Annotated in this window: 221 protein-coding genes, 8 tRNA genes, 3 pseudogenes and 1 other annotated feature (2 of these 233 running past the window's edge); of the genes and pseudogenes, 156 read left to right on the top strand and 76 right to left on the bottom strand. The window is 52.7% G+C overall.

Annotated features, from left to right (window positions below; all coding sequences use genetic code 11):
- From gmd to wzzB, 35 genes are all read left to right on the top strand, one after another.
- Nucleotides 1-76: the 3' portion of a GDP-mannose 4,6-dehydratase gene (gmd, locus tag ACMGGS_RS21010; RefSeq protein ID WP_176919136.1), read on the top strand. The gene continues 1,046 nt to the left of window position 1, outside the view; the window shows 76 of its 1,122 coding nt (coding positions 1,047-1,122); its start codon lies off the left edge, out of view; it ends in the stop codon at nt 74-76.
- Between the two features lie 2 nt (nt 77-78).
- Nucleotides 79-1,044, top strand: coding sequence for a GDP-L-fucose synthase (gene fcl / locus ACMGGS_RS21005; protein ID WP_103674186.1), 966 nt, complete (start codon nt 79-81; stop codon nt 1,042-1,044).
- Nucleotides 1,045-1,046: 2 nt separating this feature from the next.
- Nucleotides 1,047-1,526 carry a GDP-mannose mannosyl hydrolase gene (locus ACMGGS_RS21000; RefSeq protein WP_414164226.1) on the top strand — a complete coding sequence of 160 codons (480 nt, stop codon included), beginning with the start codon at nt 1,047-1,049 and terminating at the stop codon, nt 1,524-1,526.
- Complete coding sequence (gene wcaI / locus ACMGGS_RS20995; RefSeq protein WP_414164225.1) at nt 1,523-2,749, top strand: colanic acid biosynthesis fucosyltransferase WcaI; 1,227 nt, start codon at nt 1,523-1,525, stop codon at nt 2,747-2,749. The genes ACMGGS_RS21000 and wcaI overlap by 4 nt, the downstream gene beginning before the upstream one ends.
- Before the next feature lies 1 nt (nt 2,750).
- Nucleotides 2,751-4,187, top strand: coding sequence for a mannose-1-phosphate guanyltransferase (cpsB, locus tag ACMGGS_RS20990; RefSeq protein ID WP_176919140.1), 1,437 nt, complete (start codon nt 2,751-2,753; stop codon nt 4,185-4,187).
- Between the two features lie 349 nt (nt 4,188-4,536).
- The gene (cpsG, locus tag ACMGGS_RS20985; protein ID WP_414164224.1) at nt 4,537-5,907 is read left to right on the top strand and encodes a colanic acid biosynthesis phosphomannomutase CpsG; all 1,371 of its coding nucleotides are present in this window, start codon (nt 4,537-4,539) and stop codon (nt 5,905-5,907) included.
- An 80-nt stretch (nt 5,908-5,987) separates the two neighbouring features.
- Nucleotides 5,988-7,370, top strand: a complete 1,383-nt coding sequence (gene wcaJ / locus ACMGGS_RS20980) for an undecaprenyl-phosphate glucose phosphotransferase (protein WP_414164223.1) — start codon at nt 5,988-5,990, stop codon at nt 7,368-7,370.
- A 10-nt stretch (nt 7,371-7,380) separates the two neighbouring features.
- Nucleotides 7,381-8,859, top strand: coding sequence for an MOP flippase family protein (locus ACMGGS_RS20975; RefSeq protein WP_414164222.1), 1,479 nt, complete (start codon nt 7,381-7,383; stop codon nt 8,857-8,859).
- A gap of 22 nt (nt 8,860-8,881) precedes the next feature.
- Complete coding sequence (gene wcaK, locus ACMGGS_RS20970; RefSeq protein WP_414164221.1) at nt 8,882-10,162, top strand: colanic acid biosynthesis pyruvyl transferase WcaK; 1,281 nt, start codon at nt 8,882-8,884, stop codon at nt 10,160-10,162.
- Entirely contained in the window at nt 10,159-11,379 is a 1,221-nt protein-coding gene (gene wcaL, locus ACMGGS_RS20965) for a colanic acid biosynthesis glycosyltransferase WcaL (protein ID WP_414164220.1), read from the top strand. Before wcaK ends, wcaL begins: the two co-directional genes overlap by 4 nt.
- A gap of 11 nt (nt 11,380-11,390) precedes the next feature.
- Nucleotides 11,391-12,797 carry a colanic acid biosynthesis protein WcaM gene (gene wcaM / locus ACMGGS_RS20960; RefSeq protein ID WP_414164219.1) on the top strand — a complete coding sequence of 469 codons (1,407 nt, stop codon included), beginning with the start codon at nt 11,391-11,393 and terminating at the stop codon, nt 12,795-12,797.
- Between the two features lie 181 nt (nt 12,798-12,978).
- Nucleotides 12,979-13,974, top strand: coding sequence for an NAD-dependent epimerase/dehydratase family protein (locus ACMGGS_RS20955; RefSeq protein ID WP_414164218.1), 996 nt, complete (start codon nt 12,979-12,981; stop codon nt 13,972-13,974).
- Nucleotides 13,975-14,218: 244 nt separating this feature from the next.
- On the top strand, nt 14,219-15,115 hold the full coding sequence (galF, locus tag ACMGGS_RS20950; protein WP_414164217.1) for a GalU regulator GalF: 897 nt from the start codon (nt 14,219-14,221) through the stop codon (nt 15,113-15,115).
- Nucleotides 15,116-15,673: 558 nt separating this feature from the next.
- The gene (locus ACMGGS_RS20945) at nt 15,674-17,002 is read left to right on the top strand and encodes an oligosaccharide flippase family protein (RefSeq protein ID WP_414164216.1); all 1,329 of its coding nucleotides are present in this window, start codon (nt 15,674-15,676) and stop codon (nt 17,000-17,002) included.
- A complete protein-coding gene (locus tag ACMGGS_RS20940) occupies nt 16,999-17,856 on the top strand; it encodes a hypothetical protein (protein WP_414164215.1) in 858 nt (285 codons plus the stop codon). Before ACMGGS_RS20945 ends, ACMGGS_RS20940 begins: the two co-directional genes overlap by 4 nt.
- 24 nt (nt 17,857-17,880) lie before the next feature.
- Nucleotides 17,881-18,741, top strand: coding sequence for a glycosyltransferase family 2 protein (locus tag ACMGGS_RS20935; protein WP_414164214.1), 861 nt, complete (start codon nt 17,881-17,883; stop codon nt 18,739-18,741).
- A 246-nt stretch (nt 18,742-18,987) separates the two neighbouring features.
- The gene (locus ACMGGS_RS20930; RefSeq protein WP_414164213.1) at nt 18,988-19,146 is read left to right on the top strand and encodes a hypothetical protein; all 159 of its coding nucleotides are present in this window, start codon (nt 18,988-18,990) and stop codon (nt 19,144-19,146) included.
- A gap of 1 nt (nt 19,147) precedes the next feature.
- Complete coding sequence (locus ACMGGS_RS20925) at nt 19,148-20,089, top strand: hypothetical protein (protein WP_414164212.1); 942 nt, start codon at nt 19,148-19,150, stop codon at nt 20,087-20,089.
- Between the two features lie 270 nt (nt 20,090-20,359).
- On the top strand, nt 20,360-21,556 hold the full coding sequence (locus tag ACMGGS_RS20920; RefSeq protein ID WP_414164211.1) for a glycosyltransferase family 4 protein: 1,197 nt from the start codon (nt 20,360-20,362) through the stop codon (nt 21,554-21,556).
- A gap of 5 nt (nt 21,557-21,561) precedes the next feature.
- Nucleotides 21,562-22,098 (top strand): acyltransferase, encoded by a 537-nt coding sequence (locus ACMGGS_RS20915; protein ID WP_414164210.1) that lies wholly within the window; start codon nt 21,562-21,564, stop codon nt 22,096-22,098.
- A 287-nt stretch (nt 22,099-22,385) separates the two neighbouring features.
- Nucleotides 22,386-23,138, top strand: coding sequence for a glycosyltransferase family 2 protein (locus ACMGGS_RS20910; RefSeq protein WP_414164209.1), 753 nt, complete (start codon nt 22,386-22,388; stop codon nt 23,136-23,138).
- 151 nt (nt 23,139-23,289) lie between these two features.
- The gene (gndA, locus tag ACMGGS_RS20905; RefSeq protein WP_103674171.1) at nt 23,290-24,696 is read left to right on the top strand and encodes an NADP-dependent phosphogluconate dehydrogenase; all 1,407 of its coding nucleotides are present in this window, start codon (nt 23,290-23,292) and stop codon (nt 24,694-24,696) included.
- Between the two features lie 261 nt (nt 24,697-24,957).
- Entirely contained in the window at nt 24,958-26,124 is a 1,167-nt protein-coding gene (ugd, locus tag ACMGGS_RS20900) for a UDP-glucose 6-dehydrogenase (RefSeq protein ID WP_414164208.1), read from the top strand.
- A gap of 802 nt (nt 26,125-26,926) precedes the next feature.
- Complete coding sequence (locus ACMGGS_RS20895; RefSeq protein WP_414164207.1) at nt 26,927-28,180, top strand: flippase; 1,254 nt, start codon at nt 26,927-26,929, stop codon at nt 28,178-28,180.
- A gap of 4 nt (nt 28,181-28,184) precedes the next feature.
- Nucleotides 28,185-29,003, top strand: a complete 819-nt coding sequence (locus ACMGGS_RS20890; protein WP_414164206.1) for a glycosyltransferase family 2 protein — start codon at nt 28,185-28,187, stop codon at nt 29,001-29,003.
- 17 nt (nt 29,004-29,020) lie between these two features.
- The gene (locus ACMGGS_RS20885) at nt 29,021-29,929 is read left to right on the top strand and encodes a glycosyltransferase family 2 protein (RefSeq protein ID WP_414164205.1); all 909 of its coding nucleotides are present in this window, start codon (nt 29,021-29,023) and stop codon (nt 29,927-29,929) included.
- Nucleotides 29,922-31,061, top strand: a complete 1,140-nt coding sequence (locus ACMGGS_RS20880) for a glycosyltransferase (RefSeq protein WP_414164204.1) — start codon at nt 29,922-29,924, stop codon at nt 31,059-31,061. The genes ACMGGS_RS20885 and ACMGGS_RS20880 overlap by 8 nt, the downstream gene beginning before the upstream one ends.
- On the top strand, nt 31,061-31,999 hold the full coding sequence (locus ACMGGS_RS20875) for a glycosyltransferase family 2 protein (RefSeq protein ID WP_414164203.1): 939 nt from the start codon (nt 31,061-31,063) through the stop codon (nt 31,997-31,999). The genes ACMGGS_RS20880 and ACMGGS_RS20875 overlap by 1 nt, the downstream gene beginning before the upstream one ends.
- 5 nt (nt 32,000-32,004) lie before the next feature.
- On the top strand, nt 32,005-33,432 hold the full coding sequence (gene wbaP, locus ACMGGS_RS20870) for an undecaprenyl-phosphate galactose phosphotransferase WbaP (RefSeq protein ID WP_414164202.1): 1,428 nt from the start codon (nt 32,005-32,007) through the stop codon (nt 33,430-33,432).
- Between the two features lie 19 nt (nt 33,433-33,451).
- Entirely contained in the window at nt 33,452-33,994 is a 543-nt protein-coding gene (gene rfbC / locus ACMGGS_RS20865) for a dTDP-4-dehydrorhamnose 3,5-epimerase (protein ID WP_414166329.1), read from the top strand.
- A 26-nt stretch (nt 33,995-34,020) separates the two neighbouring features.
- Nucleotides 34,021-35,106: a dTDP-glucose 4,6-dehydratase gene (gene rfbB / locus ACMGGS_RS20860; protein WP_414164201.1), complete on the top strand. Its 1,086-nt coding sequence runs from the start codon at nt 34,021-34,023 to the stop codon at nt 35,104-35,106.
- A complete protein-coding gene (gene rfbD / locus ACMGGS_RS20855) occupies nt 35,106-36,005 on the top strand; it encodes a dTDP-4-dehydrorhamnose reductase (RefSeq protein WP_414164200.1) in 900 nt (299 codons plus the stop codon). Before rfbB ends, rfbD begins: the two co-directional genes overlap by 1 nt.
- Nucleotides 36,006-36,043: 38 nt before the next feature.
- On the top strand, nt 36,044-36,916 hold the full coding sequence (gene rfbA, locus ACMGGS_RS20850) for a glucose-1-phosphate thymidylyltransferase RfbA (RefSeq protein ID WP_414164199.1): 873 nt from the start codon (nt 36,044-36,046) through the stop codon (nt 36,914-36,916).
- Nucleotides 36,917-37,023: 107 nt separating this feature from the next.
- Entirely contained in the window at nt 37,024-38,184 is a 1,161-nt protein-coding gene (locus ACMGGS_RS20845) for a hypothetical protein (RefSeq protein WP_414164198.1), read from the top strand.
- Nucleotides 38,185-38,287: 103 nt separating this feature from the next.
- Complete coding sequence (wzzB, locus tag ACMGGS_RS20840; protein WP_414166328.1) at nt 38,288-39,253, top strand: LPS O-antigen chain length determinant protein WzzB; 966 nt, start codon at nt 38,288-38,290, stop codon at nt 39,251-39,253.
- A 68-nt stretch (nt 39,254-39,321) separates the two neighbouring features.
- On the opposite strand, the gene hisIE is transcribed toward wzzB, so the two are convergent.
- From hisIE to hisL, 9 genes are all read right to left on the bottom strand, one after another.
- Nucleotides 39,322-39,933: a bifunctional phosphoribosyl-AMP cyclohydrolase/phosphoribosyl-ATP diphosphatase HisIE gene (gene hisIE / locus ACMGGS_RS20835; RefSeq protein ID WP_414164197.1), complete on the bottom strand. Its 612-nt coding sequence runs from the start codon at nt 39,931-39,933 to the stop codon at nt 39,322-39,324.
- Nucleotides 39,927-40,703, bottom strand: a complete 777-nt coding sequence (hisF, locus tag ACMGGS_RS20830; protein ID WP_194206487.1) for an imidazole glycerol phosphate synthase subunit HisF — start codon at nt 40,701-40,703, stop codon at nt 39,927-39,929. Before hisF ends, hisIE begins: the two co-directional genes overlap by 7 nt.
- Nucleotides 40,685-41,422 carry a 1-(5-phosphoribosyl)-5-[(5-phosphoribosylamino)methylideneamino]imidazole-4-carboxamide isomerase gene (gene hisA / locus ACMGGS_RS20825; RefSeq protein ID WP_414164196.1) on the bottom strand — a complete coding sequence of 246 codons (738 nt, stop codon included), beginning with the start codon at nt 41,420-41,422 and terminating at the stop codon, nt 40,685-40,687. The genes hisF and hisA overlap by 19 nt, the downstream gene beginning before the upstream one ends.
- Nucleotides 41,422-42,012 carry an imidazole glycerol phosphate synthase subunit HisH gene (gene hisH / locus ACMGGS_RS20820; protein WP_194206489.1) on the bottom strand — a complete coding sequence of 197 codons (591 nt, stop codon included), beginning with the start codon at nt 42,010-42,012 and terminating at the stop codon, nt 41,422-41,424. Before hisH ends, hisA begins: the two co-directional genes overlap by 1 nt.
- Nucleotides 42,012-43,079: a bifunctional histidinol-phosphatase/imidazoleglycerol-phosphate dehydratase HisB gene (gene hisB, locus ACMGGS_RS20815; RefSeq protein ID WP_414164195.1), complete on the bottom strand. Its 1,068-nt coding sequence runs from the start codon at nt 43,077-43,079 to the stop codon at nt 42,012-42,014. The genes hisH and hisB overlap by 1 nt, the downstream gene beginning before the upstream one ends.
- Complete coding sequence (hisC, locus tag ACMGGS_RS20810; protein ID WP_414164194.1) at nt 43,076-44,137, bottom strand: histidinol-phosphate transaminase; 1,062 nt, start codon at nt 44,135-44,137, stop codon at nt 43,076-43,078. Before hisC ends, hisB begins: the two co-directional genes overlap by 4 nt.
- Complete coding sequence (hisD, locus tag ACMGGS_RS20805) at nt 44,134-45,438, bottom strand: histidinol dehydrogenase (RefSeq protein ID WP_414164193.1); 1,305 nt, start codon at nt 45,436-45,438, stop codon at nt 44,134-44,136. The genes hisC and hisD overlap by 4 nt, the downstream gene beginning before the upstream one ends.
- A 190-nt stretch (nt 45,439-45,628) precedes the next feature.
- Nucleotides 45,629-46,528, bottom strand: a complete 900-nt coding sequence (hisG, locus tag ACMGGS_RS20800) for an ATP phosphoribosyltransferase (protein WP_414164192.1) — start codon at nt 46,526-46,528, stop codon at nt 45,629-45,631.
- Nucleotides 46,529-46,563: 35 nt separating this feature from the next.
- Nucleotides 46,564-46,687, bottom strand: a sequence feature (His leader region).
- The gene (gene hisL, locus ACMGGS_RS20795) at nt 46,663-46,713 is read right to left on the bottom strand and encodes a his operon leader peptide (RefSeq protein ID WP_414166327.1); all 51 of its coding nucleotides are present in this window, start codon (nt 46,711-46,713) and stop codon (nt 46,663-46,665) included. Its footprint overlaps the feature before it by 25 nt.
- 173 nt (nt 46,714-46,886) lie before the next feature.
- Here hisL and ACMGGS_RS20790 point away from each other — a divergent pair, with 173 nt between their 5' ends.
- From ACMGGS_RS20790 to tsuB, 6 genes are all read left to right on the top strand, one after another.
- Nucleotides 46,887-47,711: an SDR family oxidoreductase gene (locus tag ACMGGS_RS20790; RefSeq protein ID WP_414164191.1), complete on the top strand. Its 825-nt coding sequence runs from the start codon at nt 46,887-46,889 to the stop codon at nt 47,709-47,711.
- Between the two features lie 284 nt (nt 47,712-47,995).
- Nucleotides 47,996-48,058: a membrane protein YoeI gene (gene yoeI, locus ACMGGS_RS20785; protein ID WP_103674467.1), complete on the top strand. Its 63-nt coding sequence runs from the start codon at nt 47,996-47,998 to the stop codon at nt 48,056-48,058.
- Complete coding sequence (locus ACMGGS_RS20780; protein ID WP_414164190.1) at nt 48,048-49,406, top strand: APC family permease; 1,359 nt, start codon at nt 48,048-48,050, stop codon at nt 49,404-49,406. Before yoeI ends, ACMGGS_RS20780 begins: the two co-directional genes overlap by 11 nt.
- A 238-nt stretch (nt 49,407-49,644) precedes the next feature.
- Entirely contained in the window at nt 49,645-50,625 is a 981-nt protein-coding gene (locus tag ACMGGS_RS20775) for an IS110 family transposase (RefSeq protein WP_414162998.1), read from the top strand.
- Nucleotides 50,626-51,022: 397 nt separating this feature from the next.
- On the top strand, nt 51,023-52,078 hold the full coding sequence (gene tsuA, locus ACMGGS_RS20770) for a thiosulfate utilization transporter TsuA/YeeE (RefSeq protein WP_414164189.1): 1,056 nt from the start codon (nt 51,023-51,025) through the stop codon (nt 52,076-52,078).
- A gap of 19 nt (nt 52,079-52,097) precedes the next feature.
- On the top strand, nt 52,098-52,325 hold the full coding sequence (tsuB, locus tag ACMGGS_RS20765; RefSeq protein WP_103674147.1) for a thiosulfate utilization sulfurtransferase TsuB/YeeD: 228 nt from the start codon (nt 52,098-52,100) through the stop codon (nt 52,323-52,325).
- 23 nt (nt 52,326-52,348) lie between these two features.
- Here tsuB and sbcB read toward each other — a convergent pair whose 3' ends face one another.
- Nucleotides 52,349-53,773, bottom strand: coding sequence for an exodeoxyribonuclease I (gene sbcB, locus ACMGGS_RS20760; RefSeq protein ID WP_414164188.1), 1,425 nt, complete (start codon nt 53,771-53,773; stop codon nt 52,349-52,351).
- A 183-nt stretch (nt 53,774-53,956) separates the two neighbouring features.
- Between sbcB and dacD the strand changes: the two genes are divergently transcribed.
- The 4 genes from dacD (at nt 53,957) to ACMGGS_RS20740 (ending at nt 57,366) form a co-directional block, all read left to right on the top strand.
- On the top strand, nt 53,957-55,129 hold the full coding sequence (gene dacD, locus ACMGGS_RS20755; protein ID WP_414164187.1) for a serine-type D-Ala-D-Ala carboxypeptidase DacD: 1,173 nt from the start codon (nt 53,957-53,959) through the stop codon (nt 55,127-55,129).
- Nucleotides 55,130-55,228: 99 nt separating this feature from the next.
- Nucleotides 55,229-55,696 (top strand): DNA gyrase inhibitor SbmC, encoded by a 468-nt coding sequence (gene sbmC / locus ACMGGS_RS20750; protein ID WP_414164186.1) that lies wholly within the window; start codon nt 55,229-55,231, stop codon nt 55,694-55,696.
- Nucleotides 55,697-55,800: 104 nt separating this feature from the next.
- A complete protein-coding gene (locus tag ACMGGS_RS20745; RefSeq protein WP_414164185.1) occupies nt 55,801-56,859 on the top strand; it encodes an FUSC family protein in 1,059 nt (352 codons plus the stop codon).
- 165 nt (nt 56,860-57,024) lie between these two features.
- A complete protein-coding gene (locus tag ACMGGS_RS20740; RefSeq protein ID WP_103674142.1) occupies nt 57,025-57,366 on the top strand; it encodes a DUF496 family protein in 342 nt (113 codons plus the stop codon).
- 57 nt (nt 57,367-57,423) lie between these two features.
- On the opposite strand, the gene ACMGGS_RS20735 is transcribed toward ACMGGS_RS20740, so the two are convergent.
- The 8 genes from ACMGGS_RS20735 to ACMGGS_RS20700 all read right to left on the bottom strand — a co-directional run bounded on the left by ACMGGS_RS20735 (nt 57,424) and on the right by ACMGGS_RS20700 (nt 64,950).
- Entirely contained in the window at nt 57,424-59,355 is a 1,932-nt protein-coding gene (locus tag ACMGGS_RS20735) for a BglG family transcription antiterminator (protein WP_414164184.1), read from the bottom strand.
- Nucleotides 59,355-60,263, bottom strand: a complete 909-nt coding sequence (locus tag ACMGGS_RS20730) for a DMT family transporter (RefSeq protein WP_414164183.1) — start codon at nt 60,261-60,263, stop codon at nt 59,355-59,357. The genes ACMGGS_RS20735 and ACMGGS_RS20730 overlap by 1 nt, the downstream gene beginning before the upstream one ends.
- Before the next feature lie 5 nt (nt 60,264-60,268).
- A complete protein-coding gene (locus ACMGGS_RS20725) occupies nt 60,269-61,711 on the bottom strand; it encodes a glycoside hydrolase family 1 protein (RefSeq protein WP_414164182.1) in 1,443 nt (480 codons plus the stop codon).
- A gap of 56 nt (nt 61,712-61,767) precedes the next feature.
- Nucleotides 61,768-62,988 (bottom strand): PTS sugar transporter subunit IIC, encoded by a 1,221-nt coding sequence (locus tag ACMGGS_RS20720; RefSeq protein ID WP_414164181.1) that lies wholly within the window; start codon nt 62,986-62,988, stop codon nt 61,768-61,770.
- Nucleotides 62,989-63,003: 15 nt separating this feature from the next.
- The gene (locus tag ACMGGS_RS20715; RefSeq protein ID WP_414164180.1) at nt 63,004-63,321 is read right to left on the bottom strand and encodes a PTS sugar transporter subunit IIB; all 318 of its coding nucleotides are present in this window, start codon (nt 63,319-63,321) and stop codon (nt 63,004-63,006) included.
- Nucleotides 63,322-63,493: 172 nt separating this feature from the next.
- Nucleotides 63,494-64,231: a phosphoenolpyruvate-utilizing N-terminal domain-containing protein gene (locus tag ACMGGS_RS20710; RefSeq protein WP_414164179.1), complete on the bottom strand. Its 738-nt coding sequence runs from the start codon at nt 64,229-64,231 to the stop codon at nt 63,494-63,496.
- A 19-nt stretch (nt 64,232-64,250) separates the two neighbouring features.
- On the bottom strand, nt 64,251-64,508 hold the full coding sequence (locus tag ACMGGS_RS20705; protein ID WP_414164178.1) for an HPr family phosphocarrier protein: 258 nt from the start codon (nt 64,506-64,508) through the stop codon (nt 64,251-64,253).
- Between the two features lie 55 nt (nt 64,509-64,563).
- Entirely contained in the window at nt 64,564-64,950 is a 387-nt protein-coding gene (locus ACMGGS_RS20700; protein WP_414164177.1) for a PTS lactose/cellobiose transporter subunit IIA, read from the bottom strand.
- Nucleotides 64,951-65,364: 414 nt separating this feature from the next.
- Here ACMGGS_RS20700 and ACMGGS_RS20695 point away from each other — a divergent pair, with 414 nt between their 5' ends.
- The 9 genes from ACMGGS_RS20695 (at nt 65,365) to ACMGGS_RS20655 (ending at nt 74,715) form a co-directional block, all read left to right on the top strand.
- Nucleotides 65,365-66,366: a LacI family DNA-binding transcriptional regulator gene (locus ACMGGS_RS20695; protein WP_414164176.1), complete on the top strand. Its 1,002-nt coding sequence runs from the start codon at nt 65,365-65,367 to the stop codon at nt 66,364-66,366.
- A gap of 28 nt (nt 66,367-66,394) precedes the next feature.
- Nucleotides 66,395-67,720, top strand: coding sequence for an ABC transporter substrate-binding protein (locus ACMGGS_RS20690; RefSeq protein WP_414164175.1), 1,326 nt, complete (start codon nt 66,395-66,397; stop codon nt 67,718-67,720).
- A gap of 56 nt (nt 67,721-67,776) precedes the next feature.
- A complete protein-coding gene (locus ACMGGS_RS20685; RefSeq protein ID WP_176919184.1) occupies nt 67,777-68,622 on the top strand; it encodes a carbohydrate ABC transporter permease in 846 nt (281 codons plus the stop codon).
- Nucleotides 68,619-69,452, top strand: a complete 834-nt coding sequence (locus ACMGGS_RS20680; RefSeq protein WP_176919185.1) for a carbohydrate ABC transporter permease — start codon at nt 68,619-68,621, stop codon at nt 69,450-69,452. The genes ACMGGS_RS20685 and ACMGGS_RS20680 overlap by 4 nt, the downstream gene beginning before the upstream one ends.
- 28 nt (nt 69,453-69,480) lie before the next feature.
- Nucleotides 69,481-71,586 (top strand): ADP-ribosylglycohydrolase family protein, encoded by a 2,106-nt coding sequence (locus tag ACMGGS_RS20675; RefSeq protein WP_414164174.1) that lies wholly within the window; start codon nt 69,481-69,483, stop codon nt 71,584-71,586.
- A gap of 36 nt (nt 71,587-71,622) precedes the next feature.
- Nucleotides 71,623-72,720 (top strand): ABC transporter ATP-binding protein, encoded by a 1,098-nt coding sequence (locus tag ACMGGS_RS20670; RefSeq protein WP_414164173.1) that lies wholly within the window; start codon nt 71,623-71,625, stop codon nt 72,718-72,720.
- Nucleotides 72,721-72,907: 187 nt separating this feature from the next.
- On the top strand, nt 72,908-73,933 hold the full coding sequence (locus tag ACMGGS_RS20665) for an LLM class flavin-dependent oxidoreductase (RefSeq protein WP_414166326.1): 1,026 nt from the start codon (nt 72,908-72,910) through the stop codon (nt 73,931-73,933).
- Nucleotides 73,934-74,081: 148 nt separating this feature from the next.
- Nucleotides 74,082-74,315 carry a hypothetical protein gene (locus ACMGGS_RS20660; RefSeq protein ID WP_414164172.1) on the top strand — a complete coding sequence of 78 codons (234 nt, stop codon included), beginning with the start codon at nt 74,082-74,084 and terminating at the stop codon, nt 74,313-74,315.
- Nucleotides 74,266-74,715: a hypothetical protein gene (locus tag ACMGGS_RS20655; protein ID WP_414164171.1), complete on the top strand. Its 450-nt coding sequence runs from the start codon at nt 74,266-74,268 to the stop codon at nt 74,713-74,715. Before ACMGGS_RS20660 ends, ACMGGS_RS20655 begins: the two co-directional genes overlap by 50 nt.
- Nucleotides 74,716-74,795: 80 nt before the next feature.
- On the opposite strand, the gene ACMGGS_RS20650 is transcribed toward ACMGGS_RS20655, so the two are convergent.
- The gene (locus ACMGGS_RS20650) at nt 74,796-75,299 is read right to left on the bottom strand and encodes a DUF1543 domain-containing protein (RefSeq protein WP_414164170.1); all 504 of its coding nucleotides are present in this window, start codon (nt 75,297-75,299) and stop codon (nt 74,796-74,798) included.
- Between the two features lie 184 nt (nt 75,300-75,483).
- Here ACMGGS_RS20650 and ACMGGS_RS20645 point away from each other — a divergent pair, with 184 nt between their 5' ends.
- The 4 genes from ACMGGS_RS20645 (at nt 75,484) to ACMGGS_RS20630 (ending at nt 78,278) form a co-directional block, all read left to right on the top strand.
- Nucleotides 75,484-76,287 (top strand): hypothetical protein, encoded by an 804-nt coding sequence (locus tag ACMGGS_RS20645; protein WP_414164169.1) that lies wholly within the window; start codon nt 75,484-75,486, stop codon nt 76,285-76,287.
- A 207-nt stretch (nt 76,288-76,494) separates the two neighbouring features.
- Nucleotides 76,495-77,454, top strand: a complete 960-nt coding sequence (locus tag ACMGGS_RS20640; protein ID WP_414164168.1) for a quinone oxidoreductase family protein — start codon at nt 76,495-76,497, stop codon at nt 77,452-77,454.
- A 233-nt stretch (nt 77,455-77,687) separates the two neighbouring features.
- Nucleotides 77,688-77,945, top strand: coding sequence for an antitoxin (locus ACMGGS_RS20635; protein WP_414164167.1), 258 nt, complete (start codon nt 77,688-77,690; stop codon nt 77,943-77,945).
- A complete protein-coding gene (locus tag ACMGGS_RS20630) occupies nt 77,946-78,278 on the top strand; it encodes a type II toxin-antitoxin system PemK/MazF family toxin (protein WP_414164166.1) in 333 nt (110 codons plus the stop codon).
- Nucleotides 78,279-78,330: 52 nt separating this feature from the next.
- Here the strand turns inward: ACMGGS_RS20630 and ACMGGS_RS20625 are convergent.
- A tRNA-Asn gene (locus ACMGGS_RS20625) sits at nt 78,331-78,406 on the bottom strand.
- 179 nt (nt 78,407-78,585) lie between these two features.
- Between ACMGGS_RS20625 and ACMGGS_RS20620 the strand changes: the two genes are divergently transcribed.
- Together ACMGGS_RS20620 and ACMGGS_RS20615 are read left to right on the top strand one after the other, a co-directional pair.
- On the top strand, nt 78,586-80,031 hold the full coding sequence (locus ACMGGS_RS20620; RefSeq protein WP_414164165.1) for an EmmdR/YeeO family multidrug/toxin efflux MATE transporter: 1,446 nt from the start codon (nt 78,586-78,588) through the stop codon (nt 80,029-80,031).
- A 121-nt stretch (nt 80,032-80,152) separates the two neighbouring features.
- Nucleotides 80,153-80,228 (top strand) — tRNA-Asn (locus ACMGGS_RS20615).
- 47 nt (nt 80,229-80,275) lie between these two features.
- Here ACMGGS_RS20615 and ACMGGS_RS20610 read toward each other — a convergent pair.
- Nucleotides 80,276-80,746, bottom strand: a complete 471-nt coding sequence (locus tag ACMGGS_RS20610) for an Lrp/AsnC family transcriptional regulator (protein ID WP_194206515.1) — start codon at nt 80,744-80,746, stop codon at nt 80,276-80,278.
- Between the two features lie 162 nt (nt 80,747-80,908).
- Here ACMGGS_RS20610 and ACMGGS_RS20605 point away from each other — a divergent pair, with 162 nt between their 5' ends.
- Nucleotides 80,909-81,331, top strand: coding sequence for a DUF2000 domain-containing protein (locus ACMGGS_RS20605; protein WP_414164164.1), 423 nt, complete (start codon nt 80,909-80,911; stop codon nt 81,329-81,331).
- Between the two features lie 66 nt (nt 81,332-81,397).
- On the opposite strand, the gene ACMGGS_RS20600 is transcribed toward ACMGGS_RS20605, so the two are convergent.
- The gene (locus tag ACMGGS_RS20600; protein ID WP_414164163.1) at nt 81,398-82,159 is read right to left on the bottom strand and encodes a DeoR/GlpR family DNA-binding transcription regulator; all 762 of its coding nucleotides are present in this window, start codon (nt 82,157-82,159) and stop codon (nt 81,398-81,400) included.
- A 201-nt stretch (nt 82,160-82,360) separates the two neighbouring features.
- Here ACMGGS_RS20600 and ACMGGS_RS20595 point away from each other — a divergent pair, with 201 nt between their 5' ends.
- Genes ACMGGS_RS20595 through ACMGGS_RS20585 form a run of 3 tightly spaced genes read left to right on the top strand, consistent with a single transcriptional unit; the run spans nt 82,361 to nt 85,739 of the window.
- On the top strand, nt 82,361-83,377 hold the full coding sequence (locus tag ACMGGS_RS20595; protein WP_414164162.1) for an SIS domain-containing protein: 1,017 nt from the start codon (nt 82,361-82,363) through the stop codon (nt 83,375-83,377).
- Nucleotides 83,374-84,294 (top strand): ROK family protein, encoded by a 921-nt coding sequence (locus tag ACMGGS_RS20590; protein WP_414164161.1) that lies wholly within the window; start codon nt 83,374-83,376, stop codon nt 84,292-84,294. The genes ACMGGS_RS20595 and ACMGGS_RS20590 overlap by 4 nt, the downstream gene beginning before the upstream one ends.
- A gap of 29 nt (nt 84,295-84,323) precedes the next feature.
- A complete protein-coding gene (locus ACMGGS_RS20585; RefSeq protein WP_414164160.1) occupies nt 84,324-85,739 on the top strand; it encodes a sugar porter family MFS transporter in 1,416 nt (471 codons plus the stop codon).
- 37 nt (nt 85,740-85,776) lie between these two features.
- Here ACMGGS_RS20585 and ACMGGS_RS20580 read toward each other — a convergent pair whose 3' ends face one another.
- From ACMGGS_RS20580 to ACMGGS_RS20565, 4 genes are all read right to left on the bottom strand, one after another.
- Complete coding sequence (locus ACMGGS_RS20580) at nt 85,777-87,549, bottom strand: aminopeptidase P family protein (protein WP_414164159.1); 1,773 nt, start codon at nt 87,547-87,549, stop codon at nt 85,777-85,779.
- A gap of 19 nt (nt 87,550-87,568) precedes the next feature.
- Complete coding sequence (locus tag ACMGGS_RS20575; protein ID WP_414166325.1) at nt 87,569-89,023, bottom strand: AMP nucleosidase; 1,455 nt, start codon at nt 89,021-89,023, stop codon at nt 87,569-87,571.
- Nucleotides 89,024-89,122: 99 nt separating this feature from the next.
- Nucleotides 89,123-89,854 carry a phosphodiester glycosidase family protein gene (locus ACMGGS_RS20570; protein ID WP_414164158.1) on the bottom strand — a complete coding sequence of 244 codons (732 nt, stop codon included), beginning with the start codon at nt 89,852-89,854 and terminating at the stop codon, nt 89,123-89,125.
- A gap of 122 nt (nt 89,855-89,976) precedes the next feature.
- Nucleotides 89,977-90,052: transfer RNA gene (locus ACMGGS_RS20565), tRNA-Asn, on the bottom strand.
- Between the two features lie 334 nt (nt 90,053-90,386).
- Here ACMGGS_RS20565 and nac point away from each other — a divergent pair.
- From nac to ACMGGS_RS20530, 7 genes are all read left to right on the top strand, one after another.
- Nucleotides 90,387-91,304: a nitrogen assimilation transcriptional regulator NAC gene (gene nac, locus ACMGGS_RS20560; RefSeq protein ID WP_414164157.1), complete on the top strand. Its 918-nt coding sequence runs from the start codon at nt 90,387-90,389 to the stop codon at nt 91,302-91,304.
- A 100-nt stretch (nt 91,305-91,404) separates the two neighbouring features.
- Nucleotides 91,405-92,355, top strand: coding sequence for an HTH-type transcriptional regulator Cbl (gene cbl, locus ACMGGS_RS20555; RefSeq protein ID WP_176918991.1), 951 nt, complete (start codon nt 91,405-91,407; stop codon nt 92,353-92,355).
- 353 nt (nt 92,356-92,708) lie between these two features.
- The gene (locus ACMGGS_RS20550; RefSeq protein WP_414164156.1) at nt 92,709-93,677 is read left to right on the top strand and encodes a TauD/TfdA dioxygenase family protein; all 969 of its coding nucleotides are present in this window, start codon (nt 92,709-92,711) and stop codon (nt 93,675-93,677) included.
- The gene (locus ACMGGS_RS20545) at nt 93,664-94,992 is read left to right on the top strand and encodes an ABC transporter substrate-binding protein (protein WP_414164155.1); all 1,329 of its coding nucleotides are present in this window, start codon (nt 93,664-93,666) and stop codon (nt 94,990-94,992) included. The genes ACMGGS_RS20550 and ACMGGS_RS20545 overlap by 14 nt, the downstream gene beginning before the upstream one ends.
- Nucleotides 94,993-95,001: 9 nt before the next feature.
- Entirely contained in the window at nt 95,002-95,904 is a 903-nt protein-coding gene (locus ACMGGS_RS20540) for a carbohydrate ABC transporter permease (protein WP_414164154.1), read from the top strand.
- Nucleotides 95,885-96,748 carry a carbohydrate ABC transporter permease gene (locus ACMGGS_RS20535; protein WP_414164153.1) on the top strand — a complete coding sequence of 288 codons (864 nt, stop codon included), beginning with the start codon at nt 95,885-95,887 and terminating at the stop codon, nt 96,746-96,748. The genes ACMGGS_RS20540 and ACMGGS_RS20535 overlap by 20 nt, the downstream gene beginning before the upstream one ends.
- Nucleotides 96,749-96,750: 2 nt before the next feature.
- Nucleotides 96,751-97,812 (top strand): ABC transporter ATP-binding protein, encoded by a 1,062-nt coding sequence (locus tag ACMGGS_RS20530; RefSeq protein ID WP_414164152.1) that lies wholly within the window; start codon nt 96,751-96,753, stop codon nt 97,810-97,812.
- Between the two features lie 72 nt (nt 97,813-97,884).
- Here ACMGGS_RS20530 and ACMGGS_RS20525 read toward each other — a convergent pair.
- Nucleotides 97,885-97,960, bottom strand: a tRNA-Asn gene (locus ACMGGS_RS20525).
- A gap of 100 nt (nt 97,961-98,060) precedes the next feature.
- On the bottom strand, nt 98,061-98,855 hold the full coding sequence (mtfA, locus tag ACMGGS_RS20520; RefSeq protein WP_414164151.1) for a DgsA anti-repressor MtfA: 795 nt from the start codon (nt 98,853-98,855) through the stop codon (nt 98,061-98,063).
- A 93-nt stretch (nt 98,856-98,948) separates the two neighbouring features.
- On the opposite strand from mtfA, the gene ACMGGS_RS20515 reads away from it, so the two are divergent.
- Nucleotides 98,949-99,038: transfer RNA gene (locus tag ACMGGS_RS20515), tRNA-Ser, on the top strand.
- Nucleotides 99,039-99,202: 164 nt separating this feature from the next.
- Here the strand turns inward: ACMGGS_RS20515 and ompC are convergent.
- Nucleotides 99,203-100,381 (bottom strand): porin OmpC, encoded by a 1,179-nt coding sequence (ompC, locus tag ACMGGS_RS20510; RefSeq protein ID WP_414164150.1) that lies wholly within the window; start codon nt 100,379-100,381, stop codon nt 99,203-99,205.
- Between the two features lie 617 nt (nt 100,382-100,998).
- Here ompC and drpB point away from each other — a divergent pair.
- Genes drpB through ACMGGS_RS20490 form a run of 4 tightly spaced genes read left to right on the top strand, consistent with a single transcriptional unit; the run spans nt 100,999 to nt 103,937 of the window.
- Nucleotides 100,999-101,268, top strand: coding sequence for a cell division protein DrpB (gene drpB, locus ACMGGS_RS20505; protein ID WP_414164149.1), 270 nt, complete (start codon nt 100,999-101,001; stop codon nt 101,266-101,268).
- 21 nt (nt 101,269-101,289) lie between these two features.
- Nucleotides 101,290-101,985: a phosphohydrolase gene (locus tag ACMGGS_RS20500; protein WP_414164148.1), complete on the top strand. Its 696-nt coding sequence runs from the start codon at nt 101,290-101,292 to the stop codon at nt 101,983-101,985.
- Between the two features lie 58 nt (nt 101,986-102,043).
- The gene (locus ACMGGS_RS20495) at nt 102,044-103,474 is read left to right on the top strand and encodes a DNA cytosine methyltransferase (RefSeq protein WP_414164147.1); all 1,431 of its coding nucleotides are present in this window, start codon (nt 102,044-102,046) and stop codon (nt 103,472-103,474) included.
- 22 nt (nt 103,475-103,496) lie between these two features.
- On the top strand, nt 103,497-103,937 hold the full coding sequence (locus ACMGGS_RS20490) for a very short patch repair endonuclease (protein WP_414166324.1): 441 nt from the start codon (nt 103,497-103,499) through the stop codon (nt 103,935-103,937).
- Here ACMGGS_RS20490 and yedA read toward each other — a convergent pair.
- Nucleotides 103,927-104,838, bottom strand: coding sequence for a drug/metabolite exporter YedA (yedA, locus tag ACMGGS_RS20485; RefSeq protein ID WP_414164146.1), 912 nt, complete (start codon nt 104,836-104,838; stop codon nt 103,927-103,929). The genes ACMGGS_RS20490 and yedA overlap by 11 nt on opposite strands.
- Before the next feature lie 174 nt (nt 104,839-105,012).
- Here yedA and ACMGGS_RS20480 point away from each other — a divergent pair, with 174 nt between their 5' ends.
- The 3 genes from ACMGGS_RS20480 (at nt 105,013) to dgcQ (ending at nt 107,971) form a co-directional block, all read left to right on the top strand.
- Nucleotides 105,013-105,927 (top strand): DUF808 domain-containing protein, encoded by a 915-nt coding sequence (locus tag ACMGGS_RS20480; protein ID WP_414166323.1) that lies wholly within the window; start codon nt 105,013-105,015, stop codon nt 105,925-105,927.
- A gap of 78 nt (nt 105,928-106,005) precedes the next feature.
- On the top strand, nt 106,006-106,191 hold the full coding sequence (locus ACMGGS_RS20475; protein WP_414164145.1) for a YodC family protein: 186 nt from the start codon (nt 106,006-106,008) through the stop codon (nt 106,189-106,191).
- 118 nt (nt 106,192-106,309) lie between these two features.
- Nucleotides 106,310-107,971 (top strand): cellulose biosynthesis regulator diguanylate cyclase DgcQ, encoded by a 1,662-nt coding sequence (gene dgcQ / locus ACMGGS_RS20470; protein WP_414164144.1) that lies wholly within the window; start codon nt 106,310-106,312, stop codon nt 107,969-107,971.
- On the opposite strand, the gene ACMGGS_RS20465 is transcribed toward dgcQ, so the two are convergent.
- Nucleotides 107,956-108,783, bottom strand: a complete 828-nt coding sequence (locus tag ACMGGS_RS20465; RefSeq protein WP_414164143.1) for a mannosyl-3-phosphoglycerate phosphatase-related protein — start codon at nt 108,781-108,783, stop codon at nt 107,956-107,958. The two genes, dgcQ and ACMGGS_RS20465, sit on opposite strands and share 16 nt — an antisense overlap.
- A 304-nt stretch (nt 108,784-109,087) precedes the next feature.
- Nucleotides 109,088-109,318: a YodD family peroxide/acid resistance protein gene (gene yodD, locus ACMGGS_RS20460; protein ID WP_194206538.1), complete on the bottom strand. Its 231-nt coding sequence runs from the start codon at nt 109,316-109,318 to the stop codon at nt 109,088-109,090.
- Between the two features lie 129 nt (nt 109,319-109,447).
- On the opposite strand from yodD, the gene dsrB reads away from it, so the two are divergent.
- Nucleotides 109,448-109,639, top strand: a complete 192-nt coding sequence (gene dsrB, locus ACMGGS_RS20455) for a protein DsrB (RefSeq protein WP_414164142.1) — start codon at nt 109,448-109,450, stop codon at nt 109,637-109,639.
- Between the two features lie 39 nt (nt 109,640-109,678).
- Here dsrB and rcsA read toward each other — a convergent pair whose 3' ends face one another.
- The 14 genes from rcsA to fliF form a co-directional block, all read right to left on the bottom strand.
- Nucleotides 109,679-110,302, bottom strand: coding sequence for a transcriptional regulator RcsA (rcsA, locus tag ACMGGS_RS20450; protein WP_414164141.1), 624 nt, complete (start codon nt 110,300-110,302; stop codon nt 109,679-109,681).
- 282 nt (nt 110,303-110,584) lie between these two features.
- A complete protein-coding gene (fliR, locus tag ACMGGS_RS20445; RefSeq protein ID WP_414164140.1) occupies nt 110,585-111,376 on the bottom strand; it encodes a flagellar biosynthetic protein FliR in 792 nt (263 codons plus the stop codon).
- A 7-nt stretch (nt 111,377-111,383) separates the two neighbouring features.
- Nucleotides 111,384-111,653: a flagellar biosynthesis protein FliQ gene (fliQ, locus tag ACMGGS_RS20440; protein WP_176918972.1), complete on the bottom strand. Its 270-nt coding sequence runs from the start codon at nt 111,651-111,653 to the stop codon at nt 111,384-111,386.
- Between the two features lie 10 nt (nt 111,654-111,663).
- Complete coding sequence (gene fliP, locus ACMGGS_RS20435; RefSeq protein WP_414164139.1) at nt 111,664-112,401, bottom strand: flagellar type III secretion system pore protein FliP; 738 nt, start codon at nt 112,399-112,401, stop codon at nt 111,664-111,666.
- Complete coding sequence (gene fliO / locus ACMGGS_RS20430) at nt 112,401-112,775, bottom strand: flagellar biosynthetic protein FliO (protein WP_176918970.1); 375 nt, start codon at nt 112,773-112,775, stop codon at nt 112,401-112,403. Before fliO ends, fliP begins: the two co-directional genes overlap by 1 nt.
- A 1-nt stretch (nt 112,776) precedes the next feature.
- Nucleotides 112,777-113,190 (bottom strand): flagellar motor switch protein FliN, encoded by a 414-nt coding sequence (gene fliN, locus ACMGGS_RS20425; RefSeq protein WP_414164138.1) that lies wholly within the window; start codon nt 113,188-113,190, stop codon nt 112,777-112,779.
- On the bottom strand, nt 113,190-114,191 hold the full coding sequence (gene fliM / locus ACMGGS_RS20420; RefSeq protein WP_414164137.1) for a flagellar motor switch protein FliM: 1,002 nt from the start codon (nt 114,189-114,191) through the stop codon (nt 113,190-113,192). Before fliM ends, fliN begins: the two co-directional genes overlap by 1 nt.
- A gap of 4 nt (nt 114,192-114,195) precedes the next feature.
- A complete protein-coding gene (fliL, locus tag ACMGGS_RS20415) occupies nt 114,196-114,666 on the bottom strand; it encodes a flagellar basal body-associated protein FliL (protein ID WP_414164136.1) in 471 nt (156 codons plus the stop codon).
- Nucleotides 114,667-114,771: 105 nt separating this feature from the next.
- On the bottom strand, nt 114,772-115,914 hold the full coding sequence (locus ACMGGS_RS20410) for a flagellar hook-length control protein FliK (protein ID WP_414164135.1): 1,143 nt from the start codon (nt 115,912-115,914) through the stop codon (nt 114,772-114,774).
- Nucleotides 115,911-116,354, bottom strand: a complete 444-nt coding sequence (fliJ, locus tag ACMGGS_RS20405; protein WP_414164134.1) for a flagellar export protein FliJ — start codon at nt 116,352-116,354, stop codon at nt 115,911-115,913. The genes ACMGGS_RS20410 and fliJ overlap by 4 nt, the downstream gene beginning before the upstream one ends.
- A gap of 18 nt (nt 116,355-116,372) precedes the next feature.
- Nucleotides 116,373-117,743: a flagellar protein export ATPase FliI gene (gene fliI, locus ACMGGS_RS20400; RefSeq protein WP_414164133.1), complete on the bottom strand. Its 1,371-nt coding sequence runs from the start codon at nt 117,741-117,743 to the stop codon at nt 116,373-116,375.
- A complete protein-coding gene (gene fliH, locus ACMGGS_RS20395; RefSeq protein WP_414164132.1) occupies nt 117,743-118,444 on the bottom strand; it encodes a flagellar assembly protein FliH in 702 nt (233 codons plus the stop codon). The genes fliI and fliH overlap by 1 nt, the downstream gene beginning before the upstream one ends.
- Nucleotides 118,437-119,432 (bottom strand): flagellar motor switch protein FliG, encoded by a 996-nt coding sequence (fliG, locus tag ACMGGS_RS20390; RefSeq protein WP_176918962.1) that lies wholly within the window; start codon nt 119,430-119,432, stop codon nt 118,437-118,439. Before fliG ends, fliH begins: the two co-directional genes overlap by 8 nt.
- Nucleotides 119,425-121,128 carry a flagellar basal-body MS-ring/collar protein FliF gene (gene fliF, locus ACMGGS_RS20385; RefSeq protein ID WP_414164131.1) on the bottom strand — a complete coding sequence of 568 codons (1,704 nt, stop codon included), beginning with the start codon at nt 121,126-121,128 and terminating at the stop codon, nt 119,425-119,427. Before fliF ends, fliG begins: the two co-directional genes overlap by 8 nt.
- A 211-nt stretch (nt 121,129-121,339) precedes the next feature.
- Between fliF and fliE the strand changes: the two genes are divergently transcribed.
- Together fliE and ACMGGS_RS20375 are read left to right on the top strand one after the other, a co-directional pair.
- A complete protein-coding gene (fliE, locus tag ACMGGS_RS20380) occupies nt 121,340-121,654 on the top strand; it encodes a flagellar hook-basal body complex protein FliE (protein WP_194206831.1) in 315 nt (104 codons plus the stop codon).
- Nucleotides 121,655-121,739: 85 nt separating this feature from the next.
- Complete coding sequence (locus ACMGGS_RS20375; RefSeq protein WP_414164130.1) at nt 121,740-122,336, top strand: DJ-1/PfpI family protein; 597 nt, start codon at nt 121,740-121,742, stop codon at nt 122,334-122,336.
- A 9-nt stretch (nt 122,337-122,345) separates the two neighbouring features.
- Here the strand turns inward: ACMGGS_RS20375 and ACMGGS_RS20370 are convergent, their stop codons facing one another.
- The 4 genes from ACMGGS_RS20370 to yedE form a co-directional block, all read right to left on the bottom strand.
- Nucleotides 122,346-123,470, bottom strand: coding sequence for an MFS transporter (locus ACMGGS_RS20370; protein WP_414164129.1), 1,125 nt, complete (start codon nt 123,468-123,470; stop codon nt 122,346-122,348).
- On the bottom strand, nt 123,467-123,997 hold the full coding sequence (locus ACMGGS_RS20365) for a TetR/AcrR family transcriptional regulator (protein WP_414164128.1): 531 nt from the start codon (nt 123,995-123,997) through the stop codon (nt 123,467-123,469). Before ACMGGS_RS20365 ends, ACMGGS_RS20370 begins: the two co-directional genes overlap by 4 nt.
- Before the next feature lie 113 nt (nt 123,998-124,110).
- Nucleotides 124,111-124,344, bottom strand: coding sequence for a sulfurtransferase-like selenium metabolism protein YedF (gene yedF, locus ACMGGS_RS20360; RefSeq protein ID WP_103674052.1), 234 nt, complete (start codon nt 124,342-124,344; stop codon nt 124,111-124,113).
- Complete coding sequence (gene yedE / locus ACMGGS_RS20355; protein ID WP_414164127.1) at nt 124,341-125,552, bottom strand: selenium metabolism membrane protein YedE/FdhT; 1,212 nt, start codon at nt 125,550-125,552, stop codon at nt 124,341-124,343. Before yedE ends, yedF begins: the two co-directional genes overlap by 4 nt.
- A 205-nt stretch (nt 125,553-125,757) precedes the next feature.
- Between yedE and yedD the strand changes: the two are divergent.
- Nucleotides 125,758-126,153 (top strand): annotated as a pseudogene (yedD, locus tag ACMGGS_RS20350) (lipoprotein YedD); the annotation flags it as partial.
- Nucleotides 126,154-126,593: 440 nt separating this feature from the next.
- Here yedD and amyA read toward each other — a convergent pair.
- The 4 genes from amyA to fliD all read right to left on the bottom strand — a co-directional run bounded on the left by amyA (nt 126,594) and on the right by fliD (nt 130,402).
- On the bottom strand, nt 126,594-128,081 hold the full coding sequence (gene amyA / locus ACMGGS_RS20345) for an alpha-amylase (RefSeq protein WP_414164126.1): 1,488 nt from the start codon (nt 128,079-128,081) through the stop codon (nt 126,594-126,596).
- 109 nt (nt 128,082-128,190) lie between these two features.
- Nucleotides 128,191-128,565 carry a flagella biosynthesis regulatory protein FliT gene (gene fliT / locus ACMGGS_RS20340; protein WP_414164125.1) on the bottom strand — a complete coding sequence of 125 codons (375 nt, stop codon included), beginning with the start codon at nt 128,563-128,565 and terminating at the stop codon, nt 128,191-128,193.
- Nucleotides 128,565-128,975, bottom strand: coding sequence for a flagellar export chaperone FliS (gene fliS, locus ACMGGS_RS20335; protein ID WP_414164124.1), 411 nt, complete (start codon nt 128,973-128,975; stop codon nt 128,565-128,567). The genes fliT and fliS overlap by 1 nt, the downstream gene beginning before the upstream one ends.
- 17 nt (nt 128,976-128,992) lie before the next feature.
- On the bottom strand, nt 128,993-130,402 hold the full coding sequence (gene fliD, locus ACMGGS_RS20330; RefSeq protein WP_414164123.1) for a flagellar filament capping protein FliD: 1,410 nt from the start codon (nt 130,400-130,402) through the stop codon (nt 128,993-128,995).
- A 267-nt stretch (nt 130,403-130,669) separates the two neighbouring features.
- Between fliD and ACMGGS_RS20325 the strand changes: the two genes are divergently transcribed.
- From ACMGGS_RS20325 to sdiA, 8 genes are all read left to right on the top strand, one after another.
- The gene (locus ACMGGS_RS20325) at nt 130,670-131,962 is read left to right on the top strand and encodes a FliC/FljB family flagellin (RefSeq protein WP_414164122.1); all 1,293 of its coding nucleotides are present in this window, start codon (nt 130,670-130,672) and stop codon (nt 131,960-131,962) included.
- 164 nt (nt 131,963-132,126) lie between these two features.
- Nucleotides 132,127-132,846: an RNA polymerase sigma factor FliA gene (locus ACMGGS_RS20320; RefSeq protein WP_414164121.1), complete on the top strand. Its 720-nt coding sequence runs from the start codon at nt 132,127-132,129 to the stop codon at nt 132,844-132,846.
- Nucleotides 132,847-132,908: 62 nt separating this feature from the next.
- Nucleotides 132,909-133,460: a flagella biosynthesis regulatory protein FliZ gene (fliZ, locus tag ACMGGS_RS20315; RefSeq protein ID WP_414164120.1), complete on the top strand. Its 552-nt coding sequence runs from the start codon at nt 132,909-132,911 to the stop codon at nt 133,458-133,460.
- 86 nt (nt 133,461-133,546) lie between these two features.
- Nucleotides 133,547-134,347 (top strand): cystine ABC transporter substrate-binding protein, encoded by an 801-nt coding sequence (tcyJ, locus tag ACMGGS_RS20310; protein ID WP_176918948.1) that lies wholly within the window; start codon nt 133,547-133,549, stop codon nt 134,345-134,347.
- A 95-nt stretch (nt 134,348-134,442) separates the two neighbouring features.
- Nucleotides 134,443-135,429: a D-cysteine desulfhydrase gene (dcyD, locus tag ACMGGS_RS20305; RefSeq protein ID WP_414164119.1), complete on the top strand. Its 987-nt coding sequence runs from the start codon at nt 134,443-134,445 to the stop codon at nt 135,427-135,429.
- A gap of 15 nt (nt 135,430-135,444) precedes the next feature.
- A complete protein-coding gene (gene tcyL / locus ACMGGS_RS20300; RefSeq protein WP_414164118.1) occupies nt 135,445-136,113 on the top strand; it encodes a cystine ABC transporter permease in 669 nt (222 codons plus the stop codon).
- Nucleotides 136,110-136,862: an L-cystine ABC transporter ATP-binding protein TcyN gene (tcyN, locus tag ACMGGS_RS20295; protein WP_414164117.1), complete on the top strand. Its 753-nt coding sequence runs from the start codon at nt 136,110-136,112 to the stop codon at nt 136,860-136,862. The genes tcyL and tcyN overlap by 4 nt, the downstream gene beginning before the upstream one ends.
- Nucleotides 136,863-137,143: 281 nt before the next feature.
- The gene (sdiA, locus tag ACMGGS_RS20290; RefSeq protein WP_414164116.1) at nt 137,144-137,866 is read left to right on the top strand and encodes a transcriptional regulator SdiA; all 723 of its coding nucleotides are present in this window, start codon (nt 137,144-137,146) and stop codon (nt 137,864-137,866) included.
- A gap of 67 nt (nt 137,867-137,933) precedes the next feature.
- Here sdiA and ACMGGS_RS20285 read toward each other — a convergent pair whose 3' ends face one another.
- Complete coding sequence (locus tag ACMGGS_RS20285) at nt 137,934-138,158, bottom strand: DUF2594 family protein (RefSeq protein WP_414164115.1); 225 nt, start codon at nt 138,156-138,158, stop codon at nt 137,934-137,936.
- A 429-nt stretch (nt 138,159-138,587) separates the two neighbouring features.
- On the opposite strand from ACMGGS_RS20285, the gene uvrY reads away from it, so the two are divergent.
- The 8 genes from uvrY to ACMGGS_RS20245 all read left to right on the top strand — a co-directional run bounded on the left by uvrY (nt 138,588) and on the right by ACMGGS_RS20245 (nt 143,676).
- Nucleotides 138,588-139,244: a UvrY/SirA/GacA family response regulator transcription factor gene (gene uvrY / locus ACMGGS_RS20280; protein WP_414164114.1), complete on the top strand. Its 657-nt coding sequence runs from the start codon at nt 138,588-138,590 to the stop codon at nt 139,242-139,244.
- A complete protein-coding gene (gene uvrC / locus ACMGGS_RS20275; RefSeq protein ID WP_414164113.1) occupies nt 139,241-141,073 on the top strand; it encodes an excinuclease ABC subunit UvrC in 1,833 nt (610 codons plus the stop codon). Before uvrY ends, uvrC begins: the two co-directional genes overlap by 4 nt.
- 57 nt (nt 141,074-141,130) lie before the next feature.
- Complete coding sequence (gene pgsA / locus ACMGGS_RS20270; protein ID WP_414164112.1) at nt 141,131-141,679, top strand: CDP-diacylglycerol--glycerol-3-phosphate 3-phosphatidyltransferase; 549 nt, start codon at nt 141,131-141,133, stop codon at nt 141,677-141,679.
- Between the two features lie 147 nt (nt 141,680-141,826).
- Nucleotides 141,827-141,902: transfer RNA gene (locus ACMGGS_RS20265), tRNA-Gly, on the top strand.
- Nucleotides 141,903-141,941: 39 nt separating this feature from the next.
- Nucleotides 141,942-142,015 (top strand) — tRNA-Cys (locus ACMGGS_RS20260).
- A gap of 12 nt (nt 142,016-142,027) precedes the next feature.
- Nucleotides 142,028-142,114, top strand: a tRNA-Leu gene (locus ACMGGS_RS20255).
- A 281-nt stretch (nt 142,115-142,395) separates the two neighbouring features.
- On the top strand, nt 142,396-142,941 hold the full coding sequence (locus ACMGGS_RS20250) for an NUDIX domain-containing protein (RefSeq protein ID WP_414164111.1): 546 nt from the start codon (nt 142,396-142,398) through the stop codon (nt 142,939-142,941).
- Nucleotides 142,942-143,001: 60 nt separating this feature from the next.
- Entirely contained in the window at nt 143,002-143,676 is a 675-nt protein-coding gene (locus ACMGGS_RS20245) for a YecA family protein (RefSeq protein ID WP_414164110.1), read from the top strand.
- A 230-nt stretch (nt 143,677-143,906) separates the two neighbouring features.
- Here ACMGGS_RS20245 and tyrP read toward each other — a convergent pair whose 3' ends face one another.
- The gene (gene tyrP, locus ACMGGS_RS20240) at nt 143,907-145,118 is read right to left on the bottom strand and encodes a tyrosine transporter TyrP (protein ID WP_414164109.1); all 1,212 of its coding nucleotides are present in this window, start codon (nt 145,116-145,118) and stop codon (nt 143,907-143,909) included.
- A gap of 199 nt (nt 145,119-145,317) precedes the next feature.
- Here tyrP and ACMGGS_RS20235 point away from each other — a divergent pair, with 199 nt between their 5' ends.
- Nucleotides 145,318-145,557 (top strand): YecH family metal-binding protein, encoded by a 240-nt coding sequence (locus ACMGGS_RS20235; RefSeq protein WP_414164108.1) that lies wholly within the window; start codon nt 145,318-145,320, stop codon nt 145,555-145,557.
- Nucleotides 145,558-145,587: 30 nt separating this feature from the next.
- On the opposite strand, the gene ftnA is transcribed toward ACMGGS_RS20235, so the two are convergent.
- The 3 genes from ftnA to ACMGGS_RS20220 form a co-directional block, all read right to left on the bottom strand.
- Entirely contained in the window at nt 145,588-146,085 is a 498-nt protein-coding gene (gene ftnA / locus ACMGGS_RS20230; RefSeq protein ID WP_176918936.1) for a non-heme ferritin, read from the bottom strand.
- 196 nt (nt 146,086-146,281) lie between these two features.
- Nucleotides 146,282-146,620: a YecR family lipoprotein gene (yecR, locus tag ACMGGS_RS20225; RefSeq protein WP_414164107.1), complete on the bottom strand. Its 339-nt coding sequence runs from the start codon at nt 146,618-146,620 to the stop codon at nt 146,282-146,284.
- A gap of 106 nt (nt 146,621-146,726) precedes the next feature.
- On the bottom strand, nt 146,727-148,904 hold the full coding sequence (locus ACMGGS_RS20220; RefSeq protein ID WP_414164106.1) for an HD domain-containing phosphohydrolase: 2,178 nt from the start codon (nt 148,902-148,904) through the stop codon (nt 146,727-146,729).
- Between the two features lie 244 nt (nt 148,905-149,148).
- Here ACMGGS_RS20220 and ACMGGS_RS20215 point away from each other — a divergent pair, with 244 nt between their 5' ends.
- Nucleotides 149,149-149,787, top strand: coding sequence for an RpiB/LacA/LacB family sugar-phosphate isomerase (locus ACMGGS_RS20215; protein WP_414164105.1), 639 nt, complete (start codon nt 149,149-149,151; stop codon nt 149,785-149,787).
- Between the two features lie 142 nt (nt 149,788-149,929).
- Here ACMGGS_RS20215 and ACMGGS_RS20210 read toward each other — a convergent pair whose 3' ends face one another.
- The gene (locus ACMGGS_RS20210; RefSeq protein ID WP_414164104.1) at nt 149,930-151,351 is read right to left on the bottom strand and encodes an MFS transporter; all 1,422 of its coding nucleotides are present in this window, start codon (nt 151,349-151,351) and stop codon (nt 149,930-149,932) included.
- Nucleotides 151,352-151,549: 198 nt separating this feature from the next.
- Between ACMGGS_RS20210 and azuC the strand changes: the two genes are divergently transcribed.
- Nucleotides 151,550-151,633, top strand: coding sequence for a stress response protein AzuC (gene azuC, locus ACMGGS_RS20205; protein WP_103676150.1), 84 nt, complete (start codon nt 151,550-151,552; stop codon nt 151,631-151,633).
- Nucleotides 151,634-151,734: 101 nt separating this feature from the next.
- Nucleotides 151,735-151,986, top strand: coding sequence for a DUF2766 family protein (locus ACMGGS_RS20200; RefSeq protein ID WP_414164103.1), 252 nt, complete (start codon nt 151,735-151,737; stop codon nt 151,984-151,986).
- A 41-nt stretch (nt 151,987-152,027) separates the two neighbouring features.
- Here the strand turns inward: ACMGGS_RS20200 and ACMGGS_RS20195 are convergent, their stop codons facing one another.
- Both ACMGGS_RS20195 and ACMGGS_RS20190 read right to left on the bottom strand, forming a co-directional pair.
- Entirely contained in the window at nt 152,028-153,371 is a 1,344-nt protein-coding gene (locus tag ACMGGS_RS20195; protein WP_414164102.1) for an anaerobic C4-dicarboxylate transporter, read from the bottom strand.
- Between the two features lie 226 nt (nt 153,372-153,597).
- A complete protein-coding gene (locus ACMGGS_RS20190) occupies nt 153,598-154,101 on the bottom strand; it encodes a non-heme ferritin-like protein (protein ID WP_414164101.1) in 504 nt (167 codons plus the stop codon).
- 545 nt (nt 154,102-154,646) lie between these two features.
- Between ACMGGS_RS20190 and ACMGGS_RS20185 the strand changes: the two genes are divergently transcribed.
- From ACMGGS_RS20185 to otsA, 6 genes are all read left to right on the top strand, one after another.
- Nucleotides 154,647-155,204 (top strand): DJ-1 family glyoxalase III, encoded by a 558-nt coding sequence (locus tag ACMGGS_RS20185; protein ID WP_414164100.1) that lies wholly within the window; start codon nt 154,647-154,649, stop codon nt 155,202-155,204.
- 315 nt (nt 155,205-155,519) lie between these two features.
- Nucleotides 155,520-156,500, top strand: a complete 981-nt coding sequence (locus ACMGGS_RS20180) for an arabinose ABC transporter substrate-binding protein (protein ID WP_176918928.1) — start codon at nt 155,520-155,522, stop codon at nt 156,498-156,500.
- Between the two features lie 79 nt (nt 156,501-156,579).
- A complete protein-coding gene (gene araG / locus ACMGGS_RS20175; protein ID WP_414164099.1) occupies nt 156,580-158,094 on the top strand; it encodes an L-arabinose ABC transporter ATP-binding protein AraG in 1,515 nt (504 codons plus the stop codon).
- A 13-nt stretch (nt 158,095-158,107) separates the two neighbouring features.
- Nucleotides 158,108-159,088: an L-arabinose ABC transporter permease AraH gene (gene araH, locus ACMGGS_RS20170; protein ID WP_176918926.1), complete on the top strand. Its 981-nt coding sequence runs from the start codon at nt 158,108-158,110 to the stop codon at nt 159,086-159,088.
- A gap of 164 nt (nt 159,089-159,252) precedes the next feature.
- Nucleotides 159,253-160,059 carry a trehalose-phosphatase gene (gene otsB / locus ACMGGS_RS20165; RefSeq protein ID WP_414164098.1) on the top strand — a complete coding sequence of 269 codons (807 nt, stop codon included), beginning with the start codon at nt 159,253-159,255 and terminating at the stop codon, nt 160,057-160,059.
- Nucleotides 160,034-161,458, top strand: a complete 1,425-nt coding sequence (gene otsA / locus ACMGGS_RS20160) for an alpha,alpha-trehalose-phosphate synthase (RefSeq protein WP_414164097.1) — start codon at nt 160,034-160,036, stop codon at nt 161,456-161,458. Before otsB ends, otsA begins: the two co-directional genes overlap by 26 nt.
- Nucleotides 161,459-161,505: 47 nt before the next feature.
- On the opposite strand, the gene uspC is transcribed toward otsA, so the two are convergent.
- Nucleotides 161,506-161,928 (bottom strand): universal stress protein UspC, encoded by a 423-nt coding sequence (uspC, locus tag ACMGGS_RS20155; RefSeq protein WP_414164096.1) that lies wholly within the window; start codon nt 161,926-161,928, stop codon nt 161,506-161,508.
- Nucleotides 161,929-162,714: 786 nt separating this feature from the next.
- On the opposite strand from uspC, the gene flhD reads away from it, so the two are divergent.
- The 21 genes from flhD (at nt 162,715) to ACMGGS_RS20050 (ending at nt 186,501) form a co-directional block, all read left to right on the top strand.
- A complete protein-coding gene (flhD, locus tag ACMGGS_RS20150) occupies nt 162,715-163,062 on the top strand; it encodes a flagellar transcriptional regulator FlhD (RefSeq protein ID WP_176918922.1) in 348 nt (115 codons plus the stop codon).
- A complete protein-coding gene (gene flhC / locus ACMGGS_RS20145; RefSeq protein ID WP_276165127.1) occupies nt 163,059-163,646 on the top strand; it encodes a flagellar transcriptional regulator FlhC in 588 nt (195 codons plus the stop codon). The genes flhD and flhC overlap by 4 nt, the downstream gene beginning before the upstream one ends.
- A 120-nt stretch (nt 163,647-163,766) precedes the next feature.
- Nucleotides 163,767-164,657: a flagellar motor stator protein MotA gene (motA, locus tag ACMGGS_RS20140; RefSeq protein ID WP_414164095.1), complete on the top strand. Its 891-nt coding sequence runs from the start codon at nt 163,767-163,769 to the stop codon at nt 164,655-164,657.
- Nucleotides 164,654-165,583, top strand: a complete 930-nt coding sequence (motB, locus tag ACMGGS_RS20135) for a flagellar motor protein MotB (RefSeq protein ID WP_414164094.1) — start codon at nt 164,654-164,656, stop codon at nt 165,581-165,583. The genes motA and motB overlap by 4 nt, the downstream gene beginning before the upstream one ends.
- A gap of 4 nt (nt 165,584-165,587) precedes the next feature.
- Nucleotides 165,588-167,585, top strand: a complete 1,998-nt coding sequence (cheA, locus tag ACMGGS_RS20130) for a chemotaxis protein CheA (RefSeq protein ID WP_414164093.1) — start codon at nt 165,588-165,590, stop codon at nt 167,583-167,585.
- 21 nt (nt 167,586-167,606) lie between these two features.
- Nucleotides 167,607-168,110, top strand: coding sequence for a chemotaxis protein CheW (cheW, locus tag ACMGGS_RS20125; protein ID WP_414164092.1), 504 nt, complete (start codon nt 167,607-167,609; stop codon nt 168,108-168,110).
- A gap of 699 nt (nt 168,111-168,809) precedes the next feature.
- Nucleotides 168,810-169,379 carry a spore coat U domain-containing protein gene (locus ACMGGS_RS20120; protein WP_414164091.1) on the top strand — a complete coding sequence of 190 codons (570 nt, stop codon included), beginning with the start codon at nt 168,810-168,812 and terminating at the stop codon, nt 169,377-169,379.
- A 9-nt stretch (nt 169,380-169,388) separates the two neighbouring features.
- A complete protein-coding gene (locus ACMGGS_RS20115; RefSeq protein ID WP_414164090.1) occupies nt 169,389-169,934 on the top strand; it encodes a spore coat U domain-containing protein in 546 nt (181 codons plus the stop codon).
- A 15-nt stretch (nt 169,935-169,949) separates the two neighbouring features.
- Nucleotides 169,950-170,714, top strand: coding sequence for a molecular chaperone (locus tag ACMGGS_RS20110; RefSeq protein WP_414164089.1), 765 nt, complete (start codon nt 169,950-169,952; stop codon nt 170,712-170,714).
- A complete protein-coding gene (locus tag ACMGGS_RS20105) occupies nt 170,690-173,077 on the top strand; it encodes a fimbria/pilus outer membrane usher protein (protein WP_414164088.1) in 2,388 nt (795 codons plus the stop codon). The genes ACMGGS_RS20110 and ACMGGS_RS20105 overlap by 25 nt, the downstream gene beginning before the upstream one ends.
- Nucleotides 173,077-174,042 carry a spore coat U domain-containing protein gene (locus ACMGGS_RS20100; RefSeq protein WP_414164087.1) on the top strand — a complete coding sequence of 322 codons (966 nt, stop codon included), beginning with the start codon at nt 173,077-173,079 and terminating at the stop codon, nt 174,040-174,042. Before ACMGGS_RS20105 ends, ACMGGS_RS20100 begins: the two co-directional genes overlap by 1 nt.
- Nucleotides 174,043-174,134: 92 nt before the next feature.
- A complete protein-coding gene (tar, locus tag ACMGGS_RS20095; protein ID WP_414164086.1) occupies nt 174,135-175,784 on the top strand; it encodes a methyl-accepting chemotaxis protein II in 1,650 nt (549 codons plus the stop codon).
- Between the two features lie 42 nt (nt 175,785-175,826).
- Nucleotides 175,827-177,428 (top strand): methyl-accepting chemotaxis protein IV, encoded by a 1,602-nt coding sequence (gene tap / locus ACMGGS_RS20090; protein ID WP_414164085.1) that lies wholly within the window; start codon nt 175,827-175,829, stop codon nt 177,426-177,428.
- A 19-nt stretch (nt 177,429-177,447) separates the two neighbouring features.
- Entirely contained in the window at nt 177,448-178,314 is an 867-nt protein-coding gene (gene cheR / locus ACMGGS_RS20085; protein ID WP_176918912.1) for a protein-glutamate O-methyltransferase CheR, read from the top strand.
- The gene (locus tag ACMGGS_RS20080; protein WP_414164084.1) at nt 178,311-179,360 is read left to right on the top strand and encodes a protein-glutamate methylesterase/protein-glutamine glutaminase; all 1,050 of its coding nucleotides are present in this window, start codon (nt 178,311-178,313) and stop codon (nt 179,358-179,360) included. Before cheR ends, ACMGGS_RS20080 begins: the two co-directional genes overlap by 4 nt.
- 17 nt (nt 179,361-179,377) lie before the next feature.
- The gene (cheY, locus tag ACMGGS_RS20075) at nt 179,378-179,767 is read left to right on the top strand and encodes a chemotaxis response regulator CheY (RefSeq protein ID WP_176918910.1); all 390 of its coding nucleotides are present in this window, start codon (nt 179,378-179,380) and stop codon (nt 179,765-179,767) included.
- Between the two features lie 9 nt (nt 179,768-179,776).
- On the top strand, nt 179,777-180,418 hold the full coding sequence (gene cheZ, locus ACMGGS_RS20070; RefSeq protein WP_176918909.1) for a protein phosphatase CheZ: 642 nt from the start codon (nt 179,777-179,779) through the stop codon (nt 180,416-180,418).
- Nucleotides 180,419-180,672: 254 nt separating this feature from the next.
- Nucleotides 180,673-181,515: a helix-turn-helix domain-containing protein gene (locus ACMGGS_RS20065; protein WP_414164083.1), complete on the top strand. Its 843-nt coding sequence runs from the start codon at nt 180,673-180,675 to the stop codon at nt 181,513-181,515.
- A 36-nt stretch (nt 181,516-181,551) separates the two neighbouring features.
- A complete protein-coding gene (locus ACMGGS_RS20060; RefSeq protein WP_414164082.1) occupies nt 181,552-182,400 on the top strand; it encodes a helix-turn-helix domain-containing protein in 849 nt (282 codons plus the stop codon).
- Between the two features lie 122 nt (nt 182,401-182,522).
- Nucleotides 182,523-183,836 carry an MFS transporter gene (locus ACMGGS_RS20055; protein ID WP_414164081.1) on the top strand — a complete coding sequence of 438 codons (1,314 nt, stop codon included), beginning with the start codon at nt 182,523-182,525 and terminating at the stop codon, nt 183,834-183,836.
- Complete coding sequence (locus tag ACMGGS_RS20050; RefSeq protein WP_414164080.1) at nt 183,823-186,501, top strand: family 78 glycoside hydrolase catalytic domain; 2,679 nt, start codon at nt 183,823-183,825, stop codon at nt 186,499-186,501. Before ACMGGS_RS20055 ends, ACMGGS_RS20050 begins: the two co-directional genes overlap by 14 nt.
- Before the next feature lie 45 nt (nt 186,502-186,546).
- Here the strand turns inward: ACMGGS_RS20050 and ACMGGS_RS20045 are convergent, their stop codons facing one another.
- Both ACMGGS_RS20045 and dgt read right to left on the bottom strand, forming a co-directional pair.
- On the bottom strand, nt 186,547-187,302 hold the full coding sequence (locus tag ACMGGS_RS20045) for a hypothetical protein (RefSeq protein WP_414164079.1): 756 nt from the start codon (nt 187,300-187,302) through the stop codon (nt 186,547-186,549).
- Complete coding sequence (gene dgt, locus ACMGGS_RS20040; protein ID WP_414164078.1) at nt 187,259-188,713, bottom strand: dGTP triphosphohydrolase; 1,455 nt, start codon at nt 188,711-188,713, stop codon at nt 187,259-187,261. Before dgt ends, ACMGGS_RS20045 begins: the two co-directional genes overlap by 44 nt.
- A 244-nt stretch (nt 188,714-188,957) precedes the next feature.
- Here dgt and flhB point away from each other — a divergent pair, with 244 nt between their 5' ends.
- The 6 genes from flhB to ACMGGS_RS20010 all read left to right on the top strand — a co-directional run bounded on the left by flhB (nt 188,958) and on the right by ACMGGS_RS20010 (nt 196,429).
- On the top strand, nt 188,958-190,106 hold the full coding sequence (gene flhB, locus ACMGGS_RS20035; RefSeq protein ID WP_176918904.1) for a flagellar biosynthesis protein FlhB: 1,149 nt from the start codon (nt 188,958-188,960) through the stop codon (nt 190,104-190,106).
- Nucleotides 190,099-192,177: a flagellar biosynthesis protein FlhA gene (flhA, locus tag ACMGGS_RS20030; RefSeq protein ID WP_414166322.1), complete on the top strand. Its 2,079-nt coding sequence runs from the start codon at nt 190,099-190,101 to the stop codon at nt 192,175-192,177. The genes flhB and flhA overlap by 8 nt, the downstream gene beginning before the upstream one ends.
- The gene (gene flhE, locus ACMGGS_RS20025; protein WP_414164077.1) at nt 192,177-192,569 is read left to right on the top strand and encodes a flagellar protein FlhE; all 393 of its coding nucleotides are present in this window, start codon (nt 192,177-192,179) and stop codon (nt 192,567-192,569) included. Before flhA ends, flhE begins: the two co-directional genes overlap by 1 nt.
- 261 nt (nt 192,570-192,830) lie before the next feature.
- Complete coding sequence (locus ACMGGS_RS20020) at nt 192,831-194,414, top strand: MFS transporter (protein WP_414164076.1); 1,584 nt, start codon at nt 192,831-192,833, stop codon at nt 194,412-194,414.
- A 4-nt stretch (nt 194,415-194,418) separates the two neighbouring features.
- Nucleotides 194,419-195,558 (top strand): glycoside hydrolase family 88/105 protein, encoded by a 1,140-nt coding sequence (locus ACMGGS_RS20015; RefSeq protein WP_414164075.1) that lies wholly within the window; start codon nt 194,419-194,421, stop codon nt 195,556-195,558.
- 298 nt (nt 195,559-195,856) lie between these two features.
- Nucleotides 195,857-196,429, top strand: coding sequence for a hypothetical protein (locus ACMGGS_RS20010; RefSeq protein ID WP_414164074.1), 573 nt, complete (start codon nt 195,857-195,859; stop codon nt 196,427-196,429).
- 40 nt (nt 196,430-196,469) lie between these two features.
- On the opposite strand, the gene argS is transcribed toward ACMGGS_RS20010, so the two are convergent.
- A complete protein-coding gene (gene argS / locus ACMGGS_RS20005) occupies nt 196,470-198,203 on the bottom strand; it encodes an arginine--tRNA ligase (RefSeq protein ID WP_414164073.1) in 1,734 nt (577 codons plus the stop codon).
- 182 nt (nt 198,204-198,385) lie between these two features.
- Here argS and ACMGGS_RS20000 point away from each other — a divergent pair, with 182 nt between their 5' ends.
- Genes ACMGGS_RS20000 through cutC form a run of 3 tightly spaced genes read left to right on the top strand, consistent with a single transcriptional unit; the run spans nt 198,386 to nt 200,411 of the window.
- Nucleotides 198,386-198,958 (top strand): VOC family protein, encoded by a 573-nt coding sequence (locus ACMGGS_RS20000; protein WP_414164072.1) that lies wholly within the window; start codon nt 198,386-198,388, stop codon nt 198,956-198,958.
- 54 nt (nt 198,959-199,012) lie between these two features.
- Complete coding sequence (locus ACMGGS_RS19995; RefSeq protein ID WP_414164071.1) at nt 199,013-199,651, top strand: DUF2238 domain-containing protein; 639 nt, start codon at nt 199,013-199,015, stop codon at nt 199,649-199,651.
- 10 nt (nt 199,652-199,661) lie between these two features.
- Nucleotides 199,662-200,411 (top strand): copper homeostasis protein CutC, encoded by a 750-nt coding sequence (cutC, locus tag ACMGGS_RS19990; protein WP_414164070.1) that lies wholly within the window; start codon nt 199,662-199,664, stop codon nt 200,409-200,411.
- A gap of 81 nt (nt 200,412-200,492) precedes the next feature.
- Here the strand turns inward: cutC and cmoB are convergent, their stop codons facing one another.
- The 5 genes from cmoB to ACMGGS_RS19965 are packed head-to-tail and all read right to left on the bottom strand — an operon-like array spanning nt 200,493 to nt 204,074.
- Entirely contained in the window at nt 200,493-201,464 is a 972-nt protein-coding gene (gene cmoB, locus ACMGGS_RS19985) for a tRNA 5-methoxyuridine(34)/uridine 5-oxyacetic acid(34) synthase CmoB (protein ID WP_414164069.1), read from the bottom strand.
- Nucleotides 201,461-202,204 carry a carboxy-S-adenosyl-L-methionine synthase CmoA gene (gene cmoA, locus ACMGGS_RS19980; protein ID WP_414164068.1) on the bottom strand — a complete coding sequence of 248 codons (744 nt, stop codon included), beginning with the start codon at nt 202,202-202,204 and terminating at the stop codon, nt 201,461-201,463. The genes cmoB and cmoA overlap by 4 nt, the downstream gene beginning before the upstream one ends.
- 40 nt (nt 202,205-202,244) lie before the next feature.
- The gene (locus ACMGGS_RS19975) at nt 202,245-202,640 is read right to left on the bottom strand and encodes an MAPEG family protein (protein ID WP_176918893.1); all 396 of its coding nucleotides are present in this window, start codon (nt 202,638-202,640) and stop codon (nt 202,245-202,247) included.
- A gap of 52 nt (nt 202,641-202,692) precedes the next feature.
- Nucleotides 202,693-203,511, bottom strand: coding sequence for a DUF72 domain-containing protein (locus ACMGGS_RS19970; protein WP_414164067.1), 819 nt, complete (start codon nt 203,509-203,511; stop codon nt 202,693-202,695).
- A complete protein-coding gene (locus ACMGGS_RS19965) occupies nt 203,508-204,074 on the bottom strand; it encodes a hydrolase (RefSeq protein WP_414164066.1) in 567 nt (188 codons plus the stop codon). The genes ACMGGS_RS19970 and ACMGGS_RS19965 overlap by 4 nt, the downstream gene beginning before the upstream one ends.
- A 254-nt stretch (nt 204,075-204,328) precedes the next feature.
- Between ACMGGS_RS19965 and aspS the strand changes: the two genes are divergently transcribed.
- Genes aspS through ACMGGS_RS19940 form a run of 5 tightly spaced genes read left to right on the top strand, consistent with a single transcriptional unit; the run spans nt 204,329 to nt 209,409 of the window.
- Complete coding sequence (gene aspS / locus ACMGGS_RS19960) at nt 204,329-206,107, top strand: aspartate--tRNA ligase (protein WP_414164065.1); 1,779 nt, start codon at nt 204,329-204,331, stop codon at nt 206,105-206,107.
- A gap of 1 nt (nt 206,108) precedes the next feature.
- Nucleotides 206,109-206,552 carry a dihydroneopterin triphosphate diphosphatase gene (gene nudB, locus ACMGGS_RS19955; RefSeq protein WP_414164064.1) on the top strand — a complete coding sequence of 148 codons (444 nt, stop codon included), beginning with the start codon at nt 206,109-206,111 and terminating at the stop codon, nt 206,550-206,552.
- Between the two features lie 26 nt (nt 206,553-206,578).
- The gene (locus tag ACMGGS_RS19950; RefSeq protein ID WP_176918889.1) at nt 206,579-207,319 is read left to right on the top strand and encodes a YebC/PmpR family DNA-binding transcriptional regulator; all 741 of its coding nucleotides are present in this window, start codon (nt 206,579-206,581) and stop codon (nt 207,317-207,319) included.
- 36 nt (nt 207,320-207,355) lie between these two features.
- Entirely contained in the window at nt 207,356-207,877 is a 522-nt protein-coding gene (gene ruvC / locus ACMGGS_RS19945; RefSeq protein WP_176918888.1) for a crossover junction endodeoxyribonuclease RuvC, read from the top strand.
- 38 nt (nt 207,878-207,915) lie between these two features.
- Nucleotides 207,916-209,409 carry a PstS family phosphate ABC transporter substrate-binding protein gene (locus ACMGGS_RS19940; protein ID WP_414164063.1) on the top strand — a complete coding sequence of 498 codons (1,494 nt, stop codon included), beginning with the start codon at nt 207,916-207,918 and terminating at the stop codon, nt 209,407-209,409.
- A gap of 77 nt (nt 209,410-209,486) precedes the next feature.
- Here ACMGGS_RS19940 and ACMGGS_RS19935 read toward each other — a convergent pair whose 3' ends face one another.
- Nucleotides 209,487-210,071, bottom strand: coding sequence for a YebB family permuted papain-like enzyme (locus tag ACMGGS_RS19935; RefSeq protein WP_414164062.1), 585 nt, complete (start codon nt 210,069-210,071; stop codon nt 209,487-209,489).
- A 92-nt stretch (nt 210,072-210,163) separates the two neighbouring features.
- On the opposite strand from ACMGGS_RS19935, the gene ACMGGS_RS19930 reads away from it, so the two are divergent.
- The 4 genes from ACMGGS_RS19930 to ruvB all read left to right on the top strand — a co-directional run bounded on the left by ACMGGS_RS19930 (nt 210,164) and on the right by ruvB (nt 213,690).
- Nucleotides 210,164-210,985 carry a hypothetical protein gene (locus ACMGGS_RS19930; RefSeq protein ID WP_414164061.1) on the top strand — a complete coding sequence of 274 codons (822 nt, stop codon included), beginning with the start codon at nt 210,164-210,166 and terminating at the stop codon, nt 210,983-210,985.
- Between the two features lie 289 nt (nt 210,986-211,274).
- On the top strand, nt 211,275-211,952 hold the full coding sequence (locus tag ACMGGS_RS19925) for a hypothetical protein (RefSeq protein WP_414164060.1): 678 nt from the start codon (nt 211,275-211,277) through the stop codon (nt 211,950-211,952).
- Between the two features lie 107 nt (nt 211,953-212,059).
- Nucleotides 212,060-212,671, top strand: a complete 612-nt coding sequence (gene ruvA, locus ACMGGS_RS19920; protein WP_176918883.1) for a Holliday junction branch migration protein RuvA — start codon at nt 212,060-212,062, stop codon at nt 212,669-212,671.
- A gap of 8 nt (nt 212,672-212,679) precedes the next feature.
- The gene (ruvB, locus tag ACMGGS_RS19915; protein ID WP_176918882.1) at nt 212,680-213,690 is read left to right on the top strand and encodes a Holliday junction branch migration DNA helicase RuvB; all 1,011 of its coding nucleotides are present in this window, start codon (nt 212,680-212,682) and stop codon (nt 213,688-213,690) included.
- Nucleotides 213,691-213,803: 113 nt separating this feature from the next.
- Here the strand turns inward: ruvB and znuB are convergent, their stop codons facing one another.
- Nucleotides 213,804-214,589 carry a zinc ABC transporter permease subunit ZnuB gene (gene znuB / locus ACMGGS_RS19910; protein ID WP_414164059.1) on the bottom strand — a complete coding sequence of 262 codons (786 nt, stop codon included), beginning with the start codon at nt 214,587-214,589 and terminating at the stop codon, nt 213,804-213,806.
- The gene (znuC, locus tag ACMGGS_RS19905; RefSeq protein ID WP_414164058.1) at nt 214,586-215,341 is read right to left on the bottom strand and encodes a zinc ABC transporter ATP-binding protein ZnuC; all 756 of its coding nucleotides are present in this window, start codon (nt 215,339-215,341) and stop codon (nt 214,586-214,588) included. The genes znuB and znuC overlap by 4 nt, the downstream gene beginning before the upstream one ends.
- 77 nt (nt 215,342-215,418) lie before the next feature.
- Between znuC and znuA the strand changes: the two genes are divergently transcribed.
- From znuA to ACMGGS_RS19875, 6 genes and pseudogenes are all read left to right on the top strand, one after another.
- The gene (znuA, locus tag ACMGGS_RS19900; protein WP_414166321.1) at nt 215,419-216,363 is read left to right on the top strand and encodes a zinc ABC transporter substrate-binding protein ZnuA; all 945 of its coding nucleotides are present in this window, start codon (nt 215,419-215,421) and stop codon (nt 216,361-216,363) included.
- 15 nt (nt 216,364-216,378) lie between these two features.
- A complete protein-coding gene (gene mepM, locus ACMGGS_RS19895; RefSeq protein WP_414164057.1) occupies nt 216,379-217,698 on the top strand; it encodes a murein DD-endopeptidase MepM in 1,320 nt (439 codons plus the stop codon).
- Nucleotides 217,699-217,817: 119 nt separating this feature from the next.
- Complete coding sequence (gene lpxM, locus ACMGGS_RS19890) at nt 217,818-218,792, top strand: lauroyl-Kdo(2)-lipid IV(A) myristoyltransferase (RefSeq protein ID WP_414164056.1); 975 nt, start codon at nt 217,818-217,820, stop codon at nt 218,790-218,792.
- Nucleotides 218,793-219,480: 688 nt separating this feature from the next.
- Nucleotides 219,481-221,388: pseudogene (locus ACMGGS_RS19885) on the top strand (type VI secretion system Vgr family protein); the annotation flags it as partial.
- A 12-nt stretch (nt 221,389-221,400) separates the two neighbouring features.
- Nucleotides 221,401-221,844: a DcrB-related protein gene (locus ACMGGS_RS19880; RefSeq protein ID WP_414164055.1), complete on the top strand. Its 444-nt coding sequence runs from the start codon at nt 221,401-221,403 to the stop codon at nt 221,842-221,844.
- Nucleotides 221,845-221,865: 21 nt separating this feature from the next.
- Nucleotides 221,866-225,600: pseudogene (locus tag ACMGGS_RS19875) on the top strand (DUF6531 domain-containing protein); the annotation flags it as partial.
- A 248-nt stretch (nt 225,601-225,848) separates the two neighbouring features.
- Here ACMGGS_RS19875 and pyk read toward each other — a convergent pair.
- Nucleotides 225,849-227,291: a pyruvate kinase gene (gene pyk, locus ACMGGS_RS19870; RefSeq protein WP_176918876.1), complete on the bottom strand. Its 1,443-nt coding sequence runs from the start codon at nt 227,289-227,291 to the stop codon at nt 225,849-225,851.
- 105 nt (nt 227,292-227,396) lie between these two features.
- Nucleotides 227,397-228,287, bottom strand: coding sequence for a MurR/RpiR family transcriptional regulator (locus ACMGGS_RS19865; RefSeq protein WP_414164054.1), 891 nt, complete (start codon nt 228,285-228,287; stop codon nt 227,397-227,399).
- Nucleotides 228,288-228,644: 357 nt separating this feature from the next.
- Between ACMGGS_RS19865 and zwf the strand changes: the two genes are divergently transcribed.
- Nucleotides 228,645-230,120, top strand: a complete 1,476-nt coding sequence (gene zwf, locus ACMGGS_RS19860) for a glucose-6-phosphate dehydrogenase (protein WP_414164053.1) — start codon at nt 228,645-228,647, stop codon at nt 230,118-230,120.
- 218 nt (nt 230,121-230,338) lie between these two features.
- Nucleotides 230,339-230,686, top strand: the start of a protein-coding gene (gene edd, locus ACMGGS_RS19855; protein ID WP_414164052.1) for a phosphogluconate dehydratase. The gene runs 1,464 nt beyond the window's last position; the window shows 348 of its 1,812 coding nt (coding positions 1-348); its start codon is at nt 230,339-230,341; its stop codon lies off the right edge, out of view.

The raw sequence follows: 230,686 nt of genomic DNA, 5'->3' as shown, positions 1-230,686 counted from the left end.
AGATCTGGAAGCCGCGAAGAAACACTCCCTGCTGAAGTCCCACGGTTACGAGGTTGCCATCGCGCTGGAGTCCTGAGCATGACCAGACAACGTATTTTTGTGGCCGGCCATCGCGGCATGGTGGGATCGGCCATTGTTCGCCAGCTGGAACAGCGTGGCGACGTGGAGCTGATTTTACGCGGCCGTGATGAGCTGAACCTGCTGGACCCGACGGCGGTGCAGCAATTTTTCGCCGAACAACGCATCGACCAGGTGTATCTGGCGGCGGCGAAAGTCGGCGGCATTGTGGCGAATAACACGTACCCGGCGGATTTCATCTACGAAAACATGATGATCGAGAGCAACATCATTCACGCCGCGCATCTCAACGGCGTGAACAAGCTGCTGTTTCTCGGATCGTCCTGTATTTATCCAAAGCTGGCAAAACAGCCGATGGCCGAAAGTGAACTGCTTCAGGGCACCCTGGAGCCGACCAACGAGCCGTACGCCATTGCCAAAATTGCCGGCATCAAACTGTGCGAGTCTTATAACCGCCAGTACGACCGCGATTACCGCTCGGTGATGCCGACCAATCTGTACGGGCCGAACGATAACTTCCACCCGAGCAACTCGCACGTGATCCCGGCGCTGCTGCGCCGCTTCCATGAGGCGACGGAACAAAACGCGTCGGACGTGGTGGTCTGGGGCAGCGGCACGCCAATGCGCGAGTTCCTGCACGTTGATGATATGGCGGCGGCCAGCATTCATGTGATGGAGCTGGATCGCAGCGTCTGGCAGGAAAACACCGAGCCGATGCTGTCGCACATTAACGTCGGCACCGGCGTCGACTGCACCATCCGTGAACTGGCACTGACCCTGGCGCAGGTCGTGGGCTTTAAAGGGCGGGTGGTGTTCGACGCCACCAAACCTGACGGCACGCCGCGCAAGCTGCTGGACGTCACGCGTCTGCATCAACTCGGCTGGTTCCATGAAATCACCCTGGAGGCCGGGCTTGCCAGCACCTACCAGTGGTTTCTGGAAAACCAGCAGCGGTTCCGGGGGTAACGATGTTTCTCAGCGCTGAAGATTTTGCCACCGTTGTTCGCGCCACGCCGCTGGTGTCCATCGATCTGATCGTGGAGAACGAACGCGGCGAGTTTCTGCTTGGTCAGCGGACCAACCGTCCGGCGCAGGGATACTGGTTCGTTCCTGGCGGACGCGTACAGAAGGATGAGCCGCTGGATCGGGCGTTTGCCCGTCAGACGAAAGCGGAGCTGGGCGTCAGCCTGCCAATGACGGCAGGCGAATTCTGGGGCGTCTGGCAGCATTTTTATGACGATAACTTTTCCGGCACCGGCTTCTCGACGCACTACGTGGTGCTGGCGTTCCGCCTGCGGGTAGACGCCAGCACGCTGCAACTGCCGACCGAGCAGCACAATGCGTACCGCTGGCTGACGGCGGAGGCGCTGCTGGAGAGCGACAACGTGCACGACAACAGCCGCGCCTACTTCCTTGCCGAACGCCAGGCGGGAGTGCCGGGGTTATGAAAATACTCGTTTACGGCATTAACTACTCGCCCGAACTGACCGGCATCGGCAAATACACCGGCGAAATGGTCGAGTGGATGGCGCGCCAGGGCCATGAGGTGCGGGTGATCACCGCGCCGCCTTACTACCCGGAGTGGAAAGTAGGCGAGGGCTATTCCGCCTGGCGCTACCGCCGCGAAGCGGGGGCCGCTACCGTCTGGCGCTGCCCGCTCTACGTGCCGAAGCAGCCTTCTACTCTGAAGCGCCTGATCCATCTCGGCAGCTTCGCGCTGAGCAGCTTTTTCCCGCTGATGGCGCAGCGCCGCTGGAAGCCGGACCGCATTATCGGCGTGGTGCCGACGCTGTTCTGCACGCCGGGCATGCGCCTGCTGGCGAAACTCTGCGGCGCGCGCACCGTCCTGCATATTCAGGATTATGAAGTGGACGCCATGCTCGGACTGGGCATGGCCGGCAAGGGCAAGAGCGGCAAAGTCGCTCGCCTGGCGACCGCGTTTGAGCGCAGCAATCTGCTCGGTGTGGATGCGGTCTCCACCATCTCGCGCTCAATGATGAACAAGGCGCAGGAAAAAGGTGTCGCCGCGCAGAACATCATCTTTTTCCCTAACTGGTCGGAAGTGGATCGTTTTCGCGATGTCGCCCCGACGGACGTGAGCGCGTTGCGCAGCCGACTCGGTCTGGATGACGCGCAAAAAATCGTCCTTTACTCCGGCAACATCGGCGAGAAGCAGGGGCTGGAGAATGTGATTGAGGCGGCGGACCGCCTGCGTGACCGGCCGTGGACCTTTGTGATTGTCGGACAGGGCGGAGGCAAAGCGCGGCTGGAGAAAATGGTTGCCGAGCGCGGCCTGACCACTATCCGCTTTCTGCCGCTGCAACCCTATGACGACTTGCCCGCGCTCCTCGCGCTGGGTGACTGCCATCTGGTTATCCAGAAGCGCGGCGCGGCGGATGCGGTGTTGCCTTCCAAACTGACCAATATTCTGGCGGTCGGCGGCAATGCGGTTATCACCGCCGAAGCGGAAACCGAATTAGGGCAGCTTTGCCGCACGTATCCGGGCATCGCCGTCTGCGTTGAGCCGGAAGAGGTTGACGCTCTTGTTACCGGTATTGAGCAGGCGCTGCTGATGCCGGAAACCAACACGGTGGCACGTGACTATGCCGAACGCACGCTCGAAAAAGAGAACGTGTTAAGCCAATTTATTTCAGATATTCGGGATCACTAACATGAGTCAACCCACGCTCTATCCGGTCGTCATGGCGGGCGGATCCGGTAGCCGTTTATGGCCGCTGTCCCGCGTACTCTACCCTAAACAGTTCCTCTGCCTGAAAGGGGAACTGACCATGCTTCAGGCCACCATCAGCCGTCTGAACGGCGTCGAATGCGAAAGCCCGGTGGTGATCTGCAACGAGCAGCACCGCTTTATCGTCGCCGAGCAATTGCGCCAGCTTAACAAGCTGACCGAGAACATTATTCTTGAACCCGCGGGGCGCAACACCGCGCCTGCGATTGCGCTGGCGGCGCTGGCGGCCACCCGCAACTCGCCGCAGGACGACCCGCTACTGCTGGTGCTGGCGGCGGATCACATGATTCAGGACGAAGCGGCGTTTCGTGCGGCGGTCACTGCCTCTATTCCGCATGCTCAGGCAGGCAAGCTGGTGACCTTTGGCATCGTGCCGGATCTGCCGGAAACCGGCTATGGCTACATTCGTCGCGGCGACGTTACGCCGGGCGAACAAGACAGCGTGGCCTTTTCGGTGGCGCAGTTTGTTGAGAAACCGGATCTGGCGACCGCGCAGGCCTACGTCGCCAGCGGGGAATACTACTGGAACAGCGGCATGTTCCTGTTCCGCGCCGGACGCTATCTCGAAGAACTGAAGAAGTACCGTCCGGACATTCTGGAAGCCTGTGAAAAATCAATGGCCACCGTCGACCCGGACCTCGATTTTATTCGCGTTGACGAAGCGGCGTTTCTCGCCTGCCCGGAAGAGTCCATCGACTATGCGGTGATGGAGCGCACGGCGGATGCGGTGGTGGTGCCGATGGATGCGGGCTGGAGCGACGTTGGCTCGTGGTCGTCGCTGTGGGAAATCAGCGCCCACACGCCGGAGGGAAACGTCCATCACGGCGACGTCATCAGCCACAACACCGAAAACAGCTACGTGTACGCTGAATCCGGCCTGGTGACCACCGTCGGGGTGAAAGATCTGGTGGTCGTGCAGACCAAAGACGCGGTGTTGATCGCCGATCGCCATCACGTGCAGGAAGTGAAAAAGGTGGTGGAGCAGATCAAAGCAGATGGCCGCCACGAACACCATATCCACCGCGAAGTGTATCGCCCGTGGGGCAAATACGATTCCATTGATGCCGGGGATCGCTATCAGGTGAAACGTATCACCGTTAAGCCGGGCGAAGGGCTGTCGCTGCAAATGCATCATCACCGCGCCGAACACTGGGTGGTGGTGGCGGGCACCGCCAAAGTCACCATCAACGGCGAGATCAAACTGCTGGGCGAAAACGAGTCTATTTATATCCCGCTCGGTGCGGCGCACTGCCTGGAAAACCCCGGCAAGATCCCGCTTGACCTGATTGAAGTGCGCTCCGGTTCGTATCTCGAAGAAGACGACGTGGTGCGATTTGAGGATCGCTACGGGCGCGTATAGCCCCGGCGAAATTTGCCGGATGGCGCTGCGCTTATCCGGCCTACGGTTCGGTGCCCCGTAATGCGCAGCTACCCGTAGGCCCGGTAAGCGAAGCGCCACCGGGCAGGGCGAGTAATGACGTCGAAAGTGTCGCAGCTACCCCGTAGGCCCGGTAAGCGAAGCGCCACCGGGCAGGGCGAGTAAAGACGTCGAAAGCGCCGCAGCCACCCGTAGGCCCGGTAAGCGAAGCGCCACCGGGCAGGGCGAGTAAAGACGTCGAAAGCGTCGCAGCTACCCGTAGGCCCGGTAAGCGAAGCGCCACCGGGCAGAACGAGTAAAGACTTCATATATCTAAAGAAGAGAAAAAAATATGACAACGTTAACCTGTTTTAAAGCCTACGACATTCGCGGCAGGCTGGGCGAGGAGCTTAACGAAGACATCGCCCGGCGGATTGGACGTGCGTATGGCGAATACCTGAAACCGGAAACCGTGGTGCTGGGCGGCGACGTGCGCCTGACCAGCGAGGCGCTGAAGCTGGCGCTGGCGGACGGGCTGCGCGATGCGGGCGTTAACGTACTGGACATCGGTCTTTCCGGCACCGAAGAGATCTACTTCGCCACTTTCCATCTCGGCGTGGACGGCGGCATTGAAGTCACCGCCAGCCACAATCCGATGGATTACAACGGCATGAAACTGGTGCGTAAGGGCGCGCGTCCCATCAGCGGCGATACCGGCCTGCGCGACGTGCAGCGTCTGGCAGAAGCCAACGACTTCCCGCCGGTTAACCCGGCGAAACGTGGCAGCTATCAGCACATCGATCTGCGCGCCGCCTACATCGATCATCTGCTTGGCTACATCGACGTAAAAAACCTGACGCCGCTGAAGCTGGTGATCAACTCCGGCAACGGCGCGGCCGGCCCGGTGGTGGACGCGATTGAAACGCGCTTTAAGGCACTGAACGTTCCGGTGGAGTTTATCAAGGTTCACAACACCCCGGACGGCAACTTCCCCAACGGCATTCCTAATCCGCTGCTGCCGGAGTGCCGCGCCGATACCCGCAACGCGGTCATCAAACACGGTGCGGATATGGGCATTGCCTTTGACGGCGACTTCGACCGCTGCTTCCTGTTTGATGAAAAAGGGCAGTTTATCGAGGGCTACTACATCGTCGGCCTGCTGGCGGAAGCGTTCCTCGAAAAACACCCTGGCGCGAAGATCATCCACGACCCGCGTCTTTCCTGGAATACCGTGGACGTGGTCAGCGCGGCGGGCGGGGTACCGGTAATGTCGAAAACCGGCCATGCGTTCATCAAGGAGCGGATGCGCGAGGAAGATGCCATCTACGGCGGCGAAATGAGCGCGCATCACTACTTCCGCGATTTTGCCTACTGCGACAGCGGGATGATCCCGTGGCTGCTGGTGACGGAACTGCTGTGCCTGAAAGGGCAGTCGCTGGGTGAACTGGTGCGCGACCGGATGGCTGCGTTCCCGGCGAGCGGTGAAATCAACAGCAAACTGGCCGATCCGGCAACGGCTATCGGCAGGGTGGAAGCGCATTTTGCGCCGCAGGCGCTGGAGACCGACCGCACTGACGGCATCAGCCTCGCCTTTGCCGACTGGCGTTTTAACCTGCGCTCGTCCAACACCGAGCCGGTAGTGCGCCTGAACGTGGAATCGCGCGGTGATACTGCGCTGATGCAGGCGCAGACCGGGGCGATTCTGGCGCTGCTTAACCAGTAACAGGCTTTGGCATGGGGAGTTCCCTTCCTGTGGGCAAGGGAATCTCCCAACCTGAAGCAAGGGAAAACATAGGAACAACGATGACGACTCTAAAAAAGCGCGAGCGAGCCAAAACGAATGCATCGTTAATCTCAATGGTGCAGCGATTTTCTGACATCACCATCATGTTCGGTGGGTTATGGGTAGTTTGTCAGATCAGCTCGCTGCCATTTTTATATATGCATCTGCTCATGGCGCTGATCACCCTGGTCGTCTTTCAGATGATTGGTGGAATGACGGACTTCTACCGCTCGTGGCGCGGCGTCAGAATGACCACCGAACTGCTGCTGCTGATCCAGAACTGGACCCTGAGCCTGATTTTCGGCACCGGCTTAATGGCCTTCAACGACGACTTCGATCACAGCTTTGTGACGCTAATGGCGTGGTACCTGCTGAGCACCTTCGGTATGGTCTCCTGCCGAACCATGATCCGCTTTGGCGCGGGCTGGCTGCGCAATCTCGGCTACAACTCTCGCCGGGTAGCCGTAGCGGGGGAACTGCCCGCCGGACAGGCGCTGCTGCAAAGTTTTCGCAATCAGCCGTGGCTGGGCTATGAGGTGGTAGGGGTTTATCACGATAACGAGACGAGCGAGCGTGCAGGTGATTTCGCTCAACTGGTCGACGATGCGCGCGACGGCAAAATTCACAATATCTACATTGCGATGCCAATGCAGGATGAAGCCTGCATTAAAAAACTGGTGCGCGATCTGGCGGACACCACCTGCTCGGTGATCCTCATCCCCGATCTCTTTACCTTCAATATCCTGCATTCGCGGGTGGAAGAGGTGAACGGCGTACCCGTGGTGCCGCTGTACGACACGCCGCTTTCCGGTATCAACCGTATCCTCAAACGGCTGGAAGATATCGTGCTGGCGGCGCTGATCCTGCTGCTGATCTCCCCGGCGCTATGCTGCATCGCGCTGGCGGTAAAACTGACTTCGCCGGGGCCGGTGATTTTCCGCCAGACGCGCTATGGCATGGATGGTAAGCCGATCATGGTATGGAAATTTCGCTCCATGCGGGTGATGGAAAACGATGCCGTGGTCACTCAGGCGACGCAGAACGATCCGCGCGTGACGCCGGTCGGCAACTTCCTGCGCCGCACCTCGCTGGATGAACTGCCGCAGTTTATCAACGTGCTCACCGGCGGCATGTCCATCGTTGGCCCGCGTCCGCATGCGGTGGCACATAACGAGCAGTACCGGGCGCTGATCGAAGGCTACATGCTGCGTCACAAAGTCAAACCGGGCATCACCGGCTGGGCGCAAATCAACGGCTGGCGTGGCGAAACGGACACCCTTGAGAAGATGGAAAAACGTATTGAATTCGACCTGGAATACATCCGTGAATGGAGCCTGTGGTTCGACATCAAGATCGTTTTCCTGACGGTGTTCAAAGGCTTCGTCAATAAAGCGGCCTACTGAGGGATCGTCAATGAGTTTACGTGAAAAGACCCTTAGCGGCGCAAAATGGTCGGCCATCGCCACGGTGATCATCATCGGCCTGGGGCTGATTCAGATGACCCTCCTGGCGCGCATTTTCGACGGTCATCAGTTTGGCCTGCTGACCATCTCGCTGGTGATCATCGCTCTTGCCGATACGCTGTGTGATTTTGGCATCGCCAACTCGATCATCCAGCGTAAAGAAATCAGCCACGGCGAGCTGACGACCCTGTACTGGCTGAACGTTGGGCTGGGGGTACTAGTATTCGTCGCCATTTATTTACTCAGCGATATCATTGCCGGGCTGCTGCATAACCCGGATCTGGCTCCGCTGATCAAAACCCTGTCGCTGGCGTTTGTGGTCACGCCGCACGGTCAGCAGTTCCGTGCGCTGATGCAAAAAGAGCTGGAGTTTAACAAGATTGGCACCATCGAAACACTTTCCGTGCTGGCAGGCTTCACCTTCACGGTGATCAGCGCGCGCTACTGGCCTGTCGCCATGACCGCGATCCTCGGTTATCTGGTTAACAGCGCGGTGCGCACCCTGCTGTTCGGCTGGTTCGGTCGCAAGATTTACCGTCCGGGCTTCCATTTTTCCCTGCGATCTATCGCCCCGAACCTGCGTTTTGGCGCATGGCTGACGGCAGATAGCATCATCAACTACGTCAATACCAACCTGTCCACGCTGGCGCTGGCGCGTATTCTCGGGGCCAGCGCAGCGGGGGGCTACAACCTCGCATGGAACGTCGCGGTCGTGCCGCCGATGAAATTGAACCCGATCATCACCCGGGTGCTGTTTCCGGCGTTCGCCAAAATCCAGGACGATACCGTGAAGCTGCGGATTAACTTCTACAAGCTGCTGTCGGTGGTGGGGATCATTAACTTTCCGGCGCTGCTGGGGCTGATGGTGGTCTCAAATAACTTCGTGCTGCTGGTATTTGGCGAAAAGTGGATGAACATCGTGCCCGTGCTGCAACTGCTGTGCATCGTCGGCCTGTTGCGTTCGGTAGGCAATCCCATCGGTTCGCTGCTGATGGCGCGGGCGCGGGTCGATCTCAGTTTTAAATTCAACGTCTTTAAAACCTTCCTGTTTATCCCGGCGATCCTGATCGGCGGACATCTGGCGGGCGTGATTGGCGTGACGCTGGGGTTTCTGCTGGTGCAGATCCTCAACACCATTCTGAGCTATTTCGTGATGATCAAACCGGTGGTCGGGCCGAGCTACAAACAGTATTTGCAGAGTCTGTGGCTGCCGCTGCGCCTGTCGCTGCCGACGCTGATCATCAGCTATGCGTTGGGCAACCTGCTGGCGGGACGCGTTTCTCTGCCGCTGCTGTTTGCAGTACAGGTCGCTGCAGGCGTGATCAGTTTTGGGCTGGTGCTGGTGCTTTCGCGCAACAGCCTGGTAGTGGAAATGAAAAAGCCGTTTTGCCGCAGCGAGAAGTTAAAAACGCTGCTGCGGGCGCATTAATAAACACCTTTCAGAGGCGATAATGAAATTATTAATTTTGGGTAATCACACCTGTGGAAACCGTGGCGACAGCGCCATTATGCGTGGACTGATTGACGCTATCACTCGTCAGGAGCCTGAGGCGGAACTGGATGTGATGAGTCGCTTCCCGGTGAGTTCGTCCTGGCTACAGGGCCGCGCTATCATGGCCGATCCGCTGTATCAACTGAGCCAGAAGCAACAGGCGGCGGCAGGTATGAGCGGGCGGGTGAAAAAAGTTCTGCGCCGTCGTTATCAGCACCGTATTTTACTGGCAAAAGTCACCGGCGAAGGCCGTCTGCGTAATTTCCGCATCGCCCCGGAATTCAACCGCTTTGCCGAGTTCCTGAAAAACTACGACGCGATCATCCAGGTGGGCGGATCGAACTATGTTGATCTCTACGGCCTGACCCACTTCGAATATCCGTTCTGCGCCTTTATGGCCAACAAGCCGATTTATATGGTTGGTCACAGCGTCGGGCCGTTCCAGAACCCGGACTTTAATCAACTGGCAAATTATGTCTTTGCCCGCACCAATGCGCTGATCCTGCGCGAAACCGTCAGCCGCGATCTGATGGAAAAGAGCAATATTGATACCAGCAAAGTCGAGCAGGGCGTGGATACCGCCTGGCTGGTGGATCGTCGCCACGACACCTTTACCCCCAGCTATGCGGTACAACACTGGCTTGAGGTGGCGCGCCGCCAGAAAACCGTTGCCATCACCCTGCGCGATCTCGAACCGTTCGACAAACGCCTCGGCACCACTCAGCAAGCTTACGAGCAGGCCTTTGCCGAGGTAGTCAACCGTCTGATGGAAGATGGCTATCAGGTGCTGGTGCTCTCCACCTGTACCAGTATCGACCGCTATAATCGCGATGACCGGATGGTCGCGCTGCGTATGGCGCAGTACGTGAAATATCCCGAGCAACTGCACATTGCGATGGATGAACTGAACGACGTGGAGCTTGGCAAAATTCTCGCCGAATGTGCGCTGACCATTGGCACACGCCTGCACTCGGCAATCATCTCGATGAACTTCGGCACCCCAGCCATCGCCATCAACTACGAGCACAAATCCGCCGGGATCATGCAGCAACTGGGGATGCCGGAGATGGCGGTTGACATCCGCCATCTGCTCGACGGCTCGTTAAAGGGGGTTGTCGCCGACATCCTCAACCAGCTGCCCGTGCTCAGCGCGAAAGTGAATGAGGCCGTCACCGCCGAACGTGAAAAAGGCTTCGCTATGATCGGCTCCGTGCTGGACAGGATCCGGGAGGCCAAATGAAGGTCGGCTTCTTCCTGCTGAAATTCCCGCTGTCTTCGGAGACCTTCGTGCTCAACCAGATCGTCGCGTTTATCGACATGGGCTATGAGGTGGAGATCGTCGCGCTGCAAAAAGGCGATTTGCAGAACACGCATCCTGCCTTTCACGAGTATCGACTGGCTGAAAAAACCCACTGGTTGCAGGACGAGCCGCAGAACAAACTGGCAAAATTGCGTTACCGCGCCTTCAGCATGTTGAAAGGGGCTTACAAGCCCGCCGTGTGGCGGGCGCTTAACGTCGGCCGCTACGGAGACGAAGCGCGTAATCTGATCCTGCCGGCGATCTGCGCAACAGCGCCGCACACGTTCAGCGCTGACGTCTACCTCGCGCACTTTGGTCCGGCTGGCGTCACCGCCAGTCGCCTGCGCGAACTGGGCGTTATCAAAGGCAAAATTGCCACCATTTTTCACGGTATTGATATCTCCAGCCGTGAAGTACTTGCCCGCTATACCCCGCAGTATCAGCAGCTCTTTCGCACCGGTGATGCCATGTTGCCGATCAGTGAACTGTGGGGGGAACGACTTCGTGGGATGGGATGCCCGCCAGAGAAGGTGACGGTCTCCCGGATGGGCGTTGATATGCAGCGCTTCTCCCGTCGCCCGCTCAAAGCGCCGGGTGAAACACTGAATATTATCTCCGTCGCGCGTCTGACCGAGAAAAAAGGGCTGCACATCGCCATTGAGGCCTGCCGTCAGCTCAAAGCGCAGGGCGTCAATTTTCATTATCGCATTCTGGGCCTCGGCCCGTGGGAGCGGCGGCTGCGCACGCTGATCGAGCAGTATCAACTGGAAGACGTTGTGGAGATGTGCGGCTTCCGTCCTGGCCATGAAGTTAAAGCCATGCTGGATGAGGCCGATGTGTTCCTTTTGCCGTCGATTACCGGAGAGGACGGCGACATGGAGGGCATTCCGGTCGCGCTGATGGAAGCGATGGCGGTCGGCATTCCGGTCGTTTCAACCGTCCATAGCGGCATCCCTGAACTCATTGACGACGGGGAGTCCGGCTGGCTGGTGGCAGAGAATGACGCCGCCGCGCTGGCTTCACGGCTGGCCTTATGCACAACGCTGGACGAGGACACGCTGGCTCCCGTCCTCAACCGCGCGCGGCAAAAAGTCGAAACTGAATTCAATCAGCAGGTGATTAACCAGCGGCTCGCCAGCCTGCTGCCAACGCTTTAAAACGAGGTCCCATGGGTAAACATCCGCAAGAACTCTCCCGCCGTCATTTCCTCTCGGCAAGCTCCGCGCTTGCCGTACTCCCTCTGCTTCACAGTCCGCTGGCCCGCGCTCTTGACGGTAAGAAGGCGGTAGACATTCGTGATTTCAATACTGGCAACGACTGGATCCGCGCCTTCAGACTGGCGTTTGCGGCGGCGGACACCGTTGAGGTCCCCAAAGGCGTGGTATGCGATAACATCAACACCAGTATCACCATGCCGCCGGGGAAAACCCTGCGCGTACTGGGCGCGCTAAAAGGTAATGGGCGTGGCCGGTTTAACCTTAGCGAAGGCTGTCAGATCCTCGGCAAGCCAGGCTCCAGCCTGTATAACATCATGCTCGACGTGCGCGGCTCGGATTGCGTTATCCAGGGGGTAACGTTGAGCGGCTATGGTCCGGTGGCGCAGATCTTTATCGGCACCAAAAAAAAGCAGACCATGCGTAACCTGACGATTGATAACATCACCGTCACCAAAGCCAACTACGGCATTCTGCGTCAGGGATTTCACGACGCGGTGGAGAACGCGAAAATCACGCACATCCACTTTAGCTACCTGCAAGGCGATGCGATTGAGTGGAACGTCGCCATCAACGACCGCGATATTCTGATTTCAGACCATGTGATTGAACACATCGACTGCACCAACGGCAAAATCAACTGGGGCATCGGCATCGGTCTCGCGGGCAGCACCTACGATAACGACTATCCGGAACATATGACGGTAAAAAACTTTGTCGTCGCTAACATCACCGGCAGCCACTGCCGCCAGCTGGTGCACGTCGAAAACGGCAAACATTTTATTATCCGTAACGTTAAAGCGCGGGATATTACCCCGGATTACAGTAAAAACGCCGGCATTGATAACGCCACGGTGGCTATTTATGGCTGTGATAATTTCGTCATTGATAATATTGATATGGAAAACAGTGCCGGAATGCTAATTGGTTACGGCGTCATCAAAGGTAATTATCTCTCTATTCCGCAGAACTTCCGCCTGAATAATATCCGCATCAATAACGGCGATCTGCCATGGAACCTGCGCGGCATTCAAATTTCCTCAGGTAACGCCACCTCGTTCGTCTCCATCACCAACCTCACGACCACCCGCGCCTCGCTGGAGTTTCATAACAAACCGCAGCATCTTTTCATGCGTAACATCAACGTCATGCAGGAAGGCCGTCGTGGCCCTGCGCTGAAGCTCAACTTCGACCTGCGTAAAGACGTGCGCGGCAAGTTCATGGCCCGCGACGACACGCTGCTGTCAATGGCGAACATCAGGGCTGTCAACGAGAAAGGGGATGTCTCGGTTGACATTGACCGGGTGGATCAGAAAGTGGCGAGGGTGGAGGGGGTGAACTTTCATTTGCCGGGGAAATGATTCTCCGGCTTTTCCAACCAAAAATGGTAAAAAAACGCTATATGCCATTTTCCTACTGGATATCATTCACCGAATGATTATAATCAATTATCTTTAGGAAAAGTCGCATCTTGTTACAGCGATTAACTCCTTGATAAGGATGTTGATTGTTATTCTGGTGCGATATAACTCAATAGCGAATATGAATAATAAAGTCTGCTTTATTGGCGCCTCAGGGTTTGTAGGGACAAGGCTGATTGAAGAGTCAAAAAGTGACTTCTTAATCAGGAACTTAGATAAAAATCAAAGCCACTTCTATCCAGAGCTAACGTTAATCGGCGATGTCCGCAATCAGGCCGATTTGGATACTGGATTAGCGGGTTATGAGACGGTAGTTCTGCTTGCGGCTGAACATCGAGATGATGTAAGTCCCACTTCACTTTATTATGACGTAAACGTACAAGGCACGCGCAACGTTCTTGCCGCCATGGAAAAAAATGGCGTCAAAAATATCATATTCACAAGTTCCGTGGCTGTTTATGGCCTCAATAAAACCAATCCGAATGAAAGCCACCCACACGATCCTTTTAATCATTATGGTAAAAGTAAGTGGCAGGCTGAAGAAGTATTGCGTGAATGGTTTAACAAATCGCCTTCTGAGCGTTCATTGACCATCATTCGGCCCACTGTCATCTTTGGCGAAAGAAACCGCGGCAATGTCTATAACTTGCTCAGACAAATTGCGAGCGGAAAATTCGCGATGGTAGGGGCAGGGAAAAACTATAAATCAATGGCTTACGTTGGGAATATTGTTAGCTTTATCAAGTTCAGGCTGCAAAACGTCAGGCCTGGTTATGAGGTTTTCAACTATGTTGATAAGGCCGATCTCAATATGAACCAACTGGTGAGTGAAGTTGAGAAAAGCCTTAACAAGAAAATCCCTTCCGTTCATCTGCCTTACCCGGTAGGCATGGCTGGCGGATTATGCTTCGATATCCTTAGTAAATTGACGGGTAAAAAATTTGCAATAAGCGCTGTAAGGGTGAAGAAGTTTTGTGCGACAACACAGTTTGATGCGACAAAAGTCCATAGCTCAGGTTTTTTGGCTCCCTTTACGTTATCGCAGGGACTTGATCGTACTTTGCAGTATGAGTTTGTCCAGGATAAAAAAGATGACATCACGTTTGTAACGGAATAAAAGGATAGTTCAGAAGGGGGGTTGTTGTAGCTTGTTTCATAAAGATGTGTGGAAACAAAAGAAAAGCTTACTAACAAAGCAATCTCTTTCCGATTCATCCGAGGCGATACGGGCAGGTTATGAGGTGTAGAATAGCTGCACATGGCTTTGGTTTATCAGGAAGCCCGAAAGCGACGACATGGTAACTGGTTATCATTGCGTGAAAGTCTATACTTCATGAACTATTAACAGGTGGATGTTAAAAATGACTAATTTAAAAGCAGTTATCCCGGTAGCCGGTTTAGGCATGCATATGCTGCCCGCCACCAAGGCTATTCCAAAAGAGATGCTACCGATTGTCGACAAGCCGATGATACAGTACATCGTCGACGAGATTGTTGCCGCAGGGATCAAAGAGATCGTTCTGGTCACTCACTCTTCTAAAAACGCCGTAGAAAACCATTTTGACACGTCCTATGAGCTGGAAGCTCTGCTGGAGCAACGCGTCAAACGCCAGCTACTAGCCGAAGTGCAGTCTATCTGCCCTCCAGGCGTGACCATTATGAACGTGCGTCAGGCCCAGCCGCTTGGCCTGGGCCATTCGATTCTTTGTGCTCGCCCGATTATCGGCGATAATCCTTTTATTGTTGTTCTGCCGGATATTATCCTCGATACCGCCAGCGCGGATCCGTTGCGCTATAACCTCGCTGCCATGGTAGCTCGCTTTAATGAGACAGGGCGTAGCCAGGTATTGGCAAAACGGATGGAAGGCGATCTCTCTGAATATTCTGTTATTCAGACCAAAGAGCCTCTTGATAACGAAGGTAAAGTCAGTCGTATTATTGAGTTTATTGAAAAGCCCGATCAGCCGCAGACGCTGGATTCCGATCTGATGGCTGTAGGCCGTTATGTCCTTTCTGCCGATATCTGGCCGGAACTGGAACATACTGAAGCTGGAGCATGGGATCGTATCCAATTGACTGATGCTATCGCTGAACTTGCGAAGAAACAATCGGTTGATGCGATGCTCATGACGGGTGATAGCTACGATTGCGGTAAGAAAATGGGTTACATGAAGGCGTTTGTGAATTATGGCCTGAGGAATCTGAAAGAGGGTGCTAAATTCCGCGATAGTATTAAAAAGTTGCTTAATGCTGAATAACTAATGTTGGGCGGGATGAATTAGACATCCTATAAACGGCAGTAGATTATAATCTACTGCCGTTTTATATTTTAGCTGTTTGTGCAATTACGACGGGTTTTATCATATATCTTAAGAATTTTCTTGTGTCAGCGAAAGATTCATATAATAATGGTATTACTTTGCAGCAAAGCTCGTAAAATATTTTGGGTTTGTATATTTATAGAGATGCAAAAGTTAGGTTGTGTTACAGTTGACTGGTAGCTGTTGAGCCAGGAGCGGTAGCGTGATTATCTGGCGTCTATTACCCCGTATGGATTGTTTGATGTGCCATATAAAATACTATATAAACATTAATATTCTTCTTTATGTTAAATTAAATAGTCTATTAAACTCCTCTCAAATTATTTCTGGTTTGCTATAAAATATATTTTGGTGATTTTTGGTTTTATATGCATTTAAAGAACAAGTGGTTATTGTCCGCTTAGTTGGATTTTTTTTAAAACATTGCTTTAGTTATAAAGTATATGTTTAGCAAGCAAGTTATTTTAAATTATATATTATAAAGTCAGAGTTTATATGAAAGCAAACATCGCATTATATAAAGCTATCGCAAAAAGTATGCTTGGAAGGTACCTTGTGTATCTAATGAATCTTATTTCATTAATGATTCTTTCTAGGATATTCACTCCAGAAACATATGGAATTATTGCTGCAGTAGTCGTTTTTTTTGTTTTCTTTCAATTATTGTCGGAGGCTGGTCTTGGTCCTGCAATCATTAACTTGCATGAACTAAAAGAGAAGGATAGAGATGGGATTTTTTCTTTCACCTTCTTAATGGGATTCATTTTATCAATACTTTTTTACTTAGTTTCTCATTTAGGCGCTGATTTTTATGGTGTAGAACAAACGAAAAAAGTCACTCCTTTTATAGCACTGTCAGTACTTATGTTCTCTATAACGTCATTACCAAATGCACTTTTATTACGTGAACAATGTTATTATAAAATTGCAAGTTCAGCAGCTTTAGCAGAATTTTTTTCAACATTAATAGCAGTGGTGTTGTCTTTTGTGATAGAACCACTTTATGCTTTATCCTCGAAATATTTAGCGCTGTCAACATTGAATTTTATTTTTAAATTTTATTATTGTAATAGAATTAATGTAGGGCGGCCCAAGTTTGGTTCTGATTTAATGGCAGTAAAACCGTTAATGACTTTTTCCGTTTACCAATTTTTATTTAATGTAGTAAACTACTTTTCCAGAAACTTAGATAATATTTTGATAGGAAAATATATAGGAGTAACTACTCTTGGTATTTATGATAAAGCTTATCAAATAATGAAGTACCCTCTAATGCTTTTGACTTTTGCTATGACTCCTGCGATTCAGCCTTTCTTAAGACAGTATTCTGGTGATAGAGCTAAAGTTGAAGAGATTCATGTTTCATTAACATTTAAATTATCAATATTGGGTACTCTCTGCGGTGTTATAATTTTCTTTTTTGCAAAAGAAATTATCCATCTAATGCTTGGAGCTCAGTGGTATAGTGTTATTCCAATAATTAAAATATTAGCAATCACTATTCCTGTTCAAGTAGTTACCTCCACAAGTGGGAGTTTTTTTCAGTCTTTGAATAAACCGCAGTATTTGTTTTATAGTGGTTTGCTCTCTGCTTTATTTATGATATCTGCTATCATTGTTGGTGTGATCGAGAAAAACGTCATTCTAATCGTATGGCTCCTTCTGTGTGCGATGGTGATAAATTTCTTCCAGGTTTATTTGTTATTATATTTAAAAGTTTTTAAAAAAAACCCAATTAAATTTTTTATAAAAATGGTGCCCATGATTTTATCTATCGTATTACTTACGTTATATGAGTTACATAGAACAGGCATAATAATATGAATGAATACAAGTTATCAATTTTGGTTATTTTGTATAATAAAGAAATTAATGAATCAAATACGATAAACTCGTTAGCATATGCAAATATGTTTTTTGAAAAAATTAACTTATGTATTTATAATAATGGTCCAAATAGAATTAAAGAAAATGTAGATGTTTTCAATAATTGCCATGATTTCAATTTGAATATTGTTCAATCACTGAAAAATGAATCTTTGGCAAGAATATATAATGATTTCATCCAAAGCAATAAAAGCGAAAAATATTTAATTTTAGATGACGACTCTATCGTTAATAGGGAATTTATTAATGCAGTGCTTTCTGCCAGAGGGAATGAAGTATTAATACCTATTATCCATTCCGGTAGAGAGGTTGTTGGCCCTGAAGTAAATGGGGAATTGGTTTCCGTTGAACAGCAATGTGCAGAAAATGACCGTGTAATGTCAATAGGTAGTGGTATTACATTAGGCAATGAAGTTGTTAATATTTTACATAAAAAATACGGTCAAGTATTTGATGAACGCTTTTATTTATATGGTGTGGATACCACTTTTTTTCACAGGATGTACCAGTTAAAATTATGTAAATGTATTAGAATTATCGCACCAATAAATCATTCCCTGTCAAGATTAAATGTTAATGGCGATGAGTTATCGCATTTCAGGGTGAAAGAAAGAGGTTATGATATAGGATTGCAGTTAAGATATTATAAATCGTTTAGGGAAATAATCAAAAGTATGTCGAGATTAATAATTATAAATACACTCATTGCTTTAAAAATTAAGAAAGGTAATATTAATCTTCAATATGTTTTTAAAGGTTTTTTTAGCGGTAAGCATTACCGAGAAAGTTAACTTTAACTAACTATGGCATATGAAATGAATAAAACTAAAATAAGTATTATTATACCTTTCTATACTGCTACGCGTGGCATACTTGGAAAGGCCGTTCTAAGTGTATTGGCGCAAACTATCAGGGATATAGAAGTATTAGTTATTGATGATAATTCTCCGGTAGATGCAAACGAAGAATTAAAAGATATATCTGATATAAGAATTAAAATAATTAAATTAGATACAAATAAAGGGGGGGGGTTAGCTCGGACAATTGGTATAAGCAATGCCATAGGAGAATACATTTCCTTTTTGGATTACGATGACATTTGGTATCCCTATAAACTTGAGAGACAATTAAATTTTTTTGAAGAAATAAACGATGACAAGGTAGTCCTTTATTCGAAATGTAAGATTATTGAATCCAGAAGAAGCTTTGTAAGACCGGGTAGAGCAAAGTCAAACGATGAAACAGTAGGAGAGTATCTTTTTTGCAATAATGGGCTAATCCAAACTAGCGGAATTTTTCTTAAAAGGGATATGCTTGATAAAGTAAAATTTCATGCTTTAAAAAGGCATCAGGATTACCAGTTTTGTTTATCTTTAGAGAAAAATGGTGCAAAATTTTTTCTCGGAAAAGAAGTGTTATACGAGTTCATTCAGATTCCAAAGTTAAATGATTATAATTTTTCCTTAAAGTGGTTAGATGAATATTCATCTTATCTTAATCAAAGAGCCATTAAAGGTTTTAAGCGTAACGTTATTGTGAGAAGTATGATTAAACATGGTCATTATATTAGGGCAATACGGTATTCATACAAAGAAAAATTGCTTATATCCTGTCTGGGAATTTTTTGCAAAATTTCCATCAAACGTTCTTTAACTATGCTTGGCTTATTAAGATAATATCCAATGGGCTTGATTCTTTGAGATTTTTGAGCGTTGTATAATTTACGGAAATCGGTATTTCTATAGTTGCGAAATTAATGACAAATATTTATTATTATAAATGATTATATTATAGATTATTTTGTAATATATATATTAAAAATATTCACGATTAAATTGCTTATAGTTTTTTTAGCTTAAAGTAAAATAGAAGTATTAAGTCGCATTGTTAATTATTTCAGAAAGATGAAGGAGGTAAAATTTATGAGTAAAATAGAACAACTAAACTATGTTGATTTTTTCATGGTAAATAAAACTAAAAATGTTCACCTTGCCTCTTCGGTTGAGCTATTTTTATCTGTAGTTTATACATGGTATTTCCTTTCTAAGCCTTTAATTAATTACAGTGGCGAACAAAATTAAAATGAATATATCAAGGGTTGCTAATTATTTTAGTGCTGTAATTGGTGCTATATTTATATACTTTTTTTTTGATTTAGCGTTTTATGATCAGGGGCTGAACCCTGATATAATGAATTATTATTTAAATTATACCTCTGCAAGATGGTCTTTCGATATAGGTTTTGAAATTTATCAATCATTTTTGCGTGACCATTTATCCTTAAATTTTCAGGATTTTTGGTTTATTACTATATCAATTATATGCTCATTATATTTCTTTATATCAAAGAAAGCCTTTCAAGTTCTTTTTCTTATTGTTAACTTTTTCTTCATCGCTAATGTTTTGGGAACTCAAGTGCGTTTTTTCTTGGGCGGGATTTTATTTTTGCTCGCTTTAAGTATTAGCAGGAATGCTATAAAACATGTAATTTTATTGGCAATATGTACTTTTCATTACGGATTGCTTATATTGTATATGTTATATATATTATCTTTATGGCTGCTAAAAAAATATTCTTTCTCTAATGTAATGAGATATAAGTATTTTATAATAATTGCAGCTATTGTATCATATTTTATATCTAAATCCGTGGTGATATTTATCCTGCCTTATACTAGGTTTGAATATTATTTGGGGTCATTATATTTAGAGAGTAAATCATTAATATCTTTCCTGTATGCAGCAATGCAATTAATTATAATTATTATGTTTGCTGACACTTATAAAAATAAATTAGAAAATAACAGTAGTGATAAACTTTTAATTTCTTATAATTTGTTAATATTGCTTTTTATTATTTCAACATCTTCAATTGCGGTACTCTCTGGTCGATATCTATTAATAAATATAATTATGGAGTCGCTTATAGCAGGCGTCTTAATTCGATATAATATAGTTTTTTTTATCCTCTACTTCATGGTTTCGTTTAGTAAAGTTTTACCTTGGATATTAAATTATATTTAGTTATTAAGCTGAAATTTAAGCGCTTAAATTTATATTTTGGCTTTCTTATTAATATGATTTTCTTAAACCGAAACTTGTGACTAGCATTTTAAATGTTACTAGCGTTGGAATATTTATAGCGAAAAAGTCTCTTAAAAAGTAAGTTTGAACTCGTTTGTCTGAGATGACCTTACAGGTTGTTAGCTTTGATTTAACTTAAATTAGGATGGCGCGAGACGGTGGCAAATTATCTATCCGTATCCATCCAAAGTAAAAAAATAGAGAAAATAAATGAAAAAAATAGTCGCATTTCTGGGTGAAAATTATTGGAACGAAGGTGAGTTTTATCATGCAAAACCAACCTCAGCGGCATTTTTACAGCAAGTCACTGAGGATGCGGATTTGCTTGTATTGGCCCCCGTAACTGGTAATACATTGCCAGCAAACGAAGCAAGCAGCCATGTGCATAAACAAAACTTTGTTGCTTTTCCTTATTATTCATCTACCAAAAATTTCATTGTCAAAAGCCTAACCCAGAAAAATTTCTTAAAAGAATTTATAAAAAAATGCGACTTTGTCATTAACAATGATAATCATCAAATATTTTGGATAAGAACGCCATCAATTGGCGCAGTAATTTTTGGAATGAGAGTTCTTAAGTATAATAAAATATTAATTAATCATATGTGTGCTGATGCATCTAACACCTGGAAAGATAAAAAATATAGTCTCATTGAGAAAATATTTGGTTTTATTACGTCCAGATTGATTTTAGCAATGCTAAAAAAAATATGTTCCTCTCCTTATACAATCAATTTATGTACAGGGGATGCTTTAGAAGAATTTAGTAAAAAAGCTAATCCTGAGAATACACATCAATTTGTCGACATTATGATTAAAGATGTGGTCTCAGAAATAAATAATTCTGAAGTTCCTCTGGAAGAGAATAAACAAATACTGAATATACTCTTTGTTGGACGTATCGTCGAAGATAAAGGTATCTTTGAATTAATTAATGCTGTGGCAAAAAAACCAAATTTATTTCATTTAACTATAGTTGGTGATGGGCCAGATTTAGCTAAATGTAAGAATATGATCGCACTAAAAAAGGTAAATAATATAATATTCACAGGTCAGCTTGCGCATTCTGAAATATCAGAGGCATACAATCATTCTGATGTAACTATCGTTCCATCTAACAATTATTACGAAGGATTTCCAAGGGTTATTATGGAGTCTTGGTATCATGGTAAACCTGTAATTGTCTCTGATGTTGGCGGTATTAAGGCCTTTGTGAAAAATGAGACTAATGGATTGATAATTGATAGAGGTTCCTCGGATTCTATTTTTAATGCTTTAAATCGTCTTTATTCGGACCAGGAACTATATGATAGATTGAAGGCAGGGGCTTTTAATATGAAAAAAATTTGCACTCAACGCTATTGGGTTTCAATTGTCAGAGAAGCAATTAAAGAAAAGGTTAATTGATCATAATGAAGAGTAAATTAGGTTTATTATATGCATGGTTTATTTTTACTCTTACTTTCTTTTTGCCAGATCAAAAGTTGATCATGCGATTCCGTGGTTGGCTATATTCATTTGCTATGCCAAGCTGTGGGAGTAATTTCCAGGTCTCAAATAATACAAAAATTTTGGGTATAGATAAATTATTTGTTGGTAATGATGTTTTTCTCGCAACCGGTTGTGTTATTAATACTGGTGGTGAGATTCATTTAAAGAATGGCGTACTCATTGGCATAAATTCAGTTGTAGTTGCAGGAAATCATACAATGTTGAATGGCTCTTATCGCTTTGGTATTCGGCAATTGAAACCGATCGTAATCGGGGCCGGGAGTTGGATTGGAGCAAATGTTACAATTACAGCCGGTTCAACTGTTCCTGAGTCAAGTGTAGTGGCAGCTAACTCAGTTTATTTATCTTCAAATGATGTAGCAGGAGTTTATGCAGGGGTCCCTGCAAAATTAATAAAATCGTCGCACGATGTACACAAAAACGGCAACAATATATAATACTTTGAATGAATTACATTCATATGCTAAAGTTCAAATAAATCTATTTTTTACGAAAAAAATCATTTCAGGTCATAATTAATTATCACACGAGCTTATATTGACATGTCATTTTCTGGATTACAAAGCGCGTGTTTTGGTAAGGTTGTTTTATAAATAAAATATTACCTTAAAAACTATTATTTTTTAGGTTTAAAATTGTTAATATGATTTAAAGATAGTAGGCCGGTCAAATGACCATTTTTTAATTATATCGGGATATTAAAAATTTAATTTGGTGAGATTATATGCAACCTTTAGTTTCTATTATAATGCCAGCCTATAATTGTTCGAATACGATTAAAAAAAGTATTGAGTCTATATTGGCGCAATCTTATACTAATTGGGAATTATTAATAACTGACGATAACTCTACTGATGATACAATTTCAATCATAACCACCTATGCTCGAAAGGATAAAAGAATAAAGTATTGGATTATGAAGGATAATAGTGGTGCTGGCGTAGCAAGAAATAATTCAATCTCTTATGCAGAGGGCAGATTTATAGCCTTTTTAGATAGCGACGATCTTTGGCATCCTGAAAAACTTAGCAGGCAAATTTTGTTTATGCTTGAAAATAATCATGCATTGACCTATACCGCTTATCAGAAAATTGATAATAACAACAATTTAAAGTCTGTTATTTCACCTCAATCAAAAGTCAACTATTCAGAGTTGCTTAAATCCAACATAATTGGATGTTTAACGGCAGTTTATGATGCATCTCTCTTAGGCAAGGTTTACATGCCAACGATTCGTAAGAGACAAGATATGGCATTATGGCTACTTATACTACAGAAAATAAATTTTGCCTGGGGTTTGAATGAGGTTTTAGCTTATTATAGGGAAGGGCATGATTCTCTTTCATCAAACAAAATTAAAATTTTGAAGACTCAATGGGAATTTTACCGAAAATACTTGCAGTTTAATATTTTCCAATCAATCTATTATTTTTCTTTTTATGTAGTAAAAGCCATAAAAAAACATCATAAAAATTAATGGGTTATGGTTCGTGTAGAGGTTGTCAATTTTCAGTCTGAGGCGATGATAAGGCCTGTGATTATTAGATAGAATGGTATATATTCACTGACTGTCCGTTATACGATCAAATCACTCATTAAGTGATGACCACACCTGACAGGAGTACATAATGTCCAAGCAACAGATCGGCGTCGTCGGTATGGCAGTAATGGGGCGCAACCTGGCGCTCAACATCGAAAGCCGTGGTTATACCGTCTCCGTTTTCAACCGCTCCCGTGAAAAGACCGAAGAGGTTATCGCCGAGAACCCGGGTAAGAAACTGGTTCCTTACTACACGGTGCAGGAGTTTGTTGAGTCTCTTGAAACGCCGCGTCGCATCCTGTTAATGGTGAAAGCGGGCGCAGGTACTGACAGCGCCATTGATTCCCTGAAACCGTATCTGGACAAAGGTGACATCATCATTGATGGTGGTAACACCTTCTTCCAGGACACCATTCGTCGTAATCGTGAGCTGTCTGAAGAAGGCTTCAACTTTATCGGTACTGGCGTATCCGGTGGTGAAGAGGGTGCGCTCAAAGGGCCGTCAATCATGCCTGGCGGTCAAAAGGATGCTTACGAACTGGTAGCACCAATCCTTACCAAAATCGCTGCCGTTGCGGAAGATGGCGAACCTTGCGTGACATATATCGGTCCGGATGGTGCAGGGCACTATGTGAAGATGGTACACAACGGTATCGAATACGGCGACATGCAGCTGATCGCAGAAGCTTACGCTCTGCTGAAAGGTGGCCTCAACCTGTCTAACGATGAGCTGGCTTCTATTTTCACCGAGTGGAATGAAGGCGAGCTGAGCAGCTATCTGATCGACATCACCAAAGATATCTTCACTAAGAAAGATGAAGAGGGCAAATATCTGGTTGATGTGATTCTGGATGAAGCAGCCAACAAAGGTACCGGTAAGTGGACCAGCCAGAGTTCGCTGGATCTGGGCGAGCCGCTGTCGCTGATCACTGAGTCTGTGTTTGCACGCTATATTTCGTCTCTCAAAGAGCAGCGTGTTGCCGCATCTAAAGTGCTGAGTGGCCCACAGGCGAAACCGGCTGCTGATAAAGCTGAGTTCGTTGAGAAAGTTCGTCGTGCGCTCTATCTGGGCAAAATTGTTTCTTACGCTCAAGGCTTCTCACAGCTTCGCGCCGCGTCTGATGAGCACAACTGGGATCTCAACTACGGCGAGATTGCGAAGATCTTCCGTGCGGGCTGTATCATTCGTGCCCAGTTCCTACAGAAGATCACTGATGCTTATGCCGAAAATGCGGGTATCGCTAACTTGCTGTTAGCGCCTTACTTCAAGCAGATTGCTGACGACTATCAGCAAGCGCTGCGTGATGTTGTGGCGTATGCAGTTCAGAATGGTATCCCCGTGCCGACCTTCTCCGCTGCTGTTGCCTATTATGACAGCTATCGTTCCGCTGTTTTGCCTGCCAACCTGATTCAGGCGCAGCGTGACTACTTTGGTGCGCATACTTACAAACGTACTGATAAAGACGGTGTGTTCCACACCGAGTGGCTGGATTAATCTGATTTAGACCACTGTTAGAATAAAGCCCGGGGAAATAATAGCCCGGGCTTTTTTGCTTGCATTCCTTAATTTACACGCTCGTTTCTTAATAATTATAAGAAAAACCTTAGTGTTACTCGGTATTGTGTATGTACGCTCAAAAATGCCCCACTTGACAGCCTATAAGCTCAGGGGTTAAAAACTCTCACAGCTAATGGGTATCGCGGTGGCTGTATAGTCATCTCCCTCCACATTTAAACTCACAAAAGTTGCTCTCTAATGAAAATAACAATTTCTGGTACAGGCTACGTTGGTTTATCAAATGGGATTTTGATTGCTCAAAATCATGAGGTCGTGGCATTAGATATTGTCCCGGCTAAAGTGGACATGTTAAATCAGAAAAAGTCGCCTATTATCGATAAAGAGATCCAGCAATATTTGGCTGAGAAGGATCTGAATTTTCGCGCCACCACAGATAAGCAAGAAGCCTACCGTGATGCTGACTATGTCATCATTGCAACCCCGACAGACTACGATCCTAAAACCAATTACTTCAACACCTCATCGGTGGAAAGCGTGATTCGGGACGTGCTTGAGATTAACCCTTCGGCAGTAATGATTATTAAATCAACCATTCCGGTTGGTTTTACCGAAGCGATTAAGCAAGAGCTGAACGCTGATAACATAATCTTCTCCCCAGAATTCTTACGCGAAGGCAGGGCGCTTTATGATAACCTGCATCCGTCGCGTATTGTTATCGGCGAGCGTTCTGAGCGCGCCGAACGTTTTGCGGCACTGCTGCAAGAAGGAGCCATCAAGAAAGATGTGCCGGTCCTGTTTACCGATTCGACAGAAGCCGAAGCGATTAAACTTTTTGCCAATACCTATCTGGCGATGCGCGTTGCATACTTTAACGAACTGGACAGCTATGCCGAAAGCTTAGGCCTCAATACACGGCAGATTATCGAGGGTGTTTGCCTGGATCCGCGTATCGGCAGCCACTATAACAATCCTTCCTTTGGCTATGGCGGCTATTGCTTGCCGAAAGATACCAAGCAGTTGTTGGCGAACTACCAATCCGTACCAAACAATATCATCTCTGCTATCGTGGATGCTAACCGCACTCGTAAAGACTTTATCGCCGATTCTATCCTGACGCGTAAGCCGAAGGTCGTCGGCATCTATCGCCTCATTATGAAAAGCGGATCTGATAACTTCCGTGCCTCTTCCATTCAGGGGATCATGAAACGTATCAAAGCAAAGGGTGTAGAGGTTATCGTTTATGAGCCGGTAATGGCGGAAGATGAGTTCTTCCACTCACGCGTAGTGCGCGATCTGGCTGCGTTCAAAAAAGAAGCGGATGTTATTGTTTCTAACCGTATGGCTGATGAACTGTCAGACGTGGTAGAGAAAGTGTATACGCGCGATTTATTTGGTGGCGATTAAACGATTTATAGTAAAGGGCATTTGTTTCGCCTGCTTCAAACCCTGGCCTCCAGAGGACAGGGTTTACATTTGATGTTATCACCCCCACGAGTTTCTCCCTGGATTCCCCTTCCTTAACATAAAACCCTTAGTTTTTGGCGCTAAATCATTAAGCTAATCCAGCGGTTAGCTGTAATCGTGAGCATGCAAATAATTGCGATGATTCTTAGCGCTCCCATTGCTGAAAAGGTATACCGTAAGCGCAATATTTGGCTTCATCGTCATCTCAAATGGCCTATGCATTCAGTGGAAATATGAATAGAACCGACTATAATGGCGCAGCATTGGTAACCCTTCACACACCTTAATTTTAGTGACATTACACAGAGACAATGTCCTGTTCAAAGGCTCTTATCATAACGATGTGATTATGTGTGCCAGACTGGGATAGAAGGTCTTTGGATGTAGTAGGATTTGCACAGAGTGAATCCCTCTGATGGCGGGGCGATACATGCTTCAGGCGTAAGTCTGGCAGTGAAAAATGTAACAGGTGTCTGCTGCAACTATAAAGTTCTGGTATGCTACCTTAGCAGAACAAAAGTTACACAAATGGTTGATAATCAATCTAAATTGTCGCTTGTATCTGCTAATGATACCAGGGACAATGGAGCAAATTTTTGGCTTATGCGCGGTCGGGAACGTTCGTTTCAGCCGGGTTCTCTGTTCAGGATACAAATCAGTGCACTGGTAGCTGTCAAGCCAGGGGCGGTAGCGTGCCTTTTGTTCTCTTTGCATACTGTTCATTTAATGATGTAGAAAATGTATGAGTTTAATAAAAAACAGTGTTTACAATCTGGCAGGGTTCGCGATCCCAACCTTGATCGCAGTGCCTGCATTAGGTTTTTTGGCTCGCGCAATTGGTGTGGAGGCTTTTGGTATTTTCACGCTTGCTTTTGCCATCGTAGGTTATGCCAGTATTTTTGATGCAGGGTTGAGCAGGGCGGTGATAAGAGAGATTTCGATGTTCCGTGAGGACATGCGAGAGCAGCAATATATTATTTCTACTGCAGGTATCGTCGTTTTTGTATTGGGGCTGTTGGCCGCCTTTCTGCTGTTGTTAAGCATCCCTCATCTTAGCAGCTTGTTAAAAATTTCAGCGGACATGGCTTCTGAAGCACGCAGTTGTTTTTTAATGCTTGCGCTTATTATCCCTGTTTACCTTCTAAACCAGGTATGGCTAGCCTGGCTTGAGGGGCATGAAAACTTTATTAATATCAACGTCCAGCGTTCAATCAGTAACTCAGCCATTGCCGGATTGCCTGCGCTGTGCTGTATGTTTACGCCGTCGCTGACATCGGCGATCGCTGGCCTGGTGATTGGTCGTTTAATTTCTTTTTTGATCACTCTGGTGATTTGCCGGAAGATTATTTTCAGCAGCGGTATTCATTTCAATCGTGCCACTTTCTCCCGTCTCATCCGCTTTGGTGGATGGCTAACTGTGAGTAACATCATCAGTCCAATGATGGTGTATTTCGACCGCTTTGTGGTCTCTAACCTGCTCGGTGCCAATAAAATAGCTTATTACACTGCGCCTTCAGAAGGCGTAGGACGCTTGTTAAATATACCTGCGGCACTTGCCAGGGCACTGTTCCCGAAACTCAGTTATGCTCAGGATAGTGGGGAACGAGCGAGACTCGAAAAACAAAGCTTTTTGCTGATGTCCGTTGCTTGCATTCCCATCGTAGTTATCTGTCTGCTTTTTGCTAAGCCGTTAATGACGTTGTGGATGGGGGCCGATGTAGGCGAGCATTCTGCCGTCATTTTGCAGGTGCTTATTATTGGTTTTTATTTTAACGCCATCGCGCAAATTCCTTACTCCCTTATTCAGGCGGCCGGACTGGCGAAATTCACGGCGTTTATTCATCTTATTGAAGTGGTTCCTTATCTCGTTGTTTTATATTTCTTAACGCTACACTTTGGCTTACTGGGTACAGCAATCGCATGGACAGGACGCGTGGCGATTGATGCATTGCTGTTAAATATTGTTGCAAAGAAAACCAGCAGACATAACAGTTAATATTATGAATTCTACATCAGCAGCAATTATTGTAACGTATAATCCAGATATCACCATACTGGATGAATTTATTGAAGTTTTGCTCCCTCAGGTGACTCAGGTTCTGATTATTGATAATAGCGAACCCGCCAAAGTTCTTGATTATCCAGGTGTTGAAGTTATTCGATTAAACGATAACATCGGCATTGCCGCGGCTCAGAATATTGGGGTGCAAAAGGCCATTGATAGAGGTTATGATTTTGTTTTTACTTTCGATCAGGATTCGCGTATTGCCAGCACGTTTTGTCGCGATATGATTGAAGAGTATCAATGTTATGAACAGCAATATCCCATTGCCTGCCTGGGGCCAGTCATCAATCAGCAGTCGCAAAACAAAGGGTTGATTGAGAAAGATTTTATTATTTCTTCAGGTGCGCTTTTTCCCCTTCAGGCATTTAAAGATGTCGGATTGTTCAAAAGCGAATGGTTTATCGACATGATTGATGTTGAATGGAGCTATCGGGCACGAACTAAAGGGCTACTTTCTTTTGAGTCGACACGTGTGTTGATGCATCACAATATTGGTGAAAATGATTATCCCAGATTATTCAATCGGGAAGTACGAATTGGTTCGCCAGTAAGGCAATATTACCTGGTACGTAACTGGATCTTTTCCCTCAAATCCGAGAGTTTTACTACAAAATACAAGTTCTACGTTCTTACGCTGCTTTTGAAAAAAATCCCTCTCTTTGCGCTACTGGCTCCGCGGAAAACACGTATTAAATTTATTATACAGGGGCTGTTGGATGGCATTATGGGCAAAGGAGGGAAGTACTCATCGTGAATGAGGCTTCTGGATTTATGACTCAGAATATTACTGTTGATGTGATCCTCGCCGCCCATAATGGCGCGAAATATATTCAGGAACAGATTGATTCAATTTTGAATCAAACGCATACCGCACTTCGGGTTATTGTTACTGATGATGGTTCTGAAGATAATACGGTCAGCATTGTTAACGATATTGCGTTACGAGACCCTCGAGTCTCATGCTATGTGTGCTCAGATGCGAAAGGTGTAGTGCAAAACTTTAATAATGGTATTCGTCATAGCAGGGCGGAGTATATTTTTTTCTGTGATCAGGATGACGTTTGGGAAAGCAATAAAATTGCCCTGATGCTCACAGAGATCCGTCAGCACGAGTGGGTAGAAGGTCAAAAAGTCCCGTGCCTGGGGTTCTCGAACTTGCGAGTGGTCGATGAAAACCTCAGCGTTCTTGACGAAGACTTTTACCGCTTCTCACATTTAAACCCGCGTCATAATCTGGCGCTGGGTTACTTGACCTGGCGCTCATCGGTATATGGCTGTACTACGATAATGAACTCCGCACTGTTGAAGGTGGCTGGTCTGGTTCCCGATAATATCGCCATGCACGATCACTGGTATGCTTTCCACGCCGCGCGCGCGGGAAATGTGTTTTATCTGGCGGAAAAGCTGGTCAACTATCGCCAGCATTCGGCTAACGTAGTGGGCGCGCACCAGCGCGGTTTCTCAGCACGTATTAAACGGGTCCGTAAAACACTATCTGGCATTCAGCGTTCGGTTATTTCGGCAAGAATGATGCTGGCTCTGCTGACCTTTAACGATATGCATCGCAGGATACCGTTAGCGCAAAGAATCGCTTTTTTAAAAGAGAATGTGATGCCTTATAATAAAGAGCGTCCTGCCTACAGCATGATCTTTTCAATACTTTGGTTGATTAATGGATAAGCTAATTGTTCTTTCAGGCGTCAATATGGTAGAAGGCGGAATTTTAACCGTTTACCGGACCATGATTGCCACCTTTAGCCGATTTTCTGGCGTCAAACTCATCTGTCTGGTACACGATACTGCACTGTTTCAAGAGTTTACCGGCTTGCCGAATGTTGAATTTCGCGAGTACAAAGAGATCAAAACCAGCTGGTTTAAACGTCTGAAATTTGAATTCCTGACTAGTTACAGGTTAAGCCAGGAGATCAAACCTGACGCATGGATTTGCCTGCATGATATGTCCGCACGGGTGGCAACGCCTGCTCAGTTTGTCTATTGCCATAATCCTTCACCGTTTTATCAGTCCAGCGCTGTTGATTTAAAATATGACCGTACATTTTACCTTTTTACAAAGTTTTATCGATTCCTGTACGGTATTAATATAAAAGCGAACCGCTATGTAATTGTTCAGCAACAGTGGATCGCCCGCTATTTTCAGAAAACCTACGGCGTCAACAATATGATGGTGGCGCGGCCTGTAGCTGAAATGAATAAACAGGGTAATGTCACCAGAGAGACTACGCATCGCACTGGTGTAAACACGTTGCTTTATCCTGCTTTTCCGCGAACATTTAAGAATTTTAGCGTGCTGGTCGAGGCGATGGACAGGCTTAAACAGCATCATCCATCCGTTTACGAACAGATTGAGATCCTACTGACCTTTGATAAAGGAATGACCCGGTTTGGCGATTTCATTATTGAAGAATGTGAGAAACGCCAGCTCAACAACATTCGTTTTATTGGTTTGCAAAGCAAACAGCGCCTTGACGAAATGTATCGCCACGACGCTGATGCCCTAATATTCCCCTCTAAGCTTGAAACGTGGGGGCTTCCGCTGTCTGAAGCGAAAGCGTTTAATGTGCCGATCCTTTCGGCCGATCTCCCTTATGCTCACGAGACGATAGGGGATTACGATAAGGTTGCTTTTTTTGAACCGGATAACGCCACGCAGTTGGCAGAGAAGCTGACTGCCTTCTGCGAGGGGAAAAATATTTTTGCTCCTGCCACTTTTGTAGACGATCCGGCGTTTCTGACCAGCCAAAGCTGGGATGCGTTAGCGAATAATATTCTTAAATCTTTGGACGTAAAATAATGAGTTCTTCTGTGAAGGTAGGTATTGCGGTTGTAACTTATAATGGTGGAAAGGTGTGGGAGCAGGCTGCTCTTGCCATCCATCAGAACTGTCAGCCGGGTACAGACGTTTTAGTGGTCGATTCTCAAAGCCGTGATAATACACAGCAGGTTGCCAGACAATATGGTTTTACCGTGCATGAGATTGCTCAAAGTGAGTTTAATCACGGTGGCACGCGTAACGTGGCCATGGATATTTTCCGTGACAAAGACTATGTCGTTCTGCTTACGCAGGATGCCATTCTTGCCAGTAATGATGCGGTTGCTAAGCTGGTTAGTTATATGGTTGAAAATGACCTTAGTGCGGCCTACGGTAAACAATTACCCCACCTGGACGCTAATGCTGTCGCGGCACATGCGCGTTACTTCAACTATGGCGATCGTTCACTCGTTAATCAGCAGCAGGATATTCCGTTGCGCGGGATTAAAACAGTCTTCATGTCGAATTCATTTTCAGCGTACAAGGTGGCTGACTTTCAGCGCCTTGGCGGCTTCCCAACCGACACTATCTTGTGTGAAGATATGTACTTTGCCGCTAAAGCTATACAGCAACATTTAAAAACCGGTTACTGTGCAGATGCAGCGGCGCGCCATTCTCACAACTACTCTACCATTGAAGAGTTCAAGCGTTATTTTGATATCGGCGTGTTTCATTATGATCAACCCTGGATCCAAAAAGAGTTTAACGGCGTCTCCTCAGAAGGGAGCAAGTTTATAAAATCAGAAGTTAGCTATTTAATTAAACATAATCCATTATTATTGCCTAAAGCGTTTGCTAATAATGCTGCAAAATTACTTGGCTATAAACTTGGTTTGAAATACAAATCTCTGCCGTTTTCGCTTGTAAAAAAGATGAGCATGCACAGACGGTACTGGGATAGCAGCGCTTACAACAGGTGAGTATAATGAGTAATAGTGTTCGTCATTTTATACCTAAATACCTTTTTGCATTAATGGATTTTGGTATTTATATTGCGTGCTTATTTGTGGCAATGTGGTTAACGAAGCACTTTTTTGGGGGCGATCTTTCTCCGTTTTTACCGCAGGAAGATTATAATTTCCGTGTGCTTTCACATTTTGTATTGGGCTTTATTGCTGTCGCCTGGTTTGGGATACGTTTACGACATTATACCTACCGCAAGCCTTTCTGGAATGAACTCAAAGAAATACTACGTACTATTGTTATTTTTGCGATAATTGACCTGGCAATGGTGGCATTTTCGAAATGGCATTTTTCCCGCTATCTTTGGGGATTTACATGGCTTGGTATTTTTATTCTGATCCCGGTCGGGAGAAAGCTCATCAAGCTGCTGCTCAATAAACTGGGCATGTGGAAGAAAAAGACCATCATCCTTGGCGGTGGCATCAATGCTTATGATGCCTATCAGGCGTTGATGAGCGAGAAGAACCTGGGCTACGACATCCAGTATTTTTATTCTATCAATGGTCATGATGTGCCCATTAACGGAGACATCAAAGTGCTGAGCGCCGAGGAGGAAATTTACCGCCTCGATGATTATAAAAACATCCAGTATATACTCGCTTTTGACGAAAGCGATGCTCAGCAGCTGGAAAGATGGCTTAAAAACCTGACCAAGAAAAAATGCCGCTCAATTTCTGTCATTCCGACCATTCGTGGTGTACCTCTGTACGGTACGGATATGGCGTTTATCTTCAGTCATGAAGTTCTGCTGCTGCGGGTAAATAACAACCTTGCTAAACGCAGTTCTCGCTTTGTTAAGCGGACGTTTGATATCGTGGTTTCTACGCTATTGCTCATCATACTTTCGCCGCTATTTATCTATCTCAGCCTACAAGTCAAAAAAGATGGTGGCTATGCAATTTACGGTCATGAACGGGTAGGGCGACGAGGCCGTCTGTTCAAATGCCTGAAGTTTCGTTCAATGGTAATGAATTCTCAGGAAGTCTTGCAGAACTTGCTGGAAAACGATCCGGCTGCACGGGCGGAATGGGATAAAGACTTTAAGCTGCGTGATGATCCACGTATTACCCCTATCGGTAAGTTTATCCGCCGCACCAGTCTGGATGAACTTCCACAGCTGTTTAACGTATTAAAAGGTGAGATGAGCCTTGTAGGTCCGCGACCGGTTATTGCCGAAGAACTGTTGCGTTACTGTGACGATGCGGACTACTACCGTATGGCAAAACCAGGTATGACGGGGCTGTGGCAGGTCAGCGGGCGAAATGACGTTGATTATGAAAAGCGCGTCTACTTTGATTCGTGGTACGTCAAGAACTGGTCTTTGTGGAATGATATCGTAATATTATTCAAAACTGTCAGCGTCGTTCTGAAACGCGACGGCGCCTACTAAAAGTACGAAAGGAATGATGATGAAAGTTATTGACACCAAAATCGCGGGTGTAAAGATTATCGAACCCCGCGTTTTTGAAGATGCGCGTGGTTTTTTTCTGGAAACCTTTAATGCCCAGCGCTACAAGGAAATGCTGAATATCGATCTTGATTTTATTCAGGATAACCATTCACGCTCCGTTAAGAATGTTCTGCGCGGCCTGCATCTGCAAACCAATAATCCACAAGGCAAGCTGGTTCGCGTGGTGCAGGGTGAAGTGCTGGATGTAGCCGTCGACATTCGTAAAGACTCCCCGACCTTCGGCGTCTGGGAATCGGTGATCCTTAGCCAAAGCAACAAAAAGCAGTTCTGGATCCCGCCGGGACTGGCCCACGGCTTTGTCGTTCTCTCTGATACCGTCGATTTCGAATACAAATGTACGAACTATTACGATCCGCAAAGTGAGAAATGTATTCTGTGGAATGATACCGATCTGAATATCGACTGGCAGGTCACCGATCCTATTCTGTCTGAGAAAGATATGAAAGGAATGACTTTCAAAGAATACGTTGCTCAACTTTAAATAATTAAGACATAAAGGTCCATTTGATGAAAATTCTGGTAACGGGTGGCGCGGGTTTTATTGGTTCTGCAGTAGTTCGCCACATCATTGAGAATACGGCTGACTCTGTTGTTAATGTCGATAAGCTAACATACGCCGGTAATCTTGAGTCGCTGGAAAGTGTAGCGAACAGCGAGCGCTACGCTTTTGAAAAAGCAGATATCTGCGATAAAGCCGCCATGGAGCATATTTTTGCCGAGCACCAGCCTGATTTAGTCATGCATCTGGCGGCAGAAAGCCATGTGGATCGCTCCATCACCGGGCCTGCAGATTTTATCGAAACCAACGTGGTAGGTACGTATACGCTGTTGGAAGCAGCTCGAGCTTACTGGAATCAACTTGATGCAGCACGCAAAGGTGCGTTCCGTTTCCATCATATTTCTACTGATGAAGTTTACGGTGATTTGCCGCATCCGGACGAATGGACCAGCAGCGAAGCGCTACCGCTTTTCACCGAGACTACCGCTTACGCACCAAGTAGCCCGTATTCTGCGTCCAAAGCCTCCAGCGATCATCTCGTGCGTGCCTGGAAACGCACTTACGGGTTGCCTACCATCGTGACCAACTGCTCCAACAATTACGGCCCGTTCCATTTCCCGGAAAAACTGATCCCGCTGGTGATCCTGAACGCCCTGGAAGGCAAGCCGCTGCCGATTTATGGCAAAGGCGATCAGATCCGCGACTGGCTATACGTTGAAGATCACGCCCGTGCACTTTATTGCGTGCTGACCCAGGGTAAACCGGGTGAGACCTATAATATTGGCGGTCATAACGAGAAGAAAAATATCGAAGTGGTGCATACCATTTGCGATCTGCTTAGTGAACTCGCGCCGTCCACAACGTCTTATCGTGATCTGATTACCTGGGTAGCAGACCGTCCGGGTCATGATCGTCGTTATGCGATTGACGCCGATAAAATTCATCGTGAGTTAGGCTGGGCACCACAGGAAAGCTTTGAAACGGGCATCCGTAAAACGGTGCAGTGGTATCTGGACAATCAGACATGGGTAAGCAACGTCAAAAGCGGTGCTTATGCGAACTGGATCGATCAGAACTATAAGGATCGCGCGTAATGAACATTCTTTTGTTCGGTAAGAGTGGTCAGGTAGGCTGGGAGCTTCAGCGCGCGCTGGCTCCGCTGGGTAATCTGACGGCGCTGGATTTTAATTCCTCAGATTTTTGCGGCGATTTCACCAACCCTGAAGGTGTTGCTGAAACGGTACGTCGCTTGCAGCCGGATGTGATTGTCAACGCGGCGGCACATACCGCCGTGGATAAAGCGGAATCGGAACCCGATCTGGCTTATCTGCTGAACGCACAGAGCGTTGAAGCTATCGCTCGTGAGGCGCAGAAGCTGGGGGCCTGGGTCGTTCACTACTCTACCGATTATGTTTTCCCAGGTGATGGTGAAACGCCGTGGAAAGAGACGGATGCGACCGGGCCGCTTAATGTGTATGGCGAAACGAAGCTTGCTGGTGAGCAGGTGTTGCAACAGCATTGCGACAAGCATCTGATTTTTCGTACCAGTTGGGTATATGCCGGGAAGGGCAATAACTTTGCGAAAACCATGCTGAACCTGGCAAAAACACGCGACACGCTTTCTATTATCAGTGACCAGTTTGGTGCGCCGACCGGCGCAGAATTGCTGGCCGACTGTACCGCTCATGCTATTCGAACCGCGTTGGTGAAGCCTGAAGTCGCGGGCCTTTATCATCTTGTAGCTTCTGGCATGACTACCTGGGCTGACTATGCAGAGCTGGTTTTTGCAAAAGCGCGTCAGGCGGGTATTGAGCTTGCGGTACAGGACATCAAGAAAGTGCCTACCAGTGCTTATCCGACCCCGGCTCGTCGCCCGAGTAACTCACGCCTGTCGACAGAAAAATTCCAGAGCACGTTTAATCTGCAATTGCCACAGTGGCAGGTTGGCGTTGAAAGAATGCTGGAAGAACTGTTTACGGCCGCCGCTGTTTAATCGCTGCGCTTTGATACAAGAACATTAGAGATAATATAATGACAACTCGTAAAGGTATTATTCTGGCTGGTGGTTCGGGCACGCGTCTTTACCCGGTCACCATGGCAGTAAGTAAGCAACTGCTGCCAATCTATGACAAACCGATGATTTACTACCCGTTGACCACGCTGATGCTGGCTGGTATTCGCGATATTCTGATTATCAGTACACCACAGGACACGCCGCGTTTTGAGCAACTGCTTGGCGATGGCAGTCAGTGGGGCCTGAACCTGCAATATAAAGTGCAGGAAAGCCCGGATGGTTTGGCTCAGGCGTTTATCATTGGTGAAGAGTTTATCGGCACCGACAGCTGTGCTCTGGTACTGGGCGACAATATTTTCTACGGTCATGACCTGCCTAAATTGCTTTCTAATGCCGTGAACCAGGAATCCGGTGCAACAGTATTTGCCTATCACGTTAACGATCCTGAACGCTATGGCGTGGCAGAGTTCGATGAGACTGGCAAAGCGATTTCACTTGAAGAGAAGCCAGCCAAACCGAAGAGCAATTACGCTGTTACCGGTCTGTATTTCTACGACAACGATGTTGTTTCTCTTGCGAAGAACCTGAAGCCGTCAGCGCGTGGCGAACTGGAAATTACCGATATCAACCAGCTTTATCTGGAGCAGGGTAAGCTTTCCGTCGAAATGATGGGACGTGGCTACGCCTGGCTGGATACTGGTACGCACCAGAGCCTGATCGAGGCGAGCAACTTTATTGCCACCATTGAAGAACGGCAGGGGCTGAAAGTAGCCTGCCCGGAAGAGATTGCCTATCGCAAGGGCTTTATTGACGCGGAGCAGGTACGCAAGTTGGCAGCGCCGCTGGCGAAAAACAATTATGGCAAGTACCTGAATAAACTCGTCAGCTAGCAGCAATCGCTACGTTACTCCGGCTTGGTCGGAGTAACGCTTTCGGTTTATGATGGGCAGAAGCATTTCTTTGTTGATATTGCACAGAAGCAATATCTGGAGGAAAGGTGTTTAGAATTTTAATCTACCCCCTGAATACAGCAATAATCCTTACGTTAAGTTTATTTTTCTCTTTACTCAATTTTTCATATTTTTATGAACAGCCGAATGATAAAGGTATCCTTTATTTACTGATCATTGTATTAATGTATTTTTCTCTTGGCGTGATTAGTTTTGGTTTACCGAAGCCCAAAGTTGAAAATTACAGTGGTAATGAAAAGCTCTATTTTTACCTTCTGGGCACATCGCTCATGGGCTTTGTCGTTGAGTTTATTGTATGCGGGATTCCTTTACTTATTGAAGGGGGGAGGGATAATTATTCGGGGTTACCCGTACTCCATGTTATTTTTTATTCAATGCTGGTATGTTCTGTAGCTTTCGCCGCTTTATATGCCAATATAAAAGGTTTGTTAGGCTGCCTGGCCTGTCTGTTTGTGATAGCGATTTTATTGCTATCGCGACAAATGATTATGATGGCAAGTATAATGACGGTCGCCTCTTTGGCATTGCGTTATGATATTTCTGCCAGAAGCGTAATAAAAGTTTTATGCTATGGTTTGCTGTTGATACTGGTTTTCGGCATCCTTGGTAATTTGCGTCAACAGCTCTCAGGCGACTACGTTGATGACTATATTTATATGGTTGGTGGTGCAAACGCCAACGGAGCGCTTCTGTGGGAACCTTTTTACTGGGTGTGGTTATATATCGCCAGTCCGATTTATAATCTGCTGCTAAATTTAAATGACTATGACAGCTTCGGTAAAGCCTGTAATTTTGCAATAAGTTTTGGTAGTTGTCGTGGTGACTTTATCAGCAATGTTCTGGTGCCCAACACCATGGTCAAATACATGGGACTAGAAAATTTTGACATCGACTTAGTAATGCAGCATCTGAACGTTGGTACCGGCTATGCAGTTGCTGCACGACTACTGGGGATTGTCGGAGTAATTCTCCTTGTATTCGCGCAGCTATTACTATTTCTGGTCGGTTTGCTGATTACGCCAGGACATATCAGAGCTGCGTTTATTGTCTATTTTTCAACCTTATCGTTTTTTATGCTGTTCGATAACCTGTTTATTAAAGGGGAGTTTTTCTTCGGTTTTATCGTGATATTTATCACGGGCTATCTGACGCGCCCTCCTAAAAACGATATATCTCCTGTTGTATAGTTATTCTTTCGCTGATGCATGCTAATGGCATGAACGCTGGTTCGTTAATTCGAAGCTGCCGCTATAAATAATTTATTAAGTGGAATTTAATAGGATTATCATGATACAAGATAAAAGAGATGTGGTGGTATCAAATAACACAAATAAATCGCCCTCAGATTTGTCCAATGTTATCGCCCAGCTGTGGCGTGGCAAAAAAACTATTATGCTCTTTATTGTCGGTGCGATAATTCTGGCCATTATTTATCTGTTCATCGCAAAAGAGAAGTGGACATCTTCTGCTATCATCACTCGGCCTGATGCGGGGCAAATATTCAGTTATAATAATGCCATGAACATCCTTACGGGATCACAAACGTCCAGTAATTCACAACAAGATGATTTCTTTTTGCGTTTTAGTGCGGCTATTTCCGCCCTCTCTGAGACGTTAGATAACCAGGAAGAACCTGAAAAACTGCTCATCGACCCTACCATCAAAGGGCAGCCAATGCCTTTAAAGGTCAGCTATACGGCTAAAACGGCTGAGGAAGCGCAGCGTAAACTGGCTGAGTATATCCAGAAAGTGGATGATAAAGTCAGCCAGGAAGTTACCTATGACTTAAGTATGAGCATTAATAGTAAGTTTAAAGATCTGAGCACATTGTTGAAAACTCAGGAAAGCGTGGCTAAAGAGAAGAAAGATGAACGTATTGCCATGATTCAGCAGGCATTAACTGTGGCGAAACAAAGTAATATTCAAACGCCACAGCCGAATCAGTCTGACATAATTACTCAGGATTCCATGTTTTTACTGGGTAGTGAAGCTCTCGAAACCATGGTTAAAAATGAAGCTCAACGTCCGTTAAACTTTAATGATGAGTTTTATCGTAATCGTGAGCAGTATATTTCATTGAGTGGCCTGAAAGAGCAGAAATTTGATCTTCATGCCTATCGTTATGTTATGAAACCGACATTGCCCATTCATCGTGACAGTCCCAAGAAAGCACTCGTGCTTTTACTTGCTATTATGATTGGATGGATAGTGGGATCAGTAACTGTTCTGGGCCGCAGCGCTCTGAAACAAAAGTAAACGTTATGCGCATAAAAAAGCCTGCAGGCAAATGTCTGCAGGCTTTTTTCTATCTAAAGGCTGGCAACTCAACGATGCCTTTCCCTTAAATTCTCAATCACCGTCGTCAAATCCAGTTCCTGATCCTGCAACAGTACCAGCAGGTGATACATCAAATCCGACGCCTCGTTAGTCAACTCCTCGCGGTCATGCACCGTGGCGGCCAGCGCGGTTTCCACGCCTTCTTCTCCCACCTTCTGCGCAATACGTTTCGTCCCGCTGGCATACAGTTTCGCCGTATAGGAGCTCGCAGGATCGGCTGTTTTTCTCCCGGCCAGCAGCTGTTCGAGCTGATACAAAAACAGCCACTGATGGCTGGCCTCGCCGAAGCAACTGGAGGTGCCTTTATGGCAGGTCGGTCCGATGGGGTTTACCAGCGCCAGCAGGGTGTCGTTATCGCAGTCGGGGGTAATGCTCACCACATTTAAAAAATGGCCCGAGGTTTCGCCTTTAGTCCATAAGCGCTGCTTCGTGCGTGAGTAAAAGGTGAGCTTGCCGCTCTCTTCAGTCTTCGCCAGCGCATCCTGGTTCATATAGCCCAGCATTAATGCCTCGCCGGACACTGCGTGCTGTACCACCACCGGCAGCAGCCCCTCGGTTTTTTCCCAGTCCAGCGCTGCGCGTTGTTCCTTAGTTAACATACTCGTATCTCCACGCCCTGTGTTACCAGAAACGCTTTTAATTCACCAATATTAATGATTTGTTTGTGGAAGACGGAGGCCGCCAGCGCACCGTCAACGTCAGCATCACGGAAGGCTTCATGGAAGTGTTCCATCGTGCCCGCGCCGCCGGAGGCGATCAGCGGAACGTGACAGACTTCGCGCACTTTTTTTAGCTGTTCGAGATCGTAACCGTTGCGTACGCCGTCCTGGTTCATCATGTTCAGCACGATTTCGCCTGCGCCGCGCTTTTGCACCTCTTGCACCCAGTCGAGGGTTTCCCACTGGGTAATGCGGGTGCGGCTTTCGTCGCCGGTATATTGATTAACATGATATTTACCGGTCTGTTCATCAAACCAGGTATCAATGCCAATCACAATGCACTGGACGCCAAAGCGATCCGCCAGACGGGTGATTAGCTCCGGGTCGGCCAGCGCAGGGGAGTTGATGGAGATTTTATCCGCGCCGAAGGAGAGGATCTGTGCCGCGTCTTCGATGGATTTGATCCCACCCGCCACGCAGAAGGGGATATCAATCACTTCTGCGACGCGTGAAACCCAGCTTTTATCGACCACGCGCCCGTCGCTGGAGGCGGTGATGTCATAAAACACCAGCTCATCCGCGCCTTCTGCCGCGTAGCGCTGGGCCAGCGGCACGATATCACCGATGATCTCATGGTTGCGGAACTGTACGCCTTTCACCACCTGCCCATCGCGCACGTCAAGGCAGGGGATTATCCGTTTTGCCAGCATTCAATGGCCTCCTTCACGGTGAATTTACCTTCCAGCAGCGCGCGTCCGACAATCACACCTCGCACGCCGGTGCCGCGTAATGCGGCAATATCATTAATATCGCCAATGCCGCCGGAGGACTGAAACGCCACCTGCGGGTAACGCGCACAAACTTCTTCGTACAATGAGACGTTCGAGCCTGCCAGCGTACCGTCGCGGGAGATATCAGTACACAAGACATGTTTTAATCCTGCCGGCAGATAGGTCTCTACCAGCGCTTCAAGGGAGACACCAGAATCTTCCTGCCAGCCGCTGACCGCCACCTGCTTGTTACCCTGCTCATCAATACGCACATCCAGCGCCAGTACCAGCGCGTCCGCGCCAAAGCGTTCAAACCAGCCTTTAACAGTCTCCGGCGATTTGACCGCCGCGGAGCCGACCACCACGCGGGCGACACCCGCCGCCAGTAGCGCTGCCACGTCCTCTTCGCTACGCACGCCGCCGCCAACTTGCACGGGGACAGTGACGCCCGCCACCAGCGTTTTGAGCAGCGAAATCTGGCGCTTCGCCGGATCTTTCGCCCCGGTTAAATCCACCAGATGCAGGACCTCAGCGCCCTGCGCGGCGTAATCCTGTAGCCGGGGCAGCGGATCGCTACCGTAATCACGCTGCTGTGCGTAGTCGCCCTGATGGAGGCGGACGACCGTGCCGTCAATTAAATCCAAAGCCGGAATGATCATCACATCTCCAGGAAATTTTTCAGCAGTTGCGCGCCCGCCGCACCGGAACGCTCCGGATGAAACTGCACGCCGTAGAAATTATCTTTTTGAATGGCGGCGGTAAACGGCTCGCCGTAGTGGCACTGGGCAATAGTCCAGGTATTCACCGGCATGGCGTAGCTGTGCACGAAATAGAACCATTCACCGTCTTCAATGCCGCGAAACAAACGATTGCCCGCCTGCGGATAGATTTGGTTCCAGCCCATATGCGGCAGCGGCAGACCGAAATCGGTCATCTTCGGCACATCCTGATCAATGATATTCAGCAGTTCGACGCCATTACTCTCTTCACTGCGGCTGCCGAGCAGCTGCATGCCCAGGCAAATCCCCAGCACCGGTTGAGTACAGGCTCTGATCAGATCGTACAGTTCACGCTCGCGGATTTGATCCATCGCGGCCTGCGCGGTGCCGACGCCCGGCAGGAATAGCTTGTCGGCGCGAAGCACCACATCCGGATCCCGGCTGACCACTGGCTCATAGCCGTGGCGCAGTATCGCGGACTTAACCGAATTCAGGTTGGCACAGCCGGTATCCAGAATCGCGACGTTCATTACAACACCCCTTTAGAGGAGGGAAGAGTATCGCCTTCAACGCGGATCGCCTGACGCAGCGTGCGGCCAAAGGCTTTAAACAGGCTCTCGACACGGTGGTGATCGTTTTTGCCCTTGGTTTTCAGGTGCAGGGTCACGCCCATGGTGTAGGAGAGTGAGCGGAAGAAGTGCTCGACCATCTCGGTGCTTAAATCACCGACGCGCTGATAGGTAAACTCGGCGCGATACTCCAGATGTGGACGACCAGAAATATCCAGCGCGCAGCGGGCGAGGCATTCGTCCATCGGCAGGACAAAGCCGAAGCGGTTAATGCCGCGCTTGTCGCCGAGCGCCAGTTTCAGCGCTTCGCCGAGCGCCAGACCGGTATCTTCGACGGTGTGGTGATCGTCGATGTATAAATCACCTTTCACCTGTACTTCCATACGAAAGCCGCCGTGGGTGGCGATTTGATCGAGCATATGATCGAAAAAGCCGACGCCAGTGTTCATTTTGCTGCCGCCTTCGCGGTCCAGCCAGACCTTCACGTCGATCTGCGTCTCTTTGGTGCTGCGTTCAACGTGCGCATAACGATCGCGGCGGGTTAGCTGTTCGCTAATCGCCGACCAGTTTAGGGTATCGCGGTTATAAAGCAGCCCGGTGATGCCCATGTTATCCGCCAGCTGAATGTCGGTCGCACGGTCGCCAATCACATAACTTTGCGCCTTATCCATCACGCCATCCGCCAGCCACGCTTCCACCAGCCGGGTTTTCGGCTTGCGGCAGTCACAGTTATCGGCTGGCAGGTGCGGGCAAATCAGCACCTCTTCAAACTGAACGCCCTGCGAAGAGAAAATCTGCATCATCAGATTATGCGGGCCGTCGAAGTCGGCCTGCGGCAGACTGTCAGTACCCAGTCCGTCCTGATTGGTGATCATCACCAGCTTAAATCCGGCTTTCTGGAGTGTTAACAGCGCCGGGATTGCCTCTGACTCGAAGGCCAGTTTGTCGAAACGATCGACCTGAAAATCGCTGGGTGGCTCGGCAATCAGCGTTCCATCGCGATCGATAAACAGATACTTCTGTGTCATACCTTCTCCGCACTTAAGGCGTCAATGACGCGCTGAGACTCTTCCCGGGTGCCGACAGTAATACGCAGGCAACCGCTTAAAGAGGGTTGTTTATTCTGATCACGTAAGATAATGCCCTGATCCCACAAAGATTTAAACACCGCACTCGATGCGGTGATCCGCACCAGAATATAGTTGGTTTCTGACGGAAATACCTGCTCCACGCAGGGGATATTTTGCAGAGCGTCAACCAGATGCTGACGTTCGTCGAGGATCTGTTGCACCCGCTCGCGCATGGCGAGGATACCCGGCGTGCTGAGCGCCTGGGCGGCGATGTCGGCAACCGGCGTGGAAAGCGGATAGGGGGCAATCACTTTCATCAGCAGGTTAATCACCTCTTCATTCGCCAGTGCAAAACCGCAGCGCAGCCCGGCCAGCGCAAAGGCTTTCGACAGGGTGCGCAATATGACCAGGTGCGGATATTCGCTCAGCCAGCCGACCAGCGAGGCCTGCGGGCAAAACTCAATATAGGCTTCGTCGGCGACGACAATTGCCTTGCCGCGCGTCATCTCCAGCAGCACGCGCAGATCCTGGGGATTCACAATTTGCCCGGTCGGATTGTTGGGGCTGCAAACATAAACCACTTTCACGCCGTCCAGCTTGTCAGCGATGCCCTGGAGATCCAACTGCCAGTTTTCCAGTGCCGGAACGGTGCGATACTCCACGCCGATGGTCTCGGCGCTGACGCTGTACATGCCATAGGTCGGCGGACAAAAAAGCACCGCGTCCTGGCCCGGCTCGCAGAAGGCGCGGATCAGCAGTTCAATGGCTTCGTCCGCGCCACGACTGACCAGCACCTGTTGCGGCGTGACGCCAGCGTAGCGCGCGTAGTTTTCAATCACCGCTTTCGGCTGACATTCCGGGTAGCGGTTCAGCGTCTGCGCGGTCAGCTGAAATTCTACCGCTTCAGGATATTCATTGGCATTCAGCCAGACATCGCCTTTACCGCCGAGACGACGGGCGGACTGATAAGGGACCAGCTCACGGACGTTGGCGCGGGCTAATTCTTCAATACTCATGCTTGCTCCTTCAGCGCGTTCATGCGCAACGTGACAGCGTTTTTGTGCGCGGTCAGCCGTTCAGCCGCCGCCAGCGTTTCAATGGTCGACGCCAGCGCTGCGAAACCTTCGCGCGACAGCTCCTGGACGGTCATCCGCTTCTGAAAATCCGCCAGTCCGAGGCTTGAGCAGGTGCGGGTGTAGCCGTAAGTCGGCAAAACGTGGTTGGTGCCAGAGGCGTAGTCGCCTGCGGATTCCGGTGACCAGTCGCCGAGAAACACCGAGCCGGCGCTGGTAATGCTGTCAACCAGATCGCGGGCGTTGCGGGTCTGAATAATCAGGTGCTCCGGGCCGTACTGGTTGGAGATGGCAACGCACTGGGCTAAATCCTGTGCCACGATCAGGCGGCTGGCGGAGAGCGCCTGACGAGCGGTGTCCGCGCGTGGCAGGGTGGTGAGTTGACGTTCAACGGCCTGCGCTACACGACTCGCCATGCCGGCATCCGGCGTCAGCAGGATCACCTGCGAGTCAGGGCCGTGTTCGGCCTGCGAAAGCAGGTCGGAGGCGACGAAATCCGGGGTTGCGCCGCTGTCGGCAATTACCAGCACTTCAGAGGGACCGGCTGGCATATCGATAGCCGCGCCGTCCAGACGTTGACTGACCTGGCGTTTGGCTTCAGTAACAAACGCGTTGCCGGGGCCAAATATTTTGTTCACTTTAGGTACGGATTCAGTGCCGAACGCCAGCGCCGCGATGGCTTGCGCGCCACCCACGTTGAAGATGTTCTGCACGCCGCACAGTTGCGCCGCGTAAAGAATTTCGTCGGCAATCGGCGGCGGGGAACACAGTACGACGTTATTACATCCCGCGATGCGTGCCGGGGTCGCCAGCATCAGCACGGTAGAGAACAGGGGCGCTGAACCGCCGGGAATATACAGCCCCACGGAATCTACCGGGCGCGTGACTTGCTGACAGCGCACGCCGGGCAGCGTTTCGACATCCACGGCGGGAAGGATCTGCGCATTGTGGAAGGTGGTGATGTTCTTCACGGCAACTGCCATCGCCTGTTTGATGTCATCACTCAGACGATCGCTGGCGTCGACGATTTCCTGCGCAGTTACTTTCAGCGCTTTTACGTCGGTTTTATCGAATCTGGCGCTGTAGTCGCGTAGCGCGTCGTCGCCCCGGGTTTTAACGTTGTCGAGGATCTCCGCGACCGTGCGGGTAATGCTGTCGGATGCGGAAATCGCCGGACGCATCAGCAGTTCACGCTGCTGCTGCGGGGTACTGCTGTTCCAGTCGATGATGGTGTTAAAGCTCATGTGATTACCCTGTCTGTTTATGCTGAACGCCAGTCTTTGCGCCTGCCTGCCGGGTGGCGCTTTGCTTACCCGGCCTACGGATGGATTATCCGTCTACTAATGAAATGCCAGTTGTTATGGATTAACGTTTTGCCTGCCTGTTGTAGGCCCGGTAAGCGCAGCGCCACCGGGCACGTATGCCGCAGCCCGCTTACTCCATCATCTTCTCAATCGGCAGCACCAGAATCGAGCTGGCCCCCAGCGCCTTCAGTTTTTCCATCGTTTCCCAGAACAGGGTTTCACTGCTCACCATGTGCATTGCCACGCGCTGCTGATCGCCCGCCAGCGGCAGTATGGTCGGACGTTCCGCGCCCGGCAGCAGGGCGACCACTTCTTCCAGACGCTCAGTCGGCGCGTGCATCATGATGTATTTCGATTCACGAGCCTGGATCACGCCCTGAATACGGGTCAGCAGCTTGTCAATCAACTGCTGTTTGCCTTCTTCCATCTCGCCGTCGCGCTGGATCAGGCAGGCTTTCGAACGGTAAATCACCTCGACTTCACGCAGGCCGTTCGCTTCAAGCGTCGCGCCGGTTGAGACCAGATCGCAAATCGCATCCGCCAGACCTGCGCGTGGAGCCACTTCAACGGAGCCGTTCAACAGACAGGATTTAAAGGCAATGCCTTTCTGATCAAGATAACGTTTCAGGAGGTGCGGATACGAGGTCGCAATACGTTTACCGTCCAGCATCGCCGGGCCATCCCAGACTTCATCGGCCGGGGTCGCCAGCGACAGGCGGCAGCCGCCAAAATCAAGACGGCGCAGGGTAAAGTAACGCGGATCTTCGCCCTGGGCGCGACGGGTCAGCAGTTCCTCTTCCAGCACGTTCTCGCCGATAATCCCGAGGTCCACCACGCCATCCATCACCAGCCCCGGGATGTCGTCATCACGCACGCGCAGAATATCGATGGGCATATTTTCCGCCAGCGCAATCAGACGCTGAGTATGCAGGTTAATTTTAATGCCGCTGCGGGCCAGTAATTCGCGTGAATCATCGCTAAGACGGCCTGATTTCTGAATAGCTATGCGTAAACGGGTGTTATCTAACATTCTGTGGTCCTCATTATCCTGTCTGAATTCTGTCCAAAAAAAAGCCCCCGGAAGGCGATCTTCCGGGGGCTTTTTCTTGCGTTCATGCACCACTGGAAGATCTGAATGTCTTCCAGCACACATCGCCTGAAAGACTATTCAGGATGATGGTGATGATGGTGGTGTTTAAATTGAACGCTGATCATAGTAATTCCGATGAATGCTTATTCATGTGTTGCTTTAAACCTAAACCAGTTTACCCGTCGATGGCAAGCCATTTTTTTGATCTTTAACTCATTTCATATTCACCCACTGAATTGTCAGTTTCGTCAGGGTGGCGTAGCCTTATCAATAACAGGTCACGTTAAGGAGATAAGCCGTGAAAAAGATCGCAATTGTCGGTTTAGGATGGCTGGGGATGCCGCTGGCGCTTTCACTCACGGCGCGAGGATGGCAGATCGCCGGCAGTAAAACCACGTCCGATGGGGTTGAGGCCGCGCGGATGTGCGGGATCGACAGTTATCTGCTGCGTCTGGAGCCGGAACTGGTCTGCGAGACCGACGATCTTGACGCGTTAATGAACGTCGACGCGCTGGTGATCACGCTGCCCGCCCGCCGTAGCGGACCGGGGGAAGACTTCTATTTCCAGGCGGTACAGGAAATCGTCGACAGTGCGCTGGCATACCAGGTAAAGCGAATTATTTTCACCAGTTCCACATCAGTGTACGGTAACGCCTCCGGGATAATAAAGGAGAACGCACCGCGCGAGCCTGTCACCGCCAGCGGTCGGGTGATTAAGGAGCTGGAAGACTGGTTGCACCATCTGCCGGGAACCTCCGTCGATATCGTGCGTCTCGCCGGACTGGTTGGGCCGGGGCGTCATCCGGGACGTTTCTTTGCCGGTAAAACCGCACCGGACGGGCAGCAGGGCGTTAATCTGGTTCATCTGGAAGACGTTGTTGCCGCCATTACGTTACTGCTTCAGACACCTAAAGGCGGGCATATTTATAATATCTGCGCGCCGCAGCATCCGTCCCGCGCGGTGTTTTATCCGCAGATGGCCCGGCAACTGGGGCTGGAGCCACCAGTATTCACCTCGGGTGCTGAAGAGAATAAAGGAAAACTGATTGATGGCAGCCGGATTTGTCACGAACTGGGCTTTGACTATCAGTTCCCCGATCCGCTGGTTATGCCGATGGAGTAGGGTGTTTTTAGCAAATAATGCTATTAATACTTTTAATAATGCCGCCAGTGCTTAAAAATCAGGCAGTTAATGGCCGTTAATTTATGATCTGCCTCGCATTCTCTTGTCAGGCCGCCTTTCTTTAGGGCAAAATACGCCGCCTGCAAAAAATGAAACTAACCGACGTTAAACGCGTCGGTTATTTTTTTGCATAAAGACACTCATTCAATACCAAGAGGCCGGGCTTCGTACCGGATAGATATTTACTAAAAACCGACAGTTGTTGTCGCTGAGGAATCCAGAAAATGGGGCAATTTTTTGTTTACGCGACGGCATTCGCCGAAAAGGGGAATGACCATGTCGCATAACGTTACTCCAAACACCTCTCGCGTGGAATTGCGTAAAACGCTTACGCTGATTCCGGTTGTTATGATGGGTCTTGCCTATATGCAGCCGATGACGCTGTTCGATACGTTCGGCATTGTCTCTGGTTTGACGGATGGTCATGTGGCGACGGCGTATGCCTTCGCGCTGGTGGCGATCCTCTTTACGGCGCTGAGCTACGGTAAACTGGTACGCCGTTTCCCGTCCGCTGGCTCCGCTTACACCTATGCCCAGAAATCCATTAGCCCGGTGGTTGGCTTTATGGTTGGCTGGTCGTCGCTGCTGGACTATCTGTTCATGCCGATGATCAACATTCTGCTGGCAAAAATCTATTTTGAAGCGCTGGTGCCGTCCGTGCCGTCGTGGATTTTCGTTGTCGCGCTGGTGGCCTTTATGACCATCTCTAACCTGCGCAGCATCAAGACCGTTGCCAACTTCAATACCCTGATCGTGATCCTGCAAATGGGTATCGTGGCGGTAATTGTCGGATTGATCATTTATGGTGTCGATCACGGTGAAGGCGCGGGGACGCTGACCAGCACCCGTCCATTCTGGTCTGAAGGCGCACATGTCGTGCCGATGATCACCGGAGCAACCATTCTCTGCTTCTCGTTCCTGGGCTTCGACGGTATTTCTTCACTGTCTGAAGAGACCAAAGACGCCGAGCGCGTGATCCCGAGAGCGATTTTCCTCACCGCGCTGATCGGTGGGCTGGTATTTATCGTTGCTTCTTACTTCCTGCAACTGTACTTCCCGGACATCTCTCGCTTTAAAGATCCGGATGCCTCCCAGCCGGAAATCATGCTGTACGTGGCGGGTAAAACCTTCCAGTGGGGCGTACTGATTTTCTCCAGCGTAACCGTACTGGCTTCCGGCATGGCAGCGCACGCGGGCGTGTCGCGTCTGATGTACGTGATGGGCCGTGACGGCGTGTTCCCGAGCCGCTTCTTTGGTTATGTGCATCCGAAATGGCGTACCCCGGCATGGAACGTGCTGCTGGTTGGCGCGATTGCGCTGCTGGCGATTAAATTCGACCTGGTTACCGCAACGGCGCTGATTAACTTCGGTGCGCTGGTGGCGTTTACCTTCGTTAACCTGTCGGTGATTTCCCAGTTCTGGATCCGTGAAAAGCGCAATAAAACGCTGAAGGACCATTTCAACTATCTGATCCTGCCGGTGTGTGGTGCACTGACCGTGGGCGCGCTGTGGATTAACCTCGAAGAAAGCTCGATGATCCTCGGCCTGATTTGGGGCGCTATTGGTCTGGTTTACCTGGCCTGTGTGACCCGCGTGTTCCGCAGCCCGGTCCCGCAGTACGAAGATATCGCCTGATAATTGAGGCGTAATGCCGGGTGGCGGCTTCGCCTTACCCGGCCTTGTATTATCCTTTCTGAGCAGAGAGAGCCGGCCAGTTCTCACTGCCATGCAGTCCGCATGCCGGACCCGGCCTCAGGCTCAAAGCCTGTTTTGTAGATCTATGCAGCGGACTGCCCTTCTCCACAGGTGACAAACCGGACAGTATCATGGACCGGTTTTCCCGGTAATCCGCATTCACAAGGTTGGTCTCACTATGGAACAGGAACTGCATTTTATTGGTATCGATGTCTCTAAAGCGAAGCTGGATGTTGATGTGCTGCGGCCCGATGGCCGTCACCGCAGTAAAAAGTTTGCCAACACCCCGAAGGGCCACGATGAGCTGGTCCGCTGGCTGAACAGCCATCAGGCTGCGCCTGCACATATCTGTATGGAAGCCACCAGTACGTACATGGAAGACGCCGCCGCGCATCTCAGCGATGCGGGGTTCACGGTATCGATCATCAATCCCGCCCGCGGTAAAGCCTTCGCACAGAGCGAGGGACTGCGCAGCAAAACGGACGCCGTCGACGCCCGGATGCTGGCAGAGTTCTGCCGCCAGAAGCGGCCTGCTGCATGGCAGGCGCCTCATCCGGTTGAACGGGCGCTGCGGGCACTGGTGCTGCGCCATCAGTCGCTGACGGACATGCACACCCAGGAGCTTAACCGGCTGGAGACAGCGCGGGACGTTCAGATGCCGAGTATTGACGCGCATCTTCTGTGGCTTGATGCCGAACTGAAACGTCTTGAAAAACAGATAAAGGACCTGACGGATGATGACCCGGATATGAAGCACCGCAGGAAGCTGCTGGAAAGTATCCCGGGTATCGGGGAAAAGACGTCAGCGGTGCTGCTGGCGTACATCGGTCTGGAAAACCGGTTCGGCGGAGCGAGACAGTTCGCGGCCTTTGCGGGACTGACGCCCCGCCATCATGAATCAGGGAGCAGCGTGCGCGGCGCAGGGCGGATGAGTAAGGCGGGCCATGTGTCGCTTCGCAGGGCGCTGTACATGCCGGCGATGGTGGCAGTAAGCAAAACGACCTGGGGGCGGGCGTTCCGTGACCGTCTGGCAGCTAACGGCAAACGGGGAAAAGTCATCATCGGGGCGATGATGCGTAAACTGGCGCAGGTGGCATACGGTGTGCTGAAATCGGGCGAGTCGTTCGACGCGTCCAGGCATGTACCGGTAGCGGCTTAACCGGGTCGTGAAAGGAAAAAACAGCGCCTGACGGCGCTGTGGTTGTCATGCCTGTAATCCGGGAAACCGGAAGCTAAAAAAACTTGCGGGCTATAACAGTATCTACAGACGACCATAACCCGTAGGCCCGCGCAAGCGCAGCGCCGCCGGGCAACGTGGCACAATCCCCCGAAACCGGAGACCTCGTTCTCCGGTTTTTTTATCGCCTTCCCTCATGTAGGCCCGTGCAAGCGCAGCGCCGCCGGGCACAGCGGCCCCCTGAAGCTGGAGACTTCATTCTCCGGTTTTTTTATGACTTATAACTCATGGTTATGGTTTAGAGACTTTGGTTATTGGTTTGCGCCGGACGGGTCAGGAATAATTTACCGACTGATATTTTCCGGATTACGTATTTCCTATGTTACAGATGATATTGAGCGGCCTGTTTTGCGGTGCGCTGTTAGGTTTTGTGATGCAACGCGGACGTTTCTGCCTGACGGGTGGCTTCCGCGATATGTACATCGCCAAAAATAACCGTATGTTCTATGCCCTGCTGATTGCGATCTGTATTCAGAGCGTCGGCGTGTTTGCTCTGATCCAGACGGGCGTATTGCACTACGACGCGGGTACATTCCCGTGGCTCGGCACCGTGGTGGGCGGTTTTGTATTTGGCCTCGGCATTGTTTACGCGGGCGGCTGCGCCACCGGCACCTGGTATCGGGCGGGAGAAGGACTTATTGGTAGCTGGATCGCGCTGGTGACTTACATGGTGATGAGTGCGGTGATGCGCTCGCCGCACGCCGCCGGGCTGAATCAGTTCCTGAAAACACAAAGCACCGCGCACAACTCTATTGCCGGGACGCTGAATATCTCCGTCTGGCCACTGATTGCTCTGCTGCTGGTAGTCACTCTCTGGCTGGTGCTGAAAGAGTTGCGTAAACCGAAGCTGAAGGTCGCGACGTTGCCGCCGCGCCGTACGGGTCTGGCGCATCTGCTGTTCGAAAAGCGCTGGCATCCGTTCTTCACCGCAACCCTGATTGGACTGATTGCGCTGCTGGCATGGCCGCTCAGCGAAGCCACCGGGCGCATGTTCGGTTTAGGCATCACCTCGCCAACCGCCAATATCCTGCAATTTCTGGTTGCGGGTGACAGTAAGTTCCTTAACTGGGGCGTATTCCTGGTGCTGGGGATTTTCCTCGGATCGTTTATTGCCGCGAAGGCCAGCCGTGAGTTCCGCGTGCGTGCCGCCGATGTTGGCACCACGCTGCGCAGCGCCTCCGGCGGCGTGCTGATGGGCTTCGGGGCCAGCATCGCCGGCGGCTGCTCTATCGGTAACGGACTGGTGATGACCGCCATGCTCACCTGGCAGGGCTGGATTGGCCTGGCTTTTATGATCCTCGGTGTCTGGACGGCGTCCTGGTTCCTGTATGTACGTCCGCAGCGTAAAGCGAAACTCGCCGCTGCGGCAGCTTAATTGATTGACTGGAGTAGAAATGGCGATTAAAAAACTCGACGTGGTGACGCAGGTTTGCCCGTTCCCGCTGATTGAAGCGAAAGCGGCGCTGGCAGAAATGCACAGCGGTGATGAACTGGTGATCGACTTTGACTGTACCCAGGCGACGGAAGCGATCCCCCAATGGGCCGCAGAAGAGGGGCACAGCATCACCGACTATCAGCAGGTCGGCGATGCAGCCTGGTCGATTACCGTTAAGAAAGCCTGAGTTTGACCGGCGCGGGGGACGGTTTACACCGTCTCCTGCGCGTACTGATACAACGCTTTTAGCAGCGCCTGCTTCTCACTGTTTCCCTCATACTGCCCCCACAACGCTTCCAGCTCCTGCGCATAAGCCTGTAAAAACTCAGGCGTGAAGATATTGCGGCGGTGCTGTAGCCAGCGCTGTTGTTCGGCTTCATCCAGCGTGCCGGGGAAATTACGCGCCCGGTAATTAAACAGCAGACGTTCAATGCGCTTATCGGCAAAGGTAATATCCAGCGCCGGCAGATTGCGCGGGTCGGTTTCCAGCACGATTTTCATCGCCGCGCGATCGGCGTCGCTGAAAAAGCCGTTATAGAGTTGCGTATCGACATTCTCCGACGGCACAAACGGCTCGGCGTCAGCAAAAATGGCCACCACTTTTTCGCGCACCTGCGGGTTTTCACGCAGGATTTTCAGGTTATCGAGACAGCGCTGGCGGTTGATCCCCAGACGGTCAGCGTCTTCCGGGCGCAGCGTATTCTGCTGCGCCAGTACCGGGCATTTATTCAGATGCACCAGCTTGACCGGTACCGGCAGCGCATCGCCCAGATCGGCTTTCGCGGTATAAAGCCGTTCACGCAGGGCGTCGGCATCCAGGTCCAGCAGCACGGAGACGTCTTCCGCGAGGTCGACCATAATCACCGCATTGCGGTTTTCCGGATGCCACGCCAGCGGGGCGACCAGGCTGGTATTGCCGCGCCAGGCACCGAACATCCCGGAGACATGCACCAGCGGTTTCATCTGCGGCACGTCTATCAGCGTCATCAGCTTATTTTTACCGCGATACGTATAGAGATAGTCAAACAGGCGCGGCTGTCTGGTTTTCAGCAGCTTCGCCATGGCAATCGTCGCGTAAACATCTGCCATCGCATCGTGGGCGTTACTGTGCTCAATACCGTTGGCTTTGGTCAGATGTTCCAGACGGAAACTCGGCAAGCCCTCATCGTTTTCCGGCCAGTTAATGCCTTCCGGGCGCAGGGCGTAGCAGGCGCGCATCGCGTCCAGCAGATCCCAGCGCGAGTTGTCATGCTGCCAGCTCCAGGCGTAGGGATCGTAAAAGTTGCGATAAAAAATATTGCGCGTGACTTCATCGTCAAAACGCACGTTGTTATAGCCCACCACGCAGGTTTTCGGCACGGTAAACAGATCGTGAATGCGGCGCGCAAAGGTGGCTTCGTTATCGCCTTTCGCCAGCGCTTCCTGCGGGGTGATGCCGGTAATCATCACCGCTTCCGGCTGCGGAAGGTAATCATCAGCGGGCTTGCAGTAGAACACCTCAGGCTCCCCGGTCACTGTAAAATCAGCATCGGTGCGGATGGCGGCGAACTGAGCAGGCCGGTCCAGCGCCGGGCTGGTACCGAAGGTTTCGTAATCGTGAAATAAAAATCCTGGCTGATGCGGCGTATCTTGCATAGGTATGATTAATCCGTGATGGGCTGCGAGGGAGACTCACCGGTATGGTAAACGATTTAGTCAGCCATCGTAAGCGTCAGTGCCGGGTTTCTGTCCGTGATGGATGTCATATTTTCTTGCACTTTAACCGGGCACGTTTTCAGGATCTCCCGTAAAAAGGACGGCGAATTATAGAATGAGGATATGCTGTTGAAACGCCGTCTGTTTATTGCTGTTTCTTTACTCGCTTCGGGTATTTCTTCCGCGCTGGCTGCCGATACCTTTGCCGTATCGCCGCAGCCGCCTGCCGTGCAGGCGGGAGCCTGGGTACTAATGGATTACACCACCGGTCAAATTCTGACCGCCGGGAACGAACATCAGCAGCGTAACCCCGCCAGCCTGACCAAACTGATGACCGGTTATGTCATTGACCGGGCCATCGATAGCCACCGTATCAGTGCAGAGGACGTTGTGACCGTTGGCAAAGATGCGTGGGCGAAGGGGAATCCGGTGTTTGACGGTTCGTCGCTGATGTTTCTTAAACCTGGCGATCGCTTAACCGTACACGATCTGAGCCGGGGGCTGATTGTCGATTCCGGTAACGATGCCTGCGTGGCGCTGGCGGATTATGTCGCCGGGGGCCAGCCGCAATTTGTGAAGATGATGAATAACTATGTTCAGAAACTCAATCTGCGTGATACCCATTTTGAAACGGTCCACGGCCTTGATGCGCCGGGTCAGCACAGTTCGGCTTACGATCTGGCAGTGCTTTCCCGCGCCATTATTCACGGCGAGCCGGAGTTTTATCACATGTACAGTGAGAAAAGCCTGACGTGGAACGGCATTACTCAGCAGAACCGTAACGGGTTGTTATGGGATAAAACGCTGAAAATCGACGGTCTGAAAACCGGTCACACGTCGGGCGCCGGGTTTAACCTGATCGCTTCTGCCGTAGAGGGGAATCAGCGGCTGATCGCGGTGATTATGGGCGCGGCCAGTTCGAAAGGCCGTGAAGATGAAGCGCGCAAGCTGCTGGTCTGGGGCCAGCAGAACTATGCCACCGTGCAGATCCTGACCAGGGGTAAATCCATTGGCAACGAGCGCATCTGGTACGGTGATAAAGAAAACGTCGCCGTTGGTCCGGATCGTGATTTCTGGATGGCACTGCCGAAAACGGAAATTGAGCATATCAAGGCCCGGTACGTGCTGAATGGCAAAGAGCTGGATGCGCCGATTGCCGCTCATCAATCTGTCGGCGAAATCGAACTCTACGATCGCGATAAGGTCGTCGCCAGGATGCCGCTCACTACCCTGGACAGCGTTGAGAAAGGCGGTCTGTTTTCGCGCCTGAGCGATTATCTGCATCACAAATCCTGATTTTCAGCGCCCTCCATCGGGGGCGCTTTTTGCATCTCCTCCCTTCAGCAGACATACTCAATCCATCGGCTTCATCATCGTCATCCAACGGGAGGCAACATGGATTATCACATTGAACAGGCTGACGCGCGCCACGTCGCGGGTTTTCACCTCGTCGGACCCTGGGAGAAAACGGTTAAGCAGGGCTTTGAGCAACTGGTGCTGTGGGTTGATACTCAGCACATCCAGCCGCAGGAGTGGCTGGCGATTTATTATGATAATCCGGATGACACGCCCGCCGAAAAATTGCGTTGTGCGACGGTGGTGAGGGTGGAAGAGGGCTTTACCGTTGGCGAAAACAGTCCAGGCGTGATCCTCACCGAGATTGAGGGCGGACAGTACGCCATCGCCAGCGCGCGGGTCGACAATCATGATTTTGCCACCCCGTGGCGTGAGTTCTTTGAGAGTTTGTCGCAGGATGACAATTACCAGATTGCCCCTCGTCCCTGTCTTGAAATTTACCTGAATGACGGTAATGCAGACGGCTACTGGGATATTGATATGTATATCCCGCTCGCGGATGCATAAGAAAATCGCCTTATTGAGTGAAAGGGAATTCGCACAGAGGGGATGCTTATGGCCGGGAAAAAACGGTACAATTGCGCTTTTGAACGAGTGGTCGGAGAGCGGGTTTGCGCGCTGATAAGTCCTTAAGTCCCTTTGAGATCCGTTTGTATCGTCACTACCGGATAGTGCACGGTGTCCGTATCGCGCTGGCGTTTATTCTTACCTTTTTACTGGTAAGACTGTTTGATATCCCGGAAGGGACGTGGCCGCTCATCACCCTGGTGGTGATCATGGGACCCATTTCGTTCTGGGGTAACGTGGTGCCGCGCGCATTTGAGCGTATCGGCGGCACGATCCTCGGCTCGGCGCTGGGGCTGGTGGCCCTCCAGCTTGAGCGCTATTCGCTACCCATTATGCTGATCTGGTGTGCGGCAGCGATGTTTTTATGCGCCTGGTTGACGCTCGGCAGGCGGCCTTATCAGGCGCTACTGATCGGCATTACTCTGGCGGTGGTCGTGGGATCGCCGGCGGGGGACATGCATACCGCGCTGTGGCGAAGCGGCGATGTGATCTTCGGTTCTCTACTGGCAATGCTCTTTACCGGCATCTGGCCGCAGCGGGCGTTTTTACACTGGCGCATTCAGATGGCGAACTATGTCACCACGTTTAACCGGCTTTATCAGGCCGGGTTTTCGCCCAACCTGGTTGAGCGTCCGCGTCTCGAAAAGCGCCAGCAAAACGTGCTTAATGACGTGGTAAAAATGCGCGGCTTGATTACCCCCGCCAGCAAAGAAACCCACATCCAGAAGTCGATTTTTGAAGCCATCCAGACCATTAACCGCAATCTGGTGTGTATCCTGGAGTTGCAAATCAACGCCTTCTGGGCTTCGCGTGCCAGCCATTTCATCATGCTTAACGCGCATACTCTGCGCGAAACCCAGCAGATGACCCAGCAAACGTTGCTGACCATCGCTCATGCATTGTACGAAGGCAATCCCCAGCCGATCCTCGCCAATAGCGAAAAGCTCAATGAGATTGTTGCCGAGCTTCGTCAGCTTATCAAAGAGTATGAGGGGGATGATCTGGTCGAAACACCGATGCACGGTTACGTGTGGCTAAGTATGGAACTGGCGCGGCAACTGGAGCTGCTATCGCATCTGATCTGCCGGGCGCTGCGCAAATAAACTGCAAACGGCGGCGGTTTTGCGCCAGGTGTTTCGATTCAGCCCCATTTAGCGGTATGATAAGAACAAAGTAAAAATGATTGTCTTCAGCGATGGCTCTCAGTAGTGTTTACCCTATGGCTGTCGCATTAACGAATCCGAATCTCAATTATCAGAGGTATAGCAATGGAAACCACCAAGCCTTCATTTCAGGACGTACTGGAGTTTGTTCGTTTGTTCCGTCGTAAAAACAAACTGCAGCGTGAAATCCAGGACGTTGAGAAAAAGATCCGTGATAACCAGAAGCGCGTACTGCTGCTCGACAACCTCAGCGACTACATCAAGCCGGGGATGAGCGTAGAAGCGATTCAGGGCATTATCGCCAACATGAAAAGCGACTATGAAGATCGCGTGGATGACTACATCATCAAAAATGCGGAAATCTCCAAAGAACGCCGCGAAATTTCTAAAAAGCTAAAGGTGATGGGCGAGCTGAAAGTTCACGAAGCTGAACCGAAAGCCGAGTAATACTAACTGGCGGTGGGCCAGGCGCTCACCGCCACGCTTCTTTGTGCCAGCCCTGGCTCAGAAACAGTCAATGATAGTCGAAACAAATTCTTGCCACGTCCGGCATTCACTGGCCTTTTTCAGATTGGGCGGCTCCAGTAGCAGTACGATCAGGTTATCAAAAATATCGTAAAACAGCGCGCGTTCAGCCTGATTGATGGAAAACAGCAGCACGACGTTGACCATATTGTTGCCCCACGGAAACGTCTTCTCGCTAATCACTACGCATAGCCCGGTTTTGGTCGCGTTCATTTTCATCGAATGTGGAACGGCGATATTGCCAAAGGTGGTGGAGTAACTGCGTTCACGTTCGAAAACATCCTCAACAAACGTGGCGTCGACATAGCCGTGACGATGCAGGGCATCGGCCATAAAGGGGATCGCCTCGTTTTCATCCGTCAGCGGCGGATTATAAAAGAACAGATTTTCATTGGAGATCAGCTGCAAATTCTCCAGTAGCCGGGCGCGTTTCTTTTTCTGTCTTACCCGCTCCATTTTATACTGCAGCGCGGAAATATCCCGGTCGGTGAGGAACGGATTGATATAGACCCATTCGGTCATGGTTTGCGGGATGCGCAAGGTGGAAATCAGAAAATCAGGCGCAGGCAGGTTTTCAAATTCCTCGTAAGAGGTCACGATGGCGCGAATAATCAGCTGTTGGCCAAACAGGCCGTCAATTTGCGAAATCAGCCGGTTGGTATGGTTGTGATAGTGCGGAACCAGAAGCACACAGCTGACTTTATTCTGCTCGGCGATTTGGTTGCCCAGAATGCTGCCGATATGCAGCGCGATATAGGCGATTTCATGTTCATCGACCGTAAAGCCTGTGGCCTGACGTATTTTTTCTGAAATCGCTACCGCGCATTCGAAAATCAGCGGACAGGAGGTTTTGATATGTTCGGTCAGCGGATTACGCGTCACATGTCCGTGTTGCAGGCGTACTAGCAGGTTTTTAATATGGATGGTGAAGCGGATCAGAAACTGTTTGCTGTCGCCGTCAATGAAATCGTAGCGCTGCATCTCTTTGCGCAGGATGGCTACCAAATCCATGCACTGTTTGCCCGCCAGCGCCTCAATATTGTCGGCGTGGATTTCATCCATGTCGATTCTGATCAAGCTGCTCAGCAGTACGACGGTTAATGCTTCCGCTTCCAGATCGTTATAAACGACCTCAAAATGCCGCTCAATATCATGGATGACTTTACGTGCCAGCGTGGTTTCATGTTCATCGTATTTTCTCTCAGCCGGGATGGAGTATGAGGCCCCGCCAGGATGATAAGTATGATCGTTACGGATACGGTCGATACTGATGACCACATCCAGTACCAGGCTGAGTAGCGCATATTCATTAATAAAATAGTGCCAGGTCTTGCAGGACTCGACCAGAATAGACACTAAATGATCGATATCGTACTGCGGAAAAATCCGGCCAATTTCTGCCAGGCTAAGAATGTTGGCGCTGAATTCGGCGTAAAGCAGGCTGGAAAACATGCGCCGCTTATCCCGTTCCAGGCCTTCGATATCCAGATAATCGTTGGTAACCGTCAGGTACAGATTAAAATCCTTGAGCTTTTTACGCACCAGCAGCAGATCTTTTTTCACCGTCTCATAGCTCACGCACAGAATGTCGCTGAGACCATAGAGATCCGGCAGTTGGCTCGCGGGTTGACGGCTATTAAGCAACTGAGTCAACAGATAATTAACTCGCTCCTCCGGCGTCTGGGGCATATTATGCACATGGCTGGCAAGCACGCGCATGGCGCGTGCTTTATCTATCGCATAGCCGCGATGGGAAGACTGAATAAGCCCTGGCTCGCGGACGTTGATCTCGGCAATATAGTTTTTCACGCTGCGATCGCTGACGGACATGTTTGTCGCCAGTACCTGCGCGGTAAGCGCGTCAGCGCTGTCGAGAAACAGCCGCAGCAGTTTCAGATGCTTACTTTGCATTATCCTTCCTTCTCCTGGCGTTGACTTACTGCACCCCTCACGGAGTCACGTTTACGGCTCATCACCCACAGCCCGCTGATAACCAGCAGCGCGCCGAGGCAGGCCCACACGCCGGGGATCTCATGAAATACTGCCATGCCCAACAGCGTTGCCACCACTGGCTCAACCGAAGCCATCATTGCCGCCTGACTCGCTTCACCCTGGCCGACCGCTCGGGTATAAAGCAGATAGGGCAGAGCGGTGTTCAGCAGGCCGATGACGATGACCCACAACAGCGACTCTGGCGCGGCGCGCAGGATGCTCAGACTATGAGGAATATCTACCATCGCCAGCGCGGCGGCGGCGCCGAACAGCATACTCCAGGCGGTGACGGTTAAGGCGTCAGCGCGCTGCGTCTGTATTTTCGCCAGCACCGCATACAGGGCATACAGTAGCGCAGCGAGCAGGGCAAAACCAACGCCCCGCCAGGAGTAATGCAGCGCAGCGGGAAATAGCCCCGCCGCCAGACTACAGCCGCTAAACGTTAGCGTGAGCGCAAGGAGTTTATGTCGCGTTAGCGGCTCATGCAAAAGCATGGCCGACAGCAGCATCACCATTGCCGGAGAGGTATAGATCAGTACAGCGGTAAGGGAGAGAGAGACTGCCTGCACCGCCAGCACGTAGCATAGCGAGTAAAAAAACAGGCAGCCTGCACCCATTATCGCCAGCCATGGCAACTGCCGCAGTTCGACCCGCATGCCACAGGGGCAACGAAGCGCAACCATACACATTACGCCTGCCGCTATCAGCAGACGCATTGTGCCAATCTCAACCGCATCGAAGCCATAAGCGCTGAGATAGCGCATCACCAGTCCTGAGGTTCCCCAGCAGATCCCGGCAGTCATAGCCAGCAGGGCAGGTTTAGCCACCACAATCAGAGTTCTTCGCCATGGCTGGCGATCACCCGCTGATACCAGCCGTAGCTTTTCTTACGGCTGCGGGCGCCGCTGCCCTGGCCATAATCGTCCAGATCGACGTAGATAAAACCGTAACGTTTACTCATTTCAGAGGATGAGCAACTAACGATATCGATAGGACCCCACGGGAAGTAGCCGATAACGTCCACGCCATCACGAACCGCTTCTTTTACCTGCGCCAGATGCGAACGCATGTAATCAATACGATAATCATCCTGAACTTCGCCGTTCGCCTCTTTTTTGTCGAAAGCGCCAATCCCGTTTTCGGCAATCATGATCGGCACCTGATAGCGATCCCAGTACAAATTCAGCTTGGTGCGCAGCCCGACAGGATCGATACCCCATCCCCAGTCGCTGGCCTGAATATGCGGATTAGCATACGAGGTTTTGCGTTTTAAGGCGCTTTCAGCGTCGCTGATTCGGGTGTAATAGTAGGAGATCGCCATAAAATCGGCGGTATTATGCAGCGCCTCTTCATCGCCGGGATAGAACTGCAGCTGAATGTTATGCTCCTCGAAATAGCGGAAGGCATATCCCGGGTAGCGCCCGCGCAGCAGTACGTCACCATAAAAATATTCCATCTGATTACGGCGCACGGTCGCCAGCACATCTTCCGGCTTGCAGGTGGCAGGGTAGCTTATGCCGTCGGCGAACATCATGCCGATGCGAAACTCGGGGTTAATCCGTCGTGCAATCGCCGTCGCCTTCGCACAGGCCACCATCTCATTATGTACCCCTTGATACTTCGCTTCAGCCAGGTTGGCGACTTTATCCTCCGCAATGCCGAGATGGTTAAAGGATTCATGAACGATCAGATTGATTTGATTAACGATGATCCAGTATTTCACTTTGTGCTGATAGCGGGTAAACACCGTCTCGCAATAGCGGACAAAGAAATCAACCAGCTCACGCGAATACCAGCCGCTATAGGCCGTGGTCAAATGCAGCGGCATCTCATAGTGGGAGAGGGTGATCACTGGCTCCATACCGTTGGCGATGATTTCGTCGATCAGATTGTCATAAAAACGCAGCCCGGCTTCATTAGGCACCTGTTCGTCGCCGTTAGGGTAAATTCGCGACCAGTTAATTGAGGTACGAAATGAATTCATCCCTGTTTCGGCTAATAATTTCAGGTCTTCTTTATAGGTATGGTAAAAATCAATGGCGTTGCGTTTAGGATAAATGCCCTGAGTATCCTGCATCGCGGTCAGAATATCCCCGGTTGTAATTTCTTCATTATATTTTTTATCCAGTGCAACATCGTTACGGAAGAGGTTAATATCCGCCACGCACCAGCCTTTGCCATCTTCTTGCCAGGCACCTTCACATTGGTTAGCAGCAACTGCGCCACCCCATAAAAAATCCTCAGGAAAACCTTCAGGAATACGTTTACTGGTCAAAATGAGTTACTCCTTTTTGTCAGTGGCCCGCAGGCCACATAGATGAGGGACAGAAATCAGGCAGAGGCGGCTTCTGCGGCAACCTGCTGCTTTTCATACATTTTGAAGAAGGGATACCAGATCAGCGTACTCACCGTGGCGACAACGGCCAGCAGGATCAGGCCATTCAGGTCCTGTGAGACGATCCAGGTCGAAATAGGGAACGGGCAATACCACATATCAAACACGGCGGCAGGAATGTTGACGACACCCATACTCAACACGATATAGGTAATCAACGGCAAAATAATACCCTGTAACCATAGCGGTACCATTAATATGGGGTTCCATGCCACTGCGCCGAAAATTACCGGTTCATTAATATTAAAGATGCCGGGCACCAGCGAGGCGGAGCCAAGCGCTTTCAGGCGACGAGATTTAGAGCGTACCAGCATAATCACCAACGGCAGCGTGGCACCGATCCCGCCAATTGCCACCCATCCCGAATAGAGCACTTCCGCCGTAACGATATTTTTTGCAACACCGCCCGCGGCTACGGCCGCCATATTCGCCGTAATACCCGCCAGAAAAATCGGCTTAGTGATCGGGAAAAGCACCCATCCGCTGATCCCCATGGAGTAAAGGAATACGCCGAGGAAAGTAATTAACAGGAACCCCGGCAACGTTTGCGCGAAAGCGGTAATCGGCATGAAAATATTAATCAGGATCTGGTAGAGGTCCAGCTTAAAGATATAAACGGCGAGCCAGCCGGTGGCGGTGACTACCAGAATAGGGATGATGGCATCAAACCATACGCGAACAAAATCCGGAATGGCGCTGTCTTGTTTGAAAAAGGAATATCGTCCGGCGATCCCCATCACAAATGCAACGTAAATCCCGGCAATGATGGCGACAAACATCCCACCAGCTCCGAAATATTTGAATTGCAGGACGGGCACTTCCTGTAGCTTAACAATGATCATAAACAGAGCGATGCCTGACATCCCGGCAATCAGGCGCATTTTATTGATTTTCTTCTTTTCCATATAATTGAATGGAATCAGAAAAGCGATAAACACTGAGATCAGCCCCATCGTATAACTGGATAAGGTCGACAAATTAGGAAACCATGGGAGAAAATTTTTCAGGATCGATAATACGGTGACCAGCGAACCGACCAGTATCATCGGTAACACCTGCATTATGGAGTCTTTAAGGGTCAGTACCCAGACGTTGCGGTTGATCCTGTTCATTGGTGGTGCGAAATGCACTTCCATCCAGTCGATAAATTTCTGCATGTTGGCCAGCCCCGCTTAATCTTTATTTAATTCTGCAAACAGATGGTCGAGCGCCAGGCCGCCATCCAACAGCGAGTAATAGGATTTTTCCATCAAGATGACCTTAATGTTCATCGTCGCCACTTTTTCTTCCAGTTCAGGAATCAAATATTTCAGGTGGGGGCCGACCATCAGGCAATCTATTTCCTGAAGATAGCTTTCAAGTTCAGCCTCGCTGCGGGCAACGACCGTACAATCAAGGCCGCGGCGGGCTGCTTCTTTACGAATATTGGCCGCAAGAAATCCGCTGGATGCCCCTGAGCCGCAGATCAACAAGATATTTAATTTTTTCATTTGCATGTGGACCTTTATAGTAGTGTTTGTCTGTAGGGTAATTTTATTATTGCTATTCCACGTGATGAATCTCAAATACGCAATTTCACTGCTGAAGTGAAAATAATTACCGATGTAAAACGTCGGGAAAATGAGTGAGCTTCATCACAGTAACTATTCAGGTTAATGTCGGCTACAGCGCATTCATGTGATAATGCCGCTGCGTTTCGTTATCAGGTGTCAGATAAACGCGTCCCGCTTCGCCATCAATAAGAGCGTCCAGCCCCTCCCACTCAGCAGGCAAAACTACGACGTCCAGGCCCATTATCGCCGGGATACCCATCGCCCGCGCCAGAATAGCGCTATGGGACAAGGCCGAGCCTTGACGGGTGACAATGGCAGCGATGCGCTGCTTATCAAGCTGCACGGTATCGCTGGGCATTATTTCTTCGGCAAACAGGATCGCTTTACCTGTGGCTAAGGGCGGCGGCGTAAATGAATGGCCGCAGAGAAGGGCGATAAGCCGCCCCGCGACATCCCGCACGTCCGCTGCCCGGGCCTGAAAGTAGGCGTCTTCCATCGCCGCCATTTGCGCGGCAAACTGGTCGCCAGCGCGCTCGACAGCCCAGGCCGCATTGACATGCTGCTGACGAATGGCGTCGCGGATTTCCTGCTGAAAATCGTCATCCTCCAGCATGAGCTGGTGAGCGGAGAATAGCTGCGCGATGGCGTCTCCCTTTTCAGCCCGAACCTTATCTTCCAGCATCTGTAACTGTGATAAGGCGGCGTGACAGGCTTTTTCAAACCGAGTCAGTTCCTGAGCGGGGTCCGCAACGGCTTGCGACGTTACATCAAAGCGAACCGGATGCCAAAACCAGATCGGCGCGAGGGCGATGCCCGGCGAGACGGCGTTACCTGTAAGTATCTGCATGATTTTCTCCTCGCGCAGGTCAGAGGTGCTGGCGAAAAAAGTCGTGCAACGCATTAATAGCCTGCTGTTCATCGTCTCCGCTGGCGACAATGGTTACCGTATCGCCGCATTTCACGTTCAGCCCCATCACAGTGAAAATCTTTTTCAGGCTGGCCTGGGTGTCGCTTTTGGCAATCTGTAGCTCGCAGCGATACTGCATAGCTAAACGAACCAACAATCCTGCCGGGCGGGCGTGAATACCAAGATCGTCACGGATCGTGTATTGAAATTGTTGCATTGAAATATCCTGTCTTTTTGTTATGCCTTACGGTCGGGTAGCAGGGTGAATTCGACTACTCAAGCGCGCTGATGCGTTTATCCAGCATGCGAAAAATTTTCAACAGGTGACGGCTCATTAATAGCTCACTGTTAATCGTCATTAGCGTGTCCTGAGCATGGGTAAATAAGAGTGAGGAAGGGAAACGTTCTCCGTGGATTTCGCTTTGAACAATATCCGTTTGATTGCCGTGCGCGGTTTTTATTTTCTGCTGCGCCTGAATGATTTTTTCGTCTGCCACGTTAAACTGGTTTTTTTCAATGGCGAATAAGGCATCCGTAATAAGCGCCCGGGCATCCCCGGCGTCCATAATAATATTCATTGCCACACTATTGATCTGTTCGCTTTTATCCATCTGTTCTCTCGCTATGCAGTGAATTTCGCCCGGGTTATAACATGACATTGTTGTTCCGGCTGGCGAAACGATACCGTAATACATTGCCTGCCTGCACTTAACCACACGCGTTAACAAAGCAACAAATAAATAATTTCCTGCCGGCAGGGAAAATGGTTACCTGGGCTGTAGTTAATAGCAGTTAAGAAGCGCTGTCTGGCGCGATGCTTATTCTCCCGCGCTGTGTGTTTCTTTCACTCAACTGAACAGCCTGTGATCACCCACATCCCCCTGTTAGCGCCAGGATGGCGATCGCTGTGATCCTGCCGAATTTTTCCTGGCATTCCTTGCAATAACACGCCAGCCAAACGTGACCGCGTTCACTCTTTCATTAGATTGTTGATTTTCTGCGCTGCAATTCATTGACTGAATCAATGTGTTAATTCTATTTATACGTATCACTAATACGTATAAGTGAAGCCTATGAGCAAACGAATTACCCAGCGGGATGTGGCGCGACGGGCAGGGGTATCGCAGGCGACGGTATCCATGACCCTGAACGGCGAGAGCGCAGGCATTCCGCCGGAAACGCTGGCCCGCATTATGGCTGCCGCGCAGGAGTTGGGCTACGTGCCGAACCGCTTTGCCCAGGCGCTGCGCACCAATAAATCGATGACCATCGCCTGCATTGTGCCGGATATCGCCAACCCTTTTTACTCGTCGCTGATGCGCGGCATTCAGTCGGTCACCGACAGCCACGGCTATGACGTCATCGTCGCCAATACCGACGGCACGGAAGAGAAGGAGCGAAATTTCCTCGACTGGTCGGCGCAGGGCAGAGTGGACGGCGTCGTCGGCGTGTTTTTTTGCCTGCGGGCGAAAGATTTCGCGCCTTTTCTGAACGCCGGTATTCCGGTGGTGCGGGTAGAGGCGCAAAAGAAACGCGGCGGCGAGCTGCCGATTGACGACATCTATATCGATAGTCGCGCTGCTGCGCAGGCGATGGTGCGTTATCTGATTGGCAAAGGGCATCGCGCCATCGGCATGATCGCCGGTAGCGGCGGGCCGGAGGCGGTACGCGTTGAGGGCTACCAGCTGGCGATGCAGGAGGCAGGCCTGCCACCGTCGATTGTGATCGAGGAGGATTTTAGTGAGCAGGCGGGCTACCGGGCGACACAGCGTCTGATTGAGGAAGCGCGGCTGCCCGGCGCGATTTTCGCCGCCAACGATTTAATGGCTATCGGCGTGATGCGCGCTGCCCGGGAGGCGCACATTGCGATTCCGGCAGATCTTGCGGTAGCCGGGTTTGATGATATTTCTGCCGCCGGGCTGGTGACGCCGCCCCTGACCACCGTGGCGCAATTTCAGTATCAGATCGGCCTCAGTGCGGGCCGAATATTAATCGAGCGACTGAGCGGCAACCTGGCCGCCGTCGGCACGGCGCAGGAAATGCCATTTCAGTTGATTCAACGTGATTCCGCCTAACGGCAACCTTACCAGGAGAATATCGGTGATGAGTAAATACTGTATGACGCTGGCCGCGACGCTGCTCGTCGCCCATTCGGTACTGCCCGTCGCGGCGCAGGCGCAGGGCGCGGCACCCATTAGCTGGTGGTATGAAACCGCCACGCCTGAAAATAAAAAGCAGTTGCAGCAACTGCTGATCCAGCCGTTCAACGAGGCGCACCCGGAGTACCGCCTGAACATTGATTACCGGGGGGCCGAGCTGGATAAACAGCTGCGCGTGGCGATGCTGTCGCGCCGCGGTCCGGACATCGTTTACACCGCCGGACCCAGCTATGTGGCGACCATTGCCAATGCCGGACAGCTTCTGCCGCTGGACGGTTACGCGGCGAAGCTGGGCTGGAACGATCGTTTGTTGCCGCTGTTCCTTGAGATGGGCAAATACAAAGGCAAACTGTACGCGCTGCCCAAAACCTACGAAACCATGGGCATGTTTTATAACAAGACCCTGTTTGATAAAGAGGGCTGGCAACCGCCGAAAAATATCGCCGAACTGGAAACGCTGGCGGAAGCGATGAAGGCGAAAGGGATCACCCCCTTCGCCGCGGGTAACGCCGACTGGCGCGCGGCGAACGAGCATTACGTCACCCTGGCCCTGAATACGATTGCCGGGCCGGATAATATCTATAAAGCCCTCAATGGTGAATTACCCTGGACGGCAGAGCCGTTTGTGAAAGCCATTACCACCCTGCAACAGTGGTGGCAAAAAGGCTATTTCGGCGCTAACTACTTTTCGCTGACCCAGGAGCAGGCGTTTGCCCAGGTTGCCAGCGGTAAAGCCGGAATCGCGCCGAGCGGCACCTGGAACTTTTCTTATATTCCTACCTATTTCCCGGCCAGCCATAGCGAAGCGGGCTTCGCGCCTTTCCCGACAGGCGAGGGGGTAGACTATCCGGTTTATCCGCTGGGGATTGGGTCCACCTTTTCCATCGCCGCCAGCTCGAAAAATCCTGACGGCGCGGCGGCCGTCATCGACTACGTCTTTAGCGAAAACTTCTACAGCAAAATCAACTCGGTCTGGCAGGGGGAATGGAATACGCCGCTGAAAGATCTCAGTCATGTACAGCTCGACGCAAAAGTGTTGCCGCTGTACACCGAAACGATGAAAAACCTGGCCGGTGCCGTGGCGCAGAACCATTACGGCTATACCTCCTGGACCTTCCTGCCACCGGCGACCGACAGCTATCTGGTCAACGCCATTGAGCAGGTCTGGTTAGGGCAGATGAGCGTTAAGGACTTCCTCACCACCCTGGATGCGACGTATCAGCAGGAGAAAAAGGACGGCAAAGTGCCGACCATTCCTTCCCGTCAGTGATCTTTTATTAAGTCAGGCCATTTACGCCGGTAAATGGCCGCGCAAGGGCGATTGATATGCACAGACTGTATCTGGTTCCGACGTTACTGATTAACGTCGTCATTATTCTGATACCCGCGCTATTGACCATCGCGCTGGCATTTTGCCAGTGGGACGGCATCTCCACGCCGCAGTTTATCGGGCTGGGGAATTTCGTTGCGCTGTTTAATGACGGCGTGTTCTGGTCGGCGCTGAAAAACAATATTATCTGGACGCTGATCTTCCTCACTATTCCCATTGCGATGGGGTTGTTTGCCGCCACCATGCTGCTCCTGGCCCCGCGCGGGCGAACCCTGTTTCAGGTGATCTATTTCCTGCCGATGGTCATTGCCACCGCTATTACCGCGCGGGTGTGGCAATCAATGATTTACAGCCCCGTCACCGGCGTATTCGGTCTGCTGGACCGGTTTGGTCTCTCCGTCAGCAACCCGCTTTCGCTGCCAACGCAGGCGTTGTACGGCGTGGCGACCGTCGATTTATGGCACTGGTGGGGATTCCTCTGCGTGATCTTTTTCGCCGCGCTGCGCCAGGTGCCGCAGGAGCAGATTGAGGCGGCGCGGATTGAAGGTGCCAGCTTCTGGCAGATGATGCGCTATGTCTTACTGCCGGGTATCCGACCAACCATCACGCTGATGATGGTGATGACCGTGATCTGGTCGTTCCTGGTGTTTGATTTTGTCTACATCCTCACTCAGGGCGGTCCGGCATTTTCCAGCGAGGTGCTTTCGACGCTGGCCTATCGCAAAGCCTTTTACGATCTTAACGTCGGACAAGCTGCCGCCGCGGCGCTGGTGATTGGCGTCTTCGGTCTGGTCGCCACCTTCTTCTATATCCGCCTGCAATCAAAGGAAGATGAATCATGAGACTGATCGAAAGCCGGACCACGCTGACACTGACCTACATTTTGCTGGCAATAGGTGCGTTCACGGCGCTGTTTCCGATTGCGCTGCTGGTGCTGAACGCGTTTAAAAGCACGCCTGAAATTACCCAAAGTCCGCTCTCGCTGCCTGAGACGCTGCGCTGGGATAACTTTACCCGCGCCTGGGAAGATGCCCGCTTCGGCCGCACGTTTCTCAACTCGATTCTGCTGTCGGCGACCACCATTATTCTGGTGTGCACCACCTGTTCCGCCGCGGCCTATGTGCTGTCGCGACGGAAAATCAAATCGTGGCGGCTGGTAAGCGGCTATCTGATGGCAACCACTACTGCGCCCATCCAGCTATTTTTATTTCCGCTGTACTTTGTCTTTGCCCGGCTGGATCTGATTAACAACGTCTTCGCCGTCGCGCTGATCTACACCGCCATCTACAGCCCGTTTGCCATCATGCTGCTGCGCACCTATTTCCTCGCCATCCCCAAAGAACTGGAAGAGGCCGCGCTGGTGGATGGCGCAACCCACTGGCAGGTATTCCGCCGGGTAATGCTGCCGATGGTCTCGCCGGGCATCCTCACGGTGGCATTAATCATCGGGCTTTATTCGTGGAATGAATTTTTGATTGCCACCACCTTCCTTCAGGACCAGGAAAACACTACTGCCGTGATCTCCTTTTTCCTGCTGAGCGGGCAGTACAGCTCGGACTGGGGCGAAATTATGGCGGCGGCGTTAATTATTGTCCTGCCGGTAGTGGTGCTGTTCGTGGCGTTACAGCGCCGCTTTATTGAAGGCATGGCGGGCGGCTCGGTAAAAGGCTGATCGCCATTAACAAACAGAGGTATTAACCGTGGCAATTCCTGAGAATTATTCTGAGCGTGTTTATGCGGGCGTGCTGGGCAAGCTGATTGGCGTCTATCTGGGGCGTCCCTTTGAAGGCTGGACCTATCAGCGCATCATGCAGGAGCTGGGGCCGATCAATTATTATGTTCATGAACAGTTGAATCAGCCGCTGGTGGTCACCGACGACGATGTGGCGGGCACGTTTACCTTTATCCGTGCGCTGGAAGATTATGGCATTTCACCTGACCTCAGCGCAGAGCATATCGGCGAGGCCTGGCTTAACTACATCGTCGAACAGCGCGCTATTTTATGGTGGGGCGGGAACGGTAATTCCACTGAACATACGGCGTGGCTGAACCTGAAAAACGGTATCCCCGCGCCGTTAAGCGGCGCCATCGCCACCAACGGCACTGCGGTGGCCGAGCAGATCGGCGCGCAGATCTTTATTGACGGCTGGGCGCTGGTGGCCCCTGGCCAGCCCGCGCTTGCAGCGAAACTCGCCCGCGAGGCGGGCAGCGTCAGCCACGATGGCGAATCGGTGTATGCCGCGATGCTGTGGGCGGCGATGGAGGCCGAAGCCTTTGTTTCCCGCGATATCAACCATCTGCTTGATACCGGCCTGGCGACGATACCTGCGGATTGCCAGATCGCCCGGCTGATTGCCGATATTCGCCGCTGGCATGCGGAAAACCCGCAATGGGAAACCACCCGCCAGCAGATAGAAGATCACTACGGCTACGATAAATATCCCGGTAACTGTCATGTTATGCCGAACCATGCGCTGATGATCATGACGCTACTTTACGCACCGGATGACTTTCACCTCGCCATGACCATTGTCAACACCTCTGGCTGGGACACCGACTGTAACGCGGGTAACGTTGGCTGCCTGCTGGGGATCATGCTCGGTCTGGAGGGGATCGACGGCGGCCCTGACTGGCGCGGTCCGCTGGCAGATCGGATGCTGATTTCGTCGGCGGACGGCGGTTTTTCCATCAACGATGCGGTACGTATTAGCGACTATCTGGTGGATCTCGGACGCCAGCTGGCCGGTCAGCCGCCCGCGCCCGCGGCGAAAGAGGGCGCGCATTTTCACTTCTCGCAGCCGGGCAGCCGTCAGGGATTTCAGCCGCTGGCAGGATATGACCATGCGCCGCTCACCCTCGATAACGTGGAGTATAACGGCACGCGGATGCTGAGCCTGGTCTATCACGCGCTGGGCCGCGGACAACGGGCAGGCGTCACTACGCCCACCTTTACGCCGCGCGAGGTGCTGAATATGCGCACCTATGAACTGATGGCGACCCCGTTACTCTATCCGGGGCAGTGGGTGGAAGCGCGCCTTTACGCGGATACAGAGAATAAAGGCAGCGTAACCGCGGCGCTGTGCTGTCGGGTTTATGACACGCAGGATCGGTTTACCTCCCGTTATGGTGAACCGGTTACTCTGGCTCCGGGGGAGAGCCAGACGGTGTGCTGGCGTTTACCCGGCTGCGACGGCCAGCCAATCGGTGAGATTGGCCTGACGCTGGAGGCGCAAGGAAAACAGGCCACCGGACGGGTGCTGCTCGACTACCTGAGCTGGGAAGGGGCACCTGAACTGCGCTTAAGCCGACCCGGCCCCGAATGCGACTTCTGGCGGCGTGCCTGGGTAAACGGCGTCAGCTTCTTCTCCCGCCATTTCCCCGCCAGTTTCCGCATCTCACAGGAGCGTGACGAGGGCATCATCATCCACGGCACCCGGCAGTGGACCGACTATCAGGTCGCCAGTGACGTGGTGCTACATCTGGGCAATTACGGCGGCGTGGCCGCGCGGGTTCAGGGCTTACGACGCTATTACGCCGCGCGTGTGACCCGCGAAGGGACGGCACAGCTGATCCGCGTTCGCGACGGGCAGACGCAGATCCTCGCCGAGTCGCCGCTCGCCTTCACGTATGAGAAACCGTACCGGGTTACGTTGCGCGTCAGTGGCAACCAGTTAAGTGCGCGTATTGATGACGTCACGCTGGACGCGACGGATGACAGCGAAATGGCGCTGCATGACGGCGGCATTGGCCTGCTGATCCATCAGGGCGCGCTGTCAGCCGACGCCGTTGAGGTGACGGCGCTGTAGGGCGTCGTCGAAACCAGATCACGATGGGAACAGACTATGGCCAGCGTAACGATCGATAACGTAAAAAAGAGTTATGGCGTGCATCACGTCCTGCATGACATTTCGGTGGATATCGCAGATGGAGAGTTTACCGTGCTGGTCGGTCCCTCCGGCTGCGGTAAATCAACGCTGCTGCGTATGGTGGCCGGGCTGGAAAGCATCACCGCAGGCGACATTGCCATCGGTGGCCGGGTGGTTAACGACTTGCCGCCGAAACAGCGCGATATTTCAATGGTCTTCCAGAACTACGCCCTTTACCCGCATATGACAGTAGCGGAGAACATGGCATTTTCCATGACGCTGAGCGGGGCGAAAAAGGCGGAAAAAGAGCAAAAGGTCAACGAAGCGGCGGAGATCCTCGGGCTAACGCCGTTGCTCAAACGCTACCCGCGCCAGCTTTCCGGCGGCCAGCGTCAGCGCGTGGCGATGGGCCGCTCGCTGGTGCGTAACCCGCAGGTTTTTCTGTTTGACGAGCCGCTGTCTAACCTTGACGCCAGGCTACGCGTCGCGATGCGCGCCGAGCTGAAATCGCTGCATCAGCGGCTGAAAACCACCATTCTCTATGTCACTCACGATCAGGTTGAGGCAATGACGATGGCGGATAAAATCGTTGTCTTACAGAATGGCCGCATTGAGCAAACCGGCACGCCGCTGGAACTGTATGACTTCCCGGCCAATACCTTTGTCGCGACCTTTATTGGTTCGCCGTCGATGAACCTGCTGTCCGGCGAGATTGGCGAAAGGGGAAGCGAGAGGATCTTCATTAGCCGCTCCAGGCAGCATCTGCCGCTGCCCGATCACTATCAACACCTTGCCGTCGGCACCCCGGTGACTTTTGGCATCCGGCCTGAACATTTCCAGTATTCTGCCATGCCGACCGATTTTGCGGCGACCGTTGAGCTGGTCGAACCGATGGGATCGGAAACCCAGGTGCAGCTTTCACTCGGCGGTGAGAAAGCCATCGCCGTCTTCCGGGAGCGTATTCAGCAGCGGACGGGCGATCGGTTGTGGTTCACGCCGCAGGTGGAAAAAGTCAGCCTGTTTGAACATGAAAGCGGGCGACTGATCCCGCGGCGGGAGGGGGCGGAAAGGTGATAAATACCAGCGATACGCCGCACACGCTTAAAATCAGTTGGTCAATTAATTTGAAGTTTTATGTTAAACAAACGGTATTTATTGTTATTACATAACGCGTAGAGTAGGGATTATGCGAGGCAGGCCGCCAGCGATTGTTACTGGCGGCTGGCCTGCCCACGGTTTCCCTGAACAGGATATCTACGTCATGAAAAAGATCGGCTTTTTGTCGTTTGGTCACTGGACCCCGTCGCCGCACTCGGCAACGCGTTCCGCCGCCGATGCGCTGCTGCAGTCCATCGATTTAGCGGTTGCCGCTGAAGAACTGGGCGCTGACGGCGCGTATTTTCGCGTACACCACTTTGCCCGCCAGCTTGCCTCTCCGTTTCCTTTGCTGGCCGCCATCGGCGCAAAAACCCGGCGCATTGAGATTGGCACCGGGGTGATCGACATGCGTTATGAGAACCCGCTGTATATGGCCGAAAGCGCCAGCGCGGCGGATCTCATTGCTGGTGGCCGCCTGCAACTCGGCATCAGCCGTGGTTCACCGGAGCAGGTGATTGATGGCTGGCGTTACTTCGGCTATCAGCCTGCTGAGGGGCAGAACGACGCCGATATGGCGCGTCAGCACACCGAGGTGCTGCTTGACGTGCTGCGCGGCGAAGGCTTCGCCAAACCCAACCCGCAGCCGATGTTCCCCAACCCGCCGGGGCTGCTGCGCCCGGAACCCTATTCTGAGGGACTGCGCGAGCGCATCTGGTGGGGAGCCTCGTCCGATGCGACGGCGGTCTGGGCGGCGAAGCTGGGCATGCATCTGCAAAGCTCCACGTTAAAGAATGATGAAACCGGCGAGCCGTTCCATATTCAGCAGGCTAAACAGATCCGCGCCTACCGCGCCGCCTGGGCGGAAGCGGGGCATATGCGCGCGCCGCGCGTCTCGGTCAGCCGCAGCATCTTTGCGCTGATGAACGACCGCGATCGGGCATATTTCGGTGCCAGCGGCGATGACAGCGATAAAGTTGGCTTTATTGACGATCAGACCCGCGCCATCTTTGGCCGCAGCTACGCCGCCGAGCCGGACAAGCTGATTGCGCAGTTAAAACAGGATGAAGCGATTGCCGAAGCGGATACCCTGCTGCTGACCGTGCCGAATCAGCTTGGGGTGGAATACAACGTGCATGTGATTGAGTCGATACTAAAACACGTGGCACCTGCGATGGGGTGGAAAGGGTAGAGATTAATCAAATAAAGACGGCGTGATGATTTTGCGAGCCGTCTTCCAGAAACGCGCTTGCCGCCCTTTATCAATCGCAGTATCCTTTTCCGGCACCTGCAAAATCAGGTGCCGGGATTGGAACCCTGAATAATGTTACAGGCGACATATGACGCGCCCGCGTCTTTTTTTATGTCGTGCGCCTGGCTATACCTCAATGGTGGGCTGGGCGGGGGCACCGCAAGGTGCGCCGGTTGCCTGTAACGCCGGTAGTTCCAACCCCGTCCAGTCTACCACCATGAGATTGGAACCTCTGGTGGTGGGTTTTAAACTCGTTACAGGAGGCTGCCTTTATGGCTACGATCCCCACTCAAACACACCCGTTACTTACTGTTCCCTTTAACGCTGCCACGGATTTCACCGTACTGGCCGAACACTGCGCAAACTTTGCCGGAACGCTGATTGAAAGCAACGATCCCACCCTGAAAATGGCGCTGTGCGGCAGAATCAACGCCAGCCTGATGTTATTACAGCCCACCCTGCTCGAACCTGTCCCGGAACATCTTGTTGAAAGCCTGACGGTGAATGTGCCGCCGGAGGATGTCCCCCGTTTTACCCCCGAATGTACTGAACTGTGCAACTACTGCCTGGCGCTGACGCAAACGCTGGCCGGGACGGGTTTTTCGTCAGAGACGGAGAAATACCTTAGCTGGCTGCTGTTTGACTTGCTCAGCTACTTCTCAGCGGAAATGCGCGCGCCGCGGTGGTTAAGAACGGCAGAGGGGGTGGTAGAGATTGGGTAGGGAAATGTGATACTAAAGCCCGCTGAAGGCGCGGGCTTTAGCATTCTCGAACCAGGATTGATGAACCCGTCTCTGCAACGTCAGACACCTATCGGTTGATAGCCTTGCCATTCAGGTTTATCGCGATGTCCTGAATCACAGGGAGTCAGGTGAATAAATAAATCACCTACCTTCTCAAGTAACAGGCAATCGTCAACGTCTTTTAAATTATCCTTATGTTGATGATTGACGCCACAGAGTAGCGTTTGCATCGCTTTCTTTTTAGCATGCTGCGCATTTTCAGCGACAAACAGGTCAAACTCATGTAGCTCCGCCAGGGTGTCCGGCCTGTAGCCTCCTGCATTCACGAAAAATAACCGTTCTGCAGAGTGAGGTGCTTCAGTCGAGAGCGTAACAGAATATCCGTCGGCCCACGTAATGCGACTGTAGCCGTCAATATGGATTTTATCGCTGTCACCAAACCATGCCTCGCGAAGCGCAGGCCAGGCCTCTTTTGGCTCACTGGCAGCGACAAACTGAATGTCATGCACTTCAATATTCGATCTCCCGGCATTTCCGCCGATATAAAACATATAAAGATTCATTAAGATCCTCATGTAGCTTTCATTTCGCTATATATTTAACTACACAACGATTTGTGCCGCAACCTGCTAAAAAGAGTACATTTCTGGTATTGAAGCCGATTACGCCCCTCAATCACCGCTAAAGTTTCTTTCCCGCTTTTCCGATAATCCCAACATCATTTTTTAAACAACTTAAGGAATTTGTATGAGCAGCGTGAGCGTAACGGATCGTAGTCAGACTCAGAACGATGTGTTTAAAAAACCGGTCAACCTGCCCACAACTATTACTCTCTCGCAGGAAAAGATCGAACGGATGCGCGCGGGAGAAACGCCTGCCAATCCACAGTTGAGTCAGGAAGCAATAGACAAAAGCGAAAAGGAGATGTTGCAGGCCAGAAATAGCATTATCGAACTGAATCAAAGTAAAACCAACGCTATCGTAAACGACATTGATACTTACTTTTCCGGCATGCTCTCACAGTCTTCTCTGTCTTCGCTTGATATGGGCGGACTGATTTCCGAAGCATTACAGACACCAGGTGGTTCAGGCAACTCCACGACCCTTTCCATGGATCTTTCGCTCACGCAGGCAAAACTAACCTTTCTGGTGCAGAAATTTGTGCCGACTGAGCATCAGGCCGCGAGTGTTGCTGAAATCAATAATTACCTTACTAAAAAAACTGACGATCAGGATGATATCGTTAAAGATATGACCAGCCGTTCGCTGGCGATTGCAAAACAATACGGTGATACGGCGGGAGAAAAGAGCCTCAGCGAGCAGTTGATGCAGCTCAATGCGGGTCAGCATGAAACGCAAAATGAACGGCGCGATATGCTGTCGCTGACCAACAATACCACTGACAGTTCGGTCTGGTTTACAGGATTACGGCAGGGGATTGGCGCAGGCAATGAGACGGACTTTTTTAAGGATATTGCCTCTTCACACGTGGCGAAGCTCCAGCAGCAGTGGGAAACATTTATGCAAAGCGTGAACGCGATCGCAGTATAATCTTCGGCCGGGCCACGTTACTGAATAATGTGGATACGAATGAGTCAATAACTGTTTGTCGTTTGAACTCACTGGTCAGGCGTTGCGGCAATGACGTGAATTCCAGCGAGAGGTTCAACAGGTTTTTCAGCCCCGCGAGATTCCTTGCGTGCTACGTGCCGGATCGGGAGGCTGCTCTGAATGTACTGATGAGACTGAGGAAAATGTATGAAAGCAGCGGCTTATGACGTGGAGGGCGCTCCCGACGTCCTGAAATATGTCGATATCCCTGATCCGGTCCTAGGACCTGACGACGTCCTGATTTCTGTCGAGGCTATCTCGATTGAAGGGGGCGATCTGATCAACCGCCGTTCAACGCCGCCGCCTCGTCCTTTATGGGTCGTCGGCTACGCGGCTGCAGGCACGGTTGTTGCCGTCGGATCGAACGTCCGTAGCCGTAAGGTTGGGGACAGAGTTGCTGCTTTTCACATGCAGGGATCGCATGCGGAACGTTGGACGGTACCCGCAGAGCGAACCTGGCTTATACCTGATCGGGTCGATGCGGCAGAAGCGGCGGTGTTACCGATTTCTTTTGGAACCGCGCATCATTGCCTTTTTACCCGGGGCATGCTCCGGCAAGGAGAAACCGTCCTTATTCAGGCGGCAGCTGGCGGCGTGGGTCTCGCGGCCGTTCAGCTTGCCTCACAAGCCGGCGCGACGGTCATCGCTGTGGCAAGCGGAACGCAGCGAAGAAGTCGGCTGCTTGAACTTGGTGCCGACCATGTCGTGGATCGGGCCGCGAATAACATCGTGGACAGTGTTCAACAGTTCACCCATGGCACCGGTGTTGACCTCGTCATCGATCCTGTGGGGACGACGTTGCCTGTTTCGCTTTCTGCACTCGCTCCGGAAGGACGTCTCGTCTTCGTCGGTAATGCGGGCGGTGGCAGTCTGACTGTGGACCTGTGGGCGCCAATGCAGTCTAACCAGACGCTTATGGGGGTATTCATGGGACCCCTTTTTGAAAGGCCCGGCGTTCGGGCAAGTGTGGACGATATGTTGCAGGCTGTAGCTACGGGGCGCATCAGGGTTGTCATCGATCGCATTTTCCCCCTGGCCAACGCAGCCGCGGCCCACGAATTCGCCGAGACCGCGAAACCGCTTGGTCGCATCGTTATGACGCCATGAGGCACGTTTGACCACGGCGAGTGCGCTGGATGAGTGACGTGGCTCTGGCCGATCCTGACATTTGTAAGCATGTTAAAACTCGTTGTGCAACCTGGATGGCTTCATCTGTTCTTCAACGGATTGAGACTTTCTTCACGCATTATTGCGCTAAGGAAATCATAATGAATCTGATGAATAATTGTGCATCGCCTGCCGCAGATGTTATATTAAAATATAATATCCGGAGGTGCTCTATGTATACAACTCGCCTGAAAAAGGTCGGCGGATCCGTCATGCTGGCGGTTCCTCCCGCCGTGCTGAAAACGCTGGGGCTGTCGACGGACAGCGAAGTGGGCATGAACATTGATAATGGCTGCCTGATTATTGAACCCCAGAAACGTCCGCATTATTCGCTTGAAGAACTGCTGGCGCAGTGCGATCCGCACGCTGAAATGAGCGAGGAAGATCGGGAATGGATTGATGCGCCTGCGGTGGGCAAGGAGATCCTGTAAATGGACAGAGGGGAAATCTGGCTCGTTTCACTGGATCCGATTGCCGGTCACGAGCAAAGCGGAAAACGTCCGGTACTCATCGTATCGAAGGCATCGTTTAACAAGCTGACCCGGCTACCCGTTATTGTTCCCATCACCAGCGGCGGAAACTTTGCTCGCACGGCAGGTTTCACCGTTTCACTGGAAGGGGCAGGGACAAAAACGATTGGCGTTATTCGCTGCGACCAGCCCAGAAATATTGATATGACTGCCCTGAACGGCAAGCGACTGGAACGCATACCAGACGCTGTGGTAAATGAAGTGCTTGCCAGGCTGGATGCTATTTTGAGTTAACGCCAGGATGCAGAAAAGCAAAAAGCCCGCAATAAGCGGGCTTCTTTAAATCTGGCTCCTCTGACTGGACTCGAACCAGTGACATACGGATTAACAGTCCGCCGTTCTACCGACTGAACTACAGAGGAATCGGTTGGAGGCTTATCTTAGCGGCGTAAAAACTTTTGTCAAATCCCAATCCAGACCTTGTTGTTCAAGTGGCTCTTTTTGCAACAATCTGTTGTATTTGCCGACAAATTTTTGTGGGAAAATACTTTGCAGGTTTTGCCTTTCTCTCCCATCATTTGAAATGTAGTTTCAACATTCTTTGTTAAGGTCAATTTTGGACGTTACTGCTTCTCTGCGCCGGGCCGTCACTCGCACGCCCTGGTACGCGAAACGAAAAAGTTACCGGGTTCTCTTCTGGCGTGAGATCACCCCGCTTGCCATTCCCATCTTTCTGGAGAATACCTGTGTCCTGTTGATGGGCGTACTCAGCACGTTCCTGGTGAGCTGGCTGGGCAAAGAGGCGATGGCGGGCGTGGGGCTGGCCGACAGTTTCAATATGGTCATCATGGCTTTTTTTACCGCAGTCGATCTGGGTACGACGGTGGTGGTGGCCTTCAGCCTTGGTAAACTCGATCCCAGCCGGGCGAGGGCAGCGGCGCGGCAGTCGCTGGTGATTATGACGCTGTTTGCCATCGCGCTGACGGTATTGATCCACGCCTTTGGTAGCCAGATTATTGATTTTGTCGCCGGAGAAGCCACGCCGCAGGTGAAAGAACTTGCGTTGACCTATCTGGAATTGACCGCGCTGAGCTATCCGGCGGCGGCGATCACCCTGATTGGCAGCGGTGCGCTGCGCGGGGCGGGCAATACTAAAATCCCGTTGCTGATTAACGGCGGGATGAACATTCTGAATATTATCATCAGCAGCGCGCTGATCTACGGCGTTTTTTCCTGGGACGGGCTGGGCTTCGTCGGCGCCGGGCTGGGGCTGACCATTGCGCGCTATATCGGCGCGGTAGCGATTATCGTCGTGCTGATGATCGGTTTTAACCCGGCGCTGCGTATTTCCCTGAAAAGCTACTTCGCGCCGCTGAATTTCAGCATTTTGTGGGAAGTGCTGGGGATCGGTATTCCGGCCAGCATCGAGTCGGTACTGTTTAACGGCGGGAAACTGCTGACCCAGATGTTCGTCGCCGGCATGGGGACCGACGTCATCGCAGGTAACTTTATTGCGTTCTCTATCGCTTCGCTAATCAACCTGCCCGGTAACGCCCTGGGATCGGCATCAACGATTATCACCGGTAAACGGCTGGGGAAAGGGCAGTTCGCGCAGGCCGAGCGTCAGTTACGCCACGTGTTCTGGCTATCGACCATCGGCCTGACGATTATTGCCTGGTTCACTGCGCCTTTTGCCGGGTTGATGGCCGCGTTCTATACCCGTGAGGAGGACGTGAAGGAAGTGGTTAAAATCCTTATCTGGCTGAACGCCGCCTTTATGCCGATCTGGGCGGCCTCGTGGGTACTGCCTGCGGGGCAGAAGGGCGCACGCGACGCGCGTTTCTCAATGTGGGTCTCCATGCTCAGCATGTGGGGCTGCCGCGTGGTGGCGGGCTATGTACTGGGGATCATGCTCGGTATGGGCGTGGTCGGCGTCTGGCTGGGAATGTTCTTCGACTGGGCGGTGCGCGGCGTCTGTTTCTACTGGCGAATGGTGAGCGGACGCTGGCTGTGGAAATACCCGCGGCAGAAGAAAACTGTCGATTAACTGAACGATATCGCGCTGTTTCTGCGCATTTCGGAGAATAAATCGGCAAACGGTTGAATTTGTACAATCAGGCTTTGACAAGGGGCGGGTGGCTCGCTACTATTCGCCCCGTTCACACGATTCCTCTGTAGTTCAGTCGGTAGAACGGCGGACTGTTAATCCGTATGTCACTGGTTCGAGTCCAGTCAGAGGAGCCAAAATTCAAAGAAGCCCGCTTTTTAGCGGGCTTTTTGCTTTTCTGCGTTTAGCGCTGCTTCTTGACGGGGTAAGCGGTCAGCGGTTTGATCTCTTTGAGTACAAACATACTTTGCATCTCTTTAATGCCCGGCAGCCTGCGCACCACCGACATGGCGAAATCCGCATACGAATCCAGATCGGACGCCACCACCTGTAGCAGAAAATCGGCATCCCCGCCGATGCTGTAGCAGGCAACAACATCTTCAAGCGCGGTCACCTCCTCCTCAAATTTTCTCGCCTCCGCTTCGCTATGGCTATCGATAGTCACCCGAATAAACACCATCACGCCCAGACCAATTTTTTTCCGGTTCAGAACCGCACGATAGCCCTGGATGACATCGTCTTCTTCCAGCTTGCGCACTTTGCGCCAACAGGGGGAGGCGGACATCCCCGCTTTGTCAGCCAGTTCCTGATTGGTGATACGAGCGTCGTCCTGCAACAGCCTGAGAATTTTCATTTCTGTCGTATCGGGCACCATAGTGGGTAATTCCTTTCTTTTGAGAAGTATAATAAGGGTATTTTTACCGGATATCGTTCTGTAAGTACATGAAACAGGCAGCACTTTTCTGTTTAGCTTCGGCATACTGTATCGGCCCTGCAGACACCTGCTTAAGACACACCGCTATAGTGAGGACGAGAGATGAAATTTGATGCCAGCCAGCATCGCTGTACGATTATTATTGATAACGATCTTCCCGCCGGTCTTGCCATGAATGCGGCAAGCGTTATAGGGATCAGTTTTGGTCGCACCGTTGAGGATCTTGTGGGGCCTGACAGGCAAAGCCTTGATGGGGTCAATTATCCCGGCGTGATCTACAGTCCGCTTCCCGTCCTGCGGGCTTCGGGGGCCTGTATTCATGAGTTATTGAACGCGGGCGAAGCTGACGATGACATTGAGATTATGCCGTTTAGCGCGCTGGCGCAGTCGTGCAAAACCTATGATGAGTATGGCGAGAGGATCGCTTCGGTAAACAGCAACGCGATTGAACTGGTGGCAATCGGGCTGGTGGGGCCGAAGAAGAAAATAACCAAACTGACGGGGAATCTTGCGCTTTATAAATAACTTTCCACATCGTGCACGGTAAACAAGCCCGTTATTAACGGGCTTTTTGCATTCAGCATGGAGATATTAACTGCTGGCAAAGCGCAGTTTATCGGCATAGGCCGCTGCGGCTTTATCGTTTTTCTTTTTATCAGTGATAATGATATCGACATCGGCGATAGGGCAGACATGGGAAAGCGCACGGTATCCCAGTTTTGAGGCGTCCGCCAGCACAACGCGCGTTTTCGCGGACTGCAAAATTTCTTTTTTAGTCGGCAATTCAATGGCGTTAACGTTGGTGATGCCTGCCTCGGGGTGTACCCCTTCAGCGCCGAGAAACGCCCAGTCGGCGTACACTTCACTGAATTTTCGTGTCGCATCCGGGCCCACCAGGGTAAGCGAGTTACCAATCACCACGCCGCCGGTAACGTTGAGATTTATCGCCGGATACTGGCTGAGCAGTAAGGCGATATTAAGATCGTTGGTGATAACCGTCAGATCTTTTTTGCTGGCGAGCTGTACCGCCAGTTCATAAACGGTTGAGCCGTTATCCAGGATCACTGAGTCGCCATCGGCGATTAATGAGGCAGCATATTTACCGATAGCCACTTTTTGCTCATGGTTGCGGCTTTTACGGATGGTGTAGGGCGTATCCTGTCTTTCCGTCGATAGCACTGGCAGCACGCCACCGTGCGTTCTGACAATTTGCTGCGTTTTCTCCAGATGAATGAGATCCCGTCTGATCGTTGAACTGTCCACCTCAAACTCTTCAGCGAGTTGATGGGCATTGAGATAACCCGTTGAAACGAGCATGGAAAGGATCCTTTTCCGCCTTTCTTGTGCCAGCATTTTTCGCCCCCTTCACGCTTTAATACGGCTGATAGTACCACGCTTTACCTCAGAAAAAATCATAAATGCATAGCTTTCAAACGCTTAAATTGATGGCCTGAAAAAAAATGTCGACCTCGTCACATAAGCGAATTCGTGCAATTGAATGCACGAATTCGTGCATATACCGTGTAAGCGTGTTCACAACCTACTAATGAGGAAATGATGTCTACACCGTATGAGAACGATATTGCTATGCAGCCACAGGCCGTAGAAGCACAACTGAAGAATCCGCTGCCGGAAAACCTGCATGCCATGCAATTAGACAGCTATGACCGGATTATCCTGACCGGAATGGGATCGTCGGACTATGCTCTGATCCCGGTTGAAAGGGCGCTTATCGCCAGAGGTTATCCGGTATGGCGGGTGGATGCGGGGCGCATGCTGGATATGCCATCGCTGGTAACGGAAAACTCGCTGCTCTGGGCGACCTCTCAATCGGGGATGAGCGGCGAAATTGTGGCGCTGCTTAAAAAGGGCATACGCCCACGTACGCTTATCGGTTTAACCAATGACCGGGACAGCATCCTGGCGCAAGAAGCCGATATTCTCATCGCGCTTGAAAGCGGCGACGAAGCGACGGTAAGTTCGAAAAGCTATCTGAACACGTTGATTGCCTGCTACCGGGTGCTGGCCGTTTTGCTGGGAGAAGATGAGAAGGCCATTTGCGATGCGGTGAGGGCCATCCTTCCTGAGATCGCTCGCCTGGTGAGTGACGTACATTGCGTTGCGGAGCTGGCGGAGGATCTCTTTTCCCATGCACGCCCTCGCGTCGCGTATGTCGGCACCGGCGCGTTTGCTTCCAGTGCATTAACCGGCGCATTAATCACCAAAGAAGCGTCTAAAGTCAGCGCGGAAGGTTTTATCGGCGGTGAGTTTCGTCATGGCCCGATGGAGACTTCCGGCAAAGGGATGCTGGCGGTTTTGTGCGGCAAGCCAGGCGACGAAACGCTGGAAAGACTGGCTACGGAACTGCTGGCGAATGGTACTCGTGTCGTCACTATCGGAGAAGCCGCTTATGCGAATTCCGTCCTGCTTGCCGTACCGCCTGTCGATGAGCTTTGCCAACTGCTGTGCGGCTTTATTTACATTGAGCATCTGACGGTAGCATTCGCCAGGAAAAACGGCTTCATTCCGGGCCATTTCCTCTACGGGCAAAAAATTACGGTGGCGATATGACAAACGCATCCACAGTGGTAAAAGCAGGCATTGATCTGGGAGGAACGGGTACCCGCATTATCATCAGAGGGGAAAGCGGGATACTCAATACCATGACGCTCCCAACCGCAGAATTTTGCCAGCTTGAGCAGAAAGATCGCGCGCAAACGCTGGCTTCTCACGTACTGGCTCTCATCCCGAAAGGGATGGAGCTTATTAGCCTGGGGCTGGGTGCCAGCGGTCCGGTAGATACTGCGTCCGGGATTATTAATAATAAAGATACGCTCGAGTGCTTTTCTTTTTTCCCGCTGGTCGATGAATTAAAAAAAATACTTGGTATCAATGTCGCGATCGATAATGATGCCGTCGCAGCGGTGCTGGGAGAATATCACTTTGGCGCAGGTAAAAATAGCCAGCGGCTTCTGATGGTCACGCTGGGTACGGGTATCGGCGTCGCACTGCTGGATAAGGGAATTCCTTTTCGTACCAGTGACCACCAGCACCCGGAAGCGGGACATATTCCGGTTTCTGGCAACCCGGCGACCTGTTATTGCGGTCTGCGGGGCTGCTGGGAAATGCTGGCTTCCCGGACCTGGCTACAGCAAAACCTGGAGGCACTGCTTCCCCGGACGCCTTTTGAAAAGCAGGACATTAGCTTTTATCAGACTATGTCGGCAGAGCGGGAAGAGGTAGCGGCGATATTTCATCGCTATGGAAACTATCTCGGCCGCGGGCTGGTGACATTACTTACGCTTTATGGTCCAGATTTGACCATTCTTAGCGGCAGCGCCGCGCATTATTACCCGTTATTTAAATCTGGCCTGGAAGAGTCTCTGATGCGGGCGGATGCCTATGCCATTAATAAACGCATTGTGCCGTCAGAATTAGGCGATATTGCTGGCGCTCTGGGGGCGACGGTTATTCCAGAATTGAATTAACGATAATATTTAAACGACAGGTTAATATCATGGTAAATTCAGAGTGCAGAGAAGGGCAGGGTAAACCTGAAGCGATAAAAATCACTGTTTTTATTATTCTTTCAGTACTTATTTCTTCCGTCGGTGGGATTATATTTGGCTATGATACCGGCATTATCGGCGGTGCCATTGTCTTTATCGGCAAAGAGTTTCAGATTAACGATTTTATGCAGGGTGTTATCGTTAGTATGTCATTATTAGGAGCCATGATCGGTGCCCTTGCCGCCGGGCCGCTTGCCGATAAATATGGACGTAAAGTTAATCTGTTTATCTCAGGATTGTGTTTTGCTTTCGGCGCAGCGATTTCGGGGTTCAGCCACCAAATTGAAATTCTGACGCTCGCCCGAATTCTACAGGGTATCGGCGTGGGCGCTTCTTCGGTACTGGTACCCGTTTATATTGCTGAATTATCGCCAGCAAAAATTCGCGGCGTGCTGGTCACCTCATTCCAGTTGATGATCACCGTCGGTATCGTCATGGCGTACGGCGTGAATACGGTCGCGGAAAGTCGCGGAGAATGGCGTTTACCCGTGGGGCTTGCCGGAATTTTCGGCGTGCTTCTGGCGGCAGGTGTCGTTTTCGTAACGGAATCACCCCGCTGGCTTATCGCCATGAACCGACACGATCTCGCCCGACGAACGTTAATAAAGCTTCGCGGTAATAGTCAGGTTGATGCTGAAATTAAAGAAACGGAACGCCTGAACGCGATTGAGCAGGACAATATGCGCTGGCGGGATTTGTTCCGCGGTCACGTACGACCAATGATTATTATTGGCGTGCTGGTCGCCTTCTTTTCCAACGCCTGCGGTATTAATCTGGTGATCTATTTTGCGCCGCAGATTTTACAGTCGAGTGGGTTTACCTCTTCTGCTTCATGGATTGGTACCGTCGGGCTTGGCATTACCAACGTGGCCTTTACCGTGGTGGGAATGCTCATTGTTGACCGCGTTGGACGTCGGCCATTGTTGATTCTCGGCGCGGTGGGATTAACGATTAGCCTTGTTATCCTTGCCATTCTGTTTTCTGTACCGGTATTTCCTGGCAGTAACTGGCTGGCGTTTGGTTCACTGGTCTTTTATATCGTCATGTATGCAGTCAGCCCGGGGATGCTGGGTTTCCTGATGATCTCGGAGATTTCACCGCTCAGGGCAAGGGCGAAAGTCACCAGCCTGTCGATATTTATTATTTTTGCTACTAACCTGGTCATCGCGTTGTTGTCACTACCGATGTTGAACGGGATGGGGGCATCCGCGACGTTCTGGCTTTTCTCGGGTATTTGTGTGGCGTTTACTTTCTTTAGTTTCTTTGTCCCGGAAACCAAAGGCAAAAGTCTGGAGGAGGTCGAATTGTATTTCAAACAAAAGCACCGCGAAGTCTCAGAAAAGAGGAACGTCGTTAGCGAATAACAAGAAGCCCGCGCCGCGCGGGCTTCTCACATAGTACTTATCCCGCCTGCACGCGCAGCGGCGCGGTAGCGGCAAACAGCCATGGACGCGCATCGCTCTCCACCAGCGGAGAAAGCGCTTCACGCACCTGCTGGTGGTAGTCGTCCAGCCACTGTTTCTCCTGCTCGCTCAACAACGACAGCTCTACCTGACTTAAATCGATGGGGATCAGCGTCAGCGAAGCGAAACGACAAAATCCCGGATGGCCTTCAACCACTTCCACCTGGTTTTCGATGCGGATGCCGTAGCGATCTTCCAGATACAGGCCCGGTTCGATGGTGATGATATTGCCAGCGGCAAGCGGCCAGGGATTCACTTTCTTCGCCATCCGGTGCGGCTGTTCGTGGATCAGCAACTGATGACCGACGCCGTGCCCGGTGCCGTGATCGTAATCCAGACCCAGCTCCCATAGCGGGCGGCGCGCGAAGGCGTCGATCTGATGGCCCTGCGTTCCGCTCGGGAATTGCAGGGTGATCAGCGCCAGAAAGCCTTTTAGCACGGCGGTATAGTGCAGGCGACGCTGCGGATCGAGCGTGCCGAATGCCAGCGTGCGGGTGGCGTCCGTGGTGCCGTTCTGGTACTGACCGCCGGAATCGTTGAGATAAAAGTTCGCGCCGGTGATCGCGGCGTTGGTTTTCTCACTGGAATGGTAATGACACATCGCCGCGTTACTGCCCGCCGCCGAAATGGTGCTGAAGCTCTGCTCAATAAAGCCTGGCTGCTGCTGACGGAACGCCAGCTGCTTTTCCTGTGCTTCAAGTTCGGTGAGCGGATTGTTCGCGGCTTCACGGGCGGAGACCTCATGCGCCAGCCACGCCAGAAAATTCACCCATGCCGCGCCATCGTAGCGGTGGCAATGGCGGTAGCCTTCCAGCTCGGTTTGATTTTTTTTCGCTTTGATAAAGGTGATGGGATCGGCCTGCCAGACCACGTTGCCGCCGGATTGCTCAACGGCGAAACGCAGTGCAACCGGGGCATTATCCGCATCCAGCGAAATTCGTTTCTCTGCGGCAACCTGCTGAACGCGGGGAATAAAGGCTTCCTGCGGTGCCAGCGTGAGCGAGGCAAGAAGCGATTCGGACAATCCGGCCGTTTTGCTCGCGGCGACAAACCATTCCACCTCGCCGGTCTGGCTTAACAGCGCAAAAGAAAGGGCAACCGGACTCATTGCCACGTCCGCCCCGCGCACGTTCAGCAGCCAGGCAATATTATCCGGCTGGGTGATCGCCAGAAAATCAACGTTCTGTTCGCGCAGCAGGGCAGCAATGCGCTGGCGCTTATCTTCGCTGCTCTCTCCGGCCATCTCCGTGGGCATTTCCCGGATGGCCCCCTCGGGCGCAGCGGGACGCGAGGTCCAGATCGTATCGAAGGGATCGTGCGGCAGCGGCACCAGTTCACAATGGGTGGCGCTGAGCGCTTCATACTGGCTGTTTACCATCAGCAGCGGCTCGAAGGCGATGCGGCTGCCTGCCGGGAGTTCACTCGCCAGCCACTCAGCAAGTGGTTCATTATGCAGATGATGGATCTCCCACGCGTTGAGATCCACTTCGTTGCGCGCCTGCACCTGATAGCGTCCGTCGACAAACAGCAGGGCGCGATCGCGCAGGACCAACGCCAGCCCGGCAGAACCGGTAAAGCCAGTGAGCCACGCCAGTTTGTCATCGTGCGGGGCGCAATCTTCGCTTTGGTGCGCATCCGCCCGGGGAACGATCATACCGTCCAGCGACTGCGTGATGAGAAGGTCGCGGAGTGCAGAAAGAGAACTGTCCATAAAAAAGTCCTTATCGCGGTTAACGGAACGGTGGTTCATTAAAGGTGCGCAGCTTGCGCGAATGCAGGCGTTCGCCTTCAGCACGCAGCAGATCGATGGCGCGAATGCCGATCTGTAAGTGCTCTGAAATCGCCCCCTCATAAAAACGGTTGGCCTGGCCGGGCAGTTTGATTTCACCGTGTAGCGGTTTATCGGACACGCACAGCAGGGTGCCGTAAGGCACGCGGAAGCGGTAGCCCTGCGCCGCAATGGTGGCGCTCTCCATATCAATCGCCACCGCGCGGCTCAGGTTAAAGCGCAGAGCGGAAGCGGAGTAGCGCAGTTCCCAGTTGCGGTCGTCGGTGGTGACCACGGTCCCGGTGCGCAGGCGCTGTTTAACCTCTTCGCCGGGCATGCCGCTCACCTGCTTGGTGGCGTCATACAGCGCGCGCTGCACCTCTGCGATGCTGGGAATGGGAATATCCGGCGGCAGAACCGCGTCCAGCACATGATCGTCACGCAGGTAAGCGTGGGCCAGCACATAGTCGCCGATAGACTGACTTTCACGCAGTCCGCCGCAGTGACCAATCATCAACCAGACATCCGGGCGCAGGACGGCGAGGTGATCGCAGATCGTTTTCGCGTTTGATGGACCGACGCCAATATTCACAAGTGTAATGCCCTGACCATCGGCGGTAATCAGGTGCCAGGCCGGCATCTGGTGTTTTTTCCACGCCAGATCGGAAATGGCGGCTTCCGGCGCTTCGGTTTCGGCGGTGATCCAGATCCCGCCTGCGCAGGAGAGTGCCACGTAAGGGCTGTCAGGATCGAGGATCTGACTGCATCCCCAGCGCACAAACTCGTCTACGTAGCGGGTGTAGTTAGTGAACAATACGAACGGCTGAAAGTGTTCCACGGGCGTGCCCGTATAGTGCCGCAGACGGGCCAGCGAGAAATCGACGCGACGGGCGTCAAAGTGCGACAGCGGGTAAAACTCGGTGGGGTGAAACAGTCCGTCCGCCGTCTCATCGCCAATTTGCGCCAGCTCGGTAGTCGGGAAGTGGCGGGTTAAGCCCGCGCTCATCGAACGATCAAGCGTGATTTCAGAACCATCAATGACATAAGGAAAAGGGATCTCATGCTGCGACCGTTCCACGGTGATTTCCGCGCCGTAATCTTCATAGAGCAGCGTCAGTTGCTCAGCCAGATAATGGCGGAACAGGGCGGGGCGCGTCACCGTGGTGGTGTAGCAGCCCGCGTGGGTAAAGCGGCCGTAGGCGCGGGTTTTCTGCGCCTTGTGGGCGTTACCATCCCAGGTCACGGAAATTTGCGGATAGACAAACAGCCCTTTCGCGCGCGCCTCGCTGTCGGGCAATGTGGTGTCGGTAACATACGTGCTGATAGCGTCCCGTAGCGCGCTAACCGACTGTTCGTAAAGTGCTTCCAGCTGATCCAGCGCCTGTTGCGGATTGAGACCGGTACCCTTGTTGTTCATCATTCGCTCCTTGTGTCAGATAGACTGAATATACCCGATAGTATGTCACAGGAATGTGAAACAAAAGCCAGCAGATAAAACTGAAGGTAATGCAGGCGGCTACTCAGGATGCCGGGTTTCTACGGCGATCATGGTCACAAACGGATGAGACTGCCACGGCATATCAGCGCCTTTCTGGTACATCGCGGAAATCGTGCCGTCGAGATAAAGCATCTGGCGGACATCCAGTTTTGACCGGGCATAGCAGGCGAAGTCATAGAAACTGGTTCCGCGCCCGCTCAGCATAAATACCGCCTCGCCCCGCGTTGTGAAACCCACCGCATTGCGGATTTTTCGTGAACTGGCGGACGGGAGTAAACGGCGGTTGATGGTGCCGTTCTCGATCATCAGCGGACCAGACTGCACGGCGTAATCCATACCTTGCGAGGTTTTGAAGGTATCAAGACTGACAATCCCGGCCTGCTCACCCTTCACATAAAACACCCCACCGGGGCGAATAAAAAAGTTACCCCCGCCGGAGGCGCGATTCAGCGGTGCCAACTGCTTTCCCTTCTCAATATACAGCCCGAGCGGGGCATACGATTTAGCATAAATCCCGCCGTTCATCGCCATCTGTATCCGGCCGTCAGCATTATTGCCCGCCAGCAGATTGAGTAATGACTCCCAGGCGGTGCCATCCGCTTTTTTCCAGTACATGACGATACGTTCTTGCCGCGCGTGGACGGTATAACTCTGCACCGTCAGCGTTGGATCGCTGAGCGTACAAGTGCTGGCAAGGGCGGAAAGCGGGAAGAGCAGGACGGGGAGCAGAGACAGTAGACGTAATTTCAACGTGGCGGTTCCTTCGATTAACAAGGGTATGAGCGTCACCCGGTCCGATGGGGGTAAGTATGAGATTTTTTATCGGGGGAGAAAAGCAAAAAGCCCGCTGAAAAGCGGGCTTCTTTGAATTTTGGCTCCTCTGACTGGACTCGAACCAGTGACATACGGATTAACAGTCCGCCGTTCTACCGACTGAACTACAGAGGAATCGTGTGAACGGGGCGAATAGTAGCGGGGGGTGATTAGCTTGTCAAAGGGTGGATGCGGCGAAGGCGTTTGATTGCTGACAAAATCAACAATACAGCGTCCCATTTATGCTTTTGCTGATATTTACGCACGCTGATGGTGCAATCTACCCCTTAATGGGGCATAGCCATTTCCACTGGCTGAATGATAAAAACGCTGTTTCACATCACAATGTCTTATTATCCAGCCGGTTAGAGTCCAAAAAAAGACATTTGTTAAAACTGGCAAATATCTTGCAGTACTCCCGGTAAGATTATTGCCAGCATTAATACTGGCTTTCCTGACCGGAGGCAAAATGAACTTAAGACGGCTGAAGTATTTCGTAAAAATCGTCGATATTGGCAGTCTGACGCAGGCGGCGGAAGTGCTGCATATTGCACAGCCCGCGTTGAGTCAGCAGGTTGCCACCCTGGAAGGGGAACTGGATCAACAATTGCTGATCCGCACTAAACGCGGCGTGACGCCGACCGAAGCGGGCAAAATTCTCTATACCCATGCGCGCACTATTCTTCGCCAGTGTGAACAGGCGCAGCTGGCGGTGAATAATGTCGGACAAACGCTACGCGGGCAGGTGTCGATCGGCCTTGCACCGGGAACCGCGGCGTCTTCCGTGACCATGCCGCTGTTACAGGCGGTACGTGCGGAGCTACCGGATGTGCAGGTTTATCTGCATGAAAACAGCGGCTCGGTGCTGAATGATAAATTGCTCAGCGGCCAGCTCGATATGGCGGTGCTGTATGAGCGCTCTCCCGTGGCCGGTATTTCCAGCCAGCCGCTGCTGAAAGAAGATTTGTATCTTGTCGGGACTCGCGATTGTCCGGGGCAAAGCGTCGATCTTGCGGCGGTGGCTGAAATGAACCTGTTTCTGCCGCGTGACTATAGCGCGGTGCGCCTGCGCGTGGATGAAGCGTTTTCACTGCGTCGCCTGACGGCAAAAATTGTCGGCGAAATTGACTCCATCGCGACGCTAACGGCGGCGATTGCCAGCGGGATGGGCGTTACGGTACTGCCGGAGTCGGCTGCCCGCTCACTCTCCGGGGCAGCGAATGGCTGGATGGCGCGGATCTCGACGCCATCAATGAGTTTGCCGCTTTCGCTGAACGTCTCAGCGCGGGGTTCGCTCTCGCCACAGGCGCAGGCGGTGCGTGAGATCCTCATGTCGCTGGTGACCCGTCCGGCGCTGGAAAACCGTGAACTACTATTAGTAAGTTAGGCATATAACCAAAAAGAATAAGTTGCTGGTTTTTATTATTTGTTCTGCCAGGCCCGGGACTTTAACAATAGTGTTATGTCATATGGCCCCGGAGGGTAGGGTGAATTTCCAGCAACTTAAAATTATTCGCGAGGCCGCACGTCAGGATTTTAATCTGACAGAGGTCGCCAACATGCTTTACACCTCGCAATCCGGCGTCAGTCGTCACATTCGCGAACTGGAAGAAGAACTGGGTATTGAGATCTTCATCCGGCGCGGCAAGCGCTTACTGGGGATGACGGAGCCGGGAAAAGCGCTGTTGGTGATTGCGGAAAGAATTCTTAATGAAGCCAGTAACGTGCGTCGGCTGGCCGACCTGTTTACCAACGATGCGTCTGGCGTGTTGACTATTGCAACCACCCATACGCAGGCGCGTTACAGCCTGCCGCCAGTGATTAAGGCGTTTCGCGAACTTTTCAAAGAGGTCCGCCTGGAGCTGGTGCAGGGTACGCCGCAGGAAATTGAAGCGCTGCTGCACAACGGCGGCGCGGATATCGGTATTGCCAGTGAACGGTTAAGTAATGACCCAACGCTGGTGGCGTTCCCGTGGTTTCGCTGGCACCACAGCCTGTTGTTGCCGCAGGATCACCCTCTGACGCTTATCTCACCGCTGACGCTGGAAGAGATCGCGCGCTGGCCGCTGATTACCTACCGTCAGGGGATCACCGGTCGTTCACGCATTGATGAAGCTTTCAGCCGCAAAGGGCTGACGCCGGATATCGTACTAAGCGCTCAGGACTCCGACGTCATCAAAACCTACGTCGATCTGGGGCTGGGCATCGGTCTGGTGGCTGAGCAGTCTGCCGGGGAGCAGGAAAACGGCAAGCTGGTGCGCCTCGACACCCGCCATCTTTTTGATGCCAGCACGGTCTGGCTGGGCCTTAAACGCGGTCAGCTTCAGCGTAATTATGTCTGGCAGTTTATTGAACTGTGTAATGCCGGACTGTCACTGGCGGAGATTAAACGCCAGGCGATGGAGCCAGATGAAGTGGTGATTGACTACCAGATTTAAATTACTGCGATCGTTCACGCCGTAGCTGGCGTCGATAAAGCCTGAGTCCGGCGTGCTGCCTGGCTCGGGTTTTTTTGTTTTGATGAATCAGCTCTTGCGCCTAATCACAGAATCCAGAAATTTTTCTCATATTATAAGGGTTAAGAATGGCATGCGGTTATCGGCGATCCCTCAGTGTCATTAACAATGCTTTCGCCATAAATGCCAGATGAATGCACTACCGTGGCGTATATTTGTGTTTTCTGACTTAGCTTATGCAAAAGCGCTTACTATATTTATTACCAAAAAGTCTTTTCGGCCCACGCGCTTTATTAATAGAGTTGAGTTCCTGTTAATATTTAAGGAAATCAACCATGACCTCAGCAATTACTGTTGCCCGTAGCGACTTTGATCAATTAGATGTTCATCCCGTAGCCGGAAACATTGGTGCGGAGGTTCGTAATATTTCCCTGTCTGCGGATCTGAGTGACGAGGTTATTCAGCAGATAGAAAATGCACTGGTAAAATATAAGGTTTTATTTTTCCGTCGCCAGCATCATTTAACGGATGAAACGCATCAGGCGTTCGGTGCACGTTTTGGAAAAATCGTTGCCCATCCTACGGTTCCGTCGCCTGATGGAACCAAATTGTTTGAACTGGACGCTTCCAAAGGCGGCGGAAGAGCTGATTCCTGGCATACTGATGTCACCTTTGTGGAAGCTTTTCCCAAAATATCGATTTTGCGCGGCGTGACGATCCCGGAATATGGTGGCGATACCGTCTGGGCCAATACCGCACGTGCGTATGAATCATTACCCGAATCCTTAAAACAATTAGTCGGCACGTTACGCGCTGTTCACACTAATAATTATGATTATGCGGCTGAGCGTCTCGAAACAGATAAACAACGCCTGCATCACCACAAAAAGGTTTTTGTCTCTTCCGTCTGGGAAGCAGAGCATCCGGTTGTGCATATTCACCCGGTGAGCGGTGAAAGGATTTTATTACTCGGCCATTTTGTCAAAAATCTGGTGGGATTCAGCAGCCGCGAATCCGCACAGCTTTTTGATTTATTGCAGAACCGAATTATTCGGCTGGAAAATACCGTGCGCTGGCAGTGGCAGCAGGATGACGTGGTGATCTGGGATAACCGTAGCACGCAGCATTACGCTGTGAACGACTATGGATCGCAGCCGCGCGTGGTACGCCGGGTGACGGTGGAAGGCGAACCCGCAACGGGCATTGACGGCAGCCGCAGCCGCACGGTGGCCCGTCCCCAGGATGCCGTCAATGAAGGATCTCCGGTTAACCCGACTACGGATGTGAAATATGCAGCGTCGTGATCTGTTAAAAGCGATGGCCGCTTTCGGCGTGTACAGCATGGTGCCTGCCATCGCGCGTGGGGCAAATAAGGCGCGCAAATATGAGGGTGTTACGCTGAATGTTTCCACCTTCAGTACCGCCTGGCCGCAGCTTATTCGCCAATGGCTACCGGAGTTTGAAGCGCTGACCGGGGCAAAGGTGCAACTGGATACGCCGGCATTTCCGGTGTACAACCAGCGTGCCGATCTGGAACTGTCTACTCGCGGCTCTGCGTATGACGTGGTGAACGTCACCTTTATTTATACCAGCCGCTGGATCAATGCCGGCTGGCTGACGCCGCTGAATGACTATATCACTAACCCCAACCTGACCCCGCAGGACTGGGGATTACAGGATTTTCTGCCCGCCACGCTTGCCGCAGAAACCGGGCATGACGGTAAACTTTACGGTATTCCTTATGTTGTAGAAGCGATGCTGGCGGGGGCATCGCGTTATGATCTGATCCAGCAGGCCGGGCTGGAATTTCCGAAAACCACCGATGAATTGGTCAAGGTTTTACAGGCGGTAAATAAAAAAGAGCGTGTGGCCGGATACGTAACGGATAACCACTACGGCTGGACGTTTATCCCTTATCTACAGGCGTTTGGCGGCAACGTATTCCGCGCACCCCCGGACGATCTTTTCCCCACGCTGGATACGCCGGAAGCCATCGAAGCGGCAGATTATTTTTCCCGCCTGATTCGTGATTTCGGACCCAATGGCGGTATCACCTACACGGCCGACCAGTCGCTACAGGCGCTGAAGCAGGGACGCGTCAACTTTTCCGACGCCAGCCAGACCTATCTGGCGCAGTTGGGTAATGCGCAGAGTTCGCGCACGGTTAAGACCTCGCATTTCGGCCCGATGGTCAGCGGACCCAAAGGGTGGTTCCCCGGTATGGCAACGCATGCGCTGGGGATCCCGGCCGGTTCGAAAAACAAAGAAGCCGCGTGGGCCTTTATTCAGTGGTCATTATCAAAACAGATGACCTCCCGCGCGCTGGCGGCAGGTTACGGCTCGCCGACCCGTCGCAGCGATATTGACTCGCAGGTGTTTCGCAGTAAGCAGGTGATTAACGGCGTGGATCTGGCGCAGTTGTCCATTGATGCTGTCGACCGGGCAGGACAGGGTGGCTATATGAAATATCGCACCGTGGAGTTCTACCCGCAGGTTGATCAACAACTGAATAAGGCGATCGCGCTTATTGTTTCCGGTCAGTTATCTGCTAAAGAAGCGATGGGTAAAGCGCAAGCCGGCACGGTAGCCGATTTGCAGCGTGCGGGTGTGAAACTCTGAGAGGTTAAAATGGCGTTATCATTAAGCTGGCGTGTGCGTCAGCGTAATGCCTGGCTCCTGGGCCTCGCACCGTCGCTGATCGTGCTGACATTACTGACACTGGTGCCTGCGGTAGCGTTGCTGGTCACCAGTCTGACGCCGTTCAGTTTGACCAACCCCGACACCACGTTCACCTTTGCCAACCCGCTGGTTAACTATCAGCAGTTGCTGCACGATGATCGCTTCCTCGACTCGCTGGTCACTCAGCTCAAGCTTTCGATTGTGAGCGTGTTTTTCCAGGTGCTGATCGGACTGCTGCTGGCGCTGCTGTTGAACGGCACGTCACGCTGGCTGAATGGCGTGCGAACGCTGTTGCTTATTCCGATGGTGCTGCCGCCGATCATCGTGGCGCTGATCTGGAAAATCATTTACACGCCGGATATCAGCCCGTTGCATCAGGTGCTGGACCGCTTTAACCTGCCGCTGGACTCGCTGATTGCCAACCCGGATACCGCGTTATGGGCCATCGCGGTGGCGGATGTCTGGCAATGGTTTCCATTTACCATGTTAATGGTGCTGGCGGCACTCCAGATGGTACCGAATGAACCCCGGGAAGCGGCGAGCCTGGATGGCGCATCCTCATTCAATATCTTTCGTTATATCGTCCTGCCACACCTGAAGCCGGTCCTGGTCGTGTGTATCTTGTTCCGCCTGATCGACAGTTTTAAGGCGTTCCCGCTTATTTATATTCTGACTGACGGCGGTCCGGGATCGGTGACGGAAGTGACCAACTACTACGGTTTTATTCAGGCGTTTAACTTTTCCTGGTGGGGTTACGGCAGCGCGATTGCGGTCGTTATTCTGGTGGGCGTGTTTATTTTAAGCTGGCTGATTGGCCGGGCAGGGTGGAACGATGACAGTACAACACAGTGAAGCGCGGCCGCAGCCGTTTGTTGCTGCCCAGCGTAAAAAATGGCGTCTCAGGGGAAAGCGCACGTTACTGGCGCTGGTGCTGCTGGTGGTGTTTCTTGCGCCATTTTTGTGGATGGTGATCATGTCTGTGCGCCCCTCGCTGGATGCCTTTGAGCTGACGTTATGGTTTACGCCGACGCTTGATGCCTACCGCGCGCTGATTGCCGGCAATTTTCTCCAGCCCTTTAGTAACAGCCTGATGGTCAGCGTGCTATCAACCGTATTTTCTCTGCTGCTGGGTGTTCCGGCGGCGTGGGTGTTAACGCGCTGGCGTTTTCGCGCCCGCCGTTACGTCGCATTGTGGATCCTCGTCACCCGCATGGCTCCCCCCATCGCCTTTACTATTCCCTTCTTCCTGGCCTGGCGCTGGCTGGGGTTACAGGACACCATTATGGGACTGGCAATCGTCTATCTGACGTTTAATCTGGCGATTGTCATCTGGCTGATGCAGACCTTCTTTTCCGCGATCCCGGTGGCGCTGGAAGAAGCCGCGTGGATGGATGGCTGCTCGCTGTGGCGCAGTTTCTGGCACATCTCACTGCCGTTAGTGAAACCCGGCCTCGCGGCGACAGCCATCCTGTGCTTTATCTTTTCCTGGAATGATTTTTTCTTCGCGCTGATCCTGACGCGTACCAACGCCATCACAGCACCGGTCGCCATCGTGAACTTCCTGCAATATGAAGGCTGGGAATGGAGCAAAATTGCCGCCAGCGGCACGCTGGTGATGCTGCCGGTCGTGGTGTTTACGCTGCTGGTTCGTCGCTATCTGGTACACGGTTTAACCGCCGGGGGCATTAAGGATTAACTATGGCAACGCTGACACTACAGAATATCGCAAAAACCTTTAATGGGCAGACCATCATTCCGGATCTGAACCTGACCATCCATCACGGCGAGTTTATTGCGCTGGTCGGGCCGTCCGGCTGTGGGAAATCGACGTTACTGCGGATGATCGCTGGACTGGAAAGTATTGACGGCGGTGAGCTGGTACTGGATGGCGACGTTATTAACGATCTGTCTCCACAGGATCGTAATATGGCGATGGTCTTTCAAAACTATGCGCTGTATCCGCATATGACGGTGGCGGAAAACCTCGGCTTTTCGCTCAAAATGCAGGGCGTGACCAGGGCCAACATCGAACAGCAGGTGCGTCAGGCTGCCGACACGCTGGGATTAACAGCATTACTGACCCGCAAACCCGCTCAGCTATCTGGCGGACAGCGTCAGCGAGTGGCGATGGGCCGCGCGATATTGCGTCATCCGCGGCTGTTTCTTTTCGACGAGCCGTTATCCAATCTCGACGCCAAATTGCGCGTTGAGTTACGTACCGAAATCAAAGCGCTGCATCAGCGGCTGAATACCACCATGATTTATGTTACGCACGATCAGATTGAAGCCATGACCATGGCGGACCGGATCGTGGTATTGCGTGACGGGTATATTGAGCAGGTCGGGACGCCGCTGGAATTGTACGACCGCCCGGCGAATGCGTTCGTCGCGAGTTTTATCGGTTCGCCGTCGATGAATCTGTTCAGCGGACGCGTGGAGCGGCAGGGCGTTGTGATGACGGATGACGGTATCGCGCTACCGGTGGCTTCAACGCCGGGCCTGGATATCGGACAGCGCGTGGTTTACGGCGTGCGCCCGCAGCATTTTGTGTTGGCACCGGACGCAGCGATTAATGCGCAGGTCAATGTGGTTGAACCAACCGGATCAGAAACGCAAATTATGCTCAACATTGGCCAGCAAAAAGTGACCACCTTATTTCACCAGCGCGTTACGGCGACGCCCGGTGAAACGCTGAGCATCGTGCCGGACGCCCGTCATGCCCATCTTTTTGATGCCACCAGCGGGCTGCGGCTGAACTGAGGAGTGTGCAGGGTGGCAATAGACGGAAGGCGCAAAGCAAAAAGCCCGCAATAAGCGGGCTTCTTTGAATTTTGGCTCCTCTGACTGGACTCGAACCAGTGACATACGGATTAACAGTCCGCCGTTCTACCGACTGAACTACAGAGGAATCGTGTGAACGGGGCGCATATTACTGGCCCCGGAATTTTGTGTCAACGATAAATTTAACGCGTTGATTCAAATGATTAATAATGACGCAACCTGTGCTTTTAATGTACCAGCGACGTGGAGTTTACCGGCTCGCGGTTATCCCGTAGTCGTTGAAGCGGATCTTGCTGGTAAAAGAGGCAGAAACGTTGCCATAGCGCCGGAAAACGTGGCGCGAAAAGCTCAGGCGCACTGAAAAAATATTCGGAAAGCACAGCAAAGCATTCAGCCGGATCGGTCGCCGCATACGCGTCTATGCTGGCGGCACTTTCGCCCACCATGTCGATTTCATCCTGAATATTGTTCATTGCAGCATGCAGGTCGTGCTCCCAGCCCGCGACTTCTCGCAGCGGAATAAAAGGCACGCCGCTGGCGCGATCGCCGTTACGCGTATCCAGCTTGTGCGCCACCTCATGCACGATCAGGTTAAACCCGGATGCATCAAAGGAATCCTGAATATCCAGCCAGTTTAAAATGATTGGCCCTTGCTGCCAGCTTTGCCCTGACTGTACCAGCCGCTGATTATGCACCAGGCCGATATCGTCTTCCCATTCGTCATCAACCACAAACGGCGCGGGGTAAATCAGGATCTCATGAAAGCCATCGAGCCACTCAATGCCTAACTCAAGCACGGGGAGACAGAAGAGCAGGGCGATACGGCAGCTTTGCAGCGTATCAAGCTCCAGACCTTGCAGCGCAACAATACGTTTTTGCTGGAGAAAACGCTCGGCAAGCTGTATTAGTTTCGCCTGCTCATCCATCGTCAGACTGGCTAAGACAGGGATCGCAAGTGCCTGCTCCCAGGGGAAATCAGGGCTACGGGTTGATTCATGTGCTTTCCAGGGCCACTTAATCATCGTTTTGCTCGCAAACTCATCACTTGAACATAATTGAAGGGACTGGGACTGTTAAAATGCCAAATTTCCTGGCATTATTGCAACCATCAAAACGGAGAGATGCCGGAGCGGCTGAACGGACCGGTCTCGAAAACCGGAGTAGGGGCAACTCTACCGGGGGTTCAAATCCCCCTCTCTCCGCCATTATTCAATCAGTTACTCGCTTCGCTTTCAACGACCCTCGTCACAGTTGCCTTTTTTGCCCACCAATGATTATTTTATAGCCGCCGGCTTCAGCACGCGATAAGAATGCTCTTTCTTAGTAACAAAAAAGCCCGCACGCGGCGGGCTTTGTGATAAACGGGTGATTAGAACTGATAAACCAGACCGACAGCGACGATGTCATCGGTAGCGATGCCATTGTCTGCATAGAAGCTGTCGTCTTCATCCAGCAGGTTGATTTTATAATCAACATAAGTAGACATGTTTTTGTTGAAGTAGTAGGTGGCACCGACATCAACATATTTAACCAGGTCTTTATCAGTAGAACGCCAGTTGCCGTGGCTAACTTCCTGACCACCCAGGTCTTTACCTTTCGATTGCAGGTAAGCAATGGAAGGACGCAGACCGAAATCAAACTGATACTGGGCGACAACTTCGAAGTTCTGCGTTTTGTTGGCAATGCCACCGTTGGCTTCGCCGTTGCCACCGCCGTAGTAGGTCATATTGCGGGTTTCAGCATACATCGCGGCCAGGTACACGTTGTACGCATCGTATTTCGCACCCACGGTCCAGGCTTCGGCGGTATCACCACCGGCATAGTTGTTACGATGGTTAAGGCCATCCTGATAACCGCGCGCAACCTGGTTGTCAGTACGGTCAGAGTTAGCATACGCCGCACCCAGACTTAAACCGAAGTCGAAATCGTAGGAGGTGGACATACCGAAGCCGTCGCCGTTTTCACGCGCCAGTTTACGACCACCACCGTTGCCAGTGCCTTCGCCTGAGCCAGGATTCTCGTTATTACCCTGATATTGCAGTGCAAATTTCCAGCCATCGACCAGGCCGAAGAAATCATTATTGCGGTAGGTCGCCACGCCATTCGTGCGGCCTAACATGTAAACGTCAGTCTGGGTATAAGAATCACCACCGAACTCCGGCAGCATATCGGTCCAGGCTTCAACGTCATAAATCACACCGTAGTTACGACCGTAATCAAATGAACCGTATTCGCCAAAACCCAGTCCAGCGAAGCCCAGACGAGTCCAGCCATTTGTGCCTTCGCCTTCAGTACCATTGGCCTGAATGTTGTATTCCCATTGACCGAAGCCAGTCAGTTGGTCGGCAATCTGTGTTTCGCCTTTGAAGCCGAGACGGGCATAGGTCTGATCGCCATCGCTGCCAGCATCATCAGAGAAATAGCGCAGGCCATCAACTTTACCGTACAGGTCAAGTTTGTTGCCGTCTTTATTATAGACTTCAGCCGCATTTGCTGCGCCAGCCATTAACAGGGCAGGCATAAGAAGTGCCAGAACTTTTCTGTTCATTATATATTTCCTTCAAGGAATAATTTTTATGAATATATGTAATCTTATTCGGACTACAATATGGATACTATTCTATTAAGTTCATTTAATTTTAAAGGAAAGATGTAATAAAGTTATATCTAATATTTCAAATTGTTTCTGTGTCATTTCGAATTCATGTTGATTATGGGTTAATGGATAACTATATAACTTATTGATGTAATTGCATTTGTGTAGAGTATGAGATGCCATAACCAATCTATTTTGTAAATAATATTCCTTGCGGAAATTGTTTTGTGAGATATATTGATGACTCGTATTTATTGATGTTGAGCGAAAAAAAAGCCTGGCGCAATGTCAGGCTTGTAGAAAACAGAAGAAGGGCAATAATAACAAGTGCAGTGGTAACAACAAAAGGCTAATAACGGAGAGATAGTTGCATAATTATTGTTTAAAATAAAGCGCTTTTTTGTCTTTGAATATTTAATAAGTGAATGGAATTTTAATGAATATATATTTTTTTAATTAATTCGCGCTGACTGCGTCTGAATATGCACTATAATGTGACGTCAATCACAGGTGTGGTGAAATGGGGTTACCTGCCCAACCGTATAAACACGATCAACAGAGAACATTTTATGGATGAAAAAATGTACCGTAGTCCCGGCGGCAAACTGGCGCTGTGGCTTTTTTATGCCTTTTGCGGCTACTTTGCCTGGGCCATGGTGCGCTACTTCTGGGTGGTGAGCCACGTGCAAAGCATTCCTGGCGCGACAGTGGACGGGGACTGGGGGACGATGACCGGTAAATGGCTTGGCGCATTGCTGGGCTTCCTGGTATTAAGTACCGTTACGCTGCTGCTGGGGGCGCTGGCATGGTATACGCGCCCTCGCCAGGCCGATTTTTAAGGATTCACGGGCGCGCTCATCATGGACATTCTCCACTGGCAACAACGTTATGAACGCTGGCTCCTTCAACATTACCGTAGTCAGGATGCCGCGCACGACCTGGCGCATTTTCGCCGGGTATGGAATACCGCCCGTCAGCTTGCTTCAGGGGTCATGGTAGATGAACTGACGGTCCTTACCGCCTGCTATTTTCATGACATCGTCAACCTGCCAAAAAACGATCCCCAGCGACACCGCGCCTCAAGGCTGGCGGCAGAAGAAACGCAGCGTATTCTGACGGCGGATTTTGCCGATTTCCCTGCTGAACGTTACCAGCCTGTGATGCATGCCATCGAAGCACACAGTTACAGCGCCGGAATCGAACCGCAAACGGACGAAGCGCGCATCGTGCAGGATGCCGACCGACTGGAAGCGTTAGGGGCGATTGGGCTGGCAAGAGTCTTTGCGGTTGCCGGCTCGCTCAACGTTCCTCTTTTTGACGCAGACGATCCCTTTGCCGATCGTCGCCCGCTGGATGACCGGGCCTACGCGCTGGATCATTTTCAGAGCAAGCTTCTGCGTCTGCCGTCGACGATGCTAACGCCAAAGGGCAGGGCGCTGGCGCAGGAGAACGTGCGTTTCCTCGTACAGTTCATGGCAAAGCTGAGCGCCGAGTTGCAGGGCTGCTATCAGTCGCTGGATGAGGATATTCTCGCGCGTTTTGCGCCGAAGGGCTGAAACGCTGGCAGCAAATTTATGATACTCTGAGAAATATTTGTCTTGCCCGGTTAATTTTATGCAGGAAAACCTTTCCATTTCAGCGGCATCTGGCCGGACTACGGATGCGCCGTCTGCCAGCGTACACGCCTTGCTGCGTCAGGTTATGGCGATATATGACGTCAAAACGCTGGTCGCTGAATTGAGTTCGCTGGGTGAACATCACTGGAGCCCCGCCATTCTCAAACGCGTGGCGACCAGTGAACGTGCCTGGCAGCGGTTGAGCGAGAATGAACAGGCCCACCTTGCGGCGCTGTTGCCATCACCGCCTGCCCATCATCCTCATTATGCTTTCCGTTTTGTTGATCTCTTTGCCGGTATCGGCGGGATCCGTTACGGCTTTGAAGCCATCGGCGGGCAGTGCGTGTTTACCAGCGAATGGAACAAACATGCGGTGCGCACGTATAAAGCCAACTGGTATTGTGACCCGGAACAGCATCACTTTAATGAAGATATTCGTGACGTCACCCTAAGCCATCAGCCACAGGTCAGCGATCGGCAGGCGGCAGAGCATATTCGCGAGGTGATCCCGCAGCATGACGTACTGCTGGCGGGCTTTCCCTGTCAGCCCTTTTCGCTGGCCGGGGTCTCAAAGAAAAATGCGCTTGGCCGCGCGCACGGTTTTGCCTGTGATACCCAGGGGACGCTGTTCTTTGATGTGGTGCGTATTATTGATGCGCGTCGTCCGCCCATCTTCGTGCTGGAAAACGTCAAAAATCTGAAGAGCCATGACGGCGGTAAAACCTTCCGCATCATCATGCAGACACTGGATGGTTTAGGCTATGAGGTGTCTGACGCCGCAGAAATGGGTGCGGACGATCCGAAAATCGTCGATGGTCAACATTTCCTGCCACAGCATCGCGAACGTATCGTGCTGGTGGGCTTTCGCCGCGATCTCAACCTGCATAACGGGTTTACGCTGCGCGACCTTCCGGCCCTTTATCCTGAGCAACGGCTAAGTTTTGCTGAACTGCTGGAGCCTGTGGTGGATGCCAAATTTATCCTGACGCCAGTGCTGTGGAAATACCTTTATCGCTACGCCAAAAAGCATCAGGCGCGTGGCAACGGGTTTGGTTTTGGTCTGGTCGATCCGACCAATCCGCATAGCGTCGCCCGCACGCTTTCCGCCCGCTATTACAAAGATGGTGCCGAAATTCTTGTGGATCGCGGCTGGGACCGCGCCTTAGGCGAGGTGAATTTCGACGATACGGTAAATCAGCAGCATCGCCCGCGTCGCTTAACGCCGCGCGAGTGCGCCCGATTAATGGGATTTGAAGCGCCACAGGGCTATCAGTTCCGGATTCCGGTATCCGATACCCAGGCGTATCGCCAGTTTGGTAATTCGGTGGTGGTTCCCGCATTTGCGGCGGTGGCAAAATTACTCAAGCCTCGTATCGCGCAGGCGGTGGCGCTACGTAAAAAAGGGATCGGGTCGGGTGGACGTTCATAATAAGGCCACGCGCAGCAAGAATATGCGGGCAATAGGCACCCGCGATACGGCCATTGAAAAGCGGCTGGCGCTGTTGCTGGAGGCGTCCGGCTTTACCTTTACCGTCCAGGATGCCACCCTGCCAGGGCGTCCTGATTTTGTGATTGCTGACTACCGCTGTGTGATCTTCACTCACGGCTGTTTCTGGCATCATCATGACTGCTATCTGTTTAAGGTTCCCGCGACCCGCACGGAATTCTGGCTGGAAAAAATCGGCAAAAATGTTGAACGTGACCGGCGGGATGTGTTGCGATTGACAGAGCAGGGCTGGAGAGTGTTGATCGTCTGGGAATGTGCGCTACGAGGGCGAGAAAAGCTCAGCGATAGCGCCCTGAGTGAACGGCTTGAAGAGTGGATCTGCGGCGGCGGTGACAGCGCGCAGATCGACACTCAGGGCATTCATCCCCTGCCGGTTATTTCTTGATCTCACACGGCGTTACAACGGGACGCGCCGGAAAGAGATATTTCCCCAGCGTGACCAGCACCACCGCAAAGATAATCACCCCCAGCGCCAGCCATTCCACCGACGAGAGACGTTCGCCGCCAAAGCCGGTACCCAGTAAAACGGCGACCACCGGGTTAACATAGGCGTAGCTGGTGGCAATCGCGGGCGTGACGTTGCGAATAAGGTACATATAGGCGTTGATGGCGATCACCGAGCCGAAAATCGCCAGATAGCCAACGGCGAGGAAGCCGGACAGTCCTGGCATCGCGGTCAGTTTCTCACCCGTTAAAAACGACGCCGCCAGCAGCACGATGCCCGCAGCCAGCATCTCAATCGCCCCCGCCATCATGCCGACAGGCAGTTCAATGCGTGAACCGTAAACTGAACCAAATGCCCAGCTTACCGAACCTATCAGGATCAATACCGCGCCCCACGGATTTCCGTTCAGGTTGCCGCCGCTGTTAAGCAGGATAATTCCCGCGAGGCCAATGGCGATGCCGAGCCATTCCAGCTTGCGGGTGGCGATGCCGAAAAAGCGGCTAAAGCACAGGGTGAATAGCGGCACGGTAGCGACCATTACCGCCGCAATCCCGGAAGGTACGTGCTGGTGCTCAGCGATGGTGACAAAACCGTTGCCCACGGCGAGCAGAAGCACGCCAATCAGCGCCGCATTCAGTATCGGCCGCAGGGCAGGAAGTTTGTGACCGGTGATTAACAGGTACGCCATCAACAGGACGCCTGCCGCCGAAAAGCGCACGCCAGCCATCAGCAGCGGCGGCCAGCTCTTAACGCCGATGCTGATGGCGAAATAAGTGGAACCCCAAATAATATACAGTGCGAAAAGCGCACTAATGAGCGGTAAAAGTTGCCTGAAACGCATACTGCCTCACAGCCATAAAGAAAGGACGCATATAGTAAACGTCAAAACTATCCGCCTGGCGAGCGGTTAATCTTAATTTGGATGTTAATTAAATGTTGACATTATTCTGCTATACCCGAGCGGCCACTTTTATTCCATACTATTGACTTGAGAAGTTTTAAACGAAGGAAAGACATTTTGGCCGGATCGAGTTTGTTAACGCTTTTAGATGATATTGCCACCCTGCTGGATGATATCTCGCTGATGGGAAAACTGGCGGCAAAGAAGACCGCTGGCGTACTGGGGGATGATTTATCGCTTAACGCTCAGCAGGTCTCCGGCGTCCGTGCCAATCGGGAATTACCCGTCGTCTGGGGAGTGGCTAAAGGTTCGCTTCTCAATAAAGTGATTCTGGTGCCGCTGGCGCTGTTGATCAGCGCGTTTCTGCCGTGGGCGATTACGCCACTGCTGATGATCGGTGGGGCGTTTCTGTGTTTTGAAGGCGCAGAGAAAATCCTCCATACCCTGCATGCGCGCAAACATAAGGAAAGCCCCGAAGCCCGTCAGGCGCGCTTAGCCTCCATCGCTAAACAGGATCCGAAGACCTTTGAGCGCGATAAAGTCAAAGGTGCAATCCGTACCGATTTCATTTTGTCAGCCGAGATCGTAGCCATTACCCTTGGCATCGTCGCCGAAGCGCCGTTGCTGACCCAGGTACTGATTTTGTCCGGCATTGCCGTCCTTGTGACAATTGGCGTATATGGCATTGTCGCCGTTATTGTTAAGCTGGACGATATGGGCTTCTGGCTGGCGGAAAAAGCCAATGCCCTGGCGCAGGCTACCGGCAAAACGCTGTTGTTTATCGCGCCGTGGCTGATGAAAATCCTGTCGGTTGTCGGCACGCTGGCGATGTTTCTCGTCGGCGGGGGCATTGTGGTGCACGGTATCGCGCCGCTGCATCATGCCATTGAGCATTTTAACGAGCAGCAGAGCGCGGCGATCCAGTGGTTAATTCCGTCGCTGGTTAACCTGGTCCTCGGATTTATTCTCGGGCTGATCGTGGTTGCCGTGGTGAAAATGGTGTCTCGCCTGCGCCAGCCTGCTCATTAAATATCCAGTACCGGGTACGCAAAACGTCAAAATTTCGTCTAAGGTGAAAACGTTTCACTCTGATACCGGAGGCAAAAAATGGTCTTTATGGTCAGCGATGAAGTGATGACTAAAAACGGCGAGCGGCGCATGGTGGTCACGGGCTATGCCAGTGGCATGGTGGAGTGCCGCTGGTATGACGGTTTCGGCGTTAAGCGGGAGGCGTTCAGGGAAGACGAATTGTTACCGGGTAACGGCTATTTTCACCGCCACCCGAACCCGTAAGCGCGTCGCTACGTTCCTCTTAAGCCCGGCCTCCCGCGAGCCGGGCATGTTATTCACCCCAGCAAGATCCTGGTCAAATAAGGCGATGCCTGGAGTTTGCATTTAGCGCGAGATAGTAGTGGAAAAACCTCAGTGGCTGAAACATTTCGGCCTGCGCTTTACGCCCGGTCAGGTGGTCAGCCTTTGTTTTATCGTGGTTCTGATCTGCTCGTCTTTTTTGACCTGGCGGGAAGTCGCGGTGCTGGAAGATAACTATATTAGCAGCCAGCGCAACCGTCTTGATAGCGTCTCGCATGGCATGGATATGCAGCTTCAGTTCAATATGGACAGGCTGTTTTTTCTGCGTAACGGTATGCAGGCCGCGCTGAAAACCCCCCTGCAACTAAAGAGTATGTCGATTGCCCATCATGAATTTGATCGCAGGCGCCAGCAGGATGCGTGGTCGGTACAGTCCGGCAGCCGGCATTTGCTGACCGTGAACGGCGTGTCGGATGCCTTTGTTGCGCATGGCTCGGATCTGAACCGGGATAATGCGCTTTTACATAATGAGCTGACGGCGGCGCTGGAGTTGGGCTATCTCCTGCACCTCTCTTCCAGCAGCAATAGCATTGAGTCCCGGACACAGTATGTCTCCCGCGCTGGCTTCTTCGTTACCAGCGATCCACAGCCCATCGCCGATATTACGTCGTATTACGCCAGCGTGATTGCTAAGCCATGGTTTTTTACCCAGTCGGCGCGTGATAATCATGGGCGCGGGATCCGCTGGTATACGGAACAGGCTGAAGCGCGCGGCGTTCAGGTGATTACCGCCAGCATTCCCCTCTATCTGGCCGATCGCTGGTACGGCGTACTGGCGATGGATGTCGACGTTAGCGCATTGCAGCGTTTACTGGTGGAGGCCATTGGCGATCAGCATGAAGGTTCCTGGCAACTCTACGACAGTCAGCTTACCTGGCTGGCGTCGAGCAGGACGGACGTCTCAGACGAGCCAACCCTTAGCGCAACGGATCGTCAGCGTATTCTTACGGATGTCGGGCACGATACGCGCGGGGGGTTTTTGACCGCCAGCGGTTATATTAGCTGGCAAAAGCTCAAAAATTTCGATGGCATCGTATTGCATGTTCATACGCTGCGTGAAGGTCTTGGCGGTGCGTTTGGCAATATTATTATCGCACTGAGCCTGTTATGGCTGGTGTTTACCTCCATTCTGATTTTGTCGTGGATAGTGATCCGCCGGATGGTGCGCAATATGATCGCGATGCAGGAATCGCTTGAGTGGCGGGCATGGTATGACACGTTAACGCGCCTACCCAATCGCGGGGCATTATTTGACCGGGCCGAAGAGGCCGTGCGAGCCTGTCAACTGGCGCAGCAACCGCTGTGTGTTATTCAGCTCGACCTCGATCATTTCAAACGTATTAATGACCAGTTTGGGCATCAGGCCGGGGACCGCGTGCTGTCGCATGTGGGAAGTCTCATCACCAATGCTTTGCGTGAGCATGATGTGGCGGGCCGCGTGGGCGGCGAGGAATTCTGTATCGTCCTGCCCAATACCACGACGGCAATGGCAACCCGCGTTGCTGAACGGATCCGCAATCACATTAGCGCGAAAGAGTTCCTGATACGCAAAAACACCACGCTGCGTATCAGCGCCTCGCTGGGCGTCAGCAGTACGGAAGAGCGCGGGCGTTATGAGTTTGAACATCTGCAATCCATTGCCGATCGTCGCCTGTACCTGGCCAAACAAAACGGGCGTAACCGTGTTTATTCCGCAGGCTGACCGGCAGGAAAGAAATGCGCCATTCCTTCACTCCAGCCCGCCGGGCCTTCCTGTGCGGTATGATAAACGCGCTGTGGATCGTTGCGTTTCAGCCTGACGCCATCACGATTTAAGCCTTTCACCACTACCGCATAGTCAACGACATCCAGCAATGGCGCATCGTTGGGGCCGTCGCCCAGCCCCAAAGTGGTGCGCCGTTTGCCTTCGCGCTGCTGGTATTTATTGAGTAAAAAAATCGTCGCCTGGGCTTTATCACCTCGCTGGTCGAGAACGTGCCAGAAACGCGCGCCCTGAACAATGTGCAGGCCGAATGAGGCCAGCGTCGTGGCAAATTCTGCCATGCGCGCATCGCTGTCGCGCCAGATTAACGTTTCGGAGGCTTCCTGCTGGCGGGCGAGGGTAGCATGCGTGTTGTTGAGGCCGGTCCAGTCGCTAATAATCTGTTCATCCACATCAGAGAAGGTGGTGAATTTAAATCCTTCTTTTTCGCGCAGTGCGGTCAGAACACTGGCAATCTCCTCCTGAGGCGAGCCGGCGATCAGGCGGGGAAAGTGCTCATCATCCTGCCAGCCAGCATCAAGCTGGATCACCGCGCCATTTTCGGCAATAAAAGGCAATCCTTGTAGCCCTGTCTCCTGCTGAATTTGCGCCATTTCGGCAGCGGTTTTACTGCTGCATAAAATTACTGGCGCACCTGCCTCTTTAAGCCGTTGGAGCCACGGTACGGCAGGCTGCCAGTCCCCGGTATGACTTTCAAGCAGGGTGCCTTCCAGATCGGTAAATATCAGCAGCGGTTCACGCAGGTCGGGCATACATTTCTCCTTTCAGTCCGTCATCATTAGCCTGAGATAATTCCTAAATGCAATTTGGCATGCTGAACACTTTTTATGGGAACGAACCCAACAAGCGAGGCGCGGTGCTATCTGTCATAGTTCACCCGCCAGAAATCGTGTTTTTTCGGAACTATTCACCTAGCGAATATATCTTGTCATGCAAAAAAATTGCGGATATGTTTAATGTCACATCAGATTTCCTGGTGTAACGAATTTTAAAGTGCTTCTTGCATTCGCAAGCTTCAACCCGACCCTGACAGGGCCGGGTTTTTTTTGGTGTCGGTTAACGGTTAACTTCGCTCACGCTGAAGTCGTGGATATCCAGCTCAAACGCTTCGGCCAGTTCACGCCAGGTATGATAATCATGCCCGTTGACGCTCGCGTGATGGGGATCGCCGTCGTCAGCGCGTTTAACTTCACCTTCACAAATCTCATTGATCGCCGCCAGCAGGGCATCAACGTCAACGCCGACCTCACGTTTTGCCGTATCGTCATACTCTTTTGCGGTTTTCATAACATTTCCTCACAGGCTGCCGCACAGACTAAGTATAGACCGTCCAGAAAAGCAGCATTCGTCGCGTCAGACGCAGCCAGCACGACGGTTTTGATCTACACTGGCACAAAAACATGTGGAGGTGACACTATGCAGATAAACGATCGCGTGACGGTTAAAACGGATGGCGGACCGCGCCGACCGGGTGTGGTACTGGCCATTGAAGAGTTCAGTGAGGGCACGATGTATCTGGTGTCGCTGGAAGATTATCCGTTAGGCATTTGGTTTTTTAATGAACTGGGACATCATGACGGCATTTTCGTCGAGAAGGTGGATGCCTGATTCTGGACCACTGGCGGGCAGACCCGCCAGTGGTAGTGCTTAGCGCATGTTGACATAAATCCCGGTAGTAACGTTGTCTGTCAATCGGACAACATGATAAATAACCTGTTTATTATGCGTTTTAATCTTTCTTTTAATATTACCTTTATGTGACGATACGGTCTTCGCTTTGATATTCATTTGGTCGGATATCTGAATCGTCCCCTGGCCTGACATCCACATCCGCAGCATAAAAGATTCAGTCCGGCTTAACGACAGCGTCTGCATATTAATTGCGCTAAAATGCTCGCTACCTTTTTTAAGACAATTACCCAAAATATCATCCAGAGATTCAGGCTTGATTGACTTTGAACTAATTAACAAATTCTTTCTCACCAGTAAATACTCATCAAAATGGAGATTAGCAATCGCCATAAATACGATGAATAACGTGTCGGGGTGTTGATTAATGATCTGCCTGATTTGTTGACTACTTTCAGGGTCGTGGATAAAACAGTCTTCATTAATAAACACCACGTCAGGCCGGCTTTCCTCGCAGGCCACCGCCAGGGCTGCTGTGTCCTTTGCATCCCCGATCTCGCGTCGCTTAACTCCCCGACTTGCCAGATATCCGATTAATCCTAATCGGGTATAACTGCACAAGTCCATAATAATCGTTGACATGGCATACCCTCACTCAATGCATAACGATAATTAACCCATTGCCTTACCGATTTCACAACGTCCTGTGGTAATAATTTTTCAGATTAATAAGACAGGCAGAGTTTTTCAGGCCTGAGCACTATCCCGTAAAGTTGCGTATAAGTTGCCAGGAATCATCTTAAACTAAATTGCAGATAAGTTTATGTGATGGGAATTAAAACAACGATTAGCCATTCGGTATATCGTGGAGGGTATACAGTAATTTTTATTTTAGGATTATCCTCAGATAACACCTGCTAATTATCAGGATGTTATTTTCGGTAACTCACTGATTATGTCAGCAAGTAAATTAAAGATCTCGCTAAATAAATGTTCACAGAACGGCGCGATTAACGGCATTAACACCGACATCAGCAGGATGCCGACGCTGAGCGTCAGCGGAAAGCCAATGACAAAAACGGAAAGCTGGGGGGCCATTCTGTTGAGCATTCCCAGCGCCAGGTTGAGCGTCAGCAGCAGGGTGATCACCGGTAGCGCCAGCATCAGGCCGTTAAGGAAAATCAACCCACCCGCGCGGGCGAGGGCTAAAAAGGCATTGCTGTTAATCGGTTCGCCACCGATGGGCAGCGTGTGAAAGGTATCTGCCAGCATAGAGATCAGCCACAGATGACCATTGAACGTCAGGAACAGCAGCAGGGCGAGCATATCCATCAGTCGCGCCAGGACCGGCATATTTAAATTACTGCCCGGATCGATGAAGGTGGCGAATGACAGCCCCATTTGCAGGCCGATAATCTCTCCGGCAGTGCGAATGGCCGCAAAGGCAAACTGCATGGTAAATCCCAGCGCGATGCCGATCAGGATTTGCTCCAGTCCCAGTCCCAGCGCGTCAAGAGAGAACAGTGGAACGTTAGTGGCAGGCAGTGTCGGGGCGATAATAACGGTGATCATAATGCCCAGCCCAAGCTTAACCCGCTTCGGTACGCTTTTTTCACTTAAGATAGGGGCGGTGGAAATCAGCGCCAGCACGCGCAGTAGCGGCCAGAAATAGAGGCCCAGCCAGTGAAGCCATTGATCGTTCGTTACCTGCACCATGCGGCGGTTATCCGATGATGTAGGGAATATTGCTGAACAGGGTGCGCATATAGTCCAGCAGTAAATTCAGCATCCACGGCCCGGCAACGATAATGGCAATAAACACCGCGATGATTTTCGGAATGAAGGACAGCGTCATCTCGTTAATCTGGGTGGCGGCTTGCAGAATACTGATGATAAGACCGGTGATCAGCGCCACCAGCAGCAAAGGCGCGGCCAGCGCGAGGGCCACTTTCATCGCTTCGGTGCCCATCATCATGACCGATTCAGGTGTCATTTCGCGCTCCCTAACTGTAGAAACTCTGCGCCAGTGAGCCGACCAGCAATTGCCAGCCATCCACCAGTACAAACAGCATCAGTTTAAACGGCAGGGCGATGGTCGCGGGTGGCACCATCATCATCCCCAGCGCCATTAACACGCTGGCGATCACCAGATCGATGATCAGGAACGGGATAAAAATGGTGAAGCCAATCTGGAAAGCGGTTTTCAGTTCGCTGGTCACGTAGGCCGGAAGCAGAATGCGCAGCGGCACGGCTTCGGGACCGGCAATCGGGCCGCTGTTCGCCAGCCGGGCGAACAGCGCGAGATCGGCTTCACGCGTCTGGCGCAGCATAAACTCGCGCAGCGGCTGAGCACCTTTCTCCATCGCCACATCCAGCGAGATTTTATTTTCGCTGAAGGGCTGATACGCGTCGGTATAAATTTTGTCGATTACCGGCGACATAATAAAAAAGGTCAGAAACAAGGTCAGCCCCAGCATCACCTGATTCGGCGGCGCGGAGGGCGTGCCCAGCGCATTACGCAGCAGGCCGAAGACGATAATGATGCGGGTGAAGCTGGTGGTCATCAGCAACAGCGCGGGCAGGAACGTCAGCGACGTGATAAACACCAGCGTCTGCACCGGCAGCGACCAGCTCTGGCCGCCGTTGGCGAGCGGCTGGCTGATCAGACCGGGAAGCTGCGCCATAGCCGCAGGGGCTGCCAGCCAGAGTCCGGCCAGCAAAAAGGGAAGTACGCGGCGCATCAGGATCTCCCGGAACGCTTAAGCAGATTTTTCATCATCGACGAAAAATCGGGGGTTGCTGGTGTTGCCGTGGCACTGTCTGGTGCAGCGGGAGGCAGCGTATGCAATAACGAGATTTGTGCGGCGGTCACGCCGAGCACCAGGCGGGCGTCTTCAACCTCCACAATTACAATTCGTTCGCGCGGGCCAAGCGTCGCTCCTGCGCTAACCTTCAGACCGCGTGCTGCGCTGCCTTTGCCGCTGAATCCGACCCGCTTTAACAGCCATGCGGCCATCAGGATCAGGAAAATAATGCCAAGTAACGCGCCGCTGACCTGCATCAGCGACGAGGCAGGGGATACGGCCGGCTGAACGACCGTGGCCTGGGTTTTCATCTTATTTACTCAAACGACGCATACGCTCTGACGGCGTGATGATGTCGGTAATGCGCACGCCGTATTTATCGGCAACCACCACCACTTCACCCTGCGCAATCAGATAGCCGTTAATCAGGATATCCAGCGGCTCACCGGCCAGGCCGTCCAGCGACACCACCGAACCCTGCGTTAGTCGCAGCAACTCTTTGATGGTCATCCGGGTGCGGCCCAGTTCCACGGTGAGTTTGACCGGGATATCCATAATCAGATCGATATCCTGGAGCGTGCCGCTCACATCGCCGCCACCTAACTGCTGAAAAACCGCGTCCGTCGCGCTTTTCCCGGGGGGATTTTTTTGTTCGTTCAACGCTTCAGCCCACAGGTCGTCCATCGATCCGCTGTTGTCATCAGAAGGATTATTCATGTCACTCATTAGGGCTGTTCCTCATTCAGCGAATTCAAAATCGGGTTGATCAAATGTTCAACGCGTAGCGCATATTGGCCGTTGACCGTACCGTACTGGCTGGTCAACACGGGGACGCCGTCCACATGCGCAATAATGCGGTCAGGCTTTTCAATGGGCAGCACGTCGCCGGGTTTCAGTTTCAGGATCTGCGACAGGCGCAGCGAGATATCGGCAAAGTTCGCAATCAGTTCCAGCTCAGAGTGCTGCACCTGGCGCACCAGGTTTTCACGCCAGTTCTGATCTTCGCTACGCGAGTTCTCCAGCGGCGGATTGACCAGCACTTCGCGCAGCGGCTCGATCATGCTGAACGGCAGACAAATATTAAACTCGCCGGTCAGGTTGCCGATTTCCACATGGAACGGCGTATTGACCACGATATCGTTCGGCGAGGTGGTGATATTGGTAAATTTCACCTGCATCTCCGAGCGCACGTATTCCACGTCCAGCGGGTGAATCGCTTTCCACGCGTCGCTGTAGGATTCCAGCGCCAGCTTCAGCATCCGGTTAATCACGCGCTGTTCAGTATGGGTAAACTCACGTCCTTCGACTTTGGTCGGGAAACGTCCGTCGCCGCCAAAAAGGTTATCCACCGCGATAAACACCAGCCCCGGTGAGAACACAAACAGCCCGGTGCCGCGCAGAGGCTTCAGGTGGATCAGATTCAGGTTGGTCGGCACCGGCAGGTTGCGCGCAAATTCGTGATACGGCTGAATGCGGATTGCACCAACCGTAATGTCCGGGCTACGACGCAGCAGGTTGAACAGCCCCATCCTGAACTGGCGGGCAAAGCGTTCGTTAATAATCTCCAGCGCCTGCAGACGCTCGCGCACCACGCGACGCTGGGTGTTGGGATCGTAGGGACGAATGTCGCTGTCGGTCGATTTCCCCGGCTGCGGTTCGTCGGTTTTATCGCTGTCGCCGTTTAGCAGCGCGTCAATTTCGGCCTGAGAAAGAATGCTGTCGCCCATGCCGTTACCGCAAAATAAAGGCTGTGTAGAGGACGTCGGTCACTTCCTGCCCCGGTTGCCCGGCGATCAGCGGCTGCGCCAGCGTGCTCTTGATATCAGCAACGAGTTTTTGTTTGCCTTCATTACTGGAAAGCTGGCTGGCATCCTGGCGGGAAAATAGCAGCAGCAGGCGGCTACGAATTTCCGGCAGATATTCGTTAAGACGCGCGCGGGTGGCTTCATCCTTCAGGCGCAGGGTAATGCCAACATACAGAACGCGATCCGCATCGCCTAAATTAACGGTAAAGGTATCCAGCGCAAAAAAGACCGGCGCGGCAGGCGGTGGTGCTTCCGCGGTAACATGCGCGGCGGGTTGCTGCTGCATACGCCAGTAGCTGTAGCCTGCGGTGGCGCACGCGGCGAGGGTGATTAACACCAGCAGCGGGATCCAAATGGCGCGTTTGCTTTTTTTAGTGGTGATGGCGGAGTCGGTCATCTGATACGTGCTTCCTGTTTCGGTACTGCTTATGGGGTGATTATCCCGTGTCCGTTGGCCGTCAAAGCGTGGAACAGACGAGAATAATCACGCTACCTCTGGCGTTTAAGCAAAGATGTCGACCGCGCTGCTGCCGCCTGAGCGCGATTGCAGACTGGCAGGCACGTTAAGCAATTCATCCTCCTGCGCATCCAGTTGGCTGCCAGTCGGGGTATGGCGAGCAGACTGTTGCTGAGAGGACGACTGCTGTTGCCCGGCAAAACTTTCGCTACTGATGCTGCTCTGGCCAAGCTGTATGCCACTTTCAGCCAGCTGCGTGCGCAGCATCGGCAGCGCGGCTTCCAGCGCGGCGCGCACGTGGCTGTGCGGCGAGACCATCTGTAACTGCGCCTGGTTATCGTCCATTTTCAGGGTAATTTGTACCTGTCCTAAGTCTTCCGGATGCAGGCGCAGCTCGGCGGTCTGCTGGCCCTGGCGGGTAAATAGCGTAATGTGCTGGCTCACCGTCTGTTGCCAGTCCGGGCTGCCCAGCGGGGCGTTGACGGTGGCAATGGCCGCCGCGTGTGCCGGTGCCGGGGTCATTGTCGGGCTGATGATGGGGGCCACGTTAGATGTGGTGGCAACGGGAGAGGGGGTACTCTCCGTTTCAACGCGGACCGCTGCGTTACTTTGTGCCGCCGTGAATGGCTGCGCATCGATCGCCGTCTGTGTCCGTGACGGAGCTTCAGCGGTGACCTCTTTCAGTGATGATGCTTTATCGCCACCCACATTCCCCTTGAGCGGAGCGTTGCCCGTTAGCGTGGGCGTCGCTTCGGGCGCGGCCGGCTGCGTCGACGTCGGCGCAGGGGTGGACGATGGTGGCAGCATCGCCATCAACGCACTGAGATCGGTAAGGTCGTTTTCATGGACCTCCGTTGGCGGCAGGTCTTTTTCTGTTGCTTCGCTGTTGACCACTGGTTTTTGTCCCAGCGTCAGCCCGCTCAGCAGGGTGCGGATATCGCTAAGATCGGTCAGCGTTTCACCCTCGATGCGGGCCTGAAGATCGTTGAGCGTGAGGCCGCTCTTGCGGGCATTCTGCGCACCCGGGCGGGCATCCTGCACGTCTGCCAGCGTCGCCGGGGCACTTTCGCCGCCCAGCGCCCCGGCCAGCAGAGCGAGAAAATCCTGCGCGCCGTCTGTGCTTTTAGCCGACAGTCCACCGGGGGTAATGTTCGCGTCGCTGACGCTGATATCAGGCAATGTGATCACTCGTATTTCCTTTGGGTTGCACGTTGCGCAAACTCATCCATTCTTTTTTGATCGAGACGGTTCTCCGCCAGCAGCGCGGCAGAGTCCTGTCGGTCCGAAAGCGTCTGCCATGCCTGGAGGCGCTGTTTTTTCTCACGCCAGACGTTGAGCGCCTGATCGACTTTGTGGTTCCATTGCGCTAACTGCTGGCGATGCTGGTCAATGGCTTTTTCCAGCGTCTGAATAAATTGCTGGTAGTTTTGCCAGCGCTGACTGCCAATTCCCTGGCTCATACTGGTGTTGAGACTGGACTGGTACTCATCCTGATAATTCATCAGCATTTGTAACTGTTCCTGCGCCTGCTGACAGCCTCGACGCATTTCCCCCAACCGCAGCGCGGCGTTATCGACCTCTTTTTCCGCCAGATCTTTTAAGGTGGCTAATGCGCTATTCTGCGTCACGTTCGTACTCCCGCTTCATTACGCCGCAGGAAAAATCAGGTCCAGCGCCTGAAGTGATTCTTCCCAGCCTGCTTTTTCAAAGATGCCCTGCTGTAAAAACGCCTCCAGCTGTGGCCAGAGCACAATGGCCCGGTCAAGCAGCGGATCGCTGCCTCTGGCGTAGGCACCTACGCTGACCAGATCGCGGTTGCGCTGAAAACTGGAGAGCAACTGTTTAAAATTACGCACCCGCGCGTAATGCCTTTCGTCAATCAGCGCGGTCATCGCACGGCTGATGGAAGCTTCAATATCAATCGCCGGATAGTGGCCTGCCTCCGCCAGACGGCGGGAGAGGACAATGTGGCCGTCGAGAATGGCGCGTGCGGAATCTGCAATCGGGTCCTGCTGATCGTCGCCCTCGGTGAGCACGGTATAGAAGGCGGTAATTGACCCGCCGCCGCTGATCCCATTCCCGGCGCGTTCCACCAGCGCCGGTAGTTTGGCGAAAACAGAGGGCGGATAACCTTTGGTCGCAGGAGGTTCACCGATGGCCAGCGCAATTTCACGCTGCGCCATCGCGTAGCGGGTGAGGGAATCCATAATCAGCAGTACATGCTGGCCGCGATCGCGAAAATCCTCGGCGATACGCGTGGCGTAAGCGGCGCCCTGCATTCGCAGCAGGGGAGAGACGTCTGCCGGAGCGGCAATCACCACCGAGCGGGCGCGACCTTCCGGGCCGAGAATATTTTCGATAAAGTCTTTGACTTCACGCCCACGCTCGCCGATAAGCCCCACCACAATCACATCCGCTTCGGTGTAACGCGCCATCATGCCCAGCAGGACGCTTTTACCGACGCCGGACCCGGCAAACAGTCCCATACGCTGCCCACGGCCGACGGTGAGCAGGGCATTAATGGGACGCACGCCGGTATCCAGCACGTGTTCAATCGGGGTGCGTTGCAGCGGGTTAAACGGCTGGGTGATCAGCGCCCCGCTTTCGATGGTATCCGGGGAGGGGAGGCCGTCGAGCGGTTTGCCGCTGCCGTCAAGGACGCGCCCGAGCAGCGCCGGACCAAGCGGCAACTGCTTGCTGCTGTGCAGGCCATCGCCGCTGTTGTTACGGGCATAAACGCGCGCGCCGGGCAGAATACCTTCGACTTCTTCCAGCGGCATTAAAAACAGGCGCTGACCGTTAAAACCAACCACTTCACTTTCGACTTCCTGCGTTTCGCCCCGGTCCTGACGCTCAATAATGCAGGTTGCGCCCAGCGGTAGCTGGAGTCCGGTGGCTTCCAGCACCAGCCCGGTAGCGCGGGTCAGCCGACCGTAGCGGCGCACGGACGGTAGCTGGGCCATTTTGGCTTCAACATTATCCAGCGTTTGCAGCCAGCGGCTGAGGCGGGAGGTCATTAACAGGCTCCCGGTGCCGCCAGACGGCACAGTTCCTGCCAGCGCGTCGCAACGCTGGCATCCAGATCGCCCTCGTCGGCGGAGACTTTACAGCCGCCGGGATGCAGCGTGGTATCGCCGCGCAGCCGCCAGCCGTGCAGGCTGAGGGTCGCGCCAAGCACGTCTTCTACGCGCTGCAAATCGTCCGGATGGACGCGCAACTGCGGCTTGCCGCTGAACAACGGCTCCTGCTGAAGTAACTGCTGGATCTGTTTAATTAAGCCGTGGTTATCCACCGCCGGCATATCGCCGATAATCTGCCGGGCTGCCGTCAGCGCCATTTGCGTCAGACGTGAGGCAATTACGCTGTCGAGGGCATCCAGCGTATTCTGGAATTCACTCACCAGTTGCTGCATTCGCGCGTGCAGCGGTTCCTGCAACTGACGCGCCTGAAGCTGCCCCTGCTCCAGACCCTGCGCCAGTCCTTCCTGATACCCCTGCGCATGACCAGTCTGGCGGCCTTCGGCCATTCCGGCAGCGTAGCCCTGTTCATGGGCCTGAATTTGTAGCTGCGCCAGCTGCTGCTGAAGCTGCTGTTCGGGAGAAATCTCCTCCTGAGGCGGCAGCGACGTTGGCGCGTCATCCTCGAACGGCGCAGCCTCGGTCAACGGCGCAAACAGGCTGTCAGGCTGCCAGATTTTCCACGGCAGTTGATCAGACATAGGTATCCTCGCCGCTGCCGATCACCATTTCGCCGGTTTCCGCCAGACGACGGACAATCAGCAGAATCGCTTTCTGCTCGTTTTCCACCTGCGACAGGCGGACCGGACCCCGGTTGGCGAGATCGTCGCGCAGGATATCGGCGGCACGTTGCGACATGTTGCGCAGGAATTTTTCGCGCAGCGGCTGCTCGGCACCTTTGAGCGCCACCAGCAGGGATTCGGAATCCACTTCCTGCAACAGACGCTGGATGCTGCGGTCGTCCACTTCGACCAGGTTTTCGAACAGGAACATCTCGTCGATGATCTTCTGAGCCAGCTCGCCGTCGAATTCGCGCACGGCAGAGATAACCGCTTCTTCCTGCTGCGTTTTCATCAGGTTGATAATTTCGGCCGCGGTTCTTACGCCGCCCATTTTGCTGCGTTTGAGATTCTGACCGTCGAGCAGGTTGTTGAGCACTTCGGTCAGCTCCGCCAGCGCGGCAGGCTGAACGCCGCCGAAGGTGGCAATACGTAGCATCACATCGTGGCGCAGGCGTTCGTCGAACAGCGCCAGAATATCCGCCGCCTGGCCGCGTTTGAGGTGTACCAGAATGGTGGCAATAATCTGCGGATGCTCGTCGCGAATCAGATCCGCAGCGCTCTGCGGCTCCATAAAGTTGAGCGTTTCAATACCGCTCGACGTTTCGCGGGTTTCGAGGATATCTTCCAGCAGGCTGGCGGCACGCTCTTCGCCCAGCGCTTTGACCAGCACCGACCGCAGGTATTCGCTGGCGTTAACGTTGAGCGCGGCGAACTGTTCCGCCTCCTGCTCAAACTCGCCCAGCACTTCTGTCAGCTGCTTGTTGGAGATTTGCCGCACGTTGGCCATCGCCGAACTCAGGTGCTGGACCTCGCGGTTGGAGAGATGTTTAAACACCTCCGCCGCGCGATCTTCACCAATGGTCATCAGCAAAATGACGCTTTTTTCCGTTCCGGTTAGACTACTCATGTTCGTTATTCATCCACTGGCGAATGACCAGCGCGACGACGCGCGGATCGTTATCTGACATCTCACGAATACGCTGGCTCATCACTTCTGCGCCCATACGCTGATTGGCGCGACGTTGCTGGGTCAGTTCATCTTTGGTCAGGCGAACTTCAACACCATCCACCGTGCTGGTGCTTTCCTGACGCACCTGCGCTTCTTCCTGTACGGCTTTGATCTCTTCCTGACGGCGCACCAGTTGCGGACGCACCGCTTTACGCCACAGCAGCCACGCGACCAGCAGCACCAGCAGCCAGCGTCCGGCGATCATCAACTGATCGATAAACGACTGCTGTTGCCAGAACGGCAGTTCGCCGCCGGTCTCATCCACCGCGCTGAACGGCGAGTTCACGACGTTTAGCGTGTCGCCACGGGTGGTGGAAAAGCCCATGGCCTCACGGGTGAGATCTTCAATCTGCTTCATCTGATCGGCGGTCAGCGGCAGCGGCTTGCCATCCGTCAGGGTGCGATAATTCACCACTACGGCAACAGAAAGTCGCTGGACATCACCTACGTTTAATTTGGTGTGGCGGATAGTACGGTCAACTTCATAGTTGGTGGTTTCGTTACGCTGAGAACTGCGCGGACCGGCGTTGTTGCCGGAGGTCGACGTTGACTGCGTGTTTTGCTGCGCATTTTGTTGGCCGTTCTGCGCGGTGGTTGTCGGCGGATTGGCAATCGGCGCGGTATTGGCCGGTGCCGGCTGATTAGAAAGCGCGCCCGGCACGCCGCCCACGATCCCGCTACCGTTCTGTTCGCTGAGGTTTAGCTGGCGGGAACGCATCGCCGCCTGGCTGCTGTCGCCGTTCGGGTGGTATTGCTCTTCGGTTTGTTCTTTATCGGCGAAATCGATCTGCGCCGTCACCTGAGCATGGACATTGCCGTTACCGACGATAGGGCCAAGGATAGATTCGATGCGGCGCTGGACGCGGCCTTCCACATCGGAGGCGTATTTCAGTTGCGCATCGTTCAGCGCCCGGTCGCTGGTATTGGATTGGGTCAGCAGATGACCCCCCTGATCGACCAGCGTCACGTTACCCGCGGGCAGGCCCGCCACCGCGCTGGAAACCAGATGGACCACGGCGCTAATTTGCCCTTCATCCAGCGCCCGGCCCGGTTCCAGGTTCACCGTCACCGAGGCCGAAGGGGATTTTTGCTCGCGCACGAACAACGAGGGCTTTGGCATCGCCAGATGCACACGCGCGGTTTTTACCGGCCCGAGTGTTTCAATGGTGCGTGCCAGTTCACCCTCCAGCGCACGCTGGTAGTTGACCTGCTCACTGAACTGGCTGATGCCGAACTTTTCCTGATCCAACAGCTCGAAACCGACCGCGCCGCCTTTCGGCAGCCCTTGCTGCGCCAGACGCAGACGCAGCTCATGCACTTTGTCCGCCGGAACTTCAAGCGCGCCGCCGTTATCGGCAAAGCGGTACGGGATATTCATCTGCGTTAATTGCTGGACGATGGCTCCGCCGTCCTGATCGGACAAATTGCTGAATAGCGTGCGGTAGTCCGGGCTTTTTGCCCACAGTACCATAGCGACAACCACGGCCACGGCAGCGGCGCTTATTACCATCAGCGGAATTTTAGGATTGGCGCGCAGGCGATTGATCCACTCGGCGGTTTTCGCTTGTGTCGTGGTCGTTGCAGCCGCGCTCATTGCGCACCTCGTAAATCCTGGTGGATGGCGGTAAACGTGTAGTGAAACAAAACTGACTCCCGGGTCGGCAAACGCATACTGTTAGCCCCGCCATTATTTGTCGGTTTTGGATTTTCGATGGGCGAAATAACCTGTTTTTTCTGCGTTATTTAACGCCTTTATCCCATTGACAAACTGGTAATCTCACCGCGTTGAATTTCACCAGGGGTAAATAATGGCCGTTCAGGGTATTGAAGGGGTGCTCAGCACACTACAGGCGACCGCCAGCATCGCGCGTAATCAGAGCGTGCAAAATGAGCCAACCGTCGGCTTTGCCGGGCAGCTTCACGCTGCCATTGACCGGATCAGCGATACGCAGAATGCCGCCCGTGTGCAGGCTGAGAAATTTTCGCTGGGCGAGCCGGGCGTGGCGCTGAATGACGTGATGACCGATCTGCAAAAATCCTCCGTGTCGCTGCAAATGGGCATTCAGGTGCGCAATAAGCTGATTGCGGCGTATCAGGATATTATGGCGATGGGGGTGTAAGAAGAAACACGTTTTGTACTTCCTGACGCCTTGACTTATGGTGTGAAGACTCCCCGCTGGGGTCATCCATCTGTATGAGGTGAATATGGATCTGAAGACCGTTTCTGTACTTCTGTTCGATGATTTTGAAACTCTGGATGCGATGGGGCCGGTTGAAGTCTTTGGCTGCTTACCCGGCTGCCAGCTACATTTTATCTCCCGCCACGGCGGCGAGGTGACCAGTTCACAGCGCGTGGTGGTGAAAACGGAACAGGCTGTTATTAGCCCTTCTGAGGCCATCCTGATCCCCGGTGGGCAAGGCACCCGTTCGCTGTCACAGGATGCCGATTATCTTTCCTGGCTGCAGTCGCAGGTGGACGCCGCGGCATTATGTATGACGGTGTGTACCGGTTCTGCGCTGCTGGCCTGCACCCCGTTGCTCGACGGGATTCACGCCACCAGCAATAAACGTGCTTTTACGTGGGTCACGTCACTGAACAACCGTGTTCACTGGCAGCCCAGCGCCCGCTGGGTCAGGGACGGCAAATTTTACACCTCATCCGGCATTAGTGCGGGTATCGACATGGCGTTGCAGGTGGTGGCTGATTACCGTGGCCTTGAACAGGCGCAGGATATTGCCCGACGAATGGAGTACGTCTGGAATGACGATGCGGGTAACGATCCGTTTGCGGTGGACGCGTAATAGTAGAGATTAATCATGTCGTGCAGGAGGTGCAAAAAACAGCAACACGGTGCCTATAGCGGCATAAAGACTGAGCGAAAGCGCGGTTCCCATGCTGGCATACAGGCTGCCGAAAATAAGCGCGCCGACAGCTTGCCCCGCCGCCAGCATAAAAAAGGCGATGCCAACGTTGGTGGCAGCAGCGTCTGGATTGATGGCTGCGCCACTTACCAGCAGCACGCCGGAGAGCGTGATATAGCCCACGCCTGCCAGCGACACGGCGATATATAACCCGTCATTAAACCCATGACTGAACGTCAGGATCAGCAATGTGATCACCATAAAAAACAGCGCAACCCGGTAAACGACGTTTAATCCCAGCCGGTTAATTAAGGGGCCGGTAAATACCCCCAGAATTCCCGCGCCGCCTCCAGTCAGCCATAACATGCTGGTCATCTTGCTTCCTACATGCAGTTGCTGTTGCAGGATCTGCGGACCAAAACTCCACCACGCCGCGCTGGCAAAACCGCTGATAAACGCAATAACCGCCAGACGCTTTATGGCAGGGGTCAGTAAACGCGCACCGTTGCGGACGTGTGATCGTTTTTCTGCGGGAAGATCGCGTACTATCAGCGGCAGGCAGGCCAGCGCAATCAGTGCAAAGACGACGCAGGCGGCACGCCAGCCGCCAGGCATAAAGAATAAGATCGGTACCGACAGAATAATACCCGCGCTGGTGCCCGCATTAATCAACGTATTGACCTGGGGCTGGCGATGCTCAGCCACTCGCAGACTCACTGCATCCGCCAGCGATGGAGATGCCAGACCGGGGCTTAAGCCGGCAATGAACACGCCGACGCCCAACAGGGCAGGAGAGGTGGCCATCGCCATCAGCAGTAATCCTGCCGCCGCGCAAAGCGCCGTGATGATAGCGGACAACCGGGAACCATACCGCGAGCTCAGTGGCGACGCGCCCACAACCGCAATACAGTAGGCAGCAAAGCTGGAAGCGGCTATCGTCCCCGCTTGTGATGCGCTCAAAGGAATGTCGTGGTTAACCGCAGGCAGCATCAATCCCCACGAAAAACGCGCCAGTCCGTAGGTGACGGCGATCAGGGCAAAGCCAGTGATGGCCAGCGGCAGGGATGATTTCATATTTTCACCTTGCCGTGCGCCAGGAGGAACAAGGCGGCCTCACCTGCGCGGAAAGCGGCTTCAGGACCGGTAATCAATGCCGAGGTAATCGCCCCTTCAAACAGTATCCAGATGGTATCCGCTAACGCCGCGTCGCTGCTGCCAAGGCACTCGGCGATATAGCGACGCAGCGCGTAGCGAAAATCCAGCGCCAGCGCGGACAGCCGCATATCCTCGCGGGCATATTCTCCCCAGGCTTTTATAAAGAAACATCCGGACGCGCCGTACTCGTGCATCCACTGCTCAAGCAGTAAGAATAACTGGCTAATCGCCTGCGGATGGCCGGGAGCATGCAACCCCTCAAAAAAACGCTGCTGGCGTGCCGCCATCACCGCTTCAGTTAAGATTTCCCGGGAAGGAAAGTAACGGTAAAAGGTGCGGGTAGATACCTTCGCTTCCTGACAGAGTTGGTCAGTGCTGGTGGTATGAAACCCGTTTTCATAGAACAGCCGCTCAGCGGCCTGAAGGATGTCGTCTCTTTTTCGCATACCTTTAAAAGTAAACCGATCGTTTTACTTTTGCAAATCACCAGCGCCGAATCACCGGAGAAAAAGAGCTTCTAATATTGCCATGGCCGGGGTGATTTCCCCGGCCAGCTTGCTTACTTCTGAATCAAATAACGAATCGTTGGGCCATCCTGCTGAATATCCAGCACCGTATAGCCATGATTGCGCGCATCAAGCGGAATGTTATTGATGGACTGGGGACAATCGCTGACCACTTCCAGGATCTCACCTTTTTTTAATTGCGGCAGCGCTTCCAGGGTAGCCACCGCCGGATAAGGGCAAGGCTCGCCGACCATATCAAGACGGTAATCCGGAACAATCGTTTTCATGCCATCTCCTTAACATCGGTAACGGGAAGCGTTTTACGGCGGAAGAAATGTTTCTCCCAGCCGATAATTAACATCAGCGCGATAAACAGCATGGCATAGGTCATCAACAGACCGCCGAGCGGTCCAAAGGTATTCAGTAAATTCACCTTATCCCAGTTGGTAGCCAGCGTCGGGGCGAGATCGTCCCAGTAATACGCGAGGATCGTAGAGCCGATAACGTTACCCAGCCCGACCCACCAGTAGTGAACCTGGCCCTCCACCGCGCGGTACATCCAGCCGGTTTCACAGCCGCCCGCCAGTACAATGCCAAAGCCAAACAGCAGGCCGCCAAGTACCGCGTTCGGACCGGCCCACATGATTTTCGGCGCAACGCCCAGTTGCACATAGCTGAAGATGCCGATGGCGCTCACCGCCATACCGAAGATGATGGCCTTCGCCATATGGGTGCGTCCGGTGATCCACATATCGCGGAACGCTGAGGTAAAACAGATTTGTGCGCGTTCGATCAGTAAACCAAAGCCTACGCCAAATAGCATCGCCAGCCCCAGCTTCGGCTGATTCATTGCCGTCAGGAGTGCCCAGCCCAGCATGCCGACAAAGACCAGCATCCCGAGACGGAAACGGCGGCGCGCCTGTTCCGGTTTTTGCGTCAATGGCGACGCGGCGGAGACTTTTTGCATCTTAACCGGAATACGGAAGATCGGCAGAAGGGTGAAGCGGGCGCCAAACCACGATCCTAATGCTGTGGCAAGCGCGAAGAACCAGGCGTGCAGGGAGAACTGTGGAATACCAGTAAAGAACGCGGCAAGATTACAGCCCATTGCCAGACGCGCGCCGAAGCCGGCAATAATGCCGCCTGCAATGGCCTGGAAAATACGGATCCGGCTACGTGGGAGACGCAATTTAACGTTATTGGCCCACAGCGCCGCCGCAAAACAGCCGCCAAACATGCCGATAATCATCATCCCGTCGATGCGGGTTAAGGGCGAACCGTCAAGATAAATAAGTTTGTAATATCCCCATTCCTCGGCGTGAACCCCGGCCAACTGGAGTAACTGTCCGCCCCAGCGGGTAAATTCGCCGGTCACGGCCCAGAAGGTGCCGGTAATACCAAAATAATAGGTGGAGAGAATACCCGCTGCGATAACGGCGGGAGCAGGTGCCCAGAATTTAATCAGGTAAGCCTGTTTGAAGTGTTGCCAGGTCATTAATATTGCCTCTGAACTCAGAAGGATGTAATACGCACGATGAGAGGGTGCTGGAGAAGAGGGGATATTACGCGAAATGATAAATATGACTAATGGAAAAAAGACAAAATGTCGATGAGATCAATTTATAACGCGCGTGGGGAATGGCTGGCAGGCTCAGGGCTTTAATGCCACAATGTTTTTTTTGTTCGTTGCAGGATAGATGATGAAAAAAGTAGCGTTTGCCGGCCTGCTGCTGGCCCTGACAGGCTGTGCTCAGGTCGATAACTATGAGGACGTGGTGAAAACGCCTGCGCCTGGCGATCTGGTGGGGTACTGGCAGTCAAGCGGCCCGCAGACCAAACTGGTCAGCCCGGAAGCGATAGCCAGCCTGATTGTGACGCGTGAGGGCGATACCCTTGACTGCCGCCAGTGGCAACGCGTGATTGCGCTGCCGGGTAAATTGATGAAGCGGTCAGATGATTATTACAACGTCACGAATAAACTTGAGGTTTATAACCTGGAGCGTAGCGGGGCAGAGCTGGAGTATGCCGGCATGACACTGCATCGTGTCGACCGCCCGACGCAGGAATGCGCGGATTATCTGGCAAAAAATCCGCTGTCGGCTCAACCGGTAGTGACAAAGCCTGCGGCGGGGAAAGTCGAAAGCGTTAAACCGAAAGAGAAGAAAAACCGGGTTTACCGTTGAGGATGAGTCACCCAACGTGACTATAGGTGGATTCAGCCCGGCCGGCTGAAATGCCCGGTGGCGCTGGCGCTTACCGGGCCTACGGGGCGACGCCCAGGCTGGATAACCTGTAGGCCGGATAAGGCGAAGCCGCCATCCGGCATCACAACCACACTATGGACGCTTTGGGCTACTGACATGCCCGGTGGCGCTGCGCTTACCGGGCCTACGTTAAGAAAAATACGGTGGCGCTGGTGATTAACGGGCCTGAGTCAGGATGAACCGGGGCGGCATATGATCCTCAGTACCTGAAGACATCGCCGCGCCGCTCCCTCTCCCTCAGCGAGAGGGCTGGGGTGAGGATGGTAAGTCCCCTACAGCACGTCTTCCAGCACCCATACGCTGACGCTGCCGCCGTTGCACAGGAACGTCGCCGTACCCTGGTCGTCAGTCTCGACCACTTCCTCGCGGTTGCCGAGGAAATCACACCAGCGTTTGTTACCGTAATTTTCGCCAAGTTCAATGGTTTTTTCGCCATCATCGCCGTTGGACATCACCACCACGCAGCCTGCCGCTTCGTCGGTGCCACTACGGCTAAACGCGATGCAGTTCGGATGGTCAAAATACAACGTCTGAATACCGTGGGCGAAGCGCTGGCGGGCCATAATCAGTTCGCTCAGCTGTTCGATAATCGGCATCTCAATCTGATACGTGTTGCCGTCGCCGCCGGTATCTTCATAGCTGGCACCAAACAGATCCGGATAGAACACCGACGGTACACCGTTTTCCCGTAGCAGGATCAACGCGTAGGCCAGCGGCTTAAACCAGGCTTCGACCGGGGCTTCCAGCGCCTGAAGCGGCTGGGTATCGTGGTTTGCCACCAGCGTTACCGCATGGAACGGATCGGCTTCCACTAATGTCCCGGTGAAGATCTGCGTCATGTCGTAATCGCGACCCTGAAGTGACGCCTCGTGGAATTTCATGTGCAACGGGGCGTCGAAAAGCATGGTTTTGCCTTCGACCTGATCGATATACTGCTGAAGTTTTTCAACTTCATGCGACCAGTATTCCGCCACGATGAACAGCGGTTTCGGTGCCACTTCCTGCACGTGATCGATCCACTCTTTATAGAACCACGCCGGAATATGTTTCACCGCGTCCAGACGAAAACCGTCACACTGCGTCTCATCCATCACCCAGCGCGCCCAGTACTTAATCTCCTCGGTCACCGCATGGTTGCGAAAATCGATATTTTCACCCATCAGATAATCGAAGTTGCCCAGCTCGTCATCCACCTGGTCGTTCCAGCCGTCGCCGGTATAGTCATTAACGATTTTAAAAATGCCGTCTTCATCCGGATTCTCGATATGATCGATCCCGCTGAAGCATTTGTAATCCCAGACGAACTGCGAATATTTGCCCTCACGTGCCGGAAAGGTGTAACGCGTCCAGGCTTCACACTCGATGATCTCATCATCAATCTGTGTACGATCCTGTTCGTTTACCCGCTGAACCTGAACGTGCTCCTTTTCATCGGCCCCCATTTTGTGATTCACCACGACATCCAGTAAGACGGCGATATCGTTCTGCCGCAATGCATTAATGGCGGACAGCAACTGCTGCTTGTCGCCATATTTTGTCGCAACCGACCCTTTTTGATCGAACTCGCCCAAATCGAACATATCGTAGGTATCATAACCGACCGAATACCCGCCCGACGCGGCTTTATAGGCCGGGGGCAACCAAATCATATTGATACCAATATCGTTGAGCGTGGCAGCGCGCTCTTCTATCTCAGGCCAAAGTTTGCCGCCGTCAGGGTAATACCAGTGAAAGCATTGCAACAACGTGGGGTTGCGCATACGTAATCTCCATGTAACCAGGTGTCACAAGTATGGGATATACGGTTGAAAAGCGCCTGGCACGAGTCAGATTATTTTTCTCGCGCCGTGCGACAGGTGATAAGCAAACTTAATGGCTGGTGTCGAGATTATCCTGCGGAACCAGCACGTGCCCGCCCTGTTTAGAATAGGCGGTGAGAACAGATTTTTGAATAGAGGACTGACCCACCAGTTTTGCCAGTTCATCCATTCTGATTTGCAGCAGCCGTTTTACTTCACTTTCGTTATTCAAAATCAGCCGTAGCAGGGGGCGAAGCTGTTCCTGCGTTACGGCAGAAGGGGCAACCTGTTGCGTAAGCTGCGCGAGTTTTTGCACCGCACTGACGTAATCCATTTCTGTAGCGATTAATTCCTCCCACAATCCTTCGGTGGCAAGGCGCAGCATGACGTTACTTTGTTCAAGCAGCTGCTGGTACGAGGTATACAGTTGCGGTGCGTGGTTCATTAGACAGGATCCTGAATCAAATTAGGCATAAGTAACGATTCCTTCCAGGCTTCTGCGATGTTGCGCAGCAGACCTTCAACCTCCTCGACAGCGTTAACGTCATTGCGAAGATTCGCTTGCAGCAGGCGTCTTACCATATAGGCATAGAGCGACAGCAGGTTTTGCGTTAACTCGTCACGACTCTCCTCATCAAGGCCCACTTTCAGGCCGTTTTCGATGATGTTAATCGCTTTCGAAAGAGACAGTCCTTTTCCTTCCAGATTGTTGTCCTGCATAAACAGGCGCGCGCGCACTAATGCGCTCAGCGCGCCGTCAAACAGCATAGTCACCAGCTGCTGCTGGCTTGCGCTCATCACTGCGCTTTCCACTCCAATTTTTGCGTAGGTTTGCGTGCCTTTTGCGCCGTACATGACGTCTCCTGCATTAATTAGCTTTTGCTGCTATCAGTAGACTCAAATTGTTGAGTCAGATAGCTGCTGGTTGAATTTAATGAGTTCATCAGAATATCGAGCTGGGTGAACTGGGCTTTATAACGGGTGACCAGTGAATCGATACGCGTGCTGGCGGCGTTATACTGCTCGGTCAGATGGTTCAGGGTTTTACTCACGCCGTCTTTAGCGGCCTGGATAATGCCGGTTTTGGACAGCCAACTGGTCAGATTGCTGCCCATGACAGTAGTAACCCCCGTTTTTTTACCATCGCCAACAACCATATCTTTCACACCAGACGGATCGGTTTGCAGCGCGGTTTTCATTTTGTCTTCATCCAGTTCTAACTGCCCGGTACTCGGGTCGGACGTGATGCCAATTTGCGCCAGCGTTTTAATAGAGGTTGAACCGGAAGTATTGGTCAGCAGACCTTTTAACTGCGTCTGAATCGTCCGCAGGGTGGAGTCGCCGAGTAAGGCGCCGTTGCTGGTGTCCTGACTGTCAGCGCCAGCGTCCACCGCCGTATATTTAGTCAGGCTGCTGAAGGTATCCTGAAGAGTGTTATAGGCCGTTACCCAGTCTTTAATCGCTGTCTCTGCTTTTGAGGTATCTTTGGTGATGGTTAAGGTCTGGTTGCCGGTGGTCACGTCGCTCAGATTCAGCGTGATGTCTTCCAGCGCGTTACTGATGGTGTTGCTGCTGTTGGTAATTTTGACGTTGTTGACATACAGTTCAGCATCCTGGGCGGTAACGCTCTCTTCCATGCCTTTGGTACTGTCAGTACCGTCATAGCCTAAAAAATCCTGTAACGCGCTATCACCGCTAACGCTTAATTTCATGGCGTTATCTGCGCCAGTGTCGTCGGAGGTAATAGACAGACGATACTCCCCACCACCCACGTTAATGATACTGGCGCTGACGCCCGCTTTGGCATTGTTGATGGCGTCACGAATGCCGGTTAATGACGAGTTCGCGGCGCTGATATCAATCGTAACCGGCTTTTTGTCGCCGCCCTGCTGGATAGTAAGTTTGCTGTCGCTGGTGGCGATCGCGGATTTACTGTCGAGCTGCGTTTGCTGGCTGGTCAGCGTCTGCGCCTGCGCAAGCTGCGTGACTTTAATCGTGTATTTCCCGGCAATGGCGCTACCGGACGTCGTGGCCGTAAATGCCGTGCTGCTGCTGGTCGTTGAGGTTGCGGTAAACAAATCTGCTTTACCCAGGGCGGTATTCGCCGTCTGGAATTTTTCCAGCGCACTGCTTAACGAGCCATAGGCACTTAATTTGGCGGTATACGAGGACTGCTGAGCCGAAATAGGCTTTAAGGTTGCTTTTTCTGCTGCTTCCAGACTGTCCAGAATGCTGCTCAGATCCAGGCCCGACCCGACTCCCAGCGTTGAAATACTTGCCATAGTAATTCCTTAATGTACCGACATATAGAACGAATACCGGAGTTATCGGCCTGAATGACACAAAGTTTACGATTAATTGTGTTTATTTAATGGCGGGAATAAGGGGGATAGAAAAGGGTATTTCGCGGTTCAGGAAAAATATCGGTGCTGTGAAAAAAAAGTCTAAAGGTTATCAGCGACCAGACGATAACAGGTTTGACGGCGACGAAGCCGACGGGTGGAAACCCAACACGTTAATCGTAGACTTGATAAACAGGAAAATGAATCATGGCACAAGTCATTAATACCAACAGCCTCTCGCTGATCACTCAGAACAACATCAACAAAAACCAGTCTGCACTGTCCAGCTCTATCGAGCGTCTGTCTTCTGGTCTGCGTATCAACAGCGCGAAAGACGATGCAGCGGGTCAGGCGATTGCCAACCGTTTCACCTCTAACATCAAAGGCCTGACTCAGGCTGCGCGTAACGCCAACGACGGTATCTCTCTGGCACAGACCACTGAAGGTGCTCTGTCTGAAATCAACAACAACTTACAGCGTGTGCGTGAACTGACTGTTCAGGCAACTACCGGTACTAACTCTGATTCTGACCTGTCTTCAATCCAGGACGAAATCAAATCCCGTCTGGACGAAATTGACCGCGTATCCGGTCAGACTCAGTTCAACGGCGTGAACGTACTGGCTAAAAACGACAAAATGAACATCCAGGTTGGTGCTAACGATGGTCAGACCATCACCATCGACCTGAAACAGATCGACTCCACTACTCTGAACCTGAAAAACTTCAGCGTTGCGAACCAGGCTGCGACCACGCTGTCAGCGACCAAGGCTACCTCTATCGGTGGTACTCCAACTACGACCACTACTCAGGAAGCAGTAAGTTTCGCCGATACCGCTGGTACTCCTGCTGATCTGACTGGGGCTGAACTGTACTCCGATGGTGCAGGAAACTACGCTGTTAAACTTAGCGATGATAGCTATCAGGCGGCGACCTACGATGCTACCACTGGTAAGGCTACAATTACTTCTACTGCAACCGCCATTGGAACTACAGAAGCAGCAGCATTCACGACCCAGGTAAGTACCTACGATAAAACCACCACTACCACTACTGGCGGTACTACCTTAAGCGGCCTTGACGCTTTCGAAGCGCAGGATGCTGCAGGTAAAGGTACTGGTGAGTACTACGTTAAAGACGGTGCGGATTACTTCAAAGCCAATATCGCTGCTGACGGTACAGTAACCAAAGGCGATGCAGCCGATCTGTCTGCTAAAACCAAAACGACTGACCCGCTGAAAGCGCTGGACGACGCGATTTCTCAGGTCGACAAATTCCGTTCTTCTCTGGGTGCCGTGCAGAACCGTCTGGATTCCGCCGTTACCAACCTGAACAACACCACTACCAACCTGTCTGAAGCGCAGTCCCGTATTCAGGACGCTGACTATGCGACCGAAGTGTCGAACATGTCTAAAGCGCAGATCATCCAGCAGGCTGGTAACTCCGTACTGTCTAAAGCTAACCAGGTTCCACAGCAGATCCTGTCTCTGCTGCAGGGCTAATCGCCTCTCTGACCTGCCAAACCCCGCCTCGGCGGGGTTTTTTCACTGCTCCGATCTGCCGTAACTGCTAAATAACCCCCCATTTCACCCACTATTCATCCGATTAAAAGCCCTCCAGAAACGGATAATCATGCCGATAACTCATTAACGCAGGGCTGTTTATCGTGAACACACTCTATACCGCTGAAGGTGTAATGGATAAACACTCGCTATGGCAGCGTTATGTACCTCTGGTGCGTCATGAAGCATTGCGCCTTCAGGTGCGCTTGCCAGCGAGCGTTGAACTGGACGATCTGATTCAGGCGGGTGGCATTGGGTTATTAAATGCCGTTGAACGATACGATGCTCTGCAAGGAACGGCATTTACAACTTACGCAGTGCAACGCATTCGCGGGGCGATGCTGGACGAATTGCGCAGTCGAGACTGGGTCCCGCGCAGCGTCCGTCGCAACGCGCGCGAAGTGGCACAGGCAATGGGACAGCTGGAACAGCGGCTGGGACGTAACGCAACCGAAACCGAAGTTGCGCAGCATCTCAGCATCCCGGTTGAAGATTATCGTCAGATGCTGCTGGATACCAATAATAGCCAGATCTTTTCGTGGGACGAATATCACGAGGAGCATGGCGATGGTATCGAGATGGTATCAGACGAACATCAACGGGAAAATCCGCTGCAACAACTGCTGGACAGCAACCTGCGCCAGCGCGTGATGGAGGCGATTGAAGCCTTACCGGAACGCGAACAGTTGGTGCTGACGCTGTACTACCAGGAAGAGCTGAATCTCAAAGAGATCGGCGCGGTCCTGGAGGTCGGCGAGTCGCGCGTCAGCCAGTTGCACAGTCAGGCGATTAAACGTCTGAGGAGCCGCCTGGGTAAGTTATAGGTTAGTGGTGAATTCATCGCTCCTGAAAAGTGCCGCACAAGCAATGACAACCAGGAGTTATCATGACGGTGCAGCAAGTAAAAAGACGGCCTTTAAGCCGCTATTTGAAAGACTTTAAACACAGCCAGACGCATTGCGCCCATTGTCACAAACTGCTCGACCGCATCACGCTGGTCCGGCAGGGCGAAATCGTCAATAAAATAGCCATCTCCCGCCTCGATATGCTGATTGATGACGAGACCTGGCAGGTTGAACAACAAAAATGGGTCGCACTGTGCCGCTTCTGCGGCGATTTGCACTGCAAAACACAGAGCGACTATTTTGATATCATCGGCTTTAAACAATACCTTTTTGATCACACCGAGATGAGCCACGGCACCGTGCGCGAATACGTGGTGCGCTTGCGCCGGCTTGGTACGCATCTGACCGAACAGAATATATCCCGCACGCTGCTGGATGAAGGCTTCCCCGATGAAAACCTCGAACCCTGGTTGCCAACCACCAGCACCAATAACTACCGAATTGCCTTGCGTAAGTATGTCCAGTTTCAGTCGCACCGCGCATCGGTGGACAGAGAGGCGCTCGCGCACCCTGAAGTTTGTGATATATATTAAAAGTGAATAAGTTGTAGCGCAAAGGTGCTGGCGATCCTGCGCTAACGCCTTACAATACAGTCAATTTTTCTCTGGTCGGGGCAATTATGAAACTAGCACTTCTGGGTCGTCAGGCGCTGATGGGCGTGATGGCAGTAGCATTGATGGCAGGCGTGAGCGCGAAAACCTTCGCCGACGAAGGTCTGCTGAATAAAGTGAAAGAGCGCGGCACGCTGCTGGTGGGGCTGGAAGGCACCTATCCGCCGTTCAGTTTTCAGGGCGATGACGGCAAACTGACCGGTTTTGAAGTCGAATTTGCCGAACAGCTGGCGCAGCACCTGGGCGTGAAAGCGTCGCTCAAACCGACCAAATGGGACGGTATGCTGGCCTCGCTGGATTCCAAACGCATCGACGTGGTGATAAACCAGGTGACCATCTCCGACGAGCGTAAAAAGAAATATGACTTCTCCACGCCGTACACCGTTTCGGGTATTCAGGCGCTGGTGAAAAAAGGCAACGAAGGCAACATCAAATCGGCCGCCGATCTGAAAGGCAAAAAAGTCGGCGTGGGTCTGGGTACCAATTATGAAGAGTGGCTGCGCCAGAACGTGCAAGGCGTGGACATCCGTACTTATGATGACGATCCGACCAAATACCAGGATCTGCGCGTCGGCCGTATCGATGCCATTCTGGTTGACCGTCTGGCTGCGCTGGATCTGGTGAAGAAAACCAAGGATACGCTGGCCGTTGCTGGCGATGCGTTCTCCCGTCAGGAAGCCGGCGTCGCGGTGCGTAAAGGCAACGAAGACCTGCTGAAGGCGGTGGATAGCGCCATTGCCGATATGCAGAAAGACGGCAGCCTGAAGGCGCTTTCTGAGAAATGGTTTGGCGCGGACGTGACCAAATAACACCCGCTGCGGGCAGAAAAAGGCGCTATTTACAGCGCCTTTTTTATTTCTCGCGCATAGCGTGCATAATAAAAAGAAATGAGTCAGGAGGTTGTATGTCGCTGCACAACTTAACGCGTTTTCCCCGTCTTGAACTGATCGGCGCCCCGACGCCGCTGGAATACCTGCCGCGTTTCTCGGACTATCTCGGTCGGGAAATTTTCATCAAGCGTGACGACGTGACGCCGATGGCGCTCGGCGGTAACAAATTGCGCAAGCTGGAGTTTCTTGCTGCCGACGCGTTGCGCGAAGGGGCGGATACTTTAATCACCGCTGGCGCAATCCAGTCAAACCACGTTCGCCAGACGGCGGCGGTGGCGGCGAAACTGGGTCTGCACTGCGTGGCGCTGCTGGAAAACCCGATTGGCACGACGGCCGAAAACTATCTTACCAACGGCAACCGTCTATTGCTGGATCTGTTCGACGTGCAGATAGAAATGTGCGACGCGCTGGACAATCCTGACCAGCAGCTTGGCGAACTGGCGACCCGCCTCGAAGCGCAGGGTTTTCGGCCCTATGTTATTCCCGTGGGCGGTTCGAACGCGCTGGGTGCATTAGGTTATGTGGAGAGCGCGCTGGAGATTGCACAACAGTGCGAAGGCGCGGTGGCAATTTCTTCGGTGGTGGTGGCCTCCGGGAGTGCGGGAACGCATGCCGGGCTGGCGGTTGGGCTGGAACAGCTTATGCCAGAAGCGGATTTAATTGGTGTGACGGTGTCACGTAAAGTGGCCGATCAATTACCTAAAGTTATTACTCTGCAACAGGCCGTTGCGCAGAGCCTGGAACTGACCGCCACGGCTGAGATCCAGTTATGGGATGACTATTACGCCCCCGGCTATGGCTTGCCGACCGAAGAAGGGCTGGAAGCGGTGAAGCTGCTGGCGAAGCTGGAAGGCATTCTGCTGGATCCAGTTTATACCGGCAAAGCCATGGCGGGTCTGATTGACGGCATTACCCGTCAACGCTTTAAGGACGACGGCCCGATTCTGTTTATTCACACCGGCGGTGCGCCTGCGCTCTTTGCCTACCATCCGCACGTCTAAGGCAGAAAAACAATAATGCAAGAGAGTCTTCAACTGGTCCTTGATTCCGCCCCTTACCTGTTACGCGGGGCGGTATTTACCTTACAGCTGAGTATTGGCGGGATGTTTTTCGGCCTGCTGCTGGGCTTTATCCTGGCGCTGATGCGAATGTCGCCTGTGCTGCCAGTACGCTGGCTGGCGCGTTTTTATATCTCCATTTTCCGCGGTACGCCGCTGATCGCCCAGCTATTTATGATCTACTACGGCCTGCCGCAGTTTGGTATTGAGCTGGATCCGATCCCGGCAGCGATGATCGGCCTGTCGTTAAATACCGCCGCCTATACCTCAGAAACCCTGCGCGCCGCAATCTCCTCAATTGATAAAGGCCAGTGGGAAGCCGCCGCCAGTATCGGCATGACGCCGGGACAGACGCTGCGCCGGGCTATTTTACCGCAGGCTGCACGCGTGGCGCTGCCGCCGCTGAGTAACAGCTTTATCAGTCTGGTGAAAGATACCTCGCTGGCTGCAACCATTCAGGTGCCGGAACTGTTCCGCCAGGCGCAGCTTATTACCTCGCGCACGCTGGAAGTGTTTACCATGTACCTCGCCGCCTCGTTGATTTACTGGGTGATGGCGACCGCGCTTTCCGCCCTGCAAAACCACTTCGAGTATCGGTTAAACCGTCAGGAGCGCGATCCGAAATGAGTGCCATTGAAGTTAAAAATTTGCTGAAGAAATTCCACGGGCAAACGGTGCTGCACGGTATCGACCTCGACGTGGAAGAGGGCGAAGTCGTGGCTATCATTGGCCCCAGCGGCTCAGGGAAAACCACGCTGTTACGCAGTATCAACTTGCTGGAGCAGCCCGAAGGCGGAACGATTCGGGTCGGCACGATCACTATCGATACCGCACGTCCGCTGGGCCAGCAAAAAGAGAAGATCCGCTCGCTGCGCCAGCATGTCGGGTTTGTTTTTCAGAGCTTCAACCTGTTTCCGCATCGCACGGTGCTGGAAAATATTATTGAAGGTCCGGTCATCGTTAAAGGCGAAGACAAGCAGGAGGCCACGGCACGCGCCCGTCAACTGCTGGAAAAAGTGGGATTAAACGGGAAAGAGAACAGCTTTCCGAAACGTCTTTCCGGCGGACAGCAACAGCGCGTGGCGATTGCCCGTGCGCTGGCAATGCGCCCGGATGTGATCCTTTTTGACGAACCGACGTCTGCCCTGGATCCGGAACTGGTCGGCGAGGTGCTGAACACGATCCGCCAGCTGGCGCTTGAGAAACGCACGATGGTCATCGTGACCCATGAAATGAGCTTTGCCCGCGACGTGGCGGATCGGGCGATTTTTATGGATCAGGGTCGCATCATTGAACAGGGGCCGGCAAAGACCCTGTTCACCACGCCGCAACATCCGCGTACACAGCAGTTTCTGGAAAAGTTTCTCACCCGGTAATACCGCTCTGGCGCATCCATACCCTTATGGATGCGCCACAAGTTATTTGAATATAAATTTCACTTAAGTTATGTTGGGTTATTACCGCTTCGTTTAAAACTCTTCCGCTAACCTAAAAAATCAAAAAATACCGTGAGTTGGCCTTGTCTTATCGGCCTCTATTCCCCTGAGGACACGCTTTATTTGCGTATAATGCATATTTTATATTAATAAATAAGTTTTATGTGTTAGCTTGATGTATACATAATAATTATCGAAGTGCAGGGGAATTACTGGCAGTTATGAGGGAGAATGACTTTTTCGCGTGGCGGCGGGACATGCTGTACCGTTTTCAATCGGCGGCAGTGGCAGAGGAGGTTTATAATCTGCTACAACAGCAAATTCAGTGGCTTGAATATGACTTTTTTTCGCTGTGTATCCGGCATCCGGTGCCTTTTACCCGGCCTAAAATATCGCTCCATGCAACCTATCCGGCGTCCTGGCTGAAGCATTATCAGTCCGAGAACTATTTTGCGATAGATCCCGTATTAAAAACGGACAATTATCAACATGGCTGCGTGAACTGGAACGATGAGTTGTTCTGCGAGGCGCTAAATCTCTGGGATGCGGCTCGTGACCACGGGTTGCGCGGCGGGATCACGCAGTGTGCCGTGTTACCGAACCGGGCCACTGGTTTCCTGTCAGTCGCGAATCAGCACGCGCATAATAAGAAGGTTAGCGATGACGAAACGGAGTTGCGCCTGAGGACGTTGATTGAGTTAAGTACTGAGGCACTGCTTCGCTTGAATGATGAACTCGTCGCCTCACCGGAGATGAGGTTTAGTAAGCGTGAACTGGAAATACTGAAGTGGACCGCCGAGGGCAAGACTTCCGCCGAGATCGCGATTATTCTCTCCATCTCGGAGAACACGGTGAATTTCCATCAGAAGAATATGCAGCGCAAATTCAATGCGCCGAATAAAACGCAAATTGCCTGCTACGCCGTGGCCATTGGTTTGATCTGAAAGACTTCACGTTCTGCGTGCCAGACGCAAAACCGGCTATGAGTTTTACTCTTAGCCGGTCTCCCTGCTACTGACGGTAAGCCTGTTTAATTTGCTTAACCGTATTAGCGTAGACCGCAGCCAGATTTTCATCATCGATCTGCGCGGTTTGTTTTTCCATTTTAAGGATTACGCGGCCTGCATCGGCCTGTCCCATCGCCTGTAGCATTAACGTAAGCATCGCCTTCAGGCAAGAGACTTCCTGAGCCAGTTGTTGAGTACTGTCAGAAGTGGAAAAATCGGGTGCGCTCATTTATTTTCCTCGTGTGATTCCTGCGCGCTGGCGCGATGTTAAAAGTAAAGGCGGCGGAGTATATCACAAGCTGCGCCAAAAAATGCAGTGGTTGTTTTTTGTTCTGTTGCCGGTGGGTATCCTGAATAACTAAAATGAGTATCAAGATTAAATGCGGGTATCCTATAATTGTTTTTTGTTCTCATTAGGTTAATTATTGTTAAATATCTGGTTAAGTATTTTTCATGTTATAAAGCCGAAGATGAAAAAAAGTCAGATTCAAAACCCCATTTCCGCCTTACGCCACGCCTTGTACTACGTTCAATGTTGAAAAACGCGAGCCAAATCTTATCGCCGGTGTTTTTTTGCATTTCAATGTTCATCCAAAAACCGTTAATATACTCCCGATAAGTTGTCACTAGCGTTATCCCTTTTCAGGAGATTATTCCTTTGATCAACGTTTTTCTTGTTGATGATCACGAGCTGGTGCGCGCAGGGATACGACGCATTCTTGAAGATATTAAGGGCATAAAAGTTGTCGGCGAAGCCTGTTGTGGTGAGGATGCCGTCAAATGGTGTCGGGCTAACTCCGTTGATGTCGTATTGATGGATATGAATATGCCCGGCATCGGTGGCCTGGAGGCGACCCGAAAAATCGCCCGTGCAGCACCTGACACTAACGTCATTATGCTCACTGTTCATACTGAAAACCCGCTACCCGCCAGAGTCATGCAGGCCGGCGCAGCAGGTTATCTGAGTAAGGGCGCGGCTCCACAGGAAGTTGTCAGTGCGATCCGTTCCGTTTACTCCGGACAGCGTTACATCGCCTCAGATATTGCGCAGCAGATGGCGCTTAGCCAAATCAAGCCAGAAAAGACGGAATCTCCGTTCGCCAGTTTGTCTGAACGGGAATTGCAGATTATGCTGATGATTACCAAGGGTCAAAAGGTCAATGAGATCTCAGAACAACTGAATCTCAGTCCTAAAACGGTGAACAGCTATCGTTACCGAATGTTTAGCAAATTGAACATTCATGGCGATGTCGAGCTGACTCACCTGGCAATCCGCCATGGCCTGTGTAATGCGGAGTCGTTAGCAAATCTGTGAGTGATGTGTTTGATTCAAAAGCCTTTCTGAAAACGGTAACCAGTCAACCCGGCGTCTATCGCATGTACGATGCCGGTGGTACCGTTATTTATGTTGGTAAAGCCAAAGACCTGAAAAAACGTCTGTCCAGCTATTTTCGTGGCAACCTTGCTTCACGGAAAACGGAAGCGTTGGTCGCGTTGATTGCGCAGGTAGACGTCACGGTCACCCATACGGAAACCGAAGCGCTGCTGCTTGAGCATAATTACATCAAGCTTTATCAGCCTCGTTATAATGTCCTGCTACGTGACGATAAGTCATACCCGTTTATCTTCCTGAGTGGCGATACGCATCCGCGTCTGGCGACCCATCGCGGCGCGAAGCATGCCAAAGGTGAGTATTTCGGCCCGTTTCCGAATGGTTACGCGGTACGGGAAACCCTGGCGTTGCTGCAAAAGATTTTCCCCATCCGGCAGTGTGAAAACAACGTCTATCGCAACCGCTCGCGTCCCTGCCTGCAATATCAAATTGGGCGCTGCCTCGGCCCATGCGTCGAAGGACTGGTAAGCGAAGAGGATTACGCGCAGCAGGTTGACTACGTTCGCCTGTTTCTGGCAGGCAAAGACGATCAGGTGTTAACGCAGTTGATCGCGCGGATGGAAAAAGCCAGTCAGAATCTGGACTTTGAAGAAGCCGGGCGCATACGCGATCAGATCCAGGCCGTGCGCCGGGTTACGGAAAAACAGTTTGTCTCCAACAATGGCGACGATCTCGACGTCATTGGCGTCTCCTTTGATGCCGGGATGGCCTGCATCCACGTGTTGTTTATTCGTCAGGGCAAAGTGCTGGGTAGCCGGAGTTACTTTCCCAAAGTGCCGGGAGGCACAGAGCTGAACGAAGTGGTGGAAACATTCGTTGGGCAGTTTTACCTCCAGGGGAGCCAGATGCGCACGTTGCCAGGCGAAATCCTGCTCGATTTTAATCTCAACGATAAAACCCTGCTGGAAGAGTCGCTCACCACGCTTGCCGGACGACGCGTGAACGTGCAGACCAGGCCACGCGGCGATCGTGCCCGTTACCTGAAGCTCGCTCGTACCAACGCGGCGACGGCACTGACGACGAAGCTGGCGCAGCAGTCGACGGTGCATCAGCGGCTGGTGGCGCTGGCGACATTGCTGAAGTTGCCCGAGGTCAGAAGAATGGAATGCTTCGACATCAGTCATACGATGGGCGAGCAGACGGTTGCTTCTTGTGTGGTATTTGACAGCAATGGTCCGCTGCGGGCGGAATACCGCCGCTACAATATTACCGGTATTACGCCGGGTGATGACTACGCCGCCATGAATCAGGTGCTGCGTCGTCGCTACGGCAAAGCGATTGAAGAGAGCAAAATTCCCGACGTGATCCTGATCGACGGGGGCAAAGGCCAGCTAGGTCAGGCGAAGACCGTGTTTTCAGAGCTGGACGTGGAATGGGATAAACACCATCCCATTCTGCTCGGTGTTGCCAAAGGGACCGACCGTAAAGCCGGGCTGGAAACGTTGTTCTTCGAGCCAGAAGGGGAGGGATTCAGCCTGCCACCGGACTCGCCAGCGCTGCATGTGATCCAGCATATCCGCGATGAATCCCACGATCACGCGATTAGCGGCCATCGCAAAAAGCGCGCAAAAGTGAAAAATACCAGCTCGCTGGAGACGATTGAAGGCGTAGGACCCAAACGCCGACAGATGCTGCTAAAATACATGGGCGGCTTGCAAGGTTTGCAGAACGCAAGCGTTGAAGAGATCGCAAAAGTGCCGGGTATTTCGCAAGGACTGGCAGAAAAGATCTACTACTCGTTGAAACATTAAGTGCTCTGTAGCAACATAGGGCTAATTTTTACTGACAACAGATAGTTACCCGTCACTATGCAATTTAATATCCCTACGTTGCTTACTCTGTTTCGCGTTATTTTGATCCCTTTTTTCGTGCTGGCATTTTATCTGCCGTTCGTCTGGGCTCCCTTTGCTTGCGCGCTGATTTTTCTGATTGCGGCGGTAACCGACTGGTTTGATGGCTTTCTGGCCCGCCGCTGGAATCAAAGCACGCGCTTTGGGGCCTTTCTCGATCCGGTTGCCGATAAGGTGCTGGTGGCGATTGCGATGGTGCTGGTAGCCGAGCACTATCATAGCTGGTGGGTAACCTTACCGGCCGCAACGATGATTGCCCGTGAAATTATTATCTCCGCGCTGCGCGAATGGATGGCGGAGCTGGGAAAACGTAGCAATGTGGCGGTATCCTGGGTAGGCAAGGTGAAAACCACCGCGCAAATGGTAGCGCTGACCTGGCTGCTGTGGCGCCCTAACGAGTGGGTGACGTGGGCCGGCATTGCACTGTTCTTCGTGGCGGCGGTGCTGACGCTGTGGTCTATGCTGCAATACCTGAACGCGGCGCGCGGTGATTTGCTCGAACCATGATCGTTTCGCCGTAAATTTCAGCAAACGATCCACCGTTGCAAAAAATATCGTTGACTCATCGCCTCAGGTAAGTAGAATGCAACGCATCGAACGGCAGCACTCAATGCCAGACGATAATAAAATCAAGTGATTATCTTACTTGATATTGCGGGAATAGCTCAGTTGGTAGAGCACGACCTTGCCAAGGTCGGGGTCGCGAGTTCGAGTCTCGTTTCCCGCTCCAGTTTAAAGCATCGGCAATTGCGGGTGTTTAAGTAATAAAGGCGCGTTAGCAAAGCGGTTATGTAGCGGATTGCAAATCCGTCTAGTCCGGTTCGACTCCGGAACGCGCCTCCAATTTTTTCCCGCGCCCGGGTGGTGAAATCGGTAGACACAAGGGATTTAAAATCCCTCGGCGTTCGCGCTGTGCGGGTTCAAGTCCCGCCCCGGGCACCATGGGAAATCAGAAGAATAATCAAAGCAATAAGCAGTGTCGTGAAACCACCTTCGGGTGGTTTTTTTGTGCGCGGAATTTGTCCTGGTTCGACATGTCAGCCGATGAATGGCATAGCTGGCGGCCTTCGCTGTTATGAAGCTCCCTGACGCAATACCCCTTTATTTGGGGAGCAAATTAACACTGGCGTTGAACAGCCGCTGCTCCCCGCCGCGCAAACCCCTTCATACGCCGCGTCGCAAAAGGTATGCTGATGGCAAACCTTTTGCCAATGGAGGCCGGAATGACAACGGAAATAAAAACGCTCTCGACTGAAGAGATCTACCGGAATAAATGGATGGCGCTGCGTGAGGATCGCATTCTCAGAGCGGACGGCAGTCAGGGTATTTACTCGGTTATTGAAAAGCCGGATTTTGTGGTGATCCTGCCCATTGAAGATGATGCTCTCTTCGTTGTGGAGCAGTTTCGCTATCCGCTGGGGGAGAGAACAATTGAGCTTCCTCAGGGTTCCTGGGAACATTCGTTAACCGCCACGCCTGAGCAGGTTGCCGCCGGTGAGCTACGGGAAGAAACCGGTTTAGTCGCAGGGAAGATGATCCGCGTCGGCTATCAAAAGCTGGCGCAGGGCTATTCTCAGCAGGGCTATCATATTTATCTGGCAACTGAATTAACCCATCATGCGCCGTCGCTGGATCCCGAAGAGTACGGTCTCACCGCCCGCAAAATCAAAACAGACGATTTCATGCAGTTAATCCTCGATGGCAACGTCACCGATGCCACGTCGGTAACGGCTTTTCTTCTGGCAAAGGCCAGGGGATTGATTGCTTAGGACTTGTGTCCGCCATTAGGTTACTATCATTCACATTGCCCGTCGCAGAGGAAATATCTTATGAATAGCGGACCACTGAACGAAACCGAGCTGGAGTGGCTCGACGATGTGCTGGTGAAATATAGCACTGATGACGGCGTTCTCGACGTCTCCGAACTGGATGGACTGCTCACCGCCGTGCTCTCTGCGCCGCATGAGATTGAACCAACCGACTGGCTGCTGGCTATCTGGGGCGGTACGCAAAATGTGCCTGCCTGGGAGTCAGAGCGGGAAGTGGAGCGGTTTATGGCGCTTTGCTTTCAGCATATGGCGGACATTGCCGAGCGGCTTGAACATTATCCTGAGCAATTTGAACCGATATTTGGCACGCGCGAAATCGAAGGAAGTGAGTTTACGATCGTCGAAGAGTGGTGTTTTGGCTATATGCGCGGCGTTGCGCTGGCCGACTGGTCATCGCTGCCGGAAACGTTGCGCCCTGAACTTGATGCCATCGCTTTACATGGTCTGGAAGCTCACTTCGATAAACTGGATACGCTGACGCCGCAGGAGCGCGATCGCAGTATCGATAAGCTGGAACCGGCGGCGCTCAACCTGTTCGCTTACTGGTCTACCCATCAGATCCCAGCTCCGGTTACGCCGGTACAGCAGCCGTTACGGGTGGAAAAAACGGTCGGCCGTAACGATCCGTGTCCCTGCGGCAGCGGCAAAAAATTCAAGCAGTGCTGCCTGCATTAAACCTTCATCAGGGACGGATAACCGTCCCTCAGTCTGCGACAAACGTGATACCGTGGAATGATGCCTGGCGGCGCTTCGCTTGCACAGGCCTACCGTTCAGAATAACTTATTGATATTGATGGTTTTGTAGGCCGGGTAAGGCGAAGCCGCCACCCGGCAAAACGGCATGCACAATAGCAAAGTCAGGTGTGCCATCAACCTGAAGGATAGATATCCATCGACGTTTTTGATCAGCTCACCGCAGGTAGCCAGCCTGCAACTATCGAAAACTGCACCGCGATAATCGCCACGCCACAGCCCAGTACCAGCCACAGCACCACCTGACCGCCCGCGACACGATAGCCGCTCTGCGGATTGTGTTTACGGCATTGCATCGTCAGCAGGGAAGGGATGATTAATGCCAGCACCGCCAGCGCGACGCCCGCATAACCCAGCGCCAGCACAAAGCCGCGCGGATAAAACAGCGCAAATGCCAGCGGTGGCAGGAAGGTCAGCAGGCCGGTTTGCAGACGTCCCATCGGGCTATTTTTACGCTGAAAAAGGTCGGCCAGATAGTCGAACAGTCCCAGCGCGACCCCGAGGAAAGAGGTTGCCAGCGCCAGATCGGCAAACAGATGCACCGCCAGTTCGACGTGCGGTGACGCAACCACTTCACGGATCGCCTGCAATAATCCGTTAAGACCTGCATGAGTCGCCAGCAGGGCCGCAAATGCAGGAGAACCAATACTGCCGAGCGTCGCCAGTTGCCAGAAGATATAGGCTATCAGCGGAATAAAACTGCCGACCATAAAGACCCGTCGCAGTTTCTTGATATCGCCATTCATATAACTCACGATACTCGGCACGCTGCCGTGGAAGCCGAACGACGTAAAAATGACCGGGATCGCCGACAGTGCCAGCCCTTTTTCCAGTGGCAGGGTGAGCAAGTTGACCTGATGAATATGGGGCAACAGCAGCGCCAGCATCAGCACCAGGAAAATCGTTTTTGCGGTAAACAGAAAGCGGTTAAAGAGATCGACTAATGAGGTGCCAATACAGACCACCGCGCCGCCGACCAGGGTAAACAGCAATACGCCGGCAGAGGGAGGAAGGGTGATAGCCAGCCAGTCACTGAGGCTGGACGACAGCAGCTCGCCCGCACCGCTGACGTAGGCGGCCGTCAGGGCATACATCAAAAACAGCATACTGAACCCGGTCAGCCACTGACCATAGCGACCAAGATAGCGCCGGGCCAGCGAGCCAAGCCCGGTATCGGCGGGAACATGCTGATAAACTTCCAGCAGCAATAGCGCGGTATAACACATCAGCGCCCATAAACCGAAGAGTAGCCCCAGCGTTACACCGAAACCGGTGCCTGCCGCCGCCAGCGGCATCGCCAGCATTCCTGCACCAATGGTGGTGCCCGCAACGATTAAAATACTACCCAGAGCGCGGTTTCTCACGAATTCCTCTACAGCTAACGGCATTTGAAGGATAATTATGCCGCGCAGAGTATGTTAATTCATGATAATCGTCAAATCAGAGTTACAGTTGCTGTATTTAAAAGTTTACGGTATTTCTCTGGTCAATAGATGAGAACCTGTTTTAGCGCAAGTCATCCCGGTAGGTGCAACGCTATGCTGGCATTTTTCAGGAGGGGTTATGACATCCATACACGGCCATGATGTACTGAACATGATGATTGATTCTGGCGAAAGCTACTCTACCGCCACTCTGGAGGCGGCAATTGTTGACCGCTTCGGCGAGCAGGCGCGGTTTCATACCTGTTCTGCCGAAAATATGACGGCCGGAGAATTAGTGGCGTTTTTACAACAAAAAGGCAAATTCATTCCGCAGCAGGAAGGATTTAATACCCACGAAAGTAAAATTTGCCGTCATTAATGCAGGCCAGCGCGAAGCTGGCCCGGAGAATTAATTCTGCGCGTCGAGGGTGGAGAGTTCTTTATCGATAAAATAGAGACCTTCGCCGCTTTTGCCTGCCAGCGATAATTTATCGAGAACGGATTTGAACAGTTTTTCTTCCTCATGCTGTTCAGCGACGTACCATTGCAGGAAATTAAAGGTCGGGTAATCCTGGCTGGTCATTGCCGCATGAGCCAGTTCGTTAATTTTGCTGCTGATCAGCTGTTCATGCTCATAGGTGGCATGAAACAAATGGTCGAGCGATTCATATTCCGCGAACGGCGAGGCGATAGCGGTAATTTGCGGCAGGCTACCGGTATCAGTCAGGTAATCAAACAGACGCTGCATATGCCCCATCTCTTCCTGCGCGTGGCGGCGCAGAAAAGCGGCGGCACCTTCAAAACTGTGATAGCTACACCATGCGCTCATCTGCTGATAAAGCAGAGAAGAGAACAGCTCAAGATTCATTTGTGCATTTAATTTTTCGATCATATCGGCTTTAAGCATGATGCGCTCCGCAATATCTGCCAGGGTTATTATGCGGCCACTATAATTTGTTATTTAATTATTTGCAAAAGGTTAAATAAAAATTTAATTCGTTAAAATGCGACCAGGAATAATACGCATTTGCGTTATTTAATATAAACGCGAGAATAAGAATAATTCCGCTTAAATAGCGCCAGCGGCAACGCTGGCACAGGGATCACCAGTAACTGACCGCCGAATTCTGGCTGACGGCAACACCGCGACACTGATATTGCAGGGTGACTTTTTCATTCAGACAAAGCGAACCGCTGGTCACCGTACAGGTGGTGATGGGTTGGCCATAGGCAACCGCCGTGGCATAACCGGCCTGCTGGCACTGCCGCGTTGCGGTACCCTGTGCCAGGTAAGGATCGGTGGTGGCGGACTGGAGCATGGCCTGTCCGTAGGTTAAACGCACGATGCCGCTGGTAGTATCAACATCGCTGACATCAGCCTGTCGGTTAACCGAACAGCCCGCAAGCGTGAGCAGGGAAAAGAAAATGACAGCTTTATTCATTACGCAGTTCTGCTTATGAGGGTGTCTGCCTATCCTACCGTTTACTGTCAGCGGCAATCCGCAGAATAGCCAGCGGATCTACGCCCAGTTATCACAACGGCGGGCGCTAGTCGGCCTGTGCGTCAAAAATTGCCTGAAATTTCAAATGCTGCTGACGAAAAAGTGCCACCAGTTGCGGGTCAAAATGGTGTCCTGCCCCCTGAAAAATCATCTCGCAGGCGCGCTCGTGCGAATAACCCGGTTTGTAGACGCGCTTTTGCCGCAGGGCGTCGTAGACATCTGCCAGCGCCAGGATCCGCGCTTCGATCGGAATTTGTTCGCCGCGCAACCCTTCCGGGTATCCGCTACCGTCCCACTTTTCATGGTGGAAATGGATAATATTTTCGGCAACGGAACCCAACCCCAGCCCCTGAATAATGCGCCAGCCTTTGAGGGTATGAAGCTTCATTTCACTAAATTCTTCCGGCGACAGCGGGCCTTGCTTGCGCAGAATACGTTCCGGTACTGCGATTTTACCGACATCGTGCAGCGAGGCGAAATGTTCGATATCCCGCACCATCCGGCGCGGCATTTTTAACTCCCGTGCCATCAAACCGCAATACTGAGCGACACGATGAATATGGCTGCCGGTCTCGTCATCATGCGCCCGGTTCACCTTTTCCATCGCCTCCACAATGCTACGGTTGACCGCCCGGTTTTGCTTCATTTGCCGCCACATGATGAGGAGTACACACAGACTGAACAAGGCAGTAATTAGCAGCACAATGCTAATCATTTTAAAGGAGTTTTTGGTAAGTTCCGGCATCAGGGTGGGTTCAACGTGCCGCTCCATCTGAGTGCGGAAACTGGAAATGCGGTGGATCTGCGCCAGTAAACGCTGTAACGGATGGGCCGGATCAACCCACGGTCCAATCTCATAATCAATACGGGTCAGGCCAGCCACTTTGAGCACGCCGCGAAACAGTTCATTTCCCCGTAATGACAGCTCCAGTGAACTGAGGTCGCCAAGGATATAATCAATTCGATGGTTTTCGATGGCATCCAGTAACTCTTCAACCGAGGCACCGCTGACAATAAAAATCTCATTGCCAAAGCGTTGTCTGAGATAAAGCCCCGAAAACGAGCCGCGCAGCACCCCGACCCGCTGATGACGAATTTGTTCTTCATCCCACAGGAAAGGCTGGCCAATACGGTTGTAATATACATTGTGCCAGGCAACCACCGGCCCAATCATGCCGTCCGACTGGCTGGCATCGTTGGTGTTTACCAGATTAACCAGCCGAATGGGCCATTTTTCTTGCCGCATGCGCAAGACGTAATTATCGACGTACTGAACGTCCACTTCAACATGCAGCAGATCGCGTATGTCGTTGATCATATCCACTACCGAACCGTGATATCCCTGCGCATCTTTCCAGATAAGCGGGGCGAAATTCTCGTTTTTTGGCAGCCAGACAGTGAGTTTATTGGCGGCGAGCCAGCGCTTCTCTTGCTCGCTGAGCACGATACGGCTGAGCAAAAAATCACGCCGCGTTTGGTCTTCCAGCTTGCGCAATTTCCCGCTGCGCTGCCAGTCGTTAATGAGTTGATTAACATTGGTCCGCAGGTCGCGCAACTCAGGGCTGAACGCCAGCACTGAGGCGATATGCAGGTCAGGGAACGGACGGGAGATAGTGTAATAACGCAGAGTGTCTTCCATCTCGGTCGCGTCATTAATATAAAAATCGGCTTTATTTTCACTCAGCAGGCGGAAAGCCTCTTCGCTGGTGGTGGCAAACAGGACCTGGCTAAAGTGGAGATCGGAATAACGGATATTAACCTGATCCCAGGTGGCATCATTGCGGCGGAATACCACCCGGGTCTGGTTTAGCTCATCCGCGGACGTGATAGTGCGGGTCAGGCTGGCGGCGAGGACTTCATTACTGAAAAGGCGGGCAGAGAGAATTTTGGTTCGTGCGCGGCCTTCGGTGCGGATCACGCCAGCATAGACACCATAGCGATCGTTATTAAAACTCTGACTAATTTCATTACCGCCGATAGGCTGGATTTGCAGCTTGTAGCCATATTTTTGATTGATGGCCTGAATAAGTTGCGGATAAAACCCCTGATAATGACCGTGCGGATCGCGCCAGAACTCATAGCTCGGGGCGTCATAAAGCCAGACCGGAACCGCCTCCTTCGGGGCAGAAGGTGCGGCAAAAAGCGGAAATGCGCACAGCAGCGCCAGGAATATCAGGGCTTCGAAAAATACCAGGGGTCGGGAGGGCGGGCTGTGCTGATCCACTCAGATGATTCCTGTTATCGTTTTGTTTAATTTGAAGTCTAACCAACCATCAGTACAGCGAATAGATATTTTTCCAATATGACAAAAAAATGCGCTGCCGCACAAGTTTCGAAAAAATGTGATGCTATCTTTGATTTTTAAAACCATTTTTCATTAAATTTGAAAGTATGTTTGCCAGGTAGTAAAGTTTATGTCATCTGACATCAAGGCGGGGTATCCCGCGCAGCACTCAGGAGAGTAAGAAATGAAAATTGCACTGATGATGGAAAATAGCCAGGCCAGTAAAAATGCCGTCATCCTCAATGAGTTAAACGCGGTCGCAAGCGAGAAAAATTTTCCGGTTTATAACGTCGGCATGAGCGATGAGAACGATCATCACCTGACCTATATCCACCTCGGGATTATGGCCAGCATTTTGCTGAATTCTAAAGCGGTGGATTTTGTGGTAACGGGTTGCGGTACCGGGCAGGGCGCGCTGATGTCCCTGAATATCCATCCCGGCGTCATTTGTGGTTATTGTATCGATCCTGCCGATGCTTTTCTTTTCGCGCAGATCAACAACGGTAACGCGCTGGCGCTGCCTTTTGCCAAAGGTTTTGGCTGGGGTGCAGAGCTGAATGTGCGCTTCATCTTCGAAAAAGCCTTTACCGGACGTACCGGCGAAGGCTATCCGCCGGAGCGTAAAGAACCGCAGGTGCGCAACGCGGGCATTCTGAACCAGGTGAAAGCGGCGGTGGTGAAAGATAATTATCTGGATACCCTGCGGGCTATCGATCCTGAACTGGTCAAGACGGCGGTTTCCGGCCCGCGCTTCCAGCAGTGTTTCTTTGAGAACTGCCAGAATAAAGAGATTGAAGCGTTTGTACGCGAAATTATTGGCTGATCCACCATGCTGTTTTGCCCGGTGGCGCTGCGCTTACCGGACCTACGGTAATAGTGTAACCCGCTGATATTGTGGCATTTGTAGGCCGGGTAAGGCGAAGCCGCCACCCGGCATTATCCCCCGGAAGTCATATTACCGCGCTTTACTTCACCTTTCTCGACACCGCGCTTCCCGCATCTCTGGCCAGCCGGAAGGTATCGGCCATTCCCACCAGACAGATCAGCGCAATAAACACAAACGCCAGCCGGAAGCTGATGCCGGGGATAGCGGAGAGCGCCAGCCAGTCGCTGATGCGTTCACCGAGGCGAATACCAATCGCACCCAGGGTGATCCCTAGACCGACCGCCAGTTGTGTGGCGGTACTGAACAGGGTATTAGCATAACTCATCTGGCTGGAAGGGACGTCAGCAAAGGCCAGCGTACTAATGCCGGTAAACTGCACCGAGCGGAAAACGCCGCCCAGATAGAGGATCAGCAACACCAGCCAGACCGGGGTAGTCGGCGTCAGAAAGGCGCAGGCCAACAACGCCAGCACGTTCAGCACGCCGTTAATCAGCAGCAGACGACGAAATCCAAGCCAGCGGATCAGTGGCGTGGTGGCGGGTTTAATTGTCAGATTACCGACAAAGACGGCCAGCACCAGCGACCCGGCATGAAACGGATCCATGCCGAAACCGACCTGAAAAAGCAGCGGCAGTAAAAAGGGCACGGTACTGATCGACGAGCGAAACAGCGAACCGCCGTACATCGTGACGCGGAAGGTCGGAACCTGCATTGCTTCAAGACGGATCATCGGCCACGCAGCACGGCGAAAATGGCGCAGGGCGTAAAAAGAGGCTACTCCACCGATGACAAGCAGGGCCGTGGTGATCCCTCCCTGAACGTTCTCCGCTCCCAGCGCTTCCATCGCATAAACCAGACTTATCATGGCGACGGAGGTGGCGAGAAAACCGGGCAAATCGAAAGGACGGCGCTGTTCATCGCGAATGTCAGGAATAATCCGCAGCGATAACAGGATCGCGATTAAGCCAATCGGCAGGTTAATAAAGAAGATCCAGCGCCAGTCCGCATAGCTGGTAATAAACCCTCCCAGCGGCGGGCCGATAATCGGTGCCACCAGCGCGGGCCATGTGAGGGTGGCGATGGCGGTGATCAACTGTTGTTTCGGCGTGGTGCGCAGCACCGCCAGCCGTCCCACGGGCACCATTAACGCACCGCCTGCGCCCTGAAAAATGCGCATCGCAACAAAACTCTCCACGCTGGTTGCCAGGCCGCACAGTACCGACGCCAGGGTGAAAATGGCTAGCGCCAGGGTAAAGACTTTTCGGGCGCCGAACCGATCGGCAATCCAGCCACTCGCCGGGATCAATACCGCCAGCGTGATGAGGTACGCGCTAATGCCAATGTTAAGATCAACGGCCTCAACGCCAAAGGTTTTCCCCATATCGGGTAGCGCCGTAGCGATAACCGTACCGTCGAGAAACTCCATAAAAAAAGCGCCAGCAACCAGTAAAGCGGCGGGCGATAATCCGCGCTTCTCCTTGCCAGAGACTGTTTCACTCATTGTATGCCTGCCACCATAAAGAAAAAAATCCAGTAAAGGCGCGGATAAGCCGCAGATTTGACATAACTTTTGTTTAATACTTTACCAATACGTGTAAAATTTATGTGATTTTTATCACGTTGTGGTTGATTTTTGTGACGCAGGTCATATTATAGACGTGTAGACAGTAACACCTGCATAACAAAACTGGAGCACAAAATGAAATTTCGCAAAATCCTGAAAAGCATGTTCGAAAACTACTGCAAAACCTTCAAAGACGTACCGCCTGGCGCTATGTTCTAATAAAAAAACCTGCCACGGCAGGTTTTTTTATGTCTGAATTTCCGCTCTGACATTTCAGCGCGCATGCGCTACTATTACGCCCCTTACACAAGGAGCGCAATATGTCCGACAATCTGAGTGCCGATCAGGAACTGGTATCCGATATCGTAGCCTGCCAACTGGTCATTAAACAAGTTCTTGATGTTATTGAAATTATCGCGCCCGCTGAAATTCGCGAGAAGATGTCAGCCCAGTTAAAAGCGATTGATTTTTCCACCCATCCTGCCGCCGCCGATCCCGTTACGCTGCGTGGTATTCAAAAAGCCATTGCGCTGATCGAAATGAAATTTACCCCGCAGGATGAAGCCCATTGAAAAAGCCAGGCATCAGCCTGGCTTTTTTCGTTGCAGCAGCATCAGAAAAAGGTTTGTACCAGCAGGTAGCTTGCGGCACAGGCGCAACTGACGCCGATTAATCCCGGCAGAATAAAGCTATGGTTAATGATGAATTTGCCGATGCGGGTAGTGCCCGAGCGGTCAAAGCCAATGCAGGCGAGGTCGCTTGGATAGGTCGGCAGAACAAAGTAGCCATAGGATGCCGGGAAGAAGGCGACCAGCATTTTTGGCTCTACGCCGAGCATTAACCCCATAGGTGCCACCGCAGTCAGCGCCGCAGCCTGACTGTTTACCAGTTTTGAGACCAGAAACAGGACGATGGCATAGGTCCATGGATGCGTTTTTACCACCCCTTCCAGTGCCATTTTTAATTCGCTCAGATGGGCCTGAAAGAGGGTATCGCTCATCCACGCGACGCCAAAGACCGAGAAAATCGCCACCATCCCTGCTTTAAATACCGCCCCGTTAGAAATCGTCGTCGCGTTAACCTTGCACACCATCAACATGATGGCCCCGGCGATCAACATCATCATCTGGATCGTCAGGTTCATGGATAGCGGTGTCAGTTTACCTTTCAATTCAAACGAAGGACGCAGTTCCGGGATGGCTCCAAGCAGTACCACCACCAGGATCCCCGCAAAGAAAATCCAGGTTGACCAGTAGGCCTGTTTCGGGAAACGCTGATCCATCAGGGTATCGCTGCTGCCATAAATAAACTCGCGCTGTTTCGGATCCTTGAGCTTTTCCTGGAACTCTTCGTCGTCTTCCAGATTTTTACCGCGACGCAGGCTCCACAAGGCGGCAATGGCGACGCCAAACAGCGAGGCCGGAACGGAGACGGCCAGAATCTCCAGAATGCCCCACGCCTGACCGACACCGTGATTGGCGCCGATAATCGACACCAGCGAGACCACTGCCACCGATACCGGCGACGCGGTGATCGCCATTTGCGAGGCGATAGAGGCCACCGCCATCGGACGTTCCGGACGAATGCCTTTTTTTAGCGCAATATCCGCAATAATAGGAAACATGGTGTAGACCACATGGCCCGTACCGCACAGGAAGGTGAGGGACCAGGTGGTGAAAGGTGCCAGCAGCGTAATATGCTGCGGATGTTTACGCAGTAAGCGTTCGGCAAACTGCATCATGACGTTCAGCCCGCCCGCCGTTTGCAGCGTGGCGGCACAGCCAATGACCGCCAGGATAGTAAGCATAACATCAACCGGCGGCTTGCCTGGCTCAAGACCAAAAACAAAGGTCAGGATAAACAGGCCGATCCCACTAATTAAACCCAGTCCCATCCCACCGAAGCGCGTACCCACCAGCAGGCAGAGGATAATGACCACAAACTCAAGGGTAATCATAGAGCACCTTTTGCAACATCATCAGATTTCCCTGAAGCATTGCATTTTGTAAGGGTAAACGATGAGAGATAGATCAACTTTATAAAATGTTAATTAAAACATAATGTTATATACATTTTGTTAACATTTCTATCTGCGTTAGGTGATGATGAGCGAAGATGAAGGGAAGGGAGAAGGAATACTATTCCGCCCCGGTCCTGAATAGATCGGGGCGGATAAAGAAGGATTAATGTTGTTGGTAATTAACGACGTTTAACAAATGCTGGTCAGTCTGTTCCATTTTCATGCCGGCCCGGCCCGCATTACGCACTTCTTCAAAGATGGTTTGTAACAAAAGCCCATGCTCCTCCCGTTCAGTTGCAATCTGGGTTAAGAAAGCCAGCGTCGTCTCGTCGTTCTGCGACTGGGCTTCTTCTATGAGTTTGGTCAGCGTTTCACTGCGGTGCTGAAAATCCATCATGGTCTGGGAAAAGAGTTCTTCGAGATTAGTGCATTGCTCCTCAATAGGGTTTGTCGTTGCGACTACCGGATTTGCGCCAGATTTTTTTATAAAATCGAACACGCGCATCATGCGGGTAACGTTGATTTGCGCCTGCGTGCGCAGAAATATGGCGGTGCCAGTGAGTTTACGTTTAGCGCACCATTCGCTCAGACGGAGGTAGCGATTGGACGCGTTATACTCCAGGTTCATCTGGGTGTTGAGTTTTTGAACCATTCCTAAAGCTAGCATACCAATATCCTTATCACCTGGGGGACGATTTATACGAAAGCGTATAATTCATGAAAACGCCGGGTTCAACGTTATTCATGCGCCACCGATACTGACCACAGAATAAATACATTCTGCTGCCGCTGTATGTGATCGGTGGTTAATTTTCCGTAATTCCTGCCGCAAGAATAAGACGTTCCATTTGCTAAGGAAAGTCTCAATCGCCCGGATTAATCACTGGTTACAACTTCTGAAAAAAGAATTATCGCTAGTATTAAATACCTATGTCGGAAGGTAACTGGTTGATAAACATAACCGTAACTACATTTTACAATAGTTGAAAAATTGTTTTAAAAATCGTAGCATGATAATGTTGATGAGCGTTGGCGCTATTCATCCTCGAGTCACACCAACCCTGACCGTATGCATGGAATTCAATAATCCACGAAAAGTTGCGCCAGATCATTTTCATCTTCACAAGATATCCGTCCTCAGACGCCGGTATTTGAGCCTGAACGTCTGATGAGCGTTATTAACATTCACAGATGAATTTAAGGGAGTAAAGAATGAAGAACGTTGCCGTTTTGCTGGCACCTGGTTTTGAAGAAGCGGAAGCGATTGTCACCATCGACATATTACGTCGTTTGCACATTAACGTGGAAACGCTGGCTTGCGCCGAATCACGCGCAGTGGTCAGCTACCACAATATTCCGCTGGTCGCCGACGCAACGCTGACCGAGCGTCAGGCGCATCTCTATGACGCCATCGTTCTGCCCGGCGGTCCCCAGGGCAGCGTTAACCTGGCGGCCAGTGAGGACGTTATGGCATTTGTCATCGCGCACGATAATGCCGGTAAGTTAATTTGCCCTATTTGTTCCGCCGCGGCCAGAATGCTGGGAGCTAACGGGTTACTGAAAGGTCGTCGCTACGTGTGTTCTGGTGATTTATGGCAATCGGTAGTGGATGGGGAATATGTGGACGCGCCGGTGGTGGAAGACGGTAATTTGATCAGCGGGAAGGGACTGGGGCGGGTATTCGACTTTGCGCTGACCGTCGCCGCACGCCTGCTGGGCGATGAAGCCCCCGCACGCGAGCACGCGGAACATATTTATTATCCCTGGTAATATCGGGTCCCGGATGCGCCTTCCATCCGGGACAAGGATAAGCACGCTGAGGATATAGACAATCCTGTTACAGCTTCTTTTAATTGTCCGACAATACCCTTCCGTTTTATGTCATTTATTGCTGAATATATGTACGCAATGACTGTAATCCTGCGATGTGATGGCGCTCTCCTATGGAGAATTAATTTCCCGCTATTAATGTTCCAGCAAAAGCATTTACCAGGCTTCTGATGCTAATGCGTTGTTTTATGTCTGATAAAAAAATTTGAGTACGAATTTTCCCTACATAGAAGAATGTTAACGCTGGAGTTTAACATGCACAAATTCACTAAAGCACTGGCAGCCATCGGACTGGCTGCGATTATGTCACAATCGGCTATTGCTGAATCCATGAAGCTCGGTTTTCTGGTTAAACAGCCGGAAGAACCCTGGTTCCAGACGGAATGGAAGTTTGCGGATAAAGCCGGGAAAGATTTGGGATTTGAAGTGGTTAAGATCGCCGTGCCTGACGGTGAGAAGACCCTGAATGCCATTGATAGCCTGGCCGCCAGCGGCGTAAAAGGCTTTGTTATCTGTACGCCCGACCCGAAACTCGGCTCGGCGATTGTCGCTAAAGCGCGCGGCTACGATATGAAAGTGATTGCCGTGGACGATCAGTTTGTCACCGCGAAAGGTAAGCCGATGGAAAGCGTTCCGCTGGTAATGATGGCAGCCAGCGAGATTGGCGCGCGTCAGGGGCAGGAACTGTATAAAGAGATGCAAAAACGCGGCTGGGACGTGAAAGAAACCGGCGTCATGGCCATTACCGCTAATGAACTGGACACCGCGCGTCGCCGCACGACAGGCTCGATGGACGCCCTGAAAGCCGCAGGCTTCCCGGAAAAACAAATTTACCAGGTGCCGACCAAATCTAATGATATTCCCGGTGCATTCGATGCCGGTAACTCGCTGCTGGTTCAGCATCCGGAAGTGAAACACTGGCTGATCGTCGGCATGAACGATAACACCGTGCTTGGCGGGGTGCGTGCCACCGAAGGCCAGGGATTCAAAGCTCCTGATGTGATCGGCATCGGTATTAACGGCGTGGATGCGGTCAGTGAGCTGTCAAAAAATCAGCAAACCGGCTTCTTCGGCTCTTTATTGCCAAGCCCGGATATCCACGGCTACAAAACCAGTGAAATGCTCTACAACTGGGTTGAGAAGGGCGTAGAGCCGCCGAAATTCACTGCGGTTACCGACGTCGTGCTGATCACCCGCGATAACTTCAAAGCAGAGCTGGCGAAGAAAGGTCTTTAATCGATTTCAGTCAACCATGAATAAGCCCCTCACAGTAGCGAGGGGCCGTTTACGTACCACTATGAATGGCGGAGTCGTTATGCAGCAGTCTACCCCTTATCTCTCATTTCGCGGCATTAGCAAAACCTTTCCCGGCGTAAAGGCGCTCTCCGACATCAGCTTTGATTGCTATGCCGGGCAGATCCACGCCCTGATGGGCGAGAACGGTGCCGGTAAATCCACCCTGCTGAAAATTCTCAGCGGCAATTATGCCCCGACCAGCGGCACGCTGGCGCTGCAGGGGAAAGAGGTCTCCTTTGCCGATACCCCCGCGGCGCTGAATGCCGGTGTGGCGATTATTTACCAGGAGCTGCATTTGATCCCGGAAATGACCGTGGCGGAAAACATCTACCTTGGTCAGCTTCCGCATAAAGGCGGCCTCGTGAACCGCTCGTTGCTTAATTATGAAGCGCGGTTACAACTGGAACATTTAGGTCTGGATATCGATCCGCAAACGCCGCTTAAATATTTGTCGATAGGGCAGTGGCAAATGGTGGAAATTGCCAAGGCCCTGGCGCGTAACGCTAAAGTGATTGCCTTTGACGAACCGACCAGTTCACTTTCTGCGCGTGAAATCGACAACCTGTTCCGGGTGATCCGTGAGCTGCGCAAGGAAGGACGGGTCATCATTTATGTATCGCACCGGATGGAAGAAATCTTTGCCTTAAGCGATGCCATCACCGTGTTTAAAGACGGTCGCTACGTTTGCACCTTTACCGATATGCAGAAGGTGAATCACGATGCGCTGGTGCAGGCGATGGTGGGTCGCAATCTGGGCGATATCTACGGCTGGCAGCCGCGCGACTATGGTGCGGAACGCCTGCGGCTGGAAAACGTCAAGGCCCCCGGCGTGCGGATGCCGATCAGTCTGTCGGTGCGCAGCGGGGAGATCGTCGGCCTGTTCGGGCTGGTGGGCGCCGGGCGCAGCGAACTGATGAAAGGACTGTTTGGCGGTACGCGCATCACGGGCGGACAGGTCTACATCGACGGCCAGCCGATATCTATCGAGAAACCGTCGCAGGCCATTCGCGCCGGGATGATGCTCTGCCCGGAAGATCGTAAAGCGGAGGGCATCATTCCGGTCCACTCGGTGCGTGACAACATTAATATCAGCGCCCGACGCAAACATATCCATGCCGGCTGCGTGATAAACAATGCGTGGGAAGCGCGTAACGCCGCGCATCATATTCAGTCGCTGAATATCAAAACGCCGGGCGCAGACCAGCTAATCATGAACCTGTCCGGGGGAAACCAGCAGAAGGCGATCCTCGGGCGCTGGCTGTCCGAAGACATGAAAGTCATTTTGCTCGACGAGCCGACGCGCGGTATCGACGTGGGGGCGAAGCATGAAATTTATAACGTGATCTATGCGCTTGCCGCGTCCGGCGTCGCTGTCCTCTTTGCCTCAAGCGACCTGCCGGAAGTGCTGGGCGTCGCCGACCGCATCGTGGTGATGCGCGAAGGCGAGGTGGCCGGTGAACTTCTGCATCACGACGCCAAAGAACAGCAGGCGCTCAGCCTTGCGATGCCTAAAGTCAGCCAGGCAGTAGCCTGAGAAGGAGTTGAAAATGTCATCTGTAACTACAACCGGCGCGTCGAAGTCGTCAATGAGTATCGGGCGGATCTGGGATCAGTACGGCATGCTGGTGGTTTTCGCCGTGGTCTTTCTCGCCTGCGCGATTTTTGTGCCGAACTTTGCCTCGTTTATTAACATGAAGGGGCTGGGGCTGGCTATCTCGATGTCCGGGATGGTGGCCTGCGGGATGCTGTTTTGTCTGGCCTCCGGCGACTTTGACCTCTCCGTCGCGTCGGTCATTGCCTGCGCGGGCGTGACCACGGCGGTAGTAATTAACCAGACCGAAAGCCTGTGGCTGGGTGTATTTGCCGGGTTAATGCTTGGCGTCATTTGCGGACTGGTAAATGGTTTTGTCATTGCCAGACTGAAGATCAACGCCCTGATCACTACCCTGGCAACGATGCAGATCGTGCGTGGCCTGGCGTACATTATCTCTGACGGTAAGGCAGTGGGGATTGAAGACGAGCGTTTCTTTGCGCTCGGTTATGCGAACTGGCTGGGACTGCCTGCACCTATCTGGTTGACGGTAGGCTGCCTGATTATTTTCGGTCTGTTGCTCAATAAAACCACATTTGGTCGTAATACGCTGGCCATCGGCGGTAATGAAGAAGCAGCGCGGCTGGCCGGGGTGCCGGTAGTGCGGACCAAAATTATTATTTTCGTGCTCTCCGGCCTGGTGTCGGCGGCGGCGGGTATTATTCTCGCCTCGCGCATGACCAGCGGCCAGCCGATGACCTCTATTGGCTATGAACTGATCGTCATTTCAGCCTGCGTGCTTGGCGGCGTCTCGCTGAAAGGGGGGATTGGTAAGATCTCTTACGTGGTGGCGGGGATCTTAATTCTCGGTACCGTGGAGAACGCCATGAACCTGCTCAACATCTCGCCGTTCTCGCAGTATGTGGTGCGCGGTCTGATTCTACTGGCAGCGGTGATCTTCGACCGTTACAAACAAAAGGCGAAACGTACCGTCTGATTAATGGCTTTAACTCTTAAGTCTACCTCTAACGTAACGCCAGCGGCCAATGTCGCTGGCGTTTTCAGTTGAAAATGGCGAGGCTGGTCACACTGTCTATACTTACATTGCTAACGTTTGATTAATTACCCGCTTTGGGCTGTAAATGTAAGGAGGAAATCAGGGTGGCTGACCAGTTATCTGTACCGCCTGTACTTAAAGGAAATCACGCCTGGTTCTTTGACCTCGATGGTACCCTCGCTGAAATCAAACCGCACCCGGATCAGGTTTTTTTGACGCCGGAAGTTCGTGCTGCGCTTCAACTGCTGGCGCAAAAAAATGAGGGCGCGGTGGCACTGGTTTCCGGGCGCTCAATGGCCGAACTTGATGCGCTCGCCAGTCCGCTGCATTTTCCGCTTGCCGGCGTGCACGGTGCCCAGCGACGTGATTTTAATGACAGGACGCATACCGTAGAACTGCCTGCGGACGTCGTGCGAACGCTCAACGATCAATTGACCACCGCGCTGGCGGTGATGCCAGGCTGCGAGCTTGAGGCAAAAGGCATGGCGTTTGCACTGCATTATCGCCAGGCACCGCAGTATGAGGAGCGCATTATGGCGCTGGCGCAAGGGATTGTGGGACTCTATCCGCAACTGGCGCTCCAGCCGGGTAAATGTGTCGTCGAACTTAAACCGCAGGGGATCAGTAAAGGTGAAGCGATTGCTGCCTTTATGCAGGAAGCACCCTTTAGCGGTAGAACGCCGGTTTTCGTGGGTGACGATCTTACCGATGAAGCCGGATTCCGGGTGGTTAACCAGTTAAACGGGATTTCCATCAAAGTAGGACCGGGGGCAACGCAGGCGCAGTGGCGTCTGGCGAGTGTTCCCGATGTGCATCAGTGGCTACAAACTATTGCTGATAACCAACTATTAAAAGAAAAAGCGCTAACAGACAGGAGAGATGGCCATGAGTCGCTTAGTCGTAGTATCTAATCGCATTGCCCCACCCGATGACAAGAAGGCCAGCGCCGGTGGCCTGGCGGTAGGGGTCCTCGGCGCGTTAAAAGCTGCAGGTGGCCTATGGTTTGGCTGGAGCGGGGAGGTGGGTAACGAAGACCAGCCTTTAAAGACCGTCAGCAAAGGTAACATTACCTGGGCATCATTTAACCTGAGTGAACAGGATTACGAGCATTACTACAGCCAGTTTTCAAATGCCGTACTGTGGCCTGCGTTTCACTACCGCCTCGACTTAGTTAACTTCCAGCGTGACGCCTGGGAGGGCTATCAGCGCGTCAACTCACTGCTGGCAGACAAGCTGGTGCCGCTGGTGGAAAAGGATGATATTCTCTGGATCCACGATTACCATTTGCTTCCCTTTGCCAGCGAACTGCGCAAAAGAAACATCCACAATCAGGTCGGTTTCTTCCTGCATATCCCTTTCCCGACGCCGGAAATTTTTAACGCGCTGCCGCCTAATGCTGAACTGCTGGAGCAACTGTGCGACTACGATCTACTGGGTTTCCAGACTGAAAATGACCGTCAGGCATTTCTCGAATGCATCGCGGCGCAGACGCGTCTGACCACCCGTGATGGCAATTCGCATACCGCGTGGGGCAAAAACTTCCATACTGAGGTATACCCGATTGGTATCGAGCCTGAAGAGATCGCCCGTCAGGCCATCGGTCCGCTGCCGCCGAAGCTGGCACAGCTTAAAAACGAGCTGAAGAACGTCAAAAATATCTTCTCCGTTGAGCGTCTGGATTATTCCAAAGGCTTGCCGGAACGCTTTATGGCTTATGAGACGCTGCTGGAAAAATACCCAGAGCATCACGGTAAGATCCGCTATACGCAAATTGCGCCCACCTCGCGTGGTGAAGTGCAGGCTTACCAGGATATCCGTCACCAGCTGGAAAACCTGTCAGGGCGCATTAATGGTCGGTACGGGCAGCTGGGCTGGACTCCGCTGTATTACCTCAATCAGCATTTTGACCGTAAGCTGCTGATGAAAGTCTTCCGCTATTCGGATGTGGGTCTGGTGACGCCGCTGCGCGACGGTATGAACCTGGTGGCAAAAGAGTATGTTGCCGCACAGGATCCGGCAAATCCTGGCGTGCTGGTGCTTTCACAATTTGCCGGTGCGGCGAATGAACTGACATCGGCGCTGATTGTAAATCCTTACGATCGGGATGAGGTGGCGGCGGGGTTACACCGCGCGTTAAACATGCCGCTGGCCGAACGTATTTCTCGTCATGCTGAAATGATGGACGTTATTCATAAAAATGACATCAATCACTGGCAGGAGAGGTTTATCCGCGACCTAAAGCAGATCGCGCCACGCAGCGAAGAAAGTCAGCTGCAACATAAAGTGGCGATATTTCCGAAGCTGGCCTGAGTAACATGACGATCTCAGGTCCGGCAGCGTGTGCTGCCGGGCCTTTTTTATTCCAGCGCCACCAGCAGGACATCCACATGGGTATTGCCAATCACATTTTTGGCCGAGCAGGTCGCCCGTGAGAAAAAACTGTGGTTGTGATTGCCACAGATCACTAAATCCACCTGCCGGGTGCGGCAAAAGTCTTTGATGTGCTCACTCAGCTCCCCTGAGGCGATAATTGTTTCGGCGATGGGGTAATCCGCATGCTGTGCGATGTCGCGCAAAAATTGCTGGGTCTCTTCCTGCATTATGTCACGAAGATTTTCCATCATCGGCGCAGCAAAATGGTTATACATTTCGGGGTCGGTAGCGAGGGTAATAAGACTGATACGGGCATTAAGCGGACGGGCAATGGATACGGCTTTTGCCACCAGACGGTGACTTTCCGGGGTGGCGGCAACCGCCACAAGCAGATGTTGATAACGCATCGGACCTCCTTTCAGACGCTTAAAAACGGGCTATCTTCTTTCCTTACTCCATTTATCCGCTGACTTCAAGCATTCAGAGCGTGGTTTTGCGCCGTTCTTCAAACTATTCATTAATTATTCTTATAAAATGCATTAATGAATGCGAATAACAATAAAATAGGCTGATACGTTGTGCGTATATGAAAACTATTATCATTTAATGTTAATTAATTGATACAGGAATTAACATTAAGGCGATGATTACCTATAGCAATTATTTTTGTTACATTAAATACTAAGCTTATGTTTATGCGTATTTTTTTCTAACTCAATTTCTACAATAGAGACGGAATTTATTTTTCGCATTCTGCATGGCGGTATTGAGAAAAGTAACATAATGTTATTCCGCTTCCAGACAGGTCCCGTTACCTTGCGGGAACAGATAAGCGGAAAAATCGCATAAAAATACATCAACAAATCATCGGTATTGATGGATTTATGGTTAATATTTGCGTACATTATGTGATGCCGATCACAAAGTTCCTAAAATCACGGCGCCGACTCGTTGTATGTGGTAAGGCTGACGAGTAAAGTTGCGGCGAATTAGGAAAAATCTTAGACATTTGTAAGAATTCTTTAACATGTTTCTGATGACATAGTCCACCACAAAGAGACTTTTCCACTGCGGTAGCATCTAAGTACAACTATGCATTTTGACCTTTTCTTTTTTACCGGGACTTTCCCGGCGACATCACGGGGTGCGGTTATGCCGCATAAAACAATGGTTGGTTATGCTGGATGGGTAAAATGCATACATCCGAGTTGCTAAAACATATTTATGACATCAACCTGTCATATTTGCTCCTTGCACAACGTCTGATTAGTCAGGACAAACCGTCAGCCATGTTCCGTCTCGGCATTAACGAAGAGATGGCGACGACGCTGGTTGAACTGACGCTGCCGCAAATGGTGAAACTGGCTGAAACTAATCAGCTCATTTGCGAATTCCGTTTTGATAGTCACGAGACTATCAACCGGCTGACGCAGGATTCGCGCGTCGATGATCTGCAACAAATTCATACCGGGATCCTTCTTTCTACCCGTTTGCTCTCTGACGCGGGTCAGGCTGCTGCCGCGCGCAAAAAAAGGGCCTGAGGATGAGCGAAAAAAGCATTGTTCAGGAAGCCCGTGATATTCAGCTCGCAATGGAACTGATTACGCTGGGCGCTCGCTTACAGATGCTGGAAAGTGAGACACAGCTGAGCCGTGGTCGTCTTATCAAACTGTATAAAGAGCTGCGCGGTAGCCCGCCGCCGAAAGGTATGCTGCCGTTTTCTACCGACTGGTTTATGACCTGGGAACAGAACATTCATTCATCCATGTTCTGTAATGCCTGGCAGTACCTGCTTAAAACCGGATTATGTAGCGGGGTTGATGCGGTGATCAAAGCGTATCGCCTGTATCTTGAACAGTGCCCGCAACTGGACGGCGAAGCGCCGCTGCTGGCGCTCACCCGTGCCTGGACGCTGGTGCGTTTTGTCGAAAGCGGAATGCTTCAGCTATCGCATTGCAGCTGCTGCAATGGCAATTTTATTACTCATGCTCATCAGCCTGTGGGCAGTTTTGTGTGCAGTTTATGCCAGCCGCCATCCCGTGCCGTAAAAAGACGTAAACTTTCCCGTGATATTGCCGATAGTACTCCACAACTGCTGGATGAACAGATCGAACAGGCTGTTTAACCGATACGGTGTGGTCAACACTCCAGCAGCGGTAAGCAATTACCGCTGCTTTTTTTGCCTCCCTGACGCGTTAATTGTCGATTTGTGCATCCTGCTCTGGTCAACAGAAAGGATGATGTCGTGCTTATCTTATTGGGTTACCTGGTCGTTCTCGGTACAGTTTTCGGCGGTTACATGATGACCGGCGGACACCTTGGAGCACTCTATCAACCGGCTGAACTTATTATTATCGGCGGGGCAGGCGTGGGTGCATTTATTGTTGGCAACAACGGTAAGTCGATCAAAGGGACGCTGAAAGCGATCCCGCTGCTGTTTCGTCGCTCGAAATACACCAAAAGCATGTATATGGACCTGCTGGCGCTGCTGTATCGCCTGATGGCCAAATCTCGCCAGCAGGGGATGTTCTCGCTTGAACGGGACATTGAAAATCCGAAAGAGAGTGAAATCTTTGCCAGCTATCCGCGCATTCTCGCCGACGGCGTGATGCTGGATTTTATTATCGATTATCTGCGCCTCATCATCAGCGGCAATATGAACACCTTCGAGATCGAAGCGCTGATGGACGAAGAGATCGAAACCCATGAAAGCGAGTCCGAAGTGCCGGCGAATGCGCTGGCCTCGGTAGGGGACTCATTGCCTGCGTTTGGTATCGTGGCGGCGGTCATGGGGGTGGTGCACGCACTGGCCTCGGCGGATCGTCCGGCGGCGGAACTGGGCGCGCTCATCGCGCATGCGATGGTCGGAACCTTCCTCGGCATTCTGCTGGCGTATGGTTTTATCTCGCCGCTCTCCAGCGTCCTGCGGCAAAAAAGCGCCGAAACCAGCAAGATGATGCAGTGCGTCAAAATTACTCTGCTGTCTAACCTGAACGGCTACGCGCCGCCGATTGCCGTGGAATTTGGCCGTAAAACGCTTTACTCCAGCGAACGACCTTCGTTTGTCGAGCTGGAAGAACACGTGCGCGCGGTGAGAAATCCTTCTGCCCAGCAAACCACGACCGAGGACGCATGAAGAATCAGGCGCATCCCATCATCGTTGTTAAGCGGCGAAAACATAAAAGTCACGGCGGCGGCGCTCACGGGTCGTGGAAAATCGCTTACGCCGATTTTATGACCGCGATGATGGCGTTCTTTCTGGTGATGTGGCTAATTTCAATTTCCAGCCCAAAAGAGCTTATCCAGATTGCCGAATATTTTCGTACTCCGCTGGCGACGGCGGTGGCGGGCGGGCCACGTGTCTCCAACAGCGACAGCCCGATCCCCGGCGGCGGCGATGATTACACCCAGCAACAGGGTGAAGTGCATAAACAGCCCAACGTTGAACAGCTCAGAGAACGGATGGAAATCAGCCGGCTGAAAAAGATCCGTGGCGAACTTGATCAGCTTATAGAAGCCGATCCGAAGCTAAAAGCGCTCAGGCCGCACCTGAAAATTGACCTTGTACAGGAAGGCTTGCGCATCCAGATTATCGACAGTCAGAACCGGCCGATGTTTAAAACCGGCAGCGCAGAAGTGGAGCCGTATATGCGCGATATTCTCCGCGCCATCGCGCCGGTACTGAATGAGATCCCCAATAAAATCAGCCTGTCCGGGCATACCGATGATTTCCCTTACGCCAACGGCGATAAGGGTTACAGCAACTGGGAGCTGTCTGCCGATCGCGCCAACGCCTCGCGTCGCGAACTGGTAGCCGGCAGCCTGGATAGCGGCAAGGTCCTGCGGGTGGTAGGCATGGCCGCGACCATGCGTCTGTCCGACCGGGGGGGCGATGACGCCATCAATCGCCGCATTAGTCTGGTGGTCCTCAACAAGCGAACCGAACAGGCCATTCTCGATGAGAATGCCGAAAGTCAGAACGTGCCATTTAGTGAATTATCGTCATCTGCGGCAGCGCCGCAGGCGGCCAGTCCCACATCGCCACAAGCCGATCCGAGGTGATAGCGTGAGCATGGATATTAGCGATTTTTATCAGACTTTTTTTGATGAAGCCGATGAATTACTGGCCGACATGGAGCAGCACCTGCTGGATCTGGTCCCTGAGTCGCCGGACGGAGAACAGCTGAATGCGATCTTTCGCGCAGCTCACTCCATTAAGGGGGGCGCGGGTACCTTTGGGTTCTCTATTTTGCAGGAAACCACGCACCTGATGGAAAACCTGCTGGATGAAGCCCGGCGCGGGGAAATGCAGCTTAACACCGACATTATCAACCTGTTTTTGGAAACCAAAGATATTATGCAGGAACAGCTCGATGCCTATAAAAGCTCTCAGGAGCCGGACGCTGCCAGCTTTGAATATATCTGCGCGGCACTGCGTCAGTTAGCGCTGGAGGCAAAAGGCGAGATCGTCCCGCCACCCGCAGCCAAACTCACGGTAGTAGAGAAAGAGGAATCGCAGGCGAGCGCTGATGGGCAGACGCGCATCATCCTTTCGCGACTGAAAGCGGGTGAGCCGGATTTGCTGGAAGAGGAACTGGGTAATCTGGCGACCCTCACCGGGGTGGAAAAAACTGCAGATTCCCTGTCCGCGATCCTTGATGGCAGCGTGGAACAGGACGACATCGTTGCTGTGCTGTGCTTCGTTATTGAAGCTGACCAGATCGCTTTTGACGTGGTTGAAGCGGATGAGCCTGAAACGGAAGAGGACGATCAACCCGCCGCAGACGTACCGGTGCCTGCCGCGCCGGTGCTGGTCGCAGTGCCAAAAGAGGCACCGGCAGGGCGCAACAGTGCCGAAAAACCGGCGCGCGTCAGCGAATCCTCCAGCATCCGTGTGGCAGTAGAGAAGGTCGATCAACTGATCAACCTTGTCGGCGAACTGGTGATCACCCAGTCGATGCTGGCCCAGCGTTCGAATGAGCTGGACCCGGTTACGCACGGCGATCTGATCACCAGCATGGGCCAGCTCCAGCGTAACGCGCGCGATCTCCAGGAATCGGTGATGTCCATCCGCATGATGCCGATGGAATACGTCTTCAGCCGTTTCCCGCGCCTGGTGCGCGACCTGGCGAGCAAGCTGAATAAACAGGTGGAACTCACTCTGATGGGCAGTTCTACCGAACTGGATAAAAGCCTGATTGAACGCATTATCGATCCGCTGACGCATCTGGTGCGTAACAGCCTCGATCACGGTATTGAATCGCCGGAGACGCGCCTTGCCGCCGGGAAATCCGCGGTGGGTAATCTGGTGCTGTCCGCCGAGCATCAGGGGGGCAATATCTGTATCGAAGTCACCGACGACGGCGCGGGGCTTAATCGCGAACGCATCCTTGCCAAAGCCGTTTCTCAGGGCATGCCGGTCCATGACAACATGAGTGACGAAGAGGTCGGCATGTTGATTTTCGCGCCGGGTTTCTCTACCGCTGAACAGGTGACCGATGTTTCCGGACGCGGCGTGGGTATGGACGTGGTGAAACGTAACATTCAGGAGATGGGCGGTCACGTCGAGATCCAGTCGAAGCAGGGGACCGGGACCACCATCCGCATTCTGCTGCCGCTGACGCTGGCGATCCTCGACGGCATGTCGGTCAAAGTGAGCGGTGAAGTGTTTATCCTGCCGCTGAATGCGGTGATGGAATCTCTGCAACCACGTGAGGAGGATCTGCATCCGCTGGCGGGTGGCGAACGCGTGCTGGAAGTCCGTGGCGAATATCTGCCGCTGGTCGAACTGTGGAAAGTCTTTGACGTAGAGGGTGCCAGAACCGAGGCAACGCAGGGCATTGTCGTGATCCTGCAAACGGCCGGACGCCGTTATGCGCTGCTGGTCGATCAGTTGATTGGTCAGCATCAGGTGGTGGTGAAGAACCTTGAAAGCAATTACCGTAAAGTTCCTGGAATTTCCGCCGCCACCATTCTTGGCGATGGTAGCGTCGCGCTGATTGTCGATGTCTCAGCGCTTCAGGGATTAAATCGTGAACAACGTATGGCGCACACAGCAGCCTGATTAAGTTAAAAGGGTAAAAACATGACCGGTATGAATAATGTGACAAAACTGGCAGGTGAGCCATCGGGCCAGGAGTTTCTGGTCTTCACGCTGGGCGATGAAGAGTACGGCATTGATATTCTGAAAGTACAGGAAATTCGCGGCTACGATCAGGTCACGCGCATTGCTAACACGCCTGCGTTCATTAAAGGCGTGACCAACCTGCGCGGAGTGATCGTGCCGATTGTCGATCTGCGAGTGAAATTTGAGCAGCAGGGCGTGGAATACAACGACAACACGGTGGTGATCGTGCTCAATCTCGGTCAGCGCGTGGTGGGTATTGTGGTTGACGGTGTTTCTGACGTACTGTCGCTCACTGCCGAGCAAATCCGCCCGGCACCGGAATTCGCGGTCACGCTCTCCACCGAATACCTCACCGGTCTCGGCGCAATCGGCGAGCGAATGCTGATTCTGGTCAACATCGAAAAACTGCTGAACAGCGAAGAAATGGCGCTGATTGACTCGGCTGCTACTCACGCTGCCTGATAGTATCGGGTTCCTTGCGCTGGATAAGCGCAAGGAGTCTTTTTGTTCTGAGACTGAAGACAACGCAGTTTTAGCTATTGTGCGCCATGTTGCCGGGTGGTGGCTGCGCCTTACCGGGCCTACGAAAAACATTAATATCAACAGATTATTCGTGATCTCCAGGCCTGTGCAAGCGAAGCGCCGCAGGCATAACTCCACGGGATAACGCTTGTCAACAGCCGGCTTTTTATTCTGCCTCTCTTTTCCTCTCTGCCGCTTTCCGCTCGCGCCGCTAATTCGCGCTTTCTTATATGCTTAATATTTTAATAATTACTCCACTTTATTAATTGTTATTAATATAGAGTTAAGTTGCCTTAACATCGCGTTATTGCCTGCAGTTTCATTGCTGATAATGTCTCTTTTTTTCCAGACTTGTTTTAACTATTTTAAAAAAAATCGCCATCTCATCGTGATAACAGTCACAAAAAATAGCTATATTCTATGAAATAAATTGATGGAATAAAAATATAAATTTTAACTATTTGTAATATATAAATAAATTTTTACACCACCAAAATCAGGGATCGTTAAGCGGCTATCTAATTCAGGTAATCTAAACTAAATTTTAATCAGATGGGTTTATCCTTTGTCATATCAGAGTTAAACGGACTGCGGCGTAAATTAAAACGCCGACCTCATCCCTTTGCCGGAGACGGTACAATGAACCGAATGCGCCTTTTAATCGCGACAAGCAGTATTCTGGTTTTAATGAGTTCACAGGCCCTCGCAGTAACCAGCAGTGGTACTATTGGTGCTACCTTAACATTGACCAATGGTTGCTTAATTAATGGCTCTCCCAGCCAGAATGGTATTGATTTCGGTACGCTGGATTTTGGTACTCACCCTGCAACGTTTTCAACCCTTACCACACAGTTGACGGGCGCGACCGGAGGAAATAGTTTTGGTATTCAATGCACTACTGCCAGTTATTCTGTACAGGTTACCGGAAATACCAATACTACTAATCCTGGCTCTTCAGTCGGTACGCCGGGGACCGATCCGCGTTATTTAGTTAATACCGCAGATACCACTCAGGGTGTTGCATATAACCTTTATAGTGACAGCGGCTTTAATAATGAAATCACTAACGATGCCCCTATTCCTATTGCCTCAAATACCGGTGGCGTTGATAACTATACCCTCTACGGGCGGATACAAGATGGCGGAAATAGCGTTACCGTTGTCCCCGGAACCTATACCGACACGATTAACGTCAGCGTAACTTACTAGCCTCGCACCATGTCGGGACAAAATACGGGCCTCCTGGCGGAGGCCAGGGGACGTTTACGCTTTTTTCTGGCGCTGGCACTCTTTTTCCCGCTCGCTCAGCCGCAGGCAATTACCACGCAAGCCTTTCAGGTGAGCGCGTCAATTGTGCGCGGTTGTTCAGTGATTAGCGGAATGGGAGGCGAACTTGGCTCGCTGAATTTTGGTTCACGCTCGGGTGTCACCTCAGGCACGGTGAGTACCCAGTTTGTCCCAAATACCGCGCTGTCGCTGGCCTGCACGCCGGGAGTCGCGCTCAGTATGAGTATCAATGAGGGACAGCATGCCACCTCCGTGCGCAATATGCAGCGGGCACAAGGCGAGGAGCGCGTTCCTTATCGCCTCTATAACAACAGCTCGCTGGCGGCAAATAGTGAGATTGGCGTCAACCAGACGGTCGCCGTCCCTGTCAGTGACGCCAGCAATATCGTACTGACACTGTTTGGCGTGGCGCAACTGACCGGCTTAAGTCCGGCAGGCGTGTACAGCGATCAACTTACCGTGACCTTATCGTGGTGATGCAGGGAGATATCAATGAGAAGTATTACCACATTATTGCTGGCAGTCTGCCTGCTGATAACCAGTTCGCTGGTGGGGATTAATCAAGCCACTGCCGCTGCTACCGTTTTACTGTGGCCGATTGACCCCTGGCTGGGTGCTGAGATGAATGCGACCGAACTGTGGATCGAGAATCAGGGCAACAGCGCCACCACCATGCAGGTGCGCATTGTACGCTGGACGCAGGAGGGCGGCTATGAGCGTTATCAGGCGCAACAGGATGTTGTTGCCAGTCCGCCGATCCTGCGTATCGATCGCGGCAGTAAGCAGTTAATCCGCCTGATTAAACAAACCGGCGCGCCATCAGGCACCGAAAAAGCCTATCGCATTATCATCGACGAGATCCCTCAGCCCAACGAGCCGGCGACGCCACAAATGGGCATCAAACTTCAGATGCGCTATTCGCTGCCCTTGTTTGTCTATGGCAACGGGATCCGCACGCAGGTTAATGCGGCCGAACATGCTGACGTTGACAAGAGTCGCCTGCGCTGGCGAACCGTACAACAACAAGGCAAACCGGCGTTAGAGATCACCAATAGCGGCAATGTCCATCTTCGCTTAAGTCAGGTGAGCATAGAGCAGAACGGGAAGAAACATAAGCTGGGAGAAGGGTTACTGGGATATGTCCTCCCCGGTCAGACGCGCCACTGGCCACTGCCGGCAGGCGTCACTCGCCCGGACGAACTGCGGGCGACCATTAATGCAAGGGATGCGCAATGGCACTCCGCACCGGGCAATTAAGTTCGCTGATGCTACTGACTTTTGTCACCAGCGCTACCGCTGTAAACGCCCAGGAAGCGGATGATGCTCTTCCGCCGCCGCCGGATGCGTCTGCGGTAAATGCCCGGTCACTTTATCATCTTGCGCTGGTGATTAATCATTACGATACTCGTCAGGTGCTGCCCGTTGTGCAGCGAGAGGGAAATTACTTCATGTCCAGCGCCGATTTACAGCGTGCCGGACTGCCGGGAGAGCATCTGCCGCAGGGGGAGGTTAATCTTTCCACGTTACCGGACGTCCGCGTTGACTATGACGGCAATGGTCAGCGTCTGCTGCTGAGTGTCCCGCGCGACTGGCTACCTGCGCGGGCAACCTCGTTTCAGGATGGGGTGCCCCGCAGCGAGCCGGTGAACGGGCAGGGAGCACTGGTCAATTACGATCTCTATACCAGCCAGACCGAGCACGGTGCCGGACAGATTTCGCTCTGGCACGAGTTCCGCTACTTCTACGATGCGGGTTCGCTCTCCTCAACCGGTAGCCTGCGGCATATCCTTAGCGGGAATTACCCGCAGCAGGAAGGATATATCCGCTATGACACCACCCTGAACATCACCAATGAAGATGACATCACGCAGTGGAGCGTTGGCGATGTGATCAGTGACTCGCTCAACTGGAGCAACAGCGTGCGCATTGGAGGGCTGCGCTATGGCAGGGATTTTTCTCTGCGCCCCGATCTGGTGACCTGGCCTCTGCCGGCGTTTTCCGGCGAGGCGGCGGTTCCCTCGTCGGTCGATCTGTTTATCGATGGTTACCGCGCCGGGAGTACACAGCTCCAGCCCGGCCCCTTTTCGCTGACCAATTTGCCCTACGTCAACGGTGCGGGTAATGCGGTACTGGTCACGACCGATGCGCTGGGTCGTCAGGTCAGTACGGTGCTGCCGTTTTATGTCGACAGCGAGTTACTCAGCCCCGGCTTAAGCGATGGCGCTATAACCCTGGGCGCGCTGCGCCGCAGCTACGGCGTGGATAATTTTGATTATGGTCCGGCGGTGGCGAGCGGATCGTATCGCTACGGCGTAACTGACTGGCTGACCATGGAAAGCCACGCAGAGAGTGCACAATCGCTGGCGCTGGGCGGCATAGGCAGCATCGTCAGACTCTGGCGGCTGGGCGTGGTGAACAGCGCCTGGAGCCAAAGCGAGATGCGCGGCGAAAGCGGCCATCAGCTTAACTGGGGTTACCAGTACAACACCAGCACCTTTAGTCTCGGGACCCAGCATACGCGGCGCAATGCAACGTTTGGTAACCTGGCGCTCTATGACCGCCCGGTGATGATGGACGCCAATAACCATCCCATTGCCAGCCTGAGTAAAAGCGCCGATCAGTACTCTCTGTCCATGAACCTTGAGGAATTTGGCAATGTTGGGGCCGCCTGGATCGGCGTACAGAGTTTTGATGGTCAGCGTAGCGAGCTGTTGAATATCTCCTGGAGTCGTAATTTGTGGGGCAGCAGCAGTATTTATCTGGCCGCCAGCCATGACCAGCAGCAGGATGACTGGACCATGGCGATGTCGATACAAATTCCGCTTGGCGAGCGGGACGGCGCGGGTATCAGCATGGAAAAAACGCCGGATGCGGGCAGCACGCAGCGCGTCAACTATAGCCATGCCATGCCTGCCGACGGCGGATTCGGTTGGGACCTTGCGTGGGCCAGACAGTCGCAGGCCAGCCAATATCAGCAGGCGTCACTCGGCTGGCGCAATAATAACGTCGAGTTGCAGGGCGGCGGTTATGGCGAGCGTGACATGATGACCTGGTGGGGCGAAGCGATGGGCGCACTGGTATTGATGGACGGTCAGTTCTTCACCGCTAATAAAATCAGCGATGCCTTTGTGGTGATCAGCACCGATGGCTTTGCCGATATTCCGGTCAGCTATGAAAATCAACCGGTGGGTAAAACGGACAAAAACGGTTATCTGCTGGTGAGCGGCGTCTCGGCATACTATCCGGCAAGTTACCGGATCGATGCGCTGAATCTACCTGCCGATACCCGGTTGCGGGAAACAGAGCAGCGGGTAGCGCTGCGTCGTAACAGTGGTTATCTGGTGGAGTTCCCGATGACCCAAACGAAGGTTGCCAGCGTTATCCTCCATGACGAAGAGGGACATGACATTCCGCTGGGAAGCCAGGTTTACCGAAACCGGCAGGCAACAACAGTGGTGGGTTATGACGGTATTGCCTGGCTGGAAAATCTCAGCGCGATAAATGAACTGAAAATTGCAAAATCTGACGGCTCCATCTGTCATGTGACGCTTACGCTGCGGGAAAATCCGCTGCATAAACTGCAAACTTACGGGCCATTGACCTGTAAGGCAGGCCAGTAATGAAACGTCTGCCTTTTCTGCTGGTGCTGCTTTTCCTGTTCGCGCCGGGGCTGCGCGCCGCCTGCGTGGTGAGCGTTGGCAATGCGGCGTTTGGCTCGCTCTCTTCATTTAGCGTAAGCAATAATGAGTCGCAAGTCGCGGTGAATCTGGTGGTTGAATGCGACACCATTCTGAATCTGCTGACCAATGACTCGGTGACGCTCAACTATACCAGCGCCTCGCTTAATGCCAGTAATCGGGCAACGTTGCGGCGTACCGATACGCCAGCCAATCCGGATGCGATCCCGGTGCGGCTATGCGGCGGACAGAACTGTTCTGCTACCACCGAAACCACCATCGGACAAAGTTATACCTGGAGCGGAAATACGCTTCTCGGCCTGCTCTCCTCAAAACGCTATACGCTGCCGGTTTATATACGTACCGTTGGCGGGCAAAGCGTTAGTGCCGGACCTTACCGGGTAACACTTAACTTTTCGGTTAGCTACAGCGTCTGTTCACTGGGAATATCGTTACTCTGTACCACCGCGCAAACCGGCACCCGCACCCTCAGCACCCAGGTCGATCTGACCGTGACTAACGACTGCATTACGATCAATGCGCCCAACGTTAACTTTGGCAGCGCACCTATGGTGCGTGATTTCCCCGTCATTTCTCAGTCTGTCGGTATTACCTGTACCAAAGGCAGCAGCTACACGGTAGGGATTAACAACGGGAGCTGGGCAAACGGCAACGTGCGTAATATGGCGTTCGGGGCGAACCGGCTGAGCTACGACATTTACAAAGGCAGCACGACTAACCGCTGGGGTAGCACCGGCGCGGAACGCTGGGACAGTAATAGTTCATCGGCCGTGAGTCAGGACGGGTTACTGCGCACCTATAATTACACCGCCCGGATCCTGAGCGGGCAAACCACGCCTCCTGTCGGCGACTACAGCGACACGCTGCTGATCGACATCGCCTTCTGATCAAGACCAGTAAGATTAATCCGTAACGCAAACATAAAGTTCCCTTCCGGCTTGCCGATAACTCCGATAACAAGCCATTAAGAAGGTGATGTATGTTGAATCGTATCCGCGTTGTCACATTGCTGATGATGGTGCTGGGCGTCTTCGCGCTGTTGCAACTGTTATCTGGCGGCCTGCTTTTCTCTTCTTTACAGCAGAACCAGCAGAGTTTTGTCCTTTCCAACGATCTTCGTACCCACCAGGCTGAAATCAATAAAACCTGGGCGCTGATGCTGCAAACGCGCATTAACCTCAGCCGCTCGTCGGCTCGCATGATGATGGACGCGGCAAATCAGCAGAGCAGCGCGAAAACCGATCTGCTGAAAAATGCCCGCAGCACGCTGGATGACGCCGCCAGCCATTACGCGGCTTTCCAGCGCACGCCGCAGCCAAAGGAGATGCTGGCCGCCAGTCAGACGCTTGACGCCAGTTACCAGAAATACCACGCCGCGTTGACGGAACTGATCCAGTTCCTCGAAAACAGTCAGATGGAGGCTTACTTCGCTCAGCCTACGCAGGGAATGCAGAATGCAATGGGCGAAGCGATGACGCAATATGCGGCGTTAAGCGAATCGCTTTACCACGACGCGTTTACCGCCAGCGCGCAGGATTATCGCTTTGCCCAATGGCAACTGGCGATCCTGGCGGTGGTACTGGTGATAGTGCTGGTGGGGGTCTGGTACGCCATTCGCCATAGTTTGCTCACGCCACTGGCGGCGATTATGCGCCATCTGCGCCACATCGCCAGCGGTGATTTGACCCAGCGCGTGACGCTTTCCGGGCGCAATGAAATGACCGAGCTTGCCGGGACGGTCGATCATATGCAGCAGGAACTCATTAATACGGTGAGCAACGTGCGTGGCGGTTCAGATGCTATTTATAGCGGCATGACGGATATCGCCCGCGGCAACCACGATCTCTCTTCACGTACCGAGCAACAGGCCGCCGCGCTGGAAGAAACTGCCGCCAGCATGGAACAACTGACCGCGACAGTGAAACAGAATGCCGATAATGCGCGTCAGGCCTCACAGCTTGCCCGCAGCGCGTCCGACACAGCCCGCCACGGGGGCAAGGTAGTAGACGGCGTGGTTAACACCATGCACGACATTGCCGCCAGCTCGAAAAAAATTGCCGATATCACCAGCGTTATCGACGGCATCGCCTTCCAGACCAACATCCTTGCGCTTAACGCTGCGGTTGAAGCGGCGCGCGCCGGGGAGCAGGGGCGCGGCTTTGCCGTCGTGGCGGGCGAAGTCCGCAACCTTGCCAGCCGTAGCGCGCAGGCAGCCAAAGAGATTAAAACCCTGATTGATGATTCCGTTTCGCGCGTCGATACCGGCTCGGTACTGGTCGAAAGCGCGGGCGAAACGATGGCCGACATTGTTAACGCTGTGACCCGCGTCAACGACATTATGGGCGAAATTGCTTCCGCCTCGGACGAGCAAAGCCGGGGGATTGATCAGGTCGCGCTGGCGGTAGCCGAAATGGATCGGGTTACGCAACAAAATGCCACGCTGGTGCAGGGGTCCGCTGCATCCGCCGCAGAACTAGAAGAGCAGGCGAGTCGACTGAACCAGGCAGTATCGGCCTTTCGTCTCTCAACCGCCGCTCCTGAAACCACCTCTTCACAGCCGGTGATGGTAGTGGCACAGCATTCACGTCCGGCAATCGTCGGTGCTGATAATAACTGGGAAACCTTTTAATTTTTTGTGATGGCGGCGCGTTGCCGCGTAATGGGAGCGTTGATGTTTAATCGTATTCGTATCTCGACCACGTTATTTTTGATCCTTGTACTCTGTGGTGTGCTACAGGTAGGAAGCAACGGCTTGTCCTTTTGGGCCTTTCGCGACGGCGTGCAGAACGTCAACCAAATCGAGCGTAGCAACCATCAGCGCACGCTGCTGATGCAAAGCCGGGCGGTAATGCTACAGGCCAGTAACGCGCTGAATAAAGCCGGAACGCTGACGGCCCTGAGCTATCCGCCAGAAGAGATCAAAGCGCTGATGACCCGCGCCCGTGACAGCATGAAGCTGGCGGATAAGCACATTGCCGAGCTGCTGGCGCTACCTGCGGTAACCGATACCGGCAAGGCGCTGCAATCTGAAACTAAAAAAAGCTTCACCGCCTGGCGTAACGATCTGGAACATCAGGCCACCTGGCTTGAAAGCAACCAGCTTTCCGACTTTATGAGCGCCCCGGTTGAGCAATCCCAGCAGGCGTTTGATAAAAACTTCACCGCCTGGCAGACGCATATCGATCAGCTGATGGGGCAGGCGCGTCAGGGCAGTGAAAAGAACTACCACATGTCGGCGGCGATTTTCATCGCGATGGTGATCATTGCCGGTCTGCTGACCACCGCCTCGCTGTTCTGGTCACGACGGATGATCGTTCAGCCGCTGGCAATTATTTCCAGCCACTTTGACAGTATTGCCCAGGGCAATCTTGCCCGCCCGGTCGCGGTGTATGGCAAAAATGAAATCTCGGCGATTTTCGCCAGCCTTAAGGCGATGCAGACGGCGCTGCGGGCCACCGTGAGCGAAGTCCGTCAGGGCAGTTTTGCCATGCATACGGGCATTTCAGAAATTGCTGAAGGTAACAACGATCTGTCATCACGTACTGAACAACAGGCGGCCTCGCTGGCGGAAACCGCCGCCAGCATGGAGCAGTTAACCGCGACGGTCGGACAGAACGCAGATAACGCTCGTCAGGCGGCCGGACTGGCGCGAAGCGCGGCAGACACCGCCAAAAAAGGCGGCGAGCAGGCCGCGCACGTCGCCGACACCATGCGTGATATCGAAACCAGTTCGCAGAAGATTGGCGACATCATCAGCGTCATCGACGGCATTGCTTTCCAGACCAACATCCTGGCGCTTAACGCGGCGGTAGAAGCCGCCCGTGCGGGCGAACAGGGGCGCGGTTTTGCCGTGGTGGCGGGTGAGGTGCGTAACCTCGCCAGCCGCAGTGCGCAGGCGGCGAAAGAGATCAAAGTGCTGATTGAAGCCTCGGTCTCCCGGGTTCAGGAAGGCTCGTCTCAGGCCGGCACCGCAGCGAAAACCCTGAGTGAAATCGTGCGTTCCGTCACCCAGGTTAACGACATTATGGGCGAAATCGCCTCAGCCTCAGACGAACAGCGCCGGGGTATTGAACAGGTGGCGCTGGCGGTTAGCCAGATGGATCAGGTCACCCAGCAGAACGCCTCGCTGGTCGAAGAGGGGGCTGCTGCCACCAGTGAATTAACCAGCCAGGCAAACCATCTGACCGCGCTGGTTTCCCGATTTCAGCTTGAAGAGCAACCTGCAACGCAAGAAGTACGGACGCCGCCCGTTGTGGCGTCAGAGATCTCCTGAAGGTAATTGAGAAGGCGCTATGACATCATCGCTGCCCGCCGGGCAAACGTCTTTACTTATGCAGATGACGCAGCGCCTCGCGCTGTCCGACACGCACTTTCGTCGGATATGTCAGTTGATTTACCAGCGCGCAGGGATCGTGCTGGCGGACCACAAACGTGACATGGTTTACAACCGTCTGGTGCGCCGTTTACGCACTCTCGGTCTGGAAGACTTTGGTCATTATCTGGGCATGCTGGAAGCGAATCCAAACAGCGCAGAGTGGCAGGCGTTTATTAACTCGCTGACCACCAACCTGACCGCCTTTTTCCGGGAAGGGCATCACTTTCCGGTACTGGCGGAACATGCCCGCAAGCGTCAGGGGGAATACCGCGTCTGGAGTGCGGCAGCGTCTACCGGTGAAGAGCCATACTCACTGGCGATCACCCTCGCCGATACGCTGGGAACCGCGCCGGGACGCTGGAAGGTCTATGGCAGCGATATTGATACCGAAGTGCTGCGCAAAGCGCAGGAGGGGATTTACCGTCAGGAAGAGTTAAAAACCCTGTCGCCGCAGCAGCTTCAGCGTTACTTCATGCGCGGCACCGGGCCACATTCCGGGCTGGTGCGGGTGCGACAAGAACTGGCGAACTATGTCGAGTTCTCGCCATTGAATCTTCTGGAAAAACAGTACAACGTGCAGGGGCCGTTTGATGCCATCTTCTGCCGTAACGTAATGATCTACTTTGATAAAACGACGCAGCAGGACATTTTGCGCCGCTTTGTACCGCTGCTCAAACCCGACGGGCTGTTGTTTGCCGGACACTCGGAGAACTTCAGTCAACTGGTGCGCGATTTTACCCTGCGCGGGCAGACGGTTTACGCACTGAGTAAGGAAAAAGCATGAGCAAGATCAGGGTGCTCTCGGTCGACGACTCGGCGCTGATGCGCCAAATCATGACCGAAATCATAAACAGTCATAGCGACATGGAGATGGTGGCGACGGCACCCGATCCGCTGGTCGCGCGCGATCTCATCAAGAAATACAACCCGGATGTGCTGACGCTGGATGTCGAAATGCCACGCATGGACGGGCTGGATTTTCTGGAAAAACTGATGCGTCTGCGCCCGATGCCGGTGGTGATGGTCTCGTCGCTGACCGGTAAAGGCTCGGAGGTTACGCTACGCGCGCTGGAACTTGGCGCGATCGATTTTGTGACCAAGCCGCAGCTAGGCATTCGCGAGGGGATGCTGGCCTACAGCGAGATGATCGCCGAAAAAGTGCGCACCGCCTCCAGAGCCAAACTGGCAGCGCACAAGCCGATTGCGGCATCGGTGACGCTGAAAGCCGGACCGCTATTAAGCTCGGAAAAACTGATGGTGATTGGCGCCTCCACCGGCGGCACCGAGGCGATTCGCCATGTGCTTCAGCCGCTGCCGCTCTCCAGCCCGGCAGTGTTGATCACTCAGCATATGCCACCAGGGTTTACCCGATCCTTTGCCGAGCGTCTGAACAAACTCTGTCAGATTAGCGTGAAAGAAGCCGAAGACGGCGAACGCGTGCTGCCGGGCCATGCCTATATTGCCCCCGGCGATAAGCATATGGAGCTGGCGCGTAGCGGGGCTAACTACCAAATCAAAATTCATGACGGCCCGCCGGTTAACCGGCACCGTCCTTCAGTCGATGTGTTGTTTCATTCGGTGGCAAAACATGCGGGGCGCAACGCCGTCGGGGTGATCCTGACGGGGATGGGCAACGACGGCGCGGCCGGAATACTGGCGATGCACCAGGCAGGAGCCTGGACCATCGCCCAGAACGAAGCAAGTTGTGTGGTGTTCGGCATGCCGCGCGAAGCCATCAATACCGGTGGTGTGAGCGAAGTGGTCGATCTTAGTCAGATAAGCCAGCAGATGCTGGCGAAAATCAGTGCCGGACAGGCAATACGTATTTGAACCAGGAGTAATTTTTTATGGCGGATAAAGAGCTTAAGTTTTTGGTTGTGGATGACTTTTCCACCATGCGTCGCATTGTGCGTAACCTGCTAAAAGAGCTGGGATTCAACAACGTTGAAGAAGCAGAAGATGGCGTGGATGCACTGAATAAATTGCAGGCGGGTGGCTTTGGTTTTGTGATCTCCGACTGGAACATGCCCAATATGGATGGTCTGGAGCTGTTAAAAACCATTCGTGCTGATGGCGCAATGTCGTCGTTGCCGGTACTGATGGTGACGGCAGAAGCGAAGAAGGAAAACATCATTGCTGCCGCACAGGCGGGGGCCAGCGGCTACGTGGTTAAACCCTTCACCGCAGCCACTCTGGAAGAAAAGCTGAATAAGATTTTCGAGAAACTTGGCATGTAAGGACCTGTTATGATGCAATCTTTCAATCTTGCTGAAGAACATTCAGCCGGGGATATTATTGCCCGCATCGGTAGTTTGACCCGTATGTTACGTGACAGCCTGCGCGAACTGGGTCTGGATCAGGCCATCGCCGAAGCGGCGGAAGCAATCCCCGATGCCCGCGATCGTCTTGACTATGTGGTACAAATGACCGCCCAGGCGGCAGAGCGCGCGCTGAACTGCGTGGAACTTTCACAACCGCACCAGAACCAGATGGAAAGCCAGGCCAAAGCGCTGTCCGGGCGCTGGGACCAGTGGTTTGAAAATCCAATTGAGCTGTCGGACGCCCGCGAGCTGGTGAGTGACACCCGCAGCTATCTGGCGGATGTACCGGGCCACACTAGCTTCACCAATGCGCAACTGCTGGAAATCATGATGGCCCAGGATTTCCAGGATCTCACCGGTCAGGTGATCAAACGCATGATGGACGTTATCCAGGAAATTGAGCGCCAGTTATTGATGGTGCTGCTGGAAAATATGCCGGAGCCGGGTGCGCGCGCAAAACGTGAAAACGAAAGCCTGCTCAACGGCCCGCAGGTTGACGCCTCCAAAGTCGGTGTGGTCGCCAGCCAGGACCAGGTTGACGATCTGCTGGACAGTTTAGGTTTTTGATATACGGTGCGCTACCCTGGCGGTAGCGCATTTTCCCCCTTCGTTTTTCCCCCTCACGCCGCGATTGTGCCAAAAATGATGACTCAGTCACGCTGTCTTACGCGCCAGTGCCATTTCACTATATAGACTTGTCATAATTATTACGGTTAAATAATCCAGTCAGCTGAGTTACGGTACTGATTTATTCTTACGGCGCTTACTTAACGGCGGCAGAGTGATATTTTCCTTTTACTGTTATTACGGATGAGGGTGAAATGAAAATCCTGCGCAGCAATGAGTTTTTTCTTTCAGAACGACACGCCTTTTGCCTTTTTGTACTCAACAATCAAAAAATGGAAGAAGTGCATGGGCATGAATTCGATGAATTGGTGATAGTAGTTGCCGGAAGCGGCTTTCATATTATTAATGATAATGTTCAGTTTATCTATCAGGGTGATTTTTTCTTCGTAACCTTTAACGATACTCATAGCTATTTATCCACCAATAACCTGTCAGTGATCAACCTGCTGATCCGCCGGGAACGACATTTTCAATACATCACTAATATTGATGTATTGTTGAACTATCTGCGTGGGAACAGCGCCCAGGAAAAAATTCACGCGCACTGCTTATCAGCGGAAGAGATTAATCAGATTGTCGCTTTTAGCAATGCTATCAATGCCCGAAACGATGATAATTTCGATATGCTCTATTTCTGCGCTACGGAAAGTATGGTGTTGATGATGATCAATCAACTTTGCCAGAGCGTTGCACAGAAACATTCAGTGGATAACGTTGCCGATGCCCGGCGTATGAAACTCATCCATTTGTTGAAACACCATTATTTGCGCCATATTAACTGGCGCGAACTTTGTGAAGAGTGCGGTATTGCCAGACGCACGATGTTTCGTTTCATCAAGGAGATCACCGGCTATACGCCGGTTAAATTCCAGTTGTTATTCCGCTTACTCAAAGCTCAGGAATTACTGCGCACGACGGATAAAACGATCAAGGAGGTGGCCGCCAGTTGTGGTTTTCAAAATGCAACCAGACTAACCGAGTCTTATAAACGTCAATTTACTTATCCTCCCTCGCAGGAACGTCATCGGCGGCGTTAAGGGAACCACGAAGAATAAACCATTAAGGTGAATATCATGAGCCTGATTCATGAGGGCTTTTCCTTGCCGGAAGCCAACCGCGCGGTAAACGTTTGCGAAAAAAAACTTGCCAGCGGAGAGTACAGCCAGCAGCACGGTAATAACGAAATAGCGATTGTCACCCGCGGGTACGGGGTTCTGTATAGTCTCAACGCCTCTCACTTCTTGAAACCGGGCGACGTTATTATAAAAATCCCCTCGCAGCATTATCGTATCGCTGCGCTGAAAAAATTGTCTGTCACGCTAATACAACTTTCTCCGCCGGGACCGTTTCTGTTTATTAGAGACATCGGCTCGCTGATGGCGATGTTAACGCCGCGATATTCCAACGCGATGCCGCTTAAAAATATCGCGGCCCATCTCGCTGAAGCAAACGCTCTGATCGAGGATATTGCAGGCTCAGGTCATGACTGTTCGGACGTGGAGACGCAGGCGCTAAAAGAGATTGCCTTACTTAAACTGATTATTTTTCTTAAGCAGACGGGGACAAAGGCACAGACGTGTCGGGAGAATACATTACTGGATTATATCTATCAGCATTGTGAGACGAAAATTAACTGGGACGCGCTGTGCGCCTCTGCCCGATTGTCGCGGCGAACTTTTCATCGCTATACCGAAAAGAATATTGGCATGACGCCAGAAAAAATCCAAATGACATTCAAACTCATCAAGGTGCAGGAAATGTTGCGCAGCACTGATTTACTGGTAGGTGATATTGCCCGTGCCAATGGTTTTACTACGACAGCTCAGTTATCGACTGCCTATCGCAAGGCATTTCTAATTTCACCATCACAAGAACGCACCGCATTAATTTCCAGCTCGCTTTCGACGATAGCGGAAACGTGAAATAGCGCTATAGCGATTGTCAGTGCTGGTCATGTCATGTCAGGAAATGGCAAAAAAATAAAGGCGTCTGACCAGAAGGGTTGTCATTATGCTCAGGGAAAACACAATTAAGGATCACCACTATGTCTGTTAATAAAACACCTAATCCGTGGTACGTGGGAGTCGTATCCGGGATGGCATCTTATATCGACTCCACCGCCATTATTTCCAGCGGCACAGCATTAGTGATTTATCAAAAAACAATAGGAATAACAGCATCACAAATAGGCATCTTATCAGGCTTGCTTACCCTGTGTATTGCCATCGGCGCATTCTCTGGCGGGCGTTTAGGTGACCGCCTGGGGCGGCGTAAAGTATTTATTATGACAATGCTAATGATTATCATTGGTTCATTACTCTTGTCATTTGGCCTCAGTTTCCCATTGCTAACCCTGGGGATTATTTTTGTCGGGCTGGCAACCGGGGCCGACCTGCCTGTTTCTCTGGCAACCATTTCCGAAGCCGCATCCGATAACAACAGAGGCAAAATTATCGGCCTGTCTAATTTACTCTGGACCGCAGGGATCTGCGCCGCAATGGCGGTTTCCGCGGTAGTGGGGGATTGGGGCACGCTGGGCGCGCAGATTATGTTTATGCATGTCGGTATTGTTGCCGCCATATTGATGTTATTGCGGCTGGCTATTCCTGAATCCCCTCTTTGGCTGGCGGCAAGAGACGAAATGCAGCGGGGGGCAGCTACCGTTCGTGCGCAAAATAATGCATTTAAAGATCTCTTTAAAGGCAAATATTTATGGCCGTTTATTGCCTTAAGTGTGTTTTATGCATTTACCAACCTCGCTGCTAATACGGGCGGACAATTTGGCACCTATATCGCGGTAAACGTGGTAGGCATCACGGTGAGTAAAAACTCACTATGGGGACTTATCATATTACCTTTTGGCATTCTGGCGAATCTCCTGTTTATGCGCATTGTCGATACGGCCAAAAGGATGCCCTTTTTTGTAGCGGGCGCGATCCTGCTGGTTGTCGCCTTCCTTACACCAGTAGTCTTCAATTTCTCTCCGGTTTCATGGTTCTGCTTTGTACTTTTCAGCAACCTGGGCAACGGCCTGGCGTTTGAAGGAATAATGAAAGTCTGGTCCCAGGAATCGTTTCCTACCATGTTGCGCTCGACGGCTCAGGGGTTAATTGTCGCCATCGCGCGTTTGTTATGCGGAATACTGGCGTTTGTGACTCCGGTACTGCTGGATGCCGGTCCTGCGGCACTTTACATGATACTGGCGGTAATTGTTGCTATTGGTTTAGTGACCGGCTGGCTCTGCTTCCACGGTAAACAACGTAATGAATTTAAATCGGAATCGGAGGTAGCAGATCCTGCTGCCACTGACTCCTCATGGACAACTAAGCATCAGGAGCACAGCTATGCTAACCATTGAAAATATCCTGCTTGATTACGCGCAGTCTCTACAGGGAACCGAACAATTCCCCCTCGTTGGCTGGCAGATCCACAGCGATAAAAAAAACGTTATTCAGCAGAGCTGGCAGTTACAGATCGGTGAAGATTCCGCCTTTACGCAGATTCTTCACGATACGGGACGCATGGAAAGTGTGCAGTCGCAGAATATTCAATTGACCGGTATCGAACTGGTCTATTCCCGTCGCTACTTTGTGCGGGTCAAAATCAGTGATAACTATGGTGAGGAGAGTAGCTGGAGTCAGCCCGCCGAATTTATTACCGGTCTGCCCGCAGAGAAGTGGCAGGGCGCTTTTATTTCGGCGGAGCAGCCGGAAGATAACGCGACCTCCAAAGGATCGCTGCTACGGAAAGCATTTTATCTGGATCGCGTTGACGACATTTCTTCGGTTGTTGTTCACGCCAGCGCGCTGGGTATTTATCAGTTTTATTGTAATGGTCAGAGAGTCGGCAATGATGAATTAACACCGGGCTGGACCAGTTATCACCACCACCTGCTTTATCAAACCTATGACCTGACGCCACTGCTTCAGGAGGGCAAAAATGCGGTTGCCGCCAGCCTGGGCGCGGGCTGGTATAAAGGTGATATGAGTTTTAACCGCTATCGTAATTATTACGGTGATCGGACAGCGTTTATCTGTCAGGTGGTCATTCATTATAAAGATGGCCGCCAGCAGACGCTGGTCACGGATGAGTTATGGCGTGCCTCGGACTCCCCGGTACTGTTCTCAGAGATTTATGACGGCGAAACTTACGATGCGCGTCTGGAGCAGGCTGGCTGGAATGACGCAGATTTTGATGATAGCCAATGGCGGTCTGTTAGCCTCATTGACGCGGATAAGGCCGTCCTGCGCCCTCAGGGAACTGCGACCGTCCAGCAAATTGAAACCATTGACCCCGTCGCCGTGCTGATCACCCCGCAGGGGGATACGGTGGTTGACTTTGGTCAGAACCTGACCGGCTGGGTCTCTTTTACCGTTAAAGGAAACGTGGGGGATAAGGTCGTTCTGCGTCATTTTGAAGTGCTGGATGCTGACGGCAATGTGTATCTGGCTAACCTGCGCACGGCAAAACAGCGAATTGAGTACACGCTGAAAGGCGGGGAAGAAGAACATTATCATCCCCACTTTACCTTCCAGGGCTTTCGCTATGTGAAAATCGAGTCATGGCCGGGAACCTTTGATATTCATCAGGTCAAGGCTGTGGTGGTTCACTCGCAAATGCAACAAGCTGGTGACTTTTCCTGCTCTAATCCGCATCTGAATCAGCTTCATCACAATATCCTGTGGGGCTTAAAAGGCAACTTCGTTGACGTTCCCACCGACTGCCCGCAGCGTGATGAGCGCCTTGGCTGGACGGGCGATGCGCAAATTTTTTGCCGTACCGCCAGCTATCTGATGCAGACACGTAACTTCTTTGCTAAATGGCTGACCGATTTGCGCCACGATCAAACCGCGGAAGGCGGCGTCCCGCATGTTATTCCGGATATTCTCACTGACAGATGTGATGAAGATCGTTTTCTCGCCCAGGGTAATACCCATTCAGCCGCTGCCTGGGCTGATGCCGCCGTCATCGCGCCCTGGACCATCTACCTGATGTATGGCGACACGACCACCCTGCGTAATCAGTATGCCAGTATGAAGGGCTGGATCGACTTTATGCGCGCCCACGCCGTCGACAACCACTGGCGCTACAAGTTGCAGTTTGGCGACTGGGTGGCGCTGGATGCGAAAGAGGGCAGCTACTTTGGTGCCACGCCAAACGAACTGACCTGTATGGCGTATTACGCCTGGTCAACCTTACTGTTCGCCAAAGCGGCGAAAGTGCTGGGCCACGAAGCTGACTATCAGGAGTATGTTGCCCTCTACCAACGCATTGTTCACAGCTTTCAGCAGGCGTTCTTCACGCCCACCGGCCGCCTTGCCGTCAGAACGCAAACCGCGCATATTCTGGCGCTCCATTTTAACCTCGTGCCGGACGCCTTCAGGGAACGGACGATCAATACCTTGCTGGAGCTGCTGGCCGAGCACGACGGGCATCTGGTCACCGGCTTTGTCGGCACGCCCTATTTTTGTCACGCCCTGAGTCAGAACGGACATGCAAAAGAAGCCTGGGATTTGCTGTTAAAAGATGATTTCCCCTCCTGGCTCTATCAGGTGAAAGCCGGGGCCACCACCATCTGGGAGCACTGGGACGGGATCAAACCGGACGGCTCCATGTGGAGTCCGGATATGAACTCCTTTAACCACTATGCCTACGGTGCTATCGGCGAATGGATCTACCGCGCGGCGGCAGGCATTGACACCGACGAGTCCGGGCCGGGCTTTAAACAGATTCGACTTAAACCGCTGATTGGCGGCGGTCTGGAATGGCTGAACGCACGTTATCATTCTCTGTATGGCGACATTAACGTGGGCTGGAAAGTCGTCCCGGCGGGCGAAGGCGTATCACGAGTGACCATGGAGGTCGATATCCCGCCGAATACCCAGGCCACGATTACGCTGGTGGACGCTGAGGAGATTATCGCTGACGATGGCCTGACGTTTAGTGCCGAAGGGGGCGATTATCAGGCAGTTACCGGTTCAGGTTATTATCAACTGGAATATCGTTGTTCAATGCCTCAGTAAGTAAAAGCGTGGCTGCTCGTCAGAATAGCCTCGCTTTGCCCGCAGTCAGCTAAAATATAATTTCAGATCGCATCCCGGCTTAGCATGGTGAAGATTTTCAATAAGTTTATCTAATTTCCCTTCACTAAACGAAACAGAACGGTAGCTACGATATTCCTGCTCCTGCAATATCTCGTAGCTGTAATCATGCAAAACGTGCGATAAAAAAAGACAAAGATTCGGCCCCAGAATCTCAACGTGTTTGTTGTAAATCGTACGTAATATACGCACGACTGACGCCGCCTGATTAGGGTTGGTCGGAAGAACCAGTTCCAGCCGTTTTTGATGCAAATCGTTCAGATAATATTCAGTTGTGATGACCGTCTTACGGCGCACGTCGTAAAGCACCGAGTCCCAGGACATCAGCGTGGTTTTAAGGAGGCTGTCAGGCTCTTCAAATTCAATAATGTTGTTTTTGAAAGCCCAGGTTTCCTGGAGGCTCCAGATATCAAAATCAATACCTCTGTAACTAAACCGCACGCCACCCAGTTTGTTTACCGCAACTTGTTCAATATGAAAATGACTGAGCAAGCGGTGCAAAACGTCGTGGTTGCCGTCAATGACTATGTCGATATCTGAGGTGAAACCTTTACGGCCGAATAGCCCTATATCCCTGATCATTCCGCCAAAAATCCACGCGCGTGTTTGCGCCGCCAGAGCCTCTACCAGCGCTCTGGCTTCTTTTCGCTCTTCGCATGAATCAAAAAAATCTTCGATTCTATGCTTGAGGCGCTGACGATTTAACGCGACTTTCGTACTCATAAAGCGATTTTAGCTCATCGTGGAGTCGTATCAAATAGTTATCCGTCATGCCGGAGATCGCGTCGCAGAGTAACTGGGCTTCCTTATACAGAGGGGGCAGTATGTTATTCGGATCTTCAAAAATGCGGCGATAGTTTTCGGAGATCCGTCCATAAGCATAGCGGCCAAAAGGAGTGTCATATTGACCATTACCGCTTGCCCGGCCATTGATACCCGTCCACAGCATATCCATAAGGCTCTGAATATAATTGGAACCTTTAAGCTCAAGTTCGAGTACCGTCTTATGCTGGTAGCCACGGGTCTTATCGAATTCTTTAAGTGCGGCACATAAGGCTTTACCTGTGCTAATGCCGATCAGATCTTTCACTCCACATCCTGGTTGAAGAAGCATAGGATGATGTTGCCTGAACGCCTCCACCGTGGATTTAATGAGGATATTGGTGGCATGGACCCGGAATATTTGCATGCTCAGATCGTTTATTTCGTTAGGCGACAACGCATTTTTTTGTGATTCCCATTCCTTGTTTTTTTGCTCGATGAGATTAACGGCTTCTGAAATAAGCGGATCGTCCCGGTTCGCCCAGCATTGCAGAAAATTAATGAGATCCTGGTAGGAGGCGAGGCCTTTTTTGACGGTATCTTCGGCATCAAGAATGGAATATGCGATATCATCACAGGCCTCCATCAGGTAGGTAAATGGATGTCGCACGCCCATACTGAGGCCGGTTTCTCTCCATACTTCATTAACGACATTTTCCTCAGAATAAAAATAGCCATGTTTCTTCCAGAGCGTACTTTCTTCCCAGGCAGGGCGCGGGTACTTGATTAAAGCGGCCAGCGTGGCATAGGTAAGGTTCAGCCCGAAATCATCATTGATGATTTGAAGTTTGGTGACCAGTCGCAGGGTTTGTGAATTGCCGTCAAATTTCAAAAAGTCATTAAATATTTTTTTATCAGGTACGTTTTCTGCGGTTGCAATTAACGGTTTAAGACAACGATTAAACCATGAGCGCATCGCTGCCTCACCCTGATGTCCAAATGGAGGATTGCCAAGATCGTGAGCAAGACCTATTGCGGCGAGCAGCGCCGGAACGTCACGCTGAATAACTATCCCCGGACACATTTCGCCAAAAATTTCTTCGCGCATTTCAAACGCCAGGCGCATGCCAATACCACGGGCAAAATTGGAAACCTCGTGAGAATGGGTCAAGCGCGTGCGTACGCTGTCGTTCAAATCAAGCGGAAAAACCTGCGTTTTGTCTGCCAGACGGCGGGTTGGCGCTGCGAATAATAAGCGATCGTAATCACGCTCAATTTCCTGGCGTCCTTCCCTTAAAGAAGACGGGTTGGCCGCGTCTTTTTTGATTTTATCTTTCCTGCGACGACTATTGAGGAGTTGTTCCCACTTCATGATTTTTTCCTTTAGATACGCGAATGTTAAGTACGCTAGCAAACCCCAGTGACTGATACCATCCGCTGTGCGGCTATTTTCCGAAACTGGAATGCTTCACGCAAAACGCCGCAACTGCGCTGTTTTATTGCAGTTCATGCTTACTGAACGCCATAAATCCGCCTCTTTTTATGCGCTAATTAGCCAATCATTTTGCGCCGCGTTTGGCATGATGCGCTGGTGTGAAATGTAGCGAGCATAACGCGTGGCAGAAGATAGCGAGGACAAAACAGAGTCCCCCACACCCCAGCGACTTGAAAAGGCGCGTGAGGAAGGGCAGATCCCCCGATCCCGTGAGCTGACCTCGCTGCTGATTTTGCTGGTGGGCGTGAGCGTCATCTGGATAGGCGGGGAATCGCTGGCGCGCAGGCTGGCGGGTCTGTTGTCAACAGGGCTGCGCTTTGACCACAGCATTATTAACGATCCCAACCTTATCCTCGGACAAATCATCCGCCTGATCCGCGAGGCGATGTTCGGGCTGTTGCCGTTGATTACCGGCGTGGTGATCGTGGCGCTGGTGGCTCCGGTCATGCTCGGCGGGCTGGTTTTCAGCGGCAAGTCGCTCTCCTTAAAACTCGATAAACTCAACCCGTTGCCCGGTCTTAAGCGCATGTTCTCAGCCCAGTCGGTGGCGGAACTGGTGAAAGCGCTGCTCAAAGCGGTGCTGGTAGGCAGTGTGACCGGATTTTATCTCTGGTCGCACTGGCCGGACATGATGCATTTAATCAGCCAGTCGCCGCTGACGGCGATGGGCAACGCGCTGGATCTGGTTGGCCTGTGCGCGCTGCTGGTGGCGCTCGGGGTGATCCCGATGGTGGGGTTTGACGTCTTCTGGCAAATCCACAGTCACCTGAAAAAATTGCGCATGTCGCGGCAGGATATCCGCGATGAATTCAAACAGAGCGAAGGCGACCCGCACGTGAAGGGGCGTATTCGCCAGATGCAGCGTGCGGCGGCGCGGCGACGGATGATGGCCGATGTGCCGAAAGCCGATGTGATTGTTACCAACCCCACCCATTACTCGGTCGCATTGCAGTACGACGAAAGCAAAATGAGCGCGCCGAAAGTGGTGGCGAAAGGGGCGGGGCTGGTGGCGCTGCGTATTCGTGAGCTGGCGGCTGAACATCGGGTGCCGGTACTGGAAGCACCGCCGCTGGCGCGTGCGCTTTATCGACATGCGGAAATTGGTCAGCAGATCCCCGGCCAGCTGTATGCGGCGGTGGCGGAAGTACTGGCGTGGGTCTGGCAGCTTAAACGCTGGCGACTGGCGGGTGGGCAGCGCCCGCAAAAACCTGAAAATCTTCCGGTGCCAGAGGCGCTGGATTTTATGAATGAGAAGGACACTGATGGCTAACCTGGTGGCAATGTTACGTCTGCCCAACAACCTGAAATCGACGCAATGGCAGGTGCTGGCCGGGCCAGTGCTGATTTTACTGATCCTGTCGATGATGGTGCTGCCGCTGCCGGCATTCATTCTCGACATGCTGTTTACCTTTAATATCGCGCTGTCGATTATGGTATTGCTGGTGGCGATGTTCACCCAGCGCACGCTCGAATTTGCGGCGTTCCCGACCATCCTGCTGTTCACCACGCTGCTGCGTCTGGCGCTTAACGTGGCTTCAACGCGTATTATCCTCATGGAAGGGCATACCGGCGGCGCAGCGGCAGGGAAGGTGGTTGAGGCGTTCGGACACTTCCTCGTCGGCGGTAATTTTGCCATCGGGATCGTGGTCTTTATTATCCTCGTTATTATCAACTTTATGGTTATCACCAAAGGTGCCGGACGTATCGCCGAAGTGGGCGCGCGTTTTGTGCTGGACGGGATGCCGGGCAAACAGATGGCGATTGATGCCGATCTTAACGCCGGGTTGATCGGTGAAGACGAAGCCAAAAAACGCCGTTCGGAAGTAACCCAGGAAGCGGACTTCTACGGTTCAATGGACGGGGCGAGTAAATTCGTGCGCGGCGATGCGGTGGCCGGGATTTTGATCATGGTGATCAACGTCATTGGTGGCCTGCTGGTTGGCGTTTTACAGCATGGTATGCCGATGGCAAAAGCGGCGGAATCCTACACGCTGCTGACCATCGGTGACGGTCTGGTGGCACAGATCCCGGCGCTGGTGATCTCCACGGCGGCGGGCGTTATCGTTACCCGCGTCAGCACCGAGCAGGATGTCGGTGAGCAGATGGTGACGCAGCTGTTTAATAATCCGCGCGTCATGATGTTGAGCGCCGGGGTATTAGGCTTGCTCGGTCTGGTGCCGGGAATGCCGAACTTTGTCTTTTTGCTGTTTACCGCCGCCCTTCTGGGACTGGCCTGGTGGGCGCGCGGTCGTGAAGCCAGGGTGGTTGCCGAGCCGACGCCGGTCAAAATACCGGAAAATACCCAGGCCGCCGAAGCCACCTGGAGCGACGTGCAGCTTGAGGATACGCTGGGGATGGAAGTGGGTTATCGGCTGATCCCGATGGTCGATTTTCAGCAGGATGGCGAACTGCTGGGACGTATCCGCAGCATTCGCAAGAAAATTGCTCAGGATTTGGGCTTCCTGCCGCCAGTGGTACATATCCGCGACAATATGGATCTCTCCCCGGCGCGTTACCGCATTTTAATGAAAGGCGTGGAAATCGGCAGCGGCGAAGCGTATCCGGGACGCTGGCTGGCCATTAACCCCGGCACCGCCGCAGGGTCGTTGCCCGGCGAGCAGACGGTGGATCCGGCGTTTGGCCTGGCTGCCATCTGGATCGAAAGCGCGCTGAAAGAGCAGGCACAAATCCAGGGCTTTACCGTGGTGGAAGCCAGTACAGTGGTCGCTACCCATCTCAATCATCTGATCAGCCAGTTTGCGGCGGAGCTATTTGGCCGTCAGGAAGCGCAGCAGTTGCTGGATCGGGTGACGCAAGAGATGCCGAAGCTGACGGAAGATTTGGTGCCGGGTGTGGTTACGCTGACGACGCTACATAAGGTGCTGCAAAACCTGCTGGAAGAGAAAATCCCGATCCGCGATATGCGCACCATTCTTGAAACGCTGGCGGAACATGCGCCGGTGCAGAGCGATCCGCACGAGCTGACGGCGGTGGTACGCGTGGCGCTGGGCCGTGCTATTACCCAACAATGGTTCCCCGGTAGCGGAGAAGTTCAGGTTATCGGTCTGGATACGCCGCTGGAGCGCCTGCTGCTTCAGGCGTTGCAGGGCGGCGGCGGACTGGAGCCGGGTCTGGCCGATCGCCTGCTGGCGCAGACGCAAGAAGCGTTAGGACGTCAGGAGATGCTGGGTGCGCCGCCGGTGCTGCTGGTGAATCACGCCCTGCGTCCGCTGCTGGCGCGTTTCCTGCGCCGCAGCCTGCCCCAGCTTGTCGTGCTGTCGAATATGGAGTTGTCGGATAACCGCAATATCCGCATGACCGCCACTATCGGAGGTAAATAATGCGCATTCTGCTCTGTCTACTGTTGCTGCCGTTGACTGCCATGGCCGCGGGCGAGGGCGCATGGCAGGCCAGCGGACGAGGCGTAACGCTGAATCATCGCGGTGTGGCGGCTTCCTCCGCGCCGCTTTCCTCTTCTCAACCGGTGAACGGGCTGATGACTCTGGTGGCCTGGCGTTACGAGCTGAACGGCCCGACGCCCGCCGGCCTGAATGTGCGTTTATGTTCACAAAGCCGTTGTGTACCGCTGGACGGGCAGAGCGGCACCACCCGGGGGCTGACCGGCGTACCTGCCATGGAGCCGCTGCGCTTCGTCTGGGATGTTCCGGGGGGAGGACGCTTGCTACCCGCTCTGAAAGTCTCCAGCAATCAGGTGATCGTTAACTACCGCTAATCGCTGCCTTTTTCACCGGCTGTCAGGCAAATCTGATGGCTGGCTCTCATTTTTGACCCGTCCTTTTGATACAAAAGAAACGCTGTTTTATAAATCAGTGAGGTGGGTGGCGCGACTCTTTGCGTTTTTGCCATTTACGGCAAGGTAATGGCAAAAACGAAAAGGTAAGCCATTCTGCATACTTTTACTGTAGCCGTGTAATAACTCCCTTTGGCGAAGCCAAATTGCCGGGGGTATCCCAAAATAAAAAAGGGTACGGCAATGAATACACGCAAACCAGGACTCGTTAACTATCTCGCTTACGGATCGGGCGACTTCCTCGGCGCGGGAACTACAGCGCTCACCGCCGCATGGCTGTTGTATTTCTACACCACCTTTTGCGGCTTAACGCCGATTGAAGCCACCTTTATTTTTGCGACCGCCAGGGTACTGGATGCGGTCGTCAGCCCGCTGATGGGCTTTTTGACCGATAACTTCGGTTCCACCTGGCTTGGCAAACGTTTTGGTCGACGTAAATTCTTTATTCTGCTCGGCATTCCCTGCGTCTTTAGCTATTCGCTAATGTGGGTCGGGGAGATGAGCTTCTGGTACTACCTGCTGACCTATCTGGTTTTTGACGTGGTCTACACCATGATCCTGGTGCCCTATGAAACGCTGGTGCCGGAGATGACCGATGACTTCAAACAGAAAACCAAATTTTCCGGCGCGCGAATTTCGATGGCGCAGATGTCGGCCATTCTGGCGTCCTTCCTGCCGGGCGTACTGCTGACCGCGTTCGGTAAAGATAATCCGATCTCTTTCTTCTACGCGAGCCTGGTGTTCTCCGTGCTCTGCGCGATCATGCTGACCCTGGTCTGGTGCTTTACCTGGGAACGTCCGCGCGAAGAATGGACCGAGGCGGCGCTGCGCGCAGAAGAAGAGAAACGCAGCCTGACGCTTGGACAGAGCCTCAACCGTCTGGTCATTGAACTTTCCTCCACGCTGCGTATTAAGATCTTTCGTCAGCATCTTGGGATGTATCTTGGCGGCTACATTGCCCAGGACGTGTTTAACGCGGTGTTTACCTACTATGTGGTCTTTGTGCTGATGCAGGAAGCCTCACTGGCCTCGAATCTGCTGGGTACAATGGCGATTTTCCAGTTCCTGGCGGTGATAGCGATGATCCCGCTGTGCATCCGTTTTGGGCCTGCGCCGTCTTACCGGATGGTTGTTGTTCTGTTCGGTCTCGCCTCGATTTCCTATGCCGTACTCTATTACGCGGGCCTCAGCGATGTTTATTCGCTGCTGCTGTTACTTTCCGCCGTCGCCGGGCTGGGACGCGGGGGCATCAACTACGTACCGTGGAACACCTATACCTATATCGCCGATGTAGATGAAGTCATTACCGGGCAGCGTCGTGAAGGGATTTTCGCCGGGATCATGACCCTGACGCGCAAAGCCTCGCAGGCGGGTGCGGTGATGCTGGTGGGGATCATCATGCAGATGTCCGGCTTCGTCTCCGGGCAGAAAACGCAGCCGCCGGAAGTCAGCCACACCATTCTGATGATCCTGAGCGTGGGCACCATTATCGTGCTGGCCTGCGGTTTCCTCGTCTCCCTGCGCTTCAAACTGAATTTAAATACTCACAGCGTCCTGCGTGAAGAAACCGCGAAGATGCGCGAGGCGGGGCACGCGTTGCCGGAAAGCGTGACGCCGGAGGCGCGTGCGACGGTCGAAATGCTGGCGGGGTTGCCCTACGACACGCTGTGGGGAAATAACAATATTGGTTATCTCAATCGTAATAAACCCGCTGCGCGGCCGCTCAGTCAGGGTGCTCCATTGAATTCGACATACAACAGAGGTTAAGGATATGAAGGTTTGGCCTGTCAAACATAGCGCATTACTTCGTCAGCCAGAGCGCTTTATCAGCAGAGAGGAACTTCAGGCGCTGATTCAGAAAGTCACGCACAATCTGGTCAATATTCACGATGAAAGCGGTGAATTTCTGCTGCGACTGGATGACGGGCGGGTGATCGACACTAAGGGCTGGGCCGGATGGGAGTGGACGCACGGCGTAGGTCTGTACGGTATCTGGCAGTATTACCAGCAGACGGGCGATCTTGAGATGCGCGATATTATCGACGCCTGGTTCGCCGACCGTTTTGCCCAGGGCGCGACCACCAAAAACGTCAATACCATGGCCCCGTTCCTGACCCTGGCGTATCGCTATGAGGAGAGCCACAACCCCGCATACCTGCCATGGCTGGAGACGTGGGCGGAATGGGCGATGTACGAGATGCCGCGCACCGAACATGGTGGAATGCAGCACATCACCCTGGCGGAAGAGAATCATCAGCAGATGTGGGACGACACGCTGATGATGACCGTTCTGCCGCTGGCGAAAATCGGTAAATTGCTCAATCGGCCGGAGTACGTTGAAGAGGCGACCTATCAGTTCCTGCTTCACGTGCAGAACCTGATGGATCGGGAAACCGGCCTGTGGTTCCACGGTTGGAATTATGATGGACACCATAACTTTGCTAACGCCCGCTGGGCGCGTGGCAACAGCTGGTTAACCATTGTGATCCCGGATTTCCTCGAATTGCTGGACTTGCCAGCCAACAACGCGGTGCGCCGTTATCTGGTGCAGGTCCTGAACGCGCAGATCGCCGCGCTGGCGAAATGCCAGGATGACAGCGGCCTGTGGCATACGCTGCTGGACGATCCGCATTCCTACCTGGAAGCGTCAGCCACCGCCGGATTTGCGTATGGTATTTTGAAGGCAGTGCGTAAGCGTTACGTCGGACCGGAGTATGCAGAGATCGCCGAGAAAGCGATTAACGGGATAGTGGCGCATATTTCGCCGGAAGGGGAGTTGCTGCAGACCTCTTTCGGTACGGGGATGGGGGCAGATCTGGATTTTTATCGCCAGATCCCACGGACCTCGATGCCTTATGGGCAGGCGATGGCGAATTTATGCCTGACGGAGTATTTGCGTAAGTATTTTTGATACTTTTGCAGGGTGAACGAGCCAGTCAGCAAACTGACTGGCTTGGGGGTGATTACAAAGCTGTTTTGCTACTGTTTTCGCCGTTCTGCCGGGTGGCGGCTTCGCCTTACCCAGCCTACGAAAACCATCAACATCAACAAGTTATGCTTCACCCGTAGGCCTGTGCAAGCGCAGCGCCGCCAGGCATAATTCCACGGTCTCACGTTTGTCAGCAGTCTGAGTCAGTCAGGAAACTGACTGGCTTTTTTGCTTTTATCTTCAGATAATTCAGTTTATGGACCCTGACAGGAGGATCGCCATGCCATTGTTTGAACATCTATTCGGAAAAGCGGCCTCAGAAAACACCTTTATTAGCAATCTCAATCTTATACCTGAAAACGCAACGCCCGAGGGCTGGGAGAAGATCTGCGACGTCACGGTGGGGGGGCTGACGGAGGTGGGTTTCTCTCGCGTTTCTCCTTTGCTTATGGTGATTTCATCCTCAGGAAGAGGCATTTTTAACTGCCTTACAGGCGAGAAGTGTCATCGGGATTATGAGGAATTCTTTGAAGGCTACCATCCGGCCAGTTTAACCTGCTGCGGAACCGGACCACTGGCGGATGAGGTCATTACTATTGCGGGGTTATGCGGCGGCGGTTTACCTGCCGTCAATCAGTATGGCGAGAGCGTTGAATGTATCGCGCCTGAATGGCCAAAGGAAAAAATTGTCTACTGTCCGCCGGGTAAAACAGCGCTTATTAGAAAGTTCCAGGAGGGCTGTTGCGTTATTGCAAATGATTACAGCTTTCGTGCTGCCGGATTTTCCTGGGATGGGAGTGTCTTGCTGGTGGCTGTTTCGAGTGGGCTGAAGTTATGGCGTCGGAAAGAGTGAATATAAAACGGTGCCCCCTGGCACCGTTTTATAAGCCGCATTACATCCGTTCTACCGTCTCAATTCCCAGCATATCCAGACCCAGCTTCAGCGTTTTCGCCGTCAGCAGCGCCAGTTTCAGGCGGCTGTTACGCACGTTTTCGCTCTCAGCGTTGAGGATCGGGCAGTGCTCGTAGAAGCCAGAGAACAGGCCGGCGAGATCGTACAGGTAGGCGCACATGACGTGCGGTGTCCCTTCACGCGCCACCACGGTGATGGTTTCTTCGAACTGTAACAGGCGGGCCGCCAGCTGGGCTTCACGATCTTCGCTGATGCGCACCGTGGTGTTCAGCAGTTGCTGCTCATCAATTTGCGCTTTGCGGAAAACGGAAAGCACGCGGGTATAGGCATACTGCATATACGGCGCGGTATTGCCTTCAAAGGCCAGCATGTTATCCCAGTCGAAAATATAATCGGTAGTCCGGTTTTTCGACAGGTCGGCGTATTTCACTGCGCCAATACCGACCGCGTTTGCCAGGGTCTCCAGCTCGTCGGCAGGCATCTCAGGGTTCTTTTCGGCCACCAGACGGCGGGCGCGTTCCAGCGCTTCATCCAGCAGGTCGGACAGTTTCACCGTGCCGCCCGCGCGGGTTTTAAACGGCTTGCCGTCTTTGCCGAGCATCATGCCGAACATATGGTGTTCCAGCGGCACGGACGCCGGCACATAGCCTGCTTTGCGCACGATGGTCCATGCCTGCATCAGATGCTGATGCTGACGGGAGTCGATATAATACAGTACGCGATCGGCATGCAGCGTCTCGTAACGGTATTTGGCGCAGGCGATATCGGTGGTGGTATAAAGGTAGCCGCCATCCTTTTTCTGGATGATCACGCCCATCGGTTCGCCTTCCTTGTTTTTATATTCATCAAGGAAAACCACCGTCGCGCCTTCGCTCTCGACCGCCAGACCTTTGGCTTTCAGATCGGCCACGATGCCCGGCAGCATCGGGTTATACAGGCTTTCACCCATCACGTTATCGCGGGTCAGCGTGACGTTGAGACGCTGATAGGCGATCTGGTTTTGCGCCATGGTGATATCCACCAGCTTACGCCACATCTCGCGGCAGTATTCGTCGCCGCCCTGAAGCTTGACCACGTAGCCACGCGCGCGTTCGGCGAATTCAGCGTCTTCGTCGTAATGTTTTTTGGCGTCGCGGTAAAACGCTTCGAGGTCTGCCAGCGCCATCTCGCCGGCGTTCTCCTGCTGCTGTTTTTCCAGATACGCGATCAGCATCCCGAACTGGGTGCCCCAGTCACCGACATGGTTAGCGCGGATCACATTATGGCCGAGAAACTCCTGAGTACGTACCGCTGCATCGCCGATGATGGTCGAACGCAGGTGGCCGACGTGCATCTCTTTCGCCACGTTTGGCGCGGAGTAGTCGATCACAATGGTCTGTGGTGCCGGTTGAACAACGCCCAGACGTTCAGATTTTAGCGCATCGTCCACCAGACCTGCGAGGAAAGCGGGTTCCAGGAAGATATTAATAAAGCCCGGTCCGGCAATCTCGGTTTTGCTGGCAATACCGTTAAGATCGAGATGAGTCAGAACTTGTTCTGCCAGTTGTCGCGGTGCCATGCCCAGTTTTTTGGCGACGGCCATGACGCCGTTTGCCTGATAATCGCCAAACTGTACTTTAGCCGACTGACGAACCTGCGGTTCGCAATCGGCGGGAGCACCCGCCGCAATCAGCGCCTGGCTGACTTTTTCTGAGAGAAGAGCCTGAATATTCACCGGAATACCTTACGTTGATGGCGTGACGTCATGGAATAAACCGCGCCGCGCCGACATGAAAAAAATTAGCCCGTCATTATACTGCATTTGCCAGGGAGCGTCAGCACACGCTAATCAAAGGTTGGTTCGCCCACGGCGACAGGGTAAATTAGCGGTTTTACAGACAATTTCAGGCAACGAGCATGGCCCACTGGCAGACAATAGAAGAATTGCAGGATATTTGCGCAGATTTACCGCGCTTCACGCAGGCGCTGGCGCAGCTCAGCGCCCGGCTGGGACTGGATATTACGCCGCTGGACGCCGATCATATTTCGCTGCGCTGTCATCAAAACACCACTGCGGAGCGCTGGCGGCGTGGTTTTGAACAGTGCGGTGAGCTGCTGTCAGAAAATAACATTAACGGCCGTCCCATCTGTCTTTTCAAACTGGCGGAACCTGTTGAGGTCGCCCACTGGCGCTTGACGGTGGTGGAACTGCCCTGGCCTGGCGAAAAACGTTACCCGCATGAGGGCTGGGAACATATCGAAATCGTACTGCCGGGCGCGCCGGAAACGCTCAATGCCCGCGCGCTGGCATTGCTGTCTGATGACGGGCTTAGTCAACCAGGGATTGCGGTGAAAACCAGTTCACCAAAAGGCGATCGCGAACGACTGCCTAACCCCACGCTGGCGGTTACCGACGGTAAAATCACCATCAAATTTCATCCGTGGTCGATTGAGGCGATTGTCGCCAGCGAAGCACAGACAGAGGATTGAAAATTTTTCATGCAGGGTTGATAGTTAACCTCTTTTTCCACTGATGGAACCCAAATGACTCCGACGTTAACTCCGCTGATGATGAAAACCGGCGTGCTGATCCTGCTACTTATTCTGGTTTATACCGGCGTGGCGACTAACGATGGCGCGACATGGCTGATGGAAGTGACGCCGGTCATTATCGTTGTTCCGCTATTGCTGTTGACGCAGCGGCGTTATCCGCTGACGCCGCTGCTTTATATCCTTATTTTTTTCCACGCCATTATTCTGATTGTCGGCGGGATGTATACCTACGCCAAAGTGCCGATTGGTTTCGACGTTCAGGCGTGGTTTGGCCTTAGCCGTAACCCTTACGATAAGCTGGGGCACTTTTTTCAGGGGCTGGTTCCGGCGCTGGCGGCGCGGGAAATCCTGCTGCGTGGGCAGATTATCCGCGGCAAAAAAATGCTGGCGTTTATCGTCTGCTGCATTGCGCTGGCGATCAGTGCCACCTATGAGCTGATCGAGTGGTGGGCCGCGCTGGCGATGGGGCAGGGCGCGGATGATTTTCTCGGCACCCAGGGCGATCCGTGGGATACCCAGTCGGATATGTTTTGTGCGCTACTCGGCGCGCTGACCACGGTGCTGATGTTAGCAGGCTGGCATACGCGCCAGCTTCTGCACTACCGCTTACTTACACCCGTAAAGGACTAAAGGAGAACGTATGGCGCTACTGGAAATTTGCTGTTACAGCCTGGAGTGTGCGCTTGCCGCCCAGCAGCACGGCGCGGATCGCATCGAACTTTGTGCCGCACCGCTGGAAGGGGGCTTGACGCCCTCGTACGGGGTACTGAAATCGGTCCGCCAGCAGGTGAGTATACCGGTTCATCCCATTATCCGACCGCGCGGGGGAGACTTTTGCTACAGCGACGGCGAGTTTGCCACCATGCTGGAAGATGTCTGTACCGTGCGTGAGCTGGGGTTTCCCGGACTGGTGATCGGCGTGCTGGATGAAGATGGCAATGTCGATTTACCCCGGATGGCGCAAATAATGGACGCGGCTGGCACGCTGTCCATCACTTTTCACCGGGCGTTTGATATGTGTGCCGATCCCGTTCAGGCTTTTGATAACCTTAACAAACTTGGGGTCGCGCGCATCCTCACATCGGGTCAACAGGCTAATGCGGAAAAAGGAGTTTCATTAATTGCGGAACTTATTGCCCGTTCCCGTGTTCCAATCATTATGGCCGGATCCGGCGTACGCGCTGGCAATCTCGAAACGTTTCTCAACGCAGGTGTTAAAGAGGTCCACAGCTCCGCTGGCGGATGGATCCCCTCCACAATGCGCTACCGTAATCCTGGATTATCTATGTCGACGGATCCGAATGCAGATGAATATCAGCGTTACGCCGTTAATGGACTGGCGGTGGCAGAAATGAAAGCGATTATCATGCGTTTCAGCCAACAGAATTAACGATTTTTACCGCGCATCATGTCGCCCATATGATGCTTGCTTGTACCAGGCCCCTGCATTTACAGGGGCCTTTTTTTATCTTCAGGGTTTGCGGGCAATCAGTACGGCACGCAATGGAGCGGGATAACCTTCGACCGTTTTTTGGCTGTCATTCGGATCGAGGAAGTCGGCCAGCGACTCGGTGATCATCCAGTCAGTACGACGCTGTTCTTCGCAGGTGGTGACAGAAACGTCAGCGATCCGCACGTCAACAAAACCGCATTTTTCCAGCCAGTTTTTCAGCGCCAGGGCGGAAGGAATAAAATAGACGTTGCGCATTTGCGCGTAGCGATCGCCCGGCACCAGCACGGTGTTTTCGTTGCCTTCCACCACCAGCGTTTCCAGTACCAGCTCGCCATCTTTGACCAGTTGATCTTTAAGCTGCCACAGGTGCTCCAGCGGCGAGCGGCGGTGATACAGGACGCCCATCGAAAAGACGGTATCAAAGGCGTTGAGCGCCGGAAGCTGCTCAATCCCCAACGGCAGCAGATGCGCGCGTCGGTCATCGCCCAGCAGTTTACGCACCGCTTCAAACTGGCAGAGGAACAGATGCGTCGGGTCGATGCCGACCGCCATCTGCGCGCCCGCGCCAATCATCCGCCACAGGTGATAACCACTGCCGCAGCCGACATCGAGAATGGTGCGCCCGCTGAGATCGGAAAGGTGCGGCAGAACGCGATCCCACTTCCAGTCGGAGCGCCATTCGGTATCGATATCCACGCCATAAAGCGAAAACGGACCTTTACGCCACGGCATCAGGTTACGCAGCAGAGTTTCAATGCGCGTCAACTGGCCCTGACTGAGCGGCATCTCACTTTCGGCAGTGACGCTGTGCAGCAGGTCGAGACGATAGGGTGATAGCTCCGGCAGAAATTCAACGGCGTTGGTCCACTGCTTGAACAACCCGTGCTGCGATTCACGCTGCCAGCTGGCGATTTGTGCAGGCAGCGTTTCCAGCCAGTGCGCCAGCGGGCCTTTGGCGATTTGCTGATAGAAACTTCCAAACTCGATCATGCTGCAACCCCGGCTTTCAGCGCCACCAGCGAGCCAAAGTTAAAGCACTGGAACCACAGTTCGCTGTGCTCAAAACCTGCCTGGTGCAGACGCGCTTTATGCGCTTCCACCGAGTCGGTGAGCATCACGTTTTCCAGCATGCTGCGCTTCTGGCTGATTTCCAGTTCGCTGTAGCCGTTAGCGCGTTTAAAGTCATGGTGCATATTGAACAGCAATTCGCCGACGGTGGCATCTTCGAAACTGAATTTCTCTGACAGCACCAGCGCGCCGCCGGGATTCAGTCCCTGATAAATTTTGTCCAGCAACGCCTGGCGTTCGGGAGGAGCCAAAAATTGCAGGGTAAAATTCAGCACGACCATTGAGGCATTTTCAATTTTCACGTCGCGAATATCGCCTTCAATGACATCAACTGGCGTGGGCGCTTTATACGCGTCAAGATGGCGACGACAACGCTCAATCATCGCGGGGGAGTTATCAATCGCGATAATCTGGCAGCCTTCATGCGCGATATTACGACGAATAGACAGCGTGGCAGCCCCGAGCGAACAGCCCAGATCGTACACCTGCGTCTGCGGCTGGACGAAACGTTCAGCGAGCATACCGATCATCGAAATGATATTAGAATAACCGGGAACCGAGCGCTGGATCATATCCGGGAAGACTTCGGCTACCCGTTCATCAAAGGTCCAGTCACCGAGGCTGGCGATAGGCGCAGAAAAAAGCGTGTCGCGATCAGACATAACGTTAAAACCTAAAATAAAAAAAGTGGCGTATTGTGCGCTAATGGAGGGTGAAAACCAACTCCCACGGCATATACCAGAGATTAGCCAGCACCATTAGCAACAGCGAGCACCAGGTGGCACTCAGACCGGAACGTTTCCAGCGACCCAGCCGCTGGTGCAGGCCGTAATAATGTAGCAACCGTCCCGCCAGCAGCAGCAGGCCGCAGACGTGAACCATCCACGTTTCTGCGCCGTTCATTTCCATGAAAAGCAGCAGCACCAGCGCGATGGGAATGTATTCCAGCGCATTACTCTGAATGCGGATGGCGCTTTGCAGTTCGCTAAATCCGCCGTCACCATAGGAAACGCGATACTGCATACGCAGCCGTGCAACATCAAACGAAAACTTGATCAACAACAACGCACCCAGTACGGCATACAGCGCGCTTACCATACATATTTCCTTTCAGGCAGGCATGCCGCACAGTCTAAGCCAGGCGCTGCCATCAGAAAAGAGAAGATTGCTGCGGGATGGCGGGTGCGTCGCCGAGAGTGGGTAGTGCTGCCTGTAAGGCAGGCCATAGCGTATCGACCAGTTCCGGGGCATGCGCAATGTCAGGGGTATGCAGAAAAAGCCACGGCGTTGTAGTTTCTTCCCATTGCGGGAGTAATTTCAGCCATCCTGCAAAAAGCGCCTGATTCTGCGCCATATCGTCGCTGCCGATGAATCTGACCATCGGGTTACTGGCGGTCACTACCGCATGAACCGGCACTTTAGGCTTCATATTTTGCGCCTTAATCACCGCTTCGCTGTGGGGCAGGGCGCTGTGTACCGGACGGCTGTCGAGGATCACGCGGTTGACGCCGCGATCATGAAGTCCCCGATTGAATTGCTGCTCGGCATCCCCTTTGGCAAAGAATTCCGGATGGCGTACCTCGACGCCGTAGGTAAAGGCCGCAGGCAGAGTATCAAGAAAATGCCACAGCGCCGGGAGATCCTGTGGGCCAAAGGTTGCCGGGAGCTGAAGCCAGTATTGGCCGATGCGATCTGCCAGTGGCGACATACGATGTAAAAATTCATCGGTCAGATCGTCGCAGTGGCGTAGCGCGCCCTGATGAGAGATGGTGGCCGGGAATTTAAAGCAGAAGCGAAACTCATCATGGGTCTGCTCGCGCCAGCGCTGAACGATCTCCGCTTTTGGCAGCGCGTAGAGCGTGGTATTGCCCTCCACGCAGTTAAAATGGCGGGCATAATCTTCGAGGCTGGTAATTCCCAGTCGCCCCCATTTCGGGTGCGACCACTGCGGCAGACCAATGTAAATCATAAGGCGTTAAGAACATCCTCTGTGCTGCGCACTCGGCCAATGCGCGGGAAAATATGGCTCATGCTGCCCTGGTGCTGTTCGGCACTTGCGGCGCTACAGGCATCTTCGACCACCACCAGATTAAAGCCCAGCTCCCAGGCGTTACGGGCGGTGGATTCCACGCCGATATTGGTGGAGATACCACAAAGAATAATAGTCTCAATTCCGCGACGGCGCAGTTGTAGCTCCAGATCGGTGCCGTAAAAGGCGCCCCACTGGCGTTTAGTGACTTCTATATCGCTGTGCTGTTTGCCGAGGGCGGCGGGGTATTGCCACCAGTTGTCAGGCAGCGCGCCGCCGCCCGCTTGCGCATCAACCGGTTGTTTTAGCGCTTCGGCAAAATCAGCGGACCAGCCGACGCGCACCAGCACGACCGGAGAACCCTGTTCACGACATTTTGCCGCCAGCCGCGCGGCGCGTTCTACCACCTGGTCAGCCGCGTAAGGGCCTCCCGCGAACGGCAGAATACCTTCCTGTAAATCAATCACCACCAGCGCCGTTTTTTTCGCGTTTAATTCCAGCATGTTGTTCCCCGTTATTTGTGACGTGACCCGTTAATCCTACGATGTCGGCATCATAAATAGTGTTAATTTTTGTGAGAATACGCAATAACCGCACAGCAAACGCGCTTCCGGTACGTATCGGACTTATCGCGAGGCAGAAATTCCAGTATAATAGCCCCCTTTTTTCATCCAGTTGTGACATTCAGCTAAAGCTGCGACAGTATTGCCTGCACGGCAGGCGACAACCAGCCTGCGGCTAAGTTAAGGGATATCTCATGCGTACAGAATATTGCGGACAGCTTCGACTGTCCCACGTGGGGCAGCAGGTGACTCTGTGTGGTTGGGTCAACCGTCGTCGTGATCTTGGCAGCCTTATCTTCATTGATATGCGCGACCGCGAAGGCATCGTTCAGGTTTTCTTCGATCCGGATCGTGACGAGGCTTTCAAGCTGGCCTCTGAACTGCGTAATGAGTTCTGCATTCAGATCACGGGCACCGTGCGTGCGCGTGACGAAAAAAACACCAACAAAGAGATGGCGACCGGTGAAGTGGAAGTCTTTGCCACCGATCTGACCATCATCAACCGTTCAGAATCACTGCCGCTCGACTCCAATCACGTGAATACCGAAGAAGCGCGTCTGAAGTACCGCTACCTGGATTTGCGTCGCCCGGAGATGGCTCAGCGCCTGAAAACCCGCGCCAGAATTACCAGCCTGGTGCGCCGCTTTATGGACGACCACGGTTTCCTCGACATCGAAACCCCGATGCTGACCAAGGCTACGCCGGAAGGCGCGCGCGACTATCTGGTGCCCTCGCGCGTTCATAAAGGTAAATTCTACGCGCTGCCGCAGTCTCCGCAGCTATTCAAACAGCTGCTGATGATGTCCGGCTTTGACCGCTACTATCAGATTGTTAAGTGCTTCCGCGATGAAGACTTACGTGCTGATCGTCAGCCGGAATTTACTCAGATCGACGTGGAAACCTCCTTCATGACCGCGCCTCAGGTGCGTGAAGTGATGGAAGCTCTGGTGCGCGGTCTGTGGCAGGACGTAAAAGGCGTGGACCTGGGCGACTTCCCGGTGATGACCTTTGCTGAAGCCGAACGTCGTTACGGTTCTGATAAACCGGATCTGCGTAACCCGATGGAACTGGTCGACGTCGCCGACCTGCTGAAAAACGTCGAGTTTGCCGTCTTTGCCGGCCCGGCTAATGATGCCAAAGGCCGCGTTGCCGCGCTGCGTGTGCCGGGCGGTGCGACGCTCAGCCGTAAGCAGATCGACGACTACGGCAACTTCATCAAGATCTACGGTGCGAAAGGCCTGGCGTATATCAAAGTGACCGAACGCGCAAAAGGTCTGGAAGGTATCAACAGCCCGGTCGCCAAGTTCCTGAATGCCGACATTGTTGAAGCGATTCTGGAACGTACCGGCGCACAAGACGGCGATATGATTTTCTTCGGTGCCGACAATAAGAAAGTGGTTGCCGACGCGCTGGGTGCGCTGCGTCTCAAACTGGGTAAAGATCTGAACCTGACCGACGAGAGCAAATGGGCACCGCTGTGGGTTATCGACTTCCCGATGTTTGAAGATGACGGCGAAGGCGGTCTGACGGCGATGCATCACCCGTTCACCTCGCCGAAGGACATGACGGCTGACGAACTGAAAGCCGCCCCGGAAGACGCGGTGGCGAACGCCTATGATATGGTCATCAACGGCTATGAAGTGGGCGGTGGTTCCGTGCGTATTCACCGCGGCGATATGCAACAAACCGTGTTCGGCATTCTGGGCATTAACGAGCAGGAGCAGCGCGAAAAATTCGGCTTCCTGCTGGATGCACTGAAATACGGTACGCCGCCGCACGCGGGTCTGGCGTTTGGTCTGGATCGACTGACCATGCTGCTGACCGGCACCGACAACATCCGTGACGTTATCGCGTTCCCGAAAACCACCGCTGCCGCCTGTCTGATGACCGAAGCGCCAAGTTTTGCCAATCAGGCTGCGCTGACCGAGCTGGGTATCGACGTGATCAAGAAAGAGTCACCGGAGAATAAGTAATATGCGCTATAAGCGTCCCGTTTCTGTCCTTGTGGTGATCTACGCCCAGGATACGAAACGGGTGCTGATGTTGCAGCGACGCGACGATCCTGATTTCTGGCAGTCGGTAACCGGCAGCCTGGAAGAGGGAGAAACCGCGTGGCATGCCGCTGTGCGTGAGGTAAATGAAGAGGTCACAATTGATGTTGCCGCCGAGCAACTGACCTTACTCGACTGTCAGCGCACGGTGGAGTTTGAAATTTTTAGTCATTTACGTCATCGCTATGCGCCGGGTATTGAGCGCAATACGGAATCCTGGTTCTGTCTTGCGCTGCCCCACGAAAGGCAGATTGTTTTTACCGAACATCTGACCTACCGCTGGCTTGATGCGCCCGCTGCGGCTGCATTAACCAAGTCGTGGAGTAACCGGCAGGCAATTGAAGAATTTATTATTCATACCGCCTGAAGAGGCGGTTTCGTGGAGAAAGATTTATGGCAGGTCATAGTAAATGGGCCAACACCAAACACCGCAAGGCGGCACAGGATTCCAAGCGCGGTAAAATTTTCACCAAAATCATTCGTGAACTGGTGACGGCAGCCCGTCTGGGCGGCGGTGATGCCGGCTCTAACCCGCGTCTGCGCGCGGCGATTGATAAAGCGCTGTCCAACAACATGACGCGTGACACCCTCAACCGCGCCATCGCACGTGGCGTGGGCGGTGACGAAGGCGCGAACATGGAAACCATCATTTATGAAGGTTACGGTCCTGGCGGCACGGCGGTGATGATAGAATGCCTGTCCGATAACCGTAACCGTACCGTTGCCGAAGTGCGTCATGCCTTCAGCAAAACCGGCGGTAACCTGGGCACGGATGGTTCAGTGGCGTATCTGTTCAGCAAAAAAGGCGTGATCTCTTTTGCCTCTGGTGATGAAGATGCCATCATGGAAGCTGCGCTGGAAGCGGGTGCTGAAGATGTTGTCACCTTCGACGATGGTGCCATTGACGTCTATACCGCCTGGGAAGAGATGGGTGCCGTGCGTGATGCGCTGGAAGCAGCAGGTTTCAAAGCAGACGAAGCAGAAGTCTCCATGATCCCGTCTACCAAAGCTGACATGGATGCCGAGACTGCGCCGAAACTGCTGCGCCTGATCGACATGCTGGAAGACTGCGACGACGTGCAGGAAGTCTACCACAACGGCGACATCTCTGATGAGGTGGCGGCGACCCTGTAATGGCGCTGTTAAACGCCTGCGGGCAGAGGGCATAGCGTGTCGATTATTCTCGGTATTGACCCCGGCTCGCGCATTACCGGCTACGGCGTGATCCGCCAGGTAGGCAGGCAATTAACCTATCTGGGCAGCGGATGCATTCGCACCAAAGTCGATGATTTGCCGTCACGCCTGAAGCTGATTTACGCAGGCGTGTCGGAAATTATCACCCAGTTCCAGCCCGATTTTTTCGCCATTGAGCAGGTCTTTATGGCCAAAAACGCTGACTCGGCGTTGAAGCTTGGGCAGGCTCGTGGGGTGGCGATTGTCGCGGCGGTGAATCAGGATTTACCGGTGTTTGAATATGCGGCGCGTCAGGTTAAGCAGACCGTTGTTGGCATCGGCAGCGCGGAAAAAAGTCAGGTGCAGCACATGGTGCGCACGCTGCTGAAACTGCCGGCTAATCCGCAGGCGGATGCGGCGGATGCGCTGGCCATTGCCATCACTCACTGCCACGTTAGCCAGAACGCTGTCAAAATGAGCGAATCGCGGCTGAATCTGGCGCGGGGAAGGTTGCGCTGATGTAAATGCCAGAACGAAGGGGAAGGGAGATTCTCACAATGGCTATAATAAAATCGATAAAATTTTGGCTGGCAGAAATCGTGTTGCTGGCGGTGGTGTTGCCGATATTCGCCGCACTATTCGGTATTTTTATCATTATTCTTAATACTGCGGGCAATCTCTATGGACTTATCGCCACGCTGATTGTCGTTATGTTCGTAGGGGGTACGCTCGGCAGTATTCGTAGTTGCTTTATTGAGGGACGCGAGCGTTTTATTCCTTGTTTTTTTCCTGCCTTATTGCTGACTACCTATTTTCTTGCCGTCTGGTTAATAATGATTGTCATCGCTGACGGCGACTTCGGCAGTAGCGTGTTTTATCTCGGGCAACGGTGGTTCGGACTCTATGCTGTCCTGATCGAATCGGCTTCATCTACCGAGTTTTATACCACAACATCCATGGCGGTGATTGCCCCGGTGATCCCATCTGGCGGTATTCTGGCGTATAGCGTAATGCGTTTTATCATTTCCCGGCAGGAAAATAAGCTGGAAAGCGTGGCAGGTTGGCGAGGCATTGTCCTGCTCATCGTCGCGCTGGCGATCGCGATTAGCGGGTTATTGGCCTGGCAAACCTATGATCGTAGCCAGCGGCGAGTGGTTAACGATCCGGCCAGAGAAATAACGGAATCCTTCGAGTTTGGTGCATATTTCCCTTTTACCCCCGATAATAAACTGACGGCATTAAATATATCGCCTGAGTTCTCGCTGAAAAAACACTGGCCGCGGCTGAATGGCGCAACGGCTGTTTATCCCGTATACGCGTCGGCGGTGCAAGCGTTGTATCATAATCTGGATGTAGACAGCGTGAGAAAATATGTCAGATGCGATCGGACATCTGCTGCCTACGATGACTTAATACATGGTCAGGCGGATATTATTTTTGTTGCTGAACCTTCCGCTGAACAAAAAGCCAGCGCGAAGGAGCAGGGCGTTGATTTACATTTCTATCCCGTTGCCCGCGAAGCGTTTGTCTTTGTCACGCATAAGGATAATCCAGTAACTCAACTGAGTGAAACACAGATCCGCGATATCTATTCTGGGCGTGTGAATAACTGGCTTGAGGTCGGAGGCAACGATGCGCGTATTTATCCGTATCAGCGACCAAAGGGTTCCGGTAGCCAGACTATCATGTTGGCTGCGGTGATGGGCAAGGATAAACTTCGTAAGCCGTTGGAAACGGAATCCTTCAATGATATGTTGGGGTTACTGCGCAACGTAGCAAATTACCAGAACAGCGCTAATTCTCTGGGATATACCTTCCGCTATTATGCTACGCAGCTCCACCATAGCCCCGAATTGCGCTTGCTGGCGGTAAATGGCGTCGCACCCACCGCAGAGAATATTCGCAACGGAAAATATCCTTATGTTATTGATGTTTATATGGTCACCGCTGGAAAACCCTCGCGGCAATCGCAGAAGCTTATTGATTGGTTTTTAAACCAACAAGGGCAAAAATTGATTGCCGATGTCGGGTATATTCCACTGGCACGCTAATAAATACGGGAACCCGCTCAGGAAGGATGGCTGACGACAACCTGCCCGATGGCGCAAGCATATCGGGCAGGGGAAAGTTATGCCGCTTCTTCTGCCAGATGGCTCTGATAAATTAAATCCAGATTCGGATGGTGCCACAGACTTGCTGGCGTCACGGTTTTGCGTTCCCATGGTATTGAACCTAAAAACCAGAACTTCCAGAATACCAGTTTTGCATTGGGGTTACTGTGCAGCAGCTCCCCGAACGTCTCAATTTCGCCAACTGGAATACATAGCGCCTCTTTATAAATATCGAACACAAACTTTGAGCAGAACTGGCGCGTTGAATCATATTTAAACCCGGTGTGGTAGAGCTTATGCAGTCGGGCAGGAACTTGTTCAACAAGGCGCTGCTGCTGTTCTTCCGTCAAACCACTGCTCAGGCGGCGAATGGCATATCGCTGGCCGGTCGAGCGACGGATAAAACGTGACAGTGTGGTAATGGTTGAGAGCGGTATCCGGCTTTCGGCAACCAGATAATCTTCGCCATTGTGTCCGATGATAATCCCAACGTGGTTGCTCCAGCACTGAGAAGCAGCGGAGATCTGACCAAAAAGGCGAGCGCCGATAGAGGTAAAGACGATATCGCCGGTTTTATATTGAGTGGGGTAATTAATGCTCACAGTGTTATTCCATTTTTAATATATAAATAATTCACTTTCCTTTGTTGAAATAAAGAATTAGCATATTATTCATATAATCGCAAGGATGTTCCATGAAATTATTTGTTTGCTTTATGTTATTCACTTTAACAACTTTTAGTCTGAATGTATTTGCGGGTGAAGATATTCTGCGCTTTCAATATCAATATGGTCAGGTTCATGCCAATGACAACGGCGAACTCCTTCCTGGATTGTATCGTAGTGCTGAACCTTATGGATTAGACGAGCCAGCAGACAACGAAAATAATGAACAAATTCAGCAAAGTGGCGTAAACGTTACGCTCGATGTCAGGCAACAGGAACGTATAGTTTATGCGGGACTGGATTTTTATAACCGTAATTCTCGGCCAGCATATGTGTTTGTCGGTGGGTTAATGCCCTGTAATCATCATTTCTATGTTACCACCAGCAATATTGTTCTGAGCGGTTTGTGCGGTATTTATGATGGCGTGAGTGGATGGCGCACTATTCCTGCAATGGGGCACTATAGCAAGGTGTTTTCTTTAAGCCAGGCATTCGAATTTTTGCCACATAAACATCGCTATAAAATAAGTTCAAAACGTTTTTTGATTCGGGTAGTCGACGATATATTTTACAGAGAGCACGCGGAAGAACTACTATTTGCGTTAATTAACTGGCGCTATGATTATGAACTGAAAAGTAGTGAGGGAGTGTGGTCAGGGAACTTGCTGGCTGGTACATCGAAATTGCCCGCTTACTGGGAGGGCATGGATAAAGACGAGTATAAAATCCGTTCTAACCAGGTCGATATTGATATTGACGGCAACACCGTGGAATCGTCTGATGCATTTCAATGGCGAGTTAAAGCAGGCTTAACGCCTACTGATTACAAGCAGCGAGAGATGCCGCAATGAAAAAGGATAAAAGAGTGAAGTAATCCTTTCTCGGATAATTAATTAACGCTATGGTTATGAACTAAAAGGCGTTGCGACTGGAACGGAATAGATAAAGATGAGTATAAAAAACGCTCTAACCAGATAACGGCAGACATCGTCGGTAACGCAGTTGAGCATTTAATGCTTGAAGGATTAAGATGAAAAGCAAAAGTTTTTTGAGTAAGGTATCTTTGTAAACCCATTGTTACGCTTTGATGATGGTGTAAAACTATTTTCCCCAGCATAACCCTGGAGCAGCATAGTCAGTATGAACGTCAGTGTCCTGAAAAAAACATTTTTGATTTTGTTGCTGATGTTCACGGGTTATACCGTTTTCACCGAATACCAGTACCATCGTCATAGCACAACTGTTGATGGAATTGTGTCAAACGTGCGCTATGTCAGCAGCGCCGAGCGCCGAATGACTGACACCTGTACTCACTTTCGAGGAAAGGAAGACTGTTCTGCGCTCTATGATTATGACGTTACCTGGCGTAGTCAGAATAAAAACTATGTCTATCATGCAGAGGGGGAGCGACAGGCTCCTGCAACTGTCATCTGTGTCAATGTCGTTCCGGAAAATCCGCAGATCGGCAAACCCTGTAAGAATATTTTTTTTAATGTCAGTCGCCTGCCAGGAGTCATTGCGGTTTGGGCTATCCTCGGCTTTATTTTTTTGATTGTGTTGTTGCATAAATTTAAACAGCGACGTTTTCCCGGACCAGAAAAATCACAACTGTATCGTATTTATAATAAGTCTTTTCACCTGCTATTCGAAACGAGCGATGCAGAAGATGCCATGCGGTTTATCCGTAAGGGCCACTATCGTCTGCATGCCAGCAACAGTGCCATCGACGTTGCCGAATCGGATGGAAAAAAAGTGAAGATAAAATGCGTTAACTACCATGTACGAAGCCGAAAAGGGCGCAGAAAACTCGGGCTGTGAGTGAACTGGACAAAAATCGCAATAACCTGTTTTTCGGCTGGATATCTATCCAGCCTTTTTTGTATGATACACGCTGACATTGTGAGCCATCAACGCAGGAGCGTCACGTGATAGGCAGACTCAGAGGCATTATTCTTGAAAAACAACCCCCGATCGTGCTGCTGGAGACGGGCGGCGTAGGCTATGAAGTGCATATGCCGATGACCTGCTTCTATGAGTTGCCGGATGCCGGGCAAGAAGCCATTGTATTTACGCATTTCGTGGTGCGCGAAGATGCTCAGCTTCTGTACGGCTTTAATAACAAACAGGAACGCACCCTGTTTAAAGAGCTGATCAAAACTAACGGCGTCGGACCGAAGCTGGCGCTGGCGATCCTCTCCGGTATGTCGGCGCAGCAGTTTGTTAATGCTGTTGAGCGCGAAGATCCTGCGGCACTGGTGAAACTGCCGGGCATTGGTAAAAAAACCGCCGAACGCCTGATTGTCGAAATGAAAGACCGCTTTAAAGGGCTGCACGGCGATCTGTTCACCCCGGCGGCGGATTTGGTATTGACCTCTCCGGCAAGCCCGGCGACTGACGATGCAGAGCAGGAAGCCGTTGCTGCACTAGTGGCGCTGGGTTATAAACCTCAGGAAGCCAGCCGAATGGTGAGCAAAATTGCCCGCCCGGATGCCAGCAGCGAAACATTGATCCGCGAAGCGCTGCGCGCGGCGTTATGAGGTAAACAATGATAGAAGCAGATCGCCTGATTTCAGCAGGCAATACTCTGGTTGAAGACGTTGCGGATCGCGCTATTCGACCTAAATTGCTGGAAGAGTATATCGGACAGCCGCAGGTACGTTCACAAATGGAGATTTTTATCCAGGCGGCGAAGCTGCGTAGCGAAGCGCTCGATCACCTGCTGATTTTTGGGCCTCCGGGGCTGGGAAAAACGACGCTGGCAAATATTGTCGCTAACGAAATGGGCGTTAACTTGCGTACCACTTCCGGTCCGGTGCTGGAGAAGGCGGGCGATCTGGCCGCAATGTTAACCAACCTTGAACCGCACGACGTGCTGTTTATTGATGAGATTCATCGCTTATCGCCGGTGGTGGAGGAAGTGCTCTATCCGGCGATGGAAGATTATCAGCTTGATATCATGATCGGTGAAGGGCCTGCCGCACGCTCGATTAAAATCGATCTGCCGCCGTTTACGCTGATTGGCGCGACCACCCGCGCCGGTTCTCTGACATCACCACTGCGTGACCGCTTTGGTATTGTGCAGCGTCTGGAGTTTTATCAGGTGCCGGACCTGCAATATATCGTGGGTCGCAGTGCGCGGTTCATGGGGCTGGAGATGAGCGAGGAGGGTGCGCTGGAAGTGGCCCGCCGGGCGCGCGGTACGCCGCGTATTGCCAACCGTCTACTCAGACGCGTGCGCGACTTTTCTGAAGTACGCCATGACGGCACCATTTCGGCGGAAATTGCCGCACAGGCGCTGGATATGCTGAATGTGGATGCGGAAGGCTTTGACTATATGGACCGTAAGCTGTTGCTGGCGGTGCTGGACAAGTTCTTCGGCGGCCCGGTGGGGCTGGATAACCTGGCGGCAGCCATCGGCGAAGAGCGTGAAACTATCGAAGATGTGCTGGAGCCGTATTTGATCCAGCAGGGCTTTTTACAGCGCACGCCGCGTGGTCGGATGGCAACGGTGCGGGCGTGGGATCACTTCGGCATTACGCCGCCGCAAATGCCGTAGAGTGGGTCATTACCCGTCCATGCTGGATGGCGGCTTCGCCTTATCCGGCATGGAAAACCCTGTCACAATACCGTAGCCCCGGTAAGCGCAGCGCCACCGGGGAAGAGGGGGTGTTACTGCGCTGTTTTCTTCATCATGCTAAACACAAACAGCAACGCGGCGCACAGCACCACCGATGGCCCCGCGGGTGTATCATAGAAAGCCGAAAAGGTTAAACCGCCGGTCACGGCAATCATTCCCACGCCAACGGCCACTCCGGCCATCTGTTCCGGCGTGCGGGCAAAACGACGCGCGGTCGCCGCCGGGATAATCAGCAGGGAGGTGATTATCAACGCCCCGACGAACTTCATCGCCACGCCAATGGTCAGCGCCGTTACCAGCATCAGCAGTAGCTTAACCCGCTGTAACTTCACACCGTCGACAAACGCCAGATCCGGGCTGATGGTCATTGACAGTAAATTGCGCCACTGCCAGAGCAAAATGCCCAGCACCACCGTAACGCCTGCAGCGATAGCGATCAGATCTTCTGGCGTGACCGCCAGCAAATCGCCAAACAGATAAGCCATCAAATCAACCCGGATATTCGACATCAGACTGACCACCACTAACCCCAGCGAAAGGGCACTGTGGGCCATAATGCCGAGCAGCGTATCGACCGCCAGATGCGGACGTTTTTCCAGCCATACCAGTCCTGCGGCCAGCAACAGCGTCACCACGATTACGGCATAAAACGGATTCACATCCAGCAGCAGGCCAAACGCCACGCCAAGCAACGAGGCGTGGGCCAGCGTATCGCCAAAATAGGACATTCGACGCCAGACAACAAACGATCCCAGCGGGCCGGCGGCGCAGGCCAGCATAATTCCGGCCAGCCAGCCGGGCAGTAAAAGTTCAATCATGAGTGTCCATTTCCCCGACGCAATACAATACGGCCCTGTAAATCATGGCGGTGATTATGATGATGGCGATAGATGCCGAGCTGTTCGGCTCCGCGCTGGCCGAACATTGAAATAAATTCCGGGTGCAATGACACCACTTCCGGCGTTCCTGAGCAGCAAATGTGCTGATTAAGGCACAGCACTTCATCAGTTTTTGCCATCACCAGATGCAGGTCGTGTGACACCATCAACACGGCACAATCCAGCTCGCGTCGCAGTTGATCGATAAGATCATAAAGAGCCACCTGGCCGTTGACGTCCACGCCCTGCGTCGGTTCATCAAGGACCAGCAGTTGCGGGCGATTGAGCAGAGCGCGGGCCAGCAACACGCGCTGCGTCTCACCGCCGGATAGTTTTTGCATTGCCGCATCAATAAGATGACCTGCCTGGACGCGTTTGAGCGCAGGCAAAATATCATCCTTATGGGTACCCGGACGCAAACGCATAAACCGTCTGACGGTCAGCGGCAGGGTCGCATCAAGGTGTAATTTTTGTGGCACATAGCCAATACGCAGTTTACCGTCTCGCTTGATGACACCACTGTCGGGTGCTACCAGCCCCAGTACGACGCGTACCAGCGTGGACTTACCTGCCCCGTTAGGGCCAAGCAGCGTTAAGATCTTCCCACTTTTCAATTGCAGGGAGACATCCGCCAGCACGCGGCGCTGCCCGAAAGAGAGTGAGACCTTTTCCAGGGAGATTAGATTTGTCATTTCAATTAAAGGTTGCACAAGATGATGAATGTTATAATATCACATTTCACCTATCCATTACGATTATAAGTCGCATTATGTTACATAAAAATACGTTTCTTTTCGCTGCTTTATCAGTAGCACTTTGGGGTAGCGCAGCACATCGTGCTGATGCTGCGGTAGTCGCTTCGATTAAACCACTGGGTTTCATCGCCTCGGCCATCGCTGACGGTGTAACAGACACGCAAGTTTTACTGCCAGATGGTGCCTCCGAGCACGACTATTCTCTGCGGCCTTCGGATGTAAAACGCTTACAAAACGCGGACTTAGTGGTCTGGATTGGGCCGGATATGGAAGCGTTTATGACCAAATCCGTTCAGGGCACGCTGGAGGCAAAAAAAGTCACTATTGCCGATCTGGCAAAGGTGAAGCCGCTGCTGCAAAAAGGGTCCGACGATGATGGCGATGAGCACGATCACGATCATGATGATGGTGAAAATAGTGACCATCATCACCATCACGGGGATTATAACATGCATCTATGGTTGTCCCCGGAGATCGCCCAGGCTAGTGCGGTTGCAATCCATGAAAAATTAGTGGAACTTATGCCGCAAAGTCGAGCCAAACTTGACGCCAACCTGCAGGAATTCGAGGCGCAACTCGCCGCTACCGATAAGCAGGTGGGTACTGAGCTGGCACCGTTGAAGGGAAAAGGTTATTTCGTATTCCATGACGCCTATGGCTATTACGAAAAACATTATGGGCTGACCCCGCTTGGCCATTTTACCGTGAACCCCGAAATTCAACCCGGTGCTCAGCGTTTACATGAAATCAGAACACAGTTGGTTGAGCAAAAAGCAACCTGCGTTTTTGCTGAGCCACAGTTCAGGCCAGCGGTCGTTGAAGCTGTCGCCCGGGGAACCTCCGTTCGAATGGGAACACTGGATCCTCTTGGCACCAGTATCAAGTTGGGTAAAGAGAGCTATAGCCAGTTCCTGACCCAGCTTGCGAATCAGTATGCGAGCTGCCTGAAAGGAGATTAACGAGGAAGTGAATACGTGCAACAGATAGCCCGCTCTGTCGCCCTGGCATTTAATAATCTGCCCCGACCTCATCGCGTCATGCTGGGGTCGCTTACTGTTCTCACTTTAGCGGTCGCCGTCTGGCGACCCTACGTCTACCATCCTCAATCTGCGCCGATTGTTAAAGTGATCGAGCTGGAGAAAAATGAGGTCAGGTCGCTGCTTCCCGAAGCCAGTGAACCTATCGATCAGGCACCGCAGGAAGATGAAGCTATCCCGCAGGATGAGCTGGACGATAAAATCGGTAACGAATCCGGCGTACACGAATACGTGGTTTCCACCGGCGATACCCTGAGCAGCGTGTTAAATCAGTACGGCATTGATATGGGGGATATCACCCAACTCGCCGCCTCTGATAAAGAGCTGCGTAATTTAAAAATCGGTCAGCAACTTTCCTGGACGCTGACGGCTGACGGCGATTTACAACGTCTGACCTGGGAAATGTCCCGCCGCGAAACCCGTACTTACGATCGCACCGCCAACGGTTTTAAAATGAGCAGCGAGTTGCAGCAGGGCGACTGGGTTAACAGTAGCCTCAAAGGCACCGTCGGCTCGGGCTTTATTGCCAGCGCTAAACAGGCGGGGCTGAGTAGCGCCGAAGTTAGTTCGGTAGTAAAAGCGATGCAGTGGCAGATGGATTTCCGCAAAATGAAGAAAGGCGATAAGTTTGCCGTTCTGATGTCGCGTGAAATGCTGGACGGTAAAGCCGAACAAAGCCAGCTTCTTGGCGTCCGTTTGAGCCTTGATGGTAAAGATTATTACGCTTTCCGCGCAGAAGACGGTAAGTTTTATGACCGCACCGGTACCGGGCTTGCCAAGGGCTTCCTGCGCTTCCCGACGTCACGTCAATTCCGCGTTTCATCCAACTTTAATCCGCGTCGCCTGAACCCGGTGACCGGGCGCATTGCACCGCATCGTGGTGTCGATTTTGCGATGCCGCAGGGGACGCCAGTTCTCGCCGTCGGCGACGGTGAAGTCGTGGTGGCAAAACGCAGCGGGGCGGCAGGATATTATGTGGCAATCCGCCATGGCCGCACCTATACCACCCGCTATATGCACCTGCGCAAACTGCTGGTAAAACCGGGTCAGAAGGTAAAACGTGGCGATCGTATCGCGCTTTCCGGCAATACCGGCCGCTCTACCGGTCCTCATCTGCATTATGAAGTATGGATCAACCAGCAGGCGGTTAACCCGTTGACGGCGAAGCTGCCGCGCACCGAGGGCCTGACGGGCAAAGATCGTACCGATTATCTGGCGCAGGTTAAAGAGGTGATGCCACAACTGCGTTTTGATTAAAAAGCAGTCATATAAAGCCGGTGACCTCAGCGCACCGGCTTTTTCTTTTGTGCGTCATCCACAGCCTCGCTACACTAAGACATTATTTCTGACGTCACTCTTCTCAGACCGGAACTTGCATGGAACCTAAGAAAAACAATAGTGAATTTATTCCAACCTATGAGAAACGCTTTCTGCACCCGCGCTACTGGGGAGCCTGGCTGGGCGTTTTTGCCTTTGCAGGTATCGCTCTGACGCCACCGGCCTTTCGCGATCCGCTGTTAGGCAAGCTGGGACGTCTGGCAGGAAGGCTGGGTAAGAGCGCCCGCCGCCGCGCGCAGATTAACCTGCTTTACTGCTTCCCTGAAAAGAGCGAACAGCAGCGTGAAGCTATCATTGACGACATGTACGCTACCGCGCCGCAGGCGATGGTGCTAATGGCTGAACTGGCGCTGCGTAAAGAAAAAAAGGTTCAGGATCGTATCCTTTGGCAGGGGAAGGAGATCATTGATGAGATGCGTCTCAACAATGAAAAAGTCATTCTACTGGTACCGCACGGCTGGGGCGTAGATATCCCGGCGATGCTGATGGCCTCGCAAGGGCAGCAGGTCGCTGCCATGTTTCATAATCAGGGGAATCCTGTTTTTGATTATGTCTGGAACAAGGTCCGGCTGCGTTTTGGTGGCCGCTTACATCCGCGTAACGATGGCATCAAACCCTTTATTCACTCTATCCGCAATGGGTACTGGGGCTATTACCTTCCCGATCAGGATCACGGCCCGGAACAGAGCGAATTCGTCGATTTCTTTGGCACCTATAAAGCAACGTTGCCCGCTGTGGGCCGTCTGATGAAAGTCTGTAAGGCGCGCGTCGTGCCGCTGTTCCCGGTCTATGACAGTAAAACGCACTGTCTGACCGTCCATGTTCGCCCTCCGATGGACGACCTGCTGACCGCTGACGATTGCACTATCGCCCGGCGCATGAATGAAGAGGTGGAAAAGCTGGTGGAGCCAAACCCGGAGCAATATACCTGGCTTTTAAAACTGCTGAAGACGCGTAAACCTGGCGAGACTGAACCGTACCGACGCCGGGAGTTGTATCCGAAGAAGAAATAGAAAAAGGGCCTCTGATGAGGCCTTTTTTATGGGATTAGCGCTGGCTTTCAGGTTTAAATTTGTGGCCTGTATGCAGGCTGAATTTGACAAGTGTCAATATATCCCACAATAAATAGAATATTGCTATGGTGAAATATGCGCCGTGTATGTTCAATAATTATTGATTCATAATTTATATTATTCCTTAGTGTTCTTCGGGTATATAGTATGAATAACAAAGTGATAAATTCTATGCTATGGAAAGAGCACTAAGAATAGGTGGCTTTTTATTTTCGTAAATAAATACACTGGCTGCGGCTATAGGCTGGAAGCTTAGGCGGTAGCGTGCTGAATTATTTCGAGTAAATATGCAAGTAGTAGTAAATATTCAGTAAAATTATTGATAAGGGGTTCTGAATGATAATTTCATTCTTCCTGTTTATAAGTTTATAGGGGATTTTATCATAGGCATCAAGAGCACCTTTCATTCTACAAATCCTGAATTCAGGCAGATAATAATAAAAGAGATGTTCTGGCACATTCCTGATGATTTAAACCTGACCTGCTAGTTCCATTATAAAGACGGACAATGAAAAGTCATCTCTTACATTTTCTGGCCGCCTGGCGCTAAATTTTAATCCGGTATCAAAGGAGTACACCATGAGTTTTGTATCCACGGGCAACACGTCCGCTACGGGAGGGCATCATGCATAACGTCACCGTCAGCGGCAGCGCCGTGCCGCCACAGATGTTGTTGTTTGCCAGTCTGAACGGCTCGGAAGCCCTCGGCAGCCTGTTTACCTATATCGTCCGGTTAAAGACGCCGGACAGCCTGAACATAGGTTACGTCTCCCCTGCGGCCAATCTGCCGCTCAAACCGATGGTGGGTAAAGACCTGTGCGTCAGCATTGAACTGGACGGTGGCGGTAAACGGCATATCAGCGGACTGGTCACGGCGGCGCGGGTGGTGGGGCATGAAGGGCGCTCTGTCACCTATGAACTGCGCATGGAGCCGTGGCTGAAACTGCTGACCCACACCAGTGATTACAAGGCATTTCAGAACAAAACGGTGGTGGACATTCTCGATGAAGTGCTGGGCGAATACCCGTACCCGGTGGAAAAGCGGCTGGTGGAAAACTACCCGGTGCGCGCCTGGCAGGTGCAATATGGCGAGACCGATTTTGATTTCCTCCAGCGGCTGATGCAGGAGTGGGGCATTTACTGGTGGTTTGAACACAGTGAGGACAGCCACACACTGGTGCTGGCGGACGCCATCAGTGTTCATAAGACGTGTCCTGACTCACCGATGGTGGAGTGGCATCAGGGAGGGCTGAAGCTGGATAAGGAGTTTATCCACACCATCACGGCTAACGAGAGTCTGCGTACCGGGCAGTGGGTGCTGGATGATTTTGACTTTAAAAAGCCGCGTTCGCTGCTGGCAAATACGGTGGCAGAGCCGCGTGAGACGGGCCACGCGAACTACGAGCATTATGAATGGCCGGGCGATTATTTCGACAAGGGTGAAGGTGAAATGCTGACGCGCATCCGAATGGAAGCGCAGCGCAGTCCGGGCAGCCGGGTACTGGGTGGGGGGAATATTCGCACGCTGATGACAGGGTATACCTTCACGCTGATGAACCATCCGACGGCAGAACTCAACCAGGAATACCTGCTGGTCCAGACCACACTGTTTGTGCAGGACAACGCGCAGCACAGCGGCCAGGAGCAACACTTTTCTTATTCGACCAGTTTTGAACTGCACCCGACCAGCGAAGTCTACCGCCCGCAGCGAACAATAGGCAAACCCCATACCAAAGGCCCGCAGAGCGCCATTGTCACCGGCCCTGCGGGGCAGGAAATCTGGACGGATCAATACGGGCGGGTAAAGGTACAGTTTGGCTGGGACCGTTACGGCAAGCGGGATGAAAACAGCTCCTGCTGGATACGTGTCAGCTACCCGTGGGCGGGCAAAGGCTTCGGGATGATCCAGATCCCGCGTATCGGCCAGGAAGTGCTGGTGGACTTCAAAAACGGCGATCCGGATCTGCCGATCATCGTCGGGCGCACCTACAACCAGGACACTATGCCGCCGTGGGGGCTGCCGGGGATGGCGTCACAGAGCGGGATATTCAGTCACTCGCTGTATGGCGGGCCGACAAACGGCAATATGCTGCGTTTTGATGACAAAACCGGCGCGGAAGAAGTGAAATTTCACGCGGAAAAAGACCTGAATACCACGGTGAAGAACAATGAAACGCATACGGTAATGGTGGATCGCACCAAAACCATTATCAAGAATGAAACCAACAGTATTGGCGAAGATCGGAACACGACGGTAACTAAAAATGACGGTCTTTCCGTAAAACTGGCTCAGACGATCAATATTGGCACCACTTATCGCCTGGATGTTGGCGATCAATTCACGCTTCGCTGTGGCAATGCGGCGCTCGTTTTACACAAGGACGGCTCCATTGAGTTTTGCGGCAAACAACTGATGCTGCATACCAGCGAGGTCATGCAACTGATTGGCAAAGGCATCGACATGAACCCGGATGGCGGCAAAGCCCTGACAGCCGATGATATCGCCCCTCTCCCTACCTCCGAAGGAACTGAATAAAAAGGCATTCACATGGAACAATCATACCGCATACAGGAAGGCAGTTTTGTTCTGCCAGAGACTTTTACGGATCGCAGCGTCAATATTTTTATCCCTGAAGGCAATGAACGCACGTCGCCCGGTCTGAACATTTCCCGCGATACGCTCAAACCTGATGAAGATCTGACCGCCTATATTGACCGTCAGATTGCGCTGATGAAAAAAAATCTCGGCCAGCACCGGGTATTATCGCGAGCGCCTGCACAGGCGGGTACAGGCAACGATGCCCTTACGGGAGAACAAATCGCTGCCACCCACAAATCCGGGAAAACAGAAGTCTACCAGCGCCAGGCAGGGTTTATTACCGTCCCCGGCAGGGTGCTGGTCTTCACCCTGACCAGTCCCCGTCCTTTTGATGACAAAACCGACCTGCTCTGGAGCACCTGGCTGGCGGGTTTTCAGCCGGATAAAAACTAACAACCACACGGAGATGTGACCATGTATGAAGCAGCCCGGGTGGATGATCCCATCTACCACACCAGTGCGCTCGCCGGGTTTCTTATCGGTGCCATCATTGGCATCGCCATTATTGCGCTTGCTGCCTTTGCCTTCTTTACCTGCGGTTTTCTTGCCGGGCTGATTCTTGGATTCCTGGCCGACCAGATAGCCTCCGGGGTACTGCAACTGGGTGAGGCCATCGGGCGGTCGATGCACCACACGGCGGGAAGGATCCTTACCGGCTCGAAGAATGTCAGTACCAACAGCCGCCCGGCGGCGCGCGCAGTACTGAGTACGGTGAAATGCGATGACCATACCGCAGAAAAGCGTATCGCTCAGGGGTCGGGAAATATTTACATTAACAGCCAGCCCGCCGCCCGCAAGGATGACCATACCGAATGCGATGCGGTGATTGAAGATGGCTCGCCGAATGTGTTTCTCGGTGGTGGTACGCAGACGGTGCTGGAAATCAGTTCTGAAATCCCGGACTGGCTGCGCAAGGTGGTGGATGTACTGTTTGTGGTGGCGGGGCTGCTCGGCGGCCTGGCCGGGGCATGGCGGCAGGCAGCAAAGCTGGGGACGAAATTCGGCGCTAAATGCGCGGCAAAATTTATTGGCGGGCAGTTTGTGGGGATGGCGGTTTCGGATTTCGTCATCAGCGGGCTGTTCGGCAATCCGGTGGATGTAACCACCGGGCAGAAAATTCTGCTGCCGGAAACGGACTTCACCCTGCCGGGGCGTCTGCCGGTCACCTGTTCGCGTTTCTATGCCAGCCACCTGGAAACGGCAGGGCTGCTGGGGCGGGGCTGGCGGCTGAACTGGGAAACCAGCCTGCGGGAAGACGATGAACACATCACCCTGACTGGCGTACAGGGGCGGGAACTGAGTTACCCGAAGGCAATGCTTACGCCCGGTCATCAGGTTTTTGACCCGGAAGAACAGTTATATCTCAGCCGCCTGCATGACGGGCGCTATGTACTGCATTACACCGACCGCAGCTACTACGTGTTTGGTGATTTCGACAGCGACGGTATGGCATACCTGCTGTTTATGGAAACGCCGCACCGCCAGCGTATCGTCTTCGGGCGTGAGGAAGGCAGGCTGGTGCGAATGGCGTCCAGTAGCGGGCATCATCTGTTACTGCACCGCACCCGGACCCCGGCAGGGGAGCGGCTGTCGCGTATTGAACTGGTGCAGGGCGGTACCCGTGGTAACCTGGTGGAGTACCGCTACGACGATAACGGACAACTGACCGGCGTTGTGGACCGGGCAGGGACGCTGGTGCGGCAGTTTGCCTATGAAAACGGGCTGATGACAGCGCACAGCAATGCAGCGGGGTTCACCTGTCGCTACCGCTGGCAGGAACTCGACGGCGTTCCGCGCGTGACGGAGCACGACACCAGTGACGGCGAGCATTACCGCTTTGACTATGATTTTGCCGCAGGCACCACGACCGTTACCGGCAGGCAGGGGGAGAAATGGCAGTGGTGGTACGACAGGGATACATATATTACCGCGCACCGGACGCCAGGCGGTGGAATGTACCGCTTCACGTACAACGAGGACCACTTCCCCACGCAAACTGAACTGCCCGGTAATCGTACCGTGGCGTATGAATACGATACCCAGAACCGGGTGGTGAAGGTGACAGACCCGGAAGGGCGGGTGACGCAGACGCAGTGGAACGGCGAGTTTAACGAAATCACGCGCACGGCGCTGGATGACGGGCACATCTGGAAAACGCAGTACAACGCCCACGGCCAGCCGGTGGAGGAAACGGACCCGGAAGGTCGGGTGACGCAGTACGCTTACGATGAGCAGGGGCTGATGAGCAGCCGGACGGATGCGGCGGGCGGCACGGTGGTGACGGCGTTCGACAGCCGGGGGCAGATGACCCGGTATACCGACTGTTCAGGGCGCAGCACCGGGTATGAATATGATGAGGACGGCAACCTGACGCGGGTGACGGACGCGGAAGGAAAGGCGGTGCGCATTAGCTACAACCGGCAGGGGCTGCCGGAGACGGTGAACCATCCGGGGAAACAGCAGGACCGCTATACCTGGAATGCGCTGGGGCTGATGAGCAGCCACCGGCGCATCACGGGGAGCGTGGAGAGCTGGGATTATACGCCGCGCGGCCTGCTGGCGATGCACACGGATGAGGAAAAGCGGAAAACGCGATGGCAGTACACGCCGGAGGGACGGGTGGCCTCCCTGACCAACGGCAACGGGGCGCAGTACCGGTTCAGCCACGATACGGACGGCAGGCTGGTGCGTGAGGTGCGTCCGGACGGGCTGAGCCGCAGTTTCATCCTGAACGACAGCGGTTATCTGGCGGCGGTGCAGACTACGGGCACGCAGGGCGGTGTGCGCCGGGAAACGCAGCAGCGCGACAGGCTGGGCCGCCTGTTGCGAACGGAGAATGAACACTGTCAGCGCACGTTCAGCTATAACCGGCTTGACCAGATAACGGCCGTCACGCTGACGCCAACGGAGGCAGGGGAGCAGCAGCACCGGATGCAGGAAGATACGGTGCGTTTTGAGTATGACCGCAGCGGCTGGCTGACGGCGGAGCATACGGGGAGCGGGAGTATCACTTATCAGCGTGATGCGCTGGGCAACCCGACGGGTATCACGCTGCCGGACGGGCAGCATATCAGCCACCTGTACTACGGCAGCGGGCATCTGCTGGAGACGGCGCTGGACGGCATCACGGTGAGCGAGTATGAGCGTGACAGCCTGCACCGTCAGATAATGCGCACGCAGGGGCAGCTTGCGACATACAGCGGGTACAACGGGGACGGGCTGTTAAGCTGGCAGCGCAGCCTGCCACCCGCCTCCCGCCCCGGCAGTGACCTCTCTCACCCCGGCCAGCCCCCGGCGCGGCGTGACTGCGTGACGTCAAGGGACTACTACTGGAACAACCAGGGCGAGGTTGCCACCATTGACGACGGGCTGCGGGGCAGTCTGGTCTACAGCTATGACAGAAGCGGTTACCTGACCGGGCGCTCAGGCCAGATGCATGACCACGACCACTGGTATTATGATAAGGCGGGCAACCTGCTGGATGACGAATACCAGGGAGCGGTGATGAACAACCGGCTGCCGGGTTATGGTCGCGACCGTTACGGGTATAACGAGTGGGGCGAACTGACGGCGCGGCGGGGACAGGCGCTGGAGTGGAACGCGCAGGAGCAACTGACGCGGGTCATCAGCAGCAACATGGAGACCCGCTACCGCTACGATGCGCTGGGCAGACGAACCGGCAAGGCGACGTATGAGCGCCACACCGGGCGGACGGCGCGGAGCCGGACCACGTTTGTGTGGGAGGGGTTCAGGCTGTTGCAGGAGAATGTGCAGCAGCAGGGGTGGCGGACATACCTGTATGACACGGAGCAGCCGTACACCCCGGTGGCGTGCGTGACGGGCCGGGGAGAGGGACGGCAGGTGTGGTACTACCATACCGATGTGACGGGCACGCCGCAGGAGGTGACGGCAGCGGACGGGACGCTGGTGTGGGCGGGGTATAACAAAGGGTTTGGAGAGAATGCGGCGGATATCAGCAACAGCGGGGCATACTTTCACCAGCCGCTGCGTCTGCCGGGGCAGTATTTTGACGACGAGACGGGGCTGCATTACAATTTGTTCAGATATTATGCGCCGGAGTGCGGAAGGTTTGTAAGTCAGGACCCTATTGGGTTACAGGGGGGAATAAATCTTTATCAGTATGCGCCAATGGAAAAGGCGGTGCTATTAATTTAGAGTGGTTAAAACTAAGTTGGGGTGAATGGGGGTATTTTGATTGTCCTATTGTCTACGTTTATTTAGTGAAGCGTAGCACCTCAATTGATTTTGATAACTATTAAGTAAGAGTGTATCTGAGTTAGGTCTGGTACCTGGAAAGGTTGCTGCCGATGCGGGCGACAGGCAAGAGCGAGAGGAACGCCCGGCCAGCAGAACTGGCGGGCCTTCATATAATTATCTTACTGCACCGTCAAAATACGCGTCGTATTCGTCGTACCAATGGTGCTCATCACGTCGCCCTGGGTCACGATCACCAGATCGCCTGACACCAGATAGCCTTTATCGCGCAGCAGATTAACCGCGTCGGTAGCGGCGACAACGCCGTCATTGGCGCTGTCAAAATAGACCGGCGTGACGCCACGGTACAGGGCGGTCAGGTTCAGCGTGCGTTCGTGACGGGACATGGCAAAGATCGGCAGGCCAGAACTGATACGCGAGGTCATCAATGCGGTGCGGCCGGATTCGGTCATGGTAATGATTGCCGTCACACCTTTAGTGTGGTTGGCGGCATACATGGCCGACATGGCGATCGCTTCTTCAACGTTATCGAATTCAATGTCCAGGCGGTGTTTAGAGACGTTGATGCTCGGGATTTTCTCCGCGCCCAGGCAGACACGCGCCATCGCGGCGACGGTTTCTGATGGATACTGCCCGGCAGCGGTTTCCGCAGACAGCATCACGGCGTCGGTACCATCCAGAACGGCGTTTGCCACGTCCATCACTTCCGCGCGGGTCGGCATCGGGTTGGTGATCATCGACTCCATCATTTGCGTCGCGGTGATCACCGCGCGGTTCAACTGACGGGCACGGCGGATGAGCGCTTTCTGGATGCCAACCAGTTCCGGGTCGCCGATTTCAACGCCAAGATCGCCACGGGCAACCATCACTACGTCAGAGGCGAGGATAATGTCATCCATTGCATCCTGGGTTGCCACGGCTTCCGCACGTTCTACTTTGGAGACGATTTTCGCATCACAGCCTGCATCACGTGCCAGACGGCGAGCATAGTTCAGATCTTCGCCGCAGCGCGGGAAGGAGACGGCCAGATAATCCACGCCAATTTGCGCCGCAGTGACGATATCGGCTTTATCTTTTTCGGTCAGCGCTTCGGCGGACAGTCCGCCACCCAGCTTGTTGATGCCTTTGTTATTGGACAGTGGGCCACCCACGGTCACTTCGGTAAAGACTTTCAGCCCCTGGACTTCCAGCACCTTCAGTTGCACGCGGCCGTCGTCGAGCAGCAGGATGTCTCCTGGCACCACGTCGGAAGGCAAGCCTTTATAGTCGATGCCGACTTTTTCCTTATCGCCTTCGCCTTTGCCCAGATTGGCATCCAGCAGGAATTTATCCCCGATATTGAGGAACACTTTTCCTTCTTTAAACGTCGAAACGCGAATTTTAGGGCCTTGTAAGTCACCGAGAATCGCAACATGACGGCCAAGTTTGGCAGCAATTTCACGAACCTTATCGGCACGTAATTTATGGTCTTCCGGGGTGCCGTGCGAGAAATTCATTCGCACAACGTTAGCACCAGCGGCAATAACTTTTTCGAGGTTATTATCGCGATCGGTAGCCGGGCCTAACGTGGTAACAATTTTGGTTCTGCGAAGCCTTCTGGACATGTAATACTCCGTTGACTGAATCAATTTTTGGTGTTGCCTGAACAGGAATTCGGCGGTTCTGCGTTTAAACAACACTGCAAGAACTTAACCGAATGACGCAATAAGTTACAGCTTTGTTATCGTTTTCTTGGGAAGATCCCCATAAGTGTGTAGTGCTTTATCAAAACGCGATTCTTTTAACGCTTCTTTGACACGCTTCAAGTTATCTCTGAATTTTGCCCCACGACGCAAGGTAAATCCGGTAGCCAGCACGTCAATGACGGTCAATTGCGCTAATCGGGAAACCATAGGCATATAAATATCGGTATCTTCCGGTACGTCAAGGGTGATAGCCAGGGTTGCTTCGTGTGACAGCGGCGTGCCCGGAGAGGTAATTGCAATGACCATGGCGTCATTCTCACGCGCCAGTTGTGCCAGTTCGACCAGCGTTTTGGTGCGGCCCGTATGTGAAATCAACACTACGACGTCATCATCGCTACAATTCATACAGCTCATGCGTTGCAGAACAATGTCATCGGTATAGACGACCGGGACGTTAAAGCGGAAAAATTTATTCATCGCGTCATGGGCGACGGCGGCGGAGGAACCCAGCCCAAAGAAGGCGATTTTTTTTGCCTGGGTCAGAAGATCGACGGCGCGGTTGACGGCTGCCATATCCAGTGACTGACGCACATGATCGAGGCTCGCCATCGCCGATTCAAATATTTTCCCGGTGTAAGCCTCGACGCTATCGTCTTCATCCACATTGCGATTCACATAGGGTGTCCCGTTAGCGAGGCTTTGCGCAAGATGCAGTTTAAAATCGGGGAAGCCGCGGGTCTCCATGCTGCGACAGAAACGGTTGACGGTCGGCTCACTGACGCCGGCGTCCACCGCAAGCGCCGCGATGCTGGAATGGATGGCCTGTGCAGGGGCGGTGAGAATAATTTCCGCCACTTTACGCTCGGATTTGCTAAGGTGTTCCAGTTGAGACTGAATTTTTTCCAGCATATTCATTATTTACAGTGCGCTCACGGTGATAAAGGATCGCTTAATAAGTAGAATTGTCGTGTGTTTGAGCAAGAATATACCCCGCTGACCTCGAGAAGGGTGGAGAACAACAGCAAAATGGTGTTGTTTTTTTTCATTACATGATCGCGGTCGGATTTCAGGCACACAATTCCGGGCAAAAGTAACAGCAAAATTAGGGAGATGCCTAAAGCGCAGCCCACGCGTTTTCCCAATTATGCCTTTTACAGGCGCTTACCGGGGGCAAGGGTTTCAGGATATTGGTAAACACAGTACAGTGCAGTGTAAGAAAATTACAAGTAAGACCTGGCATAAGTACCAGGATGTCCAATTGAGGAGAATGACATGGCGGTAACGCAAACGGCTCATGCATGTGATTTGGTCATATTCGGGGCGAAAGGTGATCTGGCACGTCGCAAATTGCTGCCTTCCCTGTATCAGCTCGAAAAAGCAGGCCAAATTCATGATGACACCCGTATTCTGGGCGTAGGACGGGCGGACTGGAATAAAAAAGCTTATACCAGCGTTGTCCGTGAGGCGCTGGAAACCTTCATGAAAGAAAAAATCGATGAGAGCCTGTGGGATAAGCTCAGCGCCCGTCTGGATTTCTGCACGTTGGATGTCAATGATACGGCGGCTTTTTCCCGTCTGGGGAAAATGCTGGATCAGGAAAATCGCGTCACGATTAACTACTTTGCTATGCCGCCGGATACCTTTGGTGCCATTTGTAAAGGGCTGGGCAAGGCGAAGTTAAATGCGAAACCGGCGCGCGTGGTGATGGAAAAGCCGTTGGGCACCTCGCTGGAAACCTCTCGCGATATCAACGACCAGGTCGGTGAGTATTTCGAAGAGTGCCAGGTCTATCGTATTGACCATTACCTCGGTAAAGAGACGGTACTTAACCTGCTGGCGCTGCGCTTTGCCAACTCGCTCTTTGTAAATAACTGGGATAATCGCACCATCGACCACGTTGAAATTACCGTGGCGGAAGAGGTGGGGATTGAAGGCCGCTGGGGCTACTTTGATCAGGCCGGTCAGATGCGCGATATGATCCAGAACCATCTGCTGCAAATTCTGTGCATGATAGCGATGTCGCCGCCAGCCGATTTGAGCGCGGACAGCATTCGTGATGAGAAAGTGAAGGTGCTGAAGTCACTGCGTCGCATTGACCGTACCAACGTGCGCGAAAAAACGGTGCGCGGTCAATATACCGCCGGATTCGCACAGGGCAAAAAAGTACCGGGTTATCTGGAAGAAGAGGGCGCGAATAAATCCAGCCATACGGAAACGTTCGTGGCGATCCGCGTCGACCTCGACAACTGGCGTTGGGCAGGCGTGCCGTTCTATCTGCGTACCGGTAAACGTCTGCCGACCAAATGTTCTGAAGTGGTGGTCTATTTTAAAAATCCGGAACTCAATTTGTTCAAAGAGTCGTGGCAGGAACTGCCGCAGAACAAGCTGACTATTCGTCTGCAACCGGACGAAGGGGTCGATATCCAGATCCTCAACAAAGTACCGGGCCTGGATCACAAGCATAACCTGCAAACCACCAAGCTTGACCTGAGCTATTCCGAAACCTTCAACGAAACGCATCTGGCGGACGCGTATGAACGCCTGCTGCTGGAAACCATGCGCGGGATTCAGGCGTTGTTTGTGCGTCGTGATGAAGTGGAAGAGGCGTGGAAATGGGTGGATTCTATTACCGAAGCCTGGGCTGCCGATCAGGATGCACCAAAACCGTATCAGGCGGGCACCTGGGGGCCGGTTGCTTCGGTCGCGATGATCACCCGTGATGGTCGTTCCTGGAACGAGTTCGAATAATCCTTGGGGGTTATTTTACCGGTAACATGATCTAACTCAGATTGTCGGCGATTTTCGAACATTTAAGCCCTGCGTGGATTTCCCCGCAGGGCTTTTTTTATTACACTACTCCCAGTAATTTACCTCTGAGCTGCGCTAGCCCTGCCGATATGCTATTTATCACGTAGTGAAAATCCGCTTACGGCGCCGCTAACAAGATTAAATATTAAGGAGCTTTTATGAATCCTGATTTGTTACGGGTAACAAAACGAATTATTGAACGTTCACATAAGACACGCTCTGCCTATCTCGATCGCATTGACGCGGCCAAAAGCAGTACCGTACAACGTTCAACGCTGGCCTGCGGCAACCTGGCACATGGTTTTGCCGCCTGCCAGCCGGATGACAAAGCGTCCTTAAAAAGTATGCTGCGCAATAACATTGCCATCATCACCTCCTATAACGATATGCTGTCAGCACATCAGCCCTATGAACACTACCCGGAGATTCTGCGCAAGGCGCTGCACGAGGCGAATGCGGTCGGGCAGGTGGCGGGTGGCGTACCGGCAATGTGTGACGGTGTCACG

The organism is Superficieibacter sp. BNK-5 (assembly GCF_047456055.1).
In the GTDB taxonomy this organism is placed as follows: Bacteria; Pseudomonadota; Gammaproteobacteria; order Enterobacterales; family Enterobacteriaceae; genus Superficieibacter.
The sequence above is the reverse complement of the archived record's forward strand: the minus strand, read 5'-3'. Positions and strand labels throughout refer to the sequence as shown.

Bases quoted from the DNA above. Each gene is read 5' to 3' on its own strand.
- fcl (WP_103674186.1), top strand. From the start codon at position 79: ATGACCAGACAACGTATTTTTGTGGCCGGCCATCGCGGCATGGTGGGA.
- ACMGGS_RS21000 (WP_414164226.1), top strand. From the start codon at position 1,047: ATGTTTCTCAGCGCTGAAGATTTTGCCACCGTTGTTCGCGCCACGCCG.
- wcaI (WP_414164225.1), top strand. From the start codon at position 1,523: ATGAAAATACTCGTTTACGGCATTAACTACTCGCCCGAACTGACCGGC.
- cpsB (WP_176919140.1), top strand. From the start codon at position 2,751: ATGAGTCAACCCACGCTCTATCCGGTCGTCATGGCGGGCGGATCCGGT.
- cpsG (WP_414164224.1), top strand. From the start codon at position 4,537: ATGACAACGTTAACCTGTTTTAAAGCCTACGACATTCGCGGCAGGCTG.
- wcaJ (WP_414164223.1), top strand. From the start codon at position 5,988: ATGACGACTCTAAAAAAGCGCGAGCGAGCCAAAACGAATGCATCGTTA.
- ACMGGS_RS20975 (WP_414164222.1), top strand. From the start codon at position 7,381: ATGAGTTTACGTGAAAAGACCCTTAGCGGCGCAAAATGGTCGGCCATC.
- wcaK (WP_414164221.1), top strand. From the start codon at position 8,882: ATGAAATTATTAATTTTGGGTAATCACACCTGTGGAAACCGTGGCGAC.
- wcaL (WP_414164220.1), top strand. From the start codon at position 10,159: ATGAAGGTCGGCTTCTTCCTGCTGAAATTCCCGCTGTCTTCGGAGACC.
- wcaM (WP_414164219.1), top strand. From the start codon at position 11,391: ATGGGTAAACATCCGCAAGAACTCTCCCGCCGTCATTTCCTCTCGGCA.
- ACMGGS_RS20955 (WP_414164218.1), top strand. From the start codon at position 12,979: ATGAATAATAAAGTCTGCTTTATTGGCGCCTCAGGGTTTGTAGGGACA.
- galF (WP_414164217.1), top strand. From the start codon at position 14,219: ATGACTAATTTAAAAGCAGTTATCCCGGTAGCCGGTTTAGGCATGCAT.
- ACMGGS_RS20945 (WP_414164216.1), top strand. From the start codon at position 15,674: ATGAAAGCAAACATCGCATTATATAAAGCTATCGCAAAAAGTATGCTT.
- ACMGGS_RS20940 (WP_414164215.1), top strand. From the start codon at position 16,999: ATGAATGAATACAAGTTATCAATTTTGGTTATTTTGTATAATAAAGAA.
- ACMGGS_RS20935 (WP_414164214.1), top strand. From the start codon at position 17,881: ATGAATAAAACTAAAATAAGTATTATTATACCTTTCTATACTGCTACG.
- ACMGGS_RS20930 (WP_414164213.1), top strand. From the start codon at position 18,988: ATGAGTAAAATAGAACAACTAAACTATGTTGATTTTTTCATGGTAAAT.
- ACMGGS_RS20925 (WP_414164212.1), top strand. From the start codon at position 19,148: ATGAATATATCAAGGGTTGCTAATTATTTTAGTGCTGTAATTGGTGCT.
- ACMGGS_RS20920 (WP_414164211.1), top strand. From the start codon at position 20,360: ATGAAAAAAATAGTCGCATTTCTGGGTGAAAATTATTGGAACGAAGGT.
- ACMGGS_RS20915 (WP_414164210.1), top strand. From the start codon at position 21,562: ATGAAGAGTAAATTAGGTTTATTATATGCATGGTTTATTTTTACTCTT.
- ACMGGS_RS20910 (WP_414164209.1), top strand. From the start codon at position 22,386: ATGCAACCTTTAGTTTCTATTATAATGCCAGCCTATAATTGTTCGAAT.
- gndA (WP_103674171.1), top strand. From the start codon at position 23,290: ATGTCCAAGCAACAGATCGGCGTCGTCGGTATGGCAGTAATGGGGCGC.
- ugd (WP_414164208.1), top strand. From the start codon at position 24,958: ATGAAAATAACAATTTCTGGTACAGGCTACGTTGGTTTATCAAATGGG.
- ACMGGS_RS20895 (WP_414164207.1), top strand. From the start codon at position 26,927: ATGAGTTTAATAAAAAACAGTGTTTACAATCTGGCAGGGTTCGCGATC.
- ACMGGS_RS20890 (WP_414164206.1), top strand. From the start codon at position 28,185: ATGAATTCTACATCAGCAGCAATTATTGTAACGTATAATCCAGATATC.
- ACMGGS_RS20885 (WP_414164205.1), top strand. From the start codon at position 29,021: ATGACTCAGAATATTACTGTTGATGTGATCCTCGCCGCCCATAATGGC.
- ACMGGS_RS20880 (WP_414164204.1), top strand. From the start codon at position 29,922: ATGGATAAGCTAATTGTTCTTTCAGGCGTCAATATGGTAGAAGGCGGA.
- ACMGGS_RS20875 (WP_414164203.1), top strand. From the start codon at position 31,061: ATGAGTTCTTCTGTGAAGGTAGGTATTGCGGTTGTAACTTATAATGGT.
- wbaP (WP_414164202.1), top strand. From the start codon at position 32,005: ATGAGTAATAGTGTTCGTCATTTTATACCTAAATACCTTTTTGCATTA.
- rfbC (WP_414166329.1), top strand. From the start codon at position 33,452: ATGAAAGTTATTGACACCAAAATCGCGGGTGTAAAGATTATCGAACCC.
- rfbB (WP_414164201.1), top strand. From the start codon at position 34,021: ATGAAAATTCTGGTAACGGGTGGCGCGGGTTTTATTGGTTCTGCAGTA.
- rfbD (WP_414164200.1), top strand. From the start codon at position 35,106: ATGAACATTCTTTTGTTCGGTAAGAGTGGTCAGGTAGGCTGGGAGCTT.
- rfbA (WP_414164199.1), top strand. From the start codon at position 36,044: ATGACAACTCGTAAAGGTATTATTCTGGCTGGTGGTTCGGGCACGCGT.
- hisIE (WP_414164197.1), bottom strand. From the start codon at position 39,933: ATGTTAACTAAGGAACAACGCGCAGCGCTGGACTGGGAAAAAACCGAG.
- hisF (WP_194206487.1), bottom strand. From the start codon at position 40,703: ATGCTGGCAAAACGGATAATCCCCTGCCTTGACGTGCGCGATGGGCAG.
- hisA (WP_414164196.1), bottom strand. From the start codon at position 41,422: ATGATCATTCCGGCTTTGGATTTAATTGACGGCACGGTCGTCCGCCTC.
- hisH (WP_194206489.1), bottom strand. From the start codon at position 42,012: ATGAACGTCGCGATTCTGGATACCGGCTGTGCCAACCTGAATTCGGTT.
- hisB (WP_414164195.1), bottom strand. From the start codon at position 43,079: ATGACACAGAAGTATCTGTTTATCGATCGCGATGGAACGCTGATTGCC.
- hisC (WP_414164194.1), bottom strand. From the start codon at position 44,137: ATGAGTATTGAAGAATTAGCCCGCGCCAACGTCCGTGAGCTGGTCCCT.
- hisD (WP_414164193.1), bottom strand. From the start codon at position 45,438: ATGAGCTTTAACACCATCATCGACTGGAACAGCAGTACCCCGCAGCAG.
- hisG (WP_414164192.1), bottom strand. From the start codon at position 46,528: ATGTTAGATAACACCCGTTTACGCATAGCTATTCAGAAATCAGGCCGT.
- ACMGGS_RS20780 (WP_414164190.1), top strand. From the start codon at position 48,048: ATGTCGCATAACGTTACTCCAAACACCTCTCGCGTGGAATTGCGTAAA.
- ACMGGS_RS20775 (WP_414162998.1), top strand. From the start codon at position 49,645: ATGGAACAGGAACTGCATTTTATTGGTATCGATGTCTCTAAAGCGAAG.
- tsuA (WP_414164189.1), top strand. From the start codon at position 51,023: ATGTTACAGATGATATTGAGCGGCCTGTTTTGCGGTGCGCTGTTAGGT.
- tsuB (WP_103674147.1), top strand. From the start codon at position 52,098: ATGGCGATTAAAAAACTCGACGTGGTGACGCAGGTTTGCCCGTTCCCG.
- sbcB (WP_414164188.1), bottom strand. From the start codon at position 53,773: ATGCAAGATACGCCGCATCAGCCAGGATTTTTATTTCACGATTACGAA.
- dacD (WP_414164187.1), top strand. From the start codon at position 53,957: ATGCTGTTGAAACGCCGTCTGTTTATTGCTGTTTCTTTACTCGCTTCG.
- sbmC (WP_414164186.1), top strand. From the start codon at position 55,229: ATGGATTATCACATTGAACAGGCTGACGCGCGCCACGTCGCGGGTTTT.
- ACMGGS_RS20740 (WP_103674142.1), top strand. From the start codon at position 57,025: ATGGAAACCACCAAGCCTTCATTTCAGGACGTACTGGAGTTTGTTCGT.
- ACMGGS_RS20735 (WP_414164184.1), bottom strand. From the start codon at position 59,355: ATGCAAAGTAAGCATCTGAAACTGCTGCGGCTGTTTCTCGACAGCGCT.
- ACMGGS_RS20720 (WP_414164181.1), bottom strand. From the start codon at position 62,988: ATGCAGAAATTTATCGACTGGATGGAAGTGCATTTCGCACCACCAATG.
- ACMGGS_RS20715 (WP_414164180.1), bottom strand. From the start codon at position 63,321: ATGAAAAAATTAAATATCTTGTTGATCTGCGGCTCAGGGGCATCCAGC.
- ACMGGS_RS20710 (WP_414164179.1), bottom strand. From the start codon at position 64,231: ATGCAGATACTTACAGGTAACGCCGTCTCGCCGGGCATCGCCCTCGCG.
- ACMGGS_RS20705 (WP_414164178.1), bottom strand. From the start codon at position 64,508: ATGCAACAATTTCAATACACGATCCGTGACGATCTTGGTATTCACGCC.
- ACMGGS_RS20700 (WP_414164177.1), bottom strand. From the start codon at position 64,950: ATGTCATGTTATAACCCGGGCGAAATTCACTGCATAGCGAGAGAACAG.
- ACMGGS_RS20695 (WP_414164176.1), top strand. From the start codon at position 65,365: ATGAGCAAACGAATTACCCAGCGGGATGTGGCGCGACGGGCAGGGGTA.
- ACMGGS_RS20690 (WP_414164175.1), top strand. From the start codon at position 66,395: ATGAGTAAATACTGTATGACGCTGGCCGCGACGCTGCTCGTCGCCCAT.
- ACMGGS_RS20685 (WP_176919184.1), top strand. From the start codon at position 67,777: ATGCACAGACTGTATCTGGTTCCGACGTTACTGATTAACGTCGTCATT.
- ACMGGS_RS20680 (WP_176919185.1), top strand. From the start codon at position 68,619: ATGAGACTGATCGAAAGCCGGACCACGCTGACACTGACCTACATTTTG.
- ACMGGS_RS20670 (WP_414164173.1), top strand. From the start codon at position 71,623: ATGGCCAGCGTAACGATCGATAACGTAAAAAAGAGTTATGGCGTGCAT.
- ACMGGS_RS20665 (WP_414166326.1), top strand. From the start codon at position 72,908: ATGAAAAAGATCGGCTTTTTGTCGTTTGGTCACTGGACCCCGTCGCCG.
- ACMGGS_RS20660 (WP_414164172.1), top strand. From the start codon at position 74,082: ATGACGCGCCCGCGTCTTTTTTTATGTCGTGCGCCTGGCTATACCTCA.
- ACMGGS_RS20655 (WP_414164171.1), top strand. From the start codon at position 74,266: ATGGCTACGATCCCCACTCAAACACACCCGTTACTTACTGTTCCCTTT.
- ACMGGS_RS20650 (WP_414164170.1), bottom strand. From the start codon at position 75,299: ATGAATCTTTATATGTTTTATATCGGCGGAAATGCCGGGAGATCGAAT.
- ACMGGS_RS20645 (WP_414164169.1), top strand. From the start codon at position 75,484: ATGAGCAGCGTGAGCGTAACGGATCGTAGTCAGACTCAGAACGATGTG.
- ACMGGS_RS20640 (WP_414164168.1), top strand. From the start codon at position 76,495: ATGAAAGCAGCGGCTTATGACGTGGAGGGCGCTCCCGACGTCCTGAAA.
- ACMGGS_RS20635 (WP_414164167.1), top strand. From the start codon at position 77,688: ATGTATACAACTCGCCTGAAAAAGGTCGGCGGATCCGTCATGCTGGCG.
- ACMGGS_RS20630 (WP_414164166.1), top strand. From the start codon at position 77,946: ATGGACAGAGGGGAAATCTGGCTCGTTTCACTGGATCCGATTGCCGGT.
- ACMGGS_RS20610 (WP_194206515.1), bottom strand. From the start codon at position 80,746: ATGGTGCCCGATACGACAGAAATGAAAATTCTCAGGCTGTTGCAGGAC.
- ACMGGS_RS20605 (WP_414164164.1), top strand. From the start codon at position 80,909: ATGAAATTTGATGCCAGCCAGCATCGCTGTACGATTATTATTGATAAC.
- ACMGGS_RS20600 (WP_414164163.1), bottom strand. From the start codon at position 82,159: ATGCTGGCACAAGAAAGGCGGAAAAGGATCCTTTCCATGCTCGTTTCA.
- ACMGGS_RS20595 (WP_414164162.1), top strand. From the start codon at position 82,361: ATGATGTCTACACCGTATGAGAACGATATTGCTATGCAGCCACAGGCC.
- ACMGGS_RS20590 (WP_414164161.1), top strand. From the start codon at position 83,374: ATGACAAACGCATCCACAGTGGTAAAAGCAGGCATTGATCTGGGAGGA.
- ACMGGS_RS20585 (WP_414164160.1), top strand. From the start codon at position 84,324: ATGGTAAATTCAGAGTGCAGAGAAGGGCAGGGTAAACCTGAAGCGATA.
- ACMGGS_RS20580 (WP_414164159.1), bottom strand. From the start codon at position 87,549: ATGGACAGTTCTCTTTCTGCACTCCGCGACCTTCTCATCACGCAGTCG.
- ACMGGS_RS20575 (WP_414166325.1), bottom strand. From the start codon at position 89,023: ATGAACAACAAGGGTACCGGTCTCAATCCGCAACAGGCGCTGGATCAG.
- nac (WP_414164157.1), top strand. From the start codon at position 90,387: ATGAACTTAAGACGGCTGAAGTATTTCGTAAAAATCGTCGATATTGGC.
- ACMGGS_RS20550 (WP_414164156.1), top strand. From the start codon at position 92,709: ATGACCTCAGCAATTACTGTTGCCCGTAGCGACTTTGATCAATTAGAT.
- ACMGGS_RS20545 (WP_414164155.1), top strand. From the start codon at position 93,664: ATGCAGCGTCGTGATCTGTTAAAAGCGATGGCCGCTTTCGGCGTGTAC.
- ACMGGS_RS20540 (WP_414164154.1), top strand. From the start codon at position 95,002: ATGGCGTTATCATTAAGCTGGCGTGTGCGTCAGCGTAATGCCTGGCTC.
- ACMGGS_RS20535 (WP_414164153.1), top strand. From the start codon at position 95,885: ATGACAGTACAACACAGTGAAGCGCGGCCGCAGCCGTTTGTTGCTGCC.
- ACMGGS_RS20530 (WP_414164152.1), top strand. From the start codon at position 96,751: ATGGCAACGCTGACACTACAGAATATCGCAAAAACCTTTAATGGGCAG.
- mtfA (WP_414164151.1), bottom strand. From the start codon at position 98,855: ATGATTAAGTGGCCCTGGAAAGCACATGAATCAACCCGTAGCCCTGAT.
- ompC (WP_414164150.1), bottom strand. From the start codon at position 100,381: ATGAACAGAAAAGTTCTGGCACTTCTTATGCCTGCCCTGTTAATGGCT.
- drpB (WP_414164149.1), top strand. From the start codon at position 100,999: ATGGATGAAAAAATGTACCGTAGTCCCGGCGGCAAACTGGCGCTGTGG.
- ACMGGS_RS20500 (WP_414164148.1), top strand. From the start codon at position 101,290: ATGGACATTCTCCACTGGCAACAACGTTATGAACGCTGGCTCCTTCAA.
- ACMGGS_RS20495 (WP_414164147.1), top strand. From the start codon at position 102,044: ATGCAGGAAAACCTTTCCATTTCAGCGGCATCTGGCCGGACTACGGAT.
- ACMGGS_RS20490 (WP_414166324.1), top strand. From the start codon at position 103,497: ATGCGGGCAATAGGCACCCGCGATACGGCCATTGAAAAGCGGCTGGCG.
- yedA (WP_414164146.1), bottom strand. From the start codon at position 104,838: ATGCGTTTCAGGCAACTTTTACCGCTCATTAGTGCGCTTTTCGCACTG.
- ACMGGS_RS20475 (WP_414164145.1), top strand. From the start codon at position 106,006: ATGGTCTTTATGGTCAGCGATGAAGTGATGACTAAAAACGGCGAGCGG.
- ACMGGS_RS20465 (WP_414164143.1), bottom strand. From the start codon at position 108,783: ATGCCCGACCTGCGTGAACCGCTGCTGATATTTACCGATCTGGAAGGC.
- yodD (WP_194206538.1), bottom strand. From the start codon at position 109,318: ATGAAAACCGCAAAAGAGTATGACGATACGGCAAAACGTGAGGTCGGC.
- dsrB (WP_414164142.1), top strand. From the start codon at position 109,448: ATGCAGATAAACGATCGCGTGACGGTTAAAACGGATGGCGGACCGCGC.
- rcsA (WP_414164141.1), bottom strand. From the start codon at position 110,302: ATGTCAACGATTATTATGGACTTGTGCAGTTATACCCGATTAGGATTA.
- fliR (WP_414164140.1), bottom strand. From the start codon at position 111,376: ATGGTGCAGGTAACGAACGATCAATGGCTTCACTGGCTGGGCCTCTAT.
- fliQ (WP_176918972.1), bottom strand. From the start codon at position 111,653: ATGACACCTGAATCGGTCATGATGATGGGCACCGAAGCGATGAAAGTG.
- fliP (WP_414164139.1), bottom strand. From the start codon at position 112,401: ATGCGCCGCGTACTTCCCTTTTTGCTGGCCGGACTCTGGCTGGCAGCC.
- fliO (WP_176918970.1), bottom strand. From the start codon at position 112,775: ATGAAAACCCAGGCCACGGTCGTTCAGCCGGCCGTATCCCCTGCCTCG.
- fliN (WP_414164138.1), bottom strand. From the start codon at position 113,190: ATGAGTGACATGAATAATCCTTCTGATGACAACAGCGGATCGATGGAC.
- fliM (WP_414164137.1), bottom strand. From the start codon at position 114,191: ATGGGCGACAGCATTCTTTCTCAGGCCGAAATTGACGCGCTGCTAAAC.
- fliL (WP_414164136.1), bottom strand. From the start codon at position 114,666: ATGACCGACTCCGCCATCACCACTAAAAAAAGCAAACGCGCCATTTGG.
- fliI (WP_414164133.1), bottom strand. From the start codon at position 117,743: ATGACCTCCCGCCTCAGCCGCTGGCTGCAAACGCTGGATAATGTTGAA.
- fliH (WP_414164132.1), bottom strand. From the start codon at position 118,444: ATGTCTGATCAACTGCCGTGGAAAATCTGGCAGCCTGACAGCCTGTTT.
- fliG (WP_176918962.1), bottom strand. From the start codon at position 119,432: ATGAGTAGTCTAACCGGAACGGAAAAAAGCGTCATTTTGCTGATGACC.
- fliF (WP_414164131.1), bottom strand. From the start codon at position 121,128: ATGAGCGCGGCTGCAACGACCACGACACAAGCGAAAACCGCCGAGTGG.
- ACMGGS_RS20375 (WP_414164130.1), top strand. From the start codon at position 121,740: ATGGATCTGAAGACCGTTTCTGTACTTCTGTTCGATGATTTTGAAACT.
- ACMGGS_RS20370 (WP_414164129.1), bottom strand. From the start codon at position 123,470: ATGAAATCATCCCTGCCGCTGGCCATCACTGGCTTTGCCCTGATCGCC.
- ACMGGS_RS20365 (WP_414164128.1), bottom strand. From the start codon at position 123,997: ATGCGAAAAAGAGACGACATCCTTCAGGCCGCTGAGCGGCTGTTCTAT.
- yedF (WP_103674052.1), bottom strand. From the start codon at position 124,344: ATGAAAACGATTGTTCCGGATTACCGTCTTGATATGGTCGGCGAGCCT.
- yedE (WP_414164127.1), bottom strand. From the start codon at position 125,552: ATGACCTGGCAACACTTCAAACAGGCTTACCTGATTAAATTCTGGGCA.
- amyA (WP_414164126.1), bottom strand. From the start codon at position 128,081: ATGCGCAACCCCACGTTGTTGCAATGCTTTCACTGGTATTACCCTGAC.
- fliT (WP_414164125.1), bottom strand. From the start codon at position 128,565: ATGAACCACGCACCGCAACTGTATACCTCGTACCAGCAGCTGCTTGAA.
- fliS (WP_414164124.1), bottom strand. From the start codon at position 128,975: ATGTACGGCGCAAAAGGCACGCAAACCTACGCAAAAATTGGAGTGGAA.
- fliD (WP_414164123.1), bottom strand. From the start codon at position 130,402: ATGGCAAGTATTTCAACGCTGGGAGTCGGGTCGGGCCTGGATCTGAGC.
- ACMGGS_RS20325 (WP_414164122.1), top strand. From the start codon at position 130,670: ATGGCACAAGTCATTAATACCAACAGCCTCTCGCTGATCACTCAGAAC.
- fliZ (WP_414164120.1), top strand. From the start codon at position 132,909: ATGACGGTGCAGCAAGTAAAAAGACGGCCTTTAAGCCGCTATTTGAAA.
- tcyJ (WP_176918948.1), top strand. From the start codon at position 133,547: ATGAAACTAGCACTTCTGGGTCGTCAGGCGCTGATGGGCGTGATGGCA.
- dcyD (WP_414164119.1), top strand. From the start codon at position 134,443: ATGTCGCTGCACAACTTAACGCGTTTTCCCCGTCTTGAACTGATCGGC.
- tcyL (WP_414164118.1), top strand. From the start codon at position 135,445: ATGCAAGAGAGTCTTCAACTGGTCCTTGATTCCGCCCCTTACCTGTTA.
- tcyN (WP_414164117.1), top strand. From the start codon at position 136,110: ATGAGTGCCATTGAAGTTAAAAATTTGCTGAAGAAATTCCACGGGCAA.
- sdiA (WP_414164116.1), top strand. From the start codon at position 137,144: ATGAGGGAGAATGACTTTTTCGCGTGGCGGCGGGACATGCTGTACCGT.
- ACMGGS_RS20285 (WP_414164115.1), bottom strand. From the start codon at position 138,158: ATGAGCGCACCCGATTTTTCCACTTCTGACAGTACTCAACAACTGGCT.
- pgsA (WP_414164112.1), top strand. From the start codon at position 141,131: ATGCAATTTAATATCCCTACGTTGCTTACTCTGTTTCGCGTTATTTTG.
- ACMGGS_RS20250 (WP_414164111.1), top strand. From the start codon at position 142,396: ATGACAACGGAAATAAAAACGCTCTCGACTGAAGAGATCTACCGGAAT.
- ACMGGS_RS20245 (WP_414164110.1), top strand. From the start codon at position 143,002: ATGAATAGCGGACCACTGAACGAAACCGAGCTGGAGTGGCTCGACGAT.
- ACMGGS_RS20235 (WP_414164108.1), top strand. From the start codon at position 145,318: ATGACATCCATACACGGCCATGATGTACTGAACATGATGATTGATTCT.
- ftnA (WP_176918936.1), bottom strand. From the start codon at position 146,085: ATGCTTAAAGCCGATATGATCGAAAAATTAAATGCACAAATGAATCTT.
- yecR (WP_414164107.1), bottom strand. From the start codon at position 146,620: ATGAATAAAGCTGTCATTTTCTTTTCCCTGCTCACGCTTGCGGGCTGT.
- ACMGGS_RS20215 (WP_414164105.1), top strand. From the start codon at position 149,149: ATGAAAATTGCACTGATGATGGAAAATAGCCAGGCCAGTAAAAATGCC.
- ACMGGS_RS20210 (WP_414164104.1), bottom strand. From the start codon at position 151,351: ATGAGTGAAACAGTCTCTGGCAAGGAGAAGCGCGGATTATCGCCCGCC.
- azuC (WP_103676150.1), top strand. From the start codon at position 151,550: ATGAAATTTCGCAAAATCCTGAAAAGCATGTTCGAAAACTACTGCAAA.
- ACMGGS_RS20200 (WP_414164103.1), top strand. From the start codon at position 151,735: ATGTCCGACAATCTGAGTGCCGATCAGGAACTGGTATCCGATATCGTA.
- ACMGGS_RS20195 (WP_414164102.1), bottom strand. From the start codon at position 153,371: ATGATTACCCTTGAGTTTGTGGTCATTATCCTCTGCCTGCTGGTGGGT.
- ACMGGS_RS20190 (WP_414164101.1), bottom strand. From the start codon at position 154,101: ATGCTAGCTTTAGGAATGGTTCAAAAACTCAACACCCAGATGAACCTG.
- ACMGGS_RS20185 (WP_414164100.1), top strand. From the start codon at position 154,647: ATGAAGAACGTTGCCGTTTTGCTGGCACCTGGTTTTGAAGAAGCGGAA.
- ACMGGS_RS20180 (WP_176918928.1), top strand. From the start codon at position 155,520: ATGCACAAATTCACTAAAGCACTGGCAGCCATCGGACTGGCTGCGATT.
- araG (WP_414164099.1), top strand. From the start codon at position 156,580: ATGCAGCAGTCTACCCCTTATCTCTCATTTCGCGGCATTAGCAAAACC.
- araH (WP_176918926.1), top strand. From the start codon at position 158,108: ATGTCATCTGTAACTACAACCGGCGCGTCGAAGTCGTCAATGAGTATC.
- otsA (WP_414164097.1), top strand. From the start codon at position 160,034: ATGAGTCGCTTAGTCGTAGTATCTAATCGCATTGCCCCACCCGATGAC.
- uspC (WP_414164096.1), bottom strand. From the start codon at position 161,928: ATGCGTTATCAACATCTGCTTGTGGCGGTTGCCGCCACCCCGGAAAGT.
- flhD (WP_176918922.1), top strand. From the start codon at position 162,715: ATGCATACATCCGAGTTGCTAAAACATATTTATGACATCAACCTGTCA.
- motB (WP_414164094.1), top strand. From the start codon at position 164,654: ATGAAGAATCAGGCGCATCCCATCATCGTTGTTAAGCGGCGAAAACAT.
- cheW (WP_414164092.1), top strand. From the start codon at position 167,607: ATGACCGGTATGAATAATGTGACAAAACTGGCAGGTGAGCCATCGGGC.
- ACMGGS_RS20120 (WP_414164091.1), top strand. From the start codon at position 168,810: ATGAACCGAATGCGCCTTTTAATCGCGACAAGCAGTATTCTGGTTTTA.
- ACMGGS_RS20115 (WP_414164090.1), top strand. From the start codon at position 169,389: ATGTCGGGACAAAATACGGGCCTCCTGGCGGAGGCCAGGGGACGTTTA.
- ACMGGS_RS20110 (WP_414164089.1), top strand. From the start codon at position 169,950: ATGAGAAGTATTACCACATTATTGCTGGCAGTCTGCCTGCTGATAACC.
- ACMGGS_RS20105 (WP_414164088.1), top strand. From the start codon at position 170,690: ATGGCACTCCGCACCGGGCAATTAAGTTCGCTGATGCTACTGACTTTT.
- ACMGGS_RS20100 (WP_414164087.1), top strand. From the start codon at position 173,077: ATGAAACGTCTGCCTTTTCTGCTGGTGCTGCTTTTCCTGTTCGCGCCG.
- tar (WP_414164086.1), top strand. From the start codon at position 174,135: ATGTTGAATCGTATCCGCGTTGTCACATTGCTGATGATGGTGCTGGGC.
- tap (WP_414164085.1), top strand. From the start codon at position 175,827: ATGTTTAATCGTATTCGTATCTCGACCACGTTATTTTTGATCCTTGTA.
- cheR (WP_176918912.1), top strand. From the start codon at position 177,448: ATGACATCATCGCTGCCCGCCGGGCAAACGTCTTTACTTATGCAGATG.
- ACMGGS_RS20080 (WP_414164084.1), top strand. From the start codon at position 178,311: ATGAGCAAGATCAGGGTGCTCTCGGTCGACGACTCGGCGCTGATGCGC.
- cheY (WP_176918910.1), top strand. From the start codon at position 179,378: ATGGCGGATAAAGAGCTTAAGTTTTTGGTTGTGGATGACTTTTCCACC.
- cheZ (WP_176918909.1), top strand. From the start codon at position 179,777: ATGATGCAATCTTTCAATCTTGCTGAAGAACATTCAGCCGGGGATATT.
- ACMGGS_RS20065 (WP_414164083.1), top strand. From the start codon at position 180,673: ATGAAAATCCTGCGCAGCAATGAGTTTTTTCTTTCAGAACGACACGCC.
- ACMGGS_RS20060 (WP_414164082.1), top strand. From the start codon at position 181,552: ATGAGCCTGATTCATGAGGGCTTTTCCTTGCCGGAAGCCAACCGCGCG.
- ACMGGS_RS20055 (WP_414164081.1), top strand. From the start codon at position 182,523: ATGTCTGTTAATAAAACACCTAATCCGTGGTACGTGGGAGTCGTATCC.
- ACMGGS_RS20050 (WP_414164080.1), top strand. From the start codon at position 183,823: ATGCTAACCATTGAAAATATCCTGCTTGATTACGCGCAGTCTCTACAG.
- ACMGGS_RS20045 (WP_414164079.1), bottom strand. From the start codon at position 187,302: ATGAGTACGAAAGTCGCGTTAAATCGTCAGCGCCTCAAGCATAGAATC.
- dgt (WP_414164078.1), bottom strand. From the start codon at position 188,713: ATGAAGTGGGAACAACTCCTCAATAGTCGTCGCAGGAAAGATAAAATC.
- flhA (WP_414166322.1), top strand. From the start codon at position 190,099: ATGGCTAACCTGGTGGCAATGTTACGTCTGCCCAACAACCTGAAATCG.
- flhE (WP_414164077.1), top strand. From the start codon at position 192,177: ATGCGCATTCTGCTCTGTCTACTGTTGCTGCCGTTGACTGCCATGGCC.
- ACMGGS_RS20020 (WP_414164076.1), top strand. From the start codon at position 192,831: ATGAATACACGCAAACCAGGACTCGTTAACTATCTCGCTTACGGATCG.
- ACMGGS_RS20015 (WP_414164075.1), top strand. From the start codon at position 194,419: ATGAAGGTTTGGCCTGTCAAACATAGCGCATTACTTCGTCAGCCAGAG.
- ACMGGS_RS20010 (WP_414164074.1), top strand. From the start codon at position 195,857: ATGCCATTGTTTGAACATCTATTCGGAAAAGCGGCCTCAGAAAACACC.
- ACMGGS_RS20000 (WP_414164072.1), top strand. From the start codon at position 198,386: ATGGCCCACTGGCAGACAATAGAAGAATTGCAGGATATTTGCGCAGAT.
- ACMGGS_RS19995 (WP_414164071.1), top strand. From the start codon at position 199,013: ATGACTCCGACGTTAACTCCGCTGATGATGAAAACCGGCGTGCTGATC.
- cutC (WP_414164070.1), top strand. From the start codon at position 199,662: ATGGCGCTACTGGAAATTTGCTGTTACAGCCTGGAGTGTGCGCTTGCC.
- cmoB (WP_414164069.1), bottom strand. From the start codon at position 201,464: ATGATCGAGTTTGGAAGTTTCTATCAGCAAATCGCCAAAGGCCCGCTG.
- cmoA (WP_414164068.1), bottom strand. From the start codon at position 202,204: ATGTCTGATCGCGACACGCTTTTTTCTGCGCCTATCGCCAGCCTCGGT.
- ACMGGS_RS19975 (WP_176918893.1), bottom strand. From the start codon at position 202,640: ATGGTAAGCGCGCTGTATGCCGTACTGGGTGCGTTGTTGTTGATCAAG.
- ACMGGS_RS19970 (WP_414164067.1), bottom strand. From the start codon at position 203,511: ATGATTTACATTGGTCTGCCGCAGTGGTCGCACCCGAAATGGGGGCGA.
- ACMGGS_RS19965 (WP_414164066.1), bottom strand. From the start codon at position 204,074: ATGCTGGAATTAAACGCGAAAAAAACGGCGCTGGTGGTGATTGATTTA.
- aspS (WP_414164065.1), top strand. From the start codon at position 204,329: ATGCGTACAGAATATTGCGGACAGCTTCGACTGTCCCACGTGGGGCAG.
- nudB (WP_414164064.1), top strand. From the start codon at position 206,109: ATGCGCTATAAGCGTCCCGTTTCTGTCCTTGTGGTGATCTACGCCCAG.
- ACMGGS_RS19950 (WP_176918889.1), top strand. From the start codon at position 206,579: ATGGCAGGTCATAGTAAATGGGCCAACACCAAACACCGCAAGGCGGCA.
- ACMGGS_RS19940 (WP_414164063.1), top strand. From the start codon at position 207,916: ATGGCTATAATAAAATCGATAAAATTTTGGCTGGCAGAAATCGTGTTG.
- ACMGGS_RS19930 (WP_414164061.1), top strand. From the start codon at position 210,164: ATGAAATTATTTGTTTGCTTTATGTTATTCACTTTAACAACTTTTAGT.
- ACMGGS_RS19925 (WP_414164060.1), top strand. From the start codon at position 211,275: ATGAACGTCAGTGTCCTGAAAAAAACATTTTTGATTTTGTTGCTGATG.
- ruvB (WP_176918882.1), top strand. From the start codon at position 212,680: ATGATAGAAGCAGATCGCCTGATTTCAGCAGGCAATACTCTGGTTGAA.
- znuB (WP_414164059.1), bottom strand. From the start codon at position 214,589: ATGATTGAACTTTTACTGCCCGGCTGGCTGGCCGGAATTATGCTGGCC.
- znuC (WP_414164058.1), bottom strand. From the start codon at position 215,341: ATGACAAATCTAATCTCCCTGGAAAAGGTCTCACTCTCTTTCGGGCAG.
- znuA (WP_414166321.1), top strand. From the start codon at position 215,419: ATGTTACATAAAAATACGTTTCTTTTCGCTGCTTTATCAGTAGCACTT.
- lpxM (WP_414164056.1), top strand. From the start codon at position 217,818: ATGGAACCTAAGAAAAACAATAGTGAATTTATTCCAACCTATGAGAAA.
- ACMGGS_RS19880 (WP_414164055.1), top strand. From the start codon at position 221,401: ATGGAACAATCATACCGCATACAGGAAGGCAGTTTTGTTCTGCCAGAG.
- pyk (WP_176918876.1), bottom strand. From the start codon at position 227,291: ATGTCCAGAAGGCTTCGCAGAACCAAAATTGTTACCACGTTAGGCCCG.
- ACMGGS_RS19865 (WP_414164054.1), bottom strand. From the start codon at position 228,287: ATGAATATGCTGGAAAAAATTCAGTCTCAACTGGAACACCTTAGCAAA.
- zwf (WP_414164053.1), top strand. From the start codon at position 228,645: ATGGCGGTAACGCAAACGGCTCATGCATGTGATTTGGTCATATTCGGG.